The 226,408-nt window shown below is 72.7% G+C and carries 200 protein-coding genes, 4 tRNA genes and 9 pseudogenes; 125 read left to right on the forward strand and 88 right to left on the reverse strand.

Translation table 11 applies throughout. The features are described from left to right. The first annotated feature begins 100 nt into the window (after positions 1-100). The 9 genes from dnaA to Sru02f_RS00045 all read left to right on the forward strand — a co-directional run bounded on the left by dnaA (position 101) and on the right by Sru02f_RS00045 (position 13,089). The gene (gene dnaA / locus Sru02f_RS00005) at positions 101-2,134 is read left to right on the forward strand and encodes a chromosomal replication initiator protein DnaA (protein ID WP_109029163.1); all 2,034 of its coding nucleotides are present in this window, start codon (positions 101-103) and stop codon (positions 2,132-2,134) included. 933 nt (positions 2,135-3,067) lie between these two features. Continuing rightward, on the forward strand, positions 3,068-4,198 hold the full coding sequence (gene dnaN, locus Sru02f_RS00010) for a DNA polymerase III subunit beta (RefSeq protein WP_003975054.1): 1,131 nt from the start codon (positions 3,068-3,070) through the stop codon (positions 4,196-4,198). 212 nt (positions 4,199-4,410) lie between these two features. Then, positions 4,411-5,286 carry a phosphogluconate dehydrogenase (NAD(+)-dependent, decarboxylating) gene (gene gnd / locus Sru02f_RS00015; protein ID WP_109029164.1) on the forward strand — a complete coding sequence of 292 codons (876 nt, stop codon included), beginning with the start codon at positions 4,411-4,413 and terminating at the stop codon, positions 5,284-5,286. A gap of 30 nt (positions 5,287-5,316) precedes the next feature. Further along, complete coding sequence (recF, locus tag Sru02f_RS00020; protein ID WP_109029165.1) at positions 5,317-6,438, forward strand: DNA replication/repair protein RecF; 1,122 nt, start codon at positions 5,317-5,319, stop codon at positions 6,436-6,438. After that, on the forward strand, positions 6,435-7,007 hold the full coding sequence (locus Sru02f_RS00025; RefSeq protein ID WP_109029166.1) for a DUF721 domain-containing protein: 573 nt from the start codon (positions 6,435-6,437) through the stop codon (positions 7,005-7,007). Before recF ends, Sru02f_RS00025 begins: the two co-directional genes overlap by 4 nt. A 434-nt stretch (positions 7,008-7,441) precedes the next feature. Next, positions 7,442-9,502, forward strand: a complete 2,061-nt coding sequence (gyrB, locus tag Sru02f_RS00030; RefSeq protein ID WP_174854974.1) for a DNA topoisomerase (ATP-hydrolyzing) subunit B — start codon at positions 7,442-7,444, stop codon at positions 9,500-9,502. Between the two features lie 42 nt (positions 9,503-9,544). Next, the gene (gene gyrA, locus Sru02f_RS00035) at positions 9,545-12,139 is read left to right on the forward strand and encodes a DNA gyrase subunit A (RefSeq protein ID WP_109029168.1); all 2,595 of its coding nucleotides are present in this window, start codon (positions 9,545-9,547) and stop codon (positions 12,137-12,139) included. Between the two features lie 18 nt (positions 12,140-12,157). Then, a complete protein-coding gene (locus Sru02f_RS00040) occupies positions 12,158-12,901 on the forward strand; it encodes a DUF3566 domain-containing protein (RefSeq protein WP_174854975.1) in 744 nt (247 codons plus the stop codon). A 111-nt stretch (positions 12,902-13,012) separates the two neighbouring features. Next, positions 13,013-13,089: transfer RNA gene (locus Sru02f_RS00045), tRNA-Ile, on the forward strand. Positions 13,090-13,328: 239 nt separating this feature from the next. Here the strand turns inward: Sru02f_RS00045 and Sru02f_RS00050 are convergent. After that, positions 13,329-18,326: an nSTAND1 domain-containing NTPase gene (locus tag Sru02f_RS00050; RefSeq protein ID WP_109029170.1), complete on the reverse strand. Its 4,998-nt coding sequence runs from the start codon at positions 18,324-18,326 to the stop codon at positions 13,329-13,331. A 362-nt stretch (positions 18,327-18,688) separates the two neighbouring features. Continuing rightward, on the reverse strand, positions 18,689-19,243 hold the full coding sequence (locus tag Sru02f_RS00055; RefSeq protein ID WP_167469271.1) for a hypothetical protein: 555 nt from the start codon (positions 19,241-19,243) through the stop codon (positions 18,689-18,691). Positions 19,244-19,509: 266 nt separating this feature from the next. Between Sru02f_RS00055 and Sru02f_RS00060 the strand changes: the two genes are divergently transcribed. Beyond that, positions 19,510-19,722, forward strand: coding sequence for a ferredoxin (locus Sru02f_RS00060; protein ID WP_011029281.1), 213 nt, complete (start codon positions 19,510-19,512; stop codon positions 19,720-19,722). A 59-nt stretch (positions 19,723-19,781) separates the two neighbouring features. Then, the gene (locus Sru02f_RS00065) at positions 19,782-20,657 is read left to right on the forward strand and encodes an FkbM family methyltransferase (RefSeq protein ID WP_109029172.1); all 876 of its coding nucleotides are present in this window, start codon (positions 19,782-19,784) and stop codon (positions 20,655-20,657) included. Between the two features lie 82 nt (positions 20,658-20,739). Here the strand turns inward: Sru02f_RS00065 and Sru02f_RS00070 are convergent, their stop codons facing one another. The 3 genes from Sru02f_RS00070 to Sru02f_RS00080 all read right to left on the reverse strand — a co-directional run bounded on the left by Sru02f_RS00070 (position 20,740) and on the right by Sru02f_RS00080 (position 22,835). Continuing rightward, complete coding sequence (locus Sru02f_RS00070; protein WP_244941721.1) at positions 20,740-21,534, reverse strand: glycosyltransferase family 2 protein; 795 nt, start codon at positions 21,532-21,534, stop codon at positions 20,740-20,742. Then, positions 21,531-22,319 (reverse strand): GntR family transcriptional regulator, encoded by a 789-nt coding sequence (locus tag Sru02f_RS00075; protein WP_109029173.1) that lies wholly within the window; start codon positions 22,317-22,319, stop codon positions 21,531-21,533. The genes Sru02f_RS00070 and Sru02f_RS00075 overlap by 4 nt, the downstream gene beginning before the upstream one ends. A gap of 144 nt (positions 22,320-22,463) precedes the next feature. Further along, positions 22,464-22,835 carry a DUF6344 domain-containing protein gene (locus Sru02f_RS00080; protein ID WP_109029174.1) on the reverse strand — a complete coding sequence of 124 codons (372 nt, stop codon included), beginning with the start codon at positions 22,833-22,835 and terminating at the stop codon, positions 22,464-22,466. A gap of 338 nt (positions 22,836-23,173) precedes the next feature. Here Sru02f_RS00080 and Sru02f_RS00085 point away from each other — a divergent pair, with 338 nt between their 5' ends. Beyond that, positions 23,174-23,302 carry a DLW-39 family protein gene (locus tag Sru02f_RS00085; protein WP_003999697.1) on the forward strand — a complete coding sequence of 43 codons (129 nt, stop codon included), beginning with the start codon at positions 23,174-23,176 and terminating at the stop codon, positions 23,300-23,302. 129 nt (positions 23,303-23,431) lie between these two features. Further along, entirely contained in the window at positions 23,432-24,760 is a 1,329-nt protein-coding gene (locus Sru02f_RS00090) for a hypothetical protein (RefSeq protein WP_109029175.1), read from the forward strand. Between the two features lie 41 nt (positions 24,761-24,801). Here Sru02f_RS00090 and Sru02f_RS00095 read toward each other — a convergent pair whose 3' ends face one another. Further along, positions 24,802-26,463 (reverse strand): serine/threonine-protein kinase, encoded by a 1,662-nt coding sequence (locus tag Sru02f_RS00095; RefSeq protein WP_109029176.1) that lies wholly within the window; start codon positions 26,461-26,463, stop codon positions 24,802-24,804. Between the two features lie 87 nt (positions 26,464-26,550). Further along, positions 26,551-27,099, reverse strand: coding sequence for a helix-turn-helix domain-containing protein (locus Sru02f_RS00100; protein ID WP_104636363.1), 549 nt, complete (start codon positions 27,097-27,099; stop codon positions 26,551-26,553). Between the two features lie 180 nt (positions 27,100-27,279). Between Sru02f_RS00100 and Sru02f_RS00105 the strand changes: the two genes are divergently transcribed. Then, a tRNA-Ala gene (locus Sru02f_RS00105) sits at positions 27,280-27,352 on the forward strand. A 397-nt stretch (positions 27,353-27,749) separates the two neighbouring features. Further along, a complete protein-coding gene (locus Sru02f_RS00110; RefSeq protein WP_011029274.1) occupies positions 27,750-28,526 on the forward strand; it encodes an isoprenyl transferase in 777 nt (258 codons plus the stop codon). 111 nt (positions 28,527-28,637) lie between these two features. On the opposite strand, the gene Sru02f_RS00115 is transcribed toward Sru02f_RS00110, so the two are convergent. Next, positions 28,638-29,336, reverse strand: a complete 699-nt coding sequence (locus tag Sru02f_RS00115; RefSeq protein WP_109029177.1) for a DUF5324 family protein — start codon at positions 29,334-29,336, stop codon at positions 28,638-28,640. 320 nt (positions 29,337-29,656) lie between these two features. On the opposite strand from Sru02f_RS00115, the gene Sru02f_RS00120 reads away from it, so the two are divergent. Further along, on the forward strand, positions 29,657-30,190 hold the full coding sequence (locus Sru02f_RS00120; protein ID WP_109029178.1) for a peptidylprolyl isomerase: 534 nt from the start codon (positions 29,657-29,659) through the stop codon (positions 30,188-30,190). A gap of 104 nt (positions 30,191-30,294) precedes the next feature. After that, positions 30,295-31,188, forward strand: a complete 894-nt coding sequence (locus tag Sru02f_RS00125) for a rhomboid family intramembrane serine protease (RefSeq protein ID WP_003975079.1) — start codon at positions 30,295-30,297, stop codon at positions 31,186-31,188. A gap of 267 nt (positions 31,189-31,455) precedes the next feature. Here Sru02f_RS00125 and crgA read toward each other — a convergent pair whose 3' ends face one another. After that, the gene (gene crgA / locus Sru02f_RS00130; RefSeq protein WP_003975080.1) at positions 31,456-31,710 is read right to left on the reverse strand and encodes a cell division protein CrgA; all 255 of its coding nucleotides are present in this window, start codon (positions 31,708-31,710) and stop codon (positions 31,456-31,458) included. Between the two features lie 151 nt (positions 31,711-31,861). On the opposite strand from crgA, the gene Sru02f_RS00135 reads away from it, so the two are divergent. From Sru02f_RS00135 to Sru02f_RS00155, 5 genes are read left to right on the forward strand one after another with little or no spacing between them, the layout of a single operon-like run. Beyond that, the gene (locus Sru02f_RS00135) at positions 31,862-32,641 is read left to right on the forward strand and encodes a DUF881 domain-containing protein (protein ID WP_164270553.1); all 780 of its coding nucleotides are present in this window, start codon (positions 31,862-31,864) and stop codon (positions 32,639-32,641) included. A 45-nt stretch (positions 32,642-32,686) separates the two neighbouring features. Then, positions 32,687-32,884, forward strand: a complete 198-nt coding sequence (locus Sru02f_RS00140) for a hypothetical protein (RefSeq protein ID WP_174256084.1) — start codon at positions 32,687-32,689, stop codon at positions 32,882-32,884. After that, positions 32,881-33,519, forward strand: coding sequence for an aminodeoxychorismate/anthranilate synthase component II (locus tag Sru02f_RS00145; RefSeq protein ID WP_109029180.1), 639 nt, complete (start codon positions 32,881-32,883; stop codon positions 33,517-33,519). Before Sru02f_RS00140 ends, Sru02f_RS00145 begins: the two co-directional genes overlap by 4 nt. Continuing rightward, on the forward strand, positions 33,516-34,574 hold the full coding sequence (locus tag Sru02f_RS00150) for a class E sortase (protein ID WP_109029181.1): 1,059 nt from the start codon (positions 33,516-33,518) through the stop codon (positions 34,572-34,574). Before Sru02f_RS00145 ends, Sru02f_RS00150 begins: the two co-directional genes overlap by 4 nt. Positions 34,575-34,587: 13 nt before the next feature. After that, on the forward strand, positions 34,588-35,349 hold the full coding sequence (locus Sru02f_RS00155; protein WP_109029182.1) for a class E sortase: 762 nt from the start codon (positions 34,588-34,590) through the stop codon (positions 35,347-35,349). 90 nt (positions 35,350-35,439) lie between these two features. Here the strand turns inward: Sru02f_RS00155 and pknB are convergent, their stop codons facing one another. From pknB to fhaA, 6 genes are all read right to left on the reverse strand, one after another. After that, on the reverse strand, positions 35,440-37,458 hold the full coding sequence (gene pknB, locus Sru02f_RS00160) for a Stk1 family PASTA domain-containing Ser/Thr kinase (protein WP_109029183.1): 2,019 nt from the start codon (positions 37,456-37,458) through the stop codon (positions 35,440-35,442). Between the two features lie 190 nt (positions 37,459-37,648). Then, a complete protein-coding gene (locus Sru02f_RS00165) occupies positions 37,649-39,121 on the reverse strand; it encodes a peptidoglycan D,D-transpeptidase FtsI family protein (protein ID WP_109029185.1) in 1,473 nt (490 codons plus the stop codon). Further along, on the reverse strand, positions 39,118-40,554 hold the full coding sequence (locus Sru02f_RS00170; protein WP_109029186.1) for an FtsW/RodA/SpoVE family cell cycle protein: 1,437 nt from the start codon (positions 40,552-40,554) through the stop codon (positions 39,118-39,120). The genes Sru02f_RS00165 and Sru02f_RS00170 overlap by 4 nt, the downstream gene beginning before the upstream one ends. 27 nt (positions 40,555-40,581) lie before the next feature. After that, positions 40,582-42,129, reverse strand: a complete 1,548-nt coding sequence (locus Sru02f_RS00175; RefSeq protein ID WP_109029504.1) for a Stp1/IreP family PP2C-type Ser/Thr phosphatase — start codon at positions 42,127-42,129, stop codon at positions 40,582-40,584. Between the two features lie 141 nt (positions 42,130-42,270). Then, positions 42,271-42,789 carry an antibiotic biosynthesis regulator FhaB gene (gene fhaB, locus Sru02f_RS00180; RefSeq protein ID WP_003975090.1) on the reverse strand — a complete coding sequence of 173 codons (519 nt, stop codon included), beginning with the start codon at positions 42,787-42,789 and terminating at the stop codon, positions 42,271-42,273. Positions 42,790-42,799: 10 nt separating this feature from the next. Then, positions 42,800-43,672 (reverse strand): antibiotic biosynthesis regulator FhaA, encoded by an 873-nt coding sequence (gene fhaA / locus Sru02f_RS00185; RefSeq protein ID WP_109029187.1) that lies wholly within the window; start codon positions 43,670-43,672, stop codon positions 42,800-42,802. A 526-nt stretch (positions 43,673-44,198) separates the two neighbouring features. Here fhaA and Sru02f_RS00190 point away from each other — a divergent pair. Beyond that, positions 44,199-44,285: transfer RNA gene (locus Sru02f_RS00190), tRNA-Leu, on the forward strand. An 86-nt stretch (positions 44,286-44,371) separates the two neighbouring features. Here Sru02f_RS00190 and Sru02f_RS00195 read toward each other — a convergent pair. Then, entirely contained in the window at positions 44,372-45,256 is an 885-nt protein-coding gene (locus Sru02f_RS00195; protein WP_109029188.1) for a carbohydrate-binding protein, read from the reverse strand. A 395-nt stretch (positions 45,257-45,651) separates the two neighbouring features. Here Sru02f_RS00195 and Sru02f_RS00200 point away from each other — a divergent pair, with 395 nt between their 5' ends. The 6 genes from Sru02f_RS00200 to Sru02f_RS00225 all read left to right on the forward strand — a co-directional run bounded on the left by Sru02f_RS00200 (position 45,652) and on the right by Sru02f_RS00225 (position 51,775). Next, entirely contained in the window at positions 45,652-47,166 is a 1,515-nt protein-coding gene (locus Sru02f_RS00200; RefSeq protein WP_109029189.1) for a DUF2252 domain-containing protein, read from the forward strand. A 173-nt stretch (positions 47,167-47,339) separates the two neighbouring features. Further along, positions 47,340-48,155, forward strand: coding sequence for a hypothetical protein (locus Sru02f_RS00205; protein ID WP_109029190.1), 816 nt, complete (start codon positions 47,340-47,342; stop codon positions 48,153-48,155). A 50-nt stretch (positions 48,156-48,205) separates the two neighbouring features. Further along, positions 48,206-48,535, forward strand: a complete 330-nt coding sequence (locus tag Sru02f_RS00210; protein WP_109029191.1) for a rhodanese-like domain-containing protein — start codon at positions 48,206-48,208, stop codon at positions 48,533-48,535. Between the two features lie 176 nt (positions 48,536-48,711). Continuing rightward, a complete protein-coding gene (locus Sru02f_RS00215) occupies positions 48,712-49,692 on the forward strand; it encodes a DUF5819 family protein (protein ID WP_167469273.1) in 981 nt (326 codons plus the stop codon). After that, positions 49,689-50,993, forward strand: a complete 1,305-nt coding sequence (locus tag Sru02f_RS00220; RefSeq protein ID WP_109029193.1) for an HTTM domain-containing protein — start codon at positions 49,689-49,691, stop codon at positions 50,991-50,993. The genes Sru02f_RS00215 and Sru02f_RS00220 overlap by 4 nt, the downstream gene beginning before the upstream one ends. Further along, positions 50,990-51,775 (forward strand): TrmH family RNA methyltransferase, encoded by a 786-nt coding sequence (locus tag Sru02f_RS00225; protein WP_109029194.1) that lies wholly within the window; start codon positions 50,990-50,992, stop codon positions 51,773-51,775. The genes Sru02f_RS00220 and Sru02f_RS00225 overlap by 4 nt, the downstream gene beginning before the upstream one ends. A 10-nt stretch (positions 51,776-51,785) precedes the next feature. Here Sru02f_RS00225 and paaN read toward each other — a convergent pair whose 3' ends face one another. After that, positions 51,786-53,477, reverse strand: coding sequence for a phenylacetic acid degradation protein PaaN (gene paaN / locus Sru02f_RS00230; protein ID WP_109029195.1), 1,692 nt, complete (start codon positions 53,475-53,477; stop codon positions 51,786-51,788). Between the two features lie 159 nt (positions 53,478-53,636). Here paaN and Sru02f_RS00235 point away from each other — a divergent pair, with 159 nt between their 5' ends. Together Sru02f_RS00235 and Sru02f_RS00240 are read left to right on the forward strand one after the other, a co-directional pair. Further along, positions 53,637-55,151, forward strand: coding sequence for a 3-hydroxyacyl-CoA dehydrogenase (locus Sru02f_RS00235; protein WP_109029196.1), 1,515 nt, complete (start codon positions 53,637-53,639; stop codon positions 55,149-55,151). After that, on the forward strand, positions 55,148-55,777 hold the full coding sequence (locus Sru02f_RS00240) for a TetR/AcrR family transcriptional regulator (protein WP_109029197.1): 630 nt from the start codon (positions 55,148-55,150) through the stop codon (positions 55,775-55,777). The genes Sru02f_RS00235 and Sru02f_RS00240 overlap by 4 nt, the downstream gene beginning before the upstream one ends. A 47-nt stretch (positions 55,778-55,824) precedes the next feature. Here Sru02f_RS00240 and Sru02f_RS00245 read toward each other — a convergent pair whose 3' ends face one another. Next, a complete protein-coding gene (locus Sru02f_RS00245; RefSeq protein WP_109029198.1) occupies positions 55,825-56,337 on the reverse strand; it encodes an Lrp/AsnC family transcriptional regulator in 513 nt (170 codons plus the stop codon). A 190-nt stretch (positions 56,338-56,527) separates the two neighbouring features. Between Sru02f_RS00245 and pdhA (Sru02f_RS00250) the strand changes: the two genes are divergently transcribed. From pdhA (Sru02f_RS00250) to Sru02f_RS00275, 6 genes and pseudogenes are all read left to right on the forward strand, one after another. Continuing rightward, entirely contained in the window at positions 56,528-57,694 is a 1,167-nt protein-coding gene (gene pdhA, locus Sru02f_RS00250; protein ID WP_109029199.1) for a pyruvate dehydrogenase (acetyl-transferring) E1 component subunit alpha, read from the forward strand. Next, the gene (locus Sru02f_RS00255; protein ID WP_109029200.1) at positions 57,691-58,695 is read left to right on the forward strand and encodes an alpha-ketoacid dehydrogenase subunit beta; all 1,005 of its coding nucleotides are present in this window, start codon (positions 57,691-57,693) and stop codon (positions 58,693-58,695) included. The genes pdhA (Sru02f_RS00250) and Sru02f_RS00255 overlap by 4 nt, the downstream gene beginning before the upstream one ends. Beyond that, positions 58,695-60,172 (forward strand): annotated as a pseudogene (locus tag Sru02f_RS00260) (dihydrolipoamide acetyltransferase family protein). Before Sru02f_RS00255 ends, Sru02f_RS00260 begins: the two are co-directional and overlap by 1 nt. Before the next feature lie 103 nt (positions 60,173-60,275). Further along, complete coding sequence (locus tag Sru02f_RS00265; RefSeq protein ID WP_174854976.1) at positions 60,276-61,286, forward strand: NTP transferase domain-containing protein; 1,011 nt, start codon at positions 60,276-60,278, stop codon at positions 61,284-61,286. After that, positions 61,286-62,689 carry a molybdopterin molybdotransferase MoeA gene (locus Sru02f_RS00270; protein WP_109029202.1) on the forward strand — a complete coding sequence of 468 codons (1,404 nt, stop codon included), beginning with the start codon at positions 61,286-61,288 and terminating at the stop codon, positions 62,687-62,689. Before Sru02f_RS00265 ends, Sru02f_RS00270 begins: the two co-directional genes overlap by 1 nt. Then, a complete protein-coding gene (locus tag Sru02f_RS00275; protein ID WP_109029203.1) occupies positions 62,686-63,783 on the forward strand; it encodes a potassium channel family protein in 1,098 nt (365 codons plus the stop codon). The genes Sru02f_RS00270 and Sru02f_RS00275 overlap by 4 nt, the downstream gene beginning before the upstream one ends. Before the next feature lie 45 nt (positions 63,784-63,828). On the opposite strand, the gene Sru02f_RS00280 is transcribed toward Sru02f_RS00275, so the two are convergent. Together Sru02f_RS00280 and Sru02f_RS00285 are read right to left on the reverse strand one after the other, a co-directional pair. Continuing rightward, complete coding sequence (locus tag Sru02f_RS00280) at positions 63,829-64,677, reverse strand: ABC transporter permease (RefSeq protein ID WP_109029204.1); 849 nt, start codon at positions 64,675-64,677, stop codon at positions 63,829-63,831. After that, positions 64,674-65,702 (reverse strand): ATP-binding cassette domain-containing protein, encoded by a 1,029-nt coding sequence (locus tag Sru02f_RS00285; RefSeq protein WP_109029205.1) that lies wholly within the window; start codon positions 65,700-65,702, stop codon positions 64,674-64,676. The genes Sru02f_RS00280 and Sru02f_RS00285 overlap by 4 nt, the downstream gene beginning before the upstream one ends. Before the next feature lie 142 nt (positions 65,703-65,844). Here Sru02f_RS00285 and Sru02f_RS00290 point away from each other — a divergent pair, with 142 nt between their 5' ends. Together Sru02f_RS00290 and Sru02f_RS00295 are read left to right on the forward strand one after the other, a co-directional pair. Beyond that, on the forward strand, positions 65,845-66,825 hold the full coding sequence (locus Sru02f_RS00290; protein WP_109029206.1) for an NAD(P)H-quinone oxidoreductase: 981 nt from the start codon (positions 65,845-65,847) through the stop codon (positions 66,823-66,825). A gap of 1,035 nt (positions 66,826-67,860) precedes the next feature. After that, positions 67,861-68,397, forward strand: a complete 537-nt coding sequence (locus Sru02f_RS00295) for a bacterial proteasome activator family protein (protein WP_109029207.1) — start codon at positions 67,861-67,863, stop codon at positions 68,395-68,397. Between the two features lie 127 nt (positions 68,398-68,524). On the opposite strand, the gene Sru02f_RS00300 is transcribed toward Sru02f_RS00295, so the two are convergent. After that, on the reverse strand, positions 68,525-70,195 hold the full coding sequence (locus Sru02f_RS00300) for a protein kinase domain-containing protein (RefSeq protein ID WP_109029208.1): 1,671 nt from the start codon (positions 70,193-70,195) through the stop codon (positions 68,525-68,527). Between the two features lie 346 nt (positions 70,196-70,541). Here Sru02f_RS00300 and Sru02f_RS00305 point away from each other — a divergent pair, with 346 nt between their 5' ends. Continuing rightward, positions 70,542-72,167 (forward strand): protein kinase domain-containing protein, encoded by a 1,626-nt coding sequence (locus tag Sru02f_RS00305; protein ID WP_167469275.1) that lies wholly within the window; start codon positions 70,542-70,544, stop codon positions 72,165-72,167. 83 nt (positions 72,168-72,250) lie between these two features. Here the strand turns inward: Sru02f_RS00305 and Sru02f_RS00310 are convergent, their stop codons facing one another. Continuing rightward, a complete protein-coding gene (locus tag Sru02f_RS00310) occupies positions 72,251-72,658 on the reverse strand; it encodes a hypothetical protein (RefSeq protein ID WP_109029210.1) in 408 nt (135 codons plus the stop codon). Between the two features lie 82 nt (positions 72,659-72,740). Next, on the reverse strand, positions 72,741-73,397 hold the full coding sequence (locus Sru02f_RS00315) for a response regulator (RefSeq protein ID WP_109029211.1): 657 nt from the start codon (positions 73,395-73,397) through the stop codon (positions 72,741-72,743). Positions 73,398-73,720: 323 nt separating this feature from the next. Between Sru02f_RS00315 and pdhA (Sru02f_RS00320) the strand changes: the two genes are divergently transcribed. The 3 genes and pseudogenes from pdhA (Sru02f_RS00320) to Sru02f_RS00330 all read left to right on the forward strand — a co-directional run bounded on the left by pdhA (Sru02f_RS00320) (position 73,721) and on the right by Sru02f_RS00330 (position 77,383). Next, positions 73,721-74,974: a pyruvate dehydrogenase (acetyl-transferring) E1 component subunit alpha gene (pdhA, locus tag Sru02f_RS00320; RefSeq protein WP_109029212.1), complete on the forward strand. Its 1,254-nt coding sequence runs from the start codon at positions 73,721-73,723 to the stop codon at positions 74,972-74,974. Position 74,975: 1 nt separating this feature from the next. Further along, a complete protein-coding gene (locus tag Sru02f_RS00325; RefSeq protein WP_037798476.1) occupies positions 74,976-75,956 on the forward strand; it encodes an alpha-ketoacid dehydrogenase subunit beta in 981 nt (326 codons plus the stop codon). A gap of 10 nt (positions 75,957-75,966) precedes the next feature. Further along, positions 75,967-77,383: pseudogene (locus Sru02f_RS00330) on the forward strand (dihydrolipoamide acetyltransferase family protein). Between the two features lie 133 nt (positions 77,384-77,516). Here Sru02f_RS00330 and Sru02f_RS00335 read toward each other — a convergent pair. The 3 genes from Sru02f_RS00335 to Sru02f_RS00345 all read right to left on the reverse strand — a co-directional run bounded on the left by Sru02f_RS00335 (position 77,517) and on the right by Sru02f_RS00345 (position 79,904). After that, positions 77,517-78,503, reverse strand: coding sequence for a DUF1648 domain-containing protein (locus tag Sru02f_RS00335; protein WP_109029213.1), 987 nt, complete (start codon positions 78,501-78,503; stop codon positions 77,517-77,519). Further along, positions 78,500-78,847 carry a GntR family transcriptional regulator gene (locus tag Sru02f_RS00340; protein ID WP_003975124.1) on the reverse strand — a complete coding sequence of 116 codons (348 nt, stop codon included), beginning with the start codon at positions 78,845-78,847 and terminating at the stop codon, positions 78,500-78,502. Before Sru02f_RS00340 ends, Sru02f_RS00335 begins: the two co-directional genes overlap by 4 nt. Before the next feature lie 112 nt (positions 78,848-78,959). Then, the gene (locus Sru02f_RS00345) at positions 78,960-79,904 is read right to left on the reverse strand and encodes a D-alanyl-D-alanine carboxypeptidase family protein (protein ID WP_109029214.1); all 945 of its coding nucleotides are present in this window, start codon (positions 79,902-79,904) and stop codon (positions 78,960-78,962) included. A 221-nt stretch (positions 79,905-80,125) separates the two neighbouring features. On the opposite strand from Sru02f_RS00345, the gene Sru02f_RS00350 reads away from it, so the two are divergent. Both Sru02f_RS00350 and Sru02f_RS00355 read left to right on the forward strand, forming a co-directional pair. Next, complete coding sequence (locus tag Sru02f_RS00350; protein ID WP_109029215.1) at positions 80,126-80,776, forward strand: GntR family transcriptional regulator; 651 nt, start codon at positions 80,126-80,128, stop codon at positions 80,774-80,776. Next, positions 80,773-82,083 carry an MFS transporter gene (locus Sru02f_RS00355; RefSeq protein WP_109029216.1) on the forward strand — a complete coding sequence of 437 codons (1,311 nt, stop codon included), beginning with the start codon at positions 80,773-80,775 and terminating at the stop codon, positions 82,081-82,083. The genes Sru02f_RS00350 and Sru02f_RS00355 overlap by 4 nt, the downstream gene beginning before the upstream one ends. Positions 82,084-82,199: 116 nt before the next feature. On the opposite strand, the gene Sru02f_RS00360 is transcribed toward Sru02f_RS00355, so the two are convergent. Then, a complete protein-coding gene (locus tag Sru02f_RS00360; RefSeq protein WP_109029217.1) occupies positions 82,200-83,024 on the reverse strand; it encodes a maleylpyruvate isomerase family mycothiol-dependent enzyme in 825 nt (274 codons plus the stop codon). Positions 83,025-83,205: 181 nt separating this feature from the next. Between Sru02f_RS00360 and Sru02f_RS00365 the strand changes: the two genes are divergently transcribed. Beyond that, entirely contained in the window at positions 83,206-83,997 is a 792-nt protein-coding gene (locus Sru02f_RS00365) for a carbon-nitrogen family hydrolase (protein WP_109029218.1), read from the forward strand. A 67-nt stretch (positions 83,998-84,064) separates the two neighbouring features. Next, positions 84,065-84,523: a DUF2867 domain-containing protein gene (locus Sru02f_RS00370; protein ID WP_109029219.1), complete on the forward strand. Its 459-nt coding sequence runs from the start codon at positions 84,065-84,067 to the stop codon at positions 84,521-84,523. Between the two features lie 22 nt (positions 84,524-84,545). On the opposite strand, the gene Sru02f_RS00375 is transcribed toward Sru02f_RS00370, so the two are convergent. Next, the gene (locus Sru02f_RS00375) at positions 84,546-85,040 is read right to left on the reverse strand and encodes an LURP-one-related/scramblase family protein (RefSeq protein ID WP_109029220.1); all 495 of its coding nucleotides are present in this window, start codon (positions 85,038-85,040) and stop codon (positions 84,546-84,548) included. Continuing rightward, on the reverse strand, positions 85,037-86,041 hold the full coding sequence (locus tag Sru02f_RS00380; RefSeq protein WP_109029221.1) for a helix-turn-helix domain-containing protein: 1,005 nt from the start codon (positions 86,039-86,041) through the stop codon (positions 85,037-85,039). The genes Sru02f_RS00375 and Sru02f_RS00380 overlap by 4 nt, the downstream gene beginning before the upstream one ends. A gap of 51 nt (positions 86,042-86,092) precedes the next feature. On the opposite strand from Sru02f_RS00380, the gene Sru02f_RS00385 reads away from it, so the two are divergent. Continuing rightward, positions 86,093-86,497: a cupin domain-containing protein gene (locus Sru02f_RS00385; RefSeq protein WP_109029222.1), complete on the forward strand. Its 405-nt coding sequence runs from the start codon at positions 86,093-86,095 to the stop codon at positions 86,495-86,497. A gap of 59 nt (positions 86,498-86,556) precedes the next feature. Here Sru02f_RS00385 and Sru02f_RS00390 read toward each other — a convergent pair whose 3' ends face one another. From Sru02f_RS00390 to Sru02f_RS00400, 3 genes are all read right to left on the reverse strand, one after another. Next, positions 86,557-86,808 carry a DUF6458 family protein gene (locus Sru02f_RS00390; protein ID WP_109029223.1) on the reverse strand — a complete coding sequence of 84 codons (252 nt, stop codon included), beginning with the start codon at positions 86,806-86,808 and terminating at the stop codon, positions 86,557-86,559. 114 nt (positions 86,809-86,922) lie between these two features. After that, positions 86,923-88,221 carry a M18 family aminopeptidase gene (locus tag Sru02f_RS00395; RefSeq protein WP_109029224.1) on the reverse strand — a complete coding sequence of 433 codons (1,299 nt, stop codon included), beginning with the start codon at positions 88,219-88,221 and terminating at the stop codon, positions 86,923-86,925. Positions 88,222-88,319: 98 nt separating this feature from the next. Continuing rightward, positions 88,320-90,146 (reverse strand): acyl-CoA dehydrogenase, encoded by a 1,827-nt coding sequence (locus tag Sru02f_RS00400; RefSeq protein ID WP_109029225.1) that lies wholly within the window; start codon positions 90,144-90,146, stop codon positions 88,320-88,322. 148 nt (positions 90,147-90,294) lie between these two features. Here Sru02f_RS00400 and Sru02f_RS00405 point away from each other — a divergent pair, with 148 nt between their 5' ends. The 3 genes from Sru02f_RS00405 (at position 90,295) to Sru02f_RS00415 (ending at position 93,017) form a co-directional block, all read left to right on the forward strand. Next, the gene (locus Sru02f_RS00405; RefSeq protein ID WP_003975142.1) at positions 90,295-90,765 is read left to right on the forward strand and encodes an SseB family protein; all 471 of its coding nucleotides are present in this window, start codon (positions 90,295-90,297) and stop codon (positions 90,763-90,765) included. A 120-nt stretch (positions 90,766-90,885) separates the two neighbouring features. Further along, complete coding sequence (locus Sru02f_RS00410; RefSeq protein ID WP_052836621.1) at positions 90,886-91,863, forward strand: pirin family protein; 978 nt, start codon at positions 90,886-90,888, stop codon at positions 91,861-91,863. Between the two features lie 65 nt (positions 91,864-91,928). Continuing rightward, positions 91,929-93,017 carry an AI-2E family transporter gene (locus tag Sru02f_RS00415; RefSeq protein ID WP_109029226.1) on the forward strand — a complete coding sequence of 363 codons (1,089 nt, stop codon included), beginning with the start codon at positions 91,929-91,931 and terminating at the stop codon, positions 93,015-93,017. On the opposite strand, the gene Sru02f_RS00420 is transcribed toward Sru02f_RS00415, so the two are convergent. Next, positions 92,945-95,113: a SpoIIE family protein phosphatase gene (locus Sru02f_RS00420; protein WP_109029227.1), complete on the reverse strand. Its 2,169-nt coding sequence runs from the start codon at positions 95,111-95,113 to the stop codon at positions 92,945-92,947. The genes Sru02f_RS00415 and Sru02f_RS00420 overlap by 73 nt on opposite strands. Positions 95,114-95,319: 206 nt before the next feature. Between Sru02f_RS00420 and aspS the strand changes: the two genes are divergently transcribed. Together aspS and Sru02f_RS00430 are read left to right on the forward strand one after the other, a co-directional pair. Continuing rightward, complete coding sequence (aspS, locus tag Sru02f_RS00425; protein ID WP_109029228.1) at positions 95,320-97,083, forward strand: aspartate--tRNA ligase; 1,764 nt, start codon at positions 95,320-95,322, stop codon at positions 97,081-97,083. Positions 97,084-97,237: 154 nt separating this feature from the next. After that, positions 97,238-98,011 (forward strand): glycosyltransferase family 2 protein, encoded by a 774-nt coding sequence (locus Sru02f_RS00430; protein ID WP_109029229.1) that lies wholly within the window; start codon positions 97,238-97,240, stop codon positions 98,009-98,011. A gap of 12 nt (positions 98,012-98,023) precedes the next feature. On the opposite strand, the gene Sru02f_RS00435 is transcribed toward Sru02f_RS00430, so the two are convergent. From Sru02f_RS00435 to Sru02f_RS00445, 3 genes are all read right to left on the reverse strand, one after another. After that, a complete protein-coding gene (locus tag Sru02f_RS00435; protein ID WP_003975148.1) occupies positions 98,024-98,389 on the reverse strand; it encodes a PH domain-containing protein in 366 nt (121 codons plus the stop codon). 102 nt (positions 98,390-98,491) lie between these two features. Next, complete coding sequence (gene metG, locus Sru02f_RS00440) at positions 98,492-100,108, reverse strand: methionine--tRNA ligase (protein WP_109029230.1); 1,617 nt, start codon at positions 100,106-100,108, stop codon at positions 98,492-98,494. A 115-nt stretch (positions 100,109-100,223) separates the two neighbouring features. Next, positions 100,224-101,648 (reverse strand): VWA domain-containing protein, encoded by a 1,425-nt coding sequence (locus Sru02f_RS00445; protein WP_109029231.1) that lies wholly within the window; start codon positions 101,646-101,648, stop codon positions 100,224-100,226. Between the two features lie 263 nt (positions 101,649-101,911). Here Sru02f_RS00445 and Sru02f_RS00450 point away from each other — a divergent pair, with 263 nt between their 5' ends. Continuing rightward, a complete protein-coding gene (locus tag Sru02f_RS00450; protein WP_109029232.1) occupies positions 101,912-103,990 on the forward strand; it encodes a PhoX family protein in 2,079 nt (692 codons plus the stop codon). Positions 103,991-104,016: 26 nt separating this feature from the next. On the opposite strand, the gene Sru02f_RS00455 is transcribed toward Sru02f_RS00450, so the two are convergent. From Sru02f_RS00455 to Sru02f_RS00470, 4 genes are all read right to left on the reverse strand, one after another. Further along, on the reverse strand, positions 104,017-105,033 hold the full coding sequence (locus Sru02f_RS00455) for an endonuclease/exonuclease/phosphatase family protein (protein WP_109029233.1): 1,017 nt from the start codon (positions 105,031-105,033) through the stop codon (positions 104,017-104,019). Positions 105,034-105,068: 35 nt separating this feature from the next. Then, positions 105,069-105,440, reverse strand: coding sequence for an ADP-ribosylation/crystallin J1 (locus tag Sru02f_RS00460; protein WP_167469276.1), 372 nt, complete (start codon positions 105,438-105,440; stop codon positions 105,069-105,071). Between the two features lie 45 nt (positions 105,441-105,485). Next, the gene (locus Sru02f_RS00465) at positions 105,486-106,430 is read right to left on the reverse strand and encodes a hypothetical protein (protein WP_109029235.1); all 945 of its coding nucleotides are present in this window, start codon (positions 106,428-106,430) and stop codon (positions 105,486-105,488) included. 72 nt (positions 106,431-106,502) lie between these two features. Beyond that, positions 106,503-107,021, reverse strand: coding sequence for a hypothetical protein (locus tag Sru02f_RS00470; protein WP_109029236.1), 519 nt, complete (start codon positions 107,019-107,021; stop codon positions 106,503-106,505). Positions 107,022-107,135: 114 nt separating this feature from the next. Here Sru02f_RS00470 and Sru02f_RS00475 point away from each other — a divergent pair, with 114 nt between their 5' ends. Together Sru02f_RS00475 and Sru02f_RS00480 are read left to right on the forward strand one after the other, a co-directional pair. After that, positions 107,136-108,347, forward strand: coding sequence for a PP2C family protein-serine/threonine phosphatase (locus tag Sru02f_RS00475; protein WP_109029237.1), 1,212 nt, complete (start codon positions 107,136-107,138; stop codon positions 108,345-108,347). 83 nt (positions 108,348-108,430) lie between these two features. After that, positions 108,431-109,510 carry a hypothetical protein gene (locus Sru02f_RS00480; RefSeq protein ID WP_011029232.1) on the forward strand — a complete coding sequence of 360 codons (1,080 nt, stop codon included), beginning with the start codon at positions 108,431-108,433 and terminating at the stop codon, positions 109,508-109,510. 51 nt (positions 109,511-109,561) lie between these two features. Here Sru02f_RS00480 and Sru02f_RS00485 read toward each other — a convergent pair whose 3' ends face one another. After that, positions 109,562-109,738 (reverse strand): hypothetical protein, encoded by a 177-nt coding sequence (locus Sru02f_RS00485; protein ID WP_109029238.1) that lies wholly within the window; start codon positions 109,736-109,738, stop codon positions 109,562-109,564. A 112-nt stretch (positions 109,739-109,850) separates the two neighbouring features. Between Sru02f_RS00485 and Sru02f_RS00490 the strand changes: the two genes are divergently transcribed. Beyond that, entirely contained in the window at positions 109,851-111,200 is a 1,350-nt protein-coding gene (locus tag Sru02f_RS00490; protein WP_109029239.1) for a helix-turn-helix domain-containing protein, read from the forward strand. 55 nt (positions 111,201-111,255) lie between these two features. On the opposite strand, the gene Sru02f_RS00495 is transcribed toward Sru02f_RS00490, so the two are convergent. The 6 genes from Sru02f_RS00495 to Sru02f_RS00520 form a co-directional block, all read right to left on the reverse strand. Continuing rightward, positions 111,256-112,098, reverse strand: coding sequence for a hypothetical protein (locus Sru02f_RS00495; RefSeq protein WP_109029240.1), 843 nt, complete (start codon positions 112,096-112,098; stop codon positions 111,256-111,258). A gap of 133 nt (positions 112,099-112,231) precedes the next feature. After that, complete coding sequence (locus Sru02f_RS00500) at positions 112,232-113,905, reverse strand: glycoside hydrolase family 13 protein (RefSeq protein ID WP_109029241.1); 1,674 nt, start codon at positions 113,903-113,905, stop codon at positions 112,232-112,234. A gap of 111 nt (positions 113,906-114,016) precedes the next feature. Continuing rightward, positions 114,017-114,997 carry a nucleoside hydrolase gene (locus Sru02f_RS00505; protein ID WP_109029242.1) on the reverse strand — a complete coding sequence of 327 codons (981 nt, stop codon included), beginning with the start codon at positions 114,995-114,997 and terminating at the stop codon, positions 114,017-114,019. A gap of 109 nt (positions 114,998-115,106) precedes the next feature. Further along, the gene (gene thrS, locus Sru02f_RS00510; protein ID WP_167469277.1) at positions 115,107-116,372 is read right to left on the reverse strand and encodes a threonine--tRNA ligase; all 1,266 of its coding nucleotides are present in this window, start codon (positions 116,370-116,372) and stop codon (positions 115,107-115,109) included. Between the two features lie 208 nt (positions 116,373-116,580). Beyond that, positions 116,581-117,708: an aminopeptidase P family protein gene (locus tag Sru02f_RS00515; protein WP_109029244.1), complete on the reverse strand. Its 1,128-nt coding sequence runs from the start codon at positions 117,706-117,708 to the stop codon at positions 116,581-116,583. 4 nt (positions 117,709-117,712) lie between these two features. After that, positions 117,713-118,084, reverse strand: coding sequence for a DUF6479 family protein (locus Sru02f_RS00520; protein WP_164275357.1), 372 nt, complete (start codon positions 118,082-118,084; stop codon positions 117,713-117,715). Between the two features lie 168 nt (positions 118,085-118,252). Here Sru02f_RS00520 and Sru02f_RS00525 point away from each other — a divergent pair. Continuing rightward, a pseudogene (locus Sru02f_RS00525) lies at positions 118,253-118,423 on the forward strand (right-handed parallel beta-helix repeat-containing protein); the annotation flags it as partial. A gap of 80 nt (positions 118,424-118,503) precedes the next feature. Here Sru02f_RS00525 and Sru02f_RS00530 read toward each other — a convergent pair. The 3 genes and pseudogenes from Sru02f_RS00530 to Sru02f_RS00540 form a co-directional block, all read right to left on the reverse strand. Next, entirely contained in the window at positions 118,504-119,400 is an 897-nt protein-coding gene (locus tag Sru02f_RS00530) for an IS200/IS605 family element transposase accessory protein TnpB (RefSeq protein WP_109029246.1), read from the reverse strand. Positions 119,401-119,603: 203 nt separating this feature from the next. Next, complete coding sequence (locus tag Sru02f_RS00535; protein ID WP_109029247.1) at positions 119,604-120,482, reverse strand: serine hydrolase; 879 nt, start codon at positions 120,480-120,482, stop codon at positions 119,604-119,606. Positions 120,483-120,911: 429 nt separating this feature from the next. Beyond that, a pseudogene (locus Sru02f_RS00540) lies at positions 120,912-121,843 on the reverse strand (LysR family transcriptional regulator). Between the two features lie 115 nt (positions 121,844-121,958). Between Sru02f_RS00540 and Sru02f_RS00545 the strand changes: the two are divergent. Next, a complete protein-coding gene (locus Sru02f_RS00545; protein ID WP_109029250.1) occupies positions 121,959-123,029 on the forward strand; it encodes a CE1 family esterase in 1,071 nt (356 codons plus the stop codon). 17 nt (positions 123,030-123,046) lie between these two features. Further along, the gene (locus Sru02f_RS00550; RefSeq protein ID WP_109029251.1) at positions 123,047-124,687 is read left to right on the forward strand and encodes a penicillin-binding transpeptidase domain-containing protein; all 1,641 of its coding nucleotides are present in this window, start codon (positions 123,047-123,049) and stop codon (positions 124,685-124,687) included. A gap of 30 nt (positions 124,688-124,717) precedes the next feature. Here the strand turns inward: Sru02f_RS00550 and Sru02f_RS00555 are convergent, their stop codons facing one another. Then, the gene (locus Sru02f_RS00555; protein ID WP_109029252.1) at positions 124,718-125,857 is read right to left on the reverse strand and encodes a cytochrome P450 family protein; all 1,140 of its coding nucleotides are present in this window, start codon (positions 125,855-125,857) and stop codon (positions 124,718-124,720) included. 118 nt (positions 125,858-125,975) lie between these two features. On the opposite strand from Sru02f_RS00555, the pseudogene Sru02f_RS00560 reads away from it, so the two are divergent. Next, positions 125,976-126,713, forward strand: a pseudogene (locus tag Sru02f_RS00560) (TetR/AcrR family transcriptional regulator). Positions 126,714-126,725: 12 nt separating this feature from the next. On the opposite strand, the gene Sru02f_RS00565 reads toward Sru02f_RS00560, so the two are convergent. The 3 genes from Sru02f_RS00565 to Sru02f_RS00575 all read right to left on the reverse strand — a co-directional run bounded on the left by Sru02f_RS00565 (position 126,726) and on the right by Sru02f_RS00575 (position 128,632). After that, positions 126,726-126,962 (reverse strand): twin-arginine translocase TatA/TatE family subunit, encoded by a 237-nt coding sequence (locus Sru02f_RS00565; RefSeq protein WP_109029254.1) that lies wholly within the window; start codon positions 126,960-126,962, stop codon positions 126,726-126,728. 125 nt (positions 126,963-127,087) lie between these two features. Next, positions 127,088-127,543 carry a tellurite resistance TerB family protein gene (locus tag Sru02f_RS00570; RefSeq protein ID WP_003975175.1) on the reverse strand — a complete coding sequence of 152 codons (456 nt, stop codon included), beginning with the start codon at positions 127,541-127,543 and terminating at the stop codon, positions 127,088-127,090. A 117-nt stretch (positions 127,544-127,660) separates the two neighbouring features. After that, positions 127,661-128,632 carry a sporulation protein gene (locus tag Sru02f_RS00575; protein WP_167469278.1) on the reverse strand — a complete coding sequence of 324 codons (972 nt, stop codon included), beginning with the start codon at positions 128,630-128,632 and terminating at the stop codon, positions 127,661-127,663. 270 nt (positions 128,633-128,902) lie between these two features. Here Sru02f_RS00575 and Sru02f_RS00580 point away from each other — a divergent pair, with 270 nt between their 5' ends. From Sru02f_RS00580 to Sru02f_RS00630, 11 genes are all read left to right on the forward strand, one after another. Further along, on the forward strand, positions 128,903-130,279 hold the full coding sequence (locus tag Sru02f_RS00580; protein WP_109029256.1) for a hemolysin family protein: 1,377 nt from the start codon (positions 128,903-128,905) through the stop codon (positions 130,277-130,279). Continuing rightward, positions 130,276-131,301 (forward strand): hemolysin family protein, encoded by a 1,026-nt coding sequence (locus tag Sru02f_RS00585; protein ID WP_109029257.1) that lies wholly within the window; start codon positions 130,276-130,278, stop codon positions 131,299-131,301. Before Sru02f_RS00580 ends, Sru02f_RS00585 begins: the two co-directional genes overlap by 4 nt. 203 nt (positions 131,302-131,504) lie before the next feature. Next, entirely contained in the window at positions 131,505-133,580 is a 2,076-nt protein-coding gene (locus Sru02f_RS00590; RefSeq protein WP_244941725.1) for a TerD family protein, read from the forward strand. A gap of 102 nt (positions 133,581-133,682) precedes the next feature. Further along, positions 133,683-134,063 (forward strand): hypothetical protein, encoded by a 381-nt coding sequence (locus tag Sru02f_RS00595; protein WP_244941726.1) that lies wholly within the window; start codon positions 133,683-133,685, stop codon positions 134,061-134,063. A 61-nt stretch (positions 134,064-134,124) separates the two neighbouring features. Further along, complete coding sequence (locus Sru02f_RS00600) at positions 134,125-134,637, forward strand: hypothetical protein (RefSeq protein ID WP_109029259.1); 513 nt, start codon at positions 134,125-134,127, stop codon at positions 134,635-134,637. Between the two features lie 155 nt (positions 134,638-134,792). Then, the gene (locus Sru02f_RS00605; protein ID WP_109029260.1) at positions 134,793-135,770 is read left to right on the forward strand and encodes an alpha/beta hydrolase; all 978 of its coding nucleotides are present in this window, start codon (positions 134,793-134,795) and stop codon (positions 135,768-135,770) included. After that, positions 135,767-136,981 carry an acyltransferase family protein gene (locus Sru02f_RS00610; protein WP_109029261.1) on the forward strand — a complete coding sequence of 405 codons (1,215 nt, stop codon included), beginning with the start codon at positions 135,767-135,769 and terminating at the stop codon, positions 136,979-136,981. Before Sru02f_RS00605 ends, Sru02f_RS00610 begins: the two co-directional genes overlap by 4 nt. A gap of 184 nt (positions 136,982-137,165) precedes the next feature. Then, positions 137,166-138,407 carry a sensor histidine kinase gene (locus Sru02f_RS00615; RefSeq protein WP_174854978.1) on the forward strand — a complete coding sequence of 414 codons (1,242 nt, stop codon included), beginning with the start codon at positions 137,166-137,168 and terminating at the stop codon, positions 138,405-138,407. Continuing rightward, positions 138,404-139,078 (forward strand): response regulator, encoded by a 675-nt coding sequence (locus Sru02f_RS00620; RefSeq protein WP_003975186.1) that lies wholly within the window; start codon positions 138,404-138,406, stop codon positions 139,076-139,078. The genes Sru02f_RS00615 and Sru02f_RS00620 overlap by 4 nt, the downstream gene beginning before the upstream one ends. 189 nt (positions 139,079-139,267) lie before the next feature. After that, the gene (locus tag Sru02f_RS00625; protein ID WP_109029262.1) at positions 139,268-140,119 is read left to right on the forward strand and encodes an ABC transporter ATP-binding protein; all 852 of its coding nucleotides are present in this window, start codon (positions 139,268-139,270) and stop codon (positions 140,117-140,119) included. Next, entirely contained in the window at positions 140,116-142,629 is a 2,514-nt protein-coding gene (locus Sru02f_RS00630) for an ABC transporter permease (protein WP_109029263.1), read from the forward strand. The genes Sru02f_RS00625 and Sru02f_RS00630 overlap by 4 nt, the downstream gene beginning before the upstream one ends. Positions 142,630-142,669: 40 nt before the next feature. On the opposite strand, the gene Sru02f_RS00635 is transcribed toward Sru02f_RS00630, so the two are convergent. From Sru02f_RS00635 to Sru02f_RS00645, 3 genes are read right to left on the reverse strand one after another with little or no spacing between them, the layout of a single operon-like run. Beyond that, positions 142,670-145,222 carry an FtsX-like permease family protein gene (locus Sru02f_RS00635; protein WP_373103348.1) on the reverse strand — a complete coding sequence of 851 codons (2,553 nt, stop codon included), beginning with the start codon at positions 145,220-145,222 and terminating at the stop codon, positions 142,670-142,672. Between the two features lie 2 nt (positions 145,223-145,224). Further along, entirely contained in the window at positions 145,225-145,983 is a 759-nt protein-coding gene (locus Sru02f_RS00640; protein WP_109029265.1) for an ABC transporter ATP-binding protein, read from the reverse strand. Next, complete coding sequence (locus Sru02f_RS00645; RefSeq protein WP_109029266.1) at positions 145,980-146,285, reverse strand: hypothetical protein; 306 nt, start codon at positions 146,283-146,285, stop codon at positions 145,980-145,982. The genes Sru02f_RS00640 and Sru02f_RS00645 overlap by 4 nt, the downstream gene beginning before the upstream one ends. A gap of 201 nt (positions 146,286-146,486) precedes the next feature. Between Sru02f_RS00645 and Sru02f_RS00650 the strand changes: the two genes are divergently transcribed. The 3 genes from Sru02f_RS00650 (at position 146,487) to Sru02f_RS00660 (ending at position 149,010) form a co-directional block, all read left to right on the forward strand. Continuing rightward, positions 146,487-147,737, forward strand: a complete 1,251-nt coding sequence (locus Sru02f_RS00650; RefSeq protein WP_109029267.1) for a sensor histidine kinase — start codon at positions 146,487-146,489, stop codon at positions 147,735-147,737. Between the two features lie 151 nt (positions 147,738-147,888). Further along, positions 147,889-148,545 (forward strand): hypothetical protein, encoded by a 657-nt coding sequence (locus Sru02f_RS00655; RefSeq protein WP_167469279.1) that lies wholly within the window; start codon positions 147,889-147,891, stop codon positions 148,543-148,545. 261 nt (positions 148,546-148,806) lie between these two features. Beyond that, positions 148,807-149,010, forward strand: coding sequence for a cold-shock protein (locus tag Sru02f_RS00660; RefSeq protein ID WP_003975194.1), 204 nt, complete (start codon positions 148,807-148,809; stop codon positions 149,008-149,010). 84 nt (positions 149,011-149,094) lie between these two features. Here the strand turns inward: Sru02f_RS00660 and Sru02f_RS00665 are convergent, their stop codons facing one another. Next, on the reverse strand, positions 149,095-150,447 hold the full coding sequence (locus Sru02f_RS00665) for a glycosyltransferase family 39 protein (protein ID WP_109029268.1): 1,353 nt from the start codon (positions 150,445-150,447) through the stop codon (positions 149,095-149,097). 113 nt (positions 150,448-150,560) lie between these two features. On the opposite strand from Sru02f_RS00665, the gene Sru02f_RS00670 reads away from it, so the two are divergent. Both Sru02f_RS00670 and Sru02f_RS00675 read left to right on the forward strand, forming a co-directional pair. Further along, entirely contained in the window at positions 150,561-151,799 is a 1,239-nt protein-coding gene (locus Sru02f_RS00670) for a molybdopterin-dependent oxidoreductase (RefSeq protein WP_167469280.1), read from the forward strand. Further along, positions 151,796-152,278 carry a hypothetical protein gene (locus Sru02f_RS00675; protein ID WP_373103349.1) on the forward strand — a complete coding sequence of 161 codons (483 nt, stop codon included), beginning with the start codon at positions 151,796-151,798 and terminating at the stop codon, positions 152,276-152,278. Before Sru02f_RS00670 ends, Sru02f_RS00675 begins: the two co-directional genes overlap by 4 nt. 176 nt (positions 152,279-152,454) lie before the next feature. Here the strand turns inward: Sru02f_RS00675 and Sru02f_RS00680 are convergent. The 3 genes and pseudogenes from Sru02f_RS00680 to Sru02f_RS00690 form a co-directional block, all read right to left on the reverse strand. Further along, a pseudogene (locus Sru02f_RS00680) lies at positions 152,455-152,769 on the reverse strand (class I SAM-dependent methyltransferase); the annotation flags it as partial. Positions 152,770-152,908: 139 nt separating this feature from the next. Further along, positions 152,909-153,541, reverse strand: a complete 633-nt coding sequence (locus Sru02f_RS00685) for a TIGR04282 family arsenosugar biosynthesis glycosyltransferase (protein WP_167469305.1) — start codon at positions 153,539-153,541, stop codon at positions 152,909-152,911. Between the two features lie 5 nt (positions 153,542-153,546). Continuing rightward, positions 153,547-154,275 carry a glycosyltransferase family 2 protein gene (locus Sru02f_RS00690; RefSeq protein WP_109029273.1) on the reverse strand — a complete coding sequence of 243 codons (729 nt, stop codon included), beginning with the start codon at positions 154,273-154,275 and terminating at the stop codon, positions 153,547-153,549. Positions 154,276-154,665: 390 nt separating this feature from the next. On the opposite strand from Sru02f_RS00690, the gene Sru02f_RS00695 reads away from it, so the two are divergent. Both Sru02f_RS00695 and Sru02f_RS00700 read left to right on the forward strand, forming a co-directional pair. After that, the gene (locus tag Sru02f_RS00695; protein ID WP_109029511.1) at positions 154,666-155,346 is read left to right on the forward strand and encodes a response regulator transcription factor; all 681 of its coding nucleotides are present in this window, start codon (positions 154,666-154,668) and stop codon (positions 155,344-155,346) included. Positions 155,347-155,348: 2 nt separating this feature from the next. Then, the gene (locus Sru02f_RS00700) at positions 155,349-156,461 is read left to right on the forward strand and encodes a sensor histidine kinase (protein ID WP_109029274.1); all 1,113 of its coding nucleotides are present in this window, start codon (positions 155,349-155,351) and stop codon (positions 156,459-156,461) included. 20 nt (positions 156,462-156,481) lie between these two features. On the opposite strand, the gene Sru02f_RS00705 is transcribed toward Sru02f_RS00700, so the two are convergent. Further along, positions 156,482-157,486: an NAD-dependent epimerase/dehydratase family protein gene (locus Sru02f_RS00705; protein WP_109029275.1), complete on the reverse strand. Its 1,005-nt coding sequence runs from the start codon at positions 157,484-157,486 to the stop codon at positions 156,482-156,484. Positions 157,487-157,704: 218 nt separating this feature from the next. Between Sru02f_RS00705 and Sru02f_RS00710 the strand changes: the two genes are divergently transcribed. The 5 genes from Sru02f_RS00710 to Sru02f_RS00730 are packed head-to-tail and all read left to right on the forward strand — an operon-like array spanning position 157,705 to position 160,175. Then, positions 157,705-158,094: an LPXTG cell wall anchor domain-containing protein gene (locus Sru02f_RS00710; protein ID WP_109029276.1), complete on the forward strand. Its 390-nt coding sequence runs from the start codon at positions 157,705-157,707 to the stop codon at positions 158,092-158,094. After that, positions 158,091-158,717, forward strand: a complete 627-nt coding sequence (locus Sru02f_RS00715) for a class F sortase (RefSeq protein ID WP_373103352.1) — start codon at positions 158,091-158,093, stop codon at positions 158,715-158,717. Before Sru02f_RS00710 ends, Sru02f_RS00715 begins: the two co-directional genes overlap by 4 nt. Positions 158,718-158,768: 51 nt before the next feature. Further along, positions 158,769-159,260: an RNA polymerase sigma factor gene (locus tag Sru02f_RS00720; protein ID WP_003975205.1), complete on the forward strand. Its 492-nt coding sequence runs from the start codon at positions 158,769-158,771 to the stop codon at positions 159,258-159,260. Further along, positions 159,244-159,822, forward strand: coding sequence for a hypothetical protein (locus Sru02f_RS00725; protein ID WP_244941727.1), 579 nt, complete (start codon positions 159,244-159,246; stop codon positions 159,820-159,822). The genes Sru02f_RS00720 and Sru02f_RS00725 overlap by 17 nt, the downstream gene beginning before the upstream one ends. Next, positions 159,822-160,175 (forward strand): DUF952 domain-containing protein, encoded by a 354-nt coding sequence (locus Sru02f_RS00730; RefSeq protein WP_109029278.1) that lies wholly within the window; start codon positions 159,822-159,824, stop codon positions 160,173-160,175. The genes Sru02f_RS00725 and Sru02f_RS00730 overlap by 1 nt, the downstream gene beginning before the upstream one ends. 7 nt (positions 160,176-160,182) lie before the next feature. On the opposite strand, the gene Sru02f_RS00735 is transcribed toward Sru02f_RS00730, so the two are convergent. From Sru02f_RS00735 to Sru02f_RS00750, 4 genes are all read right to left on the reverse strand, one after another. Beyond that, positions 160,183-160,512 carry an SCO5918 family protein gene (locus Sru02f_RS00735; RefSeq protein WP_109029279.1) on the reverse strand — a complete coding sequence of 110 codons (330 nt, stop codon included), beginning with the start codon at positions 160,510-160,512 and terminating at the stop codon, positions 160,183-160,185. An 87-nt stretch (positions 160,513-160,599) separates the two neighbouring features. Further along, the gene (locus tag Sru02f_RS00740) at positions 160,600-162,186 is read right to left on the reverse strand and encodes a DEAD/DEAH box helicase (protein ID WP_373103355.1); all 1,587 of its coding nucleotides are present in this window, start codon (positions 162,184-162,186) and stop codon (positions 160,600-160,602) included. Between the two features lie 283 nt (positions 162,187-162,469). Next, positions 162,470-162,673, reverse strand: a complete 204-nt coding sequence (locus Sru02f_RS00745) for a cold-shock protein (protein WP_003975209.1) — start codon at positions 162,671-162,673, stop codon at positions 162,470-162,472. Between the two features lie 283 nt (positions 162,674-162,956). Next, the gene (locus Sru02f_RS00750) at positions 162,957-163,814 is read right to left on the reverse strand and encodes an aldo/keto reductase (protein WP_109029281.1); all 858 of its coding nucleotides are present in this window, start codon (positions 163,812-163,814) and stop codon (positions 162,957-162,959) included. Between the two features lie 455 nt (positions 163,815-164,269). Here Sru02f_RS00750 and Sru02f_RS00755 point away from each other — a divergent pair, with 455 nt between their 5' ends. Both Sru02f_RS00755 and Sru02f_RS00760 read left to right on the forward strand, forming a co-directional pair. After that, positions 164,270-164,932 carry a DNA-binding response regulator gene (locus tag Sru02f_RS00755; protein WP_331478580.1) on the forward strand — a complete coding sequence of 221 codons (663 nt, stop codon included), beginning with the start codon at positions 164,270-164,272 and terminating at the stop codon, positions 164,930-164,932. A 107-nt stretch (positions 164,933-165,039) separates the two neighbouring features. Next, positions 165,040-165,771, forward strand: coding sequence for a hypothetical protein (locus Sru02f_RS00760; RefSeq protein ID WP_109029282.1), 732 nt, complete (start codon positions 165,040-165,042; stop codon positions 165,769-165,771). An 88-nt stretch (positions 165,772-165,859) separates the two neighbouring features. Here the strand turns inward: Sru02f_RS00760 and Sru02f_RS00765 are convergent, their stop codons facing one another. Then, the gene (locus Sru02f_RS00765; protein ID WP_003975213.1) at positions 165,860-166,444 is read right to left on the reverse strand and encodes a TerD family protein; all 585 of its coding nucleotides are present in this window, start codon (positions 166,442-166,444) and stop codon (positions 165,860-165,862) included. Positions 166,445-166,574: 130 nt separating this feature from the next. Between Sru02f_RS00765 and Sru02f_RS00770 the strand changes: the two genes are divergently transcribed. The 3 genes from Sru02f_RS00770 (at position 166,575) to Sru02f_RS00780 (ending at position 169,094) form a co-directional block, all read left to right on the forward strand. Then, positions 166,575-167,195: a VOC family protein gene (locus Sru02f_RS00770; protein ID WP_109029283.1), complete on the forward strand. Its 621-nt coding sequence runs from the start codon at positions 166,575-166,577 to the stop codon at positions 167,193-167,195. A gap of 78 nt (positions 167,196-167,273) precedes the next feature. Then, entirely contained in the window at positions 167,274-168,560 is a 1,287-nt protein-coding gene (locus tag Sru02f_RS00775) for a phosphatase PAP2 family protein (RefSeq protein WP_109029284.1), read from the forward strand. A gap of 108 nt (positions 168,561-168,668) precedes the next feature. After that, positions 168,669-169,094, forward strand: coding sequence for an ATP-binding protein (locus Sru02f_RS00780; RefSeq protein WP_174854979.1), 426 nt, complete (start codon positions 168,669-168,671; stop codon positions 169,092-169,094). Between the two features lie 35 nt (positions 169,095-169,129). Here the strand turns inward: Sru02f_RS00780 and Sru02f_RS00785 are convergent, their stop codons facing one another. Beyond that, the gene (locus tag Sru02f_RS00785; protein WP_167469282.1) at positions 169,130-170,632 is read right to left on the reverse strand and encodes a GAF domain-containing SpoIIE family protein phosphatase; all 1,503 of its coding nucleotides are present in this window, start codon (positions 170,630-170,632) and stop codon (positions 169,130-169,132) included. Between the two features lie 258 nt (positions 170,633-170,890). Here Sru02f_RS00785 and Sru02f_RS00790 point away from each other — a divergent pair, with 258 nt between their 5' ends. The 13 genes and pseudogenes from Sru02f_RS00790 (at position 170,891) to Sru02f_RS00850 (ending at position 183,246) form a co-directional block, all read left to right on the forward strand. Further along, complete coding sequence (locus Sru02f_RS00790) at positions 170,891-171,244, forward strand: ArsR/SmtB family transcription factor (protein WP_109029286.1); 354 nt, start codon at positions 170,891-170,893, stop codon at positions 171,242-171,244. Between the two features lie 64 nt (positions 171,245-171,308). Then, positions 171,309-171,932, forward strand: coding sequence for a carbonic anhydrase (locus tag Sru02f_RS00795; protein WP_109029287.1), 624 nt, complete (start codon positions 171,309-171,311; stop codon positions 171,930-171,932). 170 nt (positions 171,933-172,102) lie between these two features. Then, positions 172,103-172,621: a toxin-antitoxin system HicB family antitoxin gene (locus Sru02f_RS00800; protein WP_109029288.1), complete on the forward strand. Its 519-nt coding sequence runs from the start codon at positions 172,103-172,105 to the stop codon at positions 172,619-172,621. Positions 172,622-172,743: 122 nt separating this feature from the next. Continuing rightward, a complete protein-coding gene (locus Sru02f_RS00805) occupies positions 172,744-173,586 on the forward strand; it encodes a DUF4097 family beta strand repeat-containing protein (RefSeq protein WP_109029289.1) in 843 nt (280 codons plus the stop codon). Positions 173,587-173,652: 66 nt separating this feature from the next. Further along, entirely contained in the window at positions 173,653-174,699 is a 1,047-nt protein-coding gene (locus Sru02f_RS00810; protein ID WP_174854980.1) for an ATP-binding cassette domain-containing protein, read from the forward strand. Next, positions 174,696-175,487 (forward strand): ABC transporter permease, encoded by a 792-nt coding sequence (locus Sru02f_RS00815; protein WP_109029291.1) that lies wholly within the window; start codon positions 174,696-174,698, stop codon positions 175,485-175,487. Before Sru02f_RS00810 ends, Sru02f_RS00815 begins: the two co-directional genes overlap by 4 nt. Positions 175,488-175,692: 205 nt before the next feature. Continuing rightward, positions 175,693-176,130 (forward strand): annotated as a pseudogene (locus tag Sru02f_RS00820) (hypothetical protein); the annotation flags it as partial. 225 nt (positions 176,131-176,355) lie between these two features. Then, complete coding sequence (gene kdpF / locus Sru02f_RS00825) at positions 176,356-176,445, forward strand: K(+)-transporting ATPase subunit F (protein WP_007451765.1); 90 nt, start codon at positions 176,356-176,358, stop codon at positions 176,443-176,445. A 7-nt stretch (positions 176,446-176,452) separates the two neighbouring features. Next, positions 176,453-178,114 carry a potassium-transporting ATPase subunit KdpA gene (kdpA, locus tag Sru02f_RS00830; protein WP_109029292.1) on the forward strand — a complete coding sequence of 554 codons (1,662 nt, stop codon included), beginning with the start codon at positions 176,453-176,455 and terminating at the stop codon, positions 178,112-178,114. Then, positions 178,111-180,288, forward strand: coding sequence for a potassium-transporting ATPase subunit KdpB (kdpB, locus tag Sru02f_RS00835; RefSeq protein ID WP_109029293.1), 2,178 nt, complete (start codon positions 178,111-178,113; stop codon positions 180,286-180,288). Before kdpA ends, kdpB begins: the two co-directional genes overlap by 4 nt. 5 nt (positions 180,289-180,293) lie before the next feature. Next, complete coding sequence (locus Sru02f_RS00840) at positions 180,294-180,971, forward strand: potassium-transporting ATPase subunit C (RefSeq protein ID WP_109029294.1); 678 nt, start codon at positions 180,294-180,296, stop codon at positions 180,969-180,971. Positions 180,972-180,992: 21 nt separating this feature from the next. Continuing rightward, entirely contained in the window at positions 180,993-181,937 is a 945-nt protein-coding gene (gene sigJ / locus Sru02f_RS00845; RefSeq protein ID WP_109029295.1) for an RNA polymerase sigma factor SigJ, read from the forward strand. A 112-nt stretch (positions 181,938-182,049) separates the two neighbouring features. Continuing rightward, the gene (locus Sru02f_RS00850; RefSeq protein ID WP_109029296.1) at positions 182,050-183,246 is read left to right on the forward strand and encodes an NAD(P)/FAD-dependent oxidoreductase; all 1,197 of its coding nucleotides are present in this window, start codon (positions 182,050-182,052) and stop codon (positions 183,244-183,246) included. Between the two features lie 13 nt (positions 183,247-183,259). Here Sru02f_RS00850 and Sru02f_RS00855 read toward each other — a convergent pair whose 3' ends face one another. The 3 genes from Sru02f_RS00855 to Sru02f_RS00865 form a co-directional block, all read right to left on the reverse strand. Beyond that, the gene (locus Sru02f_RS00855; protein ID WP_109029297.1) at positions 183,260-184,036 is read right to left on the reverse strand and encodes a polysaccharide deacetylase family protein; all 777 of its coding nucleotides are present in this window, start codon (positions 184,034-184,036) and stop codon (positions 183,260-183,262) included. A gap of 156 nt (positions 184,037-184,192) precedes the next feature. Continuing rightward, positions 184,193-184,585, reverse strand: a complete 393-nt coding sequence (locus Sru02f_RS00860) for a hypothetical protein (protein WP_239106099.1) — start codon at positions 184,583-184,585, stop codon at positions 184,193-184,195. After that, positions 184,573-186,186: a PH domain-containing protein gene (locus tag Sru02f_RS00865; RefSeq protein ID WP_109029298.1), complete on the reverse strand. Its 1,614-nt coding sequence runs from the start codon at positions 186,184-186,186 to the stop codon at positions 184,573-184,575. The genes Sru02f_RS00860 and Sru02f_RS00865 overlap by 13 nt, the downstream gene beginning before the upstream one ends. A gap of 166 nt (positions 186,187-186,352) precedes the next feature. On the opposite strand from Sru02f_RS00865, the gene Sru02f_RS00870 reads away from it, so the two are divergent. The 3 genes from Sru02f_RS00870 to Sru02f_RS00880 all read left to right on the forward strand — a co-directional run bounded on the left by Sru02f_RS00870 (position 186,353) and on the right by Sru02f_RS00880 (position 188,204). After that, positions 186,353-186,907 (forward strand): SigE family RNA polymerase sigma factor, encoded by a 555-nt coding sequence (locus tag Sru02f_RS00870; protein ID WP_109029299.1) that lies wholly within the window; start codon positions 186,353-186,355, stop codon positions 186,905-186,907. Next, positions 186,900-187,478, forward strand: a complete 579-nt coding sequence (locus Sru02f_RS00875) for a hypothetical protein (protein ID WP_109029300.1) — start codon at positions 186,900-186,902, stop codon at positions 187,476-187,478. The genes Sru02f_RS00870 and Sru02f_RS00875 overlap by 8 nt, the downstream gene beginning before the upstream one ends. Positions 187,479-187,577: 99 nt before the next feature. After that, positions 187,578-188,204 (forward strand): hypothetical protein, encoded by a 627-nt coding sequence (locus Sru02f_RS00880; RefSeq protein ID WP_109029301.1) that lies wholly within the window; start codon positions 187,578-187,580, stop codon positions 188,202-188,204. 47 nt (positions 188,205-188,251) lie between these two features. Here Sru02f_RS00880 and Sru02f_RS00885 read toward each other — a convergent pair whose 3' ends face one another. The 6 genes from Sru02f_RS00885 to Sru02f_RS00910 form a co-directional block, all read right to left on the reverse strand. Then, a complete protein-coding gene (locus tag Sru02f_RS00885) occupies positions 188,252-189,388 on the reverse strand; it encodes an ABC transporter ATP-binding protein (protein WP_109029302.1) in 1,137 nt (378 codons plus the stop codon). Then, on the reverse strand, positions 189,385-190,233 hold the full coding sequence (locus Sru02f_RS00890; RefSeq protein ID WP_109029303.1) for an ABC transporter permease: 849 nt from the start codon (positions 190,231-190,233) through the stop codon (positions 189,385-189,387). The genes Sru02f_RS00885 and Sru02f_RS00890 overlap by 4 nt, the downstream gene beginning before the upstream one ends. Beyond that, a complete protein-coding gene (modA, locus tag Sru02f_RS00895) occupies positions 190,230-191,051 on the reverse strand; it encodes a molybdate ABC transporter substrate-binding protein (protein ID WP_109029304.1) in 822 nt (273 codons plus the stop codon). Before modA ends, Sru02f_RS00890 begins: the two co-directional genes overlap by 4 nt. Before the next feature lie 204 nt (positions 191,052-191,255). Then, positions 191,256-191,651, reverse strand: a complete 396-nt coding sequence (locus Sru02f_RS00900) for a TOBE domain-containing protein (protein WP_109029305.1) — start codon at positions 191,649-191,651, stop codon at positions 191,256-191,258. Positions 191,652-191,792: 141 nt separating this feature from the next. Beyond that, a complete protein-coding gene (locus Sru02f_RS00905; RefSeq protein WP_109029306.1) occupies positions 191,793-192,440 on the reverse strand; it encodes a dihydrofolate reductase family protein in 648 nt (215 codons plus the stop codon). 140 nt (positions 192,441-192,580) lie between these two features. Beyond that, the gene (locus Sru02f_RS00910) at positions 192,581-193,219 is read right to left on the reverse strand and encodes a TetR/AcrR family transcriptional regulator (RefSeq protein WP_109029307.1); all 639 of its coding nucleotides are present in this window, start codon (positions 193,217-193,219) and stop codon (positions 192,581-192,583) included. A gap of 92 nt (positions 193,220-193,311) precedes the next feature. Here Sru02f_RS00910 and Sru02f_RS00915 point away from each other — a divergent pair, with 92 nt between their 5' ends. Next, complete coding sequence (locus tag Sru02f_RS00915) at positions 193,312-194,487, forward strand: FAD-dependent oxidoreductase (RefSeq protein WP_109029308.1); 1,176 nt, start codon at positions 193,312-193,314, stop codon at positions 194,485-194,487. Positions 194,488-194,527: 40 nt separating this feature from the next. Continuing rightward, positions 194,528-194,725, forward strand: a complete 198-nt coding sequence (locus Sru02f_RS00920) for a hypothetical protein (protein ID WP_109029309.1) — start codon at positions 194,528-194,530, stop codon at positions 194,723-194,725. Between the two features lie 39 nt (positions 194,726-194,764). Here Sru02f_RS00920 and Sru02f_RS00925 read toward each other — a convergent pair whose 3' ends face one another. Then, positions 194,765-196,669: an alkyl/aryl-sulfatase gene (locus Sru02f_RS00925; protein ID WP_109029310.1), complete on the reverse strand. Its 1,905-nt coding sequence runs from the start codon at positions 196,667-196,669 to the stop codon at positions 194,765-194,767. A gap of 252 nt (positions 196,670-196,921) precedes the next feature. Between Sru02f_RS00925 and Sru02f_RS00930 the strand changes: the two genes are divergently transcribed. Continuing rightward, positions 196,922-197,101, forward strand: a complete 180-nt coding sequence (locus Sru02f_RS00930) for a hypothetical protein (protein ID WP_373103357.1) — start codon at positions 196,922-196,924, stop codon at positions 197,099-197,101. A gap of 73 nt (positions 197,102-197,174) precedes the next feature. Here Sru02f_RS00930 and Sru02f_RS00935 read toward each other — a convergent pair whose 3' ends face one another. Then, positions 197,175-197,951, reverse strand: a complete 777-nt coding sequence (locus tag Sru02f_RS00935) for an SDR family oxidoreductase (RefSeq protein WP_109029312.1) — start codon at positions 197,949-197,951, stop codon at positions 197,175-197,177. A gap of 71 nt (positions 197,952-198,022) precedes the next feature. Here Sru02f_RS00935 and Sru02f_RS00940 point away from each other — a divergent pair, with 71 nt between their 5' ends. Continuing rightward, complete coding sequence (locus Sru02f_RS00940) at positions 198,023-198,658, forward strand: TetR/AcrR family transcriptional regulator (protein WP_109029313.1); 636 nt, start codon at positions 198,023-198,025, stop codon at positions 198,656-198,658. Here Sru02f_RS00940 and Sru02f_RS00945 read toward each other — a convergent pair. Further along, positions 198,584-198,865: pseudogene (locus tag Sru02f_RS00945) on the reverse strand (hypothetical protein); the annotation flags it as partial. The gene Sru02f_RS00940 and the pseudogene Sru02f_RS00945 overlap by 75 nt on opposite strands. A 241-nt stretch (positions 198,866-199,106) precedes the next feature. Further along, positions 199,107-199,180: transfer RNA gene (locus tag Sru02f_RS00950), tRNA-Gly, on the reverse strand. Positions 199,181-199,688: 508 nt separating this feature from the next. Between Sru02f_RS00950 and dcd the strand changes: the two genes are divergently transcribed. Together dcd and Sru02f_RS00960 are read left to right on the forward strand one after the other, a co-directional pair. Continuing rightward, entirely contained in the window at positions 199,689-200,264 is a 576-nt protein-coding gene (gene dcd / locus Sru02f_RS00955; RefSeq protein WP_109029314.1) for a dCTP deaminase, read from the forward strand. Between the two features lie 34 nt (positions 200,265-200,298). Next, positions 200,299-200,796 (forward strand): phosphoribosyltransferase, encoded by a 498-nt coding sequence (locus Sru02f_RS00960; protein ID WP_003975262.1) that lies wholly within the window; start codon positions 200,299-200,301, stop codon positions 200,794-200,796. A gap of 83 nt (positions 200,797-200,879) precedes the next feature. Here Sru02f_RS00960 and Sru02f_RS00965 read toward each other — a convergent pair whose 3' ends face one another. The 4 genes from Sru02f_RS00965 to Sru02f_RS00980 form a co-directional block, all read right to left on the reverse strand. After that, a complete protein-coding gene (locus Sru02f_RS00965) occupies positions 200,880-201,932 on the reverse strand; it encodes a Yip1 family protein (protein ID WP_109029315.1) in 1,053 nt (350 codons plus the stop codon). A gap of 77 nt (positions 201,933-202,009) precedes the next feature. After that, positions 202,010-202,300 (reverse strand): hypothetical protein, encoded by a 291-nt coding sequence (locus Sru02f_RS00970; protein ID WP_109029316.1) that lies wholly within the window; start codon positions 202,298-202,300, stop codon positions 202,010-202,012. Positions 202,301-202,465: 165 nt separating this feature from the next. Next, positions 202,466-203,770: an FG-GAP repeat domain-containing protein gene (locus Sru02f_RS00975; RefSeq protein ID WP_109029317.1), complete on the reverse strand. Its 1,305-nt coding sequence runs from the start codon at positions 203,768-203,770 to the stop codon at positions 202,466-202,468. A gap of 134 nt (positions 203,771-203,904) precedes the next feature. Further along, entirely contained in the window at positions 203,905-206,187 is a 2,283-nt protein-coding gene (locus tag Sru02f_RS00980) for a (Fe-S)-binding protein (RefSeq protein ID WP_109029318.1), read from the reverse strand. 249 nt (positions 206,188-206,436) lie between these two features. Between Sru02f_RS00980 and Sru02f_RS00985 the strand changes: the two are divergent. From Sru02f_RS00985 to Sru02f_RS01015, 7 genes and pseudogenes are all read left to right on the forward strand, one after another. Then, a pseudogene (locus tag Sru02f_RS00985) lies at positions 206,437-207,027 on the forward strand (undecaprenyl/decaprenyl-phosphate alpha-N-acetylglucosaminyl 1-phosphate transferase); the annotation flags it as partial. Between the two features lie 95 nt (positions 207,028-207,122). Then, entirely contained in the window at positions 207,123-208,982 is a 1,860-nt protein-coding gene (gene dnaK / locus Sru02f_RS00990; RefSeq protein ID WP_109029319.1) for a molecular chaperone DnaK, read from the forward strand. After that, positions 208,979-209,656 (forward strand): nucleotide exchange factor GrpE, encoded by a 678-nt coding sequence (gene grpE, locus Sru02f_RS00995; protein ID WP_109029320.1) that lies wholly within the window; start codon positions 208,979-208,981, stop codon positions 209,654-209,656. Before dnaK ends, grpE begins: the two co-directional genes overlap by 4 nt. Positions 209,657-209,698: 42 nt before the next feature. After that, the gene (gene dnaJ, locus Sru02f_RS01000; protein WP_003975270.1) at positions 209,699-210,898 is read left to right on the forward strand and encodes a molecular chaperone DnaJ; all 1,200 of its coding nucleotides are present in this window, start codon (positions 209,699-209,701) and stop codon (positions 210,896-210,898) included. 5 nt (positions 210,899-210,903) lie between these two features. Beyond that, on the forward strand, positions 210,904-211,359 hold the full coding sequence (locus Sru02f_RS01005; RefSeq protein ID WP_109029321.1) for a heat shock protein transcriptional repressor HspR: 456 nt from the start codon (positions 210,904-210,906) through the stop codon (positions 211,357-211,359). 204 nt (positions 211,360-211,563) lie between these two features. After that, entirely contained in the window at positions 211,564-212,682 is a 1,119-nt protein-coding gene (locus Sru02f_RS01010; protein WP_109029322.1) for a sugar ABC transporter substrate-binding protein, read from the forward strand. Positions 212,683-212,838: 156 nt separating this feature from the next. Continuing rightward, positions 212,839-213,876, forward strand: a complete 1,038-nt coding sequence (locus Sru02f_RS01015; RefSeq protein WP_164279310.1) for a helix-turn-helix transcriptional regulator — start codon at positions 212,839-212,841, stop codon at positions 213,874-213,876. Here the strand turns inward: Sru02f_RS01015 and Sru02f_RS01020 are convergent. Both Sru02f_RS01020 and Sru02f_RS01025 read right to left on the reverse strand, forming a co-directional pair. Then, positions 213,839-214,810 (reverse strand): helix-turn-helix transcriptional regulator, encoded by a 972-nt coding sequence (locus tag Sru02f_RS01020; RefSeq protein WP_109029324.1) that lies wholly within the window; start codon positions 214,808-214,810, stop codon positions 213,839-213,841. The genes Sru02f_RS01015 and Sru02f_RS01020 overlap by 38 nt on opposite strands. A 37-nt stretch (positions 214,811-214,847) precedes the next feature. Next, the gene (locus Sru02f_RS01025; protein ID WP_167469284.1) at positions 214,848-215,861 is read right to left on the reverse strand and encodes a helix-turn-helix domain-containing protein; all 1,014 of its coding nucleotides are present in this window, start codon (positions 215,859-215,861) and stop codon (positions 214,848-214,850) included. Positions 215,862-216,113: 252 nt separating this feature from the next. On the opposite strand from Sru02f_RS01025, the gene Sru02f_RS01030 reads away from it, so the two are divergent. The 4 genes from Sru02f_RS01030 to Sru02f_RS01045 all read left to right on the forward strand — a co-directional run bounded on the left by Sru02f_RS01030 (position 216,114) and on the right by Sru02f_RS01045 (position 221,807). Beyond that, a complete protein-coding gene (locus tag Sru02f_RS01030; RefSeq protein WP_109029325.1) occupies positions 216,114-216,449 on the forward strand; it encodes a Rieske (2Fe-2S) protein in 336 nt (111 codons plus the stop codon). Between the two features lie 280 nt (positions 216,450-216,729). Then, complete coding sequence (clpB, locus tag Sru02f_RS01035; RefSeq protein ID WP_109029326.1) at positions 216,730-219,327, forward strand: ATP-dependent chaperone ClpB; 2,598 nt, start codon at positions 216,730-216,732, stop codon at positions 219,325-219,327. A 174-nt stretch (positions 219,328-219,501) separates the two neighbouring features. Further along, the gene (locus tag Sru02f_RS01040; RefSeq protein WP_109029516.1) at positions 219,502-221,145 is read left to right on the forward strand and encodes a recombinase family protein; all 1,644 of its coding nucleotides are present in this window, start codon (positions 219,502-219,504) and stop codon (positions 221,143-221,145) included. Positions 221,146-221,270: 125 nt separating this feature from the next. Further along, positions 221,271-221,807 carry a YbjN domain-containing protein gene (locus Sru02f_RS01045; protein WP_104636093.1) on the forward strand — a complete coding sequence of 179 codons (537 nt, stop codon included), beginning with the start codon at positions 221,271-221,273 and terminating at the stop codon, positions 221,805-221,807. 96 nt (positions 221,808-221,903) lie between these two features. Here the strand turns inward: Sru02f_RS01045 and Sru02f_RS01050 are convergent, their stop codons facing one another. Beyond that, positions 221,904-223,094, reverse strand: coding sequence for a pyridoxal phosphate-dependent aminotransferase (locus tag Sru02f_RS01050; protein WP_109029517.1), 1,191 nt, complete (start codon positions 223,092-223,094; stop codon positions 221,904-221,906). 205 nt (positions 223,095-223,299) lie between these two features. On the opposite strand from Sru02f_RS01050, the gene Sru02f_RS01055 reads away from it, so the two are divergent. The 3 genes from Sru02f_RS01055 (at position 223,300) to Sru02f_RS01065 (ending at position 226,319) form a co-directional block, all read left to right on the forward strand. Then, the gene (locus Sru02f_RS01055) at positions 223,300-223,593 is read left to right on the forward strand and encodes a hypothetical protein (RefSeq protein ID WP_174854981.1); all 294 of its coding nucleotides are present in this window, start codon (positions 223,300-223,302) and stop codon (positions 223,591-223,593) included. A gap of 399 nt (positions 223,594-223,992) precedes the next feature. Continuing rightward, positions 223,993-224,529: a DUF2617 family protein gene (locus Sru02f_RS01060; RefSeq protein ID WP_109029327.1), complete on the forward strand. Its 537-nt coding sequence runs from the start codon at positions 223,993-223,995 to the stop codon at positions 224,527-224,529. A 131-nt stretch (positions 224,530-224,660) separates the two neighbouring features. After that, positions 224,661-226,319, forward strand: coding sequence for a polyamine aminopropyltransferase (locus Sru02f_RS01065; protein ID WP_109029328.1), 1,659 nt, complete (start codon positions 224,661-224,663; stop codon positions 226,317-226,319). Positions 226,320-226,408 lie beyond the last annotated feature (89 nt).

A 226,408-nucleotide genomic window follows, 5' to 3' on the forward strand; every position in this document is an offset into this window, starting at 1 on the left:
ACTGGACTCCGATTCGTTCCCTTATCCCTGCCCCACCCGAGTTTCATCCCGACCCGTCCCCGAATCACACCTTCGAGGGACTCGTGAGAGAGCGTGCCCTGTGGCTGACGTACCTGCCGATCTTGCCGCAGTGTGGCCACGCGTATTGGAGCAACTTCTCGGAGAGGGCCGCGGGCAGGGCGTCGAGTCGAAGGACGAGCACTGGATCCGGCGCTGCCAGCCGCTCGCGCTGGTCGCCGACACCGCCCTGCTCGCCGTACCGAACGAATTTGCGAAGGGCGTACTGGAGGGCCGCCTCGCGCCGATCGTCAGCGAGACCCTGAGCCGCGAGTGCGGGCGCCCGATCCGCATCGCGATCACCGTCGACGACACCGCGGGCGAACCCGCCGGCCCCCCACCGCAGACGCCCCAGTCGCCGCCCTCCCGCCCCCAGCACCGCTACGAGGAGCCCGAGCTCCCCGCTCCCGGCCAGGGCGGCCGCGAGGAGTACCGCGACCGCGACGAGTACGAGGGATACGGCCGCAACCGCGCCGACCAGCTCCCCACCGCCCGGCCCGCCTATCCGCAGGAGTACCAGCGCCCCGAGCCCGGCTCCTGGCCCCGCCCCGCGCAGCAGGACGACTACGGCTGGCAGCAGCAGCGCCTCGGCTTCCCGGAGCGGGACCCCTACGCGTCCCCGGCCCAGGAGCCGTACGGCCAGGAGCCGCCGCCCCCGTACTCCCACGAGAACCACGCCTCGTACCAGCAGGACTACCGGCCGCAGCCCCCGGAGCGCCCGTCGTACGACGCCCAGCGCGGCGACTACGAACCGTCCCGCGGCGAGTACGAGCAGCCCCGGGGCGACTACGAACCGTCCCGCGGCGAGTACGAGCAGCCCCGGGGCGACTACGAACCGTCCCGGGTCGAGTACGACAAACCCCGCGGCGACTACGACCAGCAGCGGGGTGACTACGAGCAGCGCGGTCCGCGCCGCGACCTGCCCGAGCCCCCGCCGGGATCCGGACACGTCCACCGCGGCGGCCCCGTCGGCCCCGGGCCCGCCACCGGGGCGCCCGGGCCGCTGGCGGCGCAGCCGGCGCCGGCCACCGGTCCGGGCGAGCCGACCGCGCGGCTGAACCCGAAGTACCTCTTCGACACCTTCGTCATCGGCGCCTCGAACCGCTTCGCCCACGCGGCGGCCGTCGCCGTCGCCGAGGCACCCGCCAAGGCCTACAACCCCCTGTTCATCTACGGGGAGTCGGGACTCGGCAAGACGCACCTCCTGCACGCCATCGGGCACTACGCGCGCAGCCTCTATCCCGGCACGCGCGTGCGGTACGTGAGCTCGGAGGAGTTCACCAACGAGTTCATCAACTCCATCCGCGACGGCAAGGGCGACAGCTTCCGCAAGCGCTACCGCGAGATGGACATCCTGCTCGTCGACGACATCCAGTTCCTCGCGGACAAGGAGTCGACGCAGGAGGAGTTCTTCCACACCTTCAACACCCTGCACAACGCCAACAAGCAGATCGTGCTCTCCAGCGACCGGCCGCCCAAGCAGCTGGTGACCCTGGAGGACCGGCTCCGCAACCGCTTCGAGTGGGGGCTGATCACCGACGTCCAGCCGCCGGAGCTGGAGACCCGCATCGCGATCCTGCGCAAGAAGGCGGTCCAGGAGCAGCTCAACGCCCCGCCGGAGGTACTGGAGTTCATCGCCTCCCGGATCTCGCGCAACATCCGCGAGCTGGAGGGAGCGCTGATCCGGGTGACGGCGTTCGCGTCGCTCAACCGGCAGCCGGTGGACCTGGGCCTCACCGAGATCGTCCTCAAGGACCTGATCCCCGGCGGCGAGGACTCGGCCCCCGAGATCACCTCCACGGCCATCATGGGCGCCACCGCGGACTACTTCGGCCTGACCGTAGAGGACCTGTGCGGCACCTCGCGGGGGCGCGCGCTCGTGACGGCCCGGCAGATCGCCATGTACCTGTGCCGCGAGCTGACGGACCTCTCGCTGCCGAAGATCGGCGCACTGTTCGGCGGCCGGGACCACACCACGGTGATGCACGCGGACCGCAAGATCCGCAATCTCATGGCCGAGCGGCGCTCGATCTACAACCAGGTGACCGAGCTGACCAACCGCATCAAGAACGGCTGACCACCGCCGCCACCGGTCACGAAGGCGCCTCCGGGACCCCCGGGGGCGCCTTTCCCATGCCGCCGGAGGCCCCCGGATGCCCCTCCCATGCCCCTCGCATGCCCCCTCGCACGTCCCCGCGTCTCCACCGGCTCGTACGGCTGTCCTGTCCGCTGTTCGAATCCCCGCCGGGTTACGGCCGTCCTCCACAGATTCGGCCAGTTTTTTCCGTCCACACCTTGGGGACTGGGAAGTTGTCCCGATCCTGTCCACAGGCCAGCCTGGTGAGGGATCATCAGGGCAGGTCAGGTCCCTGTGGATTCGTGGACGAAGGATCTCCACAGGCTGTGGACGAAGAAATGATCCACAGGCTGTGCATTCAGTTGTCCACGGGCAACCCACAGGCTGGAGGGGGTTGTCCCCAGCGATCACCAGCTTCTCCACATGCCTGTCCACTGTTCGGCAACGTGACGCGCCCTGTCACCGCGTCGAGTGAAAGCCGTCACACCAGGCTGCCTGGTTGGGCTGTGGGAAACGTGGGTAAAGCTGGGGACGGCGCTGGGGAGAAGTCGCCTCTCCCTGTGCACGGTGTGTGCAGAACTTTCTGTTCTCCACAGATACGCCCGGTTGTCCACCGGCTCCGCCCACAGGACCCGTGGACAAAATTCCTGCTCTGACCTGGGCAAACGAGGTTATCCACGGTATCCACAGGCCCTACTACTACTGACGACTAGAGAGAGAGCGGAATTCGTTTCGAAGCGGGTCCTGTGCACAACTCGGCCTCTCGGGCCCGACCGCGCCTCGTCACGACTTGACCCCGAACGGCACCTACTGTCAGTGGGGTGCGTCAGACTGGTCCCCGGTGTTCTGCCCCTCACAGCGGCGGGCGACACCGGTCAGACGACGAAGGCGAAGCAGGGCGAGCAGCGCCGGCAACAGCAGGAGGCGGCAACAGTGAAGATCCGGGTGGAACGCGACGTACTCGCGGAGGCAGTGGCCTGGGCGGCTCGCAGCCTCCCGGCCCGTCCGCCGGCGCCGGTCCTCGCGGGCCTGCTGCTGAAGGCCGAGGAAGGGCAGCTGAGCCTGTCCAGCTTCGACTACGAGGTCTCGGCGCGGGTGTCGGTGGAGGCCGAGATCGAGGAGGAGGGCACGGTCCTCGTCTCCGGCCGTCTGCTCGCCGACATCTCCCGCGCCCTGCCCAACCGGCCGGTGGAGATTTCCACAGACGGTGTACGGGCGACGGTGGTCTGCGGCTCCTCGCGGTTCACCCTCCACACCCTGCCGGTGGAGGAGTACCCGGCGCTGCCGCAGATGCCGGAGGCGACCGGCACGGTGCCCGGCGAGGTCTTCGCCTCGGCGGTGCAGCAGGTGGCGATCGCCGCGGGCCGCGACGACACGCTGCCCGTCCTGACCGGTGTGCGCATCGAGATCGAGGGCGACTCGGTGACCCTGGCCTCCACCGACCGCTACCGCTTCGCGGTCCGCGAGTTCCTGTGGAAGCCGGAGAACCCGGACATCTCCGCGGTCGCCCTGGTGCCCGCCAAGACGCTCCAGGACACCGCCAAGGCGCTGACCAGCGGTGACCAGGTGATCCTGGCGCTCTCCGGTTCGGGCGCGGGCGAGGGCCTGATCGGTTTCGAGGGCGCGGGCCGCCGGACGACGACGCGTCTGCTGGAGGGTGACCTCCCGAAGTACAAGACGCTGTTCCCGACCGAGTTCAACAGCGTCGCCGTGATCGAGACCGCCCCCTTCGTGGAGGCCGTCAAGCGCGTGGCCCTGGTCGCCGAGCGCAACACCCCGGTGCGGCTCAGCTTCGAGCAGGGTGTGCTCATCCTGGAGGCCGGCTCCAGCGACGACGCACAGGCTGTGGAAAGGGTCGACGCGCAGCTGGAGGGCGACGACATCTCGATCGCCTTCAACCCGACCTTCCTGCTGGACGGTCTGAGCGCCATCGACTCCCCGGTCGCCCAGCTGTCCTTCACGACCTCCACGAAGCCGGCGCTGCTCAGCGGCAGGCCCGCGGTGGACGCCGAGGCGGACGAGGCCTACAAGTACCTGATCATGCCGGTGCGGCTGAGCGGCTGAGCGGCTGAGCGGCTGAGCCGCGTCAGGCCGGTGGCTGTCCACAGGGTGGGGACGAACCCGCAGGTGGGGGCATACGTCTGAGCGCGTATGCCCACAGCTGTGCACGGGCGTGCGGGTTTAGGGTCGACGCGGGTACGAAAGTGCCGCGGCACCCGTCCGGCGGGTTCGGAGGTGCCGCCTTGCCACCTCGCACACCTTAAGGAACGCAACTGATGGAGCTCGGTCTCGTCGGCCTCGGCAAGATGGGCGGCAACATGCGCGAGCGGATCCGCCGCGCGGGCCACACCGTCGTCGGATACGACCGCAATCCGGACCTCGCCGACGTCCACAGCCTGGAAGAGCTCGTGGGCAAGCTCAGCGCCCCGCGCGTGGTGTGGGTGATGGTCCCGGCCGGCGAGGCCACCCAGGCCACCGTCGACCGCCTCGGCGAGCTGCTGGAGCCCGGCGACGTGGTCGTGGACGGCGGCAACTCCCGCTGGACGGACGACGAGAAGCACGCGGAGGAGCTGGCGGCCAAGGGCATAGGCTTCGTCGACTGCGGCGTCTCCGGCGGCGTATGGGGCCTGGAGAACGGCTACGCGCTGATGTACGGCGGCGACGCGGAGAACGTCGCCAAGGTGCAGCCGGTCTTCGACGCCCTCAAGCCGACGGGCGACTTCGGCGCCGTGCACGCCGGCAAGGTGGGCGCGGGCCACTTCGCGAAGATGGTCCACAACGGCATCGAGTACGCCATGATGCAGGCCTACGCCGAGGGCTGGGAGCTGCTGGAGAAGGTCGACTCCGTGGAGAACGTCCGCGAGGTCTTCCGGTCCTGGCAGGAGGGCACGGTGATCCGCTCCTGGCTGCTCGACCTCGCGGTCAACGCGCTCGACGACGACGAGCACCTGGACGGGCTCCGGGGTTATGCACAGGACTCCGGTGAGGGACGCTGGACTGTGGAGGCGGCGATCGACAACGCGGTGCCGCTGCCCGCGATCACTGCCTCCCTCTTCGCGCGGTTCGCGTCCCGGCAGGACGACTCGCCGCAGATGAAGATGATCGCGGCGCTGCGCAACCAGTTCGGCGGCCACGCGGTCGAGAAGAAGTAACCGGAACGCTGGGGAGGTCGGCGCACGACCATGCACGTCACGCATCTGTCGCTGGCCGACTTCCGTTCGTACGCCCGGGTCGAGGTGCCCCTGGACCCGGGCGTCACCGCCTTCGTCGGCCCGAACGGGCAGGGCAAGACGAACCTGGTCGAGGCGGTCGGCTACCTCGCCACCCTCGGCAGTCACCGGGTCTCCTCCGACGCCCCCCTGGTGCGCATGGGCGCCGAGCGGGCCGTGATCCGGGCCCAGGTCCGGCAGGGCGAGCGGCAGCAGCTGATCGAGCTGGAGCTGAATCCGGGCAAGGCCAATCGCGCCCGCATCAACCGGTCCTCGCAGGTCAGACCGCGTGACGTGCTCGGCATCGTGCGCACCGTGCTGTTCGCGCCGGAGGACCTCGCGCTGGTCAAGGGTGACCCCGGCGAGCGGCGCCGTTTCCTGGACGAGCTGATCACCGCCCGTTCTCCGCGGATGGCGGGGGTGCGTTCGGACTACGACCGGGTCCTCAAGCAGCGCAACACCCTGCTGAAGTCGGCCGCGCTCGCCCGCCGGCACGGCGGCCGGACGATGGACCTGTCCACGCTCGACGTCTGGGACCAGCACCTCGCGCGCGCGGGCGCCGAACTGCTCGCCCAGCGCCTGGACCTGATCGCGGCCGTGCAGCCGCTGGCCGACAAGGCGTACGAGCAGCTGGCCCCGGGCGGCGGCCCCCTCGCCCTGGAGTACAAGCCGTCGGCGCCCGGTGAGGCGCACACGCGTGAGGACCTGTACGAGCAGCTGATGGCGGCGCTCGCCGAGGCGCGCAAGCAGGAGATCGAGCGGGGCGTCACCCTGGTCGGTCCGCACCGGGACGACCTGCTGCTCAAGCTCGGCTCTCTGCCCGCCAAGGGCTACGCGTCCCACGGCGAGTCGTGGTCGTACGCGCTGGCGCTGCGGCTGGCCTCGTTCGACCTGCTGCGGGCCGAGGGCAACGAGCCGGTGCTGGTGCTGGACGACGTGTTCGCCGAGCTGGACGCACGGCGCCGGGAGCGGCTGGCGGAGCTGGTGGCGCCCGGGGAGCAGGTGCTGGTGACGGCCGCGGTCGAGGACGACGTACCGCATGTGCTCGCGGGGGCGCGGTTCACGGTGGCGGAGGGGACGGTGGAGCGCGTATGAGCGCGGACGCACCGGAGCCGGGCCCCGGAGAGTCCCCCGGCGGGCGCGCGAGCGGCGGTCCGGAGCCGTCCGGCGTCGACCTCGCGCGCGTGGCGCTCAGGGCGGCTCGTGAGGCGGCACGCGCGCGTGGGGACGCGGCCCAGCAGAAGAAGCAGGCGCGCCGCGGGGGGCTGCGCTCCGGGGCGCGGGCCGACGGCCGTGACCCCATGGCGCTGGGTTCCGCGATCAACCGGCTGATCACCGAGCGCGGCTGGGAGACACCGGCCGCGGTGGGCGGGGTGATGGGCCGCTGGCCGGAGATCGTCGGTGCGGACGTGGCGAAGCACTGCGTGCCGGAGCGGTACGACGAGGACGAGCGGGTGCTGGTGGTGCGCTGCGACTCGACGGCGTGGGCGACGAACCTGCGGCTGCTCGCGCCGACGCTGGTGGCGCGCCTGAACGAGGACCTGGGGCACGGGTCGGTACGGATGATCAAGGTTCTCGGACCGGGTGGCCCGGGTGGTCAGGGCCGGCGGTACGGGCCGTTGCGGGCCCCCGGGAGCCAGGGGCCGGGGGACACCTACGGGTGATGTGCGGGCGTTCTGGCACCCCGTCAGGGATGCGTGATGTACCTCACAAAAAACGGCGACGACGGGCGGCGTGAACCGTCGGCGCGCGCCGCGTCGTACCACCGTGCGTGAGCGCGCGTCCCGATCTGACTCCCAAGTAGCAAAGGGTTGACGCCTCGAAGCGCTGAGTGCCGTTGTGAGCCTCTTGAGGCCCCCTTCCGCATATCGGGAGTCGGACGAGGCTCGTTCAGGGCGGCACATGCGGACTCAGGTACCGGCAAACCCCCATCAGTGTCAGTGGTACCGGTAGAATGGGAGAGAATCCCGCCCCGAACGTGGGGACCGTCCGGGACTAGCTGAGCAACGCTGATCAAGGCTTACCAACGCAACATGCCGCAGCCGCTCCGGCAACCTGCCGACGAGCCCGGCTCGTGCTGTGCCAGAAAGGGCGCTTCGTGGCCGATTCCGGCAACCCCAACGAGAACAACCCGTCCACCGACACCGGCGTGAACGACGCGGTGAGCACCCCGCACGGCGATGCTTCCGCGTCGTACGACGCCAGTGCCATCACCGTCCTCGAGGGTCTGGACGCGGTCCGCAAGCGACCCGGTATGTACATCGGTTCGACCGGTGAGCGGGGCCTGCACCACCTGGTGCAGGAGGTCGTGGACAACTCCGTCGACGAGGCACTCGCCGGTCACGCGGACACGATCGACGTCACGATCCTGCCCGACGGCGGTGTCCGCGTCGTGGACAACGGCCGCGGCATCCCGGTGGGCATCGTCCCCTCCGAGGGGAAGCCCGCCGTCGAGGTCGTGCTGACCGTGCTGCACGCGGGCGGCAAGTTCGGCGGCGGCGGCTACGCGGTCTCCGGTGGTCTGCACGGCGTGGGCGTCTCCGTCGTCAACGCCCTCTCCACGAGGGTGGCGGTGGAGGTCAAGACCGACGGCTACCGCTGGACGCAGGAGTACAAGCTGGGCGTCCCCACGGCGTCGCTCGCCCGGCACGAGGCCACCGAGGAGACCGGCACGACGGTCACCTTCTGGGCCGACGGCGACATCTTCGAGACCACCGACTACTCCTTCGAGACGCTCTCCCGGCGCTTCCAGGAGATGGCCTTCCTCAACAAGGGCCTGAAGATCAACCTCACCGACGAGCGCGAGTCGGCGAAGGCCACCGCCGGCGCGGACGAGGCGGGCGAGGACGAGAAGCACGAGGTCAAGAGCGTCTCGTACCACTACGAGGGCGGCATCGTCGACTTCGTGACGTACCTCAACTCCCGCAAGGGAGAGCTGGTGCACCCCACCGTGATCGACCTCGAGGCCGAGGACAAGGACAAGAGCCTGTCCCTCGAGGTCGCGATGCAGTGGAACGGCGGCTACACGGAGGGCGTGTACTCCTTCGCCAACATCATCCACACGCACGAGGGCGGCACGCACGAGGAGGGCTTCCGCGCGGCGCTCACCTCGCTGATCAACAAGTACGCGCGCGACAAGAAGCTGCTGCGCGAGAAGGACGACAACCTCACGGGTGACGACATCCGCGAGGGTCTGACGGCGATCATCTCGGTCAAGCTGGCGGAGCCCCAGTTCGAGGGCCAGACCAAGACGAAGCTGGGCAACACCGAGGTGAAGACCTTCGTCCAGAAGGTCGTCTACGAGCACCTGACGGACTGGCTCGACCGCAACCCCAACGAGGCCGCGGACATCATCCGCAAGGGCATCCAGGCGGCCCACGCGCGCGTGGCGGCCCGCAAGGCCCGTGACCTGACCCGTCGCAAGGGCCTGCTGGAGTCGGCCTCGCTGCCGGGCAAGCTGTCCGACTGCCAGTCGAACGACCCGACCAAGTGCGAGATCTTCATCGTCGAGGGCGACTCCGCCGGCGGCTCGGCCAAGTCCGGCCGGAACCCGCAGTACCAGGCGATCCTCCCGATCCGTGGCAAGATCCTCAACGTCGAGAAGGCGCGCATCGACCGGATCCTGCAGAACCAGGAGATCCAGGCGATGATCTCCGCGTTCGGCACCGGGGTGCACGAGGACTTCGACATCGAGAAGCTCCGCTATCACAAGATCATCCTGATGGCGGACGCCGACGTCGACGGCCAGCACATCAACACCCTGCTGCTGACCTTCCTGTTCCGCTTCATGCGGCCGCTGGTGGAGTCCGGGCACGTGTACCTGTCCCGCCCGCCGCTGTACAAGATCAAGTGGGGCCGGGACGACTTCGAGTACGCGTACTCCGACCGCGAGCGCGACGCGCTGATCGAGATGGGCCGCCAGGCCGGCAAGCGCATCCGCGAGGACTCGGTGCAGCGCTTCAAGGGCCTCGGCGAGATGAACGCCGAGGAGCTGCGCATCACGACCATGGACCAGGAGCACCGGGTGCTCGGCCAGGTCACGCTCGACGACGCCGCGCAGGCCGACGACCTGTTCTCGGTGCTGATGGGCGAGGACGTCGAGGCCCGGCGCGCGTTCATCCAGCGCAACGCCAAGGACGTCCGCTTCCTCGACATCTGAGTCGGTCTCAGCTGACCGCACCAGGAAGGACCTTCACCAGCAATGACCGACGAGAACACTCCTGTGACCACGCCCGAGGGTGACGCCCTGGCGATGCGTGTCGAGCCCGTCGGGCTCGAGACGGAGATGCAGCGCTCCTACCTCGACTACGCGATGTCCGTCATCGTCTCGCGTGCGCTGCCCGACGTCCGCGACGGCCTCAAGCCCGTGCACCGCCGCGTGCTGTACGCCATGTACGACGGCGGCTACCGCCCCGAGCGCGGTTTCTACAAGTGCGCCCGCGTCGTCGGCGACGTCATGGGCAATTACCACCCGCACGGCGACAGCTCCATCTACGACGCGCTGGTCCGCCTCGCCCAGCCCTGGTCGATGCGGATGCCGCTGGTCGACTCCAACGGCAACTTCGGCTCGCCGGGCAACGACCCGGCGGCGGCCATGCGCTACACCGAGTGCAAGATGGCGCCGCTGTCGATGGAGATGGTCCGCGACATCGACGAGGAGACCGTCGACTTCACGGACAACTACGACGGACGCTCCCAGGAGCCGACCGTCCTGCCCGCCCGCTTCCCGAACCTGCTGATCAACGGCTCGGCGGGCATCGCGGTCGGCATGGCGACCAACATCCCGCCGCACAACCTGCGCGAGGTCGCGGCCGGCGCCCAGTGGTACCTGGAGAACTACGAGGCCTCGCACGAGGAGCTGCTCGACGCGCTCATCGAGCGCATCAAGGGCCCCGACTTCCCCACCGGCGCCCTGGTGGTGGGCCGCAAGGGCATCGAGGAGGCGTACCGCACCGGCCGCGGCTCGATCACCATGCGCGCGGTCGTCGAGGTCGAGGAGATCCAGAACCGCCAGTGCCTGGTGGTCACCGAGCTGCCCTACCAGGTCAACCCGGACAACCTCGCGCAGAAGATCGCCGACCTGGTGAAGGACGGCAAGATCGGCGGCATCGCCGACGTCCGCGACGAGACGTCGTCCCGCACCGGCCAGCGCCTGGTGATCGTCCTCAAGCGGGACGCGGTCGCCAAGGTCGTCCTGAACAACCTGTACAAGCACACCGACCTGCAGACCAACTTCGGCGCCAACATGCTGGCCCTGGTCGACGGCGTGCCGCGCACCCTGTCCCTGGACGCGTTCATCCGCCACTGGGTGAACCACCAGATCGAGGTCATCGTCCGCCGTACGCGCTTCAGGCTGCGCAAGGCGGAGGAGCGGGCGCACATCCTGCGCGGCCTGCTCAAGGCCCTGGACGCCATCGACGAGGTCATCGCGCTGATCCGGCGCAGTGAGACCGTCGAGATCGCGCGCGGGGGCCTGATGGACCTCCTGGAGATCGACGAGATCCAGGCCAACGCGATCCTGGAGATGCAGCTGCGCCGCCTGGCGGCCCTGGAGCGGCAGAAGATCGTCCGGGAGCACGACGAGCTCCAGGCGAAGATCACCGAGTACAACGAGATCCTCGCCTCGCCGGTCCGCCAGCGCGAGATCGTCAGCGGGGAGCTGGCCGCGATCGTCGAGAAGTACGGCGACGACCGCAAGACCAAGCTGATCCCGTACGAGGGCGACATGTCCATCGAGGACCTGATCGCCGAGGAGGACATCGTCGTCACGGTCACCCGTGGCGGCTACATCAAGCGCACCAAGACCGACGACTACCGGGCGCAGAAGCGCGGCGGCAAGGGCGTGCGCGGCACGAAGCTCAAGGAAGACGACATCGTCAACCACTTCTTCGTGTCCACCACGCACCACTGGCTGCTGTTCTTCACCAACAAGGGCCGCGTCTACCGCGCCAAGGCCTACGAGCTGCCCGACGCCGGCCGGGACGCGCGCGGCCAGCACGTGGCGAACCTGCTGGCCTTCCAGCCGGACGAGACGATCGCCCAGATCCGCGCGATCCGCGACTACGAGGCGGTTCCCTACCTGGTCCTGGCCACCAAGGCCGGCCTGGTGAAGAAGACGCCGCTGAAGGACTACGACTCGCCGCGTTCGGGCGGTGTCATCGCGATCAACCTGCGGGAGCAGGCGGACGGGAGCGACGACGAACTGATCGGCGCCGAACTCGTCTCGGCCGAGGACGATCTGCTGCTGATCAGCAAGAAGGCGCAGTCGATCAGGTTCACCGCGTCGGACGACACACTGCGTCCGATGGGGCGTGCCACCTCGGGTGTCAAGGGCATGAGTTTCCGCGAAGGGGACGAGCTGCTCTCGATGAATGTTGTTCGAGCCGGTACGTTCGTGTTCACTGCCACCGACGGCGGTTACGCGAAGCGGACCTCCGTCGACGAGTACCGCGTCCAGGGTCGCGGCGGCCTCGGCATCAAGGCCGCCAAGATCGTCGAGGACCGCGGGTCGCTCGTGGGCGCGCTGGTGGTCGAGGAGCACGACGAGATCCTCGCCATCACACTCTCGGGCGGTGTGATTCGTACGCGAGTCAACGGGGTCAGGGAGACCGGCCGTGACACCATGGGCGTTCAACTGATCAATCTGGGCAAGCGCGATGCCGTCGTCGGTATCGCACGCAACGCCGAGGCGGGACGCGAGGCGGAGGAGGTCGACGGCGATGTGGTCGTCGACGAGACCGCCGAGGGTGCCGAGACCACCGGCACGGACGAGGGCGAGGCGCCCTCGGCCGAGTAGCACGAGGAGAGAGTCATCGTGAGCGGAGCCACGGGCGCCGGATCGGCCGGTACCCCCACGGGTACGGAAACGGGCGGCGGCGGCCGTGGCTCAGCCGCGCGTGCGACGGATTCGCACACGACTCAACTGCGCAAGATCGACGACGGAGCGACCGACTCGCACTCGGGGAGCTCGTCCTCAACGCATGGATCCCAGGGGGGAACTGTGACGGACACCCGAGGCCAGCGGACTCAGCAGGCGGCCTCGCCGCTGCCGGGAGAGCGGCAGCCCCAGCAGCCCGGCGGGCCCTACCACCCGCCGCAGGCCTACCAGACCCAGGGCGGCAACCAGACCCACGGCGGCAACGCGTCCGCCGTGCGCCGCCCCCGCACCGGCGCCCGCACCACGCCCCGCGTCCGCAAGGCACGCCTGCGCGTGTCGAAGGCGGACCCGTGGTCGGTGATGAAGGTCAGCTTCCTGCTCTCCATCGCGCTGGGCATCTGCACCATCGTCGCCTCCGCCGTGCTGTGGATGGTCATGGACGCCATGGGCGTCTTCTCGACGGTCGGCGGCACGATCTCCGAGGCCACCGGCTCCAACGAGTCCAACGGCTTCGACCTGCAGTCCTTCCTGTCGCTGCCCAACGTGCTGATGTTCACCACGATCATCGCGGTCATCGACGTCGTCCTCGCGACGGCCCTGGCCACGCTGGGCGCGTTCATCTACAACCTGTCCGCCGGCTTCGTCGGCGGTGTGGAGCTGACGCTCGCCGAGGACGAGTGATCCGCGGGCCGTCCCGGCCTCCGGTCCGCGCGACAACCGATTTTGGGACTGCCCGCCTCGTGCGCTAATCTTCAGGAGTCAGCGCGCGGGACATACACCGCAGAGCGCGGCGGGGCTATAGCTCAGTTGGTTAGAGCGCATCCCTGATAAGGATGAGGCCACAGGTTCAAATCCTGTTAGCCCCACCAGCACCAAGACCCCCAGCCGGTACCGGTTGGGGGTCTTCGCGTTCGCTCGCGTTCGCTCGCGTTCGCCGCCGGGCGCCGCGGTGGGACGAGTCCAGGAAAAGACCCGACCGCTGGCGACGGGGGATGCGCCAGCGGTCGGGCTGTGGCCAAGGCTAACAAGGCCGGGTGTCCAGTGGGTGCCGACTGGTCGGTCGGGCACCGGAGATGTGACAGGGATCACGTGTGGGGCGGGGAGTGCCTCACTGGTGGCACGGTGGCTCGTAGTCCAGGCGTGGCAGGTACTCGTGCCACTTCTCCTCGGTCAGCACACCCCGGGTGGCCGAGCAGATGCGGTCGATGGCGTCGTCCACGCCCAGGCTCCACAGCCGGACCGTGTCCGTGCCGCTGGACACCCCGAGCATGTGGCTCACGGGGCTGAAGGACAGGAAGTTGCCCGTCTTGGCGTTGGGACTCATCGCCCGGCCGATGGGGGCCGCCTCGGCGGGGTCGGTGACGCTCCAGAGTCGGACCGTGTTGTCGTTGGCGCCGCTGGCCAGGGTGTCGCCGTCCTGGCTGAACGTCAGCGACACCACCGAGTCGGTGTGTCCGGCGAGCGTGGTCCCGCCTCCTGACCCTTCGCCCGGCTCGGTGACGTCCCAGAGCCGCACCGTGCCGTCGTCGCTGCCGCTGGCCAGGGTGTGGCCGTCGGGGCTGTAGGCGAGGACGTTGACGGGCCCGAGGTGCCCGGTACGGGCCGCGCCGAGGCGGGTGGCGTGCGCGGGGTCGGTGACGTCCCAGAGGCGTACGGCGTCGTCGGCACCGCCGCTGGCCAGGGTGCGGCCGTCCGGGCTGAACGCGAGCGTGTTCACGTATCCCGAGTGGCCGGTGAGCGGCTTGCCCAGGCGACGGGGGTGGGCCGGGTCTCCGGCGTTCCACAACTGGATGGTGCGGTCGTCGTGGGCCGTCGCGAGGGTGCGGCCGTCCGGGCTGAACGCCAGCGTGTCGGGGCCCGCGTAGCGGGTGCTCAGCGCCACGGGCGGCCCGTGGGCGGTGGGCCCGGCCGGGTCCGTGACGTCCCACAGTTGCAGCGCGCTGCCCCCCACGAGGACCGCGAGCGTCCCGCCGTCCGGGGAGAACACCAACGACCGTATGTCACCGTCCCCCGGCTCGAAGGGGGCGCTCAGCGAGACGGGCCGGCCGGGGTCCGTCACGTCCCACAGCCGGACCCGGCCGTCGCGGGCCGCCGTGGCCAGTACGTGCCCGTCCGGACGGAAGGCCCCGATACGGCCGATCATGTCCGACGTCGGCAGCGACCACAGGCGGACCTTGCTGTCGCCGCTGCCGGTGGCGAGGGTGTGGCCGTCGGGGCTGAAGCCGAGCGCGTACATCTCACCGCTGCCTCCGGCCAGGGGCACCCCGACCTGCGACGGATAGGCCGGGTCGCTGACGTTCCACAGGCTCGCCGTACTGTCCGCGCTGCTCACCGCGAGCATGGCGCCGTCGGGACTGAACGCCACCGCCCAGACGGGACCGCTGTGGCCGGTGAGCGGTGCGCCGACGGGCTTCGCCCCGTCGGGGTCGGTGACGTCCCAGAGCTGGACGGTGTCGTCGGCGCTGCCGCTGGCGAGGGTGCGGCCGTCGGGGCTGAAGGCCACGGAGTGCACCAGGCCGCTGTGGCCGGCCAGCGGTGCGCCGGCCGGTTCGGGTCGGCGGGGATCGCTCACGTCCCAGAGCCGGACCTTGTCGTCGTCGCCGCCGGAGGCGAGCGTGTCCCCGTCGGGGCTGAAGGCCACCGAGCGCACCGCTCCCGTGGAACCGGTCAGGGTGTCGAGCGCCTCGGGTGCGCGTCGGTCGGCCACGTTCCACAGGCGGACGGAGTGGTCGTCGTGGGCGGAGGCCAGGGTACGGCCGTCCGGGCTGAAGGCGAGCAGGTAGACGGTGCCGCCGTGGCCGTCCAGCGGTGCCCCGAGCGGTCGCGGGCGGCCGGGGTCGGTGACGTCCCAGAGCCGGATCGTGCCGTCGTCCGAGGCGCTGGCCAGGGTGCGGCCGTCGGGGCTGAAGACCGCGGTGCTCACCCAGCTGGTGTGTCCGGTGAGGGGCTTGCCCAGCTGCTTCGCCCGGCCGGGGTCCGAGACGTCCCAGAGCCGGACGGTCCGGTCGTAGCTGGCCGTCGCCAGGATCCGTCCGTCGGGGCTGAAGGAGGTGAGGTAGACGGCGCCGGTGTGCCCGAGGAGGGGGGTGGCCAGGGGCGCGTTCACGATCGAGATCAGCCGGTTCCTGACGTCCTCGTCGTCCGGCCGCAGGCGGTGGGCCGCCAGATCGAGCTGGGCCGACAGGGACGGGTCGGTGTCCTGGACCCGGTCCGCCTCGGCGACCACCTGCTCGAACACGGCGTCGTTGCGCTGCTGCCAGGCGAGCACCGCGGAACCGACGGCCAGGAGGGCCAGGACGACCAGCGCCGACACCGCGGCACGGCTGATCATGACGGTGCGCCTGCGCAGCCTGACCGCGGCGGCCAGGAACTCCACCGCGCTGCGGGTCAGGAAGGTGTCGTCGGCGGACTTGGCCCAGCCGTCGGCCTGCGCCAGCCGGGAGCCCCGGTAGAGCAGCGCGGAGTCGCGGTCCGACTCCTCCCAGGCCAGGCCGTCCTCCTCGAGCCGCTGCCGCAGCAGGTTTCCGGCGCGGTCCTCGTCGATCCAGTCGCGCAACCGGGGCCAGGCGTGCAGCAGCGCCTCGTGGGTGATCTCCACGGTGTCCGCGTCGAGCGTCACCAGCCGGGCCCGCACCAGCGCCTCGAGGGACTCCTCGGTCTTGCCCGGGTCCCTCGCCTCCTCGGCCAGCCGGCGTCGGGTACTGCGCCTGCGGGTGGCCTGCGTGTCCTCGCTCAGCCGGATCAGCCTGAGCAGCAGCAGCCGCGCGGCCGTGCGGGCCGCCGGGTCCAGACCGGACCAGGCCCGCTCGGCGGTCGCGGCCACCGCGCCCTGGATGCCGCCGGCCGCGCGGTACCCGGCCAGGGTCAGCCGGCCCGCCTTGCGCCGCTGCCAGGTGGCTAGCAGGGCGTGGGACAGGAGCGGCAGCACGCCGGCGTCGTGCTCGCCCACGGCCCGAAAGGCGTGGGAGGCGCCCCCACCGCGCGGGGCGTCGGAGCTCACCTCGCGGATGATCAGCTCGGCGAGTCCCGGTTCCAGCTCCATGCCGACGGCCCTGGCGGGGGCGGTCACCGCCTCGCGCAGCTCCGCCGTGGTCAGCGGTCCGAGCACCATGTGCCGGTGCTGCAGCGCGTCGGCCAGCTCGGGGTACCGCAGGCACCGGTCGTAGAAGTCGGCGCGTACGCCCAGGGTCACCAGCACCGGCGGCGGGTCCCCGTCGGCGCCGGGCAGGCAGGCGGCCTGGAGCAGCCGGATGAACACGCGCCGGTCCGCCTCGTCGGCGCAGAGCGTGAACAGCTCCTCGAACTGGTCCACGATGACGACCGGCCGGGCAGCGGCGGGGGCGTCGGGGCCGCCTGCGTGGTCTTCCCGGCCGTCGGAGGGTGCCGTGCCCGGCGGGCGCGTCCGGATCGCCCGGGCGGTCGGGTTCGCCTGCCCCGGCGGGCCGTCCGGGCGGGTCTCGCCGTCCGAGGGCGTGCTGCCGAGCCGTCGCGCCGGGCTGGTCGGGCCGTCCTGGGCGCCGGGGTCGGCTTGTCGAGCCCGATCGCCGAGGCCGACCTGCCTGTCCTGGCCGGTTCGGCCGGCCTGTGCGTCCTGGCCGGCCTGTGCGTTCCGGCCGGGCTGCCCGTCCTGGCCGTCCTCGCCGTACGGGTCTGCCCTGCCGTCCCCGGCCGGCCGCCTCGCGGGGGCGATCGAGGCGGGCCGAATCTCCCGGCCGGTCCGGCCGCTCCGGTCCGTTTGGCGTCCCCGGTCTCCCTGGTCTCCCTGGTCTCCCCGGCCTCCCTGGCCTTCCTGGCCTCCCAGGTCTTCCCGGTCCTTCTGGCCCTCTCGCCCGGTTTGCTCCGTCTGATCGACCTGGCCCGTGTTGCCCGTCTCGTCGCCAGGGTCGGCCCTGACGCCCCCGTCCGCCTGCCCCGCTGGGGCGACCAGGTCGGTCCGGTCACCCGGGTCCGGTCCGACCGCCTGGCTCACCCGGGCCGTCCGTCCGGTCCGGTCGTTCCGGCATGCCGAGACGTCCGGGCCGCTCAGGTCCGGGGAGCTGTCCCGGTCGGTTCGGCCTGCCTGGCCTGCCTTGTCGGCCCGCCCTGCCTCGTCGGCCCGCCCTGTTTGGTCGGCTTGTCCTGCCCGATCGGCCTCGGCTGCCCGTCCGGTCCGTCTTCCCGGGTCGGCAGGGTCGGCAGGGCCGGGACGGTGCCTGTCCGGCCCGTGCTGCCCGCCCAGTCCCGTAGGTCCGCCCCGGTTCTCCTGCCCCTCCTGCCCGTACGGGGCTTCCGTGGATGCTGCCCAGGCCGCGAAGGCTGCCCTGACGGCGTCCTCCGTCTCCGGGTCGCCCCGGTCCCAGGTCCCGGGGGAACCCGGATCCCGGTCCGCCGTTTCCCTTATGGCGGCGACGACGGGCGCGAGCCGCGGTACCAGGCGGGTCAGTTCGCCGAGCGGGTCGGTCCCCGGTACGAGCTGGAGCACCCTTCTGGGCGGACCGCACCCGGCGTCCCGCGAGCCGGTGCGCAGGGCGGGCACCAGGCCGGCGTTCAAAAGGGAGGACTTCCCTGCCCCGGAGGCGCCGACCAGCATGACCAGACCGCCGGTGTCCCGCGCGGCGTCGAGCTGGGCGAGGAGGGCCCGCGTGCTCCGTTCCCGCCCGAAGAACCAGTCGGCGTCCTGCCGACGGTAGGCGGCCAGGCCCCGGTAGGGGCAGACCCCGCCGAGGGCCGCCGGAGCCTCGGCGGGCGCCTGCTCCTCCACCGCGGCCGCCCCGGGGCGTTCACCGCTCGGGTCGGCCACCGCCCGCTCCCACAGGCGCTGCCACTGGACCAGGTCGTACAGACCGGCGGAGACCGGTACGGGCCGTGCGCGCCGGGCCTGGGGTATGAGGACGTGCAGGACGGCCGCGAGGGCGGGGAACTGGGCCGGCACGTTCTTGGCCCGCCGCCAGTCGCTGATCCGCTGGGCGGAGACCCGCACCGGACGCCCTCGTTCGTCGACGCGCTGGAGCCGGACGACGGCCTCGGACACACGTTTGAGGGGAGGGTTGCCGGCCTCCCTGTACAGCAGTGCGAGGCGTTCTGCGAAGGCCGTGCGTGCCCCTGAGTCGAAACTCAAGGCCTCCACTCCTTACTTCCCCCGCACCTGGACGTCCGGACCGGAAAACTCACTCTATACGGCTGACCTGCGGCTACAGCAGCTTCCGGGTTCCGGAACCTCCTCCGCGGCGACCTCGGGTGGCAGGATCGCGTCGCAGTGGCGAGGCGGCCCCGCGGCACCCGGACAGGTCAGCGGCTCAGTACTCGGAGAGCCACCCCATGGGGCCGCATGTTCTCGGTCAGCTTTCGGTGGCCCGTCCCTCCGAGCCGTCCGGTACCGCACGCGAAAACGGCGCCGGCATGGTTTGGCACCGGTCCCCACGAGGGGAGGGACCGGGGCCAAACCATGCCGACGCGCACATGTGAACGGGCGGTGGCAGCCGCCGTCGGTCAGTCCCCGGTGGCCGAGCCGGTGGACGACCCGCGGGCGGGCGGGACCAGCAGGTCGCGCTCCGGGTGCTTCTCGCCGGTGACGCGGCCCCGGATGCCGAGATCGTCCCTGGCCGCCTCGTGGAACGCGTTGATGGCGCGGAACGCGGCCCGGTGCCGCTCCCGCCACTCCTCCAGGCTGCCGTCGACCCGGCCGGTCGCCTGCCAGTCGATCTCGGCGAGCACCACGTTCAGCTCGTGCCCGGACTCGATGGCGTCGTCCCCGCCGAGCAGCATGACCCGCTCGAAGGCCGACCCCCAGCGGAGGCTCGCCTGAGCGAGGTCGTCGCGGAGGTCCTCCTCGGCGCGGTGCGTCTCGCGCAGTCCCTCCCGCGCCTCGTACAGCGGCACGGACGCGGCGATCCGCAGTTTGGCGGCGTCCACGTACTCCCCGTAGGCGTCGACCTTCTTGTCGTCCCACCGCGTCAGCAGCTGGTTGCGGTTGCGGCTCCGCTCCATCAGGTGATTCGTGACGTGTGTGGTCAGCGCGCCGACCAGCACGGCCGCGATCGTCACGAGTTGCTCGCCGGTCCCCAAACCGTCCCCCCTCGGTCGCAACTCCGCACTCGGCACTCCGCAGGCCACCACGGGCCGTCACGGCCGTCGAGGCCGCCGCGGGGCCGCGGCGGAATGTGGGATTGCCGGACGATCTTACGAGGACCGGGGCGGGCGGGCCAACCGGCGGTCCGGTCAACAAGCCTGCGTGCGGGGCGGGTTCAGTACGCCGATCCGTGGGCAGTCAGGTCGTGAAGGCTCCGAAACCGACCGCCGCTGGAGTGCGCATGAGGATCTCCGTCGACCCCGAGCAGTGTTACGGCTCCGGAGACTGCGTCCACCGGGCCCCGTCCGTCTTCACCCAGGTGGGCGGCCTCGGAGCCGTCATACCCGGCCGGGAACACGACGTCGACGCCCCGCGGGTGCGCGAGGCGGCCGAAGGGTGTCCGTCCGCCGCGATCACCATCGCCCGCACGGAAGCGGAAGGGGTCCGGGGCTGAGCACGCGGGGCGAACCGGGCGCCGTCGCCGAGACCCTGGCCGGACTCGCGACGCGGTACGTGCGCAACGGCCCCAGCACCTTCGGGAAGGCGGCCCTCGCGACGCGCTGGCTCAACGCGCACCTGCGCGAGCACCCCCGCCGGGCGGTCGTCGAGCTGCCTTCGGGCGGTCGCTTCGCCGTGGACACGCAGGACCTCATCCAGCGGTACCTGTACCTGTTCGGTGCCTGGGAGCCGCACCTGACCGCCTGGCTGCGGCGCCGGCTGCGGCCGGGGGACGGCTTCGTCGACGTCGGGGCCAACATCGGCGTCTTCAGCGTCCTGGCGGCCCGGCTGGTCGGCGACGCGGGCCGGGTCGTCGCGATCGAGGCCTCTCCGGACGTCCACCGGCGCCTGGTGGGGAACGCCCGGCTCAACGGCCTCGGGAACATCCGCGCGCTCAACGCCGCCGTCTCGGACCGCACCAGGACCCTGACCTTCGCGCTCGCCAGCTCGCGGAACACGGGGGCGAACAGCATCGTCCCGTACGACGGCCCGGTGGAGTCGAGCTTCCGGACCGAGGCCCGGCCGCTGCCGGAACTCCTCGACGCGGCGGAGATCGCGACCGTCCGGGTGATCAAGATCGACGTCGAGGGCGCGGAGGGGAGTGTCGTGCGCGGGCTCGCTCCGATGCTGGGCGCGCTGCGGTCCGACGCGGAGATCGCGGTCGAGGTGGCACCGGAGCGCATGGCCCGGCTCGGGGACCGGGTCGACGACCTGCTGGCGGTGATGCGGGACGCCGGGTTCCACGGCTACCGGCTGGCCAACGACTACGCGCCCGGCAGCTATCCCCCGGCGCTGAGCGGTGCGCCCCGGGCGCCGGTGCGGCTGCGCGGGCCGGTGACCGGGGAGAGCGACCTGGTCTTCTCGCGGGTGGACGCGGAACGGCTGCCCTGACCGCTTCGTGTTCCGGCCGCCGGGGGCCCGCCCTCGGGTGCTCCCGCGATCAGGTGCTCCCGCCGTCTGGTGCTCCCGTCGTTCAGCGGTCGAAGTCGCCGGTGCCCTCCGGCAGCCGCCACCCGAAGGACGCCAGCGCGCGCGCCCTGGCCTCCACCACCGCCATCCGGGCATCGCGTTCCGCGGGTTCCACGTGGGACGCCTGGCCGGTCTCCTGGCCCTCCCACTTGCGGTAGAGAAGACCCACGTCCTCGGTGAACCATCCCCGGCTCACGCAGTTGAGCGCCAGCAGCAGGCCGGTGTCCTCGGAGGCGGGCAGGGCCATCCAGCCGCCGACGGCCAGCAGCAGGTCGCGCCGGACCAGCAGGGTCGCCGGATGGACCTGGGCCCGGAAGCCGTTCGCCCTCCAGAAGTCGAGCACCTCCCCGCGTTCGATCGGCCCGTGCGCCGGGTCGCCGGGGAAACCGGCCGTCGAGCCGTCGGGCAGGAGGTCCAGGACCCGCGAGGTCGCCCACCCGATCGACGGGTCGGCCTCCAGGGCGGCCAGGTCGCGGGCCAGGGCGCCCGGAGTGAGCCGGTCGTCGGCGTCCAGGACCTTCACGTACGCCCCGTCCGCGTGGGCCAGGGCCATCGTGCGCGCCACCCCCGGCCCGCCCTGCCGTCCGTGGCGCCCCTGGTGGAACACGACCCGCGGATCGTCGGGCACGTGCGGCCGGACGTCCTGCGTGCGGCCGTCCTCCTGGATCACCCAGCGCCACTCCCAGCCGTCGGGAAGCTCCTGTGCGCACAGCGAGGCGTACGCCTCGGGGAGGAAGGGGGCGGACGGGCCGTGGACGGCCGTGACGATGACGACGCGCCGGTTCACGACGGCACTCACCACCTTTCCAGACGGGTCGTGAAGAGCAGTTCGGTGCGGTCCCCGGGCAGGGTGACGTCGGAGACGTCCACCACCCGGCCGCCGGTGTCGTACGAGGTCTTGCGGAGCAGGATCACCGACGTGCCCGGCGGCAGGTCCAGGGCCGCGGCCTCCTCCGGCGTCGGCGGACGGGCGGTCAAGCGCTCCTCCACGCGGTCCAGTTCGACGCCCACCGTGTGGAGCTGGTGCTGAGTGCCGCCCGGCCAGGGCTCGTTGGCCTCGTCCAGGAGGTCGGGATTGGCCGCGACCAGGTCGCGGACGAGGTAGGAGGTGACGAGGCTGAAGGGGGCGGGTTCGGCCGAGTACCGCGTTCGGAAGGTGCGTTGGAGCAGCACGGTGCCCTCGGGAACGCCGAAGGCCTCGGCCAGTTCCCCGGACGCCTTCAGCTCGCGGTACTCGGCGTGGAAGACCAGGTCGTCGCCCCGCAGGCCGGTGTCGTGCTCGGTGGCGCCGGTCTCGGCCCTGGTGGCGAGCGGCCGGCGGGCCCGGTCCTTCTCCCACTGGTGGCGGCGGTTGTCCCGTACCGCCGGGGTGCGGGGGCGGCGGACGAAGGTGCCGAGGCCGTGCCGCTTGTCGATCAGTCCCTCGTCGCTGAGCAGCCGGAGCGCGTTCTGCACGGTGGGCACGCTGCGCCGGTAGTGGTGGGCGAGGTCGGCCTCCGAGGGCAGCCGGTCGCCGGGCCGCCGCTCACCCACCCGGATGGAGCGGCGCAGATCGTCCGCGATCACTTCATAGGCCTTGGGCACGGTCGCAGGCTACAACTCCTCAAGAGGTCTTGAAGAGCCGGGTACGGCGGCGGCCCGGCTGCTCTGTCGAGCGGCCGGGCCGTTTCTCGCGTGTGGTGCGGTACGCAGATCGCCGTTACGTCGGGGTCGGGGGGCGCGGGCCGCTCAGCGCTGGAGCGGGATGGTGTGCTGGGCCCGGGACTCGACCGCGGTGTCGTCGCAAGGAAGACCGGTGGTCGTGGTGGTCGTCGCGGCGGCGTCGGCGAGCGGGTGACTGCGGCAGCTGGGTGCCGCGCCGTGCGCCTCGGCGCGGATGCGCTGCTTCATCGTGGGGGGCAGGGAGCCGGTTCGGGCCCGGGGCAGGGGAAGCGCGGCCGCGGGTGCCGCCTCGGGGGAGGCGCTCTCGGTGTTGCTGTGCGCTCCGGTCTGCGGTACGGCCGCGGCGGCCGTCGTCGTGGCGAGTCCGAGCGCCGTGCACAGCGCGAGGAAGGCGGTGACGATGCTGGTCCACAGCGTCAGGACCTTGTTCCGGGCCATGGCCCCTCACTTTCGGGTTGGGCGATTTGCGTACTTTCCTCATGATGTGTATGAGGGCCGCGAAGTGGTGGACCTGCGCCCGTGGCGCGTCGATGTTCAGATGAACACCACCCGAATAGCCGCAAGGCGCTGGAAAAGGTGCGCAGACGGGAGGGAGGTGGGCAAAAGTCACCACACGTGAGGGTGTGATCACCCTCCGATCAGAATGGGTTCGTCCGCTTCTAAAGGGCTCCGGCGACGGGCAGTTGACCGCCGACGCAGGTCACCGATCGGTATCGGCCGGTGTGTATAGTCGGGCGCCGAAGGTCCCCAACGTCAAGGAAAGACGAGGTCGCGCGGTGAAGAAGCTTCTCCTGGTCGCACTGGCCGCCATCGGCGGGCTCCTCGTGTACCGCCAGATCCAGGCGGATCGCGCCGAGCAGGATCTGTGGACGGAGGCGACTGACTCCGTGCCCACGGGTTCGTGAGTACGACCGACATCCGGTCCTGAGCAGACCCCGGCCGTCGAACGGTCGGGGTTTTGTGTTGCCCTGAGGGGGCACGGTCCGCTCGGGGCGGGCGGCGACAGAGCCGGTGAGCGCGAGGGGTGGCGGGTCATGGGACGGTGGTGTACGGCTCGGCGGAGCGGCGCGGCGGGGCGCGTGGCCGTGACGGCCGTCGTACTCGCCGCCGTACTGGCCACGACCGCCGCCCTGCCCGGCGCCACGTCGGTCGCGGCCGGACTCGCGTCCGGTTCGTCCGGTTCGGCCGCCGGATACGGCTTCGCCGACGACGCCGTACGGATCGCGGGCGCTAGTGGCACGGCGGGCGCCGAACCGCTGGCGGCGGGCGCCACCTACCGCAGCTCCCTGCCGAGGAACGGCACCCTCTACTACCGCCTCGAACTCGACGCCGCCTCGGACGCCTACGTCTCCGTCACCGCCGTTCCCGGCGCCGACGGGGAGGTCACCGCGGTCGACGGCATCCGGGTCTCCGTGCAGGACGCCGAGGGCGGCTCGTGCTCCGTGCAGAGCGCGACCTTCGGCGCCGCCCGCAGCCCCCGCCCGGTCACCGCCCGGGGCATGCGCGAGATCGACCCCGCCGCCCACCGGTGCCAGGACGCCGGCACCTACTACGTGGGCGTCGAGCGGACCCGGCCCCAGGACTCCCCGCCGGACGACTGGGACCTGGAACTCACCGTCGCCACCGAGCCCCGCCCGCGCGAGAGCGGCGCGACGAAGGCCCCCGAGGCCTGGGACTCCGCCTCGCCCGAACCCCTCGCCGGCGAGCCGGAACGCCGGCCGGGCGGCCACGGATTCGCTCACGCCACCCTCGTCGGACAGGGGGTCTGGCGCGACGACATCCGGCCCGGGGAGACCCTCTACTACAAGGTGCCGGTCGACTGGGGCCGCCAGGTGTACGCCACCGCCGAACTCGCCGGCTCCGCGGACGCCTCCGGCTATGCCACCGGCGCCCTGCGGCTGGCCCTGCACAACCCCGTGCGCGGCGAGGTGGACGACGCGGCCAAGGGCTACACCGGGCGGACCACCACGGTCGGCCTGGCCCCCCTGCCGCCGGTGGCGTACTCCAACCGGTACGCCACCGCCGGGCAGGTCGGCGCGCTGCGGTTCGCCGGTGACTACTACGTCGTGGTCCACCTCGCGGCACAGGTGGCCGACGACTTCGGCCAGGGCCCCTTCGCACTGACGCTGCGGCTGCGACTCGGGGGATCGGCGGGGACCGGCCCCGGGTACGCGGGGGAGTCCCGGCCGAAGGGCCTCTTCGAGGTCTCCGCACAGGACCGGGTGGCCGTCCCGGCCGACGGGGGCGCGGACGACGACCTCGCGATGAAGGCGGTCGCGGTCGGCGGCATCGGCTCCGGCAGCCTGCTGCTGCTCGGCCTGGCCGTGTGGACGGCGACGGCCAGGCGCAGGCCCCGGCCGTAGGACCGACCCGGGGCAGGCCCCGGTCGTCCGGCGGCCCGGACTCAGATCCGGGTCAGCGCCCAGAAGCCCACGGCGTAGCAGGCCAGCGCGAGCAGCAGTACCGGCAGGGCCACCCGCGCCGGAGGACCGGGACGGCGGCGGCGCCGTGCCCCACGGTGCTGGGCGGGAGGGGCGGACCGCGGGTTCCGGGCGGTGTACGCGGCGGTGGGCACGTCGGCCCGCGGCGCCGGGGGCGGCGCGAGGGACTGGGCGGGGAGCGGCGGCCCGTGCGGTGCCGGGTACTGGCCGCGGCCGGGGGCCCGGTCCGGCGGCAGGTGCCGCGGTCCGCCCGTGAACGCCGGGTACGGCGCGGGCGGTTGCACCGCTTCGGCCGCCGCGTCCGACGCCGCCGCGTCCGAAGCCGGCGTACCGGTCGGCTGCGGGGGCGGCAGGTGGAAACTGCCGGTCTCCGACATGGCACCCGACCGCTCGGCCGGCGGCACCTCCTCGGAGTGCGTTCCGTGCGGTGCGGCGGGCCCGGAGGGCGTCCAGTCCCGGTGGGACGCGGGCGGCCGTCCGGGGGCGGCGGGGGTGCCGGTCGCCGTCGCGGGAGTGCCGGGCGGTGTGGACGCGGGCGTCGAGTCCGGGCCCGTCGGGGGCGTGCCCGGACTGCCGGGCGACGGCCGGTCCGGGCCGGACGGCGGGCCGGCCGGAGGCGTGTCCTGCCACGGGGGTGTCGTGGGGGGTGTCGACGGAGTGGCGGGCGGGGACGGGTCCGTACCCGAAGATGTGCCCGCAGGGCGTCGCGGGTCCGTCGGTACGTCGTCCACGCCGGAGGCCCTCTTGAGCGGGCCCTCGGGCCCGAACCCCGTGGGCAGCGGGCCCACTTGGTCGAAGATCTCGATCAGCTCGTCGTCGGGTCCGGGCTCCGGCAGCAGCTCCACCGCCGCGGCCAGTGCCTTGCGCGCCCCCGTCGCGGTACGGAACCTCGCCGACGGGTCCGGTTGCAGCAGCGTCGCCACGACCTGCCACAGCGGCTCGGGAATCCCGCGCGGAGCGGGCGGCGTACCGTGCTCGGCGAAGTGCTGGACGAGCACCTTGGCGTCCGGCTTGGCCCCTTCCAGCAGATACAGCGCGACCAGCCCCACCGCGAAGAGGTCCGACGGGAAGTCCGGTTCCGCACCCATCATCTGCTCCGGCGCGAGATAACCCGGCGTCCCCACCACGAGGTTGGTCTCGGTCAGCCGGGGCTCACCCAGCCGCATCGCGATGCCGAAGTCGGACAGCCTGAGGCGCGGGCGGCCCGTCCCCGTCGCCTCCAGCAGCAGGTTGGCGGGCTTGATGTCACGGTGCACCACCCCCTCCCCGTGTACCGCCGCCAGGCCCGACAGGAGCTGGTCGAGCAGCGTGCACACGAGTTCGGGCGGCAGCGGCCCGTAGTCCCCGACCAGGTGGACCAGCGAGCCTCCCGTGACCAGGTCCATGGTGAACAGGACCTGGTCGTCGTCGGCGGCCCAGCTCGCGGGGGCCAGTACATGGGGGTGGTCGATCCGCAGCGCCTGCTCACGGACGAACCGCAGCAGCGAGTGCGCGTCCCGCTGCTGGAGTACCTTCGCGGCCACATAACGCCTGCGCCGGTGGTCCCAGGCGCGCCAGACGGCACCCACCCCGCCCCGGCCGATCGGGTCGACCAGCTCGTACCGGCCCGCGAAGACCTCACCCATGGCTGTGCGCCGCTCCTCCCCTGGGACCTGTCGCGCCACTCCCGCGGGCCCGGCCGCCGACCCCCTCGGCGACCGGGCCCCACGGGATCAGTTCTGGTGGGACTGGTAGTGCGCGACCGCGTCCGAGGTGCGGCCCGCGCCGTACACCCGCAGGAACTCAGCCAGCTCCGGATGCGAGGAGGAGAGGGAGTCCGCCGCGTCGATGATGTCCCCGGCGGCCGCCACCGAGCGCAGCAGCGACTGGATCTCCCGGACCACCCGCTTGACCGTGGGCGCACCCGAACTACTGGTGGTCGTCGTGGTGTTGCTGAGCACCGAGCCCCCCTGGGACTTCTTGATCTCGTCCATGCGCTCCGTGGCCTCGGCCGCGCTCACACTGCCGTCGGCGACCTGCCCCGCCAGGTCCTGCAGCAGCTGCACCCGCTGGACCACCGCGGGATTGCCGATCTTCGCCCGCTGGCCGCTCATCAGCTGCGACAGCATCGGCGCGGACAGCCCCAGCACTCCCGCGAGACGAGCCTGGTTGAGACCGAGATCGTCGATAAGCCTGCGGAAGAGCGCCCCCAGCGGCTCCCCGTACCAGTTCCGCTGCAGTTCCCGCGCTCTTGCGGTGGCTTCCTGCTGTGCGGCGTCCATTGCGTCTCCCCATCGCTTCCCCAAAAACCGCAGTTCGCTCCAGCGAACCACGCCGAGCATCTTACGGAGCGTGGTCGTTCCCCGGGAGCCCCAATCATTTGTGAGATACGGGGGGCGACCCGGTACTCTTGTCCGCGGCGACCGGCGGTCCGCGACACCAGGACCGGCGACGCCACCCGAGGGGCCTTAGCTCAGTTGGTAGAGCGCTGTCTTTGCATGGCAGATGTCAGGGGTTCGACTCCCCTAGGCTCCACCGCCAAGAGCGCCTCCGACCTGCGGAAACGTAGATCGGAGGCGCTCTGTTCGGTTCCGGCGGGCCGCAGGGGGCCCGCTCTCGCGGGCGTGGGTGGACGGAGACGTTCCTCACCGTCGCCGGCCGCACACCGTGCCCGACACCGCACGCACCGCCGGGGTGATCAACAACGACCGGAGGGAAAGGGCCAGTTGAGCACGTGGAACAGCGCTCCGGCGCCCGCGCCACCACGGGAACCGGCCCCCGGACGGGCCCGTCTCGGCGCCCCGGTGGTGCTGTCTGCTCTTGATATCGTCACCCCACAGGGCATCAGCGCAGACCCCTGCGGGGCGGTGCCACGTGGCTCATCGCCGTCGGAGCCGTCTGGTCGCTACCGACGAGGTGGAAGGGGTAGACCATGCGGGCGAAGGTACGGGCCGCTCTCGACGCGCTCTATATGAAGCGGCTGGTCAGAGAGTTGGAAGGACGCCCACGCCCCCAGCACATCGGCATCATGCTCGACGGCAACCGCCGGTGGGCCAAGATGTCGGGCATCGACGACCCCCGCGAGGGCTACCGGGCCGGCGGCGCCAAGGTGCTGGACTTCCTGCGCTGGTGCGACTCCGCGCAGATCGAGCACGTCACCCTCTTCATGCTCTCCGACGACAACCTCGCCCGGCCCGAAGAGCAGCTGAACCCCCTCATCGACATCATCGCCGAGGTCGTCGAGCAGCTGGCCGCGCCGGGCAACCCCTGGCCCGTCGAGGCCGTCGGTGCCCTGGACCTGCTGCCCGCGGAGTCCGCGAGCCGCCTCAAGACCGCCACCGCCGCCACCCAGGGCCGCAAGGGCGGCACCAAGGTCGACGTCGCCGTGGGCTACGGCGGCAGACGCGAGATCGTCGACGCCGTGCGCTCCGCCCTGACCGAGCACAGCTCCCAGGGCGGCGACATCGACGAGTTCATCGAGACCTTCACCATGGAGCACATCTCCAAGCACCTGTACTCCAAGACACGGTCCGAGTCCGACCTCATCATCCGCACCTCCGGCGAACAGCGGCTCTCCGGATTCCTGCTCTGGCAGTCCGCCTACGCCGAGGTCCACTTCTGCGAGACGTACTGGCCGGACTTCCGGGAGATCGACTTCCTGCGCGCCCTGCGCTCCTACTCCCTGCGGGAACGCCGCTACGGCCGCTGAGCGCCGTTTCACGTGAAACATCGCCGCGGGGCGGGAGACTCACGGTCTCCCGCCCCGCGGCGGTAACGAAACGAACGGAAGGCGGCCCGGCGCCAGTACGGCGAGCGGAGATCAGCGGGGCTCGTCGCCCTCCGCCTCCTCCTGGGCCTGCTTGGCCTGCACCTCGGGATCGAGAACCGCCTCACCGGTGCCGTCCACCGACGTCAGCCGACCCGACTCGGGAACCTCCGTCGCCTCCGGCGGCTCCACCAGCCAGTCCGGGTTTGCCTGCTTGTCCCACCACTTCCACGCGGCGAAGGCGCCGCCCGCGACGACCCCCACCACCGCGAGGACCTTGGCGACCCGGCCGACCCTGGCCCGACGCTGGTGCTTGCGCGTCAGCCTCTGGATCTCCTTGGCCGTGACCTGACCGCGCAGCGCGGCCAGCGCGGCGGCACCGCGCGCCGTGGCCTCGTCGCGCACGGGACCCGCCGCGGCCACCGCCTGCTCGATCCTCGGACGTGAGTAGTCGGCCGCCTGCCGAGCGGCCAGACGCGTACGGACGGCAGCCTCCTGCGCGGCCGCGTCCATCTTCGGCGGCACATGCGTACGGGCCTGTTCCAGCCGCGGCGCCACGTGGGTGCCGTACTGCAGGCGCGCCTGGCACGTGGCCTGCGACACCCTGGGCGCCAGCCGTACGCGCGCCTCCTGTGCATAATGAGCGGCCCTGTCCTTGGCCGTGTCGGCGTAGGGCGCCACCACTTCCGCGGCGTGCAGCACGCTGTCCTTCGCCGAACCGGTCGCGGCGCGCACGCTGTCGATGCGGGTCACGGGTTCCTCCTCCTCGGTGGCGTACGGTAATTCGACTTTCCACCCTTTTACGGATCATGCCTGTGGACGCGCTGCCAGGCATGCGAGGGCGGGCATCCGGGTCACGGACGATGCCGCCGCGTCCTCTGGGGCAAGTGGTGATGAAGTTGCGAACAAGAGCTGATCAACGTCGATAACCGGTGAATACCGGGCAACACGAGCCTGTCCACGACCATGCCACGGATCGGCGCCCCACGCTCGTGACCCAGCGGTATGAGCGCCGAACGCGCCCCCGGCCGTGCGAGGATCGGTGCGCACAACAGGACGACGGAAGGCACCTCGTGGCCGCGCAGCTCTACGCCACCCTGAAGACCAGCCAAGGTGACATCGAGGTCCGGCTGCTGCCGAACCACGCACCCAGGACCGTCAAGAACTTCGTCGAACTGGCCCGCGGCGAGCGGGAGTGGACCCACCCCGCCACCGGCGACAAATCCATGGCCAGGCTCTACGACGGCACCGTCTTCCACCGGGTCCTCAGCGGTTTCATGATCCAGGGCGGCGATCCGCTGGGCAACGGCACCGGCGACCCCGGCTACCAGTTCCCGGACGAGTTCCACCCCGACCTCGCCTTCGACAGGCCCTACCTGATGGCCATGGCCAACGCGGGCCCGGGGACCAACGGCTCGCAGTTCTTCATCACCGTCTCCCCGACGACCTGGCTGAACCGCAAGCACACGATCTTCGGCGAAGTGACCGACGCGGCCAGTCAGAAGGTCGTCGACACCATCGCCGCCGCCCGGACCAACCCCCGCACCGAGCGGCCCCTCACCGATATCGTCATCGAGTCGGTCGTCGTCGAGACACGGAACGCCTGACGCCCCGCCGCACCGGGCAGGAACCAAACGCCCCGCTCATCCGTAGAGCAGGGCGGGGCGGTGCATCTGCACACACCGCCCGCAGGGACGACCGAGGGGATGCCATGGACCACGCGGCGGCCGGCCGACCGGATGCCCAGAGCCTGCCCGGCTGCTATCGCCACCCGGACCGCGAGACCGGCATCCGCTGCACCCGCTGTGAGCGCCCCATCTGCCCGGACTGCATGGTCAACGCCTCCGTCGGCTTCCACTGCCCCGACTGCGCCGCCGGCCGCACACCGGGCGCCACCGGACCGGCCCCGGGCGCCTCCCGGCCCCGCACCCTCGCGGGCGGCACCGTCGCGGCCGACCCCCACCTCGTCACCAAGATCCTGATCGGGATCAACGTGGCGGTGTTCATCGCCGTCCAGGCGCTTCCGTCGTCCTTCCTCAGCGACATGGTGCTCATCGGACGCTGGCCCCCCGCCCCCTTCGTCCCGACCGAGGGCGTCGCGGAGGGCGAGTGGTACCGGCTGGTGACCACGATGTTCACCCACGAGGAGATCTGGCACATCGGCTTCAACATGATCAGCCTCTGGTTCCTCGGCGGCCCCCTGGAAGCGGCCCTCGGCAGAGCCCGCTACCTCGCCCTCTACCTCGTCTCCGGCCTCGCCGGCAGCGTGCTCGCCTACCTGCTGGCCTCGCCCACCACGGCCACCCTCGGCGCATCCGGCGCGATCTTCGGCCTCTTCGGCGCCACCGCCGCCCTCGTGCGCCGGCTCAACGCCGACATGCGGCCGGTCGTCATCCTGCTGGTGATCAGCCTGATCTTCACCTTCACCCGGGGCAACATCTCCTGGCAGGCCCACGTCGGCGGCCTCGTCGCGGGTGCCGTGATCGGCTACGCCATGCTCCACGCGCCCCGTGAGCGGCGCACGCTCGTCCAGTACGGCACCTGTGCGCTGGTCCTGCTGGTCGTCGTCGGCCTGACCCTGCTGAGGTCGGCGCAGCTCACCTGAGCGCCCGTTGTCCACAGTAGGTGGCGGATCTTGTGCACAGCGTGCGGGAACGCATGTGCCCCCTGTCACTGACCAGTGTTAGCGCAGGTCAGGCAGGGGGCGAACATGTTTTCGGAAGCTGGGTCCAGCCGGTACTTCCGTCACACCGGCGTCAACACCAGGGGGGTTATCCACAGATCGTCTTTCTTTTCCCCAGCATGTGGACAATGCCTGTGGATAACTCCGCGAATACCCCTGGGCAGAGCTAACGGGCAGCCACCGCCGGGGCTACTTCCACTGCGTCGAGACGCCGAACCCCGCGGCGATGAAACCGAAGCCCACCACGATGTTCCAGTTGCCGAGGGAGTCGATGGGCAGGGAACCGTCGGTGACGTAGAAGACGACGATCCAGGCCAGGCCGATGACGAACATGGCCAGCATGACCGGCGCCACCCAGCCGCGGCTGGTCAGCTTGATGCTGGTCGCCTGCTTCGAGGGCGGCGGCGTGTAATCGGCCTTCTTGCGGATACGTGACTTCGGCACGAGGGTCTCTCCTGTCGATGCGCTGCGTGGCCGCGCAGGGAACGGGGCTCGGTCTCGGTGGGCGGCGTACATGGGACGAGGGGACTCTGAGCGCTCCCCCGGGCGTCCGTTAGCGTAGTCCTTCCGTGGCGCCGAAGGAGATAAGGGTACGTTGAGCAATTCTGCCGACTCCCCCGGGACGGGATCCAGCCCTGTCCGCCGGCGCCGTTTCCGGCCCGTGCGGGTACTCACGGCGGCCGTCTTCGCCCTCGCGGGACTTATCTTCTTCACCAGCTTCAACACCGCGAAGGGCACCAATATCCGTACCGACTCCTCTTTGCTCAAGTTGTCCGATCTCATCCATGAGCGCAGCCGGGAGAACGGCGTTCTGGAGGAGTCCAACGGAGCCCTGCGCGAGGACGTCGAATCGCTCGCGGAACGCGACGACGGCCGCACGAAGTCGGAGGACGACAAGCTCGCGGCGCTGGAGGAGAAGGCCGGTACGCAGCAGCTGAAGGGCGAGGCGATCACCGTCACGCTCGACGACGCCCCGCCGGACGCCACCGCGAAGCTACCCGGCTACCCGGAGCCGCAGCCCGACTACCTGGTCATCCACCAGCAGGACCTCCAGGCCGTGGTGAACGCGCTGTGGCAGGGCGGCGCCGAGGGCATCAAGGTCATGGACCAGCGGCTGATCTCCACCAGCGCGGTGCGCTGCGTCGGCAACACCCTGATCCTCCAGGGCCGCGTCTACTCCCCGCCGTACAAGATCCAGGCGGTCGGCGACCCGGAGCGGCTGAAGAAGGCGCTGGCGAAGTCGCCGGCGATCCAGAACTACATGGTGTACGTCAACGTGTACGGGCTCGGCTGGAAGGTCGAGGACGACGGCCGGGCGACCCTGCCGGGCTACTCCGGCACGGCGGACCTGCACTATGCCCAGCCTGTGGATTAGGACCGTTCCCGAGAGCCGCGCGCCGCTAGTCTGGTGCGGTACGGCGTGAGTCTGGCGCCGTGGTGCGACGGAAGGGACGGCATGTACGGCTGGATCTGGCGGCATCTGCCGGGGAACGCGTGGGTGAAGGCGCTGCTCTCGCTCATGCTGGCGATGATCGTGGTCTACGTCCTGTTCCAGTACGTCTTCCCCTGGGCCGAACCGCTGCTGCCCTTCAACGATGTGACGGTGGACAACCAGTGAGCGCGCGCATCCTCGTCGTCGACAACTACGACAGCTTCGTCTTCAACCTCGTCCAGTACCTCTACCAACTCGGCGCCGAGTGCGAGGTGCTGCGCAACGACGAGGTGTCGACGTCCCACGCCCAGGACGGTTTCGACGGCGTGCTGCTCTCGCCCGGCCCGGGCACCCCGGAGCAGGCGGGCGTCTGCGTCGACATGGTCCGGCACTGCGCGGCGACCGGCGTGCCGGTCTTCGGCGTGTGCCTGGGCATGCAGTCGATGCAGGTGGCGTACGGCGGTGTGGTGGACCGGGCGCCGGAGCTGCTGCACGGCAAGACCTCGCCGGTGGAGCACACCGGCCGGGGCGTCTTCGCGGGGCTGCCCTCGCCGTTCACGGCGACGCGCTACCACTCGCTGGCGGCGGAGCCGGCCACGGTGCCGGCCGAGCTGGAGGTGACGGCCCGTACGCCGGACGGGATCGTGATGGGCCTGCGCCACCGGGAACTGCTCGTCGAGGGCGTGCAGTTCCACCCGGAGTCGGTGCTGACCGAGCACGGGCACCGGATGCTGGCCAACTGGCTGGTGGAGTGCGGCGACCAGGACGCGGTGGCGAGGTCGGCGGGGCTCGCCCCGGTGGTGGGCAGGGCCTCGGCGTGACCGCGCTGCGCCCCGAGCGCGACTCCGGCACGGCCGGTGACCAGGGATCCTCGTACGGACAGCCGTACGGGGATTCCGGTGCGTTCGGGGGCGGCCGGTACGAGGAGTACGCCGTGGGCGAGGAGGACCGGCCGCCACTCCGGGACGACGAGACGGTGGCGCTGCGGATCCCGGATCCCCCGGCGCCCCGGACGGCCGCCGGAACGGGGTCGGCCGGGGGCGGTCCGGTGGGCGGCGGTCGCGCGGCCCGCAGGAAGGCCGCGAAACGGCGTCACGGGCGCCGTGGGGCGCCCAGGGACCTGGCCCCGGAGGAAGAGGCCGAGCAGGCCCCGAAGGCGCCCCTGTCGCGCGTGGAGGCCCGTCGGCAGGCCCGGGCGCGCAAGCCCGGCGCCGCGGTGGTCGCCAGCCGGGCGATCGGCGAGATCTTCATCACGACCGGCGTGCTGATGCTGCTGTTCGTCACCTACCAGCTGTGGTGGACGAACGTGCGGGCGCACGCGCAGGCGAACCAGGCCGCGAGCAACCTCCAGGATGACTGGGCGAACGGCAAGCGCAGTCCCGGGTCCTTCGAACCGGGCCAGGGGTTCGCGCTGCTGCACATCCCCAAGCTGGACGTGGTGGTGCCGATCGCGGAGGGCATCAGCAGCAAGAAGGTGCTGGACCGGGGCATGGTCGGGCACTACGCGGAGGACGGGCTGAAGACGGCGATGCCGGACGCGAAGACCGGCAACTTCGGGCTCGCGGGCCACCGCAACACGCACGGCGAGCCGTTCCGGTACATCAACAAGCTGGAGCCGGGCGACCCGATCGTGGTGGAGACGCAGGACAAGTACTTCGTCTACAAGATGGCGTCGATCCTGCCGGTGACCTCGCCGAGCAACGTGAGCGTGCTGGACCCGGTCCCGAAGCAGTCCGGCTTCAAGGGACCCGGCCGCTACATCACCCTCACCACCTGTACGCCGGAGTTCACCAGCAAGTACCGCATGATCGTGTGGGGCAAGATGGTCGAGGAACGGCCGCGCAGCAAGGGCAAGCCGGATGCGCTCGTCAGTTAAGGGCGGATGACCAGTGGCAGCGACCACCGACACGGAGCACCAGGAGCAGGCCGGGACGGGAGGTCGCGGGCGGCGTCGACCCGGCCGGATCGTCGCGCAGGCGGTCAGCGTCCTCGGTGAACTGCTCATCACCGCGGGCCTGGTGATGGGCCTGTTCGTCGTGTACTCGCTGTGGTGGACGAACGTGGTCGCCGACCGCGCGGCGGACAAACAGGCCGAGAAGGTCCGTGACAACTGGGCCCAGGACCGGGTGGGCGGGAACGGCCAGGACGGCCCGGGGGCGCTGGACACCAGGGCGGGCATCGGCTTCCTGCACGTCCCGGCGATGAGCGAGGGCGACATCCTGGTGGAGAAGGGCACGTCGATGAAGATCCTCAACGACGGCGTGGCCGGCTACTACACCGACCCGGTGAAGGCGACGCTGCCCACCTCGGACAAGAAGGGCAACTTCTCGCTCGCCGCCCACCGCGACGGGCACGGCGCCAAGTTCCACAACATCGACAGGATCGAGAAGGGTGACCCGATCGTCTTCGAGACGAAGGACACCTGGTACGTGTACAAGACGTACGCCGTCCTCCCCGAGACCTCGAAGTTCAACGTCGACGTCCTCGACGCGATCCCGGGCGAGTCGGGCAAGAAGAAGGCCGGCCACTACATCACCCTGACGACCTGCACCCCGGTCTACACGAGCCGCTACCGCTACGTGGTGTGGGGCGAGCTGGTCCGCACCGAGAAGGTGGACGGCGACCGGACACCGCCCGAGGAGCTGCGCTGAAGGCCCACCGGGCCGACGCGTACGACGGAGCCCCGGTCCCTCGGCTGAGCTGAGGGACCGGGGCTCCGGTCGGTCGGTCGGGCAGGCGGGTCAGTCGCCGAAGCCGGGAAGGCCCGCGATGGTGCCGCCGTTGTCGTTTCCGCCGTTGCCGTTTCCGTTGCCGGGGACGGTCATCAGCGTGACGGGCGTGGCGGCCGGGTCGTCGACCTCGCTGCCGGGCTGCGGGTTCGAGGCGAACACCTTCGCGTTGTCGTCGCCCGGGGAGCCCTGGGCGACCTGCACGTTGGTGAAGCCGCTCTGCTGCAGGATCTGCCGGGCCTCCGCGAGGGTCTTGCCGCGGACCTCCGGCACCTTCGTCTTCTCCACGGCCTTGCCGACGACGATCGTGACCTTCGAGCCCGGGTCGACCTGCGTGCCGGACTGGGGCGTCGTGGAGATGACCTTGCCGACCTGGTTCGGGTCGTTCGTCGGCTGGTCCGTGCAGGTGGCCGTCAGGTCACCGCCGCTCTCCACCTGGGCCTTGGCCTCGTCGCAGGTGCGGCCCACGACGTCGGGCACCGTGGCCTTCTCCTCGGCCTTGGCGACCTCCAGGGTCACCGTGGAGCCCTTCTCCAGCTCCTTGCCCGGGTCGGGGTCCTGGCTGAGGACCGTGCCCTCGTCCTGGGAGGACTCGGTCTGCTTGGTCTCGACCTCGAAGCCCTTGTCCTCGAGCTGCTTCTTCGCCTCGTCGATGTTCTTGTCGATGACGTTCGGCACGGCGACCTTGGGCGCGCCGGTCGAGACCACCAGGTTGACGGTGGACTCCTTCTCGACGTCGGTGCCCTGCTTGGGGTCCTGGGAGCAGATGTTGCCCTTGGGCTGGTCCTCGCACTCCTGCTGCTTGAACGTCAGCACCAGGTCGATGTTGTCGGCCTGCTGCTGGGCGTCGGCCTTGCTCAGGCCGACGAAGGCGGGCACCGGGACCTTGTCGTTGCCCGGCCCGCCGTCCCCGCTGAAGGCGTACTTGCCGATCAGGATGGCGCCGACCAGGACGAGGACGCCGGCCAGCACCAGGAAGATCGTGGAGGTGTTCTTCTTGCGGGGCTGCTGGCGGCGCCGGTCGGGGCGCTCGTCGTAGCCGTAGCCGCCGTCGTCCGGGTTCATGGGCGGCAGCATGGTCGTGGCGCCGCCGCCCCCGTCCGAGCGCAGGGCAGTGGTCGGCTGGTCGTCGGGGTAGGCGCCGTAGCCGCCGGCGGCCATGGCGCCCAGTGCGGCGGTGGCGGCGACGGGCTGGCCGTCGAGGCAGGCCTCGATGTCGACGCGCATCTCGTCGGCCGACTGGTAGCGGTAGTCGGGGTCCTTGGTCAGGGCCTTCAGCACGATCGCGTCCATCTCGGGCGTGATCTCGGGGTCGAAGACGCTGGGCGCCTGCGGTTCCTCGCGCACGTGCTGGTAGGCGACGGCCACCGGGGAGTCGCCCACGAAGGGCGGCCGCACCGTGAGCAGCTCGTAGAGCAGGCAGCCCGTGGAGTACAGGTCGGACCGGGCGTCGACCTGCTCGCCCTTGGCCTGCTCCGGGGAGAGGTACTGGGCGGTGCCGATCACCGCGGCGGTCTGGGTCATCGTCATGCCGGAGTCGCCCATGGCGCGGGCGATGCCGAAGTCCATGACCTTGACCTGGCCGTTGCGCGTGAGCATGACGTTGGCCGGCTTGATGTCGCGGTGGACGATGCCGGCCCGGTGCGAGTACTCCAGCGCCTGGAGGATGCCGATGGTCATCTCCAGCGTCCGCTCCGGCAGCAGCTTGCGGCCGGAGTGGAGCAGCTCACGGAGTGTGGAGCCGTCGACGTACTCCATGACGATGTACGGGATGGAGACCCCGTCGATGTAGTCCTCGCCCGTGTCGTAGACCGCCACGATCGCGGGATGGTTGAGCGAGGCGGCCGACTGGGCCTCCCGGCGGAAGCGGGCCTGGAAGGACGGGTCGCGCGCCATGTCCGCGCGCAGCGTCTTCACCGCCACCTGGCGCCCGAGCCGGGTGTCATGAGCGTGGTAAACCTCCGCCATGCCACCACGGCCGAGCACAGGGCCCAGCTCGTACCGGCCGCCGAGGCGACGCGGCTCTTCCATGGTTACCTACCAGCCCTCTCCGTCGGTCCCGACCGGCATGCTTGTACGGTCGGAGGCTGCCGTCCGGCCTACCGTACCCGGCTCACTCCTGGCCCTTTGGCCGAGCCGGGCAGCCGATACAGGACCGGTATCGCAACGTGCGCCGATGTGAAGGGGACGTGACCGGAGTCACGTCCCGTTCATGGCGCGGTCACTTCTTGCTGTCGATGACGGCCTCCATGACGTTCTTCGCGATCGGTGCCGCGAGGCCGCCGCCGGAGATGTCGTCGCGGACGGCGTTCTCGTCCTCGATCACCACGGCCACGGCGACGGGCGAGCTGCCGTCGTCGGCCTTGGCGTACGAGATGAACCAGGCGTAGGGGTTCTCGCTGTTGTCGACACCGTGCTGTGCGGTACCGGTCTTGCCGCCCACCTTGACGCCGTCGATCTTGGCGTTGGTTCCCGTGCCGTCCTCGACGACGGTCTCCATCATCGACTGGAGGATCTGGGCGTTGTCCGCGGACAGCGGCTCGCTCATCTCCTCGGGGTCCGTCTTCTCGACGGTGTCGAGGCCCGGGCCCTGGAGCTCGTCGACCATGTACGGCTTCATCAGGGTGCCGTTGTTGGCGATGGCCGAGGTGACCATGGCCATCTGAAGCGGGGTGGCGGCGGTGTTGTACTGGCCGATGGAGGAGAGCGCGACCTGCGAGTCGTTCATGCCCTCGGAGAAGACGGAGGCGCTGGAGCGGACCGGGACGAACTGCTCCTCGGTGAAGCCGAACTTCTTGGCCGTCTCCAGCATCTTGTCGTTGCCGAGGTCGTAACCGAGCTTGCCGAAGACGGTGTTGCAGGAGACGCGCAGGGCCTCGCGGAGGGTGGCGTCCTCGCAGGGGATGTTGCCCTCGTTCTTCAGCTCGGTGCTGGTGCCGGGCATCGTCCAGGGCAGCGGGGAGTCGGTCTTCTCGTCGGCCGAGTCGTACTTCCCGTGCTCCAGGGCCGCCGCCGCGGTGACCACCTTGAAGGTGGACCCGGGCGGGTAGACCTCGCGCAGCGCGCGGTTGAGCATCGGGTCGTCGGGGTTGTTCTTCTTCTGGAGCTTGTTCCAGGCCTCGCCCGCGGCGTCGTTGCTGCCCGCGATGGAGGTGGGGTCGTACGACGGGTACGAGGCCATCGACAGGATCTTGCCGGTGGACGGCTCGATCGCGACGACGGCGCCCTTGGCACCCTGCTTCTTCAGACCGTCGTAGGCGGCCTTCTGGGCGGCGCCGTTGAGGGTGGTGACGACGTTGCCGCCCTCGCGCTTCTTGCCCGTGATCATGTCGAGGGTGTTGCGGAAGAAGAGCCGGTCGTCGTTGCCGGTGAGGATGCCGTCGTCGATGGACTCCAGCTGGGTGGCGCCGAAGGCCTGGGAGACGTACCCGGTGACGGGCGCCCACATGGCGCCGTCCTTGTAGGTGCGCTTGTACTTGAAGTCGCCCTCGGTGGTGGCGTGTCCCGTGATGGCCTTGCCGTCGACGATGATGTCGCCGCGGGGACTGGCGTACCGCTCGATGGCGACCCGGCGGTTGTGCTCGTCCTCCTTCAGCTCGTCGGCCTGGACGTACTGGAGCCAGTTGTCCCGGATGAGGAGGGTGAGGACCAGGAGGCCGCAGAAGATCGCGATTCGGCGCAGTGGCTTGTTCACGGTCGGACCACCTGGGTCATCTCGGCGTCGGGGTTGGCGGGCGCGGCGGGTGCCGGTCTGCGCGCGGTGTCGCTGATGCGCAGCAGAATGCCGATCAACGCCCAGTTGGCGATGACGGAGGAACCGCCGTAGGCCAGGAAGGGCATGGTCATACCGGTGAGCGGGATGAGGCCCATGACACCGCCGGCGACGACGAAGACCTGGAGGGCGAAGGCCCCGGAGAGCCCGATGGCGAGGAGCTTGCCGAAGGGGTCGCGGGCGGCGAGGGCGGTGCGCACGCCGCGTTCCACGATCAGGGCGTAGAGCAGGAGCAGGGCCATCAGGCCGGCGAGGCCGAGTTCCTCGCCGAAGGTGGCGAGGATGAAGTCGGAGTTGGCGGCGAAGCGGATCAGCTCGGAGTGGCCCTGGCCCCAGCCGGTGCCGAGGGTGCCGCCGGAGCCGAAGGCCCACAGGGCCTGCATGGCCTGCTCGGAGTGGCCGACCTGGTTGGCGCGGGAGAGCATGAACTCCCGCATCGGGTCGAGCCAGGCGTCTACACGCTGCTGGATGTGCGGCTCGAAGGTGGCCACACCGACGGCGCCGACGGCGGACATCAGCATGCCGAAGACGATCCAGCTGGTCCGCTCGGTGGCGACGTACAGCATGATCACGAACATGCCGAAGAACAGCAGCGAGGTGCCGAGGTCCGTCTCGAAGACGAGGATCAGGATCGAGACGATCCAGACGACCAGGATGGGGCCGAGGTCGCGGCCGCGCGGCAGGTAGAGGCCCATGAAGCGGCGGCTGGCCAGGGCGAGCGCGTCGCGCTTCACCATCAGGTAGCCGGCGAAGAAGATCGCCAGGACGATCTTGGCGAACTCACCGGGCTGGATGGAGAAGGAGCCGACCTGGATCCAGATCTTGGCGCCGTAGATGTTCTTGCCGAGGCCCGGTACGAGCGGGAGCAGCAGCAGGAACAGGGCGCCGACCATGGAGATGTAGGTGTAGCGCTGCAGGACGCGGTGGTCCTTGAGGAAGACGAGCACGGCGACGAACAGGGCGATGCCCATCGCGGTGTAGATCAGCTGGCGGGGTGCGGCGTTGCCGGCCTGGTGGATGCTCTGGAGCAGCTCGGACTGGTCCAGCCGCCAGATGGCGACCAGTCCGAGGCCGTTGAGCAGCGTGGCCAGCGGCAGCAGCAGCGGGTCCGCGTACGGGGCGAACTTGCGCACGACGAGGTGGCCGACGCCGGCCAGCAGGCCGAGGCCGAAGCCGTAGCTCAACAGGCCCGCGGGCACCTCGTCGTTGATGGCCAGGCCCACGTTGGCGTAGGCGAAGACCGGGATGAGGACGGCGAACACGAGCAGAGCCAGCTCGGTGTTGCGCCGGCTCGGGGCGCCGATGGCGCCGATCGTGGACGTGTGGTGCGTCGACGGGTTGGTAGTACTGCTCATCGTGTGACAGGGCCTCTCACGGCTTGCCTACTGCTTACCGCACAGCGAGACGACCTTCTGCTCTTCCTCCGAGAGGGTCGGTCCTGAGCCTGGAGTGGGTGCGGTCGTGGACGGGGACTCGGACGATTCGGGTGCCTCGGGCGAGCCCGACGGGTTCGGGCTGGGTGAGGCCTTGGACGTGAAGGAGGCGGGAGTGGTTCCCGTGGTGCCTCCGGCCTCGCCCTCGCCGGTCTTCGCGTTCTTCTCGGTCTCCGCGGTGCGCCTGGCGGCCTGCTTCTTGCAGGCGGAGGCCTGGACCGCCAGTTCCTCGATCTTGGCCCGGGCGTCGTTGAGGTCGCCCTCGGGGATGGTGGCCTCGACCAGTTTCTGCTGGTAGGGCGGCAGGTACTTGAGTTCGATCTCGGGGTGGTCCTTCTGGACCTTCGAGAGCGAGACCCAGGCGAGGTCCTGGCTGATGCCCCGGTACAGCGCGAGGTGGTCGTCGTTGGTGCCGACGTAGTACTGGGTCTGGGTCCAGCGCCAGCCGCCGTAGGTGCCGCCGCCGATGACGGCGAGGGCGAGGGCGGTGTAGAGGGACCGCTTGAGCCACTTGCGGCTCTTGCGGGGCTTGACGAAGTCGTCGGGGCCGTAGTCGTCGAAGCCGTCGGTGGGGATGAAGCCGGTGACATCGCCGCTGCCGGGCGGGCCGAACTCGCCGCCCCCGCCGCGCTGTCCGCCCGGCCGGCCGAGGCCCGCGGCGCGCCCGGCCGGGGTCTGCATGATGCCGTTGTCGCCCATCTGGGCCTGGTTCTCGGCGACGGCGCCGACGACCACCGGGGTGTCGGAGAGCTGCCCGGCGAGGGTGTCGCCGGTGTCGAGGTCGAGGACGTCGGCGACGATGACGGTGATGTTGTCGGGGCCGCCGCCGCGCAGGGCGAGCTGGATCAGCTCCTGGACGGTCTCCTGGGGGCCCTGGTAGCTGGCGAGGGTGTCCTCCATCGTCTGGTGGGAGACGACGCCGGAGAGTCCGTCGGAGCAGATCAGGTAGCGGTCGCCGGCCCGCACCTCGCGGATGGACAGGTCGGGCTCGACGTGGTCGCCGCTGCCGAGGGCGCGCATCAGCAGGGAGCGCTGCGGGTGGGTGCCCGCCTCCTCCTCGGTGATCCGTCCCTCGTCGACCAGGCGCTGCACCCAGGTGTGGTCCTGGGTGATCTGGGTGAGGACGCCGTCGCGCAGCAGGTAGGCGCGGGAGTCGCCGACGTGGACCATGCCCAGGCGCTGCCCGGTCCACAGCAGGGCGGTCAGGGTGGTGCCCATGCCCTCCAGGGCGGGGTCCTCCTCGACCATCTGCCGCAGCTGGTCGTTGGCGCGCTGGACGGCGTGGCCGAGGGAGGTGAGGACGTCGGAGCCGGGCACGTCGTCGTCGAGGGCGACGATGGTGGAGATCACCTCGGAGGAGGCGACCTCACCGGCGGCCTGGCCGCCCATGCCGTCGGCGATGGCGAGCAGGCGCGGACCGGCGTAGCCGGAGTCCTCGTTGCCCTCCCGGATCATGCCCTTGTGGGAACCGGCGGCGAAGCGCAGTGACAGACTCATGCGCACCTCGCCCGTCGGCTCCGACTGCAGCCGGTCGTGTCGAGCCACACTGCCCACCCTCCGGTCGGGAGCGCGCCGGGGCCCGGGGTGCCGGCCGCCGCTGCGTGCTCGCTCCGCTCGCGCTCATTCATTGGTGTAGCACTACTTCCGCAGCTCGATGACGGTCTTGCCGATGCGGATCGGCGCCCCGGGGCCAATCGGTGTGGGGGTCGTCAGCCGGGCCCGGTCCAGGTAGGTGCCGTTGGTGGAGCCCAGGTCCTCGACGATCCACTGGCCGTTCTGGTCCGGGTAGATCCTGGCATGGCGGCTGGAGGCGTAGTCGTCGTCCAGCACGATCGTCGAGTCGTGTGCCCGGCCGAGCGTGATGGTCTGGCCCTGGAGGGCGACGGTGGTGCCGGTGAGCGTGCCCTCCGTCACGACCAGCTTGGTGGGCGCGCCCCGGCGGCCGCGGCCCCCGCCGGACTGCTGGCGCTGCGGTGGAGGCGCCTGGCCCTGGCGCGTGGCGGTCTGCTGCGGTCGGGCGGCGTCGCGCCGCGCGCCGCGCTGGGTGACCCGCGTACCGAAGAGGTCGCTGCGGATGACCTGCACGGCCACGATCACGAACAGCCACAGTACGGCGAGAAAACCCAGCCGCATGACCGTGAGGGTCAGCTCTGACATTGCCCCCGGATCACCCTTCGGCTTGCCTGTAGATAACGGTGGTGCTGCCCACGACGATCCGTGAGCCGTCGCGGAGCGTAGCGCGGGTGGTGTGCTGCCCGTCCACCACGATGCCGTTGGTGGACCCGAGATCCTGGATCGTCGAGGGCGTTCCGGTCCGGATCTCGCAGTGCCGGCGGGAGACGCCGGGGTCGTCGATCCGCACGTCGGCCTCGGTGCTGCGGCCCATCACGAGCGTCGCGCGGGAGATCTGGTGGCGGGTGCCGTTGATCTCGATCCAGTGGCGGGTGCGTCCGCCGGGTGCGGGTGCGGCCGGGGGCTGCTGGCCGCCGGCGGGCTGCGGGTAGCCGTAGCCGCCGGGGCGGCCGCCGGGTGGCGGCGCGGACGGCATGGGCGGGGCGCCCGCCGGGGCGGCGGCCGGCGGGTAGCCGTACCCGGCGCCCGGTCCGGCGGGCCGGGCGGGCGGGGCCGGGGGCGCGGCGGCGCCCGGACCGCCCTGGTGGCTGGTGGAGGAGGCGAGCGTACGGCTGCGCACCCGGTACAGGCCGGTGTCGAGGTCGTCCGCCTTCTCCAGGTGGACCTTGATCGGTCCCATGAAGGTGTAGCGCTGCTGCTTGGCGTAGTCGCGGACCATGCCGGCCAGCTCGTCGCCGAGCTGTCCGGAGTAGGGGCTGAGGCGCTCGAAGTCGGGCGTGCTCAGTTCCACGATGAAGTCGTTGGGCACGACGGTGCGGTCGCGGTTCCAGATGGTCGCGTTGTTGTCGCATTCGCGCTGGAGCGCTCCCGCGATCTCCACGGGCTGCACCTCGGACTTGAACACCTTCGCGAAGGTGCCGTTGACCAGACCTTCGAGACGCTGCTCGAACTTCTTCAGGACTCCCATGGGGCACCTCCTCCGTCGCTGCCGTCCTGTCGACTGCCTTGCGTACTGCTGCCTTGCGTCGTGCTGCGTTGCGTCGTGCTGCCTCGCGCAGTGCCGTGCGTCCGTGCACTGCCCACCTGGTACTGCTTACTGATCGTATCCACGCGCCGGTCGATCGGCTGGTTCCCCCTGTCGGCCCGGTCGACGGGTGTCGACGCCTCTCGGAGTTCCCGCCGGAGCTCCCCTTCGAACTCCCGCGGACCTTCGGGATGTGCTCCCGCAGGTAACTCATGCCCAGGATCGTAGAGGCGGCCGCAGACCAGTGTCCCGCACCTGAGTGCGGTCCCCCACCGGCTCCTGGGGAGACGGGCCGTACCGGTACGAGGTTGATACGTGAACGGCCACGGACCGGGACGAGTGCCCGAAGGAGGTCGGGCGCCCCGCTCCGCCGGGGGAAAGGGATGTGAATCGACCCCTGTCAGCGTGCTAATGTTCTCGTGTCGGAAGGCGCCGGACCGCAAGGAAAAGCCCGGAAGACACACCCAATGCGCGGGTGGCGGAATAGGCAGACGCGCTGGATTCAGGTTCCAGTGCCCGCAAGGGCGTGGGGGTTCAACTCCCCCCTCGCGCACCAGCCGGAAGCCCCCCAGGTCTCGGACCTGGGGGGCTTCCGCGTGTCCGGGTGCGGTGACCCGCGATGCGTGCGTTGTGAGGAAGGTCTCAGGACTCCGACTGCCACAGGGCCGGCACGTTCGGCGGCTCCCAGCCCGTCATCGAGGTGTGCGCCTGGAGGCAGCGGTAGGAACGGCCGCCGTACGTCACCCGGTCGCCGGAGGTGTAGGCGTGGCCGCTCGCCCAGGTGCCGCCCGGCGGGTCGGTGGGCGGGTCGGTGGGCGGATCCGTGGGGCCGGTGTCGCCGTCGACGTTCAGGACGAAGTCGAAGGTGCCCTCCTTGCCGCCGCCGGCGCCGCGGACGTTCATCAGCAGGGCCGGGTCGAAGATCATGTCCGTGCTGTTGCGGGGCTCGCCGGGGAAGTAGAGCTGGGTGGTGAGCACGGGCTCGCCGGGGGCCTGCACCTTGACGTGGATGTGCCGGGTACGGCCGGGATAGAGGCCGGGCACGATCGTCTTCAGGGCGAAGGCACCGGTGGCGTCGCTGAACTGGTGGCCGCGGAAGGTGTACCCGGCCATGTCGTAGTCGCCGTTGTCGTCGGCCTGCCAGAAGTCGAGGAGCACGCCGGACAGCGGGACGCAGTTGCGGCCGAAGACGTAGCCGCTGACGGTCAGCGGAGTGCCCCGGGTGCCGGGGGTGACCAGGCTGGTCCGCAGCGGGGAGTTCGGCTTGAAGTACGGGCCCTCCATCTGGTCGGGCGTCAGGTCGTCGCCGTCGTCGCAGTACGGGGTCGGCGTCAGCCTCTGCCCGTCGCCCGAGCGGGCGGCGTCCCGGGCCAGCGCGACGCCGCCGGTGGCGAGCAGCGGGACGGCGGCACCGGCGGCGACGGCCGCCCTGAGCAGCGTCTTGCGGCTGATCCCGCGGTCGGCGCCGGAGCCCGGGCCGGGCCTGGGCCCGGGCTCGTCAGGGGTGGTGGGGGTGTCGGAGGTCATGGCGGTTCCTCGGTCTCCTCGGTGAGTGGTCCCTGGGGAAGCTGGACGGGACGTGCGACATCCGGGACGTCCGGGACAGGGAGCGCGCCCGCCGGCGCGGGGCAGGCTGCTGTTGCTACGGCGGGCGCGCTCCTTGGTGATCGCTGGCCACCGTAGGCGCGCCGCAGGGGTCGGGGGCACCTCCTGTTTCACCCCCTGCCCGGCGTTATGAGGGCCGCGGGCAGGGCCCGTGTACGGGCGGTGCGGCCGGCGGTACGGTCGTGGCGCGCCGGGGCCCGGGGTGGCCGGTCGGGCGCGAGGCGGTACGACGCCGTACGACGTTGTACGGCACACACGTGACGCACAGGTGCGGACGAGCACGACGAGCGCAGACGAGGACGGGGAGGGCGGCCGGGATGACCGGGGCGACGGCGGGGACGGGCACGGAGGCGGCGACCGGGGAGGCGGCGGCCCGGGTGGTGTCGGCGGCGCGTGCGGACGGGGGCGGGGGCGGGGACGCCCAGCCGACGGCCGGGGCGGCGCGGGGCGGTCGGGTGCCGTACGTCCCGGGGTTCGCGCGGTGGCCCGTGGCCGGTTCGCCGAAGGCCGAGGGCAAGGCGCTGCGCACGCGCGTCCCGCGGTCCGCGCACGCCGCGCTCGGCCTGGACGCCGCCCGGCCGGACGCGGTGAGCGCGGTCGAGGAGTCCAGCCGCGGCCGGATACCGGGGCTGGCCCCGATCCGCGCCGGGCGGATGGCGGCCACGCCGTTCGCGTTCCTGCGCGGGTCGGCGGGCCTGATGGCGTACGACCTGGCGCGCACGCCCGTGACCGGGATCGGCGCCCAGATCTGCGGGGACGCGCACGCCGCCAACTTCGGTCTCTACGGGGACGCCCGCGGCGGCCTGGTCATCGACCTGAACGACTTCGACGAGACGGTCCACGGCCCCTGGGAGTGGGACCTCAAGCGGCTCGCCGCCTCGCTCGTGCTCGCGGGCCGGGAGGCCGGCGCCGACGAGGACACCTGCCGCGAGGCCGCCCACGACGCGACCGGCGCCTACCGGCGCACCATGCGGCTGCTGGCGAGGCTCCCCGCGCTGGACGCCTGGAACGCCATCGCCGACGAGGAACTGGTCTCCCACACCGACGCCCACGACCTGCTCGGCACGCTGGAGCGGGTCTCCGAGAAGGCGCGGGCCAACACCAGCGGGCGCTTCGCCGCGAAGTCGACCGAGCCGACCGGGGACGGCGGGCGGCGCTTCGTGGACGCCGCGCCGGTGCTGCGCCGGGTGACGGACGCCGAGGCGGCGGCGGTCGCGGGCGCCCTGGAGGGGTACCTGGCCACCCTCTCCGAGGACCGGCTGCCGCTGCTGGCCCGGTACGCCGTGCACGACGTCGCCTTCCGGGTCGTCGGCACCGGCAGCGTGGGCACGCGCTCGTACGTCGTGCTGCTCCTGGACCACCGGGGCGAACCGCTCGTGCTCCAGGTCAAGGAGGCCCGGCCCTCCGCGCTGCTGCCGCACCTCGCCGCCGCCGGGTTCGAGGCGCCCGAGGCCGCGCACGAGGGCCGCCGGGTGGTCATGGGGCAGAAGCGGATGCAGGTGGTCAGCGACATCCTGCTGGGCTGGACCTCGGTCGACGCACGGCCCTTCCAGGTACGGCAGTTCCGCAACCGCAAGGGCAGCGTCGACCCCGCGGCCCTGGCCGCCGACCAGTTGGACGACTACGGCCGCATGACCGGCGCCCTGCTGGCCCGGGCCCACGCGCACAGCGCCGACCCGCGGACCGTCGCGGGCTACTGCGGCAAGAACGACGAACTGGACGAGGCGGTGGCCGCCTTCGCCGTCGCCTACGCCGACCGCACCGAGGCGGACCACGCGGAGCTGGTGGGCGCGGTGCGCACGGGGCGGATCGCGGCGGAGCTGGGGGTGTGAGCGGAGTCGGGGTGTGAGGGGGCCGGGGGCGTGGGCGCGGCCGGGGTGTGAGGGGGCTGGGGCGTGGGCGCGGCCGGGGTGTGAGGGGGCTGGGGGCGTGGGCGCGGCCGGGGTGTGAGCGGGCGGGAGCCGCGCGGGCGGCCCACCGTGTCCGCAGGCCCTAGGCTGGTCGGGTGACGACGCCCGAAGCTGAGCCCGAGCAGGGGGGTGCGCCGCGTCCCGAGGAACGGCTGGAACAGGCCGTACGGGCCGCCGAGCAGGCACTCATCGAGTACGAGATCGCCCTGGAGACCTTCCGCGTGGAGGTCGAGAACTTCTCGCGGCTGCACGAGCAGCGGCTCGGCCCGGTGTACGCCCGGCTCGAGGAGCTGGAGGCGCAGATCCTGGAGGCGAGGGCGGCCCGCACGGGCGACGCCGACGACCGGCGCCGGGCGGACGAGGCACGGGCCCGGCTGATGCCGATCCCCGGGGTCGAGGAGCTGCTGCACGGCTGGATGGACGGGGACGGGCTGTTCCCGGAGGCCACCGCGATGCTCACGGACCAGGCGGTACGGCCCCCGCAGCGGGTCCGGCCGAGCGAGGAGGCCCGCAAGCTCTACCGCGAGCTGGCCCGCAAGGCCCACCCCGACCTGGCCCAGGAGGAGGCCGAGCGGGTCCGGCGCGAGGAGTTCATCACCCGGGTCAACGCCGCCTACGCCCGCGGTGACGTGGCCGAGCTGCGCGAGCTGGCCGAGGAGTGGGCCGCCGGGCCGGTGCCCGAGCGGCGCCCGAGCCGCGGCGAGGAGCTGTACGTCCGCCTCGAATGGCTCGACCGGCGCAAGGAACTGCTCACGCTGCTCGCCAAGGAGCTGGAGGAGAGCGCGATCGGGGCCATGCTCCGGCTGGCCCCGGACGACCCCGACCGGCTCCTCGACGAGATCGCCGAGCAGCTGGCGACCCAGGTGCGCGAGCGGGAGGCCGAGCTGGCGGCCGCGCTCGCACAGGACTGAGCCGGGCGGCCGGCTCGGGTAGCGTCTGGGGCATGAGTTTCGGAGCTGGTGTGCCCACGGTCGGCGTCGAGGACCTCGCGGACGGCGACTTCCTGCTGGACGTCCGGGAGGACGACGAGTGGCAGGCGGGTCATGCCGCCGGGGCGCTGCACATTCCCCTGAGCGAGTTCGTGGCCCGGTACGGTGAGCTGGCCGAGGCCGCGCCGCAGGACGCCCGGGTGCACGTGCTCTGCCGTGTCGGGGGCCGCTCGGCGCAGGTCACCATGTACCTGGTCCAGCAGGGCGTCGACGCGGTGAACGTCGACGGGGGCATGCAGGAGTGGGCCGCGGCCGGGCGTCCCGTGGTGGACGACAAGGGCGGTCCGGGGCACGTTCTCTAGGCTGTCCCCCGCCGGATGTGGCGACGGCCACGATGCGGTCGGCCCATCGGGGGCTGTGCGGGTGGCCGGTCCTGAGTACCGTTCGCGTGCGAACGCCGCCGAGCAGCCGTGAGGGTGGCGCGTGGGCCCCCCCGGCGGGGCGGGCGGATGGACGGATCGGGACCGAACGGGGCGGAATGGACGCGTACGACAAGGGCTCGGACGCCCGGCAAGGTCAGGGGCAGGGCGGGCCGGGCCGGACGGGCGGGCCGGGCGGCGAAGCGGGGCCGGAGGGGACCGGTGGGGCTCCGGAATCCGCCGGGGCTCCCGAGCCCGCCGGCGCCTCCGAGCCCGCTGAGCCCGGCGAGCCCGCCGCGGATGTCGAGTCGGCCGGTGCTCCCGAGCCGGCCGGCGCTCCCGAGCCCGCTGACGCTCCCGAGCGCGCTGAGCCCGGCGGGACGGCTGAGCCGGGTCGTCCCACCGGGGTCGCCGCGCTCTCCCCGCGCTACCAGGTCGGTGCCGTGGTCGCCCTCGCGGTGGTCGCGGTCGCCGTCTGTGCCCACATAGGCCTGGTGTTCCTGCACGTGGCCCCGTCCAACACCCTGACCAAGCAGCACGGTTCCGTGGTGGACGAGTGGGTCTTCCCCGAGTTCGAGCAGAACTGGAAGCTCTTCGCTCCCAACCCCCTCCAGCAGAACGTCTCCGTCCAGCTCCGCGCGGAGATCAGCACGGCGGACGGCGAGATACGGACGACCCGCTGGTACGACCTGTCGGCCGAGGACGGCCGGGCCATCGACGGCAATCCGCTGCCGAGCCACACCCAGCAGAACGAACTGCGCCGGGCCTGGGACTTCTTCGTCGCCAGCCACGACTCCGAGGACCGCCCGGTGGGACTGCGGGGCACCCTCTCCGAGACGTATCTGCGACGCATCGCGCTGCTGCGCCTGGACCGTGGCGGTGCCGCCGGACCCGGGGACGTCGTCGAGCGCGTCCAGTACCGTTCCCGCACGACCAACGTGGAGCCGCCCCCGTGGAGCGGTGAGAAGGTCTCCGACCGTCCGACCGTCCGCGAGCTGCCCTGGTGGTCCGTGGCCGCGGAGAACCGGGACGTCAGGGCCGGGAAGTCCGGGCAGGCCGCGCAGTCCGGGCAGGCCGCACAGGAAGGGGGCGCCGCGTGAACGCCGCCGTCCTCTCCGTCTCCCGCTCCATCGCCCGCGTCACGGGTGCCGCGCTCGGCCCGTACCAGACCGCCGTGATCCGCATCGGTTTCAGCGCCACCTGGCTGCTCTTCCTGCTGCGCGAACTGCCCCACCGGAACGAGCTGTACGGCCCCGACAGTCCCTGGGGCCACGACCTCGCCGAGCAGATGATCTCGGACAACGGCGCCTTCACGGCGTTGATGTGGTCGGACGGGCGGGCCTGGTTCGAGATCGTCTACGCGGTGGCCGTGCTGAGCAGCGTGCTGCTCCTGCTGGGCTGGCGCACCCGGACCATGTCCGTGCTGTTCATGGTCGGCGTGCTCTCGCTGCAGAACCGCAGCGTCTTCATGGGGGACGGCGGCGACAACGTCGTGCATCTGATGAGCATCTACCTGGTCCTCACCCGGTGCGGCCGGGTGTGGTCGCTGGACGCCCGCCGTGCCCGGCGCGCGGCGGCGGCACGCGCGCGTGGCGAGCGGGTCGAGGACCGGGTCGGGCCGGTGCTGTGGTGCGCCCTGGGGTTCCTGCTGCTCACGGTGACGCTGGCGGGCGGTCTCGGCGGCGACTGGTTCGTCCCGGCGCTGCTGTGGGCGGTGTGGGTCGCGCTGGGCCTGTGGTGGGCCGTGGGGCGGGGCGGAGAGGACAGTCAGCCGCGGATCCTGCTGGACGTGGTCACCAACATCGTGCACAACGGCGCGCTGGTCGTGATCATGGCCGAGGCCTGCCTGATCTACGCGACGGCCGGCTGGTACAAGATCCAGGGTTCCCGCTGGCAGGACGGCACGGCCGCCTACTACCCGCTGCACCTGGACTACTTCTCGCCGTGGCCCGCACTCTCCGACGCGCTGGCCGCCAGCGGCACGATGGTCATGCTCATCACGTACGGCACGGTCGCGGTGCAGGTCGCCTTCCCGTTCACGCTGTTCAACCGGCGGGTCAAGAACGTGCTGCTCGCCGCGATGATGATCGAGCACGCGGTGATCGCCGTGACGCTCGGGCTGCCGTTCTTCTCGCTGGCGATGATCGCCGCCGACGCGGTCTTCCTGCCCACCTCGTTCCTGCGCCGGCTGGGCGGCTGGGCGGCACGCGCGCGTGGCAGGCTGTCCGGCCGCGGGCCCTCGGGGGACCTGGCCAAGGCACCGGACGGGCACGAGGACGGGCCCGGGCGTACGGCGACGGTACCCGGGCCCCGGGCCAGGGAGGCCGAGGGGGCGGCGGCCGGAGCGGGCGCGGTGGACGGGAAGGACCCCGACCCCACGCACGTAGGCTTCCGGGCATGACCGACCCCGGACCAGAGCCCGGACCCGACTCCGGCCCGCCGGCCGCCTGGCAACGGAACGCCGGCCGGTGCGTGCTGCTGGACGGCTTCCACGCCCTCAAGCACGCGCTGCGCTTCGGCGCCGAGGTGCCGGTGGCTGTCACGAGCGACCGCGCGGGTGCCCTGGCCCTCGCCGACGAGCTGGCGCCGGACGTGCGCGAGGTGCTGGCGGGGCTGCTGACCGAGGTGTCGCGGGAGGCGTACGCGTCGCTCGTCGCGCGGCCGCACCCCACGGCGGTGGCCGCGCTGGCCGTGCGGCCCTCGCGGGCGGCCGGGCTGGAGACCCTGGCGCGCACGCCCCGCCGAGCCCCCGTGGTGGTCCTCGACCAGCCGCGCAACCTCGGCAACGCGGGGGCGGTGATCCGGCTGGCCGCCGGTTTCGGCGCGACCGGCGTGGTGACCACCGGCACGCTCGACCCCTGGCACCCCACGGTGGTGCGCGGCGGGGCGGGGCTGCACTTCGCGACCGTGGTGGAGCGGCTGGAGGTCGCCGGGCTGCCGCCGGGGCCGCTGTTCGCGCTGGACCCGGAGGGCGAGGACATCCGGGGCCTGGAGCTGCCGGACGACGCGCTGCTCGCGTTCGGCTCCGAGCGCAGCGGGCTCACACCCGAGCTGCGCGCGCGGGCCGACCGTCTGGTGGCGCTGCCGATGCGCCCCCAGGTCTCCAGCTACAACCTCGCGACCAGCGTGGCCATGACGCTGTACCACTGGAGCGCCGGCGGGGGCGCACCGCGGGTGCCCTAGGGCCCTTGTCTCAGGCCGGGCGGCGGACCTCCACCACCCGGAAGCGGTTGGCGACGAACGCGCCGTCGCACAGGGCCGCGTTGGCCGCCGGGTTGCCGCCGGAGCCGTGGAAGTCGGAGAAGGCGGCCGTCTGGTTGACGTACACACCGCCGGTGAGGTTCAGGGAGAGCTGGGCCGCCTCGTCCAGGCAGACCTCCTGCACGGCCTCCTCGACCTCCGGGTCGGTGGTGTACGCGCCCACCGTCATCGCGCCCTTCTCCCGGACGCTGCGGCGCAGCAGCTCCACGGCGTGGTCGGCGGAGTCGACGGCGACCGCGAAGGAGACCGGACCGAAGCACTCGCTGGTGTAGGCGGCCTCGTCCTCGGGCTTGGCGCCGTCCAGCTTGACGATCACCGGGGTGCGCACGATCGCGTCCGGGAACTCCGGGTTGGTCACCTCGCGGGAGGCCAGGGCCACCTCGCCGAGACCCGCGGCGGCCTCCAGGCGGGCCTTGACGTCCGGGTTGACGATCGCGCCGAGCAGGGCGTTCGCGCGGGCGTCGTCGCCGAGGAGGCCGTCCACGGCGCGGGCCAGGTCGGCGGTGACCTCGTCGTAGGACTTGGAGCCCTGGTCGGTGCGGATGCCGTCGCGGGGGATCAGCAGGTTCTGCGGGGTGGTGCACATCTGGCCGCTGTAGAGCGAGAGCGAGAAGGCCAGGTTGGCGAGCATGCCCCGGTAGTCGTCGGTCGACTCTACGATCACCGTGTTGACGCCGGCCTTCTCCGTGTACACCTGGGCCTGGCGGGCGTTGGCCTCCAGCCAGTCGCCGAAGGCGGTGGAGCCGGTGTAGTCGATGACGCGGATCTCCGGGCGGGTGGCCAGGGTCTTGGCGATGCCCTCGCCGGGGCGCTCGGCGGCCAGCGCGACCAGGTTCGGGTCGAAGCCGGCCTCGGTGAGGACGTCCCGGGCGACCTGGACGGTGAGCGCGAGCGGCAGCACCGCGCGGGGGTGGGGCTTGACCAGGACCGCGTTGCCGGTGGCGAGGGAGGCGAACAGGCCCGGGTAGCCGTTCCACGTCGGGAAGGTGTTGCAGCCGATGACCAGGCCGATGCCGCGCGGGACGGGCGTGAAGCGCTTGGTGAGCGCGAGCGGGTCGCGCTTGCCCTGGGGCTTGGTCCACTCCGCCGTCTCGGGGGTGCGGGACTGCTCCACGTACGCGTAGGCCACGGCCTCCATGCCGCGGTCCTGGGCGTGCGGTCCGCCCGCCTGGAAGGCCATCATGAAGGCCTGCCCCGAGGTGTGCATGACGGCCTGGGCGAACTCCATGGTCCGGGCGGCGATCCGCCCGAGGATCTCCAGGCAGACCATCGCGCGCAGCTCCGCGCCCGCGTCCCGCCACGCCTTCTGTCCCGCCCGCATGGCGGGCAGCAGCACGTCGAGGTCGGCGTGCGGATACTCCACGCCCAGCTCGACGCCGTAGGGGGAGACCTCGCCGCCGACCCAGCCGTCGGTGCCGGGCTGGCCGAGGTCGAGGCGGGTGCCGTGCAGGGCGTCGAAGGCGGCCTTGCCCGCGGCCGTGTCCAGACTGCCGTTCTCCCCGTAGGCCTTGGGGTGCTCGGGGTGGGGGGACCAGTACGCGCGCGTGCGGATCGTCTCCAGCGCCAGGTCCAGGGTCGGCCGGTGCCGGGCGATCAGCTGGTGTGCGGTGAGTTCGGCGGCCATGCGGGACCAACTCCTCGTCTCACGAGCTCTCCGTCGAGTCGTGACCTGGGGGGAAACCTGGGCAGAAACAGGCGGACACGGCTAGAGTAACCGAACGATCGGTCGGGACAAGGGGGACCGCCGCATCTGTGGAAAACCCCGTGCGGGAGGATCGCGCACATGACAGCACTCGACCTCAGCAGCCCCGTGGCCGTCGTCGGCACCGGCACCATGGGCCAGGGCATCGCCCAGGTGGCACTGGTCGCGGGCCACCCCGTGCGGCTGTACGACGCCGTCGACGGGCGCGCCCGGGAGGCGGCCGACGCGATCGGTGCCCGGCTCGACCGGCTCGTCGAGAAGGACCGCCTCACCGGCGCCGAACGGGACGCCGCCCGCGCCCGGCTCGTGCCCGCCGGGACCCTCGGCGAACTGGCCGACTGCGCCCTCGTCGTCGAGGCGGTCGTGGAGCGTCTTGACGTCAAGCAGGAGCTGTTCCGCGCGCTGGAGGACGTCGTCGGCGACGACTGCCTGCTCGCCACCAACACCTCCTCCCTGTCCGTCACCGCGGTCGGCGGCGCACTGCGCGTCCCCGGCCGCTTCGTGGGCCTGCACTTCTTCAACCCCGCGCCGCTGCTCCCGCTGGTGGAGGTGGTCTCCGGGTTCGCCACCGACCCGGCGTCGGCCACGCGCGCGTACGAGACGGCCCGCGCCTGGGGCAAGACCCCGGTGGCCTGCGCCGACACCCCCGGCTTCGTCGTCAACCGCGTCGCCCGGCCCTTCTACGCCGAGGCCTTCGCGGCGTACGAGGCGGGGGCGGCCGACCCGGCCACCGTCGACGCCGTGCTGCGCGAGTCGGGCGGCTTCAGGATGGGCGCCTTCGAGCTGACCGACCTCATCGGCCAGGACGTCAACGAGTCCGTCACGCACTCCGTGTGGCAGTCGTTCTTCCAGGACGTGCGCTTCGCCCCGTCCCTGGCCCAGCGCCGCCTGGTCGAGTCCGGCCGCCTGGGCCGCAAGAGCGGACGGGGCTGGTACGACTACGGGGACGGGGCCGAACGTCCCGAACCGCACACCGCCGCACCGGCCGAGGCGCCCGCGTACGTCGTGGTCGAGGGGGACCTGGGGCCGGCGGCCGAGCTGGTCGCGCTGATCAGCGAGGCGGGCGTCGAGGTGCGTCCGGAGGACGGGTACGGCGCGGGACGGCTCGTCCTGCCCGGCGGCGGCACGCTGTGCCTCACCGACGGCGAGCTGCCGGTGTCGAAGGACCTCGTCCACTTCGACCTCGCCCTCGACTACCGCGCGGCCACCCGGATCGCCCTGTCCGCGTCCCGAGGCGTCCGCCCGGGCCTCCTGTCCGAGGCCACCGGCCTCTTCCAGGCGCTCGGCAAGAAGGTCAGCGTCATCGGCGACGTGCCCGGCATGATCGTGGCCCGGACCGTGGCCCGGATCATCGATCTGGCGTTCGACGCCGTGGCCAAGGGTGTGGCCGCCCCGGACGACGTCGACACGGCGATGCGGCTGGGTGTGAACTATCCCCTCGGTCCCTTCGCATGGAGCCGTCGGCTCGGTGCCGCCTGGGCCCGCGACCTGCTGTCCGACGTCCACGAGTGGGAACCGTCCGGGCGCTGCGCGCCGTCCCTCGCGCTCCGCCGCCACGCCGAGGCCGCCGAGGCCCGAGAGGACACCGACTCATGACCACCGCCAAGCGCGACACGTACACGCCCGAGACGCTGCTGTCCGTGGCCGTGCAGGTCTTCATCGAGCGCGGCTACGACGGCACCTCCATGGAGCACCTGTCCAAGGCGGCGGGGATCTCCAAGTCGTCGATATACCACCACGTCACGGGCAAGGAGGAGTTGCTGCGCCGGGCCGTGAGCCGGGCCCTGGACGAGCTCTTCGGGATCCTCGACGAGGAGCACGCGCGCGTGGGGACCGCCGCCGAGCGCCTCGAGTACGTCGTGCGGCGCATGGTCGAGGTGCTCATGGCCGAGCTGCCCTATGTGACGCTGCTGCTGCGGGTGCGCGGCAACACCGGCACCGAGCGGTGGGCGCTGGAGCGCCGCCGCGAGTTCGACCACCGGGTCGCCGCCCTGCTGAAGGACGCGGCGGCCGAGGGGGACGTGCGCGCCGACGTGGAGGTCCGGCTCGCGACCCGCCTCGTCTTCGGCATGATCAACTCGATCGTCGAGTGGTACCGCCCCGAAGGTCCCGACGGCCGGGGCGGCGTGAGTGGCGCGAGCGGCACGAGTGGCGCGGGCGAGCGCGAGGTGGTCGACGCGGTGGCGCGGCTGGTGTTCGGCGGACTGCGCAAGGCGTCCTGAGTCGTGCGCGGGTCGGGCCGGCGGCGTCCGGCCGGCCCCGCCGCCGGTCAGCCCTGCGGTTCGAGGTCCTCCGTCTCGAAGACCAGCAGGGTGCGGGTGCTGAGCACCTCGGGGATGGCCTGGAGGCGGCTGAGCACCAGCTCGCGCAGGGCCCGGTTGTCCGGGGTGTGCACCAGCAGCAGGACGTCGAAGTCGCCGCCCACCAGGGCGATGTGCGAGGCCCCGGGCAGCTGCCGCAGCTGGGCGCGGACCGTTCGCCAGGAGTTCTGGACGATCTTCAGGGTGATGTACGCCGAGGTGCCGTGTCCGGCGCGCTCGTGGTCGACGCGGGCGCCGAAGCCGCGGATCACGCCGTCCTCGACCAGCCGGTTGATGCGGGCGTAGGCGTTCGCGCGCGAGACGTGCACCCGCTCCGCGACCGACCGTATGGAGGCCCGGCCGTCCGCCTGGAGCATGCGCAGGATGTCCTGGTCGATGGCGTCCAGCGGGCGCGCGGGCGGCGGGGCGCCGGGCTCCTCCGGGCCGCCGCCCTCCCCGGGGCGATCGGCCCGGTCGGCCATTTGTTCAGATGCCACGCGCCCCCGCCTTCCCCTCATGGACGTACTGCGTCCATCACAGGCTGTGGAGAACCGTTTGTCCACAGCCTGGGGCCGCATGTAGCCAAAATGTGCCGACGACCGAACAATCGGTAGGTGAGGCCCGTCACACCCGTGGCGAGCCCGGAGCCGTCTCCCACGAGGAGGTGCCGTCATGACGGTCATGGAGCAGCGGGGCGCGTACCGGCCCACACCGCCGCCCGCCTGGCAGCCCCGAACCGACCCCGCGCCGCTGCTGCCCGACGCGGAGCCCTACCGCGTCCTCGGCACCAAGGCCGCGGACCGCGCCGACACCGAGCTGCTGCGCACGCTGTACGCGCGGCTGGTGCGCGGCCGGCGCTACAACGCGCAGGCCACGGCGCTCACCAAGCAGGGCCGGCTGGCCGTCTACCCCTCCAGCACCGGCCAGGAGGCGTGCGAGATCGCCGCCGCGCTGGCCCTCGAGGAGCGGGACTGGCTCTTCCCCAGCTACCGCGACACCCTCGCGGTCGTCTCGCGCGGCGTCGACCCCGTCGAGGCCCTCACCCTGCTGCGCGGCGACTGGCACACCGGCTACGACCCCTACGAACACCGGGTGGCCCCGCTCTCCACACCGCTGGCCACCCAGCTGCCGCACGCCGTGGGTCTCGCCCACGCCGCCCGCCTCAAGGGCGACGACGTGGTCGCCCTTGCCATGGTCGGCGACGGCGGCACCAGCGAGGGCGACTTCCACGAGGCGCTGAACTTCGCCGCCGTCTGGCGGGCCCCGGTCGTCTTCCTCGTGCAGAACAACGGCTTCGCGATCTCCGTCCCGCTCGACAAGCAGACCGCCGCCCCGTCGCTGGCCCACAAGGCCGTCGGCTACGGGATGCCCGGCCGCCTGGTCGACGGCAACGACGCCGCCGCGGTGCACGAGGTGCTGTCCGACGCCGTGCGCCACGCACGCGCGGGCGGCGGCCCCACCCTGGTGGAGGCGGTGACGTACCGCGTCGACGCGCACACCAACGCCGACGACGCCACCCGCTACCGGGGCGACGCCGAGGTGGAGACCTGGCGCCGGCACGACCCGGTCGAGCTGCTGGAGCGGGAGCTGACCGAGCGCGGCCTGCTCGACGAGGACGGCATCCGCGCCGCCCGCGAGGACGCCGAGACCATGGCCGCCGACCTGCGCGCCCGCATGAACCAGGACCCCGAGCTGGACCCCCTGGAGCTGTTCGACCACGTCTACGCCGAGCCCACCCCGCAGCTGCGCGAGCAGCGGGACCAGCTCCGCGCGGAGCTGGCCGCGGAGGCCGAGACCGCGGCACGGCAGACCGGAGCACCGGAAGGGGGACGTCGATGACCACCGTCGCCGCCAAGCCGGCCACCATGGCGCAGGCCCTCACCCGCGCACTGCGCGACGCCATGGCCGCCGACCCGGGCGTGCACGTCCTCGGCGAGGACGTCGGCACCCTCGGCGGCGTCTTCCGGGTCACCGACGGGCTCGCCGCCGAGTTCGGCGAGGACCGCTGCACGGACACGCCGCTCGCCGAGGCCGGCATCCTCGGCACGGCCGTCGGCATGGCGATGTACGGGCTGCGCCCGGTCGTCGAGATGCAGTTCGACGCCTTCGCCTACCCGGCGTTCGAGCAGGTCGTCAGCCATGTCACCAAGATGCGCAACCGCACCCGCGGGAAGATGCCCCTGCCGCTGACCATCCGCGTCCCCTACGGCGGCGGCATCGGCGGCGTCGAGCACCACAGCGACTCGTCCGAGGCGTACTACATGGCGACTCCGGGGCTCCATGTCGTCACGCCCGCGACGGTCGCCGACGCCTACGGGCTGCTGCGCGCGTCCATCGCCTCCGACGACCCGGTGGTCTTCCTGGAACCGAAGCGGCTGTACTGGTCGAAGGACGCGTGGAACCCCGAGGAGCCGGCGTCCGTTGAGCCGATGGGCCGCGCGGTGGTGCGGCGCTCCGGCCGGAGTGCCACGCTCATCACGTACGGACCGTCGCTGGCCGTCTGCATGGAGGCGGCCGAGGCGGCCCGGGCCGAGGGGTGGGACCTCGAAGTCGTCGATCTGCGCTCCCTGGTGCCGTTCGACGACGAGACGGTGTGCGCTTCGGTGCGGCGGACGGGACGCGCGGTCGTCGTCCACGAGTCGGGTTCCTTCGGGGGCCCGGGCGGGGAGATCGCGGCCCGGGTCACGGAGCGCTGCTTCCACCACCTGGAGGCGCCGGTGCTGCGTGTGGCCGGGTTCGACATCCCGTATCCTCCGCCGATGCTGGAGCGTCACCACCTGCCCGGTGTGGACCGGATCCTGGACGCCGTGGGGCGCCTGCAGTGGGAGGCCGAAAGCTGATGGCACACGCTTCTGACGGGCATGTTCTGGAGTTCAAGCTGCCCGACCTCGGCGAGGGGCTCACCGAGGCGGAGATCGTGCGCTGGCTGGTCGAGGTCGGCGACGTGGTCGCCGTGGACCAGCCGGTCGTCGAGGTCGAGACGGCCAAGGCGATGGTCGAGGTGCCCTGCCCCTACGGCGGTGTGGTCACCGCCCGCTTCGGCGAGGAGGGCACCGAGCTGCCGGTGGGGGCGCCGCTGGTGACCGTGGCGGTGGGCGGCGGCGGAGCGGCCGCCGACGGCCCGGCGCGGGGTTCCGGGACGGATGCCGGTGCCGCCGGGACACCGGTCACCGGGGCGCCCGCCGCGGCAGCGGCCGCCGAGACGCCCCCGCCGCGGAGACGAAGGCGGAGGGCTCCGGGAACGTCCTGGTCGGCTACGGCACCTCCGAGGCCCCCGCGCGGCGGCGCAGGGTGCGGCCCGGGCACCAGGCCGCCACCGGCGCGTCCGGGCGGGCGAACGGCCGGGTCCGCGGCGCCGGTGCGGTGGACGGACCGGTGCGCACCGCCGAGCCGGTGGACGGACCGGTCCCGGTCATCTCCCCGCTGGTGCGCAGGCTGGCCCGGCAGCACGACCTGGACCTGCGTGAACTGACCGGTTCGGGACCTGACGGGCTGATCCTGCGCGCGGACGTCGAGTACGCGCTGCGTGCCGCCGCCGCACAGGGCGGTCGTACGGCGGACCCCGAGGCCGGGACGGGCCGGGTGCCGGATTCCGCGCCCGCCGCCGCGTCCTCCGCCTCGCGCTCCGACGGCACCCGCGTCCCCCTCAAGGGCGTGCGCGGAGCCGTCGCCGACAAGCTCTCCCGCAGCCGGCGCGAGATCCCGGACGCGACCTGCTGGGTGGACGCCGACGCGACCGAGCTGATGCGGGCGCGCACCGCGATGAACGCGTCCGGCGGCCCGAAGATCTCCCTGGTCGCCCTGCTGGCCCGGATCTGCACGGCCGCCCTGGCCCGCTTCCCGGAGCTGAACTCGACGGTCGACACCGAGGCCCGGGAGATCGTCCGGCTCGACCGGGTCCACCTCGGCTTCGCCGCCCAGACGGACCGCGGCCTGGTCGTGCCCGTCGTCCGGGACGCGCACGCGCGGGACGCCGAGGCGCTCACCGCGGAGTTCGCCCGGCTGACCGAGGCGGCCCGCGCGGGCCGGCTGACCCCGGGCGAGCTGACCGGCGGCACCTTCACGCTGAACAACTACGGCGTGTTCGGCGTCGACGGCTCCACGCCGATCATCAACCACCCCGAGGCGGCCATGCTCGGCGTCGGCCGCATCGTCCCCAAGCCGTGGGTGCACGAGGGCGAGTTGGCGGTGCGTCAGGTCGTGCAGCTCTCGCTCACCTTCGACCACCGGGTGTGCGACGGCGGTACGGCGGGCGGTTTCCTGCGGTACGTGGCGGACTGCGTGGAACAGCCGGCGGTGCTGCTGCGGACCCTGTGACCGGGGTGATGACGCCCACAGGATGACGGTGTGTCCGCGCACACTCCGATCACGCGGGCTCCCCTGCGTTCCCTGTGATCGCGCAGGGCCCCATACTCGGGGGGTGACCGCGTACGAGCCCCCCGGCGACCCAGGCGCCGGCACCGACCCCGCGCCGGATCCCGGGCCGACAGGACCCGGCCGCGCCGGGTACGACGCCGTCGTGCTCGCCGGCGGGGGCGCCCGGCGGCTCGGGGGCGCGGACAAACCCGGTCTGCGGGTGGGCGGCCGCCCTCTCCTCGACCGGGTGCTCGCCGCCTGCGCCGGAGCGCGGAGGACCGTCGTCGTCGCCGATCCCCGGCCCACCGCGCGGCCCGTCACCTGGGCACGCGAGGACCCGCCGGGCGGCGGACCGCTCGCCGCCCTCGCCGCCGGACTGCGGCACACCACGGCGGAGTACGTCCTCGTGGTCTCCGCCGACCTGCCGTTCCTGGCCGGACCGACCGTGGGGCGGCTGCTGTCCGCCCTCGCCGCGGGCGACGCCGACGGGGTGCTGCTCACCGACGCCGCCGGCCGCGACCAGCCGCTCGTCGCCGCGTACCGCGCGTCGGCGCTGCGCCGGGAACTGGCCGCCCTCGCACGGGACCGCGCCGGCCGAGACGCACGGGCGGACGGGGCCCGACTGACCGGGCTGCCGCTGCGCCGCCTGACCGGCGCTCTGCGCCTCACCCGAGTCCCGGACGCCGTCGCCTCCTTCGACTGCGACACCTGGGACGACCTCGCCACCGCAAGGGCACGCATCAGGGAGCATGGTCACGTGTTGGATGAATGGATTTCCGCAGCCAAGGACGAGTTGGGCATCGACCTGGACGTCGACACCGGGATCCTGCTCGATCTCGCGCGCGACGCCGCCCACGGGGTGGCCCGGCCGGCCGCTCCGCTGACCACCTTCCTCGTCGGCTACGCGGCCGGGCGGGCCGGAGGAGGGCCCGAGGCCGTCGCCGAGACCGCCCGCAAGGCCGCGGCCCTCGCCCAGCGCTGGGCGGAGGAAGCCGCCGACACCGGGTCCGCCCCCTCGCGGGGCAAGCCCGACGTGGCGCCCGACGCCACCCCCGACACCCGCCCGGACGCCTGATGTCCTCCCCCGGCACGCGGGCCGGCGCGGACGCCGAGGACCTCGACGTCGAGGAGGCGCTCGCCCTCGTGAGGGAGACCCCCGGCCACGGCAGTCGCGACAACAACCACGGCAGCCACGGCAGCCCCGGACGACCCGACGGACACGGCGGCCACGGGACGCCCGCCCCGCACCACCCGGCGGACGCCCACCACCAGGCCACCCCCTGGCCCGAGGCCCGGGCGACCGCCGAGCGGGCCGCCCGCACCGCCGCCCGTGCCGCCCGCCGCACCCCCGTCGCCGTGCCCCTCGACGCGGCCCTCGGCCTCACCCTGGCCGCACCCCTGGCCGCCCTCACCGACCTGCCCTCCTTCGACACCTCCGCGATGGACGGCTGGGCGGTCGCCGGACCGGGCCCGTGGGCGGTGCGCGACGAGGGGGTGCTGGCCGGCCACGCGGCGCCCGCGCCCCTCATCGACGGCGAGGCCGTCCGCATCGCCACCGGCGCGCGGATCCCCCCGGACACCACCGCCGTCCTGCGCACCGAGCACGGCCGCTCCGACGAACGCGGACGCCTGCACCCCACCCGCGAGGTCGTCCACGGCCAGGACATCCGCCCCCGCGGCCAGGAGTGCCGCAGCGGCGACCAGCTGCTGCCCGTCGGCACCCTGGCGACCCCGGCGGTCCTGGGGCTGGCGGCGGCCGCCGGATACGACACGCTCACCGCGGTTCCCCGCCCCCGCGTCGACGTCCTCGTCCTCGGCGACGAGCTGCTCACCCAGGGGCTCCCGCACGACGGCCTCATCCGTGACGCGCTCGGCCCGATGCTGCCGCCGTGGCTGCGCGCCCTCGGTGCCGAGGTCCGCACCGTCCGCCGGATCGGCGACGACGCCAAGGCCCTGCACCGCGCCGTCACGACCTCCGAGGCCGACCTGGTCGTCACGACCGGCGGCACCGCCGCGGGCCCGGTCGACCACGTCCACCCGACCCTGCGCCGCATCGGCGCCGAACTCCTCGTGGACGGTGTCAAGGCCCGCCCCGGACACCCCATGCTGCTGGCCCGCCTCAAGGACGACCAGCACCTCGTCGGGCTGCCCGGCAACCCCCTCGCCGCCGTCTCCGGACTGCTCACCCTCGCCGAGCCGCTGCTGCGCACGCTCGCCGCCCGCCCGGCGCCAGAGCCGTACACGCTGCCGCTGCGGGACGCCGTGCACGGGCACCCGTACGACACCCGGCTCGTGCCGGTCGTGCTGCGCGGGGAGGGCGCCGTACCGCTGCACTACAACGGTCCGGCGATGCTGCGCGGCATCGCCGCCGCCGACGCCCTGGCCGTCGTCCCCCCGGGCGGCGCGCGGTCGGGTCAGGAGGCCGAGCTGCTCGACCTGCCCTGGGCCACCGGCGGAATCGGGGTGTGTTTCACGTGAAACTTCCGGGCCAGGACGCGATCGCCCGGCAGGCGGACGAACACCTGGTGACGCACAAGGTGAAACTCCCCAGGAAACTGGTGGAGCACCCGTTCCGCCAGGTCGCCAAGCGGCTGTCCGTGGCCCTGGTGGTCCTCGTGGTGACGGCCTTCGTCGTGTACGTCGACCGCGACGGCTACACCGACAACTCGGACGGTTCCGTCGACCTCCTCGACGCCTTCTACTACGCCACCGTCACCCTCTCCACCACCGGGTACGGCGACATCACACCGGTCAGCGACTCCGCCCGGCTGACCAACATCTTCGTCATCACGCCCCTGCGCGTGCTGTTCCTGATCATCCTGGTCGGCACCACGCTGGAAGCCCTCACCGAGCGCACTCGGGAGGAGTGGCGCCTGAACCGCTGGAGGTCCGCCTTGCGGGATCACACCGTCGTCGTCGGCTTCGGAACCAAGGGGCGGTCGGCGATCCAGACCGTCTGCGCGACCGGGCTGCGCAAGGACCAGGTGGTCGTGGTCGACCCGAGCGGCAAGGCCATCGAGGCCGCGACGGCCCACGGCTACGCGGGTGTGGTGGGGGACGCGACCCGCAGCGACGTACTCAACCGGGCCGAGGCGTTCCGGGCGAAGCAGATCATCATCGCCACGCAGCGCGACGACACGGCCGTGCTGGTCACGCTGACGGCCCGGCAGCTCAACCGCGGGGCGAAGATCGTGGTCGCGGTCCGCGAGGAGGAGAACGCACCGCTGCTGAAGCAGTCCGGCGCCGACGCCGTGATCACCAGCGCCAGTGCCGCGGGGCGGCTGCTCGGGCTCTCCGTGCTCAGCCCCGCCGCCGGCATGGTCATGGAGGACCTGATCAGTCAGGGCAGCGGACTCGACCTCGTCGAACGGCCGGTCATAAAGGCCGAGGTGGGCAAGAACCCCCGGGAGATGGACGACCTGGTGGTGAGCGTGCTGCGCGGGCACCGGGTCCTGGGCTACGACGACCCGGCCGTGGGCGGGCTGGAGCTGACGGACCGCCTGATCACGATCGTACGGGCGACGCCGGCCACCCATGTGGCGCCGGACGCCCGCCCGCTCCCCCGCGACTGAGCCGCTCCGCACGGCCCGGTCGCGGGGCACGCTCCCCGGAACGCACTACTTGCGGTTGTAGAGCCGCATCGTGACCGGTCCGAAGACCAGCAGGAACAGGGCCGCCCAGCCCAGCGTCCAGGCGATCTCGGCCCCGGGCCAGTCGCCCGCCATCAGGCCGCGCACCGCGGACGCCAGGTGGGTGATCGGGCTGTTGTTGACGAAGGCCTGCAACCAGCCCGGCATGGTCTTCGGGTCGACGAAGACGTTGGACAGGAAGGTGAGCGGGAAGATCACCATCATGCTGACGCTCATCACCGACTTCTCCGTGCGCAGCATCAGCCCGAACATCGTCCAGATCCACGAGAAGGCAAACGAGAAGAGCAGCAGCAGGGCGATCCCGGCGACCACGCCGACGAACCCGCCGTCGGGCCGGTAGCCGAGCAGCAGCCCGACGGAGAGCATCACGACGGACGCGATCGTGTAGCGCAGCGCGTCGCCGAGGAGATAGCCGACCATCGCCGAGGGCCGCCAGATCGGCAGCGAGCGGATGCGGTCGAAGACGCCCTTCTCGATGTCGATGTTCACCGAGACCCCGGTGTACATCGTGATCATCACGACCGACATCACGAGGATGCCCGGCAGCACGAACTGGATGTAGTCACTGGGCGAACCCGCCAGCGCACCGCCGAAGAGGTACGTGAACATCAGCAGGTTCATGATCGGGAAGGCGGTGACGTCGAAGAGCTGCTCCGGCACGTGCTTGATCTTGAGGATCGCGCGCCAGCCGAAGGTGAGGGACGTGGACAGCGCGCTGGGCCGCGGCGGCCGCTCCCTGGTCACCAGCAGGGCCGCCAGCGACTCGGTGCTGACCGGGGAGAGGTCCTTGTTCTCGGTGCTCGTGGCCGTGCTCATGCCGCCACCCCGTCCTTCTTGTCTGTGCCGGTACCGGTGCCGGTGCCGGTGCTCTGGCCGGTGTCGTGCCCGGTCAGCGCCAGGAAGACCTCGTCGAGGCTGGGCTGCCCGAGGGAGAAGCTGTCGACGGTGATGCCCGCCCGGGCCAGCTCACCGAGTGCCTTGGCGGCCTGGTCGGCGGCGGTGTCACTGGCCGCCACCCCGAGGCGCGCGGTCAGCGCCACCGGATCGGGCTCCGGCTGCACCTCGGCCACCAGCAGGTTCCGCAGCACGCGCTCGGCCTCGGGCCGCTCCTCCGCGTCCCGCAGCCGCAGATGCACGGAGCCCGCCCCGACGGACGCCTTCAGCTCGCCCTTGGTGCCCTCGGCGATCACCCGCCCCTTGTCGATGACGGCGATCCGGGACGCCAGCTGGTCCGCCTCGTCCAGGTACTGCGTGGTCAGCAGCACGGTCGTGCCCTGGGCGACGACCGCCCGCACGATGTCCCACACCTGGTTGCGGCTGCGCGGGTCGAGTCCGGTGGTGGGCTCGTCGAGGAAGAGCAGGTCGGGGGTGTTGAGGATGGAGGCGGCGATGTCGATGCGCCGCCGCATGCCGCCGGAGTAGTGCTTGACCTGCTTCGCCGCGGCGTCCGTCAGGCCGAAGGCCGCCAGCAGCTGGTCGCCCCGCTCCCGCGCGGCCGCCTTGCCGTGCCCGAGGAGCCGCCCCAGCAGGACGAGGTTCTCGGTGCCGGTGAGGTCCTCGTCCACGGACGCGTACTGCCCGGTGAGGCTCACCCGGCCGCGTACCTCGTCCGCCTCGTGCACCACGTCGTGCCCGAAGACGCGAGCGTGGCCGCCGTCCGGCCGCAGCAGGGTGGCGAGCATCTTCACCGTGGTGGTCTTTCCGGCGCCGTTCGGGCCGAGGACGCCGTAGACCGTGCCGGCGGGCACGGCGAGGTCGACCCCGTCCACGGCCCGGGTCTCGCCGAACGTCTTCACCAGCCCCGCGGTCTCGATGGCGAGTCCGGACGTGTGCGTGCTCATGCTGTGGGTCCTTCCGCGTTCTTGGTGTACGCGTTCTTGGGCTACGCATGGGAAGACCTTTACCGTCGCGCAAACTCATCGCCGACGCACGGGGATTTTCCGGCGGGGGAGGACGGAGGGCATCAGGAGTAGCGTCGCCCTCATGCATGCGATCACGATTCCCGAACCCGGAGGCCCCGAGGCGCTGGTGTGGGCCGAGGTCCCCGACCCGCAGCCCGGCGAGGGCGAGGTCCTGGTGGAGGTGGCGGCCAGCGCCGTCAACCGCGCCGACATCATGCAGCGCCAGGGCTTCTACGACCCCCCGCCCGGCGCCTCCGCGTACCCCGGCCTGGAGTGCTCCGGCCGCGTGGCCGAGGTCGGCCCCGGTGTGTCCGGCTGGGCCGTCGGCGACGAGGTGTGCGCGCTGCTCGCGGGCGGCGGCTACGCCGAGAAGGTCGTCGTCCCGGCCGGCCAGCTGCTGCCGGTGCCGCAGGGTCTCGACGTGAAGCGGGCGGCGGCGCTGCCCGAGGTGGTCTGCACCGTCTGGTCGAACGTCTTCATGGTCGCCCACCTGCGCCCCGGCGAGACGCTGCTCGTGCACGGCGGCTCCAGCGGCATCGGCACCATGGCGATCCAGCTCGCCAAGGCCGTCGGCGCGAAGGTCGCGGTGACGGCGGGCACCAAGGAGAAGCTGGAGCGCTGCGCCGAGCTGGGCGCGGACATCCTGATCAACTACCGGGAGCAGGACTTCGTCGCCGAGGTGAAGGACGCCACCGGCGGCGCGGGCGCCGACGTCATCCTGGACAACATGGGCGCGAAGTACCTGGACCGCAACGTCCAGGCCCTCGCCGTGAACGGCCGGCTCGCGATCATCGGCATGCAGGGCGGCCGGAAGGGCGAGCTGAACATCGGCACGCTGCTCGCCAAGCGCGCCGCCGTCAGCGCCACCTCGCTGCGGGCCCGCCCCCTGGAGGAGAAGGCGGCGATCGTGGCGGCCGTCAAGGAGCACGTCTGGCCGCTGTTCGCCGGGGGACACGTCCGCCCGGTCGTCGACCGAGAGATGCCGATGAGCGAGGCCGCCGAGGGCCACCGGGTGGTGGAGGAGAGCGGGCACATCGGCAAGGTGCTGCTGGTCACCTCGTAGGCGACGCACGGCCGGGTCGCGGCGCCGGGGCGGTCCCTACCCCCGGCGCAGGCGCAGTCCCACGAGGCCGAGCGCCAGGCCGAGCCCGATGAGCACCAGCCCGCTGCCCAGCGGCAGCACCCGCAGTACGGGCTCGGCGGCGGCCCGGGTGGGCGTGCCGCCCGGCGACGGGGACCGGGACGGGGTGGCCGGGGCACCTGCGCCGCCTCGGTCCGGCCGGGCGGCACGGCGGTGGCCGGGTCGTCCTCGGGGACGCCGTCGCCGCCGTCCCCGTACCGGTCGGCGTCCTCGCCCCCGCCGTCCCGCTCCGGCGCCCGCTCCTCGGCGCGACCGGGCCGCTGCCTTCCCTCACCCGGCTGGCTCCCGGCCCGGGACGGCTCGGAGCCGGCCTCGGTGCCGGACGCCGACGGCGAACGGGACGAGGACGGCGACGGGGAAGGTCGGGAGGGCTTGGGCGAACCGCGCCCCGCGCTGTCGGCCGGGCCGGAGTCCTCGGCGGGCCGGGAGGCGGATCCGCCGTCCGGGCGCTCCGTACGGTCGTGGCCGTCGGGGCGCCGGGGACGTTCGTGACCGCCCCGCCCGTCATGGGTGCCGGAGCCGTCCGGGACGGTGGCCGACCCCGGCGCGGAGCGCTCCGGTGACGGTGCCGCCGTGAACGCCGCCACCACCGCCGGGCGCCCGGCGCCGTGGGCCGGCCCCGCCCCGTACGGCGCCACCACCGCGCCGGCGCCCAGGGCTCCCACCAGCCCCGTCGCCCGCAGTGTGCGCAGCCATGGAGTCACGTCCGTGACCCCCTCCCGATGATGAGCAGTCCTGGAATGGGAAAGCGTCGCGTCGTGGAAGTCGACGCACCGGTATCGACGCACCGGTATCGACGCACCGCAGTCGACGCAGCGAGGTCGACGGAACGGAATCGACGGGACAAGCCTCACACCGGTCGCCGACACCGGCATTCCGGGCGCCGCCGAACGCGTCGGGGCGGTTTCCGCGGGGGCACCGCCCGCCCGGGGACCGGGGGTGCGAGACAATGGCGGCATGGAGATGCCGAGGAACGACAGGTCGCCGGAGAACCCCCAGATCCTGGTCGTCGGCCAGGACGGAATGGCGCTCAGCGGCGGGGACGACGACTCCCGCGAGATTCCGGTGACCGAGCAGGTGGAGCAGCCCGCCAAGGTCATGCGGATCGGCAGCATGATCAAGCAGCTGCTCGAAGAAGTGCGGGTCGCCCCCCTGGACGAGGCGAGCCGGGTCCGGCTCAAGGAGATCCACGCCAGCTCGGTGAAGGAGCTGGAGGACGGTCTGGCCCCGGAGCTGGTGGAGGAGCTGGAGCGGCTCTCCCTGCCCTTCACGGACGACGGCACGCCGACCGACGCCGAGCTGCGGATCGCGCAGGCCCAGCTGGTCGGCTGGCTGGAGGGCCTCTTTCACGGCATCCAGACCACGCTGTTCGCCCAGCAGATGGCCGCGCGGGCCCAGCTGGAGCAGATGCGCCGCGCGCTTCCGCCGGGCGCCGTCCCGGAGGGCGAGGAGCCCCCGCACCCGGGCGGCCGTTCCGGCGGGCCCTACCTGTAGGCGACGCCCCACTCAGGACGCCTGCTCACGACGACCCACTGCGGAACGACGACCACCGACACCGCGAAGGGCCCGGCAGCACACGCTGCCGGGCCCTTCGACGTCAGCCACCCGTCACCTCACGGGCTCATTCGGACGGCGGGTTGCCCGTCGAGACCTTGAGCTGGATCTCCGGCATGTTCTCCGGGTCGACGTCCGTGCCGGCGGTGGGGAACTGGTCCCGGACCGAGCCCTCGCCGTAGGTGTTCTCGTCGACCTCGACGACCTTCATCTGCCAGCCCGCGGCGTTGAAGCACTCCTTGACCGAGCCGATGTACTTGAACGTGAAGTCCGGCACCTTGATCTTGTCCGGGTCGTTGTACGACTCCTCCGGCTCGGTGCACTTGTCCTTCTCGATCGTCTTCTCCTTGTCGGGCCCGCGATAGCCCGCCGCCTTCGACGGCGACGCGGAGACCGACGCGGTGGAGGAGCCGCCGCCACCGGCTTCCGGGTCCTCGTCCCCGCCGCCGTTCATCAGCAGCGCGCCGATCAGCCCGCCGACGGCCACGACAGCGACCACGATCGAGCCGATGATCACCGGCTTGTTGCTCTTGCCGCCCGGCGAACCGGGGCCGGAGCCCTGGGCCGACGGCGTCAGGTTGTACGGCGGCGGCGTGGCCGAGCCCTGCTGCTGCGCGTACGGCGCCGGGGCGGGCGTCTGGTAGCCCGCCTGCTGCGGATAGCCGTACGCCGGTGAGTGTGCTGCCGGGGCCGGGGTGCCGTACGGGTTCGGGCCGGGGGACGGCGTCGGCTGGTACGGCGTCTGGACGGGGCCGGTGGGTGCCGGGGTGCCCTGGCCGACCGGCGGGAACACGGCGGAGCCGACGCCCGCGCCGCTCGACGTCTGGGCGCCGGGCACGATGCTCGGCGGGGCCGCCTGGAAGGAGGCCGCCACGCGCAGGCACTCGTCGCGCATCGCCTCGGCGCTGGGGAAGCGTTCGTTGGGGTTCTTCTTCAGCGCCCGGGCCACCAGCGCGTCCACCGCCGGGGGCAGGGCGCGGTTGACGGCGGACGGGGCCACCGGTTCCTCCTGCACGTGCGCGTACGCGATCGCCAGCGGCGAGTCGGCGTCGAACGGCAGGCGCCCGGTGACCAGTTGGAACAGCATGATGCCGACCGAGTACAGGTCGGAACGGGCGTCGACGCCGCGGCCGAGGGCCTGCTCCGGCGAGAGGTACTGCGGGGTGCCGACGACCATGCCGGTCTGCGTCATCGAGGTCACGCCGGACTGCATGGCGCGGGCGATGCCGAAGTCCATCACCTTGACCACGCCGCGCTTGGTCATCATCACGTTGCCCGGCTTGATGTCCCGGTGGACCAGGCCCATCTCGTGGCTGATCTCCAGCGCGGCCAGCACGTCCGCGGTGATCTTCAGCGCCTTGTCGGCGGGCATCGCGCCCTGCTGCCGCACGTCCTCGTCGAGCACCGAACCGAGCGGCCGACCCTCGACGTACTCCATGACGATGTACGGCGTCGTCATGCCGTCGAGGTCGTCCTCACCGGTGTCGAAGACCGAGACGATGTTGGTGTGCGTGAGCTTGGCCACGGCCTGGGCCTCGCGGCGGAAGCGCTCGCGGAAGGCCTGTTCGCGACCCAGCTCGGTGTGCAGTGTCTTGATCGCGACCTGGCGGTCGAGCACCGAGTCGTACGCCAGGTGCACCGAGGCCATGCCGCCCTCGCCGAGCAAGTCGCGCAGCTGGTAACGGCCGCCGGCGAGAGCCCGCCCCGCATACCGTCCCTGTCCGCCGTCCTGGCTCATGTCTCTGCGTCCCCCATAGGCGGCGGGCGCCGGTGGCAGCGGCACGCGCGCTCGTGATCGAAAGTGCTATTCCCGGCCAAGTCTGCCCCAGGGCACCGACACGTCAAGCGCGGTGCCCGTTCCGTGACCGTACGCGAAAGAAGCGTCGCGGAAGCGTTACAGCCGGGGTACTGCCGCTACACGGAATTTGCACGAGAGTACGGAACCAGGGTTTCATGACCGGTCCGTCTCATGTCCGGTCCCGGCGCCCATCTCGGACCGGAGGCCCCCGCGAAGGCTGTAGCGTGGCCGACGGAGACCGTAACAACACCGCGCGTACCGCGGGCAGAAACGACGGCGAGGACTGATGGCACAGCAGCAGCGCGCCCAGGGCCCGTCCGAACCCGAGGCATCTGGCGGCGGTATGTCTGACGCGCCGGAGAACTGGGGCAACGGCGGCCTGGTCGGCGACGGCCGGTACCGGCTGACCCGCAGGCTCGGGCGGGGCGGCATGGCCGAGGTGTTCGCCGCCGAGGACGTCCGCCTCGGGCGCACCGTGGCGGTCAAGCTGCTGCGCGCCGACCTCGCCGAGGACCCCGTCTCCAAGGCCCGCTTCACGCGCGAGGCACAGTCCGTGGCCGGCCTCAACCACCACGCCATCGTGGCCGTGTACGACTCGGGCGAGGACGTCGTCGGCGGCCAGTCCGTGCCGTACATCGTGATGGAGATCGTCGAGGGGCGCACCATCCGCGACCTCCTCCTCAACGCCGAGGCGCCCGGCCCCGAGCAGGCGCTGATCATCGTCTCCGGCGTCCTGGAGGCACTGGCCTACTCGCACCAGCACGGCATCGTGCACCGCGACATCAAGCCCGCCAACGTCATCATCACCAACAACGGCGCGGTCAAGGTGATGGACTTCGGCATCGCGCGCGCCCTGCACGGCGCCCAGTCGACGATGACGCAGACCGGCATGGTCATGGGCACCCCGCAGTACCTCTCCCCCGAGCAGGCGCTCGGCAAGGCCGTCGACCACCGTTCCGACCTGTACGCGACCGGCTGCCTGCTCTACGAACTCCTCGCGCTGCGGCCCCCGTTCACCGGGGAGACCCCGCTGTCGGTGGTCTACCAGCACGTGCAGGACATCCCCACGCCCCCGTCCGAGGTCTCCGACGCCACCCCGCCGGAGCTGGACGGCCTGGTGATGCGCTCGCTGGCCAAGGAGCCCGACGACCGCTTCCAGACCGCCGAGGAGATGCGCGGCCTGGTCCAGTACGGGCTGCAGATGCTGTACGAGCAGGGCGGCCACACCGGCACCTGGAACACCGGCCCGGTCGCCGCCCACGACGGTCGGCACACCCCGTCGGCCGGTCTCGCGGGTACGACGGTGATGCCGCACCCCGCCGACCACGGGGCGTCGGGCACCCAGCAGATCCCGCAGCCGATCCTGCCGGGCCGCTACGACGGGGACGACGGCGGCTTCGAGGGCGGTGGCAACAAGGGCAGCGGCCGCGGCAAGCTCTGGATACTGGCCGTCCTCGCGGTGATCGCCATCGCGGCGGGCGTCGCGCTCGCCCTGAACAACGGCGACGACGGCAAGGGCGGCACCGAGACGGACAAGAGCCCGTCGGCGACCACCTCCCAGAGCACCGGCGAGGAGTCGCCCAGCTCCTCGCCCAGCGACGAGGCGACGCAGGAGACCACCGACCCGGGCACCGAGCAGGGCTCGGGCGGGGGCGGCACCGGCGACGGGGACTGGGACAAGCCGTACACACCGACGTGGTCGCCTTCGCACACCGCGACGGACGACCCGACGGGGGAGCCGACCGGCGATCCGACGGGTGACCCGACCGGTGATCCGACGGGCGACCCGACCGACGGCGGTGAGCCGACCGGTGGTGGTGAACCGACCGGCGGCGGCGATCCCACGGGCGGTGGCGAGCCGACGGGCGGCGCGACCGGTGCCCCGGGTGGTTCCGAGGGCGGCGAGGGCTGACCCGTACCGCAAGCCCTACGCGCGCGTGCGGCCCGGAAACGGGCTCCACGCGCGCGTCGCGTTGCGGGGACGCCCCGGGGAGGTCACAGCGGCCCCGCCGACCCGTCCGTGAAGTGCACCGTGCCGAATTGCGGGTCGACGCGCAGGTAGGCGGGCTCGAAGGGCTCGCCGTCCACCCGGTCCGGCGTCGGACCGAACCGCTCCAGCTCGGCGGTGCTCGGCTCGTGGGCCTCGCACCGGCCCACGACCTGCACGGTCCACAGGCTCTCGCCGGGCCGCGCGGAGGTCAGGTTGTCCGCTCCGTACGCGACGACGCTCCCGGCGCACACCCGGTGGTATCCCCAGCTCCTGGGCATGCGCAGCAGGACCCGGCCGTCGGCCACGATGTGCCGCGCGTGGGCGAGGAAGGGCAGGGCGCGCAGGGTGGTGGCCGCCCGGCCGTAGGCGGTGCGGCCGAGCAGGCCGACGGCGAGCTGTTCGTCGGAGGGCATGGTCTCACTGTGCGGGAGCCCGGGGCCCCGGAACAGGGCCGCCCGCCCCGGCAGGAGAGGACGTAAGTCCCGAGTAAGCCCGTCAGCGGTTCTCGGCCTCCAGGCGGGCCACGAAGGCGGCCGCCTGGGAACGGCGCTGCATGCCGAGCTTGCCCAGCAGGCTCGACACGTAGTTCTTGATCGTCTTCTCCGCCAGGTGCAGCCGCTCGCCGATCGCGCGGTTGGTCAGTCCCTCGCCGATCAGCTCCAGGATGCGGCGCTCCTGCTCGGTGAGCCGGGCCAGCCGGTCGTCGGGCTTGGCCCCGCCGCCGCGCAGCCGCTCCAGCACGCGCGCCGTGGCCGCCGGATCGAGCAGCGACTTACCGGCCGCCACCTCCCGCACGGCGCCGAGCAGCTCGGCGCCGCGGATGTCCTTGAGGACGTAACCGGAGGCGCCCGCCATGATCGCGTCGAAGAGGGCCTCGTCGTCGGCGAAGGAGGTCAGCATCAGGCAGCGGACGGAGTCGTCCCGGGAGCGGATGTCGCGGCAGACCTCCACGCCGCTGCCGTCCGGCAGCCGCACGTCCAGCACCGCGACGTCCGGGCGGGTGGCCGTGACCCGGGCCTGCGCCTCGGCGGCCGTACCGGCCTCGCCCACCACCTCGATGTCGGCCTCGCCGGAGAGCAGATCGTGCACTCCGCGCCGGACCACCTCATGGTCGTCGAGGAGGAATACCCGGATTTTTCCGTCTTCGCGCACGCGGTCAGTGTCACACACCGACTCTTCCCGTGCCCGGGGTGGCCGGGATAACGTGCCGTTGTTCCGGCCCCCTGCAAGGCTGTGACCAGTAAAACTTCCGCTCTTCGCCGATTTACTTGGAAATCCGAGTAAAAACGCAGGTCAGGAGGGGTTTCACAGAAATGTGGAGCACTGGGTAACGTGCTGTTCGCAGGGCGCTCGCCGGGGCACCTGTCACGCCTGTTCCCGATCGGGCCGCACCCACCCTTGTGCGTCCGCCGGGCCGCAGGTGAGCCGCACTGGCTTCCGGCGAACCCGGGGGCCGGACCGACGGAGGAGCACACGTGACCGAGAGCACTGCCGCGCGCAAGCCGCGACGCAGCGCCGGAAGCAAGGCGGCCGGCACCACCGGCACCAAGGCGGCCGGGACCACCGGCAGCAAGGCCGGCACCGGCAAGCGCACGACTCGCACCACCAGCACCACCCGTACCGCTGCCGAGAAGGGCTCCGACACGGAGCTGGTGCAGCTGCTGACGCCCGAGGGCGAGCGCGTCGAGGACGCCGCTCACGCCGAGTACGCCTCGTACGTCGCCGACATCACCCCCGACGAGCTGCGCGGCCTGTACCGCGACATGGTGCTCACCCGGCGCTTCGACGCCGAGGCCACCGCCCTGCAGCGCCAGGGCGAGCTGGGCCTGTGGGCCTCTCTCCTCGGCCAGGAGGCGGCCCAGATCGGCTCCGGCCGGGCCACCCGTGAGGACGACTACGTCTTCCCGACCTACCGCGAGCACGGCGTCGCCTGGTGCCGCGGGGTGGACCCGACCAACCTGCTCGGCATGTTCCGCGGTGTGAACAACGGCGGCTGGGACCCCAACAGCAACAACTTCCACCTGTACACCATCGTCATCGGCTCGCAGGCGCTGCACGCCACGGGCTACGCGATGGGCGTGGCCAAGGACGGTGCCGACTCGGGCGTGATCGCCTACTTCGGCGACGGCGCCTCCAGCCAGGGCGACGTCAGCGAGGCGTTCAACTTCGCCGCCGTCTACAACGCCCCCGTGGTGTTCTTCTGCCAGAACAACCAGTGGGCGATCTCCGAGTCCAACGAGAAGCAGACCCGGGTGCCGCTCTACCAGCGCGCCCAGGGCTTCGGCTTCCCCGGCGTCCGCGTCGACGGCAACGACGTGCTGGCCTCCCTCGCGGTCACCCGCTGGGCCCTGGACCGCGCCCGGCGCGGCGAGGGACCGGCCCTGATCGAGGCGTACACGTACCGCATGGGCGCGCACACCACCTCGGACGACCCCTCCCGCTACCGGCACGACGACGAGCGCGCCGCCTGGGAGGCGAAGGACCCGATCCTGCGCCTTCGCCGCTTCCTGGAGTTCGCAAACCACGCGGACGAGGGATTCTTCGCGGAACTGGAGGCCGAGAGCGAGACGTTGGGCAAACGAGTGCGCGAAGTGGTCCGTGCCATGCCGGACCCGGACCGGTTCGCCATCTTCGAGAACGTGTACGCGGACGGGCACGCGCTCGTGGACGAGGAGCGGGCGCAGTTCGCCGCGTACCAGGCATCGTTCGCAGACGCAGAGGGGGTCTGACATGGCAGCGGAAAAGATGGCGCTGGCGAAGGCGATCAACGAATCGCTGCGCCGCGCGCTGGAGTCGGACCCCAAGGTCCTGATCATGGGCGAGGACGTCGGCAAGCTCGGCGGTGTCTTCCGGGTCACCGACGGCCTGCAGAAGGACTTCGGCGAGGACCGGGTCATCGACACCCCGCTGGCCGAGTCCGGCATCGTCGGCACCGCCATCGGCCTGGCCCTGCGCGGGTACCGCCCGGTGGTGGAGATCCAGTTCGACGGCTTCGTCTTCCCGGCCTACGACCAGATCGTCACCCAGCTCGCGAAGATGCACGCCCGCTCGCTGGGCAAGGTCAAGATGCCGGTCGTCATCCGCATCCCCTACGGCGGCGGCATCGGCGCGGTCGAGCACCACTCCGAGTCCCCCGAGGCCCTGTTCGCGCACGTGGCGGGCCTGAAGGTGGTCAGCCCGTCCAACGCGGCGGACGCGTACTGGATGATGCAGCAGGCCATCCAGAGCGACGACCCGGTGATCTACTTCGAGCCCAAGCGCCGGTACTGGGACAAGGCCGAGGTCGACAAGGAGGCCATCCCCGGCCCGCTGCACACCGCGCGGGTGGTGCGCGAGGGCACCGACCTCACGCTGGCCGCCTACGGTCCGATGGTGAAGCTCTGCCAGGAGGTCGCCGACGCGGCCGCCGAGGAGGGCCGCTCCCTGGAGGTCGTCGACCTGCGCTCGATCTCGCCGGTCGACTTCGACACCGTTCAGGCGTCGGTGGAGAAGACCCGCCGCCTGGTCGTGGTCCACGAGGCGCCGGTGTTCCTGGGCTCGGGCGCGGAGATCGCGGCCCGGATCACCGAGCGCTGCTTCTACCACCTGGAGGCCCCGGTTCTCAGGGTCGGCGGCTACCACGCGCCGTACCCGCCGGCCCGCCTGGAGGAGGAGTACCTGCCCGACCTGGACCGGGTGCTCGATGCCGTCGACCGCTCGCTGGCGTACTGAGGAGGGGAGCGTGACGACGATGACGGACAGCTCCGTGCGTGAGTTCAAGATGCCCGACGTGGGCGAGGGGCTCACCGAGGCCGAGATCCTCAAGTGGTACGTCCAGCCCGGTGACACGGTCACCGACGGCCAGGTGGTGTGCGAGGTCGAGACGGCCAAGGCCGCCGTCGAACTGCCCATCCCCTACGACGGTGTGGTCCGCGAGCTGCACTTCCCCGAGGGCACCACGGTCGACGTCGGTACGTCGATCATCGCGGTGGCCGTCGGCGACGGCGCGGCGGCGGCCGCGGAGCCGGTGCAGGAGGCCGTGGCGGAGGAGCCCAAGCCGGAGGGCCGCCAGCCGGTCCTGGTCGGGTACGGGGTCTCCACCTCCTCGACCAAGCGCCGCCCCCGCAAGGGCGCGGAGGCCCCGGCCGCCGCGCAGGCGCCGTCGGCGGCGATCCAGGCCGAGCTGAACGGCCACGGCCCGGCAGCGCCTGCGGCACCCGCGGCACCGGCCGCCCCGGTCGCTCGGCGACCGCCCGCTGGCCAAGCCCCCGGTGCGCAAGCTCGCCAAGGACCTCGGCGTCGACCTGGCGACCGTGGTCCCGTCCGGCCCGGACGGCATCATCACCCGCGAGGACGTGCACGCGGCGGTGTCGGCGCCCGAGCCGGCCCAGGCGGCCCCGCGTTCCGAGCCGGCCGCGCCCGCCCCGTCCCCGTCGGCCCCGGCGTCGTACGACACGACGCGCGAGACCCGTGTCCCGGTCAAGGGCGTGCGCAAGGCGACGGCGGCGGCGATGGTCGGTTCGGCGTTCACGGCGCCGCACGTCACCGAGTTCGTGACGGTCGACGTGACGCGCACGATGAAGCTGGTCGAGGAGCTGAAGCAGGACAAGGAGTACACGGGCCTGCGGGTGAACCCGCTGCTCCTGATCGCCAAGGCCCTGCTGGTCGCGATCAAGCGCAACCCGGACATCAACGCGTCCTGGGACGAGGCCGCCCAGGAGATCGTGGTCAAGCACTACGTCAACCTGGGCATCGCCGCCGCCACCCCGCGCGGCCTGATCGTCCCGAACATCAAGGACGCCCAGGCCCAGACCCTGCCGCAGCTGGCGGGTTCGCTGGGCGAGCTGGTGTCGACGGCCAGGGAGGGCAAGACCTCCCCGGCCGCCATGCAGGGCGGCACGGTGACCATCACCAACGTCGGCGTCTTCGGCGTCGACACCGGCACGCCGATCCTCAATCCGGGCGAGTCCGCGATCCTGGCGGTCGGCGCGATCAAGCTCCAGCCGTGGGTCCACAAGGGCAAGGTGAAGCCCCGCCAGGTCACCACCCTGGCCCTGAGCTTCGACCACCGCCTGGTCGACGGCGAGCTGGGTTCCAAGGTCCTCGCCGACGTGGCAGCGGTCCTGGAGCAGCCGAAGCGGTTGATCAGCTGGGCATGAGAGCCGCGAACCGACTGGGTTCATGACGGAAGGGGCGCCGCAAGCTGGAGTTGCGGCGCCCCTTCTGCCTGCGGGAACGCCGAGACCGTAACCTCCAGTTACGGTCTCGGGCATCCCTCGGTGCCGGTCGGGATCAGCCCCGGGGCCGGTTCGTGCGGACGGTGTTGAGGAGGGCTGCGCCGCGTTCGGCGTCGTCGATGCTGATGGCGAAGTCGCTTCGGCGGCCCCGGGGGCGGATGACCAGGCACTCGCCGGCGCGCAGCATGACCGTGGTGCCGAGGCCGCTCAGGCGGTAGCCCCAGCCGCCGACCTCGGCGGGGCGGCGGACCTCCATCCGGGCCGTGTCGATGTCGCCGGGTGCCCAGCGGCGTCCGGGCCAGCCGAGCGGGCCGAAGGAGACCTCCAGACCGCGTTCCGAGACGCGGGCCTGGACCGAGGAGAAGACCGCGCAGGCCAGGGACCCGGCGGCGCAGCCGGCGAACAGCGCCCACAGGGTGCCCGGGGCGGCCACGCCACCGGCCAGCGCGACGAGTGCGCCCACGGCCACCAGGCCGATCGCGGCCGCGATCAGCTGGAGCCAGGGGTTGGCGGTGCGGGAGAACCAGACCAGCCGGCGGCCCTTCGGAATGTCCAGCGCGGGGGTGCCCCCGTCGGGCGTCGTGGCGTCGTAGGTGCCGCGCCGCCGGGCGACGAGCAGCCATGCGGCCACGCCCGCGAGCAGGGCCGCGGCCAGGATCGCGACGACCCAGGCGGTGGGCTGACGGGCCTCGTGCCAGTCCGCGCGGTCCAGGTTGGCCCGGATGACCGCGGCCTGCGCGCCGGTGAGGACGACGCCCATGGGGAGCAGGGTCACGGTGGTCCAGGGGCGGGCCGGCGGGCCCGCCCGCATCAGCGGCACGGTGACCGCGGCCGCCGTCACCAGCCAGATCAGCGCGGGGACGAGGGACGCCGCCCACAGGGGCATCGAGCCGTTGGGCGTGTCGCCGTCCAGGCCCCAGTGGGTCGCCAGCCGGTCCGGCAGCCGGTCCCGCGCCAGCAGCGGCATCGCGGCGAGCACCGCCGTGACCCCGGCCGTCCAGACCGCCGCCGTCGTACGCCGCGCCGCTGTCGTGTCCCTCATGGCATCCCCCTGATCATGTCGATGAGATCGGTCCTGCTGTAGCCCAGCCGAGCCGCCTCGGCGAGCAGTTCCCGTACCCGGATCTGCAGTTCGGAGTGGGGCCGGGCGCCCTCGGCCACCGTCACCCCCCGGCCCCGGCGGAATTCCAGCAGGCCCTCGTCCCGCAGGCCGCGCAGTGCGCGCAGCACGGTGTTGACGTTGACGTCCAGGGCCTCGGAGAGGTCGCGGGCCGAGGGGAGGCGGTCCCCGGGGGCGCACTCCCCCTCGGCGATGGCGCGCCGGAGGGCGCCGGCCACCTGTTCGTGCAGGGGGCGGGTGTCGGTCTTGTCCAGACTCAGCAGCATGGTGCTAATGAAACTATCACCATGTGCTTCATCGGTACAGGGAGGCCGGCGCAGCGAGAAGGGCCCGTCGCGTCGGCGACGGGCCCTTCGTGGTGGTGCGGCGGGGTGCGGGTTACTTCGTGAACGCGTAGTTCATGAGCTTCGTGGCGTCCTTGGCGCGCTGCGCCGACGACGAGGACGCCAGGACCGTGCCGATCACCGTCTTCCCCTTCCTGGTCGCGGCGAAGACCAGGCAGTACTTGGCCTCCGGCCCCGACCCGGTCTTCACGCCGATCGCTCCGCTGTAACTGCCCAGCAGCGTGTTGGTGTTGGTCCAGGGCGCCATCGTGCGGGTGCCGCCCTTCTTCGTCCTCGTCTTCGCCGTGTACTTCTTGGTCTTGACGATGGTGCGGAAGGTGGAGTTCTTCATCGCGCTGCTCGCGATCTTCGTGAGGTCGCGCGGCGTGGAGTAGTTCTTGCCGTTGCCGATGCCGTCGAACGAGTCGAAGTGCGTGTTCTTCAGGCCGAGGCTCTTGGCGGTCGCGTTCATCTTGCCGATGAACGACTTCACCCGCGCCGCCCGCGTCTTGCCCGAGCCGAACTTGTCGGCCAGCGCGTAAGCGGCGTCGCAGCCGGAGGGCAGCATCAGCCCGTACAGCAGCTGGCGGACCGTCACCTGGTCGCCGACGATCAGGCGGGCGGACGAGGCGTTCTTCGACACGATGTAGTCGCTGTACGCCATCTGGATCGTGACCTTCGCGTCCAGGTTCAGCTTCGGCTGGGAGAGGACGACCTTGGCGGTCATGATCTTGGTGGTGGAGCCGGTGGAGCGCCTGGTGTCGGCGGCCTTGGTGTAGAGCGACCTGCCGGTCGCGTTGTTCATCACGAAGCCGCCCTTGGCGGCGATCGAGGGTACGGCGGCGGCCTGTACCGGCGCCGCGAGCGCGCGGTCGGGTGCGGCGGCCTGCGCGGGAGCGGCGGCGAGGACGCCGGTGGCGAGGACGGCGGTGCCGGTCAGGACGGCGGCGAGGGCCCTGCGCGGACGGACGGATGCGGTGGCGCCCGGATTGGCATTCATTGAGTCGATTACCCCGATTGTGGTGAATTCCCCTGATGTGCGGCCGAGTTGTGGTCGATGGAGCGGTGGCCGCGACAGTCCGACACCCGAGGGGGGTGAATGGTTGCGCGGCGGGGCCTGGGGGAGTCCCCCGGTTCCCTCCGAGGGGTGAGCGGGGCGAGTCGGCGTCCGGATGCTGGACCGGATCCCTCTTGTGTCCCTGTTGTATCTATCCTGTCGGCATGACCACGGCAGTGAAGCAACCCCCCGCGGCGGACCGCGTCTACACCCACGTCAAGCAGGGCGTCCTGGAGCGCCGGTACGAGGGCGGGACGCTGCTCACCGAGGGTGAGCTGGCCGAGGCCGTGGGCGTCTCCCGCACTCCGGTGCGCGAGGCGCTGCTGCGGTTGGAGGTCGAGGGGCTGATCCGGCTCTACCCCAAGAAGGGCGCCCTGGTCCTGCCCGTCTCCGCGCAGGAGATCGCCGACGTGGTGGAGACCCGGCTGCTGGTCGAGGAGCACGCGGCCAGGAAGGCCGTACCCGCCCCGCCGGGGCTCGTGGAACGGCTGGAGGAACTGCTCGCCCGGCAGCAGGAGCAGGCCGCCGCCGGTGACTTCGCCGCCGCCTCCGTCACCGACCGGTGCTTCCACGCCGAGATCGTCCGCAGCGGCGGCAACGAGATCCTCTCCCGCCTCTACGACCAGCTCCGCGACCGCCAGTTGCGCATGGGCGTCGCCGTGATGCACTCCCACCCCGACCGGATCGCCCACACCCTCGCCGAGCACGAGGAGATCCTCGACGCGCTGCGTGCCGGGGACGTGGAGGCGGCCGTCGCCGTGGTGGGCCGGCACGTGGGCTGGTTCTCGAACCTGGCGCGGGGGGAGGTCCGATGAGTACGGCCACCTCGGCCGGCCGTGCCCTGCCCGGTGATCCGGCCGGGGGCCGGCGCGCGATCGCCGTATGGGGCATCGGCGTCTCCGTCTACTTCGTCGCCGTCATCTTCCGCACGTCCCTCGGGGTCGCCGGTCTCGACGCCGCCGACCGCTTCCACGTCAACGCCTCCGCGCTGTCCACCTTCTCCATCCTCCAGCTGCTGGTCTACGCCGGCATGCAGATACCCGTCGGCCTGCTGGTCGACCGGCTCGGCACCAAGAAGGTGCTGGGCCTCGGCGTCGTGCTCTTCACGGCGGGTCAGCTGGGCTTCGCCTTCTCCCCGTCGTACGGCATGGCGCTGGCCTCGCGGGCGCTGCTGGGCTGCGGGGACGCGATGACGTTCATCAGCGTGCTGCGGCTGGGCACCCGGTGGTTCCCGGCCCGGCGCGGGCCGATGGTGGCCCAGCTCGCCGGTCTCGTCGGCATGGCGGGCAACCTGGTCTCCACGCTCGTCCTCGCCCGGCTGCTGCACGGCATCGGCTGGACCGCGGCGTTCGCGGGCAGCGCGCTGGCGGGTGTCGTCGTCTTCGTCCTGCTGCTGCTCTTCCTCAAGGACCACCCCGAGGGCCACGAGCCGGAGCCGCTGCCGCACCAGGGGGCCGCGTACGTACGGCGGCAGATCGCGATGTCCTGGCGGGAGCCGGGGACGCGGCTCGGGCTGTGGGTGCACTTCACCACCCAGTTCCCGGCGATGGTGTTCCTGCTGCTGTGGGGGATGCCGTTCCTGGTCGAGGCGCAGGGGCTGACCCGGGCCACGGCCGGCACGCTGCTCACCCTCGTCGTGCTGTCCAACATGGCCGTCGGCCTGGTCTACGGCCAGGTCATCGCCCGGCACCACGCGGCGCGGCTGCCGCTGGCGCTCGGCACGGTGGGGGCGACGGCGCTGCTCTGGGCGGCGACGCTGGCCTACCCGGCCGAGCACGCGCCGATGTGGCTGCTGGTGGTGCTGTGCACGGTGCTGGGGGCGTGCGGCCCTGCCTCGATGATCGGCTTCGACTTCGCGCGGCCGGCGAATCCGGCGGAGCGGCAGGGGACGGCGTCCGGGATCACCAACATGGGGGGCTTCGTGGCGTCGATGACCACGTTGTTCGCGGTGGGGGTGCTGCTGGACGCGACGGGGGACGACTACGGGGTGGCGTTCTCGTCGGTGTTCGTGTTGCAGGCGCTCGGTGTCACGCAGATCCTGCGGTTGCGCAAGCGGGCCGCGCTGCGGGAGCGGGAGCGGTTGGTCGCGAGCCGGGTGGAGAAGGTGCACGTGCCGGTGTAGGCACCCGGCGTGGGTGCGGGCCGGGCTGGGGGCTGCCGCCCCCCGACCCCCGCTTCGGCCTGAACGGCCTCGTCCTCAAACTCCCCCAGAGGGGGCACCCCCAACGGGCTAGAAACTCACGGCGTCACGGTGAAGTGGCGCAGGATCGCCGCCGCCAGGTCCGGGTCGCCCTCCGTCTTGATGCGGTCCGCCGCCGCCTCCGGGGTCACCCGGCCGCAGGCCAGGCGGAAGTACGTCTCCCAGTCGAGGGTGAGGGTGGCGGCGGGGCCGAGGGCCGGGGACGATTCGAGGGTGCCGCGGCCCTGGATGTCGACGCGGATGGTACGCAGGAACTCGACCGGGCCGTGCACGTCGAAGACGACGGCCGAGCTGCGCGGCGCGTCCGCCCGCTCGGCGACGACGGCGGGCAGTTCGCCGAGCAGCACGTCGCGGGCGACGTGGGCGCCGGGGGAGTCGAGGTTGCCGGGGCGGCCGAGGGCCGTGCGCAGGTCCTGCTCGTGCGCCCACACGTCGAAGGCGTGCCGGCGCATCGCCTCCTCCAGGGTCAGCTCGGTGCCGAGCGGGCCGCGCACCTTCGTGCCGGGGTCCCGCGACTCGTTCCGCAGCTGGCGGTTGCGCCGGATGATCATGTACTCCAGCTCGGACGTCATCTCCGGCGCCGTGTGGTGGCGGCGGACGTCGACCTGCATCTCCATGTAGCGCTGGTGGTCGTTGGTGACGTGGTAGAGGTCGCGCGGGAGGGTGTGGATGGGGCGGGGGTCGCCGAGCATCTCGGAGTCCAGACCCAGGACGTGCGAGACGATGTCGCGCACCGACCAGCCCGGGCAGGGGGTCCGGCGGTTCCACTCTGCCTCCACAAGCGGCTGGACCAGCTCGGATATCGCCTCGATGGAGTGAGTCCAGGCGTCGGCGTAGGGCTGGAGGGCGGGATGCAGACTCACGGAACGGGACCCCTCGGCGGTCGGTACACGGGCGGTTGGTGGCGGCGGTGCCAGTGGCGGTGGCGGCAGTCGGCGGGTGTCTTGGAACGCTAAGTTACGCTGCTGTGCGGCACCCCGGCAGTGCTTTCGTGTGACGATCGTAGGCCCGTGTGGACGGCTCGAATGCCAGGACGGTGGTAGTGTGCGCGCCTCTTTGATTCAAATCGCCGTGAACGAGGACGAAACGGTCGAAGCGCGTCGCGCGCGGGCGGCGGCTCTGGTAAGGGAGCAGGCGGGCGCCGACCTCGTCGTGCTGCCGGAGCTGTGGACCACGGGCGCGTTCGCCTTCGAGGAGTTCGACGCGGCGGCCGAGCCGCTGCGGGGCCCGACGTACGAGGCGATGGCGAAGGCGGCGAGCGACGCCGGCGTGTGGCTGCACGCCGGGTCGGTGCCCGAACGCGGCCCGGACGGGCGGCTCTACAACACCTCTCTCGTCCTCTCCCCCGCCGGTGATCTCACCGCCTCCTACCGCAAGATCCACCGCTTCGGCTTCGACAAGGGCGAGGCCGTGCTGATGGGCGCGGGGCGCGAGCCGGTGACGGTCCGGCTGCCGGACACCACCCTCGGCGTGGCGACCTGCTACGACCTGCGCTTCCCGGAGCTCTTCCGCTCCCTCGTCGACGCCGGTGCCGAGATCCTGGTCGTCCCGGCGGGCTGGCCCGAACGCCGCCGGGCCCACTGGACGCTCCTGGCCCAGGCGCGGGCCGTGGAGAACCAGGCCTTCGTGCTCGCCTGCGGAACGGCCGGGACGCACGCCGGGGTTCCGCAGGCCGGTCACTCGATCGTGGTGGATCCCTGGGGCGAGGTGCTCGCGGAGGCCGGTGCGGACGAGGAGGTCCTCGCGGTGGAGTTCGACCCGGAGCGGGTGGCGCGGACCCGGGAGCAGTTCCCGGCCCTGAAGGACCGGGTGCTGGGGCTGGAGCCGCCGCGCTGAGCGCACTGTGTGAGGAGCCGTGACCCAGCGTGTTTGGCGCTCGGTCGCGGCGCCCAGAATTACGGGTATGGCACGCACCAGTACCTCCGCCGTCCGCCGCGTCCGGGTGGAACCCGCCGGTGCCCACTTCGCGTCGGCGTTCGCGCTTCCGCTCGCGGGGCTTCCCCGCCGTACGGCCGAGCAGTGGGCGCGGACCACCTTCGAGGACACCCCCGCGCCGCTGCGCACCCTGCTCCGGGTGGGCTGGTCGGGCGTGCTCGGCCTGCGCCTGGGACCGAGGGTCTCGGCACGGCACGTGATCGGGTGGCGCACGGTGGAGTCCGCGCCGGACCGCATCGCCGTGGAGGCCCGCGCCCCGTCGCTGACCGTCCGCAACGTCGTGACCGTCGACGCCGCGCGGCTGCTCTGGGCGACGTACGTGCGCTTCGAGGACCGCAGCGGCCGGATGCTGTGGTCCCTGGCCGCGCCGGTGCATCACCTGGTCGTGCCGCTGCTCCTCGGCCGCGCCGTCCGCCGCACGGCCTGAGGAGCCGCCGGCCCGCCGGACCTCAGTCGTCCTCCCGCTCCTTCTCCGCCAGGTGGATCACGCACACCGTCAGGGCGATCAGCAGCGCCGGGTCCGCGTCGTCCCGTACGACGTCCACGCCGTAGGTGTCCCGGAGGGTCAGCCAGCGCCGGGAGGCGACGGCCAGCAGTTCGCCGTCGTACTCGATGGCGAACTCCCGGTCGAGGATCTTGCCGCTGACGTCGAGTTCGGTGCCGTCGGCCAGGACGACCCGGTAGTGGTTGCGCAGCAGGGAGAGACGTTTGCGCTTGATGCGGGCCAGGGGCTCGCCGGCCCGTTCGATCACCATCGTGTCGCGCAGGGCGAACATCTTCTGGTGGATGTCGATGAGCACCCGTCCCTGGGCGTCCTTCAGCTCCCAGGTGTCCCGCAGCCGCATCGCCTTGCCGTCGACGAGGAAGACCTTGTTGCCCTGGTCGTCCTCGATCCAGTAGTCGTCACCGATACCGAGGAGCCGGTCGTACACGAGGAATCTCATGTTCTGACCGCTTCCCCCGTACCCGTCCCGAAACGCCGCCGGTAGGCCGACGGGCTGAGTCCCGTCTCGCGTCGCAGCCGCGCCCTGAGGTTCGCGGCGGTCCCCAGTCCGCTGCGCGCCGCCACCGCGTCCAGCCGCTCCTCCCCGCGCTCGATCAGCCGCCGTGCGAGGGTCACGCGCTCGGCGGTCAGCCAGGCGAGGGGCGTCGTCCCGAGCTGCGCCCGGAACCGCCGGTGCAGCGTGGCCGGGGACACCGCCGCGCGCGCCGCCAGGTCCGTCACCGTCAGCGGCTCACCCAGACGCTCCTGCGCCCACGCCAGCAGGGGCGCCAGCGACTCGTCCGGCACGTCCGGCACCGGCCGCTCCACGAACTGCCGCTGACCGCCGTCCCGGTGCGCGGCGAACACCAGGCGCCGGGACACGGCGTTCGCGATCTCGGCGCCGTGGTCCCGGCGCCAGAGGTGCAGTCCGAGGTCCAGTGCCGCCGCGCTGCCCGCGGCGGTGAGAACGTCGCCGTCGTCCACGAACAGCACGTCCGGTTCGAGCCGGACGCGGGGGTGCAGCCGGCGGAAGGACTCCGCCCACAGCCAGTGGGTCGCGGCCCGCCGCCCGTCCAGGAGACCGGCCTCGGCGAGTGCGAAGCTGCCGGTGCACAGGCTCACCACGCGTGCGCCGCGGGCGTGTGCGCGCCGGATGGCGTCGAGCACGGCGGGGACGCGCGGCACCACGTTGTCCGGCCGGCCGGGCACGACGAGGGTGTCCGCGTCGTCCGCGGCGTCCAGCCCCGGCACGTCGGTGAGGGTGAAGAACCCGTGATTCATGCGGATCCCGGGACTCGGAGCGCACAGCGTCACCTCGTACAGCGGCTCCGGCAGCCCCAGCTCGGGCCGCGGCAGCCCGAACAGCTCGGTGGCGCAGCCGACCTCGAACGGGTTGGTGCCCTCGTCGACGATCACCGCGACACGATGCGGGCGCGAGGGCTGAGAGGATCCTTGCGACATATGCGATTCCTAGCACTCGTCCGCGCCCCTGTCACCCCGGACGATGGCGCCATGACTCAGGAACCGATCTCCTTGACCTCCGCCCTCGCCTCCTTCGCCGAGCAGTGGAGCCCCCGTATCGTCACCGCCGTCAACGACTACGACGTCCGCATCGCGAAGGTCGAGGGCGAGCACGTATGGCACGTGCACGACCACACCGACGAGTTCTTCCTCGTCCTCGACGGCGAACTGCACATCGGCCTGCGCGAGCCCGCCGGCGAGCGCGTCGTCGTCCTGCCGAAGGGCTCCGTCTTCACCGTCCCGCGCGGCACGGAACACAAGCCGTACGCGCCCGTTCCCACGGCCATCCTGCTGTTCGAACCGACCGGAACACTCACCGTCGGCGACCGTCACGACGAGGTGCCGGACCATGTGGACGCGACCAGCGGACACGCGCTGACCCCGGGCGCCTGCTGACCGAACCGTGAGGAGGGCGGGGCGAAGCCGGGGCGGCGCCGGTGGGCTCCCCGGTGCCGTCAGGCGCCGTAGCCGTCGCGGTAGCCGTCCTGCGTGGGGTGGTGGGGCCGTTCCTCGACGACCGGGGTCGTCGGCGGCATCACGACGCGGCGGCGCCGGGCGATGCTGCTGAACGTGGCGACGCCGATCAGGCCGACGACCATGAAGATCACGCCGACCAGGTCGAGGTTGACGCCCTGCATGTCCCAGTCGGTCGCGAACGTGAGGATGGCTCCCACGGCGATGAGGATGATGCACCCGCCGAGGCCCATGAGTGTTGCCTCCCTGTCAGATCCGGTCGGTTCCGGGTTTCCGGCCGATCCGGTTCCGTGCGGGTACCCCCGGCTTCAACCCTCATGCCGTGGGGCGGGGTTGCGCCCTTGCGGCTACGGCTGGAGGAAGGCCACCAGCGCGTTGGCCAGCAGGTGCGGGTCGTCGGCGCCGCACAACTCCCGGGCGCTGTGCATCGACAGGATGGCCACGCCGATGTCGACGGTGCTGATGCCGTGCCGGGCCGCGGTGATGGGGCCGATGGTCGTGCCGCACGGCATGGAGTTGTTGGAGACGAAGGTCTGGAAGGGGATGTCCGCCTTCTCGCAGGCGGCGGCGAACACGGCGCGGCCCGAACCGTCGGTGGCGTAGCGGTTGTTGACGTTGACCTTGAGGATGGGGCCGCCGTTGACCCGCGGGTGGTGCGTCGGGTCGTGCCGTTCCGCGTAGTTGGGGTGGACGGCGTGGCCCGTGTCGGAGGACAGGCAGACGGTGCCGGCGAAGGCACGCGCCCGGTCCTCGTAGGAGCCGCCGCGCGCGAACACGGAGCGCTCCAGCACACCGCCGAGCAGCGGTCCGTCGGCGCCGGTGTCCGACTGGGAGCCGGTCTCCTCGTGGTCGAAGGCGGCCAGCACGGGGATGTAGGGGAGGTCGGCGCCGGAGGCCGCGACCGAGGCCAGGGCGGCCGTCCCGGCGTGCACGGACAGCAGGTTGTCCATCCGCGGGCCCGCCACCAGCTCCCGGTCGCGGCCCAGGTACGCCGGGGGCTCCACGGAGTGCGTCATCAGGTCCCAGCCGGTGACCTCGCCGCGGGCGAGGCCCGCCTCGTCCTCCAGGAAGGCGATCAGGTCCCCGTCGCGCACGGTGTCGCCCAGGCCCCAGACGGGCTGGAGGTGGCGCTGCTTGTCGAGCTTGAGGCCCTCCGTGGAGACGTTGCGGTCCATGTGGATGGCGAGTTGCGGGACGCGCAGCAGCGGGCGGTCGACGTTGACCAGGCGGGTGGAGCCGTCGCGCAGCGAGAGCCGGCCGGCCAGGCCCAGGTCCCGGTCGAGCCAGGAGTTCATCAGCGGGCCGCCGTAGATCTCCACGGCGACCTGGCGCCAGCCGTGCGCCCCGGTGTCCGGGCGGGGCTTGACGCGCAGGTTGGGGGAGTCGGTGTGGGCGCCGACGATGCGGAAGGGGGTGTGCGCCGCGGCGCCCTCCGGGACGTACCAGGCGACGATCGCACCGCCGCGCAGCACGTACTTGCCGCCGCTGGTGGCCTCCCAGGCGTCGGTCTCCGCGACCTGGCGGAAACCGGCCTTCTCCAGCCGCGCGGCGGCGCTCGCCACGGCGTGGTACGGGGTCGGGCTCGCCGACAGGAAGGTCATCAGGTCGTCGGTGTGGCCGCGGTCGAAGCGGGAGGGTGCGCTCATGGGGTTCACCTTAACGACGTACGAGGGCCCGCTTCCCGTCTGGCGGGAGCGGGCCCTCGTGGGGGTGTGCGGAACGGGCTTCTGGCGCGGGGCCCGTCCTAGAACGCGGCCTCGTCCAGCTCCATCAGGTCCAGCTCGACACCCTGGGCGACCTTGCGGGCCAGGGTGAGACCGGGCAGGACGTTCGCCGCGAAGAACTTCGCGGCGGCGATCTTGCCGGTGTAGAAGGCCTTGTCCTTGGCGGAGGCGGTCGGCAGCTTCTCGGCGGCGATCGCCGCGCCCTTGAGGAGCAGGTAGCCGACGATCACGTCGCCGGAGGCCTGGAGCAGGCGGGTGGTGTTGAGGCCCACCTTGTAGATGTTCTTGACGTCCTGCTCGGTGGCGGCGAGGTCGGTGAGCATCAGGCCGACGATGGCCTCCAGCTCGACGGCGGCCTTGGCCAGGTGCTCGCGGGCGCCGGACAGCTCCTCGCCGCCGGTGGCGAGCGCCAGGAACTTCTTGATGTCCTCGGCGAGCGAGTTCAGCGCGGCGCCCTGGTTGCGGACGATCTTCCGGAAGAAGAAGTCCTGGCCCTGGATCGCCGTGGTGCCCTCGTACAGGGTGTCGATCTTGGCGTCGCGGATGTACTGCTCGATCGGGTACTCCTGGAGGAACCCGGAGCCGCCGAAGGTCTGGAGCGACTGGGCGAGCTGCTCGTAGGCCTTCTCCGAGCCGTAGCCCTTGACGACGGGCAGGAGCAGGTCGTTGAGGGCGTGCTCGGCCGAGGCGTCCTCGCCGTTGGCCTCCTTGACCTGGATCTCGTCCTGGACGGAGGCGGTGTACATCACGAGCGCGCGCATGCCCTCGGCGTACGCCTTCTGCGTCATCAGGGAGCGGCGCACGTCCGGGTGGTGCGTGATGGTGACCTTGGGTGCCGCCTTGTCCATGAAGTTGGCCAGGTCGGGGCCCTGGACGCGCTCCTTGGCGTACTCCAGGGCGTTGAGGTAGCCCGTGGAGAGGGTGGAGATCGCCTTCGTGCCGACCATCATGCGGGCGAACTCGATGATGCGGAACATCTGGCGGATGCCGTCGTGCTTGTCGCCGATCAGCCAGCCCTTGGCGGGGTGGCGGTCGCCGAAGGTCATCTCGCAGGTGTTGGAGGCCTTCAGGCCCATCTTGTGCTCGACGTTGGTCGCGTAGACGCCGTTGCGCTCGCCCAGCTCGCCGGTCTCGAAGTCGAACTCGTACTTGGGGACCAGGAAGAGGGACAGGCCCTTGGTGCCGGGTCCGGCGCCCTCGGGGCGGGCGAGGACGTAGTGGAGGATGTTCTCCGACATGTCGTGCTCGCCGGACGTGATGAAGCGCTTGACGCCCTCGATGTGCCAGGAGCCGTCGGCCTGCTCGACGGCCTTGGTACGGCCGGCGCCGACGTCCGAGCCGGCGTCCGGCTCGGTGAGGACCATGGTGGAGCCCCACTGCTTCTCGACGGCGATCGAGGCGATGTGCTTCTGGACCTCGTTGCCCTCCTCGAAGAGGATGCCGGCGAACGCCGGGCCCGAGGAGTACATCCACACGGCCGGGTTGGCGCCGAGGATCAGCTCCGCGTACGCCCAGATCAGGGAGCGCGGGGAGGTGGTGCCGCCGATCTCCTCGGGCAGGCCGAGCCGCCAGTACTCGGAGTCCATGAAGGCCTGGTAGCTCTTCTTGAAGGACGCCGGGACGGGCGCGGTGTTGGTCTCCGGGTCGAAGACCGGCGGGTTGCGGTCGGCGTCGGCGAAGGACTCGGCCAGCTCGTTCTCGGAGAGGCGGGTCAGCTCCTCCAGCACGCTCTTGGCGGTGTCGGTGTCCATCTCCGCGAACGGGCCGCTGCCGTAGACCTTGTCGCGGCCGAGCACCTCGAAGAGGTTGAACTCGATGTCCCGGAGATTCGGCTTGTAGTGCCCCATGGCGACGCTCCCTTGAGAGATCGGCGAGGCACTCGCTCCTCGCATCCGTACACGTACCAACTGGTAGCTACGATGATGCTACCCGTCGGTAATAAGAAGCAACCCCGGGCCGCCCATCTGTGACTCGTTACTCGTTACTCTGTGCTGCATGTACGGCTACGACCAGACCGCGGGCCAACAGCAGCAGCAGTACGCCCCGCCCCCGCAGCAGCCGATGGGCGGCGGGTACGGGCAGCAGCCGCCGCTGTACCCCGAGCCGTCCCCGCCCTCGCTCGCGGACGCGGTGCGCGCCTTCACCACCGGCCAGATGTCCGCCGAGGACTTCCAGCAGATCTTCGCGACCTCGAAGGTCTACTGCCCGCGCGGCGACAACCCCGGCTTCCTCGCGCTGCACAACACCCAGCAGCCCGTGATCCCGATGTTCACCGGCCTGAAGGAGCTGCGCCGGTACGCGGGCAAGGAGTCGAAGTACTTCGTGATCACCGGAGCGGAGGTGATCGACCTGCTGCCGACCGGCTACGGCTTCGTCCTGGACATGGAGGGCGAGCACCGGATGGTGTTCGACGCCAAGGCCGTCGAACAGATGGTCGATTTCGCCATGCGTCGCATGTACGGCTAGACGCCGCCGAACGGATGTCCGCGAGCCCGGAGGGAATGACCTCCGGGCTTTCGTGGTTCCAGGTGGCAAGAAGTTCAATGCTCAACTAAAGTGGGGCGCACGCCGCCCGAGGAGGTCGACATGCCCGCCGTGACCGTCGAGAACCCGCTGACGCTGCCCCGCGTATCCGCACCCGCCGACGCCGTCGCACGTCCCGTGCTCACCGTGACCACCGCGCCCAGCGGTTTCGAGGGCGAGGGCTTCCCGGTGCGCCGCGCGTTCGCCGGGATCAACTACCGCCATCTCGACCCGTTCATCATGATGGACCAGATGGGTGAGGTGGAGTACGCGCCCGGGGAGCCCAAGGGCACACCCTGGCACCCGCACCGCGGCTTCGAAACCGTCACCTACATCGTCGACGGCATCTTCGACCACCAGGACTCCAACGGTGGCGGCGGCACCATCACCAACGGCGACACCCAGTGGATGACGGCGGGCTCGGGCCTGCTGCACATCGAGGCGCCGCCGGAGCAGCTGGTCATGTCCGGCGGGCTCTTCCACGGGCTCCAGCTGTGGGTGAACCTGCCGGCCAAGGACAAGATGATGGCCCCGCGCTACCAGGACATCCGCAGCGGCAGCGTGCAGCTGCTCACCTCCCCCGACGGCGGCGCGCTGCTGCGCGTCATCGCCGGTGAGCTGGACGGGCACGACGGCCCCGGCATCACGCACACGCCGATCACGATGGTCCACGCCACGCTGGCGCCGGGCGCCGAGGTCACCCTGCCCTGGCGGGAGGACTTCAACGGCCTCGCCTACGTCATGGCCGGACGCGGGTCCGTGGGCGCCGAGCGGCGTCCGGTCCACCTCGGGCAGACCGCCGTCTTCGGCGCCGGGGGCTCGCTGACCGTCCGCGCGGACGAGAAGCAGGACTCGCACACCCCGGACCTGGAGGTCGTGCTGCTCGGCGGCCGGCCGATCCGGGAGCCGATGGCCCACTACGGCCCCTTCGTGATGAACACCAAGGACGAGCTGATGCAGGCCTTCGAGGACTTCCAGAAGGGTCGCCTCGGCACCGTCCCGGCGGTGCACGGCATGTCGGGCGAGGGCCCCGGGGCCTGACCGCGCGTCACCCGGGCGGGCCGTCCGCGCAGGACAGCCCGCCCGGTGCGTGATCGGGTGGGGGCGTGCAGCTGCTCCCCGGTCCGGTGCGCCGGTTCGCCGCCTGGTGCGCCGTCATCCTGCTCGCCAGCGGCGTCGTCTACGTCGCCATCCGGCTCTGCGTCGAGTTCCGTACCGCCGTGACTCCGGCGCTGCTCGCGCTGCTCGGCACCGCGCTGCTCAGGCCGCTGCACGCCCGGCTGGTGAAGGCCCATGTGCAGCGGTCGCTGGCCGCCGGGCTGACCTGCGTGGCCGTGCTGGCCGTGGTCGGCGGGGCGGTGTACATCGTGGTCTCCGCGCTCGTCGAGACCGGCGACCAGATCGTCGCCTCGCTGCGGGACGCGGCGAAGGGCGTCGCCGACCACTTCGGCGCCGCCGGCACCTCACTGGACGACCTGGCCGCCAACGGCCGCGAGCTGCTGGGCAAGTTCGGCGGCACGGCCGCCTCCGGCGTGGTGACCGGGATCAGTGTCGTCGGCGAGATGATCGCCATGGCCGTGCTCGCCCTGCTGCTCGTCTTCTTCTTCCTGCGCGACTCCGACCGCGCCGTCACCACGGTGCGTGCCCTCGCCCCGCCCGGCGCCGCCGACACGGTCGAGGCCATGGCCCGGCGGGCCTTCGGCGCCGTCGAGGGCTTCATGCGGGGTACGACCCTGATCGCCCTCATCGACGCGCTGTGCATCACCGTCGGGCTGCTCGTCCTGCGCGTCCCCGGCGCGGTGGGGCTCGGTGCGCTGGTCTTCGTCGGCGCCTACATCCCCTATCTCGGCGCGTTCATCTCCGGGGCCGTCGCCGTGCTGGTGGCGCTCGCCGACCGGGGGTTCGTCATCGCGCTGTGGGCCCTCGGGGTGGTGCTGGCCGTGCAGGTGCTGGAGGGGCACGTGCTCCAGCCGATGATCCAGAGCCGTACCGTCCAGATGCACCCGGCCGTCGTGCTGCTGGCGCTCACCGCGGGCGCGTCGGTGGCGGGCATCCTGGGAATGCTCCTCGCCGTGCCGCTGACCGCGGCGGCGTTCGGGGTCGTACACGAGCTGCAAGGGCGTTACGGGGCCTCTACGGCCGCCTCCGGGCCGGACGCCGGACCGGCGCCGTCGACCGGGGCCGCGGACTCGTAGAGCTCGTACCAGATGCTCTTGCCCTCGCCGCGCGGGGCGACGCCCCACGCGTCCGCGAGCAGCTCGACCAGCATCAGCCCGCGTCCGGAGGACGCCATCTCGCCCGGCCTGCGCTTGTGCGGCAGGTCGTCGCCGTTGTCGGTGACCTCCACCCGGATCCGCCGCTCGCCCGGCTCCCCGGCCACCTCGGCGACGAGCAGGGCGTCGGTGTCGGTGTGGACCAGGACGTTCGTCAGCATCTCGGAGAGCAGGAGTACCGCCGCGTCGCGCTGCTCCTCGCCCGGCCAGTCGTGCAGCAGGTCGCGCAGGTGCTGCCGGGCGGTGGCGATCCTGGCCGGCTCGGCCTGGGCGACCGTCAGCATCGTGCGGCGCACCGGCGCCCGGGTCGCGGTGGATTCGCCGCAGCCGCAGCCCTCGCCCTGCCGGCACAGCAGCAACAGCGCGATGTCGTCCTCCCGGCGGTCGGACAGCGGGCCGACGGTGTGGTGCGAGGAGGGGCCGTGCACGGCCTGGACCAGCGCGTCGGCCAGCTCCTCCAGACCGCCGGCGTGCTCCTCCAGGATCACCCGCAGACGGTGCCAGCCGCTCTGCAGATCGTGGCCGCCGGTCTCGACCAGGCCGTCCGTGCACAGCATCAGGGTGTCCCCGGGTTCCAGGGCGAGCCGCGTCGTCGGGTAGTCGGTGTCCGGGTCGATGCCCAGCGGCAGCCCGCCCGCCGTGGCGAGGATCAGCGCCGTCCCGTCCGCCATCCGCACCACCGGGTCCAGGTGCCCGGCGCGGGCGCTCTCCACGGTGCCGGTGGCCGGGTCGACCTCGGCGTAGTAGCAGGTCGCGAAGCGCAGGTCGCCGGGGTCGTCCGCGGCCGTGGCGAGGCCGTGGAAGAAGTGGGAGGCACGGGCCAGCACCGCGTCGGGACGGTGCCCCTCGGAGGCGTAGGCGCGCAGGGCGATGCGCAGCTGCCCCATCAGCCCGGCCGCCCGCACGTCGTGGCCCTGGACGTCGCCGATCACCAGGGCGAAGCGGCCCCCGGGCAGCGGGATCATGTCGTACCAGTCGCCGCCGACCTGGAGGCCGCCGCCGGTGGGGACGTAGCGGGCGGCGATGTCCATGCCGGGGATCTCCGGGCCGAGCATGGGCAGCATCGAGCGTTGCAGCCCCTCGGCCAGCTCCCGCTGGTTCTCCGCGGCGCCGGCCCGGGACAGGGCCTGGGCGAGCATCCGCGCCACCGTGGTCAGCACCGAGCGCTCGTCCGGCGTGAACGCGACCGGATAGGCGAAGGCGGCCATCCAGGCGCCCATCGTGCGCCCCGCCACGGTCAGCGGCAGGTAGGCCCAGGAGCGGCGGCCGAAGCGCTCGGCGAGCGACCACGTCATGGGATAGCGGGACCGGTACTGCTGCGGGGAGGAGAGGTAGACCGCGCGGCCGGTACGGACCACCTCGGCGGCCGGGTAGTCGGTCTCCAGGGACATGTCCACGAACGGATTGGCCTCGTTCTCCGGCTGCCCGTGGTGCCCGATCACGGTGAGGCGGTCCCCCGAGACCCCGAACACCGCGAGCCCGTCCGGGGAGAACCCCGGCATCGACAGCCCCGCCGCGACCCGCAGCACCTCCTCGGTGGACCGCGCCTCGGCCAGTGCCCGGCCCGCGTCCAGCAGGAAGGCCTCCCGCGAGCGCCGCCACTCGCCGGTCACCGCGCTGCGCCCCGCGGGGGTCCCCGGCCTCGGCTCGGCGACCTCCTGGAGGGTGCCGGTCAGCACGTACGCCTTGCGCACGGTGTCGAAGGAGGGCTTGGAGCGGCTGCGCACGACCCGGACGACCTGGCCGTGCTCGTCCATGATCCGGATCCGGACCTCGGCGAGAGTGCCCTCGGCGACGGCGAGCTGGACCACCCCGGTGATCTCGTTCCAGTCCACCGGATGCAGCCGGGCCCGTACCTGCGCCTCGGTGAGGGTCGCCGGTTCGGCGGGCAGGCCGAGCAGGCGGGCGGCCTCTCCGTCCACCGTGACCTCACCCGTAGCGGTGTCCCAGTGCCACAGTCCGGTCGCGAGGGCGGCAAGGACGTCCCCCACCTCGGGCAGGGGCTCACCAGTGCGCATTGCCCCACTTTAAGAAGAGGTCGTCGAACGCTGCCACCGCTCGCCGGGGCGGCGGAGCGGGCCGGGAGCGGGTCCGTGGTGGGCTCGTGGTGGGCTCGTGGCGCGTCAATCGGGAGGAAGGCAGCCGTGGCTGCCCGGTACGCTGGGGTTGTTTCACGTGAAACGCGAAACACCATCCCCGATCCGCGAAGGCTGGATGAACGACGATGCATCGGTACAGGTCCCACACCTGCGGCGAGCTCCGCTCCTCTGACGTCGGCACCGACGTCCGACTGAGTGGCTGGCTGCACAATCGGCGCGACCTGGGCGGCATCCTCTTCATCGATCTGCGCGATCACCACGGCATCACGCAGCTCGTCGCCCGTCCGGGCACCGAGGCGTACGAGGCGCTGGACAAGCTCACCAAGGAATCGACCGTTCGGGTCGACGGCAAGGTCGTCTCCCGCGGCGCCGACAACATCAACCCCGATCTGCCCACCGGCGAGGTCGAGGTCGAGGTGGGCGAGGTCGAGCTGCTCGGCGCCGCCCAGCCGCTGCCCTTCACCATCAACACCGAGGACGGGGTCAACGAGGAGCGGCGGCTCGAGTACCGCTTCCTGGACCTGCGCCGCGAGCGCATGCACCGCAACATCATGCTGCGCACGTCGGTCATCTCCTCGATCCGCAGCAAGATGGTCGCCCTCGGCTTCAACGAAATGGCGACGCCCATCCTCACCGCGACCTCCCCCGAGGGCGCCCGCGACTTCGTCGTCCCCTCCCGCCTGCACGCGGGCCGCTTCTACGCCCTCCCGCAGGCGCCGCAGCAGTTCAAGCAGCTGCTGATGATCTCGGGCTTCGACCGGTACTTCCAGATCGCGCCCTGCTTCCGCGACGAGGACGCCCGCGCCGACCGCTCGCCGGGCGAGTTCTACCAGCTCGACGTCGAGATGAGCTTCGTCGAGCAGGAGGACGTCTTCCGCCCGATCGAGCAGCTCATGACCGAGCTGTTCGAGGAGTTCGGCAACGGCCGCCACGTGACCTCGCCGTTCCCGCGGATCCCGTTCCGCGAGGCGATGCTGAAGTACGGCTCCGACAAGCCCGACCTGCGCGCCCAGCTGGAGCTGGTCGACATCACCGACGTCTTCGAGGGCTCGGAGTTCAAGGCCTTCGCCGGCAAGCACGTGCGCGCGCTGCCCGTCCCGGACGTGTCGGGCCAGCCCCGCAAGTTCTTCGACCAGCTCGGCGACTACGCCGTCTCGCAGGGCGCCAAGGGCCTGGCCTGGGTCCGCGTCGGCGAGGACGGCAAGCTGTCCGGACCGATCGCGAAGTTCCTCACCGAGGAGAACGTCGCGGAGCTGACCAAGCGGCTCTCGCTGGCCCCCGGCCACGCGGTGTTCTTCGGCGCGGGCGAGTTCGACGAGGTCTCCAAGATCATGGGCGCGGTCCGCGTCGAGGCCGCCAAGCGCGCCGGCCACTTCGAGGAGAACGTCTTCCGCTTCTGCTGGATCGTCGACTTCCCGATGTACGAGAAGGACGAGGAGACGGGGAAGATCGACTTCTCCCACAACCCCTTCTCGATGCCGCAGGGTGGCATGGAAGCCCTGGAGAACCAGGACCCGCTGGACATCCTCGCCTGGCAGTACGACATCGTCTGCAACGGCGTCGAGCTGTCCTCCGGCGCCATCCGGAACCACGAGCCGGAGATCATGCTCAAGGCCTTCGCGATCGCGGGCTACGATGCCGAGACCGTCGAGCGCGAGTTCGCCGGCATGCTGCGCGCCCTGCGCTTCGGCGCCCCGCCGCACGGTGGCATCGCCCCCGGCGTCGACCGCATCGTCATGCTGCTGGCCGACGAGCCCAACATCCGCGAGACCATCGCCTTCCCGCTCAACGGCAACGCCCAGGACCTGATGATGGGCGCCCCGACCGAACTGGACGAGACCCGGCTGAGGGAACTGCACCTGACGGTGCGCAAGCCGCAGCCGAAGTAGGCCGCGGCGGCCGCACCGCGGCGACCGTCGTTCGTGATCTGTCGTTCCCGATCTGCCGGTCCTGATCTGTCGTTCCCGATCTGCCGGTCCTGATCTGTCGTTCCCGATCTGCCGGTCCTGATCTGTCGTTCCCGAACCACGAAGGAGAAGTGCCGTGCCCCTGGTGTCCGTCGTGATGCCCGTGTACAACTCGGCGGCCACCCTCGGCGCAGCCGTCCGGTCGGTGCTCACGCAGACCCACGGCGATCTGGAGCTGCTGGTCACCGACGACCAGTCCTCCGACGGCTCCATGGACCTGCTGCGCGAGTTCGCCGCCCAGGACGAGCGCGTCCTGCCCCGCTCCTCGCCGGAGCGGGGCGGCGCGGGCCGGGCCCGCAACCTCGCCATCGAGCGGGCCCGCGGGGACTACGTCGCCTTCCTCGACTCGGACGACATGTGGCTGCCGGAGAAGACCGAGAAGCAGCTCGCCTTCGCCGCGGAAGGCACCGCGCCCCTGACGTTCACCTCGTACTACAAGATGGACGCCGACCACGACGGCGAAAGCACCGACTGGGTCCCCAACGGCCGGGTGATCCGCGCGCGGGGGCACGTGGACTACCGCGCGATGCTGGTCCAGGACCACATCGGTGCTCTCACCGCCATGTACGACCGCAACGTCCTGGGCACGAGGCTGATGCCGGAGATGCGCAAGCGCCAGGACTACGCCCTGTGGCTGTCGATCATGCGGGACGGCGCCGACGCCCGGGGGCTGGCCGAGCCGCTCGCGGTGTACAGGGCCCATCAGGCGGGATCGCTGTCCTCCAACAAGCTCTCGCTCGTGGAGTACAACTGGGCCCTGTACCGCGAGCACGAACACCTGTCGGTCCCGCGGGCGACGCGGGCACTGGCCGGCGCCGTGTGGCAGTCGCTGCGCAACTCGCGCATCTAGCCCGCGCGGACCCTACCGGGCCACGAACTGGGTCAGGATCGCCTGGACCTCGTAGATGTCGACGCCCTTGGTGAAGGTCTTCTGGACCGGGGTCTGGGAGCCGGAGAGCCAGATCTTCAGCTCGGCGTCGAGGTCGAAGTGGCCGGCCGTCTCGACCGCGAAGTGCGTGATGCTGCGGTACGGGATCGAGTGGTACTCGGTCTTCTTGCCGGTGATGCCCTGCTTGTCGACCAGGATCAGCCGCCGGTCGGTGAACAGGATGGTGTCCCGGATCAGCAGGTAGGCCGCGTGTACCTGCTCACCCTGGCCGAGCAGGCGCGCGTACTCCTGCTGCGCCTGGGCCGGGTCGATGCTGTGCGCGTTGCCGAAGAGTGCCATGGAAGTCCCCCCACATGAGCCGACTGTTCGTACGATCTTCGCAAACGCCGAGGGCCCGGGAGAAGCTTCCGCCTCTCCCGGGCCCCTGCTGTAGCGAGCGCGTTACGCGGTCGGCTTCTCCTCGAGACGCGGGAAGAGCACCGCGCCCTTGGTGACCGCCGCACCGGCGGGCAGCCGGCCCCAGTCCGCCGCGTCCTGGACCTGCTGGTCCGCGAGGGCGCCCAGGGAGGGTTCGGCGCCGAGGGAGTCCCAGAGCTTCTGGGAGGTGTCCGGCATGACCGGGTTCAGGAGGACCGCCACGGCGCGGAGTGCCTCCGCGGCCGTGTAGAGGATCGTCGCCAGGCGCGCCTTGCCCTCCGGCGAATCGTCCTTCGCGACCTTCCAGGGCTCCTGCTCGGTGATGTAGCCGTTGACCTGCTTGACGAAGTCGAAGACCGCCAGGATGCCGCCCTGGAAGTCCAGCTCCTCGCCGATCTTCCGGTCCGCCTCCGCGACCGCCCTGGTCAGACCGTCGTGGATCGCCTGCTCCGCGTCACCGTCGGCCGTCGCGGCAGGCAGCTCGCCGCCGAAGTACTTGCCGACCATGGCCGCCACGCGGGAGGCGAGGTTGCCGTAGTCGTTGGCCAGCTCGCTGGTGTAGCGGGCGGAGAAGTCCTCCCAGGAGAAGCTGCCGTCCTGGCCGAAGGCGATCGCGCGCAGGAAGTACCAGCGGTACGCGTCCACGCCGAAGTGCGAGGTCAGGTCCTGCGGCTTGATGCCGGTCAGGTTGGACTTCGACATCTTCTCGCCGCCGACCATCAGCCAGCCGTTCGCGGCGACCTTCCCGGGCAGGGGCAGGCCCTGCGCCATCAGCATCGCCGGCCAGATGATCGCGTGGAAGCGCAGGATGTCCTTGCCGACCAGGTGCACGTCGGCGGGGAACGTCGACTCGAACTTCTCCGGGTTCTCGTTGTACCCGACCGCCGTGGCGTAGTTCAGCAGGGCGTCGATCCACACGTAGATGACGTGCTTGTCGTCCCAGGGGACCGGCACGCCCCAGTCGAAGGTCGAGCGGGAGATGGAGAGGTCCTGGAGGCCCTGGCGGACGAAATTCACGACCTCGTTGCGCGCGGACTCGGGCTGGATGAAGCCCGGGTTGGCCTCGTAGTGGGCGAGCAGCTTCTCGCTGTACTCGCTCAGCTTGAAGAAGTAGTTCTCCTCGCTGAGGATCTCCACCGGCTTCTTGTGGATCGGGCACAGCTTCTGGCCCGCGTACTCGCCCTCGCCGTCGAGCAGCTCGCCGGGGAGCTTGTACTCCTCGCAGCCCACGCAGTACGGACCCTCGTACCCGCCCTTGTAGATCTCGCCCTTGTCGTACAGGTCCTGCACGAACTCCTGGACGCGGTCGGTGTGCCGCTTCTGCGTGGTGCGGATGAAATCGTCGTTCGCGATGTCGAGGTGCTCCCACAGGGGCTTCCACGACTCCGTGACGAGCTTGTCGGCCCAGGCCTGCGGGGTGACCCCGTTCGCCTCGGCCGTGCGCATGATCTTCTGACCGTGCTCGTCCGTGCCGGTGAGGTACCACACCTTCTCGCCGCGCTGGCGGTGCCAGCGGGTGAGCACGTCGCCTGCGACGGTCGTATAGGCGTGGCCCAGGTGAGGAGCGTCGTTGACGTAGTAGATGGGGGTCGAGACGTAGTACGCCTTCGCCCCCTGCTTCTCGGTTCCAGTGGCCGCCATGGTCGAAATCCTACTGGGCCCGTGGAGGTCGGCTCACACGCGTTTCGGGGGGTGGACGGAGGGCTTCCCCTTTATCCACCCCCCGAGGGGCCGTGCGTGCGGCCGCTGGGACCGGCTACGGGCGCCAGGTGGCCAGTACGGCCTCGTACAGCTCCTTGTCGGTGAGCTCCTTCGGGGTCTCGCCGGCCAGGAAGTGGGAGGCGTTGCCCGTCTTGAGCTTGCGGAGGTAGTCGAAGGCCTTGTTCTCCGGGTCACCGAAGGCGACGAAGGAGAAGTGGACGTTCGGGTGGTCCGCGGCGGCGCCGGTCAGGGCCTGGGTGGCGGGGGTCTTGGCGTCGGGGGCGCCGTCGGTCTGGAAGACCACGAGGGCGGGGGTGCCGGGCGCCTCCTTCTCGTGGTGGGCGAGGACGGCCTCGACGGCGGCGTGGTAGCTGGTGCGGCCCATGCGGCCGAGCGCCGCGTGCAGCTCGTCGATCTTGTTCTCGTGGTCGGTGAGGGTCAGCTCGCCGGTGCCGTCCACCTCGGTGGAGAAGAACGTGACGTGGACCGTGGCCTCGGGGTCGAGGTGTGCCGCGAGGGCGAGGGTCTGCTCGGCGAGGGCCTGGGCGGAGCCGTCCTTGTAGTACGGGCGCATGGAGGCGGAGCGGTCGAGGACGAGGTGGACCTTGGCGCGGGCGCCGGTGAGGTCGCGCTTCTTGAGCGCGGCGCCGGCTGCCTTGTAGGCGGTGGTGAGGCCGGGGGCGCGGGAGCGGAGGCGCGCTGCGGGGGTTGCGGGTTTCGACGCCTCGGCTTCGCCTTCGGCGTCCGTGTCCGCACGGGGTGCCTCCGGCGGGGTGGTGGGCTGTGACGCCTCGGCTGCGCCTTCGGCGTCCGTGTTCCCACCCGCACCGCCCGTGCTGCCTTCGTTGTCGGGTGCGGGTGGCCCCTGTGGGGCTTCCTCGCCGTCGGCGGCTGCGGGTTCGGGGGTGGGCTCCGGCTCAGCCTCCGGCTTCGTCTCGGGCGCGACCTCAGGCTCGGGCTTCGCCTCCGCCTCCGGCTCGGGCTTCGCCTCCGGCTTCGCTTCTGGCTTCGCCTCCGCCTTGACGTCCGGCTTCGCCTCGGGCTCGGGCTGTGCCTGCGCCTCCGGCTTGGCTTCCGGCTCCGGCTTCGCCTCGGTGTCCGGCTGCGCCTCCGCCTCGGGCTGCGCCGCTGGCTTCGCCTCGGGCTTCGCGTCCGCGTCTGGCTCGGATTTCGCCTCCGGCTCGGGGAGCGTGCCCGGGGACGCCGGGGTTGGCTTGGGGACTGTGATGTTGGTGAAGGCGGCCTTGACGAGGTCGTGTTCGTCGGGGGTGGGTTCCGAGCGGGGCTCGGGGATCTGGGAGGGCTCCGGCTCGGCCGAGGTGGTCTCGGCCGGCTCCGGGGGTGCGGTGGGCTGGGACGGGAGCTTCGGCTCCGGCGCGGTGACCGGCGGTGCCGTCTCCTGCGTCGCACCCTCCGCCTGTGCGGTCCGTTCCTTGCGTGAGCGGCCGAACGCGTTCCGCAGGAGAGTGAGAATGCCCATGTGCGCAACCCTTCGAGTGAGTTGGTGCCGTCAATCCCTGGCCAGGACGGACACGTAAGGTTAGCGGTCCCGGCTTGTGATCTTGTGCAGGGTCTGGCATGCGGGCGACGAGGCGTCAAGGCCGGATCCGGTCGTCGCCGCAATTCCCCCGAGGATTCCGCGGGTTCACCCGGCGTTCACCGCGACGCCCGGTCCCGGCACGTATGCACGCCTACGGTCGCGCTGACACCAGGGCATACAGGGATTCTCAAGGGGAGAACACAGTGCGCAAGCTCCTGCCGTTGATCGGGACGCCGTCCGGTTCGCATCCTGGCGGCCGGTCCGCGATGACCTGCCGTTTCCGGTGTGGCGACGCCTGCTTCCACGAGGTGCCGAACACCAGCTCCAACGAGTACGTCGGCGATGTCATCGCCGGTGCGCTCAGCCGCCGTTCCATGATGCGTGCCGCCGCCGTCGTGACCGTCGCCGCGGCGGGCGCCGGGGCCGTCGGGGTGGCGGGGGCGCCGTCGGCGCAGGCCGCGCCCGCGGCCGGAAAGGGGCACGGGAGGCCCGCCAAGGCGTCCGGTGCGCGCGGACTGCGGTTCACGCCCGTCGCGCCCAACACCGACGACGCCGTGACCGTTCCGGAGGGGTACCGGCAGGAGGTCGTCATCCGTTGGGGTGAACCCATTCTGCGCGGGGCGCCCGCCTTCGACCCGGAGAAGCAGAGCGCCGAGGCGCAGGCGGGGCAGTTCGGGTACAACAACGACTTCCTCGCGCTGCTGCCGCTGCGGGGCGAGCACGACCGGCAGCTCCTCGTCGCGAACCACGAGTACACCGACGAGGTGCTCATGTTCCGCGGCTACGACCCCGAGAACCCGACCCGTGAGCAGGTCGAGATCGCCTGGGCCGCGCACGGGCTGTCGGTCGTCGCCGTGGAGGAGGAGCGGAGGAGTGGGCGGCTGACGTCTGTGGCGCGGCATCGGCTCAATCGGCGGGTCACCGCCACCAGCGAGTTCCGGCTGACCGGCCCGGCGGCCGGGTCCGACCTGGTGAGGACCTCCGCCGACCGCGGCGGCCGCAAGGTGCTCGGCACCCTCAACAACTGCTCCGGCGGCACCACCCCGTGGGGCACCACGCTGCACGGCGAGGAGAACTTCAACCAGTACTTCGCCAACAGCAGCCGGGACACCGACAAGCGGTACGGGATCGGGACCGGGGCCACCGAGCGCAAGTGGGAGCGGTTCGACAAGCGGTTCGACGTCGCCCAGGAGCCGAACGAGGTGCACCGGTTCGGGTACGTCGTGGAGCTGGACCCGTACGACCCGGAGTCGACGCCGCGCAAGCACACCGCGCTCGGCCGGTTCAAGCACGAGGCCGCCACCGTGCGGCTCACGCACGACGGGCGGCCGGTCGTCTACACCGGCGACGACGAGCGGTTCGACTACTTCTACAAGTTCGTCGGCAGCAAGCGGATGCGGCACGGCGACTCCCGCTGGGCGCGCGAGCACAACCTCTCGCTGCTCGACGAGGGGACGCTGTACGTCGCCAAGCTCAGCGGCGACTCCCCCGCCATCGAGATCGACGGGACGGGGACGCTGCCGCGCGACGGCGAGTTCGACGGCGGTGGCGAGTGGATTCCGCTGGTCACCGCCACCGAGGACGGTGCCGTCTCGCACGTCGAGGGGATGAGCGCCGAGGAGGTCTGCGTCTTCACGCGGCTCGCCGGGGACAAGGTCGGCGCGACCAAGATGGACCGGCCCGAGGACATCGAGCCGTCGCCCACGACCGGCAAGGTGTACGTCGCGCTCACCAACAACTCCAACCGGGGCAAGGCCGGTTACGCGGGCCCCGACGAGGCCAACCCGCGCAACTCCAACAAGCACGGCCACGTCCTGGAGCTGACCGAGCGGTGGAACCGGGCCGACGCCACCCGCTTCGGGTGGTCGCTGTTCCTGGTCGCGGGTGACCCGGAGGACCCGGCGACCTACTTCGCGGGCTTCCCCAAGGACCGGGTCAGCCCGATCTCCTGCCCGGACAACGTCGCCTTCGACGACCACGGCAACCTGTGGATCTCCACCGACGGCAACGCGCTCGGCAGCCACGACGGGCTCTTCGGCGTCGCGACCAAGGGCGACCGGCGCGGTGAGCTGAAGCAGTTCCTGACCGTGCCGACCGGTGCGGAGACCTGCGGCCCGCTCGTCCAGGACCGGCGGGTGCTGGTCGCCGTGCAGCACCCGGGCGAGGTCGACGGCGCCTCCGTGGAGCAGCCGGCCAGCTCCTGGCCCGACGGGCCCGGGAAGATCGTGCGCCCGGCGGTCGTGGCGGTGTGGCGCGCGGACGGCCGCGACATCGGCGTCTGACCCGGCCGGGAGGCGAAGGGACGCGGTCAGCCGGCCGCCGCGTGCAGGGTCAGGTCGACGACCAGTGCGCGGTGGTCGGTGCCGGCCAGGTCCAGGAACCGGGCGTCGCGCGCGGCGAAGTCCCCGGAGACCAGGACGTGGTCGATCTGCGCGCCGAACACGGGGAGGGTCCGCGCGGGCCAGCTGGGCGTGCGGTCCTGGCCCGCGAGCCGGGCCGCGTCGCGCAGCCCCGTGTCCAGGATGCGGCGGAAGGCGGCGTGGTCCTGCGAGGCGTTGAAGTCGCCGGCCAGGACGGTGGGCGTCCCGCGGTCCCCCGCGGCGGCGTCGCGCAGGGCGTCCAGCTCCTCGCGCCACAGGTCCACCCGGTCCGCGAGCGGCGGCATCGGGTGGGCGAGCAGCAGCCGTACGGGGTGGCCGCGTACGTCGGCGACGGCGGCGGGCATGCCCATGGCGCCGGGGACGGCGGGGGCGGCCCGGAGCGGGAAGGCGCTCAGGATCACGGAGCCCTTGGAGCCGTCGCCCTGGACGGCCCGCCGGTGCGGATAACCGGCGGCCAGGTCGCGCCGCAGCGCCGCGTCGCACGTGCGCTCGCACTCCTGTACGAAGACGAGGTCGGGCTTCTCGCGGCGCACAGTGGCGATCAGCGCGTCGGTGCCCTGCCCGAACTCCACGTTCGAGGTCAGCACCCGGACCTCGGCGACGGGCGGTCCGGTGGGCTCCACGCTCTTGCCGTACGGCTCGATGAACCACGCGAGGAGCCCGAGCAGCGCGACGCCCCACACCGCGCCGGTCCACCACCGGGCGAGCAGCGTGAGCAGCAGCCCGGCGCCGGTCGGCACCAGCAGCCAGGGCAGGAAGGCGAGGAGCTGCGGTACGGGGGTGGCGCCGTCGCTGTCGGCGGCCCGGCAGCCGACGACCACGCTCACCCCGGTGAACAGCAGCCCCGCGCACCAGGCTCCGAGGCGCCGTCCGGTGCGGCGGGGTGTCCGTCCGTCGTCGGCGTCCGTCCACGTGCCGTTCGCCGTGTCGGTCTCGGTGTCCAAGTCCCGGCCCTTCGCTCGCGGTGCGATGCCCGAATCTACGCCGGGGCGTGGAACTCGCGGACGACCTCGATACGGCCCACGATGTGCCGGTTGAACTCGGCCAGCTCCTCCGCCGGGACCCACAGCTCCAGGATGGTCTCGCCGCCCGCCCGGCGTACGGGGTAGCGGGCCAGGAAGGCGGTGTCGGCCTCGAACCGGGTCACGTAGCCGGAGCCGGAGGCGGGGACGTTCCAGTCGCGGGCGATGCGGACGGCGTAGTCCTCGTTGAGGACCGGGTAGAAGATCGGCTGCTCGGGCAGGCGCGGGGGCCAGGCCGTCCAGCCGGAGGCCTCGACGAGCGCCAGCTCCTCGGGGCCGGTGGGCCGCCACAGGGTCGTCGTGCCGCTCTCGGTCCGCCGCTCGGTCATGGGCGGCGACGTTAGCCGCCCGGGCGCGGTCCTGGCCAAGGGGTTTCAGAGCCGGGTGCGCGTCGGCCGGTGCGGGCCGGGCTCGGCGGAGGGCTTCGAGGCAGGCTCCGCGGTGGGTTCCGCGGGGGACCGGCGGCGCGGCGGGCGCCCGTACCGGCCCGTGAGCCACGAGGCCAGCGCGACCGTGAGGCCGAGGGCGACGAGGAGCCAGGAGGCGGTGCGCAGTGTTTCGGTGAGGGCGTCGTACACGGCGCCCGCGGCGGGGCCGTCCACCGGGCCGGGGAGTTCGGCGACGGTGAGCCGGCGGCCGACCAGGACGGCGAGGGCGAGCAGGACGCCGCCGAGGGCGGTGCCGATCCCGGCGGCCACGAGGGCGCGGCGGCGGCGGGCGGCGACGGCGATCGCGGCGACCGCGAAGACGACGGCCGCCAGCGGCAGCCAGAAGGCGGCGACGTCGAGCACGTGGTAGCCCTCCCTGAGCCGGTCCGCCGTGCGGGCCGGGAGCACGGTGACCGCGAGGTGGCGGACCGGGATGCGCCGGGCGAAGGGCACGTGGTCCTCGGCGAGCCGGTCCCGCACGCGTTCGGTGACGGGGGCCAGGTCGACGGTGATCGCGTGGCCGGCCGCGCCGTCGTCCCGCAGGGCGCGCAGCACGGCGGCGTGGACGGTGCGGTTCGCCGCGTCCCAGCCCTCGTGGAAGGCCTCGGTCCGGGTGAACGACCGGGCCGCGTCCCGCACGAAGAGCCGCACGCTGCCGTTCACGGGTCCTGCCGTGACCTCGTCGACGAGCCCCGCGAACCCGGCGCCCAGCGTGTCGGCGGCCGCGTCCCGCACGTCCGGATCGTCGGCGAGCGGGGCCATGGACGCGACGTAGCGGCCCGTGTCGGCCGGCCCGTGCATCGCCCAGACCGCCAGCGTGGCGCACGGTGCGAGCAGGCTGGCGAGGACGATCAGGGCGGCCGACAGGGTGCTCCGGAGGCGGGGGGACACCCTCCCAGGCAAACCCCCGCGCCCCCGCCGGGCGACCGGCGTGACTGCATATGGCCCCCGGGGACGAGCCGGTCAGGTGGTGCGGGTGAGGGTGCGGTGCCTGGCCGCCCGGGCGTCCTCGGCGTCCTGGCGGGTGGCGAAGAGGTAGTACAGCCCGGCCGTCACCGCCGCCGCGAGCAGCAGGGACACGAGGACGCAGGTGAACATGGCCACGCCGCTGCCCGAGTAGAGGAAGCCCAGGGCGCTGCCCGCGAACGCCCCCCACAGCACCGCGTGGCCCTCGCGCGGCAGCCGGTCGGCCACGGCGCGGACCGCGTACCACAGGAGGGCGAAGGCGAGCACCGTCATGAAGCCGAACAGCAGGTTCCAGCCGGTGACGGGGCCGCCGTGGCGGCGGACGGACGCCGCCCAGTAGCCGTAGACCAGGCCGATCGCCAGCGGCATCGCCCACTTCGCCAGCAGGTGGGTCCGCGCGCCGAACACGTCGGGCGTCCGGCGCCCGGACGCATCCCTTCCCGGATCCCTTCCCGTACCGGTGCCGCCGGTGCGGGCGCCGGTGGACGTTCCGCGTGTGGGTACCGCGTGAGCCATGAGAGCACTCCTCTCGCCTCGCCCCGTCTACCAGCGCACACCCGGGTCCGCCGACTGGCAAGTCAGGATGCGGGGCGGTGGGACGCGTGCTTCGCTTCCTCCGTGAGGGGTCGCGTGCGCGGGCCGGTGCGTGGCCGGTGGGAGTTGCTGGGCGGGCTCGTCCGGGCCGCGGGCCGGGGCGACGCCCTGTCGCGGCACGAGCTGCTGAGCGTGCGCGGCCACAGTGCGGCGTGGCTGTTCCCGCTGCTCATGCTCGTCGGTATCGCCGTGGCCGACGTGACGAGCAACGTGTTCCAGATCATCGCCTGGACCGTGCTCGTCCCCGGCGTCGCGGCCGCGATCTGCGGTGTGTGGAGCACGGCGGTGTTCGCGGTGTTGTCGACAGCCGTCTACATGATGGCGGACCTGGTCTGGAAGCACCGGGAGGAGACCGGCATGGCCGGCCTGCTGCTCGTCGCCCTCGGTGGTGTCGTCGCCGTGGGGGTGGCCGCCGTCCGGGTCGGCGGCGAGCGGCGCATGCTGCACATGCGGGACATCGCCGACACCACCCGGCGCACCGTGCTGCGCCCGCTCCCGGGGGGTTTCGGCGGCCTGGACCACGCCGCCGTCTACCTCTCCGCGGACAGCGAGGCCCGCGTCGGCGGCGACTTCTACGACATCCAGCCCGGACCGCACGGCACCCGGGTCCTCGTCGGCGACGTGCAGGGCAAGGGGCTCGGCGCGGTGGAGACGGCCGCCGCGCTGCTCGGCACCTTCCGCGAGGCCGGGTACCACGAGGCGGACCTCGCGACGGTCGCCGAGCGCCTGGAGATCCGCATGCTGCGCCACCGCGAGCACACCGCGGGCCTGGGCCGGGCCGACGGCGACCGGTTCGCCACCGCCGTGCTGGTCGGGTTCCCGCCCGGCCGGCCGGACGCCGTGGACTGCGTCGTCTTCGGCCACGAACCCCCGATGGCGGTCGGCCCGCGGGGGGTGCGCCTGCTGCCGGTCGTGGGCGGGCTGCCGCTGGGCATGGCCGAACTGGCGCCCACCGGCCGGTCCGGGACGCCGCCGGTGCACCGGCTGCACCTGGCCGAGGACGAGACGCTGCTGCTGGTCACCGACGGGGTGACCGAGGCCCGGGACCCCGGCGGGGTCTTCTACCGGCCGGCCGACGACATCGCCCGCGCCCTCGCCGTCGACCCGCGCAGCGCCGTGCCCGCGCGGCTGGTGTCCCTCGTCCGGGACGGCACGCTGCGGCACTGCCGGGGGCGGGTGGCCGACGACACCACGGTCTTCGCGGTACGGCGGACACCGGCCGGCCGGGAGCCGTCCGGCGGCGGCTGAGTGCCCCGCTTCGCAGCCGCAGCGGTTACGGTGCTGCCGTACGTGATCGACGTACGTGATCGACAGGGGGAGGGGACAGGGACATGCCCGGAACCGTGCTGCTGCTCGCGGCGTCGCCCGTGGGCCGCGGGTGCCTGGTGGACGCCGCCTCCGTGCTCCCCGTGCTCGCGGCCGTGCCGCCCGCCGTGCTCTCCGGCACGGACACGGCGAACGTCGTCGAACTCGCCGACCCGCTGGAGCCGCAGGCCGTCCTGACCCGGCTGCGGGCCGCGGCGGCGGCCCCCGGACCGCTCACGGTCTACGTCGCCGGACAGCTCCAGCTGGACCGGCGCCAGCGCCTGCCGCACCTGGCGCTGGCCCGCACGACCCCGTCGACCGTCCGCTACACGGCACTGCCCTGGCACTGGATCCGCGAGGAGCTGCGGCTGCGGCCGAGCGGCGCGACGACGCTGCTGCTCGATCTGCACGCCGACCACGAGACCTGGCAGTGGCTGCGGACCAGTCCGCTGGACTCCGGGCGCAACAACGCCGTCTACGGTCGCGTCGCGCCGCCGCCCGCACGGCGGGCGGTGGCCGTCCCGTCGTACATGCGGGGCGTGGCGACGATCCTGCGCAGCGGGCACCGGCCGCCGCCGGACGAGCTGCACCAGCAGGCGCTGGCCCGCGCCGCCGCCGACGCCCCGGGCAGCGGCGCGGTGACCGGCGCCGACCTGGTGCTGACGGCGCCGGGGCCGGTGGCGGGCGACCCGCACGCCGTCATCGCCGCCGCCGTGCGCTCCGGTCGGCACGGGGACGCCGACGCGTTCGCCGCCCGGCACGAGCGGGCCGCGGCCCACGCGCACGGACCCGCCTCCGAGGACGCGCTGCACTGGGCGGAGGTCCGGGCCGACCTGGCCATGTTCGCGGGGGACCCGGTGCGCAGCTGCCGGTCCTGGCTGACGGTGGCCGAGGCCCGGCTCGGCGCCGGGCAGCTCCCGCAGGCGCCCGCCGTGGAGGCGGCCGTCGACCGGGCCCACCACCAGTGGGGGCGGATCCGCGACGCCGGACCGGCCCGCGAACTGGGCGCGGCCCTCGCCGCGCTGCGCGGCCGCGTACCGGGCCGCCGCGAGGGCGCCCTGGACCATGTCCAGCGCGAACTGAGCCGGCTCCAGACCCAGGGCTGAGCGGACCGGCTCCCGCCGCAGGACCGAGGGCGCCCCTCCCGACGGGACGGCCTAGCCGTCCGCCGGGGCCGGGCCGTCCGCGGGCGGTCCGGCCTCCTGGGCCGGGGCGGGGGACGGTGCCGTGTCCGCGGGGCCCGCGTTCGCGGCCAGCAGCAGGCAGGCCACGGCGGCGACGGCGGCGGTGAGCGCTCTGGCGTAACGTTCGGCGGTGCGGAAGCGTACGGGCACGGTGTCCTCTGTGGGATGAGGGATTGTGTCAAGCGCGGTTAAGCGCGCTTAATACGCGGTTTAACCTAGAGCCGTCCGCGCCGAACGGCAAGAGCCTCATGGGGAGTTGGCAGTGGGGGACCGTGACGACCGAAACGCCATCGGACGCCGGGTGCAGCGCCTGCGCGCCGAGCGCGGGATGACCCAGCGCCAGCTCGCGGAACCGGCGTACACACCCGCCTACATCTCCACCCTGGAGGCCGGCCGCGTCCGCCCCTCCGACGAGGCGCTGCGGCACCTCGCCGACCGGCTCGGTGTCGGATACGAGGAGCTGGTCACCGGACGCCCCGCCCGCCTCGCCACCGACCTGCGGCTCAGGCTCACCGAGGCGCAGCGCACCCTCGCCACCGAGGGCGCCGAGCAGGCGGCCGCGCAGTACACCGGGCTGCTCGCCGAGGCCGAGACGTACGAGCTGGCCGAGGAGCGGGCCGCCGCGCTGCTCGGGCTCGGCGAGTGTGCCGTGGAGACCGGCGAACTGGCCGCGGGACGGCAGTACTTCGAGCGCGCCGAGCAGTGCCTCGTCGACGCCGGGGCCCCGCTGCCCGCCCGGGTCCCCGCCCTGCGCGGACGCGCGCTCTCGCACTACCTCGCCGGTGAACTGCGGTACGCCGTCTACCTGCTGGAGTCCACCCTGGACGAGCTGAACCGCGGCGGACTGCACGACCCCGACGCGCTGCTGCTGCTCTACGCCAGCGCGATCGGCCCGTACATGGACATGGGCGCCCACGCGCGCGCCGCGCAGGCCGCCGAACTCGCCCTCGCCCTCGCGCCCAGCGCCGGGGATCCCGCGCTGGTGGCCCGCATGCACCGCTCGGTCGCCCGCACCCTGCTCGCCGAGGGGCGCCTCGCCGAGGCCGACGCCTCGCTGGCCAAGGCGGCCGAGCTGTACCGCACGCTGCAACTGGGCACCGAGCTGGCCAACTGCCACTGGATGCGCGGCTACGTCTGCGCCCAGAACGGCGAACTGCCGCGCGCCGAGGCGGAGATGCGCGAGGCCCTCGCCATGCTCTCGGCCACCCGCGCCGCCCTGTACAGCAGCCAGGTCGCCGTCGAGCTGGCCGACGTACTGCACCGGCGCGGCAAGTCCGAGGAGGCCGCCGAGCTGCTGCACGGGGTCCTCGACGACCTCTCCTCCGAACGCGGCGCCGTGCACTCCGCGGGCGCGCACCGGCTGCTCGGCATCATCGCCGAGGACGCCCGGGACACCGAGGCCGCCGAGGAGCACTACGTCCGTGCGCTGAGCCTGCTGGAGCGGGCCGGTGCGGCGGGCGACCTGGCCGACTTGTGCCGCCTCCTCGGCGACCTGCTGCGCCGCACCGGCCGCGTCGAGGCCGCCCTGGACGCCTACCGCACCGGCCTCGGGCACCGCACCGCGCCCGGCACGACCACCCTGGGCCCGGCTCCCGCCCAGCCGCCGCTGTAATCCCCCTGCCGCCCCCGGCCTGTGTGCCCCGACTCGGCGCCAGGACGGACGGGCCCTAGACCTGGGCCCGGCCCTGTCGCCGGGCCTCCGCCAGGCGGCCGGTGCCGATGTCGACGGACGTCCGGGTGGCGTCGTCGGCCGGTTCGCCGAGGGTGCCGTTGGTGAGGCTGATCGCGTCGTCGCCGAGACGGACGGCGACCAGGTCCACCGTGAGGGTCCCGTCGCCGGTCCCGTCGCGGGCGTCCCCGCCGGAGTCGTCGTCCGGCGCCGTGCCGCCCACCATCACCCGCAGTCCCCGGCGGGCGTCCCCCGCCTGCGGCAGGGCCAGGCCGGTGACGCGGACGTCCCGGGCGGTGCCGCGGGCGGGCCGGGCGGTGAAGTGCCCGCACCTGTCCGGCAGCGTCCCGAGCCACGCCAGCGTCCGGTCGAGGTCGGCGGCGCGGTAGGAGGTGACCCGGTAGTGCAGCTGGGCCCCGTCCTCCGTGTCGTCCAGGGCGGCCGTGGCCCGGGGCGCGGTGGCGGCGTCCGAGCCGAAGAGGTCCTCGGTGTAGAGGACGTCCAGCAGCCGTCGGCAGTCGGGCCGTTCGGCGGTGGCCTTGAGCAGTTCGTCGCGCCAGGTCGCGGCACCCCGGGTCGGCTCCCACGCCTCCCCCAGGTCGGCCGCCGTGATCAGGGCGGCCCGCGCCTGCCCCCGGGTGAGCACCGGCGGCAGGCCGGACGACGGAAGCGCGGCCGGGGACTGCGCGGCCGGCGGCACGGTGCCGTCCGCCCCGTCCGCACCCCGCCCGCCACCGACGCAGGCGGTCGCCGTCAGCGCCAGCACCGCCGCGAGCGCGGCACCGGACAGCGGACGGACGGCGGGGACGCGTGACGGGCGGGCGGCGGGGGCGTGCTGCATCGGTGCCTCCTGGCGGGCCGGTGCGACCGGCGCCGTTCAGGATCGGTCACGTCTCCACGGCACCACCGTCCGCGCCCCGCCACCAGCGTGCGCGGCCGTCCGGGTGAGCGCACCGGGCGACCGCGCGGACCGGTTACAGGCCCAGCCACACCGTCGTGTCCGGGCCCAGCCGGCCGCCGTCCTCCAGGGGCGCGCTGCTCAGCAGCACCTCACCGGCCGGCAGGTCGACCACGGCTCCGGAGAGGTTGGTGACGCAGCGCCAGCCGTCCGAGCGGTCGAACCGCAGCACCCCCGCCGGTACGTCGTCCGACCAGGTCAGCGACTCGCCGTCGAGCAGCTTGCGGCGCAGGCGCAGCGCCGTGCGGTACAGCTCCAGCGTCGAGCCCGCCGTCCCGTCCTGGGCCTGGACGGCGTACGCCGCGAAGCCGGGCGGCTGCGGCAGCCACGCCGCGCCCGCGCCGAAGCCGTACGAGGGCCCTTCCGTCGTCCAGGGCAGCGGCACCCGGCAGCCGTCGCGGCCCTTGCGGACGTGGCCGGTCTGCTCCCAGATCGGGTCCTGGAGGACCTCGGTGGGCAGGTCGGCCACCTCGGGCAGCCCCAGCTCCTCGCCCTGGTAGAGGTAGGCCGAGCCGGGCAGCGCCAGCATCAGCAGCGTCGCCGCGCGGGCCCGGCGCAGTCCGGCCGCCGGGTCGACGGCGGGCGCGTGGCCGCCGGACAGCAGCCAGGCGTCGGTGTCCGTGTCCGGCGGCAGGACCAGGCGGGTGGCGTGCCGGACGACGTCGTGGTTGGACAGCACCCAGGTCGCCGAGGCCCCCGCGGCCCGCGCGTCGGCCAGCGAGCCGGTGATGACCTCGCGCAGCTCGGCCGCGTCCCAGCCGGTCTGGAGGTACTCGAAGTTGAAGGCCTGGCCGAGTTCGTCGGGCCGGGCGTACAGCACCCGCCGGGGGCCCGGGACCCAGGCCTCGGCGACGGCCGTGCGGGGCGGGGTGTAGGCGTCGAGGATCTTGCGCCAGTCGCGGTAGACCTCGTGGACGTCGTCGCGGTCGTAGAAGGGGTGGGTGCCGGGGGCGAACCGCGCGAGGGCCGCCTCGCCGCTCAGCTCGGGGGCGCCGAGGTCGCGCAGCGGCTCGGTCAGGTCCTTGACCAGCGCGTGCGCGACGTCGACGCGGAAGCCGTCGACGCCCCGGTCGCACCAGAACTTCAGCGTGCTGCGGAAGTCGGCGCGGACCTGTTCGTTCTCCCAGTTCAGGTCGGGCTGTTGGGGTGCGAAGAGGTGCAGGTACCACTGCCCGTCGGGCACCCGCTGCCAGGCGCTGCCGCCGAAGACGGACTGCCAGTCGGTGGGCGGGAGTTCGCCGTTGGCCCCGCGACCGGCACGGAAGACGTACCGGTCCCGGGCCGCCGATCCGGGACCGGCGGCCAGCGCCTCCCGGAACCAGGCGTGGCGGTGCGAGGTGTGGTTGGGCACCAGGTCGACGATCACCTTCAGGCCCAGCCGGTGGGCCTCGGCGGCCAGCGCGTCGAAGTCGTCCAGCGTGCCCAGGCGCGGGTCGACGTCGCGGTAGTCGTCGACGTCGTAGCCGCCGTCGGCGAGTTCGGAGGGGTAGAAGGGGCTGAGCCACAGGGCGTCGACGCCGAGGGCGGCCAGGTGGGTCAGCCGCTGGGTGACGCCGCGCAGGTCGCCGAGTCCGTCGCCGTCGGCGTCGGCGAAGCTGCGGGGATAGACCTGGTAGATGACGGCCTGCCGCCACCAGTTGGGATCCTTGGACGACAGGTCGGGGGTGCTGGCGGTGCTGCGTACGGTCACGCGGCCTCCTTCGAGATGCCGAGTCGGTACGTGCGGGCGACACGAGCTGATCTGGTACGTCTGTCCAGATCACCCGAAAAGGGAACCCGTGCGCCCGCGACGCGCCGGGGGCTACGCCACCGTGCGCTCGACCGTGCCGAGGTACAGCTCCACGTACCGGGCCACGTCCACGTCCAACGCCACGTCCACCAGGGGCTGTTCGCGCATGCCGTCGTGCAGTTCGGACTCGCCGACGCGCAGCCGGCGGTCGACCAGGGTCTGGCCGCGGGACGGCCCGGGGGCCAGGGCCACCTCGACGGGCAGCCGGTGCGTGGTCAGGCCCGCCGGGTCGATCACCGCGCAGACCGCGCCCGCGTCGCCGAGCCCGCCGCCGGGGTCCGTGGCGTCGGTGGCCGGGCCGCGGTGGGCGAGCAGCTCCCCGGCGAGCCGGGTGCCGGGCTCGGCGCTCGCGCGCAGCCGCCGGACGTCCGGGCCGGGTACGATCACCCGCTCGAACACGTCTAGGCCGTACATCGTGATCGGCACCCCGGCGGTGAGCAGGATCGCGGCGGCCTCCGGGTCGTGCCACACGTTGAACTCGGCGACCGGCGTCGCGTTCCCGGTGGCCACCGCGCCGCCCATGAACACGATCCGCTCGATGTTGCCGGTGACCTCCGGGTGGGTGCGCAGCAGCAGCGCGATGTTGGTCAGCGGCGCGGTCGGGATCAGGGTGACCGGCCGCGGGGAGGCGAGGATCTCCCGGCGCAGCAGCGTCACCGCGTCCACGTCGGCGGGGGCGCGGGTGGGCGCGGGCAGCCCGAGGTCGCCCATGCCGTCTGCCCCGTGCACGTGCCGCGCGGTGCGCACGCCCTCGATCAGCGGCCGCTCGGCGCCCCGGGCGACGGGGACGTCCGGGGCTCCGGCCCGCTCCAGCACCGTCAGCGTGTTCCGGACGACCCCCGCCACGTCCGTGTTCCCGGCCACGCAGGTGACCGCGCGCAGGTCGAGGCGCGGGTGCCGGACCGCCAGCAGCAGGGCCAGGGCGTCGTCGATGCCGGTGTCGCAGTCGATGATCACTGGAATGGGCTGCTGCTGCTCGGAGACGGTGCTCACGGCCGGGGGCTCCTTGTACTTCGCGGGGGGACGCCGATGCGGTGACCTTACGCGGGTGCGCCCGAGTCCCCCCGGCTCGGAGACGCGGCCCCGTGCCGGGAGCGCGGGCTCAGGTGGACGGCCACAGCTCCGGGGCGCGGGCCTCGACCCGGTCGGTGATGCGGTGCAGCAGTTCGGTGCCGGGGAGCCGGCCCGGGCGGCGGCCGTCGCGCAGGCGTACGTCGACCAGGTCGCCGCTCTCCGCCTCCCGCGCGCCGATCACCGCCTGGTACGGCACCTTCCGCGCCGCCCGGACCCGGGCGCCCAGGCTGCCGCGCTCCGGGCCGACGACCTCGGCGCGCAGGCCCCGGTCGACGGCCTGCCGTACGAGGGCGTGCGCCGCCTCCCGCTGGGCGTCGGCCACCGGCAGCACCACCAGCTGTACCGGGGCCAGCCAGGCCGGGAAGGCGCCGCCGTGCGCCTCGATCAGGTGGGCGACCACTCGCTCCACGCTGCCGATGACGCTGCGGTGCACCATGACCGGGCGGTGCCGGGTGCCGTCGGGGCCGACGTAGCGCAGGCCGAAGCGTTCGGGCTGGTGGAAGTCGATCTGGACGGTCGACAGGGTCGACTCGCGGCCGGCCGCGTCCTCGATCTGTACGTCGATCTTGGGGCCGTAGAAGGCGGCCTCGCCCTCCACCGCCTCGTACGGCAGTCCGTCCAGGGCCTCCCTGAGCAGCGCGGTGGCCCGCCGCCACAGCTCCGGGTCCGCGACGTACTTGCCGCCGGGCCCCGGCAGCGACAGGCGGTAGCGGGAGGCCCGGACGCCCAGGTCGGCGTGGGCGCGGCGGATGAGCCCGAGGGCGGCGCGGGCCTCGTCGGCGGCCTGGTCCGGGGCGCAGAAGACGTGCGCGTCGTTGAGGTGGATGGCCCGCACGCGGGTCAGTCCGCCCAGGACGCCGGAGGGCTCGGAGCGGTACATCGCGCCCAGCTCGGCGATGCGCAGGGGCAGCTCGCGGTAGCTGCGGGACCGGGAGCGGTAGACCAGGGCGTGGTGCGGGCACAGGCTCGGGCGCAGCACGACCTCCTCGGCGCCCAGCTCCATCGGCGGGAACATGTCGTCGCGGTAGTGCTCCCAGTGCCCGGAGATCTCGTACAGCTCGCGTTTGCCGAGGACGGGGGAGTAGACGTGCCGGTAGCCGGCCCGGCGCTCCGCCTCGCGGACGTACTCCTCCAGGGTGTGGCGGACGACCGCGCCGTCGGGCAGCCAGTACGGCAGGCCCGCGCCCATGAGGGGGTCGGTGTCGAACAGCGCCAGTTCGCGGCCGAGCCGCCGGTGGTCGCGGTGACGGCCGTGGTCGTGGCCGTGGTCCCGGTCGTGGTTCCGGTCGTGCATGGTGGTCTCCCTCGGAACGGTCCACGGGACGAGCACCACGCGACGAAGCCCCGGGGCGCTCGGCCCCGGGGCTTCGGACTTCTGGTCAGCAGTCAGCGCGCCGGGGTCCCCGGCGTCGTCATCAAGGACGAACAGGCGCGCTTCATGAGGGCGACGGTACGCAGGGCCGGGGCGCCGACGCGAGCGGTTTTACCTCCGGCCGGGACCCTCAGCGCACGATCACCAGCTCGTGCGAGGTGGTGTTGAGCCGTCGCGCCCCGTCCTCCGTGCAGGTCACGACGTCCTCGATGCGGACGCCGAAGCGGTCCGGGAGGTGGATGCCGGGCTCGATGGAGAAGCACATGCCCGGTTCGAGGGGCTGCTCCTCGCCCTCCCCCAGATAGGGCGGCTCGTGGGTGGTGACGCCGACGCCGTGGCCGGTGCGGTGCGCGACGTGCCCGGCGTGCCCGGCCTCCTCGAGCACCGCGCGGGCCGCCCGGTCGACCTCCTGGCAGGACACCCCGGGTCGCACCGCCCCGAAGGCCGCCCGCTGCGCGGCCCGGACGGTCTCGTGGACCCGCCGCTCCTCGTCCGTGGGCGCCCCGACGTGCACGGTGCGGGCGATGTCGAAGCCGTAGCCGTCCTTGAGGCCGCCGAAGTCCAGGACGACCATGTCCCCGTCCCCGATGACCCGGTCCCCGGGCCGGTGGTGCGGGTCGGCCGCGTGGGGTCCGGCGCCGACCACCGTGAAGTCGACGCGGCTGTGGCCGTGCGCGCGCAGCAGCCCGGCCAGGTCGGCGGCCAGCTCGCGCTCGCTGCGCCCGCCGAAACGCAGCCCGAGGACCTCCTCGTACGCGGTGTCCGCCGCCGCTGCCGCGGCCGTCAGCAGGGCCACCTCCTGCTCGTCCTTCACCGCGCGCCGCATGGGCAGTACGACGGACAGCGGCTGGTAGGTGGCCAGCGGCAGGGACGCCTGGAGGCAGAGCAGGTGCAGCGCCCAGGTCGCGTCGGAGACGGCGTACCGGCCGTGCGGGCGCAGCAGACCGGCCGCGGCGGCGTAGGCGTCCTGTCCCTCCCACCAGTCGGAGACCCGTACCGCGCCCGCGCCGGGGGCCGCCTCGGCGGTCGGGCGGTCGAGCGCGGGCACCAGCAGCCGGGGCTGGGAGGTGGCGGTGAGGACGAGGAGGGTGAGGCGTTCGGCGGGGGCGGTGGGCCGGTAGCCGCACAGCCACACCAGGTCGGGGCCGGGGGTGACCAGCACTCCGGCCAGCCCCAGGGCGGCGGCCTCGTACGCGGTGCGGTCCATGCGGGCCGCGTAGACCTCGTCCGTGAAGGCGCCGGGGGCGGCGTCGCCCACGGCCTCAGACGTGTCCCGGCCCACCGCTGCCGAAGGCCCCGCTCGACCCCGGCAGCCAGCGGCGCCGCTTCTGGTCCTCGCCGCGGCGGCTGCCCGAGTGGTGCAGCTCGTAGGGCATGAGCCGCGGGCTCCCGTCGTTGTTCAGCGGGATCTCGTCGGGTTCGCGCATCTCGCGCTCCTCGCGGACGGCCCCGGTGTCCGGGAGGTGCGGCTGTTCGTCGGCGCGGGGGCGGTCCGGCTCCCGGTCCATGACCCGCATGCCGACGCGTACGGCCCAGACCAACGCCCCGGCGATCACCAGTCCGATGATGAAGACCACTGTCACTTTGGCACCGCCCGAGGGCGCGGCCAGCAGTACATACGTTGCCGTACTCATGTTCTGATTATGTACCCCCAAATGAGATAAAGCGCCTGATATGTCCATTCCTGTGTTCTTGCCTGTGTCCTTGCCCGTGTTCCTGCCCGCGGCCTGACGCGCGAACGCGCGATTGGGGCGGGCCGGTGGCTGGTGCCCGGTCGTCGTCACCGGTGGAAGGGGCAGCCCATGACCGCGCCGCTGACGGCGGACACCCATGAGTACGGCCTGGTCGGGGACGGCACCGCCGACGACCGGCCGGCCCTTCAGGAGCTGGTGGACGTGCTGGGCGACGCCACCGCCGAGGACGGGCGGCCGCGCACGGTGCGCGCGCCCGCCGGGCGGTACGTGATCCGGAACGAGCCGGTGCTCTGGCGCAGCGGCGTCTCGCTGGTCGGTGCCGGACGCGGCGCCACCTGCTTCGCGCTCTCCAACCGTTCCTATTCAGTAAGCAGGAGTGAGTCTTGGACCCATTCCTGTGCACTGCGGACATCCCGAACGGTTCTGGATGTCCTGGTCACCCGCGTTCGCGCCGCGTCCGGTGGCACGGATCGTGTCCGTGGTCCGGGAAGGCGGGGGCGGGTTCCCTCACGCCCAGGAGTCTCCGGTCCGGTCTGGGCGGACCGATGCCTGCATCCATCGCTCTGGTGGGTGCGGGGCGGTGCCGTCCGACGCCGGATGGGATAGCCCTGGGCGCGTCGCCCGATCGCGATGCTCGCCGCATCGTGCCGGGTCGTCTTGCGGGTGGTGCTGGTGAGGGGGTTCTGCCAGTGCTGGGCGCCCCAGCGGGAGGTGTAGGCGGGGTCGACGGCGATGATCGTGATGCCGGTGGCGTCGGCCATGGAGGTCAGGCGGGCGCGGAGCCTGCTGGTGGGCATGCCGGAGATCAGCTGCCGGAAGCGGCGCTTGCGGCCGTGCTTCTCCCGCGTCTTCTCGGCGGTGAAGTCCAGGTCCTCGACGGCGCTGGCCTTCACGCCGCTGGTGGTGGCCCAGTGCAGCAGTCGGGTCCCGGCCTCCAACGACTGGAGATACGCGTGGGCACTACGCCGGGCCAGCGCCCACTGATCATGCGACGCCTTGGTGATCGCACCCGCCCAACGGGCCGACGAAAGGGGTGTCAGCGCGCGCTTGCGCACCGCCCACGCCCCGGCATCATGATCCAGCCCGTCACGACAACGCGCTGTCAGATCACGGGACGCGAGTGCGCCCAGATGCGCGCCGACCTGCCGCAGTACCTCCACATCGGTAGTGGTGAGCTGCTTGAGTCGGGTACGCACCGCTACCCCGGACGGGTCCGGCACGACGAACGGCGCCGCAAGCCCCCGCAGACCACCCACCCCACACCCCCGCACAGCCGTGACAACCCTGTACACCTCACCCAACGAACAGCCTTGCCCAGGGTCACGCATTCGACAGACAGACTGCCGTTCCCACCCGGACACCAAGCCCTCCGACCCCACCCCACACTCACTCGTTCACACCAGAGCACACTCATCCACAGTCAACGGCCAGCAGTTCCCAACCCCGGTGCCCTCGGTCGTCAGGGTGCGCGCAATGAGTCCACCGCGATCCGGGCCGCGGTGCCGATCACCGCGTCCGCCGCCGGGAGCACGGCCGCGGTGTGGGCGGTGCGGGTGAAGACGGCCACGGCGTAGCGGCCGCCGTCGGGGTACTCGACGACGCCGACCTCGTTGCGCAGGGTGGGCAGGCTGCCGGTCTTGCCGGCCACGTGCACGTCGTCGAAGGGGAAGCCCGAGGCCAGCCGGTGCGGCCACACCTGGAGGCCCATGATCCGGCGCATCGCGGCGCCGTACTCGGGCGGGCAGGCCTCGTCCCGCCACACCGAGCCGAGCAGGCGGGTCATGTCCCGCGGGGTGCTGCGGTTGGTGCGGGCCGGGTCCAGGGCGCGCAGCCGGGTGATGACGTGCGGGTCGGTCAGCGCCCGCGCTCCGTCGGGCCCGGCGTCCTCGCGCATGGTGCCCAGCATCTCGCCGAAGCCGTACACCGCCCGTGTCCGGGTGAGGCCGAGCCGGGCCGTCGTGCGGTTGACGGCGTCCAGGCCGACCCGGCGCAGCAGCAGGTCGGCGGCGGTGTTGTCGCTGACGGACATCATCAGGAACGCGGCGTCGCGCAGGGACAGCAGGACCGGGTCGAGCATGGCCGCGAGCCCGGTGGGCCCCGGGGTGCGGCCGGTCGGCGGGCACTCGATCCGCTCGGTGAGGTCCAGTTCCCCGGCCGCCGCCAGCTCGTGCAGCGTCACCAGTACGCACAGCTTGTGGACACTGGCCGTGCAGACCGGCTGGTCCGCCCCGGCCCCGACCTGCGCCCCCGAGTCGATGTCCACGGCGTGCAGCCACCCGGTGACCCCGGCATCGGCGAACGCGGCGTCCAGCCGTGCGGCGGTGACGGTGTCGCTCATGACCGCTCCTCCGGCGCCGGGCCGACCCCCACCGGCCGGGCGGGGGTCGACGTGCGTGCGCGGTCGGGGCCGGTGGGGGCGGTGGTGTGCCGGGGTCGGTGGCGGAGGGCGGTGGCGGTCCTGGCCGGGCCTCCGGCGCCCGCGCCGGGGGCACGGGCCGGGCGGCCGCCGCGATGGGTGCGCCGGTTCGGGTGGGGTTCGTAGGGCTGCGGTGGTGGGGGCCGGTGGGGATGGTGGGGTGTGTCGGTCGGTGCCGGAGGGTGGTGGCGGAGGTCATGGCCGGGCCTCCGGTGCATGGGCCGTGGGGCACCGGCCGGGCGGCCGCCGCGACGGGTGCGCCGGTCCGGGTGGGGGCCGTCGGGCGACGGCGGTCGGGGCCGGTGGCAATGCTGGGGTGCGTCGGTCGGTGGCCGAGGGCGGCGGTGTCGGTCAAAGCCAGTACTCCGATGCCGGGCGAAGGTGCAGGGGCCGGGCGGGTGCCTCGGAGTGGGCGTCGGCCGTGGTGCGCAGGGCGTGGGTGGCCGCGTCGGCGAAGGCGCCGACGGCGGCGTCGCCGCGCCCTTGGGCCAGGCCGCGGAGTGCCGCCAGGCGGGCGGCGCCCCGGCCAGCGGGCGCCAGACCAGGTCCTGGTCACCGGGCGCCACGAGCCGGGTGTCGCGGGGGCCGAGGGCGACGGCCCCGGACGACAGGACCAGGCCGCGGACGAAGCTCGCGCCCTGGCCGTGCCGTACCGCGGCGGGCGTGTAGCCGCCCCGGGCACAGGAGGTGAGCAGGTCGTCGTAGACCGCGGGCGCGTCGGCGCGCGGGAAGAGGACCAGGTCGTAGCCGGTGAGGGCGGCGAGCGGCACGGCGTCCAGCTCCGTCTGGGGCGCGCCGCGCGGCAGCAGGACGCCGAGGTCGCGGCGGAGCACCGGGCCCAGTTCCAGGCCGGTGACGTCGCACGGGTGGTGGATCAGGCCGACGTCCAGCTCGTGGGCGGCGAACCCGGCGAGCTGCTGGGCGGTGGTCAGCTCGTGCAGCTCCAGTTCGAGGCCCGCGTGCCGGCGGCGGAAGTCGGCCAGCAGCGCGGCGACGGTCTCGCCGGAGATGTCGGGGGACAGGGCGGCGCGCAGCAGGCCGCTCTCGCCGTCCCGGATGCGGCGTGCCGCGGTCCGCAGTGACTCGGCGCGGGCCAGCAGCTCACGGGCCTCGGCGAGCAGCAGCGTGCCCGCCTCGGTGATCGTCACCTGGCGGCTGGTGCGTTCGAAGAGCCGGACGCCCAGCTCCCTCTCCAGCCGCTGGATGCGCTGCGACAGGGGCGGCTGGGCCATGCCGAGCCGGGCGGCGGCACGGCCGAAGTGTGACTCTTCTGCAACAGCCACGAAGCACTCCAGGTGCCGCACCAGGTCCACGACCAGTAATCATATCGGGGATTGATCGATCCGACATCGATATCGGTCTTGGACAGGGGCTCGGCGGGGTTGCTCTCCTCGGGCCATGCGCTCCTTTCGTGACCGTGACCGTGACCGCGCCGGTGACCGCGTCGGCGACCGTGATCCCGCGCTCCGCGCCCGTCGATGGGCCGGCGGGCTCGCCCTCGCCCTCGTCCTCCCCCTGGCCGGCTGCGCCACCGACGCCGGCGACGGCGCCGACTCCGGGCGTCCGGGAGCGTCGTCGACCGCCCCCGCCCCCTCCGCCACCGCGGCGCCGGAGGTCCGCGCCCAGCTCCGGGTGGACGGTGACATCCGCCAGTACCTCCTGCACCGGCCCCCCGCCCCTGCCGCCGAGGGCGACGACGGCCCGCGGCCCCTCCTCGTCGCCTTCCACGGCCGCGGCGCCGACGCCGCCGAACTGCGGGCGAAGACCCGGCTGGAGCGGGCCGCCACCGCGCGCGGCATGCTGGTCGCCTTTCCCGAGGGCCTCGGCCACGGCTGGGGCGCGGGCACCCGGGCGACGAAGCAGCGCCCGGACCCCGGTCTGGACGTGCGGTTCACCGAGGCGCTGATCGAACACCTGGTCCGCACCGAGCGGGCCGACCCCGGTCAGGTCTACGTCGCCGGGTTCTCCAACGGCGGCTCGATGGCCCTGCGCATGGCCGCCGAACGCCCCGCGCTGCTGGCGGGTGCCGCCTCGGTCTCCGGCCAGCTCCCCACGGGCGACGCCGCGGTGGAGCCGACCGGGCCCGTCCCGGTCATGGTCGTCTACGGCGCCGACGACCCGGTACGGCCCCTCGCGGGCCTCCCCTCCCCGCCGCCGGACCCGAAGGAGCCGATCCTGCCGACCCGGTCGGCGCGGGACAGCGCGGCGGCGTTCGCGGCGGCCGGGGGCGCGGGCGAGCCGGTCACGCGGCAGGAGCAGGGCTACGAACGGACGGTGTGGCGGCTCGGGAACGAGGCCCCCGGCGGCTCCCGGCGGCCCGGCGGCACCGTGCAACTCCTCGTCGTCGACGACGCCGGTCACACCTGGCCGGGCTCGACCGTCCCCCCGCCCGAGGGGTTCGGCCCCGTCAGCAGGGCCCTCGACGCCACCGGCACGATCCTCGACTTCCTCACCGGCCCCGGCCGCTGACCGACAAGGACCTTCCCATGCCCGACGCTCCCCACTTCACCTCTCCCCGCCGCCGCAGGCCCCGCAACGGTGTGCGGGCCGTCGCCGCCGTGGGCGTCGTCCTCGCGACAGCCGCGGGCGGCTCGTACGCCGCCGGGTTCGGCCCCTTCGCGCGCGGCGACGACGGACCCGACCCCGCCGCGACGGAGCAGGCGCGCGCCTTCCTCGCCGACTGGGCCGCCGGGCGGCTGCCGAGCGCGGCCGGACGCACCACCGAGCCCGGCAAGGCGCAGGAGGTGCTGCAGAGCTTCACCGCGGGACTCGACATCGAGAAACCGAAGCTGACGGCGGCGGCCGACGGCGTGAAGGAGGGCGAGGACGGCACCCTCGGCATCCCCTTCACCGCCCGGATGCCGGTCACCGGCCTGGGCACCTGGACGTACGAGTCGGAGCTGCCGCTGCGCGAGCAGGACGACGGCGGCTGGAAGGTGGACTGGCGGCTGTCGCTGGTGCACCCGCGGCTGAGCGAGACGGAGAAGTTCCGCCTGGAGCGCGAGGAGAGCGCCCCGCCGAAGGTCACGGACCGCGCGGGCGTCTCGCTCGTGGGCGCCGAGTACCCGTCCCTGTCCCCGCTCCTGGGCCGGCTCGCCGGTGACGCGGGCGGCGGCGGCCCGCGCGGCGCGGTCGAGCTGGTCGACCGGGCCAGCGGCGAGACCGTGCGCACCGAGGCGTCCTTCGGCAAGAAGCCCGACCCGGCGACGGCGGACCGGCCCGTGCGCACCACCCTGGACGCCGGGTGGCAGGCGGCCGCCGAACAGGCCCTCGGGGAGGCCGACGGCAAGAACGCCTCCCTGGTCGCCCTGCGCGTCGACAACGGCGAGGTGCTCGCCCTCGCCAACTCGCCCTCCTCGGGCTTCAACCGCGCCGCCTCCGGCACCTACGCGCCCGGCTCCACCTGGAAGATCGTCACCAGCAGCGCCCTGCTGCTCAAGGACGCGGTCGCGCCCGACGACGTCGTGGACTGCCCCAAGTACCTGACCGTGGGCAAGGAGTTCCACAACGTGGAGACCTCCGAACACCCCGGCGCCACCTTCCGCAAGGACTTCACCGAGTCCTGCAACACCGCCTTCATCAGCCTGCGCGGCAAGCTCGACGACGGGGAGCTGGGGAAGGTCGCGCGCACCTACTTCGGGGTCGGCCAGGAGTGGCACATCGGCATCCCGACGTACGACGGCTCGGTGCCGGTGCCCAAGGACGAGACGGAGAAGGCCGCGTCGATGATCGGGCAGGGCCGGGTCCAGGCCAACCCCCTGATCATGGCGTCGGTGACGGCCACCGCGGTCTCCGGCGAGTTCCACCAGCCGTCCGTCACCGCGGGCAACGAGGACGAGACCCGCACCGAGCCGCTCCCCGACGAGGTCGTCACCCAGCTGCGCGGGCTGATGCGGGCCACCGTCACCGACGGCACCGCGCGCGTCCTGGCCGACCTGCCCGGCGAGATCGGCGCCAAGACCGGCACCGCCGAGGTCTCCGACGACCAGGACAACAACGGCTGGCTCGTCGCCCACCGGGGCAACGTCGCCGTCGCCGTGGTCGTCGAGGAGGGCGTCACCGGCGGCGGCTCGGCGGGGCCGATCGTGCACAGCCTGCTGTCGGCCGTACCGGAGGACCCTTCCTGAGAACCCTTCTCGAGCCCGTACCGAGCGGGATCAGCCGAGCCGCACCGGCAGTTCCACCAGCCCCCGCAGCAGGGTGCTGGTGCGCCAGGTGAGCGCCGCCGGGTCGGCGACCGGGGCGAGCGCGGGATGCCGGTCGAGCAGCAGGCGTACGGCGACGGCGGCCTCGACGCGGGCCAGCGGGGCGCCCAGGCAGTGGTGCGGGCCGTGGCCGAAACCGAGGTGGCCCCGCGGGCGGCGGCCGATGTCGAAGCGGTCGGGATCGGGGAAGTGCGCCGGGTCGCGGGAGGCGGCGGCGAGGGAGACGAGCACCGGTTCGCCCGCCGCGATCGCGGTGCCCGCCAGCTCCAGCGGCTCGGCCGCGAAGCGGAACGCGGAGGAGTGGACGGGCGAGTGGTACCGCAGCGACTCCTCCACGGCGGCCTCGGTCAGCTCCGGCTCGGCGCGCAGGCGGGCGAGCTGGTCGGGGTGGGTGAGCAGGCCGTGCACGGTGGCGGAGATCAGGTTGACGGTCGTCTCGTGCCCGGCGACCAGGATGAGGAAGGCCATGCCGAGCAGTTCGTCCGGGGTGAGTTCGCCGCTGTCGGCGGCGGCGACCAGATCGCCGAGCAGCGTGCCGTCCGGGGTGCGCCGCTTGGCGTCGGTCAGCTCGGTGAGGTAGCCGGTCAGCGCGGTCGCCGCCGACCCGGCCGCCTCCGGCGAAGTGGGCATGACCAGCTCGTTCGACCAGGTGTGGAAGCCCTGGCGGTCGGCCTCGGGCACGCCCAGCAGCTCGCAGATCACCGTGACCGGCAGCGGCAGCGCGTACCGGGCGACCAGGTCGGCCGTGCCCGTCGGCGGCAGCGCGTCCAGCAGGTCGTGCGCGATGCGCTCGACGCGCGGGCGCAGGGCGGCGGTCCGGCCCGGCGTGAAGTGTCCGGCGACCAGCCGGCGCAGGCGGGTGTGGAGCGGCGGGTCGCTCTGGAGCATGTTGTGGCCGATGGCGTGCCCGCCGTCGCTGTCCCAGGAAGCGGAGTGCCGGATGTCGTTGCGCAGCCGCGGGTCGGTGAGCGCGGCCCGTGCCGCGTCGCGCGTCACCACCAGCCGGCTCTCCCCGCTGCCCGGCACGAGCACCCGGTGCACGGCGCCCACGGCCCGCAGGGCGGCCAGTTCCTCGGAGGTGGGCGCGGTCATGGGACCTCCTGTGAAGGACGGCTAAACGGGGAGTGCTCCCCATTTCCTCCGCCGACGATAGCATCGGCGTTCGGAGCACGGGGAGCACTCCCCGGTTCGTACGACCCGGAGGGCGAGGATGACCGTCGGCGCACGCGACGGAGCGCCCCGGCAGCGACGCGACGCGCGGCGCAACCGGGAGCTTCTGCTGGAGGCGGCCCACGAGGTGTTCACCGAGCAGGGGCTGGACGCGGCGCTGGACGTGATCGCGCGCCGGGCGGGGGTCGGCAACGCGACGCTCTACCGCCACTTCCCCACCCGTGCCGCCCTGGTGGACGCCGTGTTCCGGGACTCGCTGACCGGCACGATGGACGCCGGGGAGCGGGCCAGGAAAGCGCCGGACGCGTGGACCGGGCTCACCGGCTATCTGGAGGTGGTCTTCGGCGCCCTGGCCGCGGACCGGGGCTCCAACGACCTCATGACCACGCACCTGCGGGGCGTCGACAGCCTGGAGGCCGTGCACGAGCACAACCGCCGGACCGTGGACACGCTGCTGACCCGACTGCGCGACGAGGGCACCGTCCGCGCCGACGTCACCACCGAGGACGTCCTGTTCGGGCTCGCGGCGCTCGGCCGCGCCGTCCCGGCACTGAGCGCCGCGACCGCGGCCACGGCGGCCGGCGCGTCCGCGCCCGCGGCCGGGACCGCGCCGGACGCCTGGCGCCGCCCCTCGCCCTGTTCCTGGGCGGCCTGCGCACCGCGCCGGCCGCCGCGGCCCTGCCGGCAGCCGGCGCTCACCGCCGCCGAACTCGGCGAGGTCCTGCGCGAACTGGGCCCGCACCGCACCCGCGCCGGGGACCGCGAGCCCCGCGCGTGAGACGGGCCGGGGTCAGCCCCGGGGGCCGGTGCCGCCGTCGTTACCGGTGTCGGTGTCCTCGCGCTTGACCGTCTCCCCCGGGATGACGCGCGGCGTCCCCGGTTCGTCCGCGTCCCTGGCCGCGCGGGCCTCGGACTTGAGGATGCGGGCCGACTTGCCCGCCGAGCGGGTCAGCTCGGGGAGCTTCTTGACGGCCAGGACGGCCGCGACGACGACGAGAATGATCGCGAGCTCGCTGAGTCCGAACACGGCGCTCTCCTGGGGGACGTACGGTCACGGGCCCGCGGCACGGGCCCGCACACGGAATCTACGGCACGGTCGGCGGGCCCGGGGGCCCGCACGGTCTGGTGGCTCTCAGAGGCTCTCGGAGGTTCTCAGAGGTCGAACTCGTGCGGCGGCAGGTCGAGGGCGTAGCACGCCTCGCGGACCACGGCACGCTCGTCCTTGTCGAAGTCCCCGTCGGCGCCGCCGATCACGATGCCGATCTGGACCACGGCCCGTGCCTCGGCGGGCTTCTTCTTCGCCTTGGCGATCTCCTGGAGGATGCCGACCTTGCCGAAGGCGAAGTCGGCGGTCAGCTTGTCCAGGTTCTCCTCGAAGCGGCGGCGCAGGTCGTCGGCGGGGAAGTTCTGCAGCACCTCGTTGGTCGAGATCAGCTGGGCGACCCGCTGCCGCTCCGAGGCGTCGACGGTGCCGTCGGCCGCGGCGACCAGCGCGCACATCGCCATGCTCGCGTCGCGGAAGGCGCCGCTCTTGAGGTCGTTCTTCTTCGCCACGAGCTGCGTCTGCATCTGCGACGCGGACTCCTTGAAGCGGTCCCACAGGGCCATGAGAACTCCGTACTCCGTACCGGTCGGACGGGAAGGGATGTGACGGGAAGGGGTGATCGGACTGGTCGGGGAGACCGGGACTGGCGGTCCCGAACCTCTACAGCACTGTAGAAGCTATCAGCCTTCCCCGTCGCCGGAGTGGCCCTCGAAGAAGTCCCCCGCCTCGTCGACGACTTGGGCCGCCACCGTCCCCCCGGCGACCCCGGCGACCCCGGCGACCCCGGCGACCCCCGCGGCCCCGGCCGTGACGGCCGCGCCGACCCCGGAGTCGTGGCCGTACACCGCGTGGGAGCCGTACGACGCCCGGTGCTCGACCAGCTCCCGCATCCAGCCGTCGACGAGGGCGTTCCAGTCCCGCGGTCCGGCGGAGCCCTCGTGCGGGACGGTGAAGCGGCTGAGCGCGTCGTGGCCGCCGTGGCCGTCGGAGGGCGGGCCGCCGCGCTTGTCCGCCTCCAGCACCACCTCGAGGGCGCCGGGTACGGCCAGGAAGGTCAGCTCGATCTCGTCGACCTGGTGGGCGAAGTGCGGGGGCGGGGTCAGTTCGATCTCCTGGTGGAAGGGCAGCTGCTGCCCGGTGCCGCCGATGCGGCCGTACTCCAGGTCGGCGGAGCGGAATCCGCAGCCGAGCCGGCCGAGGGCCTCCAGGACGGCCTCCTGCGCCGGGAGCGGCGCCACGGCGAACGGGTCCAGGTCGCCGCAGTCCCGGGCCCCGGCGACGGCCAGCTCGGTGCGCACGCCGAGCACGACGCCCAGCTGCCGCCCGTACAGCTCGGTGGCCGGGGTCTCCCAGGGCAGCGTCACCGTGAACGGGATGCTCGTCTCCTCGCCCGCCGCGAGCCGGAAGGCGCCGCTCACGGTGTGCCGGCCGAAGACGACGACGCCCTCGCCGTCACCGTGCTCCCCGTCCCCCGTCTCCACGCGGGCCACCAGCTCCAGCGCGACCTGCTCGACGTCGTGGCCGGCGGTGCCGCCGACGATGCGGACCCGGCCCGACAGGGTGCCTCCCGGCCGGGCGGCGCCCGGGGCGAGCGTCGTGTCCACCGTGGGTCCGCCCACGCCGAGGGAACCGAGCAGCCGCTTGAACACCATCGAGGCGTTCTCTCCTTCGCGTTCGTGCGGGGAACAACCGGAACCGGCCGGCCGTTCTCTACAGGCGAGTAGAAGCATAGGGGTCTCAGGACTCCCGATCTTTTTGCTCGTCCTTTACCATGAGGGAGAACCCTCGGGCGCCCGGCTGGTACCGGCGCCCACCGACCCCGTTAAGGAGTCCCGTTCCGTAATGGAGCCTCCCAGTACCGGCCGTGCCACGGCCGGCCCACCAGTGCCCCCGTATGTGCGTGAGGGAAGCGGGGTGGCACGGTGACCGAGGTCCTGCTGCTCCTGCTGGCCCTCCTCCTCACCCTGGCCTGCGCGCTCTTCGTCGCGGCCGAGTTCTCCCTCACCACCGTCGAGCGCTCCGACCTGGAGCGTGCCGCCGAGTCCGGTGAGCGCGGCGCGGACGGCGCCCTGCGGGCCGTACGCTCCCTGACCCTCCAGCTGTCCGGTGCCCAGCTCGGCATCACGGTGACCTCGCTGGTCATCGGCATGCTGGCCGAGCCGTCGATCGCGGTGCTGCTGCGCGGCCCGCTGACGGCGATCGGCCTGGGCGGCGCCGCCTCGACGGTGGCGACCCTGCTCGGCGTGGTGCTCTCCACCGTCGTCCTGATGGTCGTCGGCGAGCTGGTCCCCAAGAACTGGGCGATCTCCCGCCCGCTGGCCGTCGCGAAGGTCGTCGCGGGCCCGCAGCGCGGCTTCACCACCGCTTTCGGCCCCTTCATCCGGCACCTGAACAACACGGCGAACCGTTTCGTGCGCCGCTTCGGCCTGGAACCGGCCGAGGAACTGGCGTCCGCCCGCAGCGCCGAGGAGCTGGTCGCCCTCGCCCAGCACTCGGCCGCGGAGGGCGCCCTGGAGGCCGACTCGGCCGAGCTCTTCGTCCGTACGCTGCACCTGAGCGAGCTGACCGCGGAGAACGTCATGACGCCGCGCGTGGACGTCAAGGCCCTGGAGGCCCACGCCACCGCCGCCGACGCCGCGAACCTCTCGCACGCCACCGGCCTGTCCCGCTTCCCGGTCTACCGGGACAGCCTGGACGAGGTCGTCGGCACCGTCCACATCCGCGACGTGCTGGCCCTGGAGCCGGAGAAGCGCCGGGCCACCCCCGTCACCGAGCTGGCCACCGCGCCGCTCCTGGTACCGGACAGCCTGCCCGCCGACCGCCTCCTGGAGCGCATGCGCGCCACCCGCACCATGGCCGTCGTCATCGACGAGTACGGCGGCACGGCGGGCGTGGCGACCGTCGAGGACATCGTCGAGGAGGTCGTCGGCGAGGTGCGCGACGAGCACGACCCGGTCGAGATACCGGACCTGCTGCCCGCCCCCGCGGACCCCGACGGCCGCGCGGCCTGGGAGGCCGACGGCTCGCTGCGCCTGGACCACCTGGAGCGCATCGGCCTGACCGCGCCGGAGGGACCGTACGAGACCCTGGCCGGCCTGGTCGCCACCCACCTGGCACGCATCCCCGCCAAGGGTGACGTGGTCGCCCTGGACGGCTGGCGCATCGACGTCCTCGACGTCGACCACCACCGTGCCGACCGTCTGCGCGTCACGGCACCCGTGCCGGACGACGCCCGGTCGGCGTACGAGCGGCCGGCCGGCGAGCGGTCGGCGCACGGCGAGCGGGAGCTGGCCCGATGACCGTCGTACAGCTCTTCATCGGCGCGCTGACGCTGCTGACCAACGCGTTCTTCGTGGGCGCCGAGTTCGCCATGATCTCGGTGCGCCGCAGCCAGATCGAGCCGCGCGCGAAGACGGGCGACAAGCGCGCCCGGATGACCCTGTGGGGCCTGCAGCACATCTCCCAGATGATGGCCACGGCCCAGCTCGGCATCACCGTCTCCTCCCTGGTGCTCGGCGCGGTCGCGGAGCCGGCCATCGCGCACCTGATGGAGCCGGTGTTCGAGGCGGTCCACATGCCGCACGCGCTGGTCCACCCGGTGGCCTTCGCCATCGCCCTCACCCTGGCGACGTATCTCCACATGCTGATCGGCGAGATGATCCCGAAGAACATCGCGCTGGCCGCCCCGGCGACCACCGCGCTGTTCCTCGGCCCGCCGCTGGTCGCCCTCACCCGGGCCCTGAAGCCGGTCGTCTTCGGCATCAACGCCTTCGCCAACACGCTGCTCAAGCTGCTGCGGGTGGAGCCGAAGGACGAGGTCGAGGCCGTCTTCACCGACGACCAGCTGGCCCGCATGGTGGTCGACGCCAGCGAGGCCGGACTGCTCACCCCGGCCGACGGCGAGCGCCTGCGCGACGCGCTGGAGCTGGGCACCCGCCCGGTCGGCGAGATCCTGGTCCCGGCCCAGAAGATGCGCACCGTCCCGCACACGGTCACCCCGGCCGAGCTGGAACGCATGGCCGCCGACGCGGGCTACTCCCGCTTCCCGGTCACCGGCCCCGGCGGCACCGTCCTCGGCTACCTGCACATCAAGGACACCCTGGGCCTGACCGACCGCGAGAGCCCCTTCCCGCGCACGGCCCTGCACCGCGTCACCCGCGTCCGCATCGACACCCCCCTGGACGACACCCTCACCGCCCTGCGCACCGAGGACAGCCACCTGGCCGCCGTCACCGGCGAGACGGGCTCGGTCCTGGGCTTCGTCACGATGGAGGACGTCCTGACGGAACTGGTGGGCCCGACGACGCCGGTGGCGTCGTAACGCGACGCGGCCGATCGCCCCCCGGTCGGCCGCGTTCCGTTCCCTTCCAGGCGCCTTGTGCGCTTGACCCACGATTGCCCCCACCACGCATTAGAGTGCCGCCGTGCGCTGAGTGTGCTGTGAGTCACAGCGCGACACGGCGGACGGGCTAGGGGAGTCCGTCCGCGCTCGAACGCAAGTGCTTGGGGGGTTCTGTGTACGAAATGGTCAAGGGGTCCAACGTCGCCCTGTCGACTCTGAGTGACAGCGTCGGCTCGGTCATCGTGAGCCTGGGCTGGGCCAGTCCGACCGGCGAAGGCGATGCGGACGTGTCCGTCCTGCTGCTGGGCGGCCAGGGGAAGGTGCGCAGCGACGCCGACTTCTACTTCTACAACAACGCGGTCGCCGCCGACGGCAGTGTGCAACTCCTGGGCAAGGCTCCCACGGGGGAGGGCAGCGAGGACCGTATCGTCTTCGACCTGACGGCGATCCCGCCGGACGTGGAGCGGGTGGTCGTCGCGGCCAGCCGGTACGAGGGCGCCCGGTTCGGTGAGCTGGACGACCTTCGGGTGACCTTGGCCGACGGGACCGGCGACGGTCTGCTGCGGTTCGCGATCGACGACGCCGGGTCGGTGAGCGCCTTCATCTTCGGCGAGTTGTACCGCCGCGGTGAGGAGTGGAAGTTCCGGGCCGTCGGCCAGGGGTACGACAACGGCCTGGCCGGGCTGGCGACCGACTTCGGCGTGGACATCGACGACGACGCGTCCGGCGAGGACGAGCAGCCGGACGACGAGGCGGAGGACGTCGCCCGTCCCGCGGCTGTCACCGAGGAGCAACCGCCCCGCGCCGCGGAGCCGGAATCCGCACCCGCGGCGACGGCCGAGCCGGTGCCGTCCACGCCGTTGGAAGCGGTGCCCGCTCCCCGGCGGCCGGAGGAGGACGCGCAGCCGAAGAAGACAGCCGCACGTCCGCGCACCGCCAAGAAGAAGGTCACCCTGCCCAAGGTGGTGAAGAAGTCCCTCGCGGAGAACGACTCCTGGAAGGAGGCGAGGCTCTTCCCGGTGTCCGCGCTCAAGAGCGACCGGGACCGCGAGACACGCGCCACCTCGGTGCTGCTGTCGGTGATGGCGCAGGTACCGGAGTTCGGCAGGAGGCTCACCGCCGCCTTCGGCGCTCCGGCCGGCCGCATGGAGACCTTCACCGAGGTCTCGTTGCCGCACGGCGACACCCCGCGCCGCCCGGACGGCGTCATCCGGGTGGAGCGGGCCGGCAAGTTGTGGACGGCGCTGGTCGAGACCAAGACCAACGGCAACGCACTCAGGCCCGAACAGGTGCAGGCGTACGCGGACATCGCCGCCAGACGCGGCTACGAGGCCGTCATCACGCTCTCGAACGACGTTGCGCTGGAGGGCAGCCCGCTCGTCGACGTCAAGATCGACGGCCGGCGCAAGCACAAGGTGGCCCTGTGGCACCTGTCCTGGGCCGAGGTGGCACACCAGGCACAGATGCTGCTGCGGCACGAGGGCGTGGGCAACGCCGCACACGCCTGGCTGCTTCAGGAGCTCCTCCACTATCTCCAGCACGAGAACTCCGGCTGCCACGGCTTCCAGAACATGGGCGCGGCCTGGGTGCCCGTTCGCCGCGGCATCGACGACGAGACCCTGTGCCAGGGCGATCCGCGCCTGCTGGAGGTGGTCGAGAGCTGGGAGCGTCTCGTCAGGCAGGTCTGCCTGGGACTCGGCGGCGAACTCGGGCACAAGGTGCTCCCCGTGCAGCGCGCCAAGCGCGGAGCCGATCCCGGGGCCCGGCGGGCGGACATGGCGGACCGCCTGTGCGCGGACGGCAGACTGCACGCCGAACTGCGCATCGAAGGCACCCCGGGCGTACTGGCGATCACCGCCGACCTGCGCACCGGAAAGCTGCGCACGTCCTTCGACATCCCGGCACCCGAGCAGGGGTACCCCCTGACCTGGTCGAAACGACTCATCAGACGGCTCGCCGAGGCACCGGCCGACCTGCACGTGGAAACCCTCGTCGAAGGCGAGGCGGGAGGACCGCGGGGCACTCTGGAGCGGCTGCGCCCGGAGCCCGCGGACATGCTTCCGAAGAACGGAGCCCAGATCACCGGCTTCCGGCTCTCCCTCTTCAAGGGCATGGGCAACTCCCGCGGCAAGACGGAGTCGGGCTTCATCCGGAGCGTCGACGACGCCGTGCAGCGGTTCCACGCCTCCGTCGTCACCTCCCTGGACCGGTCGGCTCCACGACCGACGCCCTCGGCGGAGCGCGCCGCGGCGCCCTGATCACCGAACGACGGCGAGGTGCCCCGGTCGTGCGGACGGCCGGGGCCGACTCGATGCCGGGGGCCACCGGTGGACCCCGGTCCGGTGCGCGATGCTTGCCGTATGTTCGAGACGATCCGGTGGCGTTGCCACGTACACGCCAGTGACCGTCGCGGGGCCGAGCGCGTAGTCGGCCGGCTGGCGGCGCGGCTGGACAGGGACATCCGGATCGAGACCTACGAGCGGTACTGGAAGTACCCCGAGCTTGCCGAACTGTGCCTGACGTCGCCCCTCGAGTCGGACGGCCCGGAGGCCGCGCTCCTCGCCGTCCTCCGGAGCGCGTGGCGGATCGCGACGCCCTGGTCGCTGGGAGCCCCGGGAACGGATGGTGAGTTCGACGGGATCGCCTCGGCGAACACCGGGTCCCGCTTCGCCGTTGCGGGAGTCGAGTGGATGGAGTTCTACGTCACCTCCGACGGGTCTGACGAGGGAACCTCGGCGTGAGCGCGTTCGTCTCCACCCACGACAGCGACAGCGACATCCGTACCCGTCGGAGGAGACGCCCATGGCCATGGTCGGCCTGTTCTGGATCACTGAGGGGTGTGTGTACCTGGGGGCGAAGCCCGTCGGTGCGGGGCCCGGTGTGCGGCTGACCGAGGGCGGGGTGGAGATCCTGGGGGACGGGCAGGGCGGCCGGTCCTGGGGGTGGGACGAGGTGCGGGGGCTGGACGTGCGCGACGTGGCCGTGCGGTCGGCCGGGCGGCGGCTGGCGTCCATGGCGTTCGACTCGGTCGTCGTGCTGTTCACAGGCGACGGCGAACAGCCGCCGCTGTTCACGGTGTGCGTGGAGACGGAGGGGGACGGCACGGTCGAGGCGAGCGTTCTGGCCGCCGTCACCGGTGGTATCCACACGCCCGACGAGTACGAACTCTCCCGTTCCCTTCTTGCCCGCCTCGCCGACGGCACCACCACCGTCGGGGAGCTGGTCGGCTGGCGCCGGGACGAGCCCGAGGACGTCGCCCCCACCAAGGACCAGCGTCTGGCGCTGCTGCGGGAGTGGACGGCGGCCTCCGTCTGAGGGACGGGTCGGTCGCCGACGCGGCCGACCTGCTCGTAGCCGACCCCCTACCGGGGTATCACTCCCGGCTTGGCTCTCCGGAGTGACGTCCCGGCCCGTAGCTGCTTCCTACCTTCCCTTCGTCAGCGTCACGACGAGACGGAGGAGGCGGACGGATGGGTCGCTTCAGGAGGGTCCTGACCACCGCCGTACTGACCACGCTGCTGGTCGGCGGCACGGCCGGCTGGGCGTCGGCGAGCAGTGAGAGCGCGCCCGGCGGCCCGCTCCCCGGTACCGCCGCCTGGCTGGCGGACGACTCCCTGGGCAGGAAACTGCCGGACCCCGCCACGGCCACCCCGGCCGAGGTGGCCGCGTTCTTCGCCGGGCTGAGCGGCGCCCAGCGGCACAGACTCGCCGAGGACCATCCCGCCGTGGTGGGCAACCTCGACGGCGTCCCGGTGCACCTCCGTTACGAGGCCAACGCGCCCGCGGGGGACCGGGTGCTGGCGTACGACCCGCGCGGGCGCGGGACGATCGCGCGGGTCGCGGGCGACCTGGAGAACGCAGCCCACGTCTCGGTGATCGTCCCGGGCTCGGACATCGACGCCGGGACCTTCGACCGTACGGCGCGGCGGGCCGCCGACCTCCAGGCGGCGGCGGGCGACGACACGGCCGTCATCGCCTGGGCCGGGTACACGACGCCCTCCGGCATCGGACTCGACCTGGCGACGGGCCGGCTCGCCGAGGCGGGTGCCGAGCGGTTGGTCCGTCTCACCGAGGGGCTGGACGCGGCCGGTCTTCCCGATCCCTCCCTCTTCTGCCACAGCTACGGCTCGGTGGTCTGCGGCCTCGCCGCCGACGACACCGACGCCCGGGACATCGTCGTCATGGGCTCGCCCGGCATGCGCGCCGACGACGTCGGCGACCTCGGCACCGGCGCCCACGTCTGGGCGGCGAAGTCCCCGGACGACTGGATCGACCGCGTCCCCAACGTCGAGTTCCTGGGCCTCGGCCACGGCGTCGACCCCACCTCGCCCGGCTTCGGCGCGACCGTCCTGCCCGCCGACGACGTCCCGGCGCACGACGAGTACTTCGCGCCCGGCACCTCCACCCTGGCCGCGTTCGCGGCGATCGCGGACGGAGAGCGCTCATGAGGGGGCTGCTCGCCAGGCTCGCCCGGCTCGGCGCCCGGGTCGACGAGCGGACCCCGGCCCACCGCGACCGCGCCGTCGACGGCCTGCGCGCGCTGGCGCTGCTGGCCGTGCCCACCGGTCACTGGCTGGTCGGCGGGTTCACCCTCGACGGCGGCGGCGGACTGCACAACGCCAGCCCGCTGGCCACGTTCGGCGCCCTCGCCCCGGCGAGCTGGGTCCTCCAGATGCTGGGCATCTTCTTCCTCGTCGGCGGCTACTCCTCGTTCCTCTCCTACCGGCGTCGCAAGGGGTCGGCCCGGGAGTGGACGGTCGGGCGGCTCAGGCGGCTGGGGCGGCCGGTCCTCGGTGTCACGGCCGTGTGGGCGCTGCTCCTTCCTCTCCTGCACTACGGCCTCGGTGTGCCGGGCGACACCCTGCACACCGCCGCCACGCTGGTCGTCCAGCCGTTGTGGTTCGTCGGCGTCTACGCCGTGATCACGGCCCTCACGCCGTACTGCGTCCGCGCGTCCGAACGCCTGGGCGCCCGGGCCGCGGTGCCGTTGATCGGGTCCGTCGCGGTGGTTGACTTCCTGCGGTACGGGCCCTTCGCGGACGCGATGCCGTCCTGGCTGAGTCTGCTCAACCTGCTGCCGGGCTGGATGTTCGCCTACCAGCTCGGAGTGTCCTGGGCGGACGGGCGGATCGGCAGACGCGGGGCGTGGCTGCTGCTGGCCGGCGGTGCCGCGCTGTTCGCCACGCTGCTGCTGGCCTTCCACTACCCGATGTCGATGGTGGGCGTCCCCGGTGAGGCCCGGACCAACTCCCACCCGCCGTCCCTGCTGGTCCTCGCGCTCGCCGCCGCCCAGTCCGGCGCGGCGATCCTGCTGCGCGACCGGCTGGCCCGGCTGCTGCGGCGGCCCGCCCTGTGGGCGCCGGTGGTGATCGTCAACCTGTCGGCGATGACGATCCTGTGCTGGCACCAGACGGCGATGCTCGCCGCCGCCGTCCCCGGCTCGTACCTCGGTGAGATCCCCGGGCTGACCGCCGCACCCGACACGGGCGGCTGGGTCCTGGCCCGGCCGGCCTGGATGCCGCTCTTCGCGGGGCTGCTCGTGGCGATCGCGAGGTTCGCCCGCCCGCTGGAGTCCCCGTGGGACCGCACCGGCACGGCCCGGCGTGCGGCGGCGGCGGTGCTGGCGGCGGGCTTCGGCTACTTCGCGCTGGCGGCGTGAGCCGGCGACTCCCAGCGCCCCCAACCGACCAGCCCCCAACCGACCACACCGTCCCCGGCCACACCGTCCCCGCCCACACCGTCCCCGGCCGCACCGTCAAGGAGCCCCTCATGCCCCCGCCCCGCGAATCCGCCGCCCCTCCGGACGCCGTCGCGGCGCAGACCGGGCGCCTAGGCTGGTGCCCATGATCCCAGTGGAGGCGGAACGCCCGCGCGCGCTGCTCGCGGGGGCGTCGCGGCGGTGGGTGCGGCTGCTGCCGTGGGCCGTGGCGTTCGTGCTGTGCGTCGCCCTGCTGCCCACCACCATCGTGGTCCTCACCGCCGACTACGGGCTGAACGGCGCCCTCGCGAGCGCGCTGGCCGTCGCCCAGGCCGCCCCGCTGCTGCTCGCCGTCGTACGGCCGTTGCAGGCCTGGTACGTGGTCTTCGCCGCGGACGTGGCCGGTGCGCTCGCCCTGCTCACCGTCGACTTCCAGGAGCGGCTGCTGTGGCCGTTCCCGCCCATGGAGATCGTCGGGTACATCGGCCTCTGCCTCGCCCTGGGCCTGCGCGAGCGGCGCCGGACGCTGCTGCTGGTGTGGCTGGCGACGGCGGGCGCCAACGTCGGCCTGGGGTTCGTCGCCCCCCACGGCACCGGCGCCAAGGACCTGTTGCTCACCATCCTCGGGGGCGTCGCACTCCTGCTGGGCGGCGCGCTGCGCGAGCGGTACGAGGTGCAGCGCAGGCTGGCCGAGCAGGAGACGATCAGCGAGGCCGAGCGGGGCCGGCGCACGCTGCTGGAGGAACGCGCCCGCATCGCACGCGAGCTGCACGACGTGGTGGCGCACCACATGTCCGTCATCACGGTGCAGGCGGACACCGCGGAGTACCGCCTCGCGGCGCTGCCGCCGGACGTGCGGGAGGAGTTCACGTCCATCGCGGCGACCGCGCGGGAGTCGCTCGGCGAGATGCGGCGCCTTCTCGGCGTGCTGCGCAACGAGGAGGCGCACGGCGAACTCGTGCCCCAGCCGGGCCTCGCGCAGATCGGGCAGCTGGTGGAGGCGACGGCGCGGACGGTCGGGCCGGTGGAGTTCACCCCCTGCGACGCCGAGGTGCCGGAGGCGGTGGGCCTCTCGGCGTACCGGATCGTCCAGGAGGCCCTCGCCAACGTCGTACGGCACGCGCCGGGAGCGGCGACGCACGTGTCGCTGACGGTCGCGCGGCCCGCCGACGGGCAGGGCGCCGAGCGGCTCATCGTCCTGGTCGTCAACGACCCGCCGCCCGAGCCGCCCGCCGGGCCGCTCGAAGTGGGCGGCACCGGGCACGGACTGGTCGGCATGCGCGAGCGGGTAAGGCTCGTCGGCGGCACCCTCGACGTGGGGCCGCTGCCGGACGGCGGCTTCCGGGTCGCCGCACAACTTCCCCTGACGGAAGAGGAGATCACGTGACGACGCGCGTCATCATCGTCGACGACCAGGCCATGGTGCGGGCCGGCTTCGCCGCGCTGCTGGCCGCCCAGAGCGACATCGACGTGGTGGGCGAGGCCCCCGACGGCGCGCAGGGCGTCGAGCTGAGCCGGCGTACGCATCCGGACGTCGTCCTCATGGACGTGCGGATGCCCGAGATGGACGGGCTGGAGGCCGCGCGCCGGCTGCTGTCGCCGCCGCCGGGGGTGACCCACCGGCCGCGGGTGCTGATGCTCACCACGTTCGACGTCGACGACTACGTGTACGAGGCGCTGCGGGCGGGCGCCAGCGGCTTCCTGCTGAAGGACGCGCCGCCGGCCGACCTCATCGCGGCGGTCCGCGTCGTGGCCTCGGGCGACGCGCTGCTCGCCCCGTCCGTCACCCGCCGCCTCATCGCGGACTTCGCCCAGCAGCGCCCCGCGTCACGGGGCAAACCCGCGCTGCGGCTCAAGGGGCTGACGGAACGTGAGACCGAGGTCCTCACCCTGGTCGCCCGCGGCCAGTCGAACACGGAGATCGCCCGGACCCTGGTGCTGGCCGAGCAGACGGTCAAGACCCACGTCAGCCGCGTCCTCACCAAGCTCGACCTGCGCGACCGCGCGCAGGCGGTGGTCTTCGCGTACGAGTCGGGGCTGGTGGCCCCGGGAGAGTAGTCCCGCCCGTCCCGCCCGGCCGGTCGCACCGACGACCCGCCCGTCCACGGTGCCCCGCCTCCCTCCTTCGCCCCCTACCGGGGTAGCACCTCCACATTGGCTCCCCGGTATGACGCCCGGCGCCGAGCCGTCCCCGCACTCTTCACCTCGTCACAGAGACGCACGAAGCACGGACGAGGAGACGGCACCATGAGGCTACGCAAGGGCAACCGGCAGAAGGCGGACGACCGGGCGAGGGCGGACCACCGCGACCACCGCCCCGAGGCGCCCGCCGCCACGCCCGGGCTCGCCGTCGAGCTGCGCGGGGTCCGGCGGCGGTACGGCCGCGGCACGGGCACCGTGCACGCCCTCGCGGGCATCGACCTCGCCCTGCCGCGCGGCACCTTCACCGCCGTCATGGGCCCCTCCGGGTCCGGCAAGTCCACCTTCCTCCAGTGCGCCGCCGGGCTCGACCGGCCGTCGGCCGGATCGGTGCGACTCGGCGGTACGGAGATCACCGGCATGAACGAGAACGAGCTGACCGAACTGCGCCGCAGCCGCCTCGGCTTCGTCTTCCAGGCGTTCAACCTGCTGCCGTCGCTGACCGTGGAGCAGAACGTCCTGCTGCCCATGCGCCTGGCCGGGCAGCGCCAGGACCACCGCCGGGCGGCCGACGTACTCGCGCAGGTCGGGCTCGCCGACAAGGCGCGGCGCCGGCCCGGCGAGCTGTCCGGCGGCCAGCAGCAGCGGGTGGCCGTCGCCCGCGCCCTGGTCACCACCCCCGACGTGATCTTCGCCGACGAGCCCACCGGCGCCCTCGACACCGGCACCGCGGCCGAGGTCCTCGGACTGCTCCGGCAGGCGGTGGACAGCCTCGGCGCCACCGTCGTCATGGTCACCCACGACCCGGCCGCGGCCGCCTGGGCCGACCGCGTGCTGTTCCTCGCCGACGGGGCCTTCGCCGACCACCTGGAGCGGGGTTCGGCGGAGCAGATCGCGGCGCGGATGACCGCGCTCACCGGCCGGGCGCGGGCGACGGCCGCGGCGGGGGTGGCGGCATGAGTCTCAAGCCCAACGGCCTGGCCCGCGCGGCCGTACGCTTCAAGCCCGCCTCGTTCGCGGGCACGTTCGTCGCGCTGCTGATGTCGGCGCTGATCGTCGCGGCCTGCGGTGTCCTGCTGGAGACCGGCATCCGCGCCTCGGTGCCGGCCGAGCGGTACGCGAACGCGCCGGTCGTCGCGGCGGCCGACCAGTCCGCGCGCGTCGTCGCCGACACCGTCGACGGCCCCGAGGAGACCGAGTACCCGCTGCCCGACACCGCCCGCGTGGACGCGGGGCTGGCGGCGAAGGCCGCCCAGGTGCCGGGTGCGGCCGCCGCCGTGCCGGACTTCACCTTCCCGGTGCACGGCGCGGACTCGGCGGGCGCGCTCACCGGCCACGGCTGGGGCTCGCACGTCTTCACCGGCACCGCGCTGACGCAGGGCGGCGCACCGCACCCGGGCGAGGTCGTGCTCGGCGCGGACGCGGCCCGTACCGCCAAGGCGGGGGTCGGCGACACCGTCGTGCTGGAGACGGCCGACGGCCGCACCGGATTCCGGGTGTCCGGGCTGGCCGAGGCCGGTGCCGGGGACACCGTCGGCGAGGGGGCGGGCGGCGCGGCCACGGCCTGGTTCGCCGACGCCGAGGCGCCCGTGCTGGCCGGGCACCCCGGCAAGGCCGACGCCATCGCCGTGACGGCGAAGGACGGGGCCGACACGGACGCCCTCGCCGCCGCCGTGGAGAAGGCCCTCACCGGCACCGGCGCGCGGACGCTCACCGGGGACGACCGCGGCGAGGTCGAGGACCACGGGCTGGCGTACGGCAAGGAGACGCTCTTCGCGATCGGCGGCTCCTTCGGCGGCATCGCCACCCTGGTCGCGGTCTTCACCGCGGCCGGGACGGTCGCCCTCTCCGTCGGCCAGCGCACCCGCGAGTTCGCGCTGCTGCGCGCCGTCGGCGCCACCCCGCGGCAGATCCGGCGCGCGGTCGCCGCCGAGGCGCTCCTGGTCGCCCCGCTCGCCGGGCTGCTCGGCTGCCTGCCGGGCATCGGGCTCGCGCACTGGTGGTTCGGGCAGATGCAGGACCGCGGGGCGGTTCCCGAGGCGGTCGAACTGCACGTCTCGGGGTTCCCGCTGCTGGCCGCCGTCGGCGTCGGGCTGCTCACGGCGCTGGGCGCCGGCCTGGCGGCCGGGCGCAGGCCCGCGAAGATCAAGCCGGGCCAGGCGCTCGCCGAGGCCTCGGTTGAGCGGCTGCGGCCGGGTGTCGTCCGTACCGTCCTCGGTGTCGCCGCGGTCGGCGGCGGCTCGGCGCTCGCCGGTGTGGCGGCCTCCGCCGCCGGTTCCGACGCGGCCAACGCCTCCCTCGGCGTGGTCATGCTCTTCATGCTGGCCGTCGCGCTGCTGGGCCCGATCCTGGCCCGGCTGTGCGCGGGGCTGTTCGGACTGCTGCTGCGCGGCGGTGACGCCTCCGCGTCGCTGGCCGCCGCCAACTCCCGTACCAACGCCCGCCGCCTGGCCTCCGCGATCACCCCGATCGTGCTGGCGATGGCCTTCGCCTCGACGCTGGTCTTCATGCACACCAGCGAGAGCCACGTCGCCTCGGAGCAGCTCCGCGACGGCATCACGGCGGACCACGTCGTCACCGCCCCGGCCGGCCTGCCCGCCGACGCCGCCGACCGGGCCGCCCGCGCGCCCGGCGTCGACGCGGCCGTGAGCCTGCTGGACACGCAGGTGCTGGTGCCCGTCCGGGGCGGCGGCGAGACCTCGTTGCAGGGGACGGCGACCCAGGGCGTCTCGGGCTCCGGCGCCCAGCTCGCGCAGGTGCAGGACCTGGACGTGCGCGAGGGCAGCCTGGACCGGGTGGGCGAGGGCCGCATCGCCATCGACCGGACCCTCGCCACCGCCACGGACACCGGCCTCGGCGACAGGCTGTCGCTCTACCTGCCCGACGGCACGAAGGCCGCCCCGGAAGTCGTCGCCGTCTACGGCCGCGGCCTGGGCCTGCCGGCGGTGACCATGGACCGAGCCTCCCTGGACGGGCACGTCACGTCCGCCTTCGCCGACACCCTGCTGGTCAGCGGCGGCGACGCCGGGCCGCTCGCCCCCCTCGGCGAGGTCACCGACGCCTCCGGCTACGCCCTCGCGCAGAACGTGGACCGCGAGTTCGGCGCCTGGGCCAACTACATGATGGCCGCCGTCCTGGGCGGTTTCGCCGCCGTCGCCGCGGTCAACACCCTGGTGATGACGGTCCTGGACCGACGCCGCGAACTGCACACCCTCCGCCTCGTCGGCTCCACCCGGCGCCAGGTGCTGCGCATGCTGGGCTGGGAAAGCCTGCTGGTGTCGGCGGCGGGCGTGGCCCTGGGCACCGCCATCGCCATGATCACGCTGACCCCGATGATGCGCGGCCTGACCGGCGAGTTCCCGCACGTGCCGCCGCTGCTGTACGCCGCCTTCGCGGCGACCGCGGTAGCCCTCGGCCTGGCCGCCGTCACCCTCCCGGCCCGCGCGGCCCTGCGCGACCGGGGTGCCTGAGAGCGCGACCGGGGGCCCAGAACCGCCCCCGGTCGCCGGGTCAGCCCGCCCGCAGCCCGTCCGCCGGAGGTGTGCGCAGGGCGTGGCGGGTGGGTAGCTCGGTCGTGAGGTACGACGTCAGCGCCACCGTCGCCGCCACCGCCGGGAGCAGCCAGGCGGGGCCCGCCGGCCAGGGGTGGCCGAGGAGGCCCTGGCCGAGGAGGGCCAGGGGGACGGCGGACAGCAGGAGGCCGGAGACGAGGGCCGCGGCGGCGATCACCGTGGCCTCGCGGCGCATCATCGCGCGGATCTGCCGGGGCGTCGTGCCGACCAGGCGCAGCGCGGCGATCTCCGTGCGGCGCTGGGCGGTGGCGGCGACCAGCTTGTTGGCGATGCTCAGCAGCAGATAGCCGAGGAGCACCACGACCACCGCCAGGTTGATCCACACCTCGGGCGGCGCGTCCGCCCCCGTGGCGTCCGCGGCGGTGCCCGCGACGGCGAGGCCGGGTCGGTAGGCGGCCAGCGCGGCCAGGTCCGTCCCGGCCCGCAACGTGCCGTCGGTGCGGACCAGGACCCGCTGGTCCAGGTCGGTCGTGGTGTGCCCGGCGGCCAGTTGCCGGGAGAGGACGACCGGGCCGAAGCCCAGCCCCCGGTCGTACACGGCGACGACCCGGGCCTCGACGCGCGCCCCGTCGCCGAGCACCAGGCGCACCCGCTTCCCGAGCCCGGCGTCCCGCGTGCGGGCGGCCTCGGCGCTGACGGCGACCGTCGCCCCGGTCAGCCGGTCCAGGCCGCCGTCCGTCACGCCGAGGTCGAGGACGTCCCGGGCGTCCGGTGTGAGGATCATCGCCGAGGCGGACTCGACCGCGGGCTCGCCCAGCTCCTCGTACTCCCACACCACCGTGGTCGTCCCGGCCGGCGCCGCGGCCCGTACGCCGGGCACGTCCCGCACGGCGGACAGGGTGCCGTCGGGCAGCCCGCCCAGCGCCGGTGCCGTCAGCTCGTACTGGGCGAGCGTGCCGGTGCGGGTGTCGTCGGAGGTGGCGGCCAGCACCGTGGTCTGGGTGAGCGTGTACGTCAGGACGAAGACGACGCCCATGGCCAGCGGGCTGACCACACCGGACAGCCGCAGCGCGTAGGCCCGTACGTTGGACAGCGCCAGCCACGTCGGCGCCGCCACCCCGGGCCGCAGCCGCCGTACGGCGGCCTCGCCCGCGCTCCTGACCAGCGCCGGGCCGCACATCGCCAGCCCGATCGCGGCGAGGATGCCCGCGATGGAGGTGACCGAGGCGCCGAGGACCGTCCGGGACAGCAGCGGCACCACCGAGAGAGCGCAGGCGCCGAGGATCAGCAGCAGGCCGGCCCCGGTCCGTGCCCGCGACGGGGTGCGCGGCTCGCTGCGCGACTCGGCGACCGCCTCGGTGGCCGGCATCCGCGAGGTGCGCCAGGCCGCGCACCGGGCGGAGAGCTGCACGGCCGCCGCGATCAGGAGCAGTGTGGCGAGGGCGGGCAACGGGCTGACGGTGAGGGGGAGTTCGGGTGGGAGTACGTCGCGGTCGGCCAGCAGCTCGCGGAAGTAGCCGGCCAGCAGGTAGCCGACCGTCACGCCCGGCACCAGGGCGAGGGCCGCGACGACCGTCGACTGCCCGGCGGCCAGCCGCCGGATCTGCCTCGGCGTCGCGCCGACCGCCCGCATCAGCGCCAGGTCGCGGCGCTGCCCGGCGATGGTCACGCCCAGCGCGCCCGCGACGACGAACCCGGTGATCAGCAGCACGATCCCGCCGAGCGAACCGGCGAGCAGGATCAGCAGCGAGCGCGCCGAACCCACGCCCGGCGCCACCGCCTCGCCCCGGTCCGCACCGGTGGTCACCCGGAGGTCCGTGCCCGCGACCTCCGCGCGGACGGCGTCGGCCACCCGCTCCCCGGCGCCGTCGGCGGCCAGCAGGCCGACCAGGTCCACGGTCCCCGCGCGCGGGCCTTCGCTCCCGGTGCCGCGCCCGGCCAGCGCGGCGGCCGTCCGGTCCGCGAACCAGACGCCGCCGCCCGCACCCGGGGCGTCGACCAGCGCCGAGATCCGGTAGGCGGCGGCGGGACGGCCGTTGGCCACGACCCGGACCCGGTCGCCCACCGCGAGGCCCGCCGCGTCGGCCGCCGCCGCGTCCACGGCGACCCCTTCGCCCCGGACGGCGCCCGCCCCTCGACCCGCGCGCCGAGCCAGCAGCCGGGTCGAGGACCAGCCGTGCCCCGCCGTCACCGGGTCCTGCGCGACGGGGACGGGCCGTCCGCGCCCGTCGAGGAGCGCCGCCGGGAAGCCGAGGTCGCCGACGGCCGCGGTGACGCCGGGCAGGGCGGCCAGCCGGTCGACGAGCCGGGCCGGGACGGTGGCCCGCTCGGGCAGTGCGATCGGCAGGTCCCCGCTCGGGTGGAACTCCTGGTCGGCGGCGACCACGACGTCCGCGCCGCCGAGCCGCCCGGGCGGCAGCTGCGAACGCAGCCCGGACTCGGCGAGCACGCCGGTGGTGGTGAGCAGGGCCGCGCCGCCGAGGACCGCGCACGCCACGGCGAGCAGGGCGGTGATCCGGTGCGCGGCCATCCGCAGGGCGAGGTGCAGCATGCCTACCGCTCTCCCAACGCGACGAGACGCTCGGCCAGTTGCGGGGCCGTCGGCCGCTCCAGGGCCTCGACCACCCGGCCGTCGGCCATCACCAGCGCCCGGTGCGCGCGGGCCGCGGCGGCCGGGTCGTGGGTGACCATGACCACCGTCTGACCCAGGTCGTCGACGAGGGCGCGCAGCAGGCCGAGCACCTGGTGGGCGCTGCGCAGGTCCAGCGCGCCGGTCGGCTCGTCCGCGAAGACGACGGCGGGCTTCGCCGCCAGCGCCCGCACGACGGCGGCCCGTTGCTGCTGGCCGCCGGACAGCTCGGCGGGGCGGTGCGACAGCCGGTCGGCCAGCCCCACCCGCTCGGTCAGCGCGCGCAGCCAGTCGCCGTCCGGGCGCCGTCCCGCCAGGCGCAGCGGCAGCGTGATGTTGTCCTCGACGCTGAGCGAGGGGATGAGGTTGTACGCCTGGAAGACGAACCCGACGCGTTCGCGGCGCAGTTCGGTGCGCCGGGTCTCGTTCAGACCGGAGATCTCCCGCCCGTCGATGCGGACGCTGCCCGAGGTCGGGGAGTCCAGCCCGGCGGCGCAGTGCATCAGGGTGCTCTTGCCGGAGCCCGAGGGCCCCATCACCGCGAGGAACGTGCCGTGCTCCACGGTCAGCGACACCTCGTCGAGCGCGCGGACACCGCCCGGGTAGGTCCGGGCGACCCGGTCCAGGGCGATGGCGGGCGCCCGGCGCCCGGTGACGGTCGCGGCCGGGACGGCGGTGCTCATCGCCGCCCCCGCAGGCGGCGTACGACGAGGGTGCCGGCGGCGAGGACGGTGACCACGCCGCTGGCCAGGTGGAGCGGGGCGGCGGCACCGGTGAAGGAGAGGGCCATGTTGGCGACCGCGCTGAGCACCACGACGGCCCACAGCAGCGCGCGCACGACGTCCCCGCGGGAGACGGCGTCCGGACCGTCGCCGGGGCCGGGGCCGGGGCCGGGGCCGGGGGTGGGGCCGGGGCCGGGGGTGGGAGTGGGGGCGGCCTGGGGTGGGCCCAGGCGGTAGGGGTCCTGGTGGTCCTGGTGCGTCATGGCTGCGGCCTCCGTCGGCGTCGCTCTCGGTCGCCTCCGACGCTAGGGAGCGAGACCCCCCGCGGCCGATCCCGTGGGCCGCCCGGTCCGGGGTACAGCAGGCTGTACTTTCCGGCTCCGCACCCGCCGAGGGCCCGTCCGGCGGCATAGGGTCGGGCACGCCACGCCGCAGGTGCGTACGGCCCGGAGGGAGGCAGACGGATGACGGTCCCGGTCGCGTCCGTGCGGGAGACCGCCGTACGGACCCTGCGCGCCGCCCGTGCCGCGACGGGGCAGCTCGTCGGCGGGCTCGGTACGGCGTTCCAGGCACTGGGCGTGCTGGTGCTGCTGGCGGTGGCCGCCGTGACCGCGCCGGCCGGCCTGGGGCTGCTGCTCGCCCCCGGCGCACTGCGCGCCCTGCACGCCCTCGCCCGCCGGGAACGCGAACGCCTGTCCGGCCGGGGCATCGAGATCGTCCCGCCCGATCCGCCGCCCACCCGGCTGCGGCTCGCCCTGGCCGACCCCACCACCCGGCGCGAGTTGGGCTGGCTGGTCCGGCACGCCACCCTGGGGTTGCTGCTGGGCCTGCTCGGCCTGCTGCTGCCGCTGTGCGCCGTCCGGGACACCACCTTCCCGCTGTGGTGGCGGCTGAGCCCCGGGGAGGCGACGACCACGTCCATCGGCATCGGCACCGCCCACGGCTGGCCGGACGCGCTCGCGGCGACGCTGCTGGGTGTCGGCTGGACCGCGATCGTGCTGGGCCTCGGCCCGGGCATGGCACGCCTCCAGGCCGCCCCGGCCCGGCGCCTGCTGGTGGCCGGCCCGGGCACGGACCTGTCCCTGCGGGTGGCCGAACTGACCGCGACCCGGGCCGCGGCCCTGGACGCGCACGCCACCGAGCTGCGCCGGATCGAACGGTCCCTGCACGACGGCGCGCAGAACCGGCTGGTGTCGGTGACGGTGCTGCTGGGCGCGGCGCGCCGGATGGCGGCGCGGGACCCGGCGGGCGCCGACGAACTGCTGGAGCGGGCGCAGTCCGCCGCCGAGCAGGCCCTGGCGGAGCTGCGCCAGGTGGCGCGGGGCATCCTGCCGCCGGTGCTGGCCGACCGCGGCCTCGCGGGCGCGCTGTCGGGCCTCGCGGCGGACTGCGGGGTGCCGTGCCGCGTCGAGGCCGACGTGCCCGAGCGGTGCGCGGCGTCGGTCGAGGCGACGGCGTACTTCGTGGTGGCCGAGGCGCTCACCAACATCGCGAAGCACAGCGGCGCCGCCCGCGCCTCGGTCACGGCCCGGGCCCGTGGGGGCCGGCTGCGCCTGCTGGTCGAGGACGACGGCCGGGGCGGCGCCGACGAGGACGGCGGCTCGGGTCTGACCGGCATCCGCCGCCGCGTCGCGGCACTGGACGGCACCCTCCGGCTGACCAGCCCGCCCGGCGGCCCCACCGTCCTGGACGTGGACCTGCCCTGCGGGCGGTGACCCACCGGGGACGCGCCGGGACGGGGCCCGGGGCCGGAGGTACCGTGGAGGAACCGGGGGAACGCCGCGCACCGGCCCCGACACCGGTGCCGCTCCCGGCGATCGACGACACCGGGCCGGACCCGCCCGAGCCCGGGGCAGGAATCGCCTCATGACGGTGCACGTGCCGGTGCGGCCGGCGACCACAGAGCCTCACGGACGCCCCGCCGGCACCCGTCGGCCGGGCCCGGCACAGCGCTCCTCGCCGCAGGCCGGGGAGCGGCTGCGGCCGCTGACCAGGCGTCAGATCGAGGACCGGTTCGCCGAGCTGGGCAACCTGTACGCGCAGACCTCCGGCGGCGGGCCCCGGGCGTGGAACGCGGCCCGCGGCGCCTTCCTGCGCCGGCTGGCCGCCGACGTACGGCGTCCGGGCTTCGGCCTGCTGATAGCGGAGACCACCGTCCTGACCGGCTGCGCCTACGGCTACCCCGTGCCCGGCGGCGACCCGCCCGGCGCGCGTGGCCCGGAGCGGTACCTGACCGGGAGCGTGCTGCCCGTCGCCGCGTCGGGCCGACTCTTCCTGGTCTCCGGGATCGTGGTCCCGGCCCGGGTGCGCCGGGAGCACCACGACCGGGCCTGGAACCTCGCCCGCCGCCTCCAGGCCCGCCTGCTCGCCGAACACGACGCCGCCCTCGGCGTCACGCTGGTGGACCGCGCCGACGGCGCGACCGTACGGGCGCTGCGCTCCTGGGGCTGGCGCTACGCGGAGGGCGACACCCTCCAGTCGTCCGTACTCGGCCCGTACGGCGTCCTGGTCCTCGGGCCCTGAGCGATACCGACACCGCCGTGAGTGGAAATCCGACCCCCGTTGAAACATATATTCGCTCAGGATGGGAATACATTCCGCCGCGAAAGCAACCGGTCTCTGTCGGCGATTTCTTACCGGGTTGTCGATGCATTTCGTGCTAGGCTGGACATCAGTTGCAGTTGTGGTTGCCATTTGTGTTACCGGGTTTCCGGGCAGGTGATCATCGCGGCGATGGGGGGCTCGCACAGTGCGGGCCTTCAACACTGCCTAGGAGAAAAAAGCATGGCTTCCGGTACCGTGAAGTGGTTCAACGCCGAAAAGGGCTTCGGTTTCATCGCGCAGGACGGCGGCGGCGCCGACGTCTTCGCCCACTACTCGAACATCGCCACCCAGGGCTTCCGCGAGCTCCAGGAGGGCCAGCGGGTGAACTTCGACGTCACGCAGGGCCAGAAGGGCCCGCAGGCGGAGAACATCGTTCCCGCGTAACACCACGCGTGCAGTACGTCGCGCGGTAGTCGCGCAGTACGTGTCGAGGGCCCGCACCGCACGGTGCGGGCCCTTCGCGTGTCTTCACCAGCCGGTCGCCACCAGGTGGTTCACGAGCAGCGCCAGTACCGCCTGCGCCGTCAGCCATCCGCGCGGCCGGTTGAGGAACGCGCAGGCCGCGAGGAGCCACAGGGCGAAGGGGAGCCAGATGCGCTCCGTCTCCGCCTTGCTCATGCCGGACAGGTCGGCGGCCAGCAGGGCGAGCAGTCCGGCGGCCACGAGGAACGCCAGACGGACCTCCCCGGCCCGCGCCCCGTCCGCCCGCTCGCCCCCGGCCCGGCGCCGGACCAGTACGCCCCCGGCCCGCCGCAGTCCCGCCACCGTCGCCAGGCCGGTGATGAGCACCGTGCAGGCGAGGTTGGCCCACACCCAGTACCCGTAGGGGCGGACACCGGCCGCGCCCTCGTAGTAGCGGGTGACCAGCAGGCGGTACGCCTCCCACCAGTCGAACCCGGCCGCCGTGAACGCCACCGGCACCACGGCCGCCCCCGCCAGGAGCGCCGCGAGCAGCACCGGGCGCTCCCGCACCCCGCGCCGGCCGAGCACGAGCACCGCCGCCGCGATCACCGCGAACAGCGTCAGACCGTACGAGAGGTAGCAGGTCAGCCCGAACAGCAGTCCCGAGCCGGCCGCCCACCCCGGTGAGCGCCGGGTGACCGCGAGGGCGAGCAGCGCCACCGCCCACGCGGCGACCGCCGCGAAGTAGCCGTCGGCGGACGTGCCCATCCACACCGCGGCCGGTGCCAGGGCCAGGAAGGGCGCCGCCCGCCGGGCGAGCCGCTCGCCGGTCAGGGCCCGCACCGTGACCAGCACCGCCACGCAGGCCGTCGCGCCCACGGTGATGGTCAGGGCCCCGGCCCAGCCCCCGCCGTCGAGCCCGATCCGGTCCAGCAGCACGTAGGTCAGCGTGGCCCCGGGCGGGTGACCGGCGACGTGGGCGGGCCAGTTGTCGGGGGAGTGGAGCAGGATGTGGCCGTTGAAGTCACGCAGGGTCGCCGGGACGTCGTGCCAGCGGTCGACGACCGAGAGGTACTCCTGGCTCGTGGTGAGCCGTCCGGCGATGCCGCGGTCCCATCCGTCGATCAGGGCCAGCGACCAGGTCCACGCCAGCGCCGTCCCCCAGGCCGCCGGGAGCAGCGCGCGCCACGGCAGCCGGGCGGCGACGGCCGGGCCGTACGCCACCACCCCAGCAGCCACCAGGACCGCCGCCGGGGTGCCGGGGCCCAGGTGCGGGTCCCAGCGGCCCAGCAGGGGCGGCCAGCCGACGATCAGGTCGTCATAGGTGTACACGTACCGGCCGACCAGGACGGCGGCCGTCACGAGGAGCGCGGCCGCCGCGGCGGCGTACAGGTCGGGGCAGGAGCGGGGGCGGGTCACACCGGCACCGTAGGACGGAAGATCGCGCGAGGGGCGGTGCGCACGGCGGACGTCAGCGTTTCGTCATGGGTCGCGGACCGTCCCGGGGGCCCCTCGCGGCCTACGGTCGGCACATGCGCGACCTCGCCCCACGGCTCCCCTCCTCGCCGGGTTTCTGGCGCAGCCCGCTGCGCGGGCCCTGGTTCACCTCGGTGCTCGGCCTCGTCCTGCTCGTCGGCATCACGGTGCTGTTCGTGACGGGTCTGGTGTCCTACGCCGCCTACAACCCCGGTCTGGACCCGGTCAACGACAAGACCCCGGACAAGGGGCTCCTCGGCTTCTACCTCTTCGCCTGGCCGACCGACCCGCCCTGGCTGTACCGGCTCACCCAGGGCGTGCACGTCACTCTCGGGCTGGTCCTGATCCCGGTGCTGCTGGCCAAGCTGTGGTCGGTGGTGCCGAGGCTGTTCACGCTGCCGCCGGTCCGTTCGCTCGCCCACGCGCTGGAGCGGATCTCGCTGCTGCTGCTGGTCGGGGGCGCGCTGTTCGAGTTCGTCACCGGGGTGCTCAACATCCAGCTGGAGTACCTGTTTCCCGGCTCCTTCTACCCGCTGCACTTCTACGGTGCCTGGGTCTTCTTCGCCGCGTTCGTCGCGCACGCCGTGCTGAAGACGCCGATCGCGCTGCGCAACCTGCGGGCGATGCGCGAGGAGCGCGACGACCTGGTCTCCCCGCGTCCGGCCGCGCCCACCGTCTCGCGGCGCGGGGCCCTGTGGTTCGTCGGGGGCGGCTCGCTGCTGATGTTCGCCACCAACGCGGGGCGCAGCTTCGACGGGCCGCTGCGGGCCACCGCCGTGCTCTCCCCGCACGGCGGGCCCGAACCGGGCGGCGGTCCGAACGGGTTCCAGATCAACAAGACGGCCGCCCACGTGGGCATCGACCCGGCCGAGACGGGCGAGGACACCTGGCGGCTCGTCGTCACCGGGCGCTCGGGGACCGTCCGGCTCAGCCGGGCCGAACTGCTCGCCATGGAGCAGCACAGCGCGGCCCTGCCCATCGCCTGCGTCGAGGGCTGGTCGACGTCCGACCAGTGGTGGCGCGGCGTACGGCTGCGGGACCTCGCCGCCCGCGTGGGCCACGAGGACGACCCGCCGGACGTGTTCGTCGAGTCCCTCCAGCGGCGCGGCGCCTTCCGCAGCGGCGCCCTGCGCGCCAACCAGGTGGCCGACCCGCGCTCCCTGCTCGCCCTGTACGTCAACGGCGAGGAACTGAGCCCGGACCACGGCCACCCGGCCCGGATCATCGTGCCCGCCGCGCCCGGCGTGCTGAACACCAAGTGGGTGGCCCGGATGACGTTCGGAGACCTGGGATGAACCTCCTGCGCAGGCCGTCACGGCCGGGCCCGCCGCTCGGCAGCCCCCTCCAGATCCTCCTGCTGGCCTGCTCCTTCGCGCTCGCGGGCTACGCGGGCGTGCGGCTGCTGGCCGGCGACTGGCCCGGCGTGGTCCTCTGGTTCGTGGGCGCGGCGCTCCTGCACGACCTGGTGCTGCTGCCGCTGTACGCGGGGCTGGACCGGGCTCTCACGGGCGGTCTCGACGCGGCCCGCCACCGTGAGTGGACGTCGTACGTCCGGTTCCCCGCGGCCTTTTCCGGGCTGCTCCTGCTCGTGTGGTTCCCGCTGATCGGCGGCCGGGTCGACGCGGGCTACGCGGGGGTCACCGGGCTGTCGGCGGAGGGCTTCCTCACCCGCTGGCTGCTGATCACGGCGGCGCTGTTCGGCGGCTCGGCGCTGCTGCTCGCCCTGCGGCTGCTGCGCAGCGCGACGAAGCGGCGCTCCCCCGAGGTCCACTGACCGGCGGGACGCCACTCGGCGTCGTGCGCATGCCGGAGCAGGGCGGGCGTGCCGACTCGCGCCCACGGGAACGGGTGGTCGCTCGCGCGGCCGGTGTCGCCGACGACCTGCACGTGGGCCCGCTCGTCGATGTCGGCCCCGGCCGTCTCGGCGATCAGCAGGCCGCCGGGCGCGAGCAGGGCGGCGACGCGGCCGAGCAGGGCGCGGGGGTCGCCGCCGATGCCGATGTTGCCGTCCATGAGGAGCACGGTGTCCCAGCGTCCCTCGCCGGGCAGCGGCTCGAACACCCAGCGCCGCAGTGACTGCCCGCCCAGCCCCACGGTGCGGGTCACGGCGGCCTCGCTGACGTCGATGCCGAGGGCGGTGCGGCCCCGGGCGGCGAGTTCGGCCACCAGCCGGCCGGGGCCGCAGCCCACGTCGAGCACGGCGCCCTCGCACCGGTCGAGGACGTCCAGGTCGACGGCGTCGGCCCGCGCACACCAGCGCTCCACCTCCAGCGGCAGCAGCCAGCCGTCGGTGCGGCGCAGGAACAGCGGCCCGTGGCCCGACCGCAGGGCGGCGGCATAGGGGTCGGAGGTCTCCCAGGCGGGGGCGGGGACGGCCTGCCGGGGGCCAGTCGCGCGGCGCCCTTCACCGGCTCGCCCGCCGCCGGTCGGCCACCGGTGCGCAGGCCGCCAGCCGGGCGGCGAACCGGCCGTCCGGGGCCAGGGCGGCGACGGCGCGGGCGTCGGCGGCGGTGTCGACGTCGCGCAGCGGCGGCAGGTCCCGTACCCGCAGTCCCGCCGCCACGAGCCGCTCGCGCTGCACGGCCCCGGTCACCGGCGTCGACATGGGTACGCCCCGCAGCAGCGCGGGTTCGGGCCGGGCCAGGCCCAGCGCCCAGAAACCGCCGTCCTCGGCCGGGCCGAAGTACGCGTCGCAGTCGTGGAAGTCCACGTCGAGGAGGCCGGGCGTCACCTGCGGGGTGTCCATCCCGATCAGCAGGGCCGGCCCCGTGCAGCCGGCGAACGCGTCCGCGAGGCGGGCGTCGAGACCGCCCGCGCACTGCGGTACGACGTCGAAGCCCGGCGGCAGCCAGGGGCCGGGGGCGCCGTCGAGCACCAGCACCCGGCGCCGCGCGGGCGTCGCGGCGACGACGGCCAGGGTGTCGGCGAGGGCCTCCTCGGCCAGCGCGGCCGCCTCGACGGGCGTGAAGGGCGGGGTGAGCCGGGTCTTGACCCGGCCGGGACGCGGCTCCTTGGCGATGACGAGGAGGGTGTTCACCATGCTCACCGTGAGTTCCCTTCGTGGGCCGCGTCACTCGGCACCGGCCGGCCGGGCGGCTCGGCCAGCACGCGGCGCATGTCCCGCACCGCGTGCCAGGTGCCGCGCCAGGTCCCGGTCACCTTCGAGGCGCCGGTGCGGGGCAGGTACGGGACGTCGTGCTCGGCGATCCGCCAGCCCGCGTCGGCGGCGCGGACGACCATCTGCAGCGGGTAGCCGCTGCGCCGGTCGGTCAGGCCGAGGCCGAGGAGCCGTTCGCGGCGGGCGGCGCGCAGCGGGCCGAGGTCGTGCAGCCGCAGGCCGGTGCGGCGGCGCAGCATCCGGGCCAGGGCGAGGTTGCCGGCGCGGGCGTGCACCGGCCACGCGCCCCTGGCCCGCGGTCGTCGGCGGCCGAGGACCAGGTCGGAGGTCCCGGCGCGGATCTCGCGGACGAAGGGCGTCAGCAGGCCCGGGTCGAGGGAGGCGTCGCAGTCGCAGAAGCAGACGACGTCGGCGGTCGCGGCGGTCAGTCCGGCGTGGCAGGCGGCGCCGAAACCGCGTCGCGGCTCGGTCACGACCGTGGCGCCGAGCGAGCGGGCGAGGTCCGCCGAGCCGTCGGTGGAGCCGTTGTCGACGACGAGCGCACGCCAGCCGGCCGGGATGCGGGCCAGGACCCAGGGGAGGGCTCCGGCCTCGTTCAGGCAGGGGAGTACGACGTCGACGTCCGGAGCGGGCGAGGTGGTCACGGCGTTCACCCTACGAACCGGAACCGGACGAATCGGGCTTCCACTCCTTACGAAACACGGACGTCGGGCACCCGGCCCCGCTCGGGAGGGACGCCGGCGGGACGACGGTGCGAGGCTGGCCGCATGCACCAGCAGCCCCACGGGCCCGCCCCGACGGACACGCCCCCGGACACGCCCCCGGACACGCCTCCGGTCGGGCCCCGGGACACGGCTCCGGTCGGGCCCCGGGACACGGCTCCGGTCGGGCCCCGGGACACGGCTCCGGTCGGGCCCCGGGACACGGCTCCGGTCGGGCCCCGGGACACGTCCCCGGACGGACTCCCGGACACGTCCCCGGACGGACTCCCGGACCGACCTCCGGGCGGCCCCCCGGACGGACCCCCGGCCGACCCGGCCCGGATCCTCGTCGTGGACGACGATCCCACCGTCGCCGAGGTCGTGGCCGGGTACCTCGACCGGGCCGGCTACCGCGTCGACCGGGCCGGTGACGGCCCGGACGCGCTCGCGCTGGCCGCCGGGCACCGTCCCGACCTGGTGGTGCTCGACCTGATGCTGCCCGGCATGGATGGACTGGAGGTGTGCCGGCGGCTGCGCGGCCGGGGGCCGGTGCCGGTCATCATGCTGACCGCCCGGGGCGACGAGGACGACCGCGTCCTCGGTCTGGAGGTCGGCGCCGACGACTACGTGACCAAGCCGTTCAGCCCGCGGGAGCTGGTGCTGCGGGTGGAGTCCGTCCTGCGCCGCACCCGGCCCGCCCCGGCGCCGCGCCCGCCGTCCGCGGCCGGCCTGACCGCCGACCCGACCGCCCGCAGGGCCACCAAGGACGGCGCCGAACTGGCCCTGACCCTGCGCGAGTTCGATCTGCTCGTCTTCTTCCTGCGGCATCCGGGGCGGGCGTTCGCCCGGGAGGAGCTGATGCGTGAGGTGTGGGGCTGGGACTTCGGGGACCTGTCCACCGTCACCGTCCACGTCCGGCGGCTGCGCGGCAAGGTCGAGGACGATCCGGCCCGGCCCCGGCTGATCCAGACGGTGTGGGGCGTGGGCTACCGCTTCGACCCCGCGGGCCGGGAGGCGGACTGACCGTGCACGCCACCCTCCTCATCGCCCTCTACGCCTTCGCGGGCGCCGCCGCCACCGGCCTGGTGGGGGCGGCCGTGCTGCGGCTGATCCGGCGTCGCTCGCTGACCGCGTCGCTCGCCGTGGTGGCCGCGGTCGCCGTCCTCGCGATGCTGGCGGGCACGCTGGCCGTCGCCTGGGCGATGTTCCTGTCCCCGCACGACCTGTCCGTCGTCACGACCGTCGTGGCGATGGCGGCCGTCGTCTCGCTGGCCACCGCGCTGCTGCTGGGCCGCTGGGTGGTCGCCCGCAGCCGCGAACTGACGGCCGCGGCACGGTCCTTCGGCGTCGACGGGGACTACGCCGCCCCCAGCACCCCGGCGACCGCCGAACTGGACGCGCTCAGCCGCGAACTGGCGGCCACCAGCGCCCGGCTCGCCGAGTCCCGCGAGCGCGAGCGCGCCCTGGAGACCTCCCGGCGCGAGCTGGTCGCCTGGATCTCGCACGACCTGCGCACCCCGCTGGCCGGGCTGCGCGCCATGTCCGAGGCGCTGGAGGACGGGGTCGCCGCCGACCCCGACCGCTACCTGCGGCAGATCCGCGCCGAGGTGGAACGCCTCAACGACATGGTCGGCGACCTCTTCGAACTCTCCCGCATCCACGCCGGCACGCTCGTCCTCGCCCCGGCCCGGATCTCGCTCTACGACCTGGTCGGCGACGCCCTGGCGGGCGCGGACCCGCTCGCGCGCCGGCACGGCGTACGGCTGGTCGGCGACGCGGTGGCGGCCGTACCGGTCGAGGTGGACGGCAAGGAGATGAGCCGGGTGCTGGGCAACCTGCTGGTCAACGCGATCCGCCGGACCCCGGCCGACGGCACGGTCGCGGTCGCCGCCGAGCGGTCCGCCGACGGCGTGGTGGTCTCCGTGACCGACGGCTGCGGCGGCATCCCCGAGGAGGACCTGCCGCGGGTCTTCGACACCGGCTGGCGCGGCACCCACGCCCGTACGCCCCCGGCCGGGGCGGGCCTGGGCCTCGCCATCGTCCGCGGCATCGTCGAGGCCCACCGGGGCCGGGCCACGGTCCGCAACATCCCCGGCGGCTGCCGCTTCGAGGTGACCCTGCCGCCGGCGGAGGCCTGAGCCCCGGGCCGGTCCCCGGGTCAGTCCCCGCGCAGCCCGTCCCGGGCGAACTCCCGCATGCCCGCCGCGAATCCGACCCGGGGCCGCCAGCCCAGGTCGGTCCGCAGGCGCGCGGAGTCGGCGGTGATGTGCCGGACGTCGCCGAGGCGGTACTCGCCGGTGACGACGGGCTCGGGCCCGCCGTGGGCGGCGGACAGGGCGACGGCCATCTCGCCCACGGTGTGCGGCTCACCGCTGCCGGTGTTGTAGGCGCTGAGGGCGCCCTCCGGCGGCCGGGCGGACTCCAGCGCGGCGACGTTCGCCGCGGCCACGTCCCGCACGTGCACGAAGTCCCGGCGCTGGCGGCCGTCCTCGAAGACCCGCGGCGCCTCGCCGCGGGCCAGCGCGGAGCGGAAGAAGGAGGCGACACCGGCGTACGGGGTGTCGCGGGGCATCCGGGGGCCGTACACGTTGTGGTAGCGCAGTGACACCGCCGTCGCGCCGGTCGTCCGGGCCCAGGCGGCGGCCAGGTGCTCCTGGGCCAGCTTGGTGGTGGCGTACACGTTGCGCGGGTCGGCCGGGGCGTCCTCGCCGACCAGGCCCGGGGCCAGGTCCGCGCCGCACCGGGGGCAGGTGGGTTCGAACCGGCCCGCGTCCAGGTCGGCGACGGCGCGCGGCCCCGGCCGCACCACGCCGTGCCGCGCGCACGTGTACCGGCCCTCCCCGTACACGACCATCGACCCGGCGAGCACCAGCCGCCGCACACCCGCCCCGGCCGCCGCGGCGAGCAGGACGGCGGTGCCCAGGTCGTTGCGGGAGACGTACTCCGCCGCGTCGGCGAACCCGTTGCCGAGGCCGACCATCGCCGCCTGGTGGCACACGGCGTCCACCCCGGCGAGTGCGCGCGCGAGGGCCGCCGGATCGCGCACGTCGGCGCCGGGGTCCTCGCGGACGTCGTAGCCCACGGGCTCGTGCCCGTGCTCCCGCAGGGCCTCGACGACATGGGACCCGATGAACCCGGCGCTGCCGGTGACCAGTACGCGCATGTCCGACACGCTAGGCCCGGCCGGGCGCCGGGCCGGGCGCGCCGGTCCGCACGTCACGGGTCCGTAAGAAGCGGGGCGGCCGCGGACCCGGGGTGACTTTGCCATTCCTTTACAACCCGGCGGGTCCCCGCCTCGTCTCTCCGTCCGACCCGCATCACCCCCACGCGGTGCGCCGGTGCCCACGCGCCGACGTGCCGACGACGAGAGAGAGCGACCCGATGCGCCGAACCATCCTCAGTGCCGTGGCCCTGGCCTGCACCGTCGTACTGGCGGGCACCGCACCCGCGTTCGCCGACGACCCCACGCCCGTTCCCTCCGCCCCCGCCGAGAGCGCCCCGAGCCCCGGCACCGGACCGGCCGAGGCGACCCCCGTGCCGTCCGTCAGCACCCCCGCCGCCGAGCCGACCGAGGCACCGGCCCCCGCGCCGGCCGACGGCCAGGTCTCCGTCGTACCGGAGGGCGCGGCCGACACCGGGGTGGCGGGGCCCTCGGACCCGGCCGGGACCGACGAGGGGCTGATCGGCGCGAGCGCCGGCGGGGTGCTCCTCGCGGGCGGCGCGGTCCTCTTCGTCGTACGCCGTCGACGGGCGGCGGCGACCGGCGCATGATCCCCCGCCCCGGCCGGGTCCTCGCGACCGCCGCGCTGGCCGCGCTGCTCGTGGGCTGCGGCGGCGGCCAGGGGGACGGCGGCACGGCACCCGACCGGCTGGCGCCCTCGACGGCCGCGGCACCGCCCGCGCGGGCCCCCGCCAAGTCGGTGCGGCCCCTGGCGCGTTCGGTGCCGGTGGGGCTGCGCATCCCCGCCATCGGGGTCGACACCCCGGTGATGGGTCTCGGACTGGCCGGGGACGGCACGGTGGAGGTCCCGCCCGTCACGGACGACGACCGCGCCGGCTGGTACCGGCACTCGCCGACGCCGGGCCAGGTGGGTCCCTCGGTCCTCCTGGGCCACGTCACGGTGGGCAGGTACGGCGACGGGGTCTTCCGGCACCTCGCGCGACTGCGCCGCGGCGAGCGGATCGAGGCCCGCCTGGAGAACGGCACCGCCGCCGAGTTCACGGTCACCGCCGTACGGACGGTGGCCAAGGCCGACTTCCCGACGGACGACGTCTACGGGGACGTGGCGGGGCCGGAGTTGCGGCTCATCACCTGCGGCGGTCCGCGCGACGGCGAGGAGTACCGGGACAACGTGATCGTCTTCGCCGAACTGAGCGCCACCAAGGGCCGCTAGGACAGGACCCGGTGCGCACCGCACCGCATACCCTCACGACCATGGAGAGCGTTGAAACGGTCCCGTGACAGGGCGGCGTCCGAGCTGTTCGCCGCCCTGTATCCGCGCCTCGCCGGCTGGTGCCGCCGGCTCGTCGACGACGACGAGACGGCCCACGAGATCGCCTCCGAGGCGTTCACCCGGCTCTGGGCCCGCTGGACGTCCGTGGAGGAGCCCCGCGGCTTCCTCTACGTCACCGCCGCCAACCTCGTCCGCGACCACTGGCGCAAGCTGGAGCGCGAGCGCCGGGCGGTGCGCCGGGTCACCGCGGAGGTCGCCGTGCGCCCGCACCCGGAACAGGCCGACCCCTCGGTGCGGCTGCTCGTACAGTCGCTGCCGGAGCGGCTGCGGGTGCCGATCCTGCTCCACTACTACGCCGACATGCCGATCCGGGAGGTGTCCGTGCTGACCGGACGCAAGGAGGGAACCGTCAAGGCCGACCTGCACGCGGCCCGCGAACTGCTCCGCGTCCATCTGAGGAGAAGCCTTGACCACACGCCTTGAGGACGAGATGGACGAGCCCGGTTCCGACCGCGACGATCCGCTGCTGGTCGTGCTGCGTCCGGGCGCCGACTTCCTGGGCCCGCCGCCGGGCCGCTACGAGGCGATCCGCCGGGCCGCGTCCCGGCGGCGCCTGCTGCGCGCCGCCGCCGGTGCCGCCGCGACCGCTGCCGCCGCCGCCCTGATCGCGCTGCCGCTGAACCTGGCGGCCCCCACCCCGCCCGCGCGCCCGGCGCCGCCCTTGGCCCCGGCCCCGGCCGCCCCCACGCCGGAGGCCACACCGAGCCCGGCGCCGCCGAGCGACTCCACCCGGGCGCCCGGTCCGGGCCCGGAACAGCCGACCGAGGAATCCGCGCCGACCGGCGCCACGCCGTCGCCCTCGGAGCCGTCGCCGTCGGGGCCGTCGACGGCGTCGTCCGAGCCGTCGGCCGAGCCGAGCGACCCGCCCGTCCGGCAGGCGCCGACGAACGCGCCCGGCACCGTGGTGCCCACGCCCTCGGCGCACGGCCCCGCGGAGCAGGGCGGCCCGGCCGTGACGGACGGCACGGCTGCTACAACGGGGTGATGATCTACCACGTGGTACCGCTCGCCGAGTGGAACGCCGACCCGGGCCGGCCGTACGCGCCCGACTCCCTCACGCGGGACGGGTTCGTCCACTGCTCGCCCGACGAGGAGACCACGCTCGCCGTCGTCAACGCCTTCTACCGCGGCGCGCCCCGGCCGCTGGTGGCCCTGCTCCTGGACGAGGAACGGCTCACCGCGAGGTGCGTGTGGGAGGCGGCCGAACCCGCCCCGCCGCCCGGGGTCGCCGGGGGCACCCTGTTCCCGCACGTGTTCGGCCCCCTCGACCGCGCGGCCGTCCAGCGCGTGCTGGAGGTCCGCTGGGACGACGGGGGCCGGGCGACGGGCCTGTTCTGATCCCGCCTCAGAGTTCCTGGGGGGTGCCGACGGTGCCGCCGAGCAGCGCGGACGCCGTCTCGACCGGCGTGGTGGCGGGCGCCGCCGGGGCGGGTTCGGCCCCGGGGGCGGGGTGGCAGGTGAAGCCGAGGCGGGCCATGGCCCGGGTCACCTCGCCGCCGCTGAAGTCGCGCCGGTCCTGCCGGGTGACGACCTCGCCCACCTGCTTGACGGGGTAGCGGCGACGGCCGATGGTCACGGACTCACCGGTGACGGGTTCGGGCGTGACGCCCTTCATCGAGTCCAGCACCCCGCTCTTGGTGAGGTCGAACGGGTACCGGGCGATGACACAGCGCATGATGCCTCCAACGAGCGGAATGGGGCGGGTGGGGTCAGGACCCGGATCCGGACCGCGTCCGGACCCGGGGCGGGTGTCCTAGGGGGGTCAGGCCGCCGAGCCGGCCGAACCGCCGGTGGACTGGCGGCGCGGCCTGCGGCGCGGGGACTCGCCGGTGGGCCGCCCCTGGGCGGCGGTACGGGGCTGGCCGGCGGTGCGGGGCTGTGCGGCGCCGGTACGGGCCTGGGCGCCGGTCCCCTGACCGCCGCTGCGGCCCTGCGCGGAACGGCTGCGGCGGCCGCGGGACGAGGACCTCGCGCCGGCCGCGGCGCGCCGGGGGCGCTCCACGACCGGTGCGGCGATGACGACGGGGACGCCCGACGGGGTCTGCGCACCGGTGATGCGCGCCAGCTCCGCCTCGCCCGAGCGGACCGGGGTGACCTGCGGGGTGATACCGGCCAGGGACATCAGCCGGGTCATCTCGCGCCGCTGGTCCGGCGTCACCAGGGTGACGACGCTGCCGGACTCGCCGGCCCGGGCCGTGCGGCCGCCCCGGTGCAGGTAGTCCTTGTGGTCGCCGGGCGGGTCCACGTTGACGACCAGGTCGAGGTTGTCGACGTGGATGCCGCGGGCCGCGACGTTGGTCGCCACCAGCGCAGTCACCTGCCCGTCCTTGAACTGGGCGAGGGTGCGGGTGCGCTGCGGCTGGGACTTTCCGCCGTGCAGGCCGGCGGCGCGCACCCCGCTCTTCAGCAGGTGCTTCACCAGCCGGTCCACCCGGTGCTTGGTGTCCAGGAACATGATGACCCGGCCGTCGCGCGCCGCGATCTCGATGGTCGCGCGCTGCTTGTCCTCGTCCTGCACGTGCAGCACGTGGTGCTCCATCGTGGTGACGGCACCGGCCGACGGGTCCACGGAGTGGACCACCGGGTCGGTCAGGTAGCGGCGGACCAGCTTGTCGACGTTGCGGTCCAGGGTGGCCGAGAACAGCATCCGCTGCCCGTCCGCCGCGACCTGGTCGAGCAGGGCGGTGACCTGCGGCATGAAGCCCATGTCGGTCATCTGGTCGGCCTCGTCCAGGACCGTGATCGTGACGTCGCCGAGGGCGCAGTCGCCGCGGTCGATGAGGTCCTTGAGCCGTCCGGGCGTCGCGACGACGACCTCCGCGCCGGAGCGCAGCGCCCCGGCCTGCCGGCCGATGGACATGCCGCCGACCACGGTGGCCGACCTGAGGCCCACGGCGCGGGCGTACGGGGTGAGCGCGTCGGTGACCTGCTGGGCCAGCTCACGGGTGGGGACGAGGACCAGGGCGAGCGGACGCCGCGGCTCGGCGCGCCTGCCCGCCGTGCGGGCCAGCAGGGCCAGGCCGAAGGCGAGCGTCTTGCCCGAACCGGTGCGGCCGCGGCCGAGCACGTCGCGTCCGGCCAGGGAGTTCGGCAGGGTCGCCGCCTGGATCGGGAACGGCTCGGTCACGCCCTGGTCGCCGAGCGCGGTCAGCATGCGGGCCGGCAGGTCGAGTTCGGCGAAGGTCTCGACGGCGGGCAGCGCCGGGGTGATGGTCTTGGGCAGGGCGAACTCGCCGCCCTGGGGCGCGGCGGCCGGGCGGCGGCCGGAGTTCTGGGGGCGGCCGGCCGAACGGGAGCGACGGGGGCCGTCGCCGGCGCGCCGGCGGTCGTTGGTGCGTGCGCGGTTCATGGGGAACCTTCCTTGATACGGCACGTATCAAGGGAGACCCGCAGCGGACGAGCGGCGCAGGGAATCGCAAGAACGAGCCGGACCGGTCGATTTCGGCGTGTTGGGCCGGGCGGACCGGGAGAATTGGTGAATGCGGGGGAACGCGGAGACGCGGGGAACGCGGGTGAGTCGAATGCGCGGGGGGAAATCCGTGGCCCCCGCGGGGCGGCGTGCGCCCGGAAACGCGGCGAGCTGGGGCCCGCACCCCTAGGTGCGGGCCCCAGCTGCGCGGTGTGCGTGAGCGTCAGGCCGGGGTGATGTTCTCGGCCGTCGGGCCCTTCTGGCCCTGCGCGATGTCGAAGGTCACCTTCTGACCCTCGAGCAGCTCGCGGAAGCCCTGCGCGTTGATGTTCGAGTAGTGGGCGAAGACGTCGGGGCCGCCGCCGTCCTGCTCGATGAAGCCGAAGCCCTTTTCGGCGTTGAACCACTTCACGGTGCCGGAAGCCATGTTTTCTCCTTCGGTACGGTGCTCGGAGTTCACCCTGTGTGCACTCCGGTCGCCGCGATGATCACCCCGTCGGAAAAAACCTTCAGGCAACCACAACTGCAACTTCGTCCGACAGTAGCACGCCGTGATCGGCCGGGTGCCGGCGATAATCTTGGGCCGATCGGCCGCCGGGGAATATTCCCGGGACGGCCGCCGGGTTCTCCCCGCCGACCTGGCGGGCGGCGCCGGTCCGTGGCGCGGAAGCCCCCGCACCGAGACAAAGGACACGTCCGTGCGGGCGGGGTCAGCGGAGGTCGGCGAGGTCCTCGGCGGTCAGGACGATCGACCCGGCGGCGGTGTTCTCCTCCAGGTGGGCCAAGGAGCCCGTGCCGGGGATGGCCAGGGTGACGGGCGAGGAGGCGAGCAGCCGGGCCAGGGCGATCTGCGGGACCGTGGCGCCGTGCCGGTCCGCGACCTCGGCGACGCGGCCCCCGCCGATGTCGGCCAGGCCGCCGCCCAGCGGGAAGTACGGCACGTAGGCGATGCCGGCCTGCTCGCAGCGGGCCAGCACCTCCGTGTCGTCGCGCCGGTCGGTGCCGAGATGGTTCTGGACGGCCGCGACGGGTGCGACCGCCCGCGCCTCGGCGAGGTGCCCGGCGTCCACGTGGCTGAGGCCCAGGTGCCGGATCAGGCCCTCCTCGCGCAGCGCGGCCAGCGCCTCGAAGCGGGCGGCGACGGACTCGCCGTGCGGCGGCGGCTCGATGCCGCCGATGCGGAGGTAGACCAGGTCGAGGCGGTCGACCCCGAGGCCCTCCAGGTTCTCCTCGACCAGCGCCCGCAGTGCGCCGGGATCGGTGGTCGCCTCCAGGCCGCCGTCCGGGGTGCGCAGCGGGCCGACCTTGGTGGCGATCACCAGGCCGTCCGGGTAGGGGTGCAGGGCTTCGCGGATCAGGTCGTTGGCGCGGACGGAGCCGTCGCCGCTGGTGTAGAAGGCGGCGGTGTCGATGTGGTCGACGCCGAGTTCCACGGCACGGCGCAGCACTGCGCGGCCCGTCTCCGGGTCGCGGGCCGGCCCGTGGAAGGTGTTGGTGGGCAGGCGCATGGCTCCGAAGCCGAGCCGCCCGATCGGAAGGTCGCCGCCGAGGCGGAAGTCGTTGCTCATGCCCTCACCCTGCGTGGCACGCCCCCCGCACCACGAGCCCCTGGCAGCTTGCTGCCAGCCCCCGCCCCGCGGCCCGGCCACCACACCGACGCGCCGGGGAGCAACGCGGGCCCGGTGGCCTCACGAAGCCGGTGGCCCCCACGGGTGCGGGGGTCGCCAGGCCGGCGGCTGCCGCCGTCGAGGGCGGCGCGGGCGCCGACGGCCACGGTGACGCCGGTGGTTGCGAGGGCGCTGGTGGTTGCGAGGGCGCCGGTGGTCGCCCTGGCGCCGGGGGAGCATCGCGAAGCCGGTGACTTCCACGCAGCGGGTGGTGCGCACGGGGCGGTGGCCGCCATGGCCGCGGGGGCCGTCGTCGAGGGCCGCCGGGGCGCCGACGGCGGCGCCGTGGGTCCGCGCGGGTGCGGCACTCACCGGGACCCCGGCCGGTGGTGAGGCGCGGGCGGCACAATGGCCGTATGGCCCCGATGGCAGAGAGCATGACGGTGCACGGTGATACGGAGTTGCTGGCCCGTGCCGGGCATCTCTTCTCCTCGGTCCGGGAGGAGTTCGTCTGCGCCGCCCGCGACCTCGACACCTGGCCCCGCCCCGCCGCCCGGCAGGTCGCCCGGGCGCGGGTGCGGGACAGTGGTGCCGCGCACGTCCGCAAGCTGCTCAGCCCGGCCGCGCTGGCCGACGAGGGCGGCCGGGCGCACCTGGGCGAGCTGGCGGCCCGAGGTGCCCGGGTGCGGATCGCCGCCGGTGCCCTGCCGCACGAGACGATCATCATCGACCGGCGCTGGGCGATCCTCGCCGGTGCGGACGCGCCCGGCGGCCGCGCGTACACCGTGACCGGTGCGCCCACCCTGGTCGGCGGCGTGCACGCCCTGTTCGAGGCCGCCTGGGAGGCGGCCACCGACCTCGCGTCCTTCCTGCGGGGCGACCGGCCGCACCTCGACGCCGGGAGCCGGACGGTGCTGCGGGCACTGGGCTCCGGCGCCACGGACGAGGCCGCCGCACGGGAGCTGGGCATGTCGCTGCGCACCTACCGGCGCCGGGTCGCCGCGCTGCTCGACGCCCTCGACGCCGGGTCGCGGTTCCAGGCGGGCGTGCGCGCGGGCGAACTCGGCCTGAGCGGCTGACGGGTCGAGCGGCTGAGCGGCTGAACGGCCGGGGGGAACGGTTCGGTGCCGCGCTGCGTCGTCCCCTTCCAGGGCACGGCGGGCGTGCCCCGGGGAGGGGCGGCGCAGTGGGTACGGACGGGTTCGCCAAGTGGACACGGCGGTTCGAGGACGAGCGGGAGCGCAGGGCGGCGCAGGGCGACCCGGACTGGGAGCGGGGCGCCGTACTGCACCGTGCGGTGTGGGCGGGCATCCAGCGTTTCCAGGTCGGCGAGGACGGCGACGGCGCGAACCTCGTCGCCAAGGCCGAGGAGGCGGGCGACGCCGACTACGCGCGGGCGGTGCGGCTCTTCGTCGCCGAGGAGCAGAACCACGCCCGGCTGCTCGCCCGGCTGCTGGCCGCCGGGGGGAGGCCGACGCTGAGCGGCCACTGGAGCGACACCGTCTTCGTACGGCTGCGGCGGCTGCTGGGCCTGCGCACCGAACTGCTGGTGCTGATGATCGCCGAGGTCGTGGCGCTGCGCTACTACCGGGCCCTGCGGGACGGCACCGACGACGCGCTGACCTCGGAGGTGGCGGGCCGGATCCTGGCCGACGAGCGGCGCCACGTGCCCTTCCACTGCGAGCGGCTGCACCACTCGCTGGCCGAACTCCCCGCGGTGACGCGCCGCCCCGTGATGGCCCTGTGGCGGCTGCTCCTGCTCGCCGCCACCGTGGTCGTCGCCGCCGACCACGGCGCGGGGCTGCGCCGGCTCGGCGTCGGCCGGCGCCGGTTCGCGGCCGACGTCATGGCCTCCGCCTCCGAGGTGGCCGGGGCGGTCCTGACGCCCCGGCCGGACGCCTGGTCCGGCGGCGCGTGAGGGACCGGCGCCGGCTGCCGGGCGCCCGCTGCCGGGCCGTAGCGCCGCCGTCGGGCCGTAGCGCCGCCGTTCGGGCCGTAGCGCCGTACTACTTGCTGACGGCGAAGCGCATCAGGGCGTGCTCGTCGCCCTGCTTGATCTTGCCCGTCTCGTTGACGACCTCCAGCTTCCAGGTGCCGCCGACCCGCACCGCCTTGGCCACGGCGCAGCCGTTGTCCTGGCTGAGCAGGCTGGGCCAGATGTCGGCGACCTGCTCCGAGCTGCCCCCGGTCGCGTCGTAGACCTTGAAGCTGATGTTGCGCGCCTTCTGGAAGGAGCTGCCCTTCTTGTACGCGGCGGCGACGAACACGATCGAGGTGATGGCGCTCGGGAGCCGCGCGAACTCGACGGTCACCGTCTCGTCGTCACCGTCGCCGTGACCGGTCTGGTTGTCGCCGCTGTGCAGCAGCGAGCCGTTGCCCATCGGGTCGAGCGAGTCGAGCCCGGCGAGGCGCACCGGGTCGCCGCCCTGCATCGCGACGGCGATCAGGTCGAGGTCGGTGCCGGTCTTGCGCCGCAGCTTGCCGAGCACACCGCCGCTGCTGCCGGCGGTGGGGTCCCAGGAGACGCCGATGGACAGGTGGGTCACTCCGTCCAGGTCCGCGGGGCCGCCTTCCTTGGTGAGCGTGATCATGTGTACGTCATCCTCCGTGGTCGTGCCTGTGCCGAAGAGTCTGCCTGGCGCCGGAACGTTCCGGCAGGGCGGGGGAGCCGGTCAGTTTTCGAGAAGCACCGCGGACCCGCCCGCCCATAACGTCTAGGACATGAACTCCATCGACTCCGTCACCCTCGAGGTGGCCGACACCGAGGCCGCCGCCCGCTTCTACGCCGACGCCTTCGGGCTCGACGGATCACGGGTGCGGCTCCGCGCCTCGGACGACCCGACGAGCGGGTTCCGCGGCTTCACCCTGTCCCTCGTCGTCGCCCAGCCCGGCAACGTCGACGCCCTGTTCACCGCCGCCGTCGACGCCGGCGCCACCGTCCTCAAGCCCGCCGCGAAGTCGCTGTGGGGCTACGGCGGCGTCGTGCAGGCACCGGACGGCACGGTCTGGCAGATCGCGACCTCGGCGAAGAAGGACACCGCCCCGGTCACCCGCGACGTGGACGAGATCGTGCTGCTCCTGGGCGTCGAGGACGTCAAGGCCACCAAGCGGTTCTACGTCGAGCAGGGCCTCACCGTGGGCAAGAGCTTCGGCGGGAAGTACGTCGAGTTCGCCACCGGCCCGGACACCGTCAAGCTCTCCCTCTACAAGCGCCGGGCCCTCGCCAAGGTCGCGGGGGTGTCCGCCGAGGGCACCGGTTCGCACCGTCTCGTCGTCTCCGGCGGCACCCGCCCGTTCGCCGACCCCGACGGCTTCGCCTGGCAGCCGGAGCCCAGCCACTGATGGGTTAGTTTCCTGTGCATGTCTTCACGGGAAACACCGCGAATACCCAGGGGCGGGACGCGGGCGAGACTCTGGGCCGTGGCGGGTGCGGCGACCCTCGCGTTCCTCGTCGCGCTGGAGATCGCCGCGCGCCGCTACGGCCTGCCGGGGCCGATGACCAACCAGGCCAAGGAGTTGGTGTTCGCCCCCGCCTCGGGGCCCCTGCTCTACGCCGGGCTGGCGCTGACGATGGTGGTGCTCACCTGGCGGCAGCGGCTGGTCGCGGCGGCCGTCGCGGTCGGCATCGACCTGGCCGTCGTACTGGTGCGGTGGGCGGCGGACGCCACCGCGTCCGGCAGCCACTCCTTCGGCAACGGCGCGCTGTGGGTGGTCCTGGGCTGCGGGGTCATCGCCCTGACCCGGCGCACCGGCCCCGAACGGATCCTGCTGCTGAAGGGCGTCGGGCTCGGCCTCCTGCTGGTGGCCGGCCGCAAGACCGGCGACGCCTGGCTGCTGATCACGTCGAAGACCCGCCCGGACGTCCTCGACCCGTACGTGGCGACCGCCGACCACGCGCTGGGCAACCCGTCGTGGCTGGTGGGACGGGCCGTCGAGGCCACGGGCGCGGTCGGTGAGCACGTACTGGACTGGGTCTACGTCCAGCTCGCGGTGGCCGCGGTCGTCGTCGCGCTGTACCAACTGCGCGGGGTGGCGGCCGAGCGCCGGTTCCCCCGCCACCATCTGGTCCGCACCTTCCTGCTGATAGGCCTGCTCGGGCCGGCCATCTACATGATCTTCCCGGTCGTCGGACCGGTCTTCGCCTACGGCACGGGCGCCTTCGGCACCGGCGGCGCGGAGTGGGCGATCGCCGACCTGTGGCCCCACACGCTCCCGCCGGTCGGCCCGCCGCACCCGTTCACGTACGACGGGGTCACCCCCCGCAACTGCATGCCCAGCCTGCACACGGCGTGGGCCACCGTGATCTTCATCCACTCCCGTAAGGGGCCGCGCGTCCTGCGCTGGGCGGGAACGTTCTGGCTCGTCGCCACGCTCACCGCGACGCTGGGGTTCGGCTACCACTACGCCATCGACCTCATCGCCGGCGTCGTGTTCGCGGTCACGGTCGAGGCGGGGCTGCGCTCCCTGGACCGCGGCTGGGACCGGTCGGGAAGCCTGCTGGTCGCCCACGGGGCGCTGGTGTTCGCCGCGATCCTGGCCTCGACGCGCTACCTGTCGCTGGAGATGGCCCGGCACCCGTGGGTCTTCGGACCGCTCCTGCTGCTGGCCATGGCCTCGGTGCTCCACGGCTACGTACGGACCACGAAGGGCTGGGAACCGGTGCCCGCCCCGCCGGCGCTCCCGGAACCACGGCTCGAGGCGGCCTGAGCGCCCCGGGGCCGCACGCCTGCTGAATTGCGAAAGTTCGCAAGTCGTTGGATGCTGGGGCCCCGGGTCCGCAGGAAGCCGCGGACCGGTTTCCCCTGTGGAGACGCGATGAGCACCCTGCTCCAGCCCATGCCCCACCGGCACGTGCTCACCCTGCCCGCAGCGCCCCCGGCGGTCCGGGTGGCCCGGGAGACGGCCGAGCAGGCCCTCGCCGAGTGGGGCGTGAACCCGGGTCACCCCGCCGTCGCACCCGCCCTGCTGATCCTCAGCGAACTGGTCACCAACAGCGTCCGTCACGCGTCGCCGCCGAGCGAGCAGGTGACCGTCACGTACGCGGCCGGAGACGACTGCCTGGCCTTCGCCGTGCACGACCGGCACCCGCACCAGCCGCGGCTGCACGGCGCGCCGACCACCGGCCGGACCGGGGGCCTGGCGACCGTCATGGAACTCACCGGCACCCTGGGCGGCACCGCGGTGGTCCGGGGCGACGGCGACGGCCGGGGCAAGAGCATCTGGATCACGCTCCCGCTGTGAGCCGCGGACCGGTGTGAGGCGCGGACCGGCCGCGCTCACGAGGCGCCGTAGCTCGTCAGGGGCGGGGTGCGCAGGGCGATGACCGCCTTGTCGTCGTGGCCGTTGCCGGGCCGGTGGGCGACCAGGGCATGGCACAGGTCCTCGGGTGCCAGCCCCACCAGCCGGGAGGCGGTGACGGCCAGGGCGTCCAGGCCCCGGTCCAGCGGCTGGCCGGGGACCTCCACGAGGCCGTCGGTGAACAGGATGACGGTGCTGTCCACCGGCAGGGGGCGGCAGTGGTCGGGCCTCGGCAGGTCGGGCGCCACCCCGAGGGGGAGCCCGGGCTCCATGTCCAGGTAGCGGACCCGCCCGTCGGGCAGCAGCACCAGCGGCGGCGGGTGCCCCGCGCTGGACCACCGCAGCTGCCACGTGCCGTCGGCGGGCTCCAGCCGGGCGAGGAGCGCGGTGGCGACCGGGGCCTCGTCCAGGGCCGCGTTCATGATCCGGTCGAGCCGGGCGAGGGAGGTGCTGGGCGCGGCGCCGGGGTCGTAGTACAGGGCGCGCAGCATGTTGCGGATCTGGGACATGTCGGCCGCGGCCCGCAGGTCGTGCCCCACGACGTCGCCGATCACCGCCGCGCACGCCCCGCCGGGCAGCAGCATGGCGTCGTACCAGTCGCCGCCCACTGCGGCGGGCGCGCTCGCCGGGCGGTAGGCCGCGCCCGCGGTGAAGGGCCGCAGGTCGGGCAGGCGCGGCAGCAGCAGCCGCTGGAACTGCTCGCTGCTGTTCTGGACCTGCTGGTAGAGGCGGGCGTTCTCGATCGCCACGCCCGCCGTGCCGGCCAGCGCGCGGATCACGCCCTCGTCGTGCCGGTCGAAGGGCTGCCCGTCCTTGCGTTCGGAGAGGTAGAGGTTGCCGTAGATCCGGCCGCGCACACTGATCGCCACCCCGAGCAGGCTGCGCATCGGCGGGTGTCCGGGCGGGAAGCCCGCCGATTCCGGGTGGCGCGAGATGTCCTTGACCCGCAGCGGCTCGGGATGGTGGATCAGGTGCCCCAGCAGGCCCCTGCCCCGCGGCAGCTCCACCCCCTCCAGGTCGGCCAGCTCCTTCGTGGTGAGCCCCAGCGGGATGAACTCCTCCAGGAGCCTGCCCTCCTGGTCGAGGACGCCCATGGCCCCGTAACGGGCGCCCACCAGGTCCATCGCGGTGCGCACGATGCGGCGCAGCACCGCGGGCAGCTCCAGCTCGCCGGTGATGTTCACGACGGCCTGGAGCAGCTCCTGAAGGGTCCGCTGGGCGCGGGCCAGGGCGTGCAGCTGCTCGCCGATCCGGTTCAGGTCGGAGCTGAGCGGCAGGTCGAGGAGCGAGGCGTACGGCTCGTGGTCGCCGCCGCGGCCGGCGGCGGCGGACCCCTCCCCCGAGCCCTCCGCGGGACCCGCGCCGGGACCCGCGCCGGAGTCCTCCGTGGGACCCGCGCCGGAGTCCTCCGTGGGACCCGCGCCGGAGTCCACGTCGGCCGAGGTCGGCTCGTCCGGCGAGCGCCGCCGTTCCTCCGCCATCACGCGTGCCTCGCCTCCCACCGTGCGGTTCGCCTTTCGCCCACCCTCCCCCGTCGGTCCGGGGCGTGCCGCCCGTCCACAGCCGGTCGGAGTAACCCGGCACCGCCCCGGTGCGACCGGGTTCGTCCCGGCGGATTCGGCCTGACGGGTGGCTCGGGCGAGGATGGGCGGCATGCTGATGAGGACGGGACGGGCGCGACGCGCCCCGGGCGGGCCGACCGGGCCGCGCCGCCGCGGCGCGAGGAGGGCGAAGGCACGATGAGCACGCCGCTGTACCAGTTGAAGGCCGAGTTCTTCAAGACGCTCGGCCACCCGGCGCGCATCCGCGTCCTGGAACTGCTGAGCGAGCGCGAGCACGCGGTGGCGGAGATGCTCCCCGAGGTGGGAATCGAGCCGGCCCATCTGTCCCAGCAGCTCGCGGTGTTGCGCCGGGCGAACCTGGTGGTGTCCCGCAAGGAGGGATCGACCGTGTACTACTCCCTGACCAGCCCGCAGGTGGCCGAGCTGCTCAGGGTCGCGCGCGGCATCCTGTCCGGTGTGCTCGCCGGACAGGCCGAACTGCTCGCGGACCTCCGGGCCGGACGGCCCGAGCCGGGGCCCGAGCGGGCGTAGCGCAGCGCTCGAACCGGCGCTGGGCCTGCCCGCCGTTCCGCGATCGGGCCAGTACCGTGCACCCATGCCTGATCTGAGCCCTTCCTCCCCTGCCGAGGCCTACGCGGCGCTGTTGCAGGGCAACGCCCGCTTCGTGAGCGGTGACCGTCTGCACCCCAACCAGGACGCCGACCGCCGGTCGGAGCTGGCCCCGCGCCAGCATCCGTTCGCGGTGCTCTTCGGCTGCTCGGACTCGCGGCTGGCGGCCGAGATCATCTTCGACCGTGGGCTGGGCGACCTGTTCGTGGTGCGGACGGCCGGCCACGTGGCGGGCGCGGAGGTGCTGGGCAGCGTCGAGTACGGCGTCGCCGTGCTGGGCGCACCGCTCGTGGTGGTGCTCGGGCACGACTCCTGCGGCGCGGTCACCGCGGCCGCCGAGGCCGAGCGCGGCGGCGCGGCCCCGGCCGGTTACCTCGGGGACGTGGTGGAACGGGTGATCCCGAGCGTGCTCGCCGCGCGCGCCCTGGGCCGCACCCAGGTCGACGAGTTCGTGGACGAACACATCCGCCGCAGCGTCGACGGGCTGGTGGGCCGCTCGGCGCTGCTGGCGAACGAGGTGGCCGCCGGCCGGTGCGCGGTCGTCGGTCTGTCCTACCGGCTGGCCGGGGGGACGGTGAAGCGGGTGGCGGCACACGGGCTCGCCGAGTAGCCGACGACGCCTGCATCCCCGTGGTGCCATTCATGGCGTCACGGGGGTGCAGGTCGGTGCAGATTCTTTCTCCGGCGTTCCCGCAGATCGGGGGCTTTCGGTGTACCGACTCGGGGTCTTGGCGTCGTTGCTTCTTGCGTATGGCGCCATCGTGGTGCCATCATGGCGCCATGGACCTCACCCCGTATGTCGACACACTTCGCCGTGAACTCGCGGTGGCCGCCGAAGCCGGGGGCGACGAAGCCCGCGAGCTGGCCGAGCGGCTCATCGCTCCGCTGGAGTCGGCGACCCGGCTGACCATGCTCAACGTGCTCTCCGCCGCGATGGACGAGATCACCCGCGAACTGGCCCCCGGTTCGGTCGACGTACGGCTGCGCGGGCTCGAGCCCGACTTCGTGGTGACGCCGCCGCCCACCGACGGCGGTGGTGCCACGGAGCAGGCCGCGCCCGTCGAGACGCTCAGGGCGCCGGCGCCCGCCGACGGCGACGAGGGCGGTACCGCCCGTGTCAACCTGCGCCTGCCGGCCCACCTCAAGGCGCGGGCCGAGGAGGCCGCGAGCCGCGAGGGGCTGTCGGTCAACGCCTGGCTGGTGCGGGCCGTGTCGGCCGCCGTCGACGGCGGCGGCACCCCGCCCGCGCCGGAGCGGGCACGCACCGTCGGACAGAGCTTCACCGGCTGGGTGCGCTAGCCACCCGCGCCGACACCCGCACCCGCGCCCGGGTGACGGAGAACCGAGCACCGCACCGCACAGCGCTCACACCACGTCCCACCAGCGGGGACGCCCCACGGACTCAAGAGGACGGTACAGCCATGCCTTCTTTCGACACTCCCCGACCGATCGCGGTGAACGCTCACGTGGGCGCCGGCTCCATCCGGTTCACCGCGAGCGACCGGTCCGACACGGTCGTCGAGGTGCGCCCCGGCGACCCGGGGCGGGACAAGGACGTACGGGCCGCCGAACAGACCGAGGTCTCCTACGCGAGCGGCGTCCTGACGATCAGCACGAAGGAGCGCCGTTTCATCGGTCCCACCGGCGCGGTCGAGGTGACGGTGGAACTGCCCGCGGGGTCGCGTGTGGACACGGTCGGCTCCTGGACCCAGGTCCTCGGCGAGGGCCGGCTGGGCGAGGTCCGGGTGAAGACCCCGGGCGGTGACGTGCGCCTGGACACGACCGGACCGCTCGAGCTCAACGCCTCCCACGGCTCGGTCACCGTGGACCGGGTCGAGGGCTCGGCCGAGATCACCACCAGCTCCGGCAGCGTCCGCGTCGGCGTCATCGACGGCCCGGCCGTACTGAGGAACTCGCACGGCTCCACGACCGTGGGCGCCGCCCTCGGCGACCTGCGGGTGAAGAACGCCAACGGTGACATCAACGTCGCCCACGCCGAGGCCTCGCTCACCGCGACCACCGCCCACGGCACCCTGCGGGTGGACGAGGTGGTCCGCGGCGAGATCCGGCTGGAGACCTCCTACGGCGCCATCGAGGTCGGCGTCCGCGAGGGCACGGCAGCCTGGCTCGACGTCCAGTCCAGCGGCGGGCTGGTGCGCAACACGCTCACCGCGTCGGACAGCCCCGCCGGGTCCGAGGAGACCGTCAAGGTCCACGCCCGCACCCGGTACGGCAACATCGACGTCCGCCGCGCCAAGGCCTGAGCACCGCGCCCGCCCCTGTCCGTCGGTCACCCACCCCTGTCATCCCCCCTCGAACGGGAGGGCTCCATGCCTTCGTCTGTCATGTCCACGACCACCCCGGGAACCGGTCCTCAGGCGCCCGCTGCCGTCTCCGCCGCGAATCTGCGCAAGTCGTACGGCGACAAGACCGTCCTCGACGGCATCGACCTGCGCATCCCGGCCGGGTCGGTGTTCGCGCTGCTCGGCCCGAACGGCGCCGGGAAGACCACCACCGTGCAGATCCTCTCCACCCTCGTCTCCGCCGACGGCGGGCAGGCCCAGGTGGCGGGCCACGACCTCACCACCGCCCCGCAGGCGGTCCGCGCCGCCATCGGCGTCACCGGACAGTTCTCGGCGGTGGACGGTCTGATCACCGGGGAGGAGAACATGCTCCTCATGGCGGACCTGCATCTGCTCCCGCGGCGCGAGGGGAAGCGGGTCGCCGCCGAACTGCTGGAGCGCTTCGGCCTCACCGAGGCCGCGAAGAAGCCGGCGTCCACCTACTCCGGCGGCATGAAGCGCCGTCTCGACATCGCGATGACCCTCGTCGGGAGCCCGCGGGTCATCTTCCTCGACGAGCCCACCACCGGCCTGGACCCCCGCTCCCGCCACACCATGTGGCAGATCATCCGCGAGCTCGTCACCGGCGGCGTCACCGTCTTCCTCACCACCCAGTACCTGGAGGAGGCCGACGAACTCGCCGACCGCATCGCCGTGCTCCACGACGGCAGGATCGCCGCCGAAGGCACCGCCGAGGAACTGAAGCGGCTCGTCCCCGGCGGACACGTCCGGCTCCGCTTCACCGACCCGGACGCCTATCGCGACGCCGCCACCGCCCTGCCCGGCGGCACCGGCGACGACGACACCCTCACCCTCCAGATCCCCAGCGACGGCAGCCAGCGCGACCTGCGCTCCGTCCTCGACCGCCTGGACGGCGCGGGCATCGAGGCCGACGACCTGACGGTGCACACCCCCGACCTCGACGACGTCTTCTTCGCCCTGACCGGCGGGGCCGGTGTCCCCAGCCGGACCGGCCGGACCGGCCGGACCGACCGGACCGACCGGTCCGACACGACCAAGGAGACGGTCCGATGAGCACCCTCACCCTCGCCGTGCGCAACTCCTCCACCATGCTGCGCCGCAACCTCCTGCACGCCCGGCGCTACCCCTCCCTCACCCTCAACCTCCTGCTCACCCCGGTCATGCTGCTGCTCCTCTTCGTCTACGTCTTCGGCGACGCGATGAGTGCCGGGATCGGCGGCGGCGGCGCCGACCGGGCCGCCTACATCGCGTTCATCGTGCCGGGCCTGGTGCTGATGACCATCGGCAGCACCACGGTCGGCACCGCGGTCTCCGTCTCCAACGACATGAGCGAGGGCATCGTCGCCCGCTTCCGGACCATGCCCATCCACCGCGGCTCGGTGATCACCGGACACGTCGTCGGCAGCGTGCTGCAGTCGGTGATCAGCGTGGTCCTCGTCGGTGCCGTCGCCGCGGCCATCGGCTTCCGCTCCACCGACGCCACCGTCCTGGAGTGGCTCGCGGCCTTCGCGCTGGTCGCCCTGTTCGCCACCGCGCTCACCTGGATCGCCGTGGGCATGGGTCTGATCAGCCCGAACGCCGAGGCCGCCAGCAACAACGCGCTGCCGCTGATCTTCCTCCCGCTGATCTCCAGCACCTTCGTCCCCATCGACTCGATGCCGGGCTGGTTCCAGCCGATCGCCGAGTACCAACCGTTCACGCCCGCCATCGAGACCCTGCGCGGCCTGCTCCTCGGCACCGGGATCGGGCACAACGGCTGGCTCGCCGTCGGCTGGTGCGTCGCCCTCTGCGCGCTCGGCTACCTCTGGTCCAAGTCGGTCTTCAACCGCGAGTCGAAGTAGGGCGGCCACCCCGGCCACCTCCGCGGGCGGCACCCGCGACCCGTTCGTCCCAGGGCGGCGCACCCCGACACCTCGCCGGATGCGCCGCCTTCGGTGTTGCCCGGCCGGGCAATGGCGCGAGTGACGCCAAAAATGGCTCCCGATGGTGCCAAATGTGTGCCATAGTGGTGTCATTAACGGCGCTACGGAGGGGGGCGGTCCGACCATGGACGCAGTGCAGAGCCGTCGACAGGCCACGCCCGGCGCGCTCGCGGCCTTCGCCCGCTTCGTGCTCTGCGGGGGCGGCGTGGGCCTCGCCGCCGGCTTCGCGGTGGCCGGCCTCGCCTCCTGGATGCCCTGGGCCCTGGCCAACGCCCTGGTCACCGCGGCCTCCACCCTCCTCGGCACCGAGCTGCACGCCCGCTTCACCTTCGGCACGGGCGGGCGTACGACCTGGCGCCAGCACACCCAGTCCGCCGGATCGGCGGGCGCCGCGTACGCGGTGACGTGTGCGGCCGTGCTCGGCCTGCACCAGGTGGTGGCGGCGCCCGGTGCGGTGCTCGAACAGGCCGTCTACCTGTTCGCCTCCGCGCTCGCCGGAATCGCTCGCTTCGTGGTCCTGCGCCTCGTCGTCTTCGCGCGGGGCGGGCGGCCCGCCGTCGCGGGAGACGCGGGGCGCCCCCTCGTCAGAGACGTGTCAAAGGCGCTCACGCCGCCGTATGGAAGCCGTCAACGGTGGCCGGATCCGGTCGGAACGGGGCTCTCATCTCCCTGTCAGCCTCTTTTCCGCACCTCACTAGGAGCCAGCGATGGCCGATGTGGCCTTCGTCGTCACCACGATCGCGGTGTTCGCGTTCGTGGCCCTTGTCGCCAAGGGGGTGACGAAGCTGTGACCGCGGAGAACGTCGTCGGCCTCATCGTGGCCGTCGCCCTGCTCGGTTACCTCGTCCTCGCCCTGATCCACCCGGAGAGGTTCTGAGCACCGCATGAGCCCCGTCCTCGCCGGCGTGCTCCAACTGCTCGCGCTCACGGCCGCGCTGGCGCTCGCCCACGTCCCCCTCGGCAACTACCTGGCCCGTGTCTACTCCTCGCCCAAGCACCTGCGGATCGAGAAGTGGATCTACAAGGGCATCGGCGCGGACCCGGACACGGAGATGCGCTGGCCCGCGTACCTGCGCGGCGTCCTCGCCTTCTCGCTCGCCGGGGTCCTCTTCCTCTACCTGCTCCAGCGGCTCCAGGGCGTGCTGCCCGGCTCGCTCGGTTTCGCCTCCATCGACCCGGACCAGGCGTTCAACACCGCCGCGTCCTTCGTCGCCAACACCAACTGGCAGTCGTACTACGGCGAGCAGGCCATGGGCCACGTCGTGCAGACCGCCGGGCTGGCCGTGCAGAACTTCGTCTCGGCGGCCGTCGGCATCGCCGTCGCCGTCGCTCTCGTCCGCGGCTTCGCGCGGTCCCGCACCGGTGAACTGGGCAACTTCTGGGCCGACCTGGTCCGCGGTGTCGTCCGCGTCCTGGTGCCCATCGCCGTGGTCGGCGCGGTGATCCTGGTGGCCTGCGGCGTAATCCAGAACTTCTCCGGCATCCACGAGGTCGGCCAGTTCATGGGCGGCACCCAGGAGTGGAACGGGGGTGCGGTCGCCTCGCAGGAGGTGATCAAGGAGCTGGGCACCAACGGCGGCGGCTACTTCAACGCCAACTCCGCCCATCCCTTCGAGAACCCGACGCCGTTCACCAACCTGTTCGAGATCTTCCTGATCCTGCTGATCCCGGTCGCGCTGACCCGGACCTTCGGCGTCATGACCGGCTCGGTGCGCCAGGGTTACGCGATCCTCGGGACGATGGCCGCCATCTGGGTCGGCTTCGTCGCCCTGATGATGTGGACCGAGTTCGCCCACCACGGTCCCGCGTTGCGGGCGGCCGGCGGCGCGATGGAGGGCAAGGAGCTGCGTTTCGGGATCGGCGGCTCGTCGCTCTTCGCGGTGACCACGACCCTGACCTCCACCGGCGCGGTGGACTCCTTCCACTCCTCCTACACCGGCCTCGGCGGCGGCATCACCATGCTCGGCATGATGCTGGGCGAGATCGCGCCGGGCGGGGTCGGGTCCGGGCTCTACGGCATGCTGGTCATGGCGGTCGTCGCGGTGTTCGTCGCGGGGCTCATGGTCGGGCGTACGCCCGAGTACCTGGGCAAGAAGATCGGCATCCGCGAGATCAAGTTCGCCGCCTGCTACATCCTGATCACCCCGGCCCTGGTCCTGGTGTTCACGGCCGCCGCGACGGCCCTGCCCACGCCGGGCGACTCGATGACCAACAGCGGGGCGCACGGTTTCTCCGAGATCCTGTACGCCTACACCTCCGCCTCGAACAACAACGGCTCGGCCTTCGCGGGCCTGAACGCCGACACCCAGTGGTTCAACAGCACCCTCGGCCTCGCCATGCTGCTGGGCCGGTTCGTGCCGATGGTGTTCGTCCTGGCCCTCGCGGGCTCGCTGGCCCGGCAGCAGCCGGTGCCGGCCACCGCGGGCACGCTGCGCACCGAGAAGCCCCTGTTCAGCGGGTTGCTGGTGGGCGCCGTCCTGATCATCACGGGGCTGACCTACTTCCCGGCCCTCGCCCTGGGCCCGCTCGCCGAGGGACTGGCATGACCACTCACACGCGGAAACAAGAGGACGCCATGTCCACCCTCACCATCCCGAACCGGGCGCCGCACGACGACGCACCCACCGGGCACAAGCCCGGACAGGGCCGCGTCGGCGCGGGCCTCTTCGACCCGAAGCAGTTGGTCAAGTCGCTGCCCGCCGCGTTCCGCAAGCTCGACCCGCGGGTGATGGTGAAGTCGCCCGTCATGTTCGTCGTCCTCGTCGGCTCCGTGCTGACCACCGCCTTCTCCGTCACGGGCCCCGGCGACTGGTTCGGCTGGACGATCAGCGCCTGGCTCTGGCTGACCGTGCTCTTCGCCAACCTGGCGGAGGCGGTCGCCGAGGGCCGCGGCAAGGCCCAGGCCGACACCCTGCGCAGGGCCAGGACCGACACCGTCGCCCGCCGGGTCGACGGCACCACGGTCCCCGGCACCGGACTCACGGTCGGCGACCTGGTCGTCTGCGAGGCCGGGGACGTCGTCCCCGGCGACGGGGACGTCGTCGAGGGTGTCGCCTCGGTCGACGAGTCGGCGATCACCGGGGAGTCGGCGCCCGTCATCCGCGAGTCCGGCGGCGACCGGTCCGCGGTGACCGGCGGGACCAGGGTGCTCTCCGACCGCATCGTCGTCAGGATCACCACGAAGCCGGGCGAGACGTTCATCGACCGGATGATCAACCTGGTCGAGGGAGCGGCCCGGCAGAAGACGCCGAACGAGGTGGCGCTGAACATCCTGCTGGCCTCGCTGACCGTCGTCTTCCTGCTGGCCTGCGCCACCCTCCCGCCGTTCGCCGACTACGCGGGCACCCATCTGGACATGATCGTGCTGGTGGCCCTGCTGGTCTGCCTCATCCCGACCACGATCGGCGCGCTGCTCTCCGCGATCGGCATCGCGGGCATGGACCGCCTGGTGCAGCGCAACGTGCTGGCGATGTCGGGCCGCGCGGTCGAGGCCGCCGGTGACGTCTCCACGCTGCTCCTCGACAAGACCGGCACGATCACGGTGGGGAACCGGCAGGCGGCCGAGTTCGTGCCCGTGCGCGGTGCGACGGAGGCCGAACTCGCCGACGCCGCCCGGCTCTCCTCGCTCGCCGACGAGACACCCGAGGGCCGCTCGATCGTCGTCCTCGCCAAGGAGAAGTACGGCCTGCGCGAGCGCCCAACCGTCGCCCACCACCGCCCTTCCGGGGAAGCGCTTCGCGCCTCTTCTTCTTCAGGCGAACTCGTCGGCGCCGAATGGATCGGGTTCACCGCCCAGACCCGTATGTCGGGCGTGGACGCGGACGGCCGCAGGGTCCGCAAGGGCGCGGCGGGCTCCGTCGCCGCCTGGGTCCGGGAGCGCGGCGGCACGGTCGCCGACGACGCGGACACCGTCACCGCCCGCATCTCCGAGGCGGGCGGCACACCGCTGCTCGTCGCCGTCGAGGACGACCGCGGCGCGCGGGTCCTCGGGGTGATCCACCTCAAGGACGTCGTCAAGCAGGGCATGCGTGAGCGGTTCGACGAGCTGCGCCGGATGGGCATCAGGACCGTCATGATCACGGGCGACAACCCGCTGACGGCCAGGGCGATCGCCGACGAGGCGGGCGTCGACGACTACCTCGCCGAGGCCACGCCCGAGGACAAGATGGCCCTCATCAAGCGCGAGCAGGCCGGCGGCAAACTGGTCGCGATGACCGGCGACGGCACCAACGACGCCCCCGCGCTGGCCCAGGCGGACGTCGGCGTGGCCATGAACACCGGAACGTCGGCCGCCAAGGAGGCCGGCAACATGGTCGACCTCGACTCCGACCCCACCAAGCTCATCGAGATCGTCGAGATCGGCAAGCAGCTGCTGATCACCCGCGGGGCGCTCACGACGTTCTCCGTCGCCAACGACGTCGCCAAGTACTTCGCGATCATTCCGGCGCTCTTCGCGGCCGTGTACCCGGGCCTGGACAAGCTCAACATCATGGGCCTGTCCTCCCCGGACTCCGCGATCCTGTCCGCGGTGGTCTTCAACGCGCTGATCATCGTCGTACTGGTCCCGCTCGCCCTGAAGGGCGTGCGCTACCGGCCCATGAGCGCCGACCGGATGCTGCGCCGCAACCTCGGCGTCTACGGACTGGGCGGGCTGGTCGCCCCGTTCGTCGGCATCAAGCTCATCGACCTGATCGTCTCGCTCATTCCCGGGATCGGCTGACCGACATGAACACCTCCCTGACCAACGCCGCCCGGCTGTTCACGGCCGGCCTGCGCGCCCTGCTCGTCCTGACCGTGGTCACCGGCATCGTCTACCCGCTCGTCGTCACCGGCGTCGCCCAGGGGCTGTTCCCCGGGCAGGCGAACGGCTCCGAGATCAAGGCGGACGGGAAGGTCGTCGGCTCCTCCCTCATCGGCCAGTCCTACAACCCGCCGCTGAAGGAGGGCCGGACAACCCCGGAGCCGGACCTGAGATGGTTCCAGGGCCGCCCGGCCAACGGCCTCGGCACCAACACCGTGAACACCCAGTACGAGCTGATCCTGTCCGGGGCCACCAACCGCTCCGCCGACAACCCGGAACTCCTCCGGTGGGTGAAGGACGCCAAGGCCGCCGTCGTCAGGGACAACTCCGTGCCCGGCCACCCGGTGCGGCCCGAGGACGTGCCCGCGGACGCCGTCACCTCCTCCGGCTCCGGCCTGGACCCGAACATCTCCCCGCGGTACGCCGACCTCCAGGTGCACCGGGTCGCCGCGAAGAACGGCCTGTCAGCCGACCGGGTCCAGGAGCTGGTCGACGAGCACACCACCCCCCGCACCCTCGGCTTCATCGGCGAACCGCGGGTCAACGTCCTCGAACTCAACATCGCGCTCCGGGAACTGGTGGCACCGGGGGCCGGGCACTGAGCCGTGGCTACAATCCGGGCCATGGCCCTGACCGTGCGCGACGTGGAACGGTTCGAGGCCTCCAGGCACCGTCTGGAGGCCATCGCCTACCGCCTCCTCGGCTCGGCGAGCGAGGCGGAGGACGCCGTGCAGGAGACGTTCCTGCGCTGGCAGGCGGCCGACGTCGCACGCGTCGAGGTTCCCGAGGCCTGGCTCACGAAGGTCCTCACCAACCTGTGCCTCAACCAGCTCACCTCGGCCCGCGCCCGCCGGGAGACCTACGTGGGCCAGTGGCTGCCCGAGCCGCTGCTCGCCGGGGACCCGATGCTCGGCCCCGCCGAGACGGCCGAGCAGCGCGAGTCGGTCTCCCTGGCGGTCCTCGCCCTGCTGGAGCGGCTCTCACCGGGCGAGCGGGCAGTGTACGTCCTGCGTGAGGCCTTCGGCTACCCGCACCGGGAGATCGCCGCGATCCTCGACATCACGGAGGACGCCAGCCAGCAGACCCTGCACCGGGCCCGGAAGCACATCGCGCAGGGCAGGGCCCGTACCGAGGTCGACGAGGCCGCCGCCCGGCGGATCGTGGAGGAGTTCCTCGCGGCGGCCACCAGCGGCCGGACCGAACCGCTGGTCGAGCTGCTCACCCGGGACGCCGTGTCGATCGGCGACGGCGGCGGGAAGGTGCCGGCCCGCGCCAAGGCGTTCGAGGGCGCCCAGGCCGTGGCGACGTTCCTGCGGGGCCTGTTCAAGCCCGGCAAGGCCAAGCGCGCGCTGACCGGCGGCCCCGCCGAGATCCACGCGACCACCGCCAACGGCGACCCCGCCGTCGTGGCCGTCGTGCACGGCCGGGTCATCGGGATCATGTGCCTGGAGATCACCCCCGAGGGGCTCGCGGGCTTCCGCAACCAGGTCAACCCCGACAAGCTCGAACGCGCCACCCGCCGGTGGGCGGCCACCGACCACGGGGAACCCCTGGTCCGCGCCTTCTGACCGGACTGTGGCGCGCGTCACTCCCCGCCCCTGTCAGGAATCGGCGAGCCGCCCGGTTCAAGGGGCGAGTCCCGCTGGAGAGGCTCAGCGGCCGCAGACAAGGGAGTACGTCATGCAGCACCCCACGCAGCACCGCATCGTCGTCCTGGGCGCCGGATACGCCGGAGCCGTCGCCGCCGGCCGTCTTGCCAGGCGGCTGCGGAGTGAGGACGCGGCCATCACCCTCGTCAACGCCGAGCCCCACTTCGTCGAACGGGTCAGGATGCACCAGCTCGCCGTCGGCCAGGACCTCAGGGCCCGGCCGCTGGACGAGATGTTCGCGAACACCGGGGTCGAGGTGCGGATCGCAAAGGTCACCGGCGTGGACGCCGACCGCAGGACCGTCGCCGTCACCGACGAGGACGGCACCGGTGAACTGGTCTACGACACCCTCGTCTACGCCCTCGGCAGTGCCTGGGACCCGCAGGACGTCCCCGGTGCCGCGGAGCACGCCCACGAGATCGCCGGCCGCCCGGGAGCGCTCCGGCTGCGCGAACGCCTGGCGGGGCTGGAGCCCGGCCGGACCGTGGTCGTCGTCGGCGGCGGGCTCACCGGCCTGGAGGCCGCGTCCGAGATCGCCGAGGCCCGCCCGGACCTCGACGTGTCGCTCACGGCCCGCGGCGAACTCGGCGACTGGCTCTCCCCCAAGGGCCGCCGCCACCTGCGGAAGGTCTTCACCACCCTCGGCATCACGGCGCACGAGAACGCCGCCGTCACGGCCGTGGCCGCGGACCACGTGGTCACCGCCGACGGCACGGCCGTCCCGGCCGACGTCACGGTGTGGACCACCGGATTCGCCGTCCACCCCCTGGCCAGGGCCACCACGCTGGACGTCACCGACACCGGCCGGATCGTCGTCGACGGGACCATGCGCTCGGTGTCCCACCCGGACGTGTACGCGGTCGGCGACGCGGCGCTGGCGGCGGGCCCCGGCGGCAGGCCGCTGCGGATGTCGTGCGCCTCGGGCGTGCCCACCGCCTGGCAGGCCGCCGACGCCATCGCCGCCCGGCTGACCGGCCGGAAGCTGCCGAACGTGACGCCGCGCTACTTCAACCAGTGCATCTCGCTCGGCCGCGGCCAGGGCCTGATCCAGTACGTCACCGCCGACGACCGCGCCGTGCGCGCGGCCCTGACCGGACGGCTCGCCGCCCGCTACAAGGAACTGGTCTGCAAGTCCGCGGCCTGGGGCGTCGCCAACCCGACCCTCGGCGTCCCGACCCGCCGCCGCCCGGTGGCGCCCCGCACCCCGGAGCCGGTCCCGACGGTCTGAACGGCGGGCGCGCTCACCGCACCGGGAAGCCGAAGGTGCGGCCCTGCTCCTTCAGCCAGGGCAGGACCTGCCGCAGGGCTTCGACGGTCTGGGTGCGGTCGCCCCCGGCGTCGTGGAAGAGGATGGTCGGGCCGTTGGACAGCTCCCGCTTGACGGTGGCGACGATGGCGTCCGAGCCCGGCCGCTCGAAGTCCTTGGTGTCCACGTTCCAGCCCAGCGGGCGCATCCCGTGGGAGGCGGCGAGCTTGCGGCTGTAGGGGGTGAACGCCCCGCCGGGCGCCCGGTAGTACACCGGCCGCACGCCCCCGGACGCCTCGGTGATCATGCGCTCGGCGTCGAGGATCTCCTTGGACTGGTAGGCCTCGGACTTCTTGTCCATGGCGGTGTCGTGCGACACCGTGTGGTCGCACAGCCGGTGCCCGGCCGCGACGACGTCCTTCACGAGGTCCGGGTGGGCCTCGGCCTGAAGGCCCGTCATGCAGAAGGTGGCCTTCACGCCGTACTCCTCCAGCAGGTCGAGCACCTGAGGCGTCCACGCGGGGTCGGGGCCGTCGTCGATGGTGATGTTCACGCCGCGCGGCCCCGCCTCCGAGGCGTGCGCGATGCTGATGTCGACCGGCTTGGCGTCGCCGCCCGGCGTGGCCGACGCGGTCGCCCGCGGCGTCGGGCCGCCGCCGACGGAGTCGGCCTGCGCGGTCCACACCGAGGCGCCGACGGCGAGCACCGTCACACCGAGCGCCGCCCCGACCACCTTGCCGTACCAGCCCCGTCCACCACCGTGCCGCGCCATGTCCGCCGCCCCGCCTTCGCGTAGTTACTCGCCGCCGGTCTCCGACCACGTCGGGGACCACATGACAGGACGGGAGAAACCCGCCGCGGGATCCCTCCGTTACCGATCACGGACAATCCCGGGGGAGTTCGCGGACAACTCGGCGCGGGCTACGGCTCACCCATGGGCGAGGTACTCCCAGAAATAGGCCGCGACTCCTGTGCAAGCCGTGCCCGACCCCGCCATCCAGTACAGGGAGAAGGTGTTGAGGGGGACCTTGTCCCAGGGCTTCTCCTCCTGTTCCCGGATGTCGGCCGCGACCTTCCTGGCGATCGGCGCCAGCATGACGACGAACGTGAGCAGGACGCCGCTGTAGACGTAGAGGGTGTGCGGGACGGAGTAGCCCTTCACCGTGGCGTTGGGCAGCAGGAAGAGCCAACCGGCCAGCGGGGCGGCGAACATGCGCAGCCGGGCCTTGGACGTCGGCATGCACCAGTACATCGCGGCCGTGTAGACGACGGTGGCGCCGAAGGCGATGAGCCACCAGTCCTCCGTGCTCAGAACAGACATGATCGCGGGCCCCCTTCGGACGGAAGTCTCGGCAGCCCGGCCGCTTCGGTGTCCGTGGCGGCCCCCGCCGCGCCCAGGGCGTGCAGGATGCGGGCCAGGTCGGCCGGGGCCGCCGCGAGGCGGACCGGCCCGCCCGCGTCGTCGAGCTCGGCGACGTGCCAGCCGCGGGGCACGCCGTCGCCGTCGCCGCCGCGCGGACGCCGTACGCCCTTGACGGTGAGCCGGTGCGCGGGGACGGGCCTCGCCGCGAACCGCCCCGGCCCGGGGTGGGGGACGACGGCGGGCGGGCCGTCGCCGAGTACGACATGGGTGCCGAAGTGGTTCGGGTTGTAGTCGGTGCTCTCCAGGAAGCGGGCGGCGAGGAACACGTCCGCCCCGCCGCTCTCTTCGGCCACGGCTCCGGCCGCCGTGGCCGTCGCGGCGGTCTGCGGCGTGCTGATCCGGGTGGCGCGCCACGCCAGGACGAGGAGGCCCAGCGTGGCCAGGGACCCCGCGGCCGACCAGGCGAGGGGCCCGGGGGAGGCCGGCGGGCCCAGGGGATGGACGTAGCAGAACGGCAGCAGCCACAGCGCGGTGCCGGCCAGTACGCCCGCGAACGGCAGCGCCGACGGCAGCACCTCGTCGTCGGGAAGCCGGCGCCCGCGCCGGTGCACCAGCACCCGGGCCCCCGGGTACCCGGCCGCGAGGGCGAGCGCGGCGGCGAGTACGGCCACCGAACCGGCGCTGGTGAAGTGCTCTCGCCACACGTGGTGTTCCGCCGCCACCACCCTCACCTGTCCGCGCCACAGGGTGAGTTCGACGCGGTCACCGGCCCGGAACCCCTGGGCGCCCTCCCGCGAGACCGTGAGCCGGTCCACCGGCCGGCCGTCGGCGAAGTACAGCCGGCTGGGCTGCTTCGCCCGGCCCACCTCGGTCCGCGCGATCACGGCCGGCCGGGTGGTGAGGCAGGCGCCGCGCTCCTCGGACGGCGTCCCGGCCGCGCACGGGACGGCCGAGTCCCACGCCTCCTTCGTCGCCCCCGTGACCGGCACGAACCACGCGGCCAGCCCGGCCCCCGCGAGCAGCAGCAGGCACAGGAACAGCGGTCCGGCGGTGCCCCGCCCCGCGGTGCGCCTGGAGATGACGGCGAGACGGTCCGACTCGGGGTTCCCGTGCCGACGGTGCAGGGCCCGCAGCGCGTCCAGCGTCGCGTCGAAGTCCGGCCGGTCGTCCCGGGACCCGGACACCGGCAGGGGCAGCCGCCGCGTCCGCCCGTCGCGCAGCAGCACGCCGACGCGGAAGTACTCCTCCCCGTGCCGCCCGTACTGGATGTGGACGCGCAGGTCGGCGATGTCGTCCCAGGGCACGCTCCGGTGACGGCGCAGCAGCGAGCCGTAGCGCACGCCGTACGCGTCGGCGCCGACCTCGAGGGTGACCCCGTGGAGGAAGGCGACGCCGACCAGAGCGGCCAGCAGCCCGCCGCCCACCCACCAGTCCACGAACGCACCCGAGTACACCAGGCGTCCCGCGGCCAGGACGGCCCCGGCCGCGCCCACCCCGACGCACACCCACAGGGGCCGCCTGCGCGGCGGCCGGACGCTCACTTCCTGGCCGGCGGTCATGCGCGCATGGTGCCACCGGCCCCGACGCCCCCGCCTGTACGGCATCCGGCAGTGTTCAGGCCCGCCAGGCTGCCGGGACCGGTGCGAGGGCGGACCGGCGTCGCCGCCGCGGGCTCCTTGTACCGGGAGGCGGTCGGATGGCACCGTGCAGCCTGACGGGGGAGACATGCGACCACCAGACGAACCGAGCACCGGCCGGGGTGCGGACGCGTACGAGTTCGACGCCTTCTACGCCGAGAGCGTCGGCCGGCTCATCGGTCACCTGTACGCGATGACGGGCGACCTCGCCGAGGCGCAGGACGTGGTGCAGGAGGCCTTCGCCCGGGCCTGGGAACGGCGGGCCGAGCTGGACCTGAATGGTGCCCCCGAGGCATGGGTGCGCACGGTCGCCTGGCGGCTGGCGGTCAGTCGGTGGCGGAAGGTGCGCACCGCGCTCGCCTTCGCCCGGCGCCAGGGCCCGCCGGCCGCCGTTCCGCCCCCGGAACCGCACCACGTGCTGCTGGTCCAGGCGCTGCGGCGGATACCCGAGGCGCAGCGACGGGCCGTGGTGCTCCACCACCTGTGCGACCTGACGGTCGAGCAGGTGGCCGCCGAGGTCGGCAGTCCGGTCGGTACGGTCAAGGCGCAGCTGAGCCGCGGCCGGGCGGCGCTGGCCCGGCTGCTGTCCGACACCGAACTGGATCCGCGGACGAGTCGCCCGCCGGAGGTGCGTCATGGCTGACAGGCTGAAGGATTCCCTGGCGGACCTCGCCGAGTCGGGCCGCCGGCACGCGGTGCCGCCGGCCGCGGAGCGGATCCGGGCGCGCGGCGAGCAGCGCCTGCGCCGCAGGCGGGCCGCCCTGGCGTCCGGCGGCGCGCTGCTGGCCGCGGCGGTCGCCCTGGGCGGCCTGTCGCTGGTCCGGGCCGCCCGGGACCCCGAGCCGCCCGCCGTCCTCCCGACGGCGACCGCCTCGCCCTTCGTGCCGCCGACGCCCGCTCCGGGAGCGGAGTACGCCGAGGAGCTGGCCTACGTGTACGACGCGGTGGCTGAGGGCGACACGGTGCAGGTCACCGTCGAGCCGCTGCGTACCGCGCGGGGCGGGGCGACGCCCACGGGCGAGGTGCACACGCTGACCCTGCCGCGGGGGACGCCGGTCGAAGCACGGCGGCTGTCCGGCGGGAACCCGGCGGACCTGCGACTGGACGAGCTGCTGGACCGGCTGGCCGCCGGGCGGAAGTGGGCCTTCGCGATCGACTACGACGGCGAGGGCCGCGTGCACTCGCTGCGGGAGGCCTACTGGCTCGGCGACTGATCCGGCGGGAAAACCCGGATCAGCATGCAACCGGCCGGGTGGGTCGGCGCGTAGAGAGTGCGTATCCACAACGCACCACGTCCTTGGGGGGACTTCACCATGCGCGTCGCACACCGCCGGACCACTGCCGTCCGCCGCCTCACCGCCGTCACCCTCGGCCTGCTGGCCCTGACCGGGTGCGGCGGCCCGGACGACGGGCCGGACGACAGGCAGGACGCGACCGCCAAGGCCACCGCTACTGCGTCCGGGACCTCGGCGGCGCCCACCCCGGCGCCGGACGGGACGGCCCCGAGCACCGCACCGAGCGCCACCGCATCGAGCGCCACCGCACCGAGCGCCTCCGCACCGAGCGCCTCCGCGGCCGGCGCCAACGCGGCCCGCTGGGCCGGCACCAAGCAGTTCGTGCAGATCGACGACGCCCGGACCGCCGGCGGACGGACCTACCTGTCGGTGCGGCCCGCCGAGAAGAAGCCCCACCCCCGGTTCGAGGCATGGGTGATCGTCCCGGGCGAGGGCCCCTACACCGAGGTGAGCATGACCGAGGAGGCCCAGGTACTCCTGTCGGTCCCGCTCGGCGACGCGAAGCACCCCGCCGCGTACGCCCAGGACGAGTTCGTCGGCCGCCTGACCGGCCGGCCCTCCTCGGACCGCGCGCTCCTCGGCTTCGACCTGAGCTTCGACGGCCAGGGGCGGGTGACCAGGGTGCAGTCGCTGTACACGCCCTGACACCCTGGGCCGGTCGCCGGGCGCCCCGCGCCGTCGGGGCCCACGCGTCAGTCGCGGTAGGCGTGTGTCTGAGTGGCCTTCACCGTGGCCCAGACGGTGGCGCCGGGATGCAGCTCCAGTTCGGCGGCGGCGAGCGTGGTCAGGTCGGCGGCGAGGGGGAGTTCGCCGGACAGGTCGGCGCGGATCTGGTCGCCGTGGGTCTCCAGACCGGCCACTTCGCAGCGCCAGACGTTGCGGGCGCTGGAGCCGGTGGGACGCTCGCGGTGCAGGGTGACGGCGCTGGGCGGGAAGGCGACGAAGGCCGGCCCGGTCAGCTCCTCGGTGGTCGTGATCGCGGGCCCGTCCTCGAGCCGTACCGTGTGGCCCTCGGCCCGGCCTCGGTAGAGGTTGAGCCCGACCAGGTGGGCGATGTAGTCCGTGCGCGGACGGCGGGCGATGTGGGAGGGGGTGCCCTCCTGGACGACGTGGCCGTCCTCGACGACGACGAGGTGGTCGGCGAGGACCATGGCGTCCAGCGGGTCGTGCGTGACCAGTACGGCGACGGCCTCGAAGTCGGCCAGGTGGCGGCGGAGTTGCGCGCGGACGTCGAGGCGGGTGCGGGCGTCGAGGGCCGCGAGCGGTTCGTCGAGGAGCAGCAGCCGGGGGTGGGTGGCCAGGGCGCGGGCGAGGGCGACACGCTGGGCCTGGCCGCCGGAGAGCCGGCGCGGTTTGGCGGCGGCGTGCCCGGCGAGACCCAGGCGCTCCAGCCAGGCGGCGGCCTGCGTCCGGGCCTGCGCCTTGGTCGCGCCCCGGCAGCGCGGCCCGAAGGCCACGTTGTCGAGCGCGGTCAGGTGCGGGAAGAGCAGGTAGTCCTGGAAGACGACCCCGACCGGCCGGGACTCCGGTGGCGTACGGTCCAACTCCGCGCCGTCGAGCCGCAGATGGCCGTCCGAGAGCGGGACGAGACCGGCGAGGGCGCGCAGGGCGGTGGTCTTTCCGGCGCCGTTCGGGCCCAGCAGCGCGACGACGTCGCCGGGGGCCGCGGTCAGGGCCACGTCGAGTCGGAAGCCGCCCCGCTCCACGACGAGCCGCGCGTCGAGGCCCCCGCCGACGGCCTGGGCCCCGGCGGCCGTGCTCGGCTGCGCGGCGTTCTTCCCGGTGCTCATTCCGGTGCTGTTCCCGGCGTTCTTCTCGGTGTCGGTCATGAGGCGGTCATCCAGCGGTCGCGCAGTCCGGCGAGTACGGCGATGGACACGGCCAGCAGTACCAGGCTGAGGGCGACGGCCGCCTCCGGGTCGCTCTGCAGGGCGAGGTAGACCGCCAGCGGCATGGTCTGGGTGCGGCCGGGGAAGTTCCCGGCGAAGGTGATCGTCGCCCCGAACTCGCCGAGCGCCCGCGCCCAGGCCAGCACGGCACCGGCGGCGATCCCGGGCGCGATCAGCGGCAGCGTGACCCGACGGAACGCGGTGAAGCGGGAGGCGCCGAGGGTGGTGGCCGCCTCCTCGTAGCGGGGGTCGGCGGCGCGCAGGGTGCCCTCGACGCTGATGACGAGGAACGGCATCGCCACGAACGCCTCCGCGAGGATCACCCCGGTGGTGGTGAACGGCAGCGTGATCCCGAACCAGGAGTCCAGCCACTGCCCGACGACGCCGTTGCGGCCCAGTGCCATGAGCAGGGCGACACCGCCCACCACCGGCGGCAGCACCAGCGGCAGCGTCACCAGGGCCCGGACGAGGCCGCGTCCCGGGAACTCCACCCGGGCCAGCAGCCAGGCCAGCGGCACGCCGATCACCATGCTCACCACGGTCGCCGCCGTGGCGCAGATCAGCGACAGGCGCAGCGCCTGCCACACCTCGGTGCTGGTCAGCAGCTCCGGCATGCTCGCCCAGGGGGCCCGGATCAGCAGGGCGACGAGGGGGAGCACCAGGAACGCCAGGCCGATCAGCGCGGGCACGAGCAGCGGCAGGGGAGCACCGCCCCGGACCTGGCGCCGCCGCGGCCCGTCCGCGCGCCGGCCGGCCGCGGCACCGGTCCTGTGCGGAGTGGTCACGGCGCCGTGAACCCGGCCCCGGTCAGGACCTTCTGCCCCGCGGCGGACCGCACCAGCTCGATGAACGCCTTGCCCACGTCCGCGTTGGGGGCGTCCTTGAGCAGGGTGATCGGGTAGTCGTTGACGGCCTTCGCCGACTCGGGGAACTCCACGCCCGCCACCTTGTCACCGGCCGCCCTCACATCCGTCCGGTAGACGACCGCGGCGTCGGCCTCCTTGAGGACCACCTTGTTGAGCGCCGACTTCACGTCCTCCTCGTAGGAGACCGGGGTGAGCTTCAGACCGGCGGCGGTGAGCGCCTTCCGGGCGGCGGCTCCGCACGGCACCGTCCTGTCGCACAGGACGACCTTCAGGTCCGGTCCGGTGAGGTCCTTCAGGGAGGCGACCCGGTCCGGGTTGCCGGGCAGGGTGGCGATCTCCAGCCGGTTGCGGACGAAGGTGACCGGCGTCCCGGCGGCGGCATCGGCGTCCGTGACGACCTTCATGGTCCTGGGGCTGGCGGAGGCGAACACGTCGGCCGGTGCCCCGCTGGTGATGCCCGCGGCGAGCGAGTCGCTGCCGCCGAAGTTGAAGACGACCTCGGTGCCGGGGTGCCGCTTCTCGAACTCCTTGCCCAACTCGGTGAAGCTCTCCGTCAGCGAGGCCGCGGCGAAGACGTTCACGGTCCCGGACAGCCCGCCCGATCCGCCGCCCGACGAGGAGGCACCGGAATCGGAGCCGGAGTCCGACGAGGAGCAGGCACTCAGGGCCACCAGCGCGGCGGCACCCGCGCCGGTCACCCGAAGTGTCCGGCGGATCCGGCGCGCGGAACGGTTCATCACGAGTCCACTCCCGAAGGTCGGGGCCCGAAGGGCAGGGCGAAGGTCAGGGACAGAGCACACGCCGAACATACTGCCGCAGATGCGAGCCGAAAGTCTCCTGGTACTTCGCATGAGCGGGATCACCGGTCTCATCGCCTGGCATGTGCGTTCGTACGGCGCGCTGTCGGCCGGTCGGGCCGGTCACCTTCAGGGCCGACCGGCTCAGACCCGGTCGACGTGCACGTTCGTCGACTTCACGCGGGCGGTGGCCTCCACCCCGACCTCCAGCCCCAGCTCCTCCACGGCCTCCCGCGTCAGCAGCGAAACCAGCCGGTGCGGACCGGCCTGGATCTCCACCTGGGCCGCCACGTCACCGAGCTTGATCGCGGTGACGATGCCGGGGAAGGCGTTGCGCACCGAGGTGTGGGAGGCCTCCTCCTCACCGCTCCCGCTCTGCGCGAGCTCCACGGAGAAGGCGGCCAGGTCCCTCCCGTCGATGAGCCGCTTGCCGGCCTCGTCGCGATGGGTCGCCACCCGGCCCGCGTCCGCCCACCGCCGCGCGGTGTCCGGGCTCACGCCGAGCAGCCGGGCCGCCTGGCCGATCGTGTATGACTGCATGGCCGCCAAGATAGATCAGCGGCGGGAGAGGCCGTCACCGTCCCGGGGCGGTGGCGCCTGCGCGGCGTTCCGCGCCCGGGCGGCGGCCGGCGCGTCGAGACACCGCGCCGGCTCGCCTCCGGACCGGGCGTACCCCTCCCGTCACCGACGCCAGAAGAGGTGGTGCGTCATGCCGCTCGGGCTGGGCACGACCTCCATGTGGTACCGGTCCAGCAGTTGCTCGGGCGAGTCCCACAGGCGCAGCCCGGACCCGAGCGTCACCGGCGCGACGGCCACGTGCAGGGTGTCGACGAGGCCGGCGTCGAGGAACTCCCGGACGGTGCTCACCCCGCCGCCGAGCCGGACGTCCTTGCCCCGTGCGGCCTCCCGCGCCTGCGCGAGCACGGTGGCGGGTTCGCCGTCCACGAAGTGGAACGTGGTGTCGGAGAGCGTGAACGACGGACGCGGGTGGTGGGTCAGGACGAACACCGGCGTGCGGAACGGCGGCTCGTCACCCCACCAGCCCTGCCACTCGTGGTCCTGCCACGGGCCGCGCTGGGGCCCGAACTTGTTGCGGCCCATGATCTCGGCGCCGATGTTGTGGCTGAAGTCCCGGGTGAAGTAGTCGTCGAGGCCCCGGGTTCCTCCCGGCTCGGTGCGGTTGGGCCAGCTCGCCGTGGCACCGGCCCAGGCGAAGAGCTGCCCCGGATCGACGTCGTGGCCGAAGGGCCGCTCCAGACTCTGGTCCTCGCCGGCGGCGACGCCGTCGCGCGAGACGGTGAAGTTCTGTACTCGCAGTAGCTGATCCATGCGTTCCCTCATCAGGTCCTGTCGGTTCCGGGCGATGCGTCCTACATCAAGATGTCGAACGGGACGCGACGGGATCGACAGCGGCGCGCGAGTACTTCCGGAAGGCGCCACGGACCGTGAGAGGCCGGCGGGCCACGCCGCTAGGCTTCGTCCGCCGAACGCGACGCCGGCCCGGCCAGCCCGTACAGCAGCAGGTCCGTGAGGGTGTCGACGACGCGCTGGTCCTCCTCGCCGCCGGGGGGCGTGAGCACGGCGTAGTTGAGGGTGACGAGCATCGCGCCCATCGCCGCCGCGACGAACTCGGGGTCGCCGGGCAGCCGGTGTCCGCGCTCGTCCAGGTACCGCAGGTGCTCCCGAATGGTTTGCGTCTGCTCGCGCAGGTCGTGCCAGGCCCGGCCGGTGCCGGGGTCGTCGGCCACCATCGCCTGGAACAGCGCGAGCGTGACCGGGCGGTTCTGCCGCATCACCGTCCACGCGACACCGAGGTGGTCGCGCAGCTGGTCGCGGTCGGTCAGGTCGTGGTCCCGGGGGTGCTCCAGGCCGACCATGCGCTCGTCGATCGCCTCCTCCATCTCGGCGAGGAGCGCCTGGAGCAGCTCGTCCTTGCCGGCGAAGTGCTCGTAGAAGGAGCCCGTCGAGCGGCCCGCCGCGGCGGTGATGTCGGTGATCTTCGTATTGAGGTAGCCGCGCTCGCTGAACAGCCCACGCGCCGCGTCCAGCAGTGCGGCACGCGTCTGAGCCGCCCGGACCTTTCGACTGGTGGTCCCCGCCTGCGGCATGGCGTCCTCCCTCGGCTGTTGACAGATGCCAGCGTATCGGAACAGACTTTCACCGAATCAGTATTCAGTGAAACTGGATTCAGGGAGGCGTTGTGCGAACGATCGTGATCGGTGGCGGGGTAGCCGGACCCGCCATCGCCCTTGCACTGCGGCAGATCGGTCACGAGGTGACCGTCTACGAGGCGTACGAGGTTCCCGTCGAGGAGGTCGGCGCCCACTTCAGCCTGGCGGTCAACGGCCTGCGCGCGCTGGAGAAGCTGGGCTGCCTGGACGACGTGCGGGCAGCCGGATTCCCCATCGACCGGATGCGGTTCCACACGGGTGGCGGCCGCCTCTTGGGAGACGTGCCGCGCCTTCGGCGCGGAGCCGACCCGATGCGCAGCGTCGCGCTCCAGCGCGGACGGCTCGTGGCGCTCCTGAGGCGCGCGGCACTCGACGCGGGCGCGCGGATCGTCACCGGCGAACGCCTGGTGGGCGCGACGGAGTCGGCGGACAGCGTGGTGGCCGAGTTCGCCTCCGGCCGGCGCGAGACCGCGGAGCTGCTCGTGGGTGCCGACGGCATCTGGTCGACCGTGCGCGGGCTGATCGACCCGTCCGCGCCGCGCGCGGAGTACGCGGGGCTCTACGGGGTCGCTGGAATCTCCACCCTGACGGGTGTCGAGCCCGGTGTCTGGGACCTCACCTACACGCGCAACGGCGCCTTCGTGTACACCAGCATCGACGAACGGACCCAGTGGTGGACGGCTCAGATCGGGGACCCGGTCAAGCCCGACCTGCGAGGCGTCGACGACGCGCGATGGCTGCGGCGCGTCACCGAGCTGTTCCCGGAGGCGATGCCGAGGGCGATGGTGGGAGCCGCGACATCGGTAGTCGCGTCCGGCTGCCTGAACGTCTGCGACCCGGTCGCGAAGTGGCACAGCGGGCGCATGATCCTGGTCGGCGACGCCGCCCACCCGGTCGGTGTCGGACACGGCGCCTCGATGTGCGTCGAGGACGCCCTGGAACTCGCGGCGGCGCTGAGCGGCACCCCGACCGTCCCGGCGGCACTCGAGGCCTACGACGCGACACGTCGCCCGCGCATCGACAAGCTGCTCAAGCACGGCCACAACGCCCGTGAGAGCAAGCGCCCCGGCGCCGTGAAGCGCCAGGTCAACGCGGCGAAGATGCGCGTACTCCTCCCCTTCTTCGAACGGGCGCAGGGATACCTGTACGACTACGAGCCGCCTTCCCTGCCCGCCGTGGACGGAGCACGGTCCGCCACCCGCTAGACGGCCGGCAGGGCCTCATCCACAGGGGAAGGAGAAGCAGTTGCTGAAATCGCGGGTGAGGAAGAACCTGGCCGTCGGGCTGGTGATCACGGCCGTCATCGCCGCGCTGTCGGTGGCTCTCGCGGACGACGGCAGTGAGGTGGCGGAGCTCAGGAAGTCGCTGATCATAGGGTTACTGGTGACGGGGGCGGTGACAGGGGGCACCTGGTTGCTCCAGCGGAGACGCTCGGCACCGTGACCGGCGGCCGCTCCGGGTGCCTGACCGAGGAGTCGCGCCTCAGGGGGTGACGACGGCGAAGTCCGGGTCGAAGTCGTCGAGGAGTCCGGCCAGGGTCGTCAGGGCGGTCTCGTCGCCGACGAGGGTGATCTCCCCGGCCTCGGCGAGGCGTTCCGCGCCGGCCGGCTCGAGGAGGCAGGCGACGAGGGCGGGCTTGGGGCCGCTGACCGTCAAGCGGGTGTCGGGCGAGGCGCCGCGGCGGGCGTTGAGGACGCCTCGGCGGACCCGCATCGTCCACGTCTCGTCGGTGTCGGTGAAGCGGAAGTCGATGCGCAGGTCGGCCGTGGCGGCCTTGTCACCGGCGAGGTGGACGGCGGCGTAGTCGAAGAGGATGTCGATCGGCATGGCCAGGATCGAGTCGGGGCTGGCGGTGGCGAAGGCGGCCGGGGCGACGCCCTCGCGCAGTTCCTTGGCGGCGGTCAGGAAGATGCCGCGCCACTGCGGGCCCTCGGCCTGGTAGCCCATCTGCTCGTAGGCGTCGGCCTGGAGGTCACGCGCCTCCTGGTGGTCCGGCTGGGCGAAGACCAGGGCGTGCAGGATCTGCGCCGCCCAGCGGTAGTCGCCGGCGTCGAAGGCCCGGCGTCCTTCGGTGAGGATCGCGTCGGGCCCGATCAGGTCGGTCAGACGGCGGGCGGTCTCCACCGGCGGATGGGGGTGCAGGGAGACCGGGTCGCCGTCCCACAGGCCGAGTTCCTTGGTGAAGACGGCGCGGACGTCGTGGTGGAGCGTGCCGTGGTAGCCGCGGTTGAACCACTTGCGGCCCAGCTCTTCGGGCAGCTCGACGATCTCGGCCGCCTCCAGCGGGGTGTACCCCTTGTTGGCCAGCCGCAGTGCCTGGTCGTGGATGTACTTGTAGGTGTCGCGCTGCGACTCCAGGAACGCGGTGATGTTCTCGTTGCCGAAGACGGGCCAGGTGTGCGGGCCGTAGTGCAGCTCCGCCTCGTCGCCCCACCGCTGGAGGGTCTCGTCCAGGTAGCGGGCGAAGTTGCGGGCGTCGCGGGTGCGGGCGCCGCGCAGGGTCTGGATGTTGTGCAGGGTGTGGTTGGCGTTCTCGGCGCAGGTGAGGGCCTTCAGCTCCGGGATCCAGATGTGCATCTCCTCGGGCGCCTCGGTGTCCGGTGCGTACAGGAACTCGAACTCCAGCCCGGCGAGTTCGCGCCGGGTGCCGGTCTCGGTGATCGGGTCCGTGGGGGAGAGGTACGACACGGTGGCCCCGGAGGTGGTCGTGGTGCCGATGCCGCTGGTGACGCAGCCGCAGGCGTTCTTGCCGAGGAGGCTGCCGAAGGCGTAACCGGCGCGCCGGGACATGGCGTTGCCGGCGATGACGTTCTCGCCGATGGCGTACTTGTCGAACGAGGCGATCGTGCCGGGCGCCAGGATCGGGACCCGGCCCGAGGCCACGTCGTCGGCGCTCACCACGCCCTTGACACCGCCGTAGTGGTCGACGTGCGTGTGGGTGTAGACGACGGCCGTCACGGGCTGGTCGGAGACGTGCTCGCGGATCATGGACATGGACTGGGCGGCGGACTCGACGGAGCCCGTGCAGTCGATGACGACGAGGCCCGTGTGGCCCTCGATCACGGTGAGGTTGGCGATGTCGTTGTTGCGCACCTGGAAGACGTGCTCGGCGATCCGGTAGAGCCCGCTCTTGGCCATGAGCTGCGACTGGCGCCACAGGCTGGGGTGCACGGAGTCGGGCGCCGGAGCGTCCTCGGCGAGGTAGTCGAACCAGCCCGGGTCGAAGACGACCCGGCCGTCGGCGGCCTTGACCTGCCCCGGCAGCGGGGCGATGAAGCCGTGGTCGTTGTCGGCGAAGTCCTGTCGGTCGTCCATGGCGTACCGGCTCACCGCGGCCCGGTTCGCCGCGACGGTGGCGGGGGTGGGGGGCTTCGCGTGGTCGACCATGACGACCTGACCTCTCCTGCGGCGACGGGCCGGACAGCCACTCAAGGCTTTCCCGGAGCGGAGCGGTCGGCAACTCGGCGCCGAGGAGACCCCGGCGGGTCCCGCTCACGTACCGGGCGCGTCGGCGTCGTCCGCGCCGCGACCCGGTGAGGGGACGCTGCGGCGGGCCTCGGCCAGGGCGGCCTCCAGCGGCTCGAACAGGCACCTCTGGCCGGGACCATGCCGCCCTCAACCCGCGCACGCGGTCGGGCGATGGCGCTGGTGAGGGTGGTGACCGTCAGGACGGCCCGGGCGGTCGGCGACCCCACCACCGCCGGGACGACGCCCGCGTACGGGCCCGCCACCGGACCGAACCCCGCGACGGAGGCGTACGCCATGCCCTCCGGGATCGAGAACAGGCCGGTCACCAGCCTCGTCCCACCACCGCCGTAGGGCGCTCGGCATGGTCAGCCCGAAAGGCCGCTGACGGCGTCACCGACGTACGGCCGTCACCGGCTCCGTGCGGTCAGACGCGCGGCCCGAGGAACAGCCCACCGCTCGCGTCGATGACCTGCCCGGTGATCCACCGCGCCGCGTCGGAGGCGAGGAACGCGACCACGTCGGCGACATCGTCGGGCCTGCCCAGCCGATCGAGCGCCGTCGTGCCGGCGATGAGTTCCGCCAGGCCCGGTGCTTCGAAGGACGCCCCGTTGGTCGCGGTCCGGGTGGCGCCGGGAGCGACCGCGTTCACCGTGATCCCCCGCACGCCCAGTTCGTTGGCCAGCGTCATGCTCATGGTCTCCACCGCTCCCTTGGTCATGGCGAACGAGGTCTGGGAGGGGTTGGCCATCCGGGTCGCCACGGAGGAGATCGTGATGACGCGGCCGCCGTCGGGGAGCAGGTCCAGTGCGCGCTGGACGATGAAGTACGGCGCTCGCACGTTCACCGCGAAGAGGTGGTCGAACTCCTTGCGCGTCGTGGCCCCGAGCGGCCCGGCGGGTGCGGCCGCCGCGTTGTTGACGAGGATGTCGAGCGACCGCCCGGCCAGTGCTGCCTCGACACCCGCGAAGAGCGTGTCGACGTCGTCCTCCACGCCCAGTTCCGCCCGGACGGTGACCGCCGTCCCACCGGCACGCTCGATCTCGTCGGCCGTCGCTGCCGCACCGTCCTCGTCCGCGCCGAAATGCACGATGACCGCGGCCCCCTTCACCGCTAACCGGACCGCGATCGCTCGTCCTATGCCGCGCGACGCACCGGTCACCAGAGCCGTTTTGCCCGTCAGGTCGTCTACTGCGTCCTTCATGCCCACCCCTGTTCATTTCAGTGAGTGACTACCCATCTGGTAGTCACTAACAGTAAGGTAGGGTCTACCACATGGTGGGCCGGCACTCAACACTGCGAGCACAACGGCGGGCGGAGACGCAGCGCACGATTCAGGCGCTCGCGGTACGGATGTTCATCGAGCGTGGATACGACGCCACGACGGTGAGCGACATCGCCGAAGCCGCAGGCGTGTCGCCCATGACCGTGTACCGGCACTTCCCCACGAAGGAAGACCTGGTGCTCGTCGACCAGAACGGCCCGCTCGTCGCCGAGCGCATCGCCGCCACGTCCGCCGCGCAGCCCCTGGTCCGCCGTATCAGCAGTGCGCTCGTCGAGGCGGCCGCGACGCTGACCGGCGGTGGTCGCCCGGACGACCCGGCGGCGGGCGACGCGTTCCTGCTCGCCCGCCTCCAGCTCATGATCTCGACGCCTGCCCTGCGGGCCAGGCACCTGGACAGCCAATACGCCCTTCAGCAAGCGATCGTCGACGCCCTGGGGGATGAGGCCACCGATCCCGACGAGGCGTTCCGCGCCCGAGCGGCGGCCGGCGCCTGTCTGGCTGCCATGCACACGGCATTGGTGTGCTGGGCCGAGGACGACGGGCGGACCGAGCTACCCGGCCTGATCGTGCAGGCGCTCGTCGCCGCCTTCGGCGCTGACGTCATCGACATCGGCCCGACCGGGTGAGGCGCCCACGACGTCACGGCAGGGGAAGGCGGGGCGCACCCGCCCGCCCGAGACGCGGTTGAGCTGGACCGCGACGGCGGACTCGGGGCTGCGCTGACCCACGAGGATGCTGGGACCGAGCCCGGCGGACATCGCGAGCAGGCCGACCGCCGCCAACTACGCGTCCACGCCGGGCCGCAGGAGATCCGCGGCCTGCGCCTGCCGGAGGAACCGGCACGGGAGTCGCTGACGCGGTCCTGTTCGCCACGCGCTGCCGAACTGGATGGAGAAAGGCCGGCCGGTGTGTGGGCGCGTGCACCAGTAGCTCAGGGGAGCGATGGTGCGGGCCTACCGCCCGTGCGGGGAGGCCGCGCCGGTCCAACAGCATCCCGACGAGGAACGGCAACGGGAGGTCGCCGGGCTCGACGACAACAAAGAACCCCCAGGTGTTCGACCTGGGGGTTTCGCATGGAGCGGGTGACGAGAATCGAACTCGCGCTCTCAGCTTGGGAAGCTGATGTTCTACCATTAAACTACACCCGCGTGAGACGCCGACATGGTCGGTGCCTGGACGCTCGCTCACTCTACCCCATGCCCGGCTCCCGGTGTTCGCGCCGTGGAGCCGGTGGTCGTTCCGGGGTGGGGATGCGGCTGCGGCGGCTCGGAGTTGGGGCGTACCGTGGGGGCCCCGCAGAGGGTGCGCGTGAGGGCGGAGTGCCGCCTGGAGAGTCGCCTCTTTCATCCCGTACTGTGGCTTTTGTCGTCAGGGTAGTAAGCCAGACGCGGCTCTTGGGGAAGGGACTTGAAGGACTTGATGGAGCGCACCGTCGTCCGCTGTGCCGATGGGCACGTGTTCACCGCCACCTCGTTCCCGATGCAGCAGGCCGATCGACTCGGCCCCGGTCGGCTCGTCCGATGTCCGCGGTGTGCGCGGCTGCGGAGTGCCGTGCCCGTGGGTGCGGAGAGGCGTTAGCACGCAGGCAGAGCGGGTCCGGGCGCGCGGCGCGGCGGCGGTTGTCGCTGCTCCGCGCGTCTTGCGTATCCTCGGTGCGTGCTTCTCTCAGACAAGGACATCCGGGCCGAGATCGACAACGGGCGGGTGCGGATCGATCCGTTCGACGACTCCATGGTGCAGCCGTCGAGCATCGACGTGCGTCTCGACCGCTACTTCCGGGTGTTCGAGAATCACCGGTACCCGCACATCGACCCCTCCGTCGAGCAGGTGGATCTGACCCGGCTCGTGGAGCCCGACGGCGACGAGCCGTTCATCCTGCACCCCGGCGAGTTCGTGCTGGCCAGTACGTACGAGGTCGTCTCGCTGCCGGACGATCTCGCCTCGCGGCTGGAGGGGAAGAGTTCGCTCGGGCGGCTCGGGCTGGTCACGCACTCCACCGCCGGGTTCATCGACCCGGGCTTCTCCGGGCACGTGACGCTGGAGCTCAGCAATCTCGCGACTCTTCCCATCAAGCTGTGGCCGGGGATGAAGATCGGGCAGCTGTGCATGTTCCGGCTCACCTCGCCGGCCGAGCACCCGTACGGGAGCGAGCGCTACGGGTCCCGCTACCAGGGCCAGCGGGGGCCGACCGCCTCCCGGTCCTTCCTCAATTTCCATCGGACCCAGGTATGAAGCCAGTGACGAGCAGGATGAGCAGGACGCGCGCATGAGTGATGTTCGGGAGAATCTGACCTACGAGCAGTTCGGCGTCGCCGTGCGCGAGCTGGCGCAGGCCGTCGCCGACGACGGGTACGAGCCGGACATAGTGCTGTCCATCGCCCGCGGGGGCGTCTTCGTCGCCGGTGGGCTGGCGTACGCGCTGGACTGCAAGAACATCCACCTCGTGAACGTGGAGTTCTACACCGGGGTCGGGACCACCCTCGACATGCCCGTCATGCTCGCGCCGGTCCCGAACGTCATCGACTTCTCCGACAAGAAGGTCCTGATCACCGACGACGTCGCCGACACCGGCAAGACGCTCAAGCTGGTGCGCGACTTCTGCCTCGACACGGTCGCCGAGGTCCGCAGCGCGGTGATCTATGAGAAGTCCCACTCCCTCGTCCAGTGCGAGTACGTGTGGAAGCGGACCGACGACTGGATCAACTTCCCGTGGAGCGTTCAGCCGCCCGTCGTGCGGCGGCAGGGACAGGTGCTCGACGCCTGACCGGACGGTCCGACGGACGGCGGCAGACATACGGAAGGGCCCCGGCGCGCACGTCACGCCGGGGCCCTTCCGTATGTCTGCGACTAGAACGTGCCCAGCTTCACGATCGACAGCAGGGCGATCAGCTGGATGGCGGAGGCGCCGAGCGCCTTGGGCCAGGGCAGGTCGTGGGAGCGGCCGACCATCAGGGTGAGGAGGGCGCCGGCCGCGACCCAGGTGGCCCAGCCGAGGATCTGGACGAAGGGTGCGTCACCGCCGGCGAACATCGCGACGACCAGGCGCGGGGCGTCCGTGAGGGACATGATCAGCATGGAGAGGCCGACCGTGGGCTGCCAGGCGCCGTCGCCGCCGAGCTGGCGGGCCAGGGTGTGGGTGACCACGCCCAGCACGAAGGCGCTCAGCACCAGCGCCACCGCCGTGGTCAGGACGATCGGGATCGCGTTGGAGAGGGTGGCGTTGATCGCCTCCTCGCGGGCGCCGTCGAAGCCGAAGACCGCCAGCAGGCCGTAGAGGAACGTCACGATGAGCGCCGGGACCCACATCGCGTAGTCCCGCATCTGGAGGAAGGTCTGGTTGGGCGCCAGGATCACGCCCCGCAGGAGGTCCTTCCAGTGCAGGCGGGGACCGATCGGGCCGGGGGCCGGGGCGGAGCCGGCGCGGTAGGTGTCGCCCTGGTTGTAGGGGTCGTCGACCGTGAACGCCTGGGTGTGGCCCGGGTTGTTGGCCGCGTACGGGTCGTACGGGGCCTGCTGGGGGTGGCCGCCGGGGCCGCCCTGTCCGTAGCCGCCGTCGCCGAAGTACTCCGGCTCACCGTGCCCGCCGACAGGTCCGCCGCCGTGCCCGCCGCCGGGTGCCTGCGGCCAGGGGGATCCGCCGGGGGCCCGGCCCGGTCCTGGGGCGCCACCTCCGTACGGCGGCTGCGGGTACGGCTGCTGAGGCGTCGCCGGGCCGCCGTACGGGGGTCCCTGGGGCGCCTGCTGTCCGTACGGGGGGCGTTGCGGTCGCGCGTTTGGAGCGCCGTTGTCCCGGCCGCGTCCGATCCTGAATCCAGCCACGCCTTCGAACGTACCTGGTCCCGGAGAGTGACGTGCGGGGCCCGGCCGTTCGGGGGGTCCTTTGCGGCCGAGCTGTGACATCCCTTACGGGGGTTGACCGGGACGTCCCCTAGGGGCCGTACGGGGGGCGTACGGCCCCGGTGGGGCGGGGCGCGCCGTCAGCAGAAGGCGGTGAAGCCCCACCAGCCGTCCTGCACGCGCCACGCGGCTGCGAGGCGGCCGTCGCCGCGGCCCGGGTAGGTGAGCTGCCAGCCGGCGCCGTAGGACGAACCGTCGTCCCTGTAGCTGTCGTTGGTGACGGTGAGGAGGTCGGGGGCGTCGGAGCCGTTGAAGTCGCCGACGCCGACGAGGTACCCCATCGTGTTCCAGCCGCCGGTGCCGATGATCCGGCCCGGGTAGCCGCTGCCGGGGCTGGACCACAGGCGTCCCGCCCGGTCGCGGCCGACCACGTCGGGCCGTGTGTCGCGGGTGTTGTTTCCCTCCCCTGTGACGCGCGGAGGAACCCTAGCCGCGCCGCACACCGCCCCCGCTACCGGCCCGCCCGGGGCCGAGGTGCCGGGCGGGCGCCGGCCGCGCCGGTCCTCCCGCGGGGCCGGGAGCGGGCCGGGAGCGGGTCAGGAGCCGGGCAGGAACTGCGCCGTCGAGAACGTGACCGCGGCCCGTGCCGTGACCAGGTCCTTAGCCGCGCCCCGGTGGACCTCGACGGAGTCCTTCGTGTCGCCCTGGGACGTGCGCAGCACCAGGTCCGCCAGGCCGTCGCCGTCGAAGTCGCCGGCCGTCAGCACCCGGGTCGTGCCGGTCGACGCGGGCCGCACCGTGACCGCGCCCCGCGTCGTGGGGCCCGTCCCGCGGCCGGGGTACACGCGTACTCCGGAGCCGCTGGAGACCAGCTCGCTCAGTCCGTCGCCGTCGAAGTCGGCGGCGTCGAGCATCGAGCCCGGCGTGCCGAGGGTGCCGCGGGCCGCGCTGGGGAGGTCGAAGCGCAGTGCGGTGCCGTCCGGGGTGCCCACCGCCGCGTCCAGCGCCTTGCCCTTGCCGAAGGCGCCCAGCGCGATGTCGACGCCGGTGGGCAGGGTGACCCCGGTGCGGGTCGGGCCGTCGGGGCCGCCCAGGACGAGGGCCGCCTTGCCGGGGCCCGCGGAGGTGCGGACGACGAGGTCGTCGTACCCGTCGCGGTTCACGTCGGCGGCGGGGCCGGTCGGCGCCTCGCCGGGGGACGGGATGGCCGCGTCGGCCCGGCGCGGGGCGCCCTCGCGGGTGAAGGGGCCGCGCAGGTGGCTGAGGCGGCCGGCGGAGGCGTGGACGACCAGGTCCTGGGCGCCGTCGCCGTCGAAGTCGCCGCACACCGGGCGCTCGGGCCAGTCGTTGCCGTAGCGGGCCTTGTCGGGGATGGTCAGCGGGACCGCGCGGCCGGTCGGCCCCGACGGGGAGCCGAAGAGGAGCTGGAGCGGGACCGGCGGGCGGCCCTGGCCGTCGTAGGGCGGGTCGGTGGTGACCACCAGGTCGGTGAAGCCGTCGCCGTCGAGGTCGCAGCTGGCCTCCGCCTCGAAGACGGCCGGCAACTGGCCGTCGGTCGGCGCCGCGAACTTCTCCGGCGTGAGCAGCTGCCGGGCTCCCGGTACCAGTCCGCGGGGAGAGCCGTAGACGATGCCGATGCCCGCGTCGTCCGTGTGGGTCTCGGCCGTGACCAGGTTGTCGAGGACCAGGTCGCGGTGGCCGTCGCCGTTGAAGTCGTCGGGGACCTCGCTGCCCTCGCCGTGCGGGACGGGGAGCAGGGCGGGGGCCTGGGCGGCGCGTACGGGGGTGGACGCGGCGGCGTCCTCGGCAGCGGGCGCCGGGCCGTGGCCGCAGGCGGCGAGCAGCAGCAGGCAGCCGACGGCGGCCGTGCCGGTCAGGGTGTTTCTTCGCAGGCGCCGCACCGTTCACCTCGTCCGTATCAACCCGTACCACCAGCACCGACAACGACCGGGTAATCATGCACGCGTTCGACATACGGCGACACCCCCGGGTTCGGACGGAACCCGGGGGTGTCGGTCGAGCGGGTGAGCGGCGGCTACTTCACCGGCTCCGGGGTCGGCTCGCTCTCCGGCTCCGGCTCGCCGGTCGGGTCGGCCGGGGTCCTGACGGAGTCCAGCAGGAGCTGGGCGACGTCGACGACCTGGATGGACTCCTTGGCCTTGCCGTCGTTCTTCTTGCCGTTGACCGAGTCCGTCAGCATGACCAGGCAGAACGGGCAGGCCGTGGAGACGATGTCCGGGTTGACGGAGAGGGCCTCGTCGACGCGCTCGTTGTTGATGCGCTTGCCGATCCGCTCCTCCATCCACATCCGCGCGCCGCCGGCGCCGCAGCAGAAGCCGCGCTCCTTGTGGCGGTGCATCTCCTCGTTGCGGACGCCCGGGACGGCGGCGATGATCTCGCGCGGCGGGGTGTAGATCTTGTTGTGGCGGCCCAGGTAGCACGGGTCGTGGTAGGTGATGATGCCCTCGACCGGGGTGACCGGGAGCAGCTTGCCCTCGTCGACCAGGTGCTGGAGCAGCTGGGTGTGGTGGATGACCTCGTAGTCGCCGCCGAGCTGCGGGTACTCGTTGCCGAGGGTGTTGAGGCAGTGCGGGCAGGTGGCGACGATCTTCTTGGCCGACTTGGGCTTGCGCGACTCGTCGGTGACCTTGCCGTCCTCGTCCATCTCCTCGCCGAAGGCGGCGTTGAGGGACATGACGTTCTCCATGCCGAGCTCCTGGAACAGGGGCTCGTTGCCGAGGCGGCGGGCGGAGTCGCCGGTGCACTTCTCGTCGCCGCCCATGATCGCGAACTTCACGCCCGCGATGTGCAGCAGCTCGGCGAAGGCCTTGGTGGTCTTCTTGGCGCGGTCCTCGAGGGCGCCGGCGCAGCCGACCCAGTACAGGTACTCGACCTCGGTGAGGTCCTCGATGTCCTTGCCGACGACCGGGACCTCGAAGTCCAGCTCCTTGAGCCATTCCAGGCGCTGCTTCTTCGCCAGGCCCCAGGGGTTGCCCTTCTTCTCCAGGTTCTTGAGCATCGTGCCCGCCTCGGACGGGAACGCCGACTCGATCATGACCTGGTATCGGCGCATGTCGACGATGTGGTCGACGTGCTCGATGTCGACCGGGCACTGCTCGACGCAGGCGCCGCAGGTGGTGCAGGACCACAGGACGTCGGGGTCGATGACGCCGTTCTCTTCGAGGGTGCCGATCAGCGGGCGCTCGGCCTCCGCCAGCGCGGCCGCGGGCACGCCCGCCAGCTGCTCCTCGGACGCCTTCTCCTCGCCCTCCATCGTCTTGCCGCCGCCGGCCAGCAGGTAGGGGGCCTTGGCGTGCGCGTGGTCGCGCAGGGACATGATCAGGAGCTTGGGGGAGAGCGGCTTGCCGGTGTTCCAGGCGGGGCACTGCGACTGGCAGCGGCCGCACTCGGTGCAGGTGGAGAAGTCCAGCAGGCCCTTCCAGGAGAACTGCTCGACCTGGGAGACGCCGAAGACGTCGTCGTCACCGGGGTCGGTGAAGTCGATCGGCTTGCCGCCCGAGGTCATCGGGAGCAGCGCGCCGAGCGCGGTGCCGCCCTTCGCGTCGCGCTTGAACCAGATGTTCGGGAAGGCCAGGAAGCGGTGCCAGGCCACGCCCATGTCGGTCTTCAGGGCGACCGTGATCATCCAGATGAAGGAGGTCGCGATCTTCAGCCCGGCGAAGAAGTAGACCAGGTTCTGGAGCGTGCCGAGGTCCACGTCCTGCAACGCGGAGACGACCGGATACGAGATGAAGAACGACGCCTCGTAGCCGTCCACGTGGTGGAGGGCGCCCTCCAGCGCGTGCAGCATGAAGATGCAGACGCCGACGATGAGGATGACGGCCTCGACGAAGTACGCCTGGCCGAAGTTGGAGCCCCCGAAGCGGGACTTGCGGCCCGGCTTGCGCGGGTGGCTGAGCTGCCGGATCACGATCAGGACCAGGATGCCGAGCACCGTCATCGTGCCGATGAACTCGACGAAGACGTTGTACGGCGCCCAGTCGCCGATGACCGGCAGGATCCAGTCGGCCTGGAAGAGCTGGCCGACGGCGTTGACGATGGTCAGCAGCAGGGAGAAGAAGCCCACCGCGACGAACCAGTGCGCCACACCGACGATGCCCCAGCGGTTCATCCGGGTGTGGCCGAGGAACTCCCGGACCACGGTGACGGTGCGGTCCACGGGGTCGTTGGTCCGCGTTCCGGCCGGCACCGGCTGGCCCAGCCGCATGTAGTTGACGATCTGCAGGACGGCGCGGCCGAACAGTGCGACGCCGACCACGATCAGGACCAGCGACACGATGATCGCGGCGAGTTGCATTTGGGGGCTCCTCGGGCCTGCGAGGTTACGAGGGGGCGGTATTACTAAGCGGTAACTTATTCAGTTCGTCTGAGAGTACCCCCATCCTCCGCCGCACTGTAGTCGGACGTGCGGTGATCTGCGTCGCTGAGGCAACCCTGACCCCGGTGGGTCCGTCCGGACCCGGTGTCCCGTCGGCGCCACACCGGTGCCATGCCGGTGTGGCGGTGCGATTCGTCGCAAAGCATGATATTCGGCATAGCTTATGCCCGGGCTCTACGGCGGTGGCTCCTCGCCGGTACGGCCGTGGCGGCGGCCTGCGTGGTGCCGTACGGCGAGACGGGGCCGGTGGCCGGGGCGCTCGCGGTGGGCCGGGTGGCGCTGGTTACCGGCGCCTTCCGGGGGCTCGACCACGCCGACGGGGTGGCCGGCACGGTGGGTGTCGTGACCGCCTTCGGCGTCGGCGCGTGTGCCGCGGTGGAGCTGATGGACGGGCCCGCGGTGCTGCTGCTCGTGCCGGCCGCCGCGCTCGCCGGGTTCCTGCCGCACAACTGGCATCCCGCGCGGATCGCGCTCGGCGCGTGCGGGTCGCTCTTCACCGGCTTCCTGCTCGCCGGGGCCGCCGTGCTCGCCCGGACGGGGTACGGGCCGGTCGGTGGCGCCGGGGTGCTCTGCGCGCTGACTGCCGTGGACGTGTATCCGCGCGTGCGGCGGCCGCGGGCCGGAGTGTCCCAGGCGCTTCGTGGGGCAACCGGAGGCGCGGGGGGTGCGTCCTTCCGGGCGGCGATTTTTCCGGTTCGTCAGGCCACGAGTACCGAGAACGTGCAGGTCGGAGCGCCGTTGCGTGTAAGGAACGGATAAGAGTTGAGTCGGCTCGACTCACCTCTGTTGACCCATCGCCGGGTGTCGTGCACACTTGAGCCTGTTCCACTCAAGTCAGCTGGAGGTTATTCACCATGGCACGTGCGGTCGGCATCGACCTGGGCACGACTAACTCCGTCGTCAGCGTTCTGGAGGGCGGCGAGCCCACCGTCATCACCAACGCCGAGGGCGCCAGGACCACGCCGTCCGTCGTCGCCTTCGCCAAGAACGGCGAGGTGCTCGTCGGCGAGGTGGCCAAGCGCCAGGCGGTCACGAACGTCGACAGGACCATCCGCTCGGTCAAGCGCCACATGGGCACCGACTGGAAGGTCAACCTGGACGGCAAGGACTTCAACCCGCAGCAGATCAGCGCCTTCGTGCTGCAGAAGCTGAAGCGGGACGCCGAGTCCTACCTGGGCGAGAAGGTGACCGACGCGGTCATCACCGTCCCGGCGTACTTCAACGACGCCGAGCGCCAGGCCACCAAGGAGGCCGGTGAGATCGCGGGCCTCAACGTCCTGCGCATCGTCAACGAGCCGACCGCCGCCGCGCTGGCGTACGGCCTGGACAAGGACGAGCAGGTCATCCTGGTCTTCGACCTCGGTGGCGGTACGTTCGACGTCTCGCTGCTCGAGATCGGCGACGGCGTCGTCGAGGTGAAGGCCACCAACGGTGACAACAACCTCGGTGGTGACGACTGGGACCAGCGCGTCGTCGACTACCTGGTCAAGCAGTTCCAGTCCGGCCACGGCGTGGACCTGGCCAAGGACAAGATGGCGCTCCAGCGCCTGCGCGAGGCGGCCGAGAAGGCCAAGATCGAGCTGTCCTCGTCCACCGAGACCACGATCAACCTCCCCTACATCACGGCCTCCGCCGAGGGCCCGCTGCACCTGGACGAGAAGCTCACCCGCGCCCAGTTCCAGCAGCTGACCTCCGACCTGCTGGAGCGCTGCAAGACGCCGTTCCACAACGTCATCAAGGACGCCGGCATCCAGCTGTCCGAGATCGACCACGTCGTCCTCGTCGGCGGCTCCACCCGTATGCCCGCCGTCGCCGAGCTGGTCAAGGAGCTGACCGGCGGCAAGGACGCCAACAAGGGCGTCAACCCGGACGAGGTCGTCGCCATCGGCGCCGCCCTCCAGGCCGGTGTCCTCAAGGGCGAGGTCAAGGACGTCCTGCTGCTCGACGTCACCCCGCTGTCCCTCGGCATCGAGACCAAGGGCGGCATCATGACCAAGCTGATCGAGCGGAACACGACGATCCCGACCAAGCGCTCGGAGATCTTCACCACCGCCGAGGACAACCAGCCCTCCGTGCAGATCCAGGTCTACCAGGGCGAGCGCGAGATCGCGGCGTACAACAAGAAGCTCGGGATGTTCGAGCTGACCGGTCTGCCGCCGGCGCCCCGCGGCGTCCCGCAGATCGAGGTCGCCTTCGACATCGACGCCAACGGCATCATGCACGTGACCGCGAAGGACCTGGGCACGGGCAAGGAGCAGAAGATGACCGTCACCGGCGGCTCCTCGCTGCCGAAGGACGAGGTCGACCGGATGCGCCAGGAGGCCGAGAAGTACGCGGAGGAGGACCACGCCCGCCGCGAGGCCGCCGAGTCCCGCAACCAGGGCGAGCAGCTCGTCTACCAGACGGAGAAGTTCCTCAAGGACAACGAGGACAAGGTCCCCGGCGAGGTGAAGACCGAGGTCGAGTCCGCCGTCGCCGAGCTGAAGGAGAAGCTCAAGGGCGAGGACACCGCCGAGATCCGCACCGCCACGGAGAAGGTCGCCGCCGTCTCGCAGAAGCTGGGCCAGGCCATGTACGCCGACGCCCAGGCCGCGCAGGCCGCCGGCGGCGAGGCCCCGGGCGCCGGTGCCGACGCGGGCGCCGGTGACAAGGCCGACGACGACGTCGTCGACGCCGAGATCGTGGACGACGAGCGCAAGGACGGTGCCGCGTGACGGAGGAGACCCCGGGTTTCGAGGAGAAGCCCGACGTCCCCTCCGGCGCCACCCCTGACGACGCCGAGCCGCAGGCCGCCTCCGAAGAGGGGGCGGCCCCGGCCGGGGACGCGAGTGAGAACGCGGGCCTGGTGGCCCAGCTGGACCAGGTGCGCACCGCGCTCAACGAGCGCACCGCGGACCTCCAGCGCCTCCAGGCCGAATACCAGAACTACCGCCGCCGGGTGGAGCGGGACCGCGTCGCGGTCAAGGAGGTCGCCGTCGCGAACCTCCTGTCCGAGCTGCTTCCCGTGCTCGACGACGTCGGGCGTGCCCGGGAGCACGGCGAACTGGTCGGCGGCTTCAAGTCCGTCGCGGAGTCGCTGGAGACCACGGTCGCCAAGCTGGGCCTCCAGCAGTTCGGCAAGGAGGGCGAGCCCTTCGACCCGACGATCCACGAGGCCCTGATGCACTCCTACGCACCGGACGTCACCGAGACGACCTGCGTGGCGATCCTGCAGCCCGGGTACCGGATCGGCGAACGCACCATCCGCCCCGCGCGGGTGGCGGTCGCCGAGCCGCAGCCGGGCGCCCAGACGGTCAAGCCGGCCGAGGACGCCACCGAGGCGCAGGACGCCTCGGGCGCGGAGGACGACGCCGGGACCAAGGAGAGCGGTGGCCCGGACGAGGGCTGAGCTCGAGGTGACGCACAGGGCGCGAGAGGAGGGACGTCGGGGATGAGCACGAAGGACTTCATCGAGAAGGACTACTACAAGGTTCTCGGCGTCCCCAAGGACGCCACCGAGGCCGAGATCAAGAAGGCGTACCGGAAGCTCGCCCGCGAGAACCACCCGGACGCCAACAAGGGAAACGTCAAGGCGGAGGAGCGCTTCAAGGAGATCTCCGAGGCCAACGACATCCTCGGTGACCCCAAGAAGCGCAAGGAGTACGACGAGGCCCGCGCCCTCTTCGGCAACGGCGGTTTCCGCCCGGGGCCGGGCGCGGGCGGCGGCGGCACCTTCAACTTCGACCTGGGCGACCTCTTCGGAGGCGGCGCCCAGGGCGGGGGAGGCCAGGGCGGCGCCGGCGGCTTCGGCGGCGGCCTCGGGGACGTCTTCGGCGGCCTGTTCAACCGCACCGGCGGCGGACCGGGCACCGGCACGCGTACGCAGCCGCGGCGCGGGCAGGACATCGAGTCCGAGGTCACCCTGAGCTTCACCGAGGCCATCGAGGGCGCGACCGTGCCGCTCAGGATGTCCTCGCAGGCGCCCTGCAAGGCCTGTTCGGGCACCGGCGACAAGAACGGCACGCCGCGCGTGTGCCCGACCTGCGTCGGCACCGGCCAGGTCGCCCGGGGCTCGGGCGGCGGTTTCTCCCTCACCGACCCGTGCCCGGACTGCAAGGGCCGCGGCCTGATCGCCGAGGACCCCTGCGAGGTCTGCAAGGGCTCCGGACGCGCCAAGTCCTCGCGGACGATGCAGGTCCGTATCCCCGCCGGGGTCTCGGACGGGCAGCGCATCCGGCTGCGCGGCAAGGGCACGCCGGGCGAGCGGGGCGGTCCGGCGGGCGACCTGTACGTGGTCGTGCACGTCAAGGAGCACCCCGTCTTCGGCCGCAGGGGCGACAACCTCACCGTCACCGTCCCGGTCACCTACGCCGAGGCGGCCCTCGGCGGCGAGGTCCGCGTCCCGACCCTGGGCGGTCCGTCCGTCACGCTGAAGCTGCCGGCGGGCACGCCCAACGGCCGCACCATGCGGGCCCGGGGCAAGGGCGCGGTCCGCAAGGACGGCACCCGCGGCGACCTCCTGGTCACCGTGGAGGTGAGTGTTCCGAAGGATCTGACGGGGAAGGCTCGTGACGCGCTTCAGGCGTATCGCGAGGCGACCGCGGACGAGGATCCGCGGGCGGAGTTGTTCCAGGCCGCGAAGGGAGCATGACGGGAATGGACGGTCGTCGACGCAACCCGTACGAACTGACCGAGGACACCCCGGTCTACGTCATCTCGGTGGCGGCCCAGCTCTCCGGCCTGCACCCGCAGACGCTGCGCCAGTACGACCGCCTCGGCCTGGTCTCCCCCGACCGCACGGCCGGCCGCGGCCGGCGCTACTCGGCCCGCGACATCGAACTGCTCCGGCAGGTCCAGCAGTTGTCGCAGGACGAGGGCATCAACCTGGCCGGAATCAAGCGCATCATCGAACTGGAGAACCAGGTCGCCGAGCTCCAGGCCCGCGCGGCCGAGCTGGCCGCCGCCCTCGACGGCGCGGCCACGGCGATGCGCCAGCGCGAGGCCGCGGTGCACGCGTCGTACCGCCGTGACCTGGTCCCTTACCAAGAGGTACAGCAGACCAGCGCCCTGGTGGTCTGGCGTCCGGGGCGCCGCGGCCAGTCCTCGGACTGAGCCGGACCGGCAGTCGGCACAAGGGAAAACGGCATCACCGGCCCCGGAGGACCACCGCGTCCTCCGGGGCCGGTTCACAACGGTGCTGTCTCATTGGTCTAGTACTTCTTGACGATTTGGTGAAGACAGCGTTGGCTCTCTTCACCGGGGTCACCTGGGTCACCTGGATACCAACTACGCCCGTGTGTCGGAAGGTCTAGCGCAGTGAGCAGCCGTGCCCGTCGAATCGCCATATCCGTGGCCGCGTCCCTGATGACCTTCTCGCTGGCCTCCTGCGGCATGCTGGGCGCGTCGGAGAGCAGCGACGACGCCAGCCCGACCAAGGGCAACGACCTCCTGGTCGGGCTGCTGCTGCCGGAGAAGGAGAACACGCGCTACGAGCAGTTCGACTACCCCTTCTTCAAGAAGAAGGTCGGCGAGCTGACGCGTGACGAGGGCATCGTCAAGTACGCCAACGCCGAGGCCAGCGCCACCAAGCAGGCCGACCAGATGCAGCAGATGATCGAGGACAAGGTCGACGTGATCGTGCTGGACGCGGTCGACGCGCACGCGATCGCGGACGGCGTGCAGAAGGCCAAGGACGCCGGCATCCCCGTCATCGCCTACGACCGGCTGGCCGAGGGCCCGATCGACGCCTACATCTCCTTCGACAACGAGCTGGTCGGCGAGGTCCAGGGCCGCTCGCTCATCGAGGCGCTCGGCGGCGACCCGGAGAGCTCCGAGAAGATCGTCATGATGAACGGCTCGTCCACCGACCCCAACGCCAAGCAGTTCAAGGCGGGCGCGCTGTCGGAGCTGAACGGCAAGGTGACGATCGCCCAGTCCTTCGACACCAAGGACTGGAAGCCGGAGAACGCCGAGGCGAACATGACCGAGGCGATCGAGAAGATCGGCAAGAAGAAGATCGCGGGCGTCTACTCCGCCAACGACGGCATGGCGGGCGGCATCATCAAGGCCCTGGAGGACGCGGGCGTCACCGACCTGCCGCCGATCACCGGCCAGGACGCGGAACTCGCGGCGGTCCAGCGGATCGTCACCGGCGAGCAGTACATGAGCGTGTACAAGTCCTACCCGCAGGAGGCCGAGAACGCCGCGGAGATGGCCGTGGCGCGGGTCCAGGGCCGGGACATCCAGTTCGACGCGCTGGCCCGCGACAAGGTCGACAGCCCCACCCACAAGGGCATCCCCGCCCAGCTCGTCCCCGTCGTCGCCCTCACCAAGGCCAACATCGAGGAGACGGTCGTCGCGGAGGGCTTCTACAAGGTCACCGACATCTGCACCGCCAAGTACGAGGACGCGTGCGCGGAGCTCGGTCTGAAGTAGACAGCCCGCGTGTCCGCCCGGTTCCACGGTGACCGGGCGTTCCGCCCGCAACCGGCTCTTTTCGGCCTCCGTCCGCTGCGGAGCCTTGTTGCGGAGCCGGTCCCGGCCGCGCATAGTTGCGCTGCGGAAGAGCCGGAACCGGGGGTGGGATGGGCGATGGCCGGGCACGGGGCTCAGGAGCACCCCCACGGGGCCGACCGGCTGTGCGCGGCCGGGGACCGCGTCTACTCCCGGGCGGTCCGGCGCGGCCGGGTACCGCGCCGGGACGCCGAGCCGGTGCCCTGCCTCCTGGAACTGGCCCTGCTGCACCCCGACCCCGACGACATGGACTGGCTGGTGCCGACCTCCCCGCAGGAGGTGATGACGCGGCTGCTGCGCGGGGTCCACGACGAGGTCAGCGCCAGTCAGCGGCGGGTGGGCTCGGCCGTGGAGGCCTTCGAGTGGTACGCGGACCTCGGCCGGCTGCTCCAGACCCCGGCCGGCACGGAGAGCACGGCGATCCGGGTCCTGGACGGGCTGTCCCGCATCCAGGCCGCGATGGACGAGGCGACGCAGGCCTGTACGACGGAGGTGCTCACCGTCCAGCCCGGCGGCATCCGGCGCGAACACGAGCTGTCCGAGGGCCTGCACCGGGCGCTGGCGCTGCGCGGGCGCGGGGTGCGGATGCGGGACCTGTACACGCACGTGGCCCGGCACGGCCAGGGCCTGCTCAACTACCTGGAGCTGATGGGCGACGCGGTGGAAGCCCGCACCCTGGACGAGGTCATCGACCGTCTCATCCTCTTCGACCGCACCGTCGCCTTCATCCCCGCCAACACCGACCGCACGATGGCCCTGGAGCTGCGCCATCCCGCCCTGATCTCCTACCTGGTCACGGTCTTCGAACGCCTGTGGCGCCTCGCCATCCCGCTCACCGCCCCCCTCCCCGACACCGGCATCGAGGGCATCTCCCACCGCGAGCAGTCCATCGCGGCGCTCCTCGCGGAGGGCCACCAGGACGCGGTGATCGCGGAACGCCTCGGCATCAGCGTCCGTACGGCCCGTGCGCACATCGCCCGGCTCTCCGAGACCCTGGGCGCGGCCAGCCGCACGCAGTTGGGCGTCCGCATAGCCCAGGCCGGCCTGGACGGCTCCCCGCGCAGCGCCCCGTCCCCCGTCATGCTTCCTGGTCGAGAATCCCCGACTGCCCGATGAGGTAGCCGAGTTGGGCCCGGCTCTCGCTGCCGAGGGTGGCGGCGAGCTTGGCGATGTGGACGCGTGCGGTGCGGACGTTCATGCCGAGGCGGTCGGCGATGTCACTGTCGGTGTGGCCTTCGACGAGGAGGGCGGCTATGGCGCGTTGGCGTGGGGTGATGCCGTTGAGGGTGGGCTGGTGGACGGCTTGGGGGTACATGGGCGTGGCGAGGTGCCAGAGGCGGTCGAAGGTGTTGACGAAGTAGGCGATGAGGGCGGGGTGGCGGACTTCGAGCGCGAGGGAGCGGTCGGCGCTGGCGGGGATGAAGGCGACGGTGCGGTCGATGATGATCAGGCGTTCGGTCACCTCGTCGAGCGTGCGCGCCTCGACGTCACCGGTCAGCTGCTCGTAGCGGGCGCGCGTGTAGGGGGCGTGGCGGATGGTGTGCTGGTACAACGCCCGTACGCGGGCCCCGCGGTCGAGGAAGTCCTGGTCCCGCTTCATGGCCCCTTCGAGGATGTCGGGGCGCTTCCCGACGTGTGAGTCGTGCGGCTGGATGGCGAGGAGTTCTTTCCTGCCCTCGGCCATGGCTTCCTCGATTGCCTGGCCGGTGCGCTCCTTGCTGCTGAGGATTCTGAGGGCCGGAGTGTCCTCGGTGGGGGCATCGCGGCGACCCAGACGCATGAGGGGCTCGAAGACATCGGCCATCCGCTGCCCGCGCCGTCTCTCGTCGGCGATGCGGTCCTCCGAGGACCGGAGCAGGCGTTGGAGCACGACGGTGGGCGGTACGGGCTCGAGGCGGTCCAGGTCCTCGACGGCCGGGTGAAGCACGCCGTTGTCGATCAGGCAGGGAGCCGCGGCTGCCTCGGCGCTGGGAAGGTGTCCTTCCCGCAGTGCGCGGGCGTAGATCTCCAGGCCCGCATCACACAGCTCCTCCGTTCCGTGGTGATGCATCTCTCGGGTCACGTGTGGCTCTCTTCGTCGACTGGGATCAGTGATCCGTCTCCAGGATCCCCGACTGGGCTATGAGGTAGCCGAGTTGGGCGCGACTGCCACTACCGAGGGACTGTGCCAGTTTGGCTATGTGTGCTCGGCAGGTGCGTACGTTCATGCCCAGGCGCCGGGCGATGGCCTCGTCGACGTGTCCTTCGACCAGCAGCTTGGCTATGGAGTACTGGATGTCGGTGATACCACCCGGTGCGGGTTCGTAGGGCGCGCCGGCGTTCAGCGGCACGGACCGGCTCCACATGAATTCGAAGACCTTGATCAGGTAACGGACCAGGCCGGAATTACGGATCTCGAGGGCAACCTGCTGGTCGTCGCGCGTCGGGATGAACGCCACGGTCTCGTCGCAGACGATGAGGCGCTCCACCACCTCGTCGATCGTGCGGTACTCCGCCTTGCCGTTGGACAGCTGGGCGACGTAGGCGATCTTCTGTGGGCTGTACCGGGCCGTGTGCTGGTAGAGCGTGCGGATCCGCACACCGCGCTCCGTCAGCGGCTTGTCCCGCTCGAGTCCCTGAATGAGGCTGCGTTCGGAGAACTGGTCGTCACTCGGCTGTACCGTGAGCATCTCCGTCCGGCACTGGGTGGTGGCCAGGTTGAGGGCCGCGTTGATGCGGTCACCGCCCTCCAGCACCGTGATGGAGTGCTCGCTCCGCGCCGGCTGCGTGCCGATGGCCATGAAAGGTTCGAACGCGTCCGCCAGCTCGATCGAGAGCCGCCGCCGTTCCGTGATCTCCCGCTCGAGGGGGTGCAGGCGCTGAGCCAGAGCGGCAGACGGAGGCACGGGGCGCAACCAGTCGGCATCGTCCGGATCCGGGTGTATCAGCGCGAGTTCCATCAGACAGGGAGCGGATTCCACGTCTGCCCTCGCGATCCGTCCCAGGCGTAGGGCGTTCGCGTAGAGCCGGGTACCTTCGTCGCACAGTTCGGTCACCGCATGGGGATGCGACGCCTTAGTCTGATTTGCCACCAAATCTCCACCCCCCAGGGTCCTGAACATGCAGGAACATGATGCACCGATTGTGTGGCCATGAGGTGTGGGAATGAGCCATCGTCTTACCTGACGGGGGAAGAGGAGACTTACGAGTGAGGACGAAGCCGACCATGCGCAACAGACTGGTTCGCTCGGTGCTTGCTGGCGCCCTCTTCGCCGCCGCCATCTTCGGAGCGCTGAGCTTTAACTCCGATACGGAGGGCGATGTTCGGGCGGACAGTCACTGGCCATCGGGCGTTGCGAACTCGGGGGGCTGAAGTGACCACGCCACCCGACGACCGCTCCTTCCGTCGTGAAATGGCCAGCGCCTACCGCTCCGGCTGGCACTTCATCGACCTGGTCACCGCGATCCCGCACGCCGGTGACTCCCTGATGGTGACCGTCTTCGGCGAGCCGGTCGTCGTCACGCTGGACGAGGACGGCGACGTGCGTGCGTACCGGTGTCTGCGGCGGCCTCGGGGGGCGCCGCAGCCCGTCCGGTGTGCCATCCGGTACGGAATGATCTTTGTGAACCTGGACCAGCGGGACCACCGGCTCGAGCAGCCGGAGATCCCCGAAGTGAGGACCATCTCGGCCACCCCCCGCAGTGCCTGACGCGATTCCCCCGTCGTAACACAATCGCTCAGGTGCTTCCCCCCGGCAGCGGCGTCACCGTGACCTGAACACGGTGACGCCGCTGTCGCATGTGCGGACATCCCACGACAGCGGCCGGTTCCACGGCTGGCCGAAAAGGCACTCGTGCGACGTGGTCCCGACTCCCTGTGCGAGCACTCTGGCGTCCCTGAGGGAGACGGGCGATCCACCTTGAGTGGAATCGACTCAACTTTGTGTACGCTGGATGAGTCAGCACTGACGCGAGGAGGAGAGCCAGAACGTGGACGCCGAGCTGACCAACCGGAGCCGGGACGCGATCAACGCGGCCAGCAACCGGGCCGTGACCGAGGGAAACGCCGACCTCACCCCCGCCCACCTGCTCCTGGCCCTGCTCCAGGGGCAGGACAACGAGAACATCACCGACCTGCTCGCCGCTGTCGAGGCCGACCTCGCCGCGGTGCGCACCGGCGCCGAGCGCATCGTCGCCGGGCTGCCCAGCGTGACCGGGTCCACCGTCGCACCCCCGCAACCCAGCCGTGAGATGCTCGCCGTGGTCGCCGACGCCCAGGCACGCGCCAAGGAACTCGGGGACGAGTACCTCTCCACCGAGCACCTGCTCCTCGGCATCGCCGCGAAGGGCGGCGCGGCCGGTGAGGTACTGGAGGGGCAGGGAGCCAGTGCGAAGAAGCTGCAGGAGGCCTTCCGCAAGGCGAGGGGAGGGCGTCGCGTGACCACCGCCGACCCCGAGGGCCAGTACAAGGCCCTGGAGAAGTTCGGTACCGACCTCACCGCCGCGGCCCGGGACGGGAAGCTCGACCCCGTCATCGGGCGGGACCAGGAGATCCGGCGGGTGGTCCAGGTGCTCAGCCGGCGGACCAAGAACAACCCCGTCCTCATCGGCGAGCCCGGCGTCGGCAAGACCGCCGTCGTCGAAGGGCTCGCCCAGCGCATCGTCAAGGGGGACGTGCCCGAGTCCCTGAAGGACAAGCGGCTGGTGGCGCTGGACCTCGGCGCCATGGTCGCCGGGGCGAAGTACCGCGGTGAGTTCGAGGAGCGGCTGAAGACCGTGCTCGCCGAGATCAAGGACTCGGACGGGCAGGTCGTCACCTTCATCGACGAGCTGCACACCGTCGTCGGCGCCGGCGCCGGCGGGGACTCCGCCATGGACGCCGGGAACATGCTCAAGCCCATGCTCGCGCGCGGCGAGCTGCGCATGGTCGGCGCGACCACGCTCGACGAGTACCGGGAGCGGATCGAGAAGGACCCCGCCCTGGAGCGGCGCTTCCAGCAGGTGCTGGTCGCCGAGCCGACCGTCGAGGACTCCATCGCCATCCTGCGCGGACTCAAGGGCCGCTACGAGGCCCACCACAAGGTGCAGATCGCGGACAGCGCGCTGGTGGCCGCCGCGAGCCTCTCCGACCGGTACATCACCTCCCGCTTCCTGCCCGACAAGGCCATCGACCTGGTCGACGAGGCCGCCTCCCGGCTGCGGATGGAGATCGACTCCTCGCCCGTCGAGATCGACGAACTCCAGCGCTCCGTCGACCGGCTGAAGATGGAGGAGCTGGCGATCGGCAAGGAGACCGACGCCGCCTCCCTGGAGCGCCTGGAGCGGCTGCGGCGCGACCTCGCCGACAAGGAGGAGGAGCTGCGCGGCCTCACCGCCCGCTGGGAGAAGGAGAAGCAGTCCCTCAACCGGGTCGGCGAGCTGAAGGAGAAGCTCGACGAACTGCGCGGGCAGGCCGAGCGCGCCCAGCGCGACGGCGACTTCGACACCGCCAGCAAGCTGCTCTACGGCGAGATCCCGGACCTGGAGCGCGACCTGGAGGCCGCCTCCGAGGCGGAGGAAGAGGTGGCCCGGGACACCATGGTCAAGGAGGAGGTCGGCGCCGACGACATCGCCGACGTCGTCGCCTCCTGGACCGGCATCCCCGCCGGACGCCTGCTCGAAGGGGAGACGCAGAAGCTGCTGCGCATGGAGGACGAGCTGGGCAGGCGGCTCATCGGCCAGACCGAGGCCGTGCGGGCCGTCTCCGACGCCGTACGGCGCAGCCGGGCCGGGATCGCCGACCCGGACCGCCCGACGGGTTCCTTCCTCTTCCTCGGCCCCACCGGCGTCGGCAAGACCGAGCTGGCCAAGGCGCTCGCCGACTTCCTCTTCGACGACGAGCGGGCCATGGTCCGCATCGACATGTCCGAGTACAGCGAGAAGCACAGCGTGGCCCGGCTGGTCGGCGCCCCGCCCGGCTACGTCGGCTACGAGGAGGGCGGCCAGCTCACCGAGGCCGTGCGGCGGCGGCCGTACACGGTCGTACTGCTCGACGAGGTGGAGAAGGCGCACCCCGAGGTCTTCGACATCCTGCTCCAGGTGCTGGACGACGGCCGTCTCACCGACGGCCAGGGCCGCACCGTCGACTTCCGCAACACCATCCTGGTGCTCACCTCCAACCTGGGCAGCCAGTACCTGGTCGACCCGACGACCGGCGAGGCGGAGAAGAAGCAGCAGGTCCTGGAGGTGGTCCGGTCCTCCTTCAAGCCGGAGTTCCTCAACCGGCTCGACGACCTGGTGGTCTTCTCGGCCCTCAGCAAGGAGGAGCTGAGCCGGATCGCACGGCTCCAGATCAACGGCCTGGCCCGGCGGCTCGCCGAACGCCGCCTCACCCTGGAGGTCACCGACGAGGCCCTCGCCTGGCTGGCCGAGGAGGGCAACGATCCGGCCTACGGCGCCCGCCCGCTGCGCCGCCTCGTGCAGACCGCGATCGGCGACCGGCTCGCCCGGGAGATCCTCTCCGGCGAGATCAAGGACGGCGACACGGTCCGGGTGGACCGCTTCGGCGACGACCTGATCGTGGGACCGGCGAGCGGCAAGACGCTGTAGTGCGCAAGGTCCTCTCCCATCGCGGTCCTGGAGCAGGTGTTCCAGGACCGCGTGGTCGTGGTGCGGGCGGGCCCTCTCAAGGGGGCTTTCACGATGAGCTTCGAGTCGATAATGGCTGTTTGACGTAACTGATGTGTTGATGTGCTCGTTGTGTCGAACGGGAGGGGTGTCGACATGAAGCGAGTTCTGGCCGTTCAGCGCATCAGTCGTGACAGTGAGGCGTCCTCGGCGCTCACCAGGCAGGATGAGGCCCTCACGCGCGCGATGCGGCAGGGCACTTACAAGGAGGTGGGCCGGGTCGTCGATGCCACCATCTCCGGTGCTGTCCATCTCGACCAGCGTCCCAGTCTGAGGAGATGGCTCCTAGAGCCGCTGGTCCACGAATGGGACGTGCTCATGGTCACCGAGCAGGACCGCATTACGCGGGACGACATGCACTGGTGGCATTTTGTCGACTGGGTCCTGAAGAACGGGAAGGACGTCGAGGTCCTCGACGATCCGACGTTCGACATCCGATCCGAAGACGGACGGATGCTCGCGGGTATCAAGGCGGCACAGGCGGCCAAGTATCGCAAAGCAGTGCAGGCCAAGCAGCTCGACCGTACGCAGTTCTTCCGTGAGAACAGGCTCTGGAACGGCGGTGTCTGGCCTTTCGGCTACCGTGTCGAGGTCTTTTCCCACCTGGGGGAGCGCCGCAAGCGTCTGGTCGTCGATCCCTGTACCTCGCAGCTTGTGCGTGAAGCCTACGACCGCCTCGTGCATGGCGAGGACACCGTCTACGCCGTGGCGAGAGACTGGAACCTTCGGGGCGTGCCCAGCGCCCGTGATCACCAGCGCAGAGAACAGAACAAGGATCTTCCGAGACAGGAACGCAGGCCTGAGAAGGGGACCCGCTGGTCCGTGACGCCACTGCGCAACATACTGAGATCACCCGCCCTGATGGGTGTGATGATGCATCGTTCTGAACCTGTCCTGGACGTAGAAGGCCAAGCCGTGGTCTGGGCGGAACCCGTCCTCACGCCCGAAGAGTTCGCAGAGTTGCAGGAAGCGGTTGTCACCGAGCCGCGCGCAGCGGAATCCAGACCGGGCACGGGCTGGCGGACCCCGTTGCTCGGCGTGGTCTTCTGCTTGTGCGGTCGCCCCATGTACGTGCGGAACCAGAAGAATCACCTGGCTGACGGCACGGCTGCGATCTTGACGTACTACCAGTGTCGGTCCGTTTCCGAAATGAACCGTTGCGAGGCTCCTGCGACGTGGCGCGCCGAAAGTCTCTGTGGAGTCGTGGAGCAAGACTTCCTGGGCCGTGCCGGTGACCTGACCGAGACGAAGCGCAGATACGTACCGGGGCGGGACCACACCGCAGCCATCGCCGAGTTGCGCAACGCGCTCGCCAATCTCACCGTTGCCATCGGCACGGCAACCGCACCGGCGGCCGTTGCTGCGCTCACCCGGCAGATGGACGAACACGCGATGACGATCTCGAGACTGGAAGCCGAGCCGGTGGTCCATGCGCGCTGGGAGGAGGAGCCGACCGGCGTGGTCTACCGAGAACAGTGGCGTGCTGCGAAGAACTGGGAGAGCCGGGCAGCTCTCCTCGTCAAGGCCGGTGCTCGCTTCTTCTGCGAAGGTACGCACAAGTCGGGAAGCGTACACATGTACCTTCCCTCCGCCTCACAGCGACGGGCGAGCGGTGTGAGTCCCTCGAGAGGGGTTGAGGAGGCCGTCGGGATCGACTGCCACGAAGAGGAAGCCCGCCGGTATTTCACAGACCTGCGGCGAACCAAGGGGATGGGGCCGGGGTTCTGGTACTCACGCTGACCCGACCGCGCGGCCGGCTCCCGGCCAGGCAGGTTGCCGGGCACGGCCCGGGCGAGAGAGGGTGGTCAGTACGTCTGGTCTCAGCTATGGCCGGACGAGCCAGACGACCGCAGGAGTGTCCCAGAATGTCTATCGATCCGTCTTCGATTCCGAACTTCGGGGGCAAGCAGCCCGAGCCGCAGCCCCAAGGACCGGCGGGCCCCGTCGTCCCGGATCAGGATCTTGTGAAGCAGCTCCTCGAACAGATGGAGCTGAAGTACGTCGTCGACGACGAGGGTGACCTCGCGGCGCCGTGGGAGCAGTTCCGTACGTACTTCATGTTCCGCGGCGAGGGTGACCAGCAGGTCTTCTCGGTGCGGACGTTCTACGACCGGCCCCACCAGATCGACGAGAAGCCGCAGCTGCTCGAGTCGGTCGACGACTGGAACCGGCGCACCCTGTGGCCCAAGGTGTACTCCCACACCCACGACGACGGCACGGTCCGCCTGATCGGCGAGGCGCAGATGCTGATCGGCATGGGCGTCAGCCTGGAGCACTTCGTCTCCTCGACGGTCAGCTGGGTGCGGGCCGCGATCGAGTTCGACCGGTGGCTCGTGGAGCAGCTCGGCCTGGAGCAGGACGTCAACGAGGCGGAGAAGCCGACCGACGAGGACGGCGAGTAGTCCGCCCCCGCGGCACCACTCCGGAGAGCCCGGCGCCCCGCTGTTGCGGGGGCCGGGCTCTCTCACTTCCCACGGCTCACGCCGAGAGCGTCCGGCTCACGCCGAGAGCGCCTTGAGCCGCCCCACCGCCTCCTCCAGCACCGCGGTCCGCTTGCAGAACGCGAACCGCACGAAGGGCGCGCCCTCCTCCCGGTGGTCGTAGAAGACCGCGTTGGGTACGGCGACGACGCCCGCGCGCTCGGGCAGGGAGCGGCAGAAGGCGAAGCCGTCGCGCTCGCCGAGCGGGCGGATGTCGGTGGTGACGAAGTAGGTCCCGGCGGGGCGGAACACCCCGAAGCCCGCCTCGGCCAGCCCGGCCGCCAGCAGGTCCCGCTTCGCCTCCATGTCCCGCCGGTAGGCGGCGAAGTACGACTCCGGCAGCGCGAGCGCCTCGGCGACGGCGTACTGGAAGGGCCCCGAGGCCACGTACGTCAGGTACTGCTTGGCCGAGCGGACCGCCGTGAGCAGGGCGGGCGCGGCGGTGGCCCAGCCGACCTTCCAGCCGGTGAACGAGAACGTCTTGCCGGCCGACCCGATGGTCACCGTGCGCTCCCGCATCCCCGGGAAGGATGCCAGGGGGACGTGCTCGGCGGCGTCGAAGACCAGGTGTTCGTAGACCTCGTCGGTCACCACCAGCAGGTCCCGCTCCACCGCCAGCTCGGCGATCGCGGCCAGCTCGTCGCGGGTGAGGACCGTGCCCGTCGGGTTGTGCGGGGTGTTCAGCAGCAGCAGCCGGGTGCGGTCGGTGACCGCGTCGCGCAGCTCGTCCAGGTCCAGGCGGAACGCGCCCTCGTGCGGCCGCAGGGTCACCGGCACGCGGGTGCCGCCCGCCATCGCGATGCAGGCCGCGTACGAGTCGTAGTACGGCTCCAGCGCGACCACCTCGTCGCCGGGCTCCAGCAGGGCCAGCAGGGCGGCCGCGATGGCCTCCGTGGCGCCGGCGGTGACCAGGACCTCGGTGTCGGGGTCGTAGGACAGGCCGTAGCGGCGCTGCTGGTGGTCGGCGACGGCGGCGCGCAGCTCGGGGACGCCGGGGCCCGGCGGGTACTGGTTGCCGCGCCCGTCGCGCAGCGCCCGCACGGCGGCCTCGCGGATCTCCTCGGGGCCGTCGGTGTCGGGGAAGCCCTGGCCGAGGTTGATCGCCCCGGTCCGCACCGCCAGGGCGGACATCTCGGCGAAGATCGTCGTCCCGAACTCCGCGAGCCGGCGGTTCAGGAGGGGGCGGGCGCTGGAGCTCATCGAGGTCATGCCGGTCATCCTGCGCCGAAGCTCTGGACTTCCTCAACTCTGCTTTGGGGCGTGGCGGCGGGGGGCATCTCCCGTGCACGCCGGTGAGGTTCGCGGCGGGATCCACAGGCAGGCGACAGGCAATCGACACGCAGCGAGGCGTCCGACGGGGGATTGCTTCGGGGGACTTCCGGGCGCGGCCCGGGAACGGAAGGAGGGTGGAGCCGTGGTCACAGGCATCATCCTGTTCGTGATCGCAGCCCTGGTGATCAGGGGACTCGTGGCGGGCCGGCGCACCTCGGGCGCGGCCCGGACCCGGGCCGGGCGGGGGCCGCGCCGGTCGAGCACCGGCGGGGGCGGCGACAGCGGCGGCGGTACCAACAGCTGGTGGGCGGGCGACGGGGGCGGTTCGTCCTCCGACGGCCACCACTCGGGCCACTCCTGTGGTGGCGGCTCGTCCTGCGGAGGCGGGTCGTCCTGCGGGGGAGGGGGCGGCGGATGCGGCGGAGGCGGCGGCTGACACGGGGCAGCTGAGCCTTTCGGTCAGGGGGAACCGCATCCCCTGTAGGGGCCCGCTCCTGGGGCCGGGCCCCGCGTCCCCACCACGAGCGCCCGCCGGGCCACACTCCCGGTGGGCGCTCCCACGCCCGGCGCACTCCGTACGGGCGGGGTGTGCGCCCGGGTTGAACAGTTGAGCTGTGGAGCCCCCTGAGGGATGGAAACGTCACGAAGTTGGGTAAAAACGCTGTGGCGGCGCCATCGTTCATGATTCGCTCTCCCTCATCAACGCAGCTCCTCGGACGACCTGTTGACCCCCCTCCTGACCGGCCGACTGGGCTGAGCGGGCCGCATCCCCGGCAGTGCCACGGATGCGCGGGCCCCACACCTTCCTCTCCTTGTCTGCTTGCGGAGCCGATCCATGCTCACGACCCTCGAAACCGCCTACACCGACACCCGCGCCGCCGACCTGGCCTGGGCCCTGGGGCGCGAGCCGCTGCCCGCGCTCGCCTGTCTCGACATCGAACTGACGGACGCCAGGCTGCAGTTGAGACTGCTCGGCGCCTCCCACCAAGTCCTGCTCGAGGAGGAGCGGGGCAGCTGCTCGGAGACGGTGGCGTGCATCCCCGGCAGCAGCACCCCCCTCCCGCTGGGCGTCGCCAAACGGGTGGGCGACTGGGAGTACGAGTTCGCCGCCCGCGTCGAGGTGCTGACGCCGGGCTCCTTCGCCGGCCGCGCGCAGGAACTGCTGGCCCTGGTCTCCGACCACCCGCACGGCCTGGTCGGCGTCTTCCCCGGCAGCCCGCACGCCTTCACCGCGCTGCTGGCCCAGCGGCACGAGGGGCAGGTGCACTGGCGCACCTGGCACGCCTATCCGCAGGACGGCCAGTTGGTGGCGACCCGGACGCGGGTGGGCGTGCGGGTGCCGACGGCCCGGCTCAGGCCGTCCGCGGTGTGAGCGGGCGGCACCGGCGGGTGCGAGCGGCCGGGCACCGAACGGGACCGAATAAACCTGTGGTGCACGACAGGCCCTGAGTTTCACACGTGTGGGTGACGAAGCGCAGTGCTGGAGTGACGTAACGTCACTGCGTGATCGAACCGCACGCGCCCGCCCCGCCCGGCTCTCCGCCGTCCTGGGGCGGCCCCTGCGGCCCGGAAGCGCCCGCGCGGCTGCCCGTCCGGCCGGCCGTCGGGCGGTTCCTGGTGCTGGCGGGCGTGTTCGTGTGCGCGGCCTGCGGGCTCGTGTACGAACTCGAACTCGTCGCGCTCGCCTCGTACCTGATCGGCGACTCGGTCACCCAGGCGTCGGTCGTCCTGTCCGTCATGGTCTTCGCCATGGGCCTCGGCTCGCTCGCCGCCAAACGGCTGCGCGGCCTGGCGGCGGCCGGCTTCGGCGCGCTGGAGGCCGCGCTCGCCCTGGTCGGCGGCTCCAGCGCCATGCTGCTGTACGCGGTCTTCGCCTGGACCGGCGGCTGGGGCGGCCTGTGGGCCGACGGTCCGCGCATCCTGCTGGTCGCCTTCTCGCTCGCCATCGGCGTGCTGATCGGCGCCGAGGTGCCGCTGCTCATGGAGCTGATCCAGCGGGTGCGCAGGCAGGACCCGGGCGGCGCCGTCGCTGACCTGTTCGCCGCGGACTACGTCGGCGCGCTCGTCGGCGGCCTCGCCTTCCCGTTCGTCCTGCTGCCCTTCCTCGGCCAGCTCACCGGCGCGCTGCTCACCGGCACCGTCAACGCGGTCGTCGGCGCCGCCCTGGTCCTCGGCCTGTTCCGGCGCGACCTGACCCGCCGGGCGCGCTGGCTGCTGCTGACCGCCAACGCGGTCGTCCTCGCCCTGCTCGCCACGGCGACCGTCCTCGCCGACGACTTCGAACGCGCGGCCCGGCACGCCGTGTACGGCCAGGACGTCCGCGTGGCCGTCCGGACCGACGTGCAGGAGGTCGTCCTCACCGGCGACGCCGACGGCCGCCCCCTCGACCTGTTCCTCGACGGGCGGCTGCGGGTGCGCGGCAGCGACGAGCGGAGTTACCACGAGGCGCTGGTGCACCCCGCCATGAGCGGCCCGCACGCGCGCGTGCTGATCCTCGGCGGCGGCGACGGCCTGGCCGCGCGGGAGGTGCTGCGCCACCCCGGCGTGCGCCGCGTCGACGTCCTCGAAGCCGACCCCGGCCTCGCCCGGCTGGCCCGGCACGACCCCGGTCTTTCCACCCTCAACGAGCACGCCTACGGCGACGCGCGCGTGCGAGTCCTCCCGGGCGACGCCTTCCACCGGCTGCGCGCGACGCCTTCCGGGACGTACGACGTGGTGATCTCGGACCTGCCCGACCCGGGCGTCACGGCCAGCACGAAGCTGTACTCCCAGGAGTTCTACGGGCTGCTGCGCCGGGTGCTCGCGCCCGACGGGCGGCTGGCGGTCCACGCGGGCCCGGTCGCCGCACACCCCCGCGCCTTCTGGACCGTGGACGCCACCCTCCGCGCGGCGGGCCTGCCCGCCGTCGCCTACCGCGTCGACGCCCGCGACACCGGCACCGGCTCCGCGCCCGGCCCCCGCCGCGCGGCCGCGGACCCTCCGGCGCCCCGCGGCTGGGGCTTCCTGCTGGCCGCGCGCACGGCCCCCGTCCCGCGCCTGGACCCGGCGGCACCCCGCCCGCACACCCTCACCCCGGACTCCCTGGCCCGGGGCATCCGCGAGGCGGCCCGCACCCGGATGGCCGGGCTGCCGCCCTCCACGCTCGTGCATCCGCGGTTCTGAACCCCGCCCGCACGGGCGCCGCGACCGCGATCCACCGCGTCCCCGTGCGGCGGTCCGACCCTCCCCCGGGTGCGGGACGGACCGCCACA

The sequence above is a fragment of the Streptomyces rubrogriseus genome, assembly GCF_027947575.1.
GTDB lineage: Bacteria > Actinomycetota > Actinomycetes > Streptomycetales > Streptomycetaceae > Streptomyces > Streptomyces rubrogriseus.

What these genes read in the sequence shown, in the direction of transcription:
- gnd (WP_109029164.1), top strand. Translation starts at nt 4,411, where the DNA reads ATGGAGCTCGGTCTCGTCGGCCTCGGCAAGATGGGCGGCAACATGCGC.
- recF (WP_109029165.1), top strand. Translation starts at nt 5,317, where the DNA reads ATGCACGTCACGCATCTGTCGCTGGCCGACTTCCGTTCGTACGCCCGG.
- Sru02f_RS00025 (WP_109029166.1), top strand. Translation starts at nt 6,435, where the DNA reads ATGAGCGCGGACGCACCGGAGCCGGGCCCCGGAGAGTCCCCCGGCGGG.
- gyrA (WP_109029168.1), top strand. Translation starts at nt 9,545, where the DNA reads ATGACCGACGAGAACACTCCTGTGACCACGCCCGAGGGTGACGCCCTG.
- Sru02f_RS00060 (WP_011029281.1), top strand. Translation starts at nt 19,510, where the DNA reads ATGAGGATCTCCGTCGACCCCGAGCAGTGTTACGGCTCCGGAGACTGC.
- Sru02f_RS00080 (WP_109029174.1), bottom strand. Translation starts at nt 22,835, where the DNA reads ATGGCCCGGAACAAGGTCCTGACGCTGTGGACCAGCATCGTCACCGCC.
- Sru02f_RS00090 (WP_109029175.1), top strand. Translation starts at nt 23,432, where the DNA reads ATGGGACGGTGGTGTACGGCTCGGCGGAGCGGCGCGGCGGGGCGCGTG.
- Sru02f_RS00095 (WP_109029176.1), bottom strand. Translation starts at nt 26,463, where the DNA reads ATGGGTGAGGTCTTCGCGGGCCGGTACGAGCTGGTCGACCCGATCGGC.
- Sru02f_RS00100 (WP_104636363.1), bottom strand. Translation starts at nt 27,099, where the DNA reads ATGGACGCCGCACAGCAGGAAGCCACCGCAAGAGCGCGGGAACTGCAG.
- Sru02f_RS00110 (WP_011029274.1), top strand. Translation starts at nt 27,750, where the DNA reads ATGCGGGCGAAGGTACGGGCCGCTCTCGACGCGCTCTATATGAAGCGG.
- Sru02f_RS00125 (WP_003975079.1), top strand. Translation starts at nt 30,295, where the DNA reads ATGGACCACGCGGCGGCCGGCCGACCGGATGCCCAGAGCCTGCCCGGC.
- pknB (WP_109029183.1), bottom strand. Translation starts at nt 37,458, where the DNA reads ATGGAAGAGCCGCGTCGCCTCGGCGGCCGGTACGAGCTGGGCCCTGTG.
- Sru02f_RS00170 (WP_109029186.1), bottom strand. Translation starts at nt 40,554, where the DNA reads ATGAGCAGTACTACCAACCCGTCGACGCACCACACGTCCACGATCGGC.
- Sru02f_RS00175 (WP_109029504.1), bottom strand. Translation starts at nt 42,129, where the DNA reads ATGAGTCTGTCACTGCGCTTCGCCGCCGGTTCCCACAAGGGCATGATC.
- fhaB (WP_003975090.1), bottom strand. Translation starts at nt 42,789, where the DNA reads ATGTCAGAGCTGACCCTCACGGTCATGCGGCTGGGTTTTCTCGCCGTA.
- fhaA (WP_109029187.1), bottom strand. Translation starts at nt 43,672, where the DNA reads ATGGGAGTCCTGAAGAAGTTCGAGCAGCGTCTCGAAGGTCTGGTCAAC.
- Sru02f_RS00195 (WP_109029188.1), bottom strand. Translation starts at nt 45,256, where the DNA reads ATGACCTCCGACACCCCCACCACCCCTGACGAGCCCGGGCCCAGGCCC.
- Sru02f_RS00200 (WP_109029189.1), top strand. Translation starts at nt 45,652, where the DNA reads ATGACCGGGGCGACGGCGGGGACGGGCACGGAGGCGGCGACCGGGGAG.
- Sru02f_RS00215 (WP_167469273.1), top strand. Translation starts at nt 48,712, where the DNA reads ATGGACGCGTACGACAAGGGCTCGGACGCCCGGCAAGGTCAGGGGCAG.
- Sru02f_RS00225 (WP_109029194.1), top strand. Translation starts at nt 50,990, where the DNA reads ATGACCGACCCCGGACCAGAGCCCGGACCCGACTCCGGCCCGCCGGCC.
- paaN (WP_109029195.1), bottom strand. Translation starts at nt 53,477, where the DNA reads ATGGCCGCCGAACTCACCGCACACCAGCTGATCGCCCGGCACCGGCCG.
- Sru02f_RS00235 (WP_109029196.1), top strand. Translation starts at nt 53,637, where the DNA reads ATGACAGCACTCGACCTCAGCAGCCCCGTGGCCGTCGTCGGCACCGGC.
- Sru02f_RS00240 (WP_109029197.1), top strand. Translation starts at nt 55,148, where the DNA reads ATGACCACCGCCAAGCGCGACACGTACACGCCCGAGACGCTGCTGTCC.
- Sru02f_RS00245 (WP_109029198.1), bottom strand. Translation starts at nt 56,337, where the DNA reads ATGGCCGACCGGGCCGATCGCCCCGGGGAGGGCGGCGGCCCGGAGGAG.
- pdhA (WP_109029199.1), top strand. Translation starts at nt 56,528, where the DNA reads ATGACGGTCATGGAGCAGCGGGGCGCGTACCGGCCCACACCGCCGCCC.
- Sru02f_RS00255 (WP_109029200.1), top strand. Translation starts at nt 57,691, where the DNA reads ATGACCACCGTCGCCGCCAAGCCGGCCACCATGGCGCAGGCCCTCACC.
- Sru02f_RS00270 (WP_109029202.1), top strand. Translation starts at nt 61,286, where the DNA reads ATGTCCTCCCCCGGCACGCGGGCCGGCGCGGACGCCGAGGACCTCGAC.
- Sru02f_RS00280 (WP_109029204.1), bottom strand. Translation starts at nt 64,677, where the DNA reads ATGAGCACGGCCACGAGCACCGAGAACAAGGACCTCTCCCCGGTCAGC.
- Sru02f_RS00285 (WP_109029205.1), bottom strand. Translation starts at nt 65,702, where the DNA reads ATGAGCACGCACACGTCCGGACTCGCCATCGAGACCGCGGGGCTGGTG.
- Sru02f_RS00290 (WP_109029206.1), top strand. Translation starts at nt 65,845, where the DNA reads ATGCATGCGATCACGATTCCCGAACCCGGAGGCCCCGAGGCGCTGGTG.
- Sru02f_RS00295 (WP_109029207.1), top strand. Translation starts at nt 67,861, where the DNA reads ATGGAGATGCCGAGGAACGACAGGTCGCCGGAGAACCCCCAGATCCTG.
- Sru02f_RS00300 (WP_109029208.1), bottom strand. Translation starts at nt 70,195, where the DNA reads ATGAGCCAGGACGGCGGACAGGGACGGTATGCGGGGCGGGCTCTCGCC.
- Sru02f_RS00305 (WP_167469275.1), top strand. Translation starts at nt 70,542, where the DNA reads ATGGCACAGCAGCAGCGCGCCCAGGGCCCGTCCGAACCCGAGGCATCT.
- Sru02f_RS00310 (WP_109029210.1), bottom strand. Translation starts at nt 72,658, where the DNA reads ATGCCCTCCGACGAACAGCTCGCCGTCGGCCTGCTCGGCCGCACCGCC.
- Sru02f_RS00325 (WP_037798476.1), top strand. Translation starts at nt 74,976, where the DNA reads ATGGCAGCGGAAAAGATGGCGCTGGCGAAGGCGATCAACGAATCGCTG.
- Sru02f_RS00335 (WP_109029213.1), bottom strand. Translation starts at nt 78,503, where the DNA reads ATGAGGGACACGACAGCGGCGCGGCGTACGACGGCGGCGGTCTGGACG.
- Sru02f_RS00340 (WP_003975124.1), bottom strand. Translation starts at nt 78,847, where the DNA reads ATGCTGCTGAGTCTGGACAAGACCGACACCCGCCCCCTGCACGAACAG.
- Sru02f_RS00345 (WP_109029214.1), bottom strand. Translation starts at nt 79,904, where the DNA reads ATGAATGCCAATCCGGGCGCCACCGCATCCGTCCGTCCGCGCAGGGCC.
- Sru02f_RS00350 (WP_109029215.1), top strand. Translation starts at nt 80,126, where the DNA reads ATGACCACGGCAGTGAAGCAACCCCCCGCGGCGGACCGCGTCTACACC.
- Sru02f_RS00355 (WP_109029216.1), top strand. Translation starts at nt 80,773, where the DNA reads ATGAGTACGGCCACCTCGGCCGGCCGTGCCCTGCCCGGTGATCCGGCC.
- Sru02f_RS00370 (WP_109029219.1), top strand. Translation starts at nt 84,065, where the DNA reads ATGGCACGCACCAGTACCTCCGCCGTCCGCCGCGTCCGGGTGGAACCC.
- Sru02f_RS00375 (WP_109029220.1), bottom strand. Translation starts at nt 85,040, where the DNA reads ATGAGATTCCTCGTGTACGACCGGCTCCTCGGTATCGGTGACGACTAC.
- Sru02f_RS00380 (WP_109029221.1), bottom strand. Translation starts at nt 86,041, where the DNA reads ATGTCGCAAGGATCCTCTCAGCCCTCGCGCCCGCATCGTGTCGCGGTG.
- Sru02f_RS00385 (WP_109029222.1), top strand. Translation starts at nt 86,093, where the DNA reads ATGACTCAGGAACCGATCTCCTTGACCTCCGCCCTCGCCTCCTTCGCC.
- Sru02f_RS00390 (WP_109029223.1), bottom strand. Translation starts at nt 86,808, where the DNA reads ATGGGCCTCGGCGGGTGCATCATCCTCATCGCCGTGGGAGCCATCCTC.
- Sru02f_RS00395 (WP_109029224.1), bottom strand. Translation starts at nt 88,221, where the DNA reads ATGAGCGCACCCTCCCGCTTCGACCGCGGCCACACCGACGACCTGATG.
- Sru02f_RS00400 (WP_109029225.1), bottom strand. Translation starts at nt 90,146, where the DNA reads ATGGGGCACTACAAGCCGAATCTCCGGGACATCGAGTTCAACCTCTTC.
- Sru02f_RS00405 (WP_003975142.1), top strand. Translation starts at nt 90,295, where the DNA reads ATGTACGGCTACGACCAGACCGCGGGCCAACAGCAGCAGCAGTACGCC.
- Sru02f_RS00410 (WP_052836621.1), top strand. Translation starts at nt 90,886, where the DNA reads ATGCCCGCCGTGACCGTCGAGAACCCGCTGACGCTGCCCCGCGTATCC.
- Sru02f_RS00420 (WP_109029227.1), bottom strand. Translation starts at nt 95,113, where the DNA reads ATGCGCACTGGTGAGCCCCTGCCCGAGGTGGGGGACGTCCTTGCCGCC.
- aspS (WP_109029228.1), top strand. Translation starts at nt 95,320, where the DNA reads ATGCATCGGTACAGGTCCCACACCTGCGGCGAGCTCCGCTCCTCTGAC.
- Sru02f_RS00435 (WP_003975148.1), bottom strand. Translation starts at nt 98,389, where the DNA reads ATGGCACTCTTCGGCAACGCGCACAGCATCGACCCGGCCCAGGCGCAG.
- metG (WP_109029230.1), bottom strand. Translation starts at nt 100,108, where the DNA reads ATGGCGGCCACTGGAACCGAGAAGCAGGGGGCGAAGGCGTACTACGTC.
- Sru02f_RS00445 (WP_109029231.1), bottom strand. Translation starts at nt 101,648, where the DNA reads ATGGGCATTCTCACTCTCCTGCGGAACGCGTTCGGCCGCTCACGCAAG.
- Sru02f_RS00460 (WP_167469276.1), bottom strand. Translation starts at nt 105,440, where the DNA reads ATGACCGAGCGGCGGACCGAGAGCGGCACGACGACCCTGTGGCGGCCC.
- Sru02f_RS00470 (WP_109029236.1), bottom strand. Translation starts at nt 107,021, where the DNA reads ATGGCTCACGCGGTACCCACACGCGGAACGTCCACCGGCGCCCGCACC.
- Sru02f_RS00480 (WP_011029232.1), top strand. Translation starts at nt 108,431, where the DNA reads ATGCCCGGAACCGTGCTGCTGCTCGCGGCGTCGCCCGTGGGCCGCGGG.
- Sru02f_RS00495 (WP_109029240.1), bottom strand. Translation starts at nt 112,098, where the DNA reads ATGCAGCACGCCCCCGCCGCCCGCCCGTCACGCGTCCCCGCCGTCCGT.
- thrS (WP_167469277.1), bottom strand. Translation starts at nt 116,372, where the DNA reads ATGCACGACCGGAACCACGACCGGGACCACGGCCACGACCACGGCCGT.
- Sru02f_RS00520 (WP_164275357.1), bottom strand. Translation starts at nt 118,084, where the DNA reads ATGAGTACGGCAACGTATGTACTGCTGGCCGCGCCCTCGGGCGGTGCC.
- Sru02f_RS00535 (WP_109029247.1), bottom strand. Translation starts at nt 120,482, where the DNA reads ATGAGCGACACCGTCACCGCCGCACGGCTGGACGCCGCGTTCGCCGAT.
- Sru02f_RS00545 (WP_109029250.1), top strand. Translation starts at nt 121,959, where the DNA reads ATGCGCTCCTTTCGTGACCGTGACCGTGACCGCGCCGGTGACCGCGTC.
- Sru02f_RS00550 (WP_109029251.1), top strand. Translation starts at nt 123,047, where the DNA reads ATGCCCGACGCTCCCCACTTCACCTCTCCCCGCCGCCGCAGGCCCCGC.
- Sru02f_RS00555 (WP_109029252.1), bottom strand. Translation starts at nt 125,857, where the DNA reads ATGACCGCGCCCACCTCCGAGGAACTGGCCGCCCTGCGGGCCGTGGGC.
- Sru02f_RS00570 (WP_003975175.1), bottom strand. Translation starts at nt 127,543, where the DNA reads ATGGCCCTGTGGGACCGCTTCAAGGAGTCCGCGTCGCAGATGCAGACG.
- Sru02f_RS00575 (WP_167469278.1), bottom strand. Translation starts at nt 128,632, where the DNA reads ATGGTGTTCAAGCGGCTGCTCGGTTCCCTCGGCGTGGGCGGACCCACG.
- Sru02f_RS00585 (WP_109029257.1), top strand. Translation starts at nt 130,276, where the DNA reads ATGACCGTCGTACAGCTCTTCATCGGCGCGCTGACGCTGCTGACCAAC.
- Sru02f_RS00590 (WP_244941725.1), top strand. Translation starts at nt 131,505, where the DNA reads ATGGTCAAGGGGTCCAACGTCGCCCTGTCGACTCTGAGTGACAGCGTC.
- Sru02f_RS00595 (WP_244941726.1), top strand. Translation starts at nt 133,683, where the DNA reads ATGTTCGAGACGATCCGGTGGCGTTGCCACGTACACGCCAGTGACCGT.
- Sru02f_RS00600 (WP_109029259.1), top strand. Translation starts at nt 134,125, where the DNA reads ATGGCCATGGTCGGCCTGTTCTGGATCACTGAGGGGTGTGTGTACCTG.
- Sru02f_RS00605 (WP_109029260.1), top strand. Translation starts at nt 134,793, where the DNA reads ATGGGTCGCTTCAGGAGGGTCCTGACCACCGCCGTACTGACCACGCTG.
- Sru02f_RS00610 (WP_109029261.1), top strand. Translation starts at nt 135,767, where the DNA reads ATGAGGGGGCTGCTCGCCAGGCTCGCCCGGCTCGGCGCCCGGGTCGAC.
- Sru02f_RS00615 (WP_174854978.1), top strand. Translation starts at nt 137,166, where the DNA reads ATGATCCCAGTGGAGGCGGAACGCCCGCGCGCGCTGCTCGCGGGGGCG.
- Sru02f_RS00625 (WP_109029262.1), top strand. Translation starts at nt 139,268, where the DNA reads ATGAGGCTACGCAAGGGCAACCGGCAGAAGGCGGACGACCGGGCGAGG.
- Sru02f_RS00630 (WP_109029263.1), top strand. Translation starts at nt 140,116, where the DNA reads ATGAGTCTCAAGCCCAACGGCCTGGCCCGCGCGGCCGTACGCTTCAAG.
- Sru02f_RS00635 (WP_373103348.1), bottom strand. Translation starts at nt 145,222, where the DNA reads ATGCTGCACCTCGCCCTGCGGATGGCCGCGCACCGGATCACCGCCCTG.
- Sru02f_RS00640 (WP_109029265.1), bottom strand. Translation starts at nt 145,983, where the DNA reads ATGAGCACCGCCGTCCCGGCCGCGACCGTCACCGGGCGCCGGGCGCCC.
- Sru02f_RS00645 (WP_109029266.1), bottom strand. Translation starts at nt 146,285, where the DNA reads ATGACGCACCAGGACCACCAGGACCCCTACCGCCTGGGCCCACCCCAG.
- Sru02f_RS00650 (WP_109029267.1), top strand. Translation starts at nt 146,487, where the DNA reads ATGACGGTCCCGGTCGCGTCCGTGCGGGAGACCGCCGTACGGACCCTG.
- Sru02f_RS00655 (WP_167469279.1), top strand. Translation starts at nt 147,889, where the DNA reads ATGACGGTGCACGTGCCGGTGCGGCCGGCGACCACAGAGCCTCACGGA.
- Sru02f_RS00660 (WP_003975194.1), top strand. Translation starts at nt 148,807, where the DNA reads ATGGCTTCCGGTACCGTGAAGTGGTTCAACGCCGAAAAGGGCTTCGGT.
- Sru02f_RS00670 (WP_167469280.1), top strand. Translation starts at nt 150,561, where the DNA reads ATGCGCGACCTCGCCCCACGGCTCCCCTCCTCGCCGGGTTTCTGGCGC.
- Sru02f_RS00675 (WP_373103349.1), top strand. Translation starts at nt 151,796, where the DNA reads ATGAACCTCCTGCGCAGGCCGTCACGGCCGGGCCCGCCGCTCGGCAGC.
- Sru02f_RS00705 (WP_109029275.1), bottom strand. Translation starts at nt 157,486, where the DNA reads ATGCGCGTACTGGTCACCGGCAGCGCCGGGTTCATCGGGTCCCATGTC.
- Sru02f_RS00710 (WP_109029276.1), top strand. Translation starts at nt 157,705, where the DNA reads ATGCGCCGAACCATCCTCAGTGCCGTGGCCCTGGCCTGCACCGTCGTA.
- Sru02f_RS00715 (WP_373103352.1), top strand. Translation starts at nt 158,091, where the DNA reads ATGATCCCCCGCCCCGGCCGGGTCCTCGCGACCGCCGCGCTGGCCGCG.
- Sru02f_RS00730 (WP_109029278.1), top strand. Translation starts at nt 159,822, where the DNA reads ATGATCTACCACGTGGTACCGCTCGCCGAGTGGAACGCCGACCCGGGC.
- Sru02f_RS00735 (WP_109029279.1), bottom strand. Translation starts at nt 160,512, where the DNA reads ATGCGCTGTGTCATCGCCCGGTACCCGTTCGACCTCACCAAGAGCGGG.
- Sru02f_RS00740 (WP_373103355.1), bottom strand. Translation starts at nt 162,186, where the DNA reads ATGAACCGCGCACGCACCAACGACCGCCGGCGCGCCGGCGACGGCCCC.
- Sru02f_RS00745 (WP_003975209.1), bottom strand. Translation starts at nt 162,673, where the DNA reads ATGGCTTCCGGCACCGTGAAGTGGTTCAACGCCGAAAAGGGCTTCGGC.
- Sru02f_RS00750 (WP_109029281.1), bottom strand. Translation starts at nt 163,814, where the DNA reads ATGAGCAACGACTTCCGCCTCGGCGGCGACCTTCCGATCGGGCGGCTC.
- Sru02f_RS00755 (WP_331478580.1), top strand. Translation starts at nt 164,270, where the DNA reads ATGGCCCCGATGGCAGAGAGCATGACGGTGCACGGTGATACGGAGTTG.
- Sru02f_RS00765 (WP_003975213.1), bottom strand. Translation starts at nt 166,444, where the DNA reads ATGATCACGCTCACCAAGGAAGGCGGCCCCGCGGACCTGGACGGAGTG.
- Sru02f_RS00770 (WP_109029283.1), top strand. Translation starts at nt 166,575, where the DNA reads ATGAACTCCATCGACTCCGTCACCCTCGAGGTGGCCGACACCGAGGCC.
- Sru02f_RS00780 (WP_174854979.1), top strand. Translation starts at nt 168,669, where the DNA reads ATGAGCACCCTGCTCCAGCCCATGCCCCACCGGCACGTGCTCACCCTG.
- Sru02f_RS00785 (WP_167469282.1), bottom strand. Translation starts at nt 170,632, where the DNA reads ATGGCGGAGGAACGGCGGCGCTCGCCGGACGAGCCGACCTCGGCCGAC.
- Sru02f_RS00790 (WP_109029286.1), top strand. Translation starts at nt 170,891, where the DNA reads ATGAGCACGCCGCTGTACCAGTTGAAGGCCGAGTTCTTCAAGACGCTC.
- Sru02f_RS00795 (WP_109029287.1), top strand. Translation starts at nt 171,309, where the DNA reads ATGCCTGATCTGAGCCCTTCCTCCCCTGCCGAGGCCTACGCGGCGCTG.
- Sru02f_RS00800 (WP_109029288.1), top strand. Translation starts at nt 172,103, where the DNA reads ATGGACCTCACCCCGTATGTCGACACACTTCGCCGTGAACTCGCGGTG.
- Sru02f_RS00805 (WP_109029289.1), top strand. Translation starts at nt 172,744, where the DNA reads ATGCCTTCTTTCGACACTCCCCGACCGATCGCGGTGAACGCTCACGTG.
- Sru02f_RS00810 (WP_174854980.1), top strand. Translation starts at nt 173,653, where the DNA reads ATGCCTTCGTCTGTCATGTCCACGACCACCCCGGGAACCGGTCCTCAG.
- Sru02f_RS00815 (WP_109029291.1), top strand. Translation starts at nt 174,696, where the DNA reads ATGAGCACCCTCACCCTCGCCGTGCGCAACTCCTCCACCATGCTGCGC.
- kdpA (WP_109029292.1), top strand. Translation starts at nt 176,453, where the DNA reads ATGAGCCCCGTCCTCGCCGGCGTGCTCCAACTGCTCGCGCTCACGGCC.
- kdpB (WP_109029293.1), top strand. Translation starts at nt 178,111, where the DNA reads ATGACCACTCACACGCGGAAACAAGAGGACGCCATGTCCACCCTCACC.
- Sru02f_RS00840 (WP_109029294.1), top strand. Translation starts at nt 180,294, where the DNA reads ATGAACACCTCCCTGACCAACGCCGCCCGGCTGTTCACGGCCGGCCTG.
- sigJ (WP_109029295.1), top strand. Translation starts at nt 180,993, where the DNA reads ATGGCCCTGACCGTGCGCGACGTGGAACGGTTCGAGGCCTCCAGGCAC.
- Sru02f_RS00850 (WP_109029296.1), top strand. Translation starts at nt 182,050, where the DNA reads ATGCAGCACCCCACGCAGCACCGCATCGTCGTCCTGGGCGCCGGATAC.
- Sru02f_RS00855 (WP_109029297.1), bottom strand. Translation starts at nt 184,036, where the DNA reads ATGGCGCGGCACGGTGGTGGACGGGGCTGGTACGGCAAGGTGGTCGGG.
- Sru02f_RS00860 (WP_239106099.1), bottom strand. Translation starts at nt 184,585, where the DNA reads ATGTCTGTTCTGAGCACGGAGGACTGGTGGCTCATCGCCTTCGGCGCC.
- Sru02f_RS00865 (WP_109029298.1), bottom strand. Translation starts at nt 186,186, where the DNA reads ATGACCGCCGGCCAGGAAGTGAGCGTCCGGCCGCCGCGCAGGCGGCCC.
- Sru02f_RS00870 (WP_109029299.1), top strand. Translation starts at nt 186,353, where the DNA reads ATGCGACCACCAGACGAACCGAGCACCGGCCGGGGTGCGGACGCGTAC.
- Sru02f_RS00875 (WP_109029300.1), top strand. Translation starts at nt 186,900, where the DNA reads ATGGCTGACAGGCTGAAGGATTCCCTGGCGGACCTCGCCGAGTCGGGC.
- Sru02f_RS00880 (WP_109029301.1), top strand. Translation starts at nt 187,578, where the DNA reads ATGCGCGTCGCACACCGCCGGACCACTGCCGTCCGCCGCCTCACCGCC.
- Sru02f_RS00885 (WP_109029302.1), bottom strand. Translation starts at nt 189,388, where the DNA reads ATGACCGACACCGAGAAGAACGCCGGGAACAGCACCGGAATGAGCACC.
- modA (WP_109029304.1), bottom strand. Translation starts at nt 191,051, where the DNA reads ATGAACCGTTCCGCGCGCCGGATCCGCCGGACACTTCGGGTGACCGGC.
- Sru02f_RS00900 (WP_109029305.1), bottom strand. Translation starts at nt 191,651, where the DNA reads ATGCAGTCATACACGATCGGCCAGGCGGCCCGGCTGCTCGGCGTGAGC.
- Sru02f_RS00905 (WP_109029306.1), bottom strand. Translation starts at nt 192,440, where the DNA reads ATGGATCAGCTACTGCGAGTACAGAACTTCACCGTCTCGCGCGACGGC.
- Sru02f_RS00910 (WP_109029307.1), bottom strand. Translation starts at nt 193,219, where the DNA reads ATGCCGCAGGCGGGGACCACCAGTCGAAAGGTCCGGGCGGCTCAGACG.
- Sru02f_RS00925 (WP_109029310.1), bottom strand. Translation starts at nt 196,669, where the DNA reads ATGGTCGACCACGCGAAGCCCCCCACCCCCGCCACCGTCGCGGCGAAC.
- Sru02f_RS00930 (WP_373103357.1), top strand. Translation starts at nt 196,922, where the DNA reads ATGGCGCTGGTGAGGGTGGTGACCGTCAGGACGGCCCGGGCGGTCGGC.
- Sru02f_RS00935 (WP_109029312.1), bottom strand. Translation starts at nt 197,951, where the DNA reads ATGAAGGACGCAGTAGACGACCTGACGGGCAAAACGGCTCTGGTGACC.
- Sru02f_RS00940 (WP_109029313.1), top strand. Translation starts at nt 198,023, where the DNA reads ATGGTGGGCCGGCACTCAACACTGCGAGCACAACGGCGGGCGGAGACG.
- Sru02f_RS00960 (WP_003975262.1), top strand. Translation starts at nt 200,299, where the DNA reads ATGAGTGATGTTCGGGAGAATCTGACCTACGAGCAGTTCGGCGTCGCC.
- Sru02f_RS00965 (WP_109029315.1), bottom strand. Translation starts at nt 201,932, where the DNA reads ATGTCACAGCTCGGCCGCAAAGGACCCCCCGAACGGCCGGGCCCCGCA.
- Sru02f_RS00980 (WP_109029318.1), bottom strand. Translation starts at nt 206,187, where the DNA reads ATGCAACTCGCCGCGATCATCGTGTCGCTGGTCCTGATCGTGGTCGGC.
- dnaK (WP_109029319.1), top strand. Translation starts at nt 207,123, where the DNA reads ATGGCACGTGCGGTCGGCATCGACCTGGGCACGACTAACTCCGTCGTC.
- dnaJ (WP_003975270.1), top strand. Translation starts at nt 209,699, where the DNA reads ATGAGCACGAAGGACTTCATCGAGAAGGACTACTACAAGGTTCTCGGC.
- Sru02f_RS01005 (WP_109029321.1), top strand. Translation starts at nt 210,904, where the DNA reads ATGGACGGTCGTCGACGCAACCCGTACGAACTGACCGAGGACACCCCG.
- Sru02f_RS01015 (WP_164279310.1), top strand. Translation starts at nt 212,839, where the DNA reads ATGGCCGGGCACGGGGCTCAGGAGCACCCCCACGGGGCCGACCGGCTG.
- Sru02f_RS01020 (WP_109029324.1), bottom strand. Translation starts at nt 214,810, where the DNA reads ATGCATCACCACGGAACGGAGGAGCTGTGTGATGCGGGCCTGGAGATC.
- Sru02f_RS01025 (WP_167469284.1), bottom strand. Translation starts at nt 215,861, where the DNA reads ATGTTCAGGACCCTGGGGGGTGGAGATTTGGTGGCAAATCAGACTAAG.
- Sru02f_RS01040 (WP_109029516.1), top strand. Translation starts at nt 219,502, where the DNA reads ATGAAGCGAGTTCTGGCCGTTCAGCGCATCAGTCGTGACAGTGAGGCG.
- Sru02f_RS01045 (WP_104636093.1), top strand. Translation starts at nt 221,271, where the DNA reads ATGTCTATCGATCCGTCTTCGATTCCGAACTTCGGGGGCAAGCAGCCC.
- Sru02f_RS01050 (WP_109029517.1), bottom strand. Translation starts at nt 223,094, where the DNA reads ATGACCTCGATGAGCTCCAGCGCCCGCCCCCTCCTGAACCGCCGGCTC.
- Sru02f_RS01060 (WP_109029327.1), top strand. Translation starts at nt 223,993, where the DNA reads ATGCTCACGACCCTCGAAACCGCCTACACCGACACCCGCGCCGCCGAC.